The organism is Flavobacterium aeripolare, from assembly GCF_013294025.1.
In the GTDB taxonomy this organism is placed as follows: domain Bacteria; phylum Bacteroidota; class Bacteroidia; order Flavobacteriales; family Flavobacteriaceae; genus Flavobacterium.
On sequence record NZ_JABSNL010000011.1, the window covers coordinates 1 to 173,218 of the forward strand.

A 173,218-nucleotide genomic window follows, 5' to 3' on the forward strand; every position below is an offset into this window, starting at 1 on the left:
ATTGAGTAATCTTTTTGGGTACGCTTAACATAGCGTGTTTCTTCATGTTTTTCCATAAGGATACTTTTTGTGTATCGCTATTTCAGGACGGGACAAACAATCATAAAAAAACAGCTCTAGTGATAGAGCTGTTTTTTTTATAAGGGAACGTAATATTATTTTGCCGATATTGTTTTTTCAAAAAACTTATCAGTGTCATAGCTCACGATGAAAGTATAATTCTCATATGACCTTTCATTGATATCAAAAACCTTCTCTACTATACTCTTGTTTAAAAACACTTCTGAATATATCAGTTCATTAGCTTCATCGTAGATTTTTACTGCTACTGGAGTATTTGCCTTATTATCCAGATTTAACTTCACCAACCCGTTTATTTTAGATAAAGTAGGCTTAGCTACCTCGCTAATAGGTATCGCTTTTAAAACAGCATTGTTTGTAGAAACTGCAATCTCATATGTAGCTGTTCTAAGATCAGATTCAGCTACTAAAAAATAAGAACCTGCCGGCAAAGAATTCAAATCATATTTTCTATAAAAACTTCCTTTAGCGTTTACCATTTCTGTATGAATCATTTTGTGGTCTTGATCATATATTGATAACAACACCTTATTAGATTCATGAAGAGCAAAACTTAAAGTTTTTCCATCAGCCTTTCTCACATCAATAGAAAAATCATTCCCAATAGCACTTACATTGATTGTAGATAATAGTGCTACTAAAGCTACTGTTAATTTAAAAATCTTTTTCATAATTTAAGTTTTTAGATTTATAATCCTTTTAACTATGACAAAGTTATACCAACAGTATCATTGAATATAATGCACATTTTCCATCATTACACGGTATTTTACCTTTTACGAAAACGATAAAGAAGTATTTTATTGAATAATTCGCAAGATTTCTCAAGTAGAGAAATAAGATAAAATTTCTAGATTCAAATTTTATATTACTATTTTAAACACATATCGCAAATTATGAGCATTTGTATTTCTAATCAAAGAAATTACGACTACAAGACCATTATTACTGGAAACAATAAATTACCCCATATAAAAAACGCGAGCAAATCATAGTTTTAATTAAAAGGGAATACTTTCTATATAGAAAATAATAAAACTAAATTCTTAAAATTTATTAAAAGCTATGCCACATTAAATATACCAAATCCATGTAGCTTAATTAATAAGTAACATTCTCAATCCAAGATGAAAATCAGCCACAAAAAGTACATTACAACAAACATAGAAATTACATTTAATTCATCATTTTCACACTTTAGCCTATTTAACTCGTTAGCGAAATCGATAAAGGTTAAAAAAACTAACAATTTTACACTATTTTGTATATTTGCATCAAAATTGAATAAATGAGACCTGTACTACCCAACTTGAAAATTATAGTTCCATCCTTTGGGAGTTCATTTACACTATCTAATCATGATAAGATTAATAATGAACATAATAGTCAATGGCACTATCACCCCGAAATTGAACTAGTATACATTAATAAGGGATCAGGTAAACGTCAAATAGCAAATCACGTATCTCACTTTCACGATGGCGACCTTATATTAATAGGTAGCAATCTTCCACATTGCGGATTCAATTCTAATGAGATAACTAACAACCGTGAAACTGTTGTGCAAATGAAACCAGACTTCTTAGGAGAGCAGTTTATGGACGCTTCTGAGATGATTGCTATTAAAAATTTATTTAATAAGGCAAAGCAAGGAATTGTTTTTGGAGAACGAACTAAAAAAAAATTAGGACCTCAAATAGAAGCACTTGCTCAATTAACACCACTGTCACGATTGCTAAGCCTTATCACAATCCTTAACGAACTTGAATTATCTAATGATAGCACAATTCTAAATGCAGAAACAGTCACTATTGAAACAGAAATGAAAGATAATGATCGAATGAATATCGTTTTTAATTATGTGAAAGAGCACTTTCATGAAAACATCGCACTCGAAGAAGTTGCCGATCTGGTTTCTATGACGGTGCCCTCGTTTTGTAGGTATTTTAAAAAAACTAGTAATAAGACCTTTACAAAGTTTGTAAACGATTACCGTTTAGTGCATGCCTCAAAATTACTAGCAGAAAAACAAATTAATATTGCAGCTGTTTCACACGAAAGCGGCTTCAACAATCTTGGACATTTTAATAAATCATTTAAAGATTTTACAGGAAAAAGCGCTTCTCAGTATAGACAAGAATTGCGTTCTTACTTAGAATAGGATTTGAACGCATCTATGAACATGCACTGTTCAATTACCATAAATTTTATTACATATAACAAAGCAAAAGAAATAAGCAACACTATAGAATAAATCCTTAATCACGTTTAAAAAGCAAAAAGCCTCTTAATCATAAGATTAAGAGGCTTTTAAGTACCCGGAGCCGGAGTCGAACCGGCACGGTTTCCCACAGGTGTTTGAGACCAGCGCGTCTACCAATTCCGCCATCCGGGCTTTAGCAGACATGAAATAACGACAGTCATTTCAACGCAATAAAGAACTATAAGGTGGTAGCCTAATAGCTGTTTCTTTAACACGGTGCAAATGTAAAAAATAATATTACAATTTCTACTAAAATTACTTAATTTTTTTCTTTCAGAGTTGAATAAATTTCATAAATTTGCACGGCATTAAAAACGCAACACACAACTAACTACAAAACAACAAATTAAATGTCACACCTAGAACCAGAAGCTAAAATTTTTGCTTGTTCACAAAGTGTCTATCTAGCTGAAAAAATTTCCGCAGAATACGGAATTCCACTAGGTAAAGTTACTATGTCAAAATATAGTGACGGCGAGTTTCAACCTTCTTATGAAGAGTCAATCAGAGGATTACGTGTGTTTATTGTATGTTCTACATTCCCAAATTCTGATAATTTGATGGAATTATTACTTATGATTGATGCTGCAAAACGTGCTTCAGCAAGGCATATTACAGCAGTAATACCTTACTTTGGTTGGGCTAGACAAGATAGAAAAGATAAGCCGCGAGTGCCGATAGGAGCTAAACTAACAGCTAAATTGTTAGAAACTGCTGGAGCAACAAGAGTAATGACCATGGATTTGCATGCTGACCAAATTCAAGGATTTTTTGAAAAACCAGTAGACCACCTTTTTGCTTCTACGATCTTTTTACCTTACGTAAAAAGTTTAGGATTAGACAATTTGACTATTGCTTCTCCAGATATGGGAGGTTCAAAAAGAGCATATGCTTATTCTAAATTTTTAGAATCAGACGTGGTTATTTGTTACAAACAAAGAAAAGAAGCAAACATTATCGATACCATGGAATTAATTGGTGAGGTAAGAGGCAAGAATGTAATCTTAGTAGATGACATGATTGATACCGGAGGCACTTTGGCGAAAGCCGCTGATTTAATGATGGAAAAAGGAGCATTAAGCGTAAGAGCTATTTGTACTCATGCCATCTTATCAGGAGGAGCTTACGAAAAGATAGAGAATTCTAAATTATTAGAATTAATAGTTACTGATTCTATCCCATTAAAGAGAGAATCTAAAAAAATAAGAGTGTTGAGTTGTGCCCCACTTTTTGCTGAAGTTATGCACATGGTACATCATAACAACTCGATCAGCGGGAAGTTCATCATGTAACAAAAACAAGTATTATTAACAATTATATATATTACAATGAAATCGATTACAATTAAAGGATCAGAAAGAGAAAGCGTAGGAAAAGTTGCGACTAAAGCCTTACGTAATGCTGGAGCGGTTCCTTGCGTGTTATACGGAGGAGATCAACCAGTACATTTTTCAGCAGAAGAAAAAGCATTCAAAAGCTTGGTTTACACTCCAAACGCTCACACAGTTGTGATTGAATTGGCAAACGGAAAGTCTTTTAACGCTATCATGCAAGACATCCAAGTTCACCCAGTTTCTGACAAAATCCTTCACCTTGACTTCTTCCAAATCTTTGATGAGAAAGAAATCACTATTGAAGTACCTGTTAAAATCATTGGTAACTCTAAAGGAGTTATGGCAGGTGGAGATTTACGTTTAAACAACCGTAAATTAAAAGTAAAAGCGTTACCTAAAAATCTTCCTGATTTTGTTGAGGCTGACATTACTCCACTTAACATGGGTAACAAATTATACGTTACTCAAGTTCCTACTCCAGACTTTAAAATCATGCACCCAGACAACACTGTTATCTGTCAAGTGAAGATTTCTCGTGCTGCTATGAAAGCGGCTCAAGAGGCTGCAAAAGCTGCAAAAGCAGGACCAGCAAAAGGAAAGAAAAAATAATATTTTTCTCTACAACATATCAAAAGCATCAGTTTTATTACTGGTGCTTTTTTTTTACACTTTTACTTTCGAATTCTTTGCTTTCGAAAAATAAAATACAAAATATCCTTTTTAGTAGCACAGTATTCACTACCTCTTTCAACACCCCTCCCGCTATTCATTACAATCTTTTTATCGCAACAAAGCGATTAAAAAGGATTTCCATTGCTATCGGGGCTATTAAAGAGCGTTTATAACACCTAAGACTTTTTGGGAAAAAAAAATTAAAAACATATATAAGGAAGTTTTAAACTGCACAATATAAACCAAGCATTATAAACCAAGCATTGAAACTTTGCCAATCATCTCATTGTCATTTTATCTAATTAAGTTTACTTTTGCAACATGATACAATGGATCAAAACACTGTTTTCAAAAACAGAAACAGTAGAAAATACAGATTACACAAAACTCGAAGTTCAAGAACAGCAGAAAAACAATATAGAAAGCGTGAGTAAAAAATTTCTAATAGTAGGACTAGGTAACATTGGTGCCGAATACGTAAACACAAGACATAACATAGGCTTCAAAGTATTAGATCATTTGGCTAGAAAAGAATCGATTCCTTTCGAGACAGTAAAACTAGGTGCTCTTGCTGAGTATAAATTTAAAGGCAGAACATTCTTGCTATTAAAACCAAATACTTACATGAATCTAAGCGGGAAAGCGGTGAAATATTGGATGGATAAAGAGAATATTCCATTAGAGAATATCTTTATAATAACGGATGATTTGAATCTTTCTTTTGGAACCATTCGAATAAAACCTAAGGGAAGCGATGGCGGACACAATGGCCTTAAAAACATCAATTTTGTTTTAAACACGAATCAATATCCTCGTTTCCGTTTTGGAATTAGTGATGAGTTTAAAAAGGGGCAGCAAGTAGATTATGTTTTAGGAGAGTGGGACGATATCGAAAAGGAAAAACTTCCTGAGCGTTTAGAAACTGCATCTGAGATTATTAAAAACTTTGGAACAGCAGGCTTAGAAAATACCATGACAACTTATAATGGCAAATAAAAAAAGGAGAATCTTACTAAAGATTCTCCTTTTTTTATTCCTTCAAACACCGTAAAGCGGAGGCTATATAAGTAATTTAATAAATTATAATTTTACGAACTTCCTCTTTATCACCATCTGTCAACTTTAAGAAATAGATTCCTGAAGCAACATTATTTAACTGAATATCTTCTATAAAAGTGGTTTGTTTATTAAACTCTTTTTCAAAAACATTTTGACCTGTTGCGTTAAATAATTTAACCACGATAGGGTTCAATCCCTTTGATATAAACTTAACAGTAAACTCCCCTCTAGTCGGGTTTGGATACGCATATACTACTTCACTAGTTAAATCAGTCGTATCTAATGCAAAATCTTTAGTACAAATACCTATTGAAGCCGTATCTATCATTCCAGTATCACTAGTATAGCTATCTCTAACCTTAAACAACCACTTTCCCGCTGCGGGTTCGCCGTTAAAAACAGACAATGCTTCGGCAGGAGCAACAGTTTGTAGAGCACTACTACCACAGCTAAGTGCGCCACCATCATCATCATACGCAATAGAAAGACTACCATTATCATCTCCGCAATCCCTATTAAACAATACCACAGTAGTGCCACTAGGGCTAACAACTTGCATATCTACATCTGATAAATATTGATGCGTAAATGCCACATTAAAATTCACATCGGCAACAACTGCTGTAGTAGCAGGGACAGTAATTTCAAACGTTCGATAACCCAAGCCCTCTGGGATTTCGGTTGCTGTAGCAGCTGTAAAAGGAAAGTTTGCACACTCATTTGTAACTTGATATCCTATCGCAAAAGCTGATTTATTTAAAGCATAAAAAATATTATCTGTAGGTTCGATCAATACACGGCATTGCTTAGCAGTAACAGCTGGAACAATAATATCTTCGCTCCCATCATTAGGAGTATTGGCAGCTAAAACAATTGGAAATGTAAGTCCGCCATCAATAGACAACTTAATATTGACATTTGCAGCTCCTTCAATAGTATTTGTATTGTTAACCGCCCATTTAACACGTTTTGATTGTCCGCGCAACCAATGCTCTTCATTCGAATCTTGAGAAAGCACTTCAAATGGTCCTGCAGTGCTTAATACGTTTACTGTTGCGTCATCGTAGTTAGTTTGTGCTTTCCCTAACGATGCATTATCGCGTACCGTCAAGACAAAGTGTAATTTTCGCGCCACGGAAGCCACAGACTCCCAACTTATCGTAAGGCGATTGTTTAAAACATCGCTATACAATGGCATATATCTAATTGCAGTCGCACTAGGAGGCAACGATCTAAAAAGCGGACCGTCAAGCTTAGTAGGAACCGCAAAACTAGCATCACCATCGGTATTTACCGCGCTATCATTTTGTTCCCAAGTATACGTTAAACCGCTATTTGTAGAAGTCGCACTCCCTTTTAAGATGAAGGCCGTTCCTTTAGGAATACTATAGTCTTTTCCTGCATCAACATCTGGAGCAGCTGTCGCAATTGCTGTAATTACTGGACAATCTTTAGTATCTAGATTTTCCTGAATTTGCACAATACTAGCATGAGTAAAATAGTCATCTGAGGAGTTTTGAACATTATAGCCTGCCGCTATTCCAGCATAACCCATAATAGTAGTACCACTTCCAGGTTCGACACTTACACCGGTACCTTCGATTTCATAAGAAAATGTGTGGTTTGCACCTAGTTGATGACCCATCTCATGAGCAACAAAATCTACGTCAAAACTATCCCCTTCTGGTTTTCTGTCTGATGGAGAAGTGTACCCACTCCCCTTTCCATAAGGATCTATACTTGTGGGAGCATCACAAACACAGCCTATACAACCTGCATTTCCTCCACCTCCTGAGGCCCCTAGTAAATGCCCAATATCATAGCCTGCATTAGTAATCACTTTAGTTAAATTCTCTTGTAATTCAAGAGCCCATGCACCATCGGCTCCACGATCAGCGTCAGAATATGGGTCTACATTTGCATCTAAATAAATTAACTTTTCAGTATCTGCAATTAAGTTTAACTGCAAGGATAAATCTTTATTAAAAATACCATTTACTCTACTCATAGTAGCATTCATCGCTGCTAATGAATTCACAACTGTACCTCCAAAATAAGTAGAATATTCTCCTGTACACGATAAGGCAAGACGCAAAGTTTTAAATACTTTAGGTCTGTTAGAAGCCCTTGCCGTTATATTTGCAATCTTTTTATTTATAGCAATATCCTCAGTAGTGCAAATCATAGGTAACATACCTAGAGTTCTATTTGTAGCCGTTACAATGCTATAATATTTTTTATCTCCAGCGGTAGGTTCAATAAACTCGCTCTCCTTATCTCCTCTCAAAACCATTGTTTGAACATCATTATCACTAAGACTAAAATGCAGCGAAGCAGTGGGATCCGTAATTCCTTTACCTGCATAGGCGCGAATAGCGGAATATTTAAGTTGGAGCTCTGGTGCAAAATTAGAAGATTCCCAAACTTGAAATTCTTCCATAACACCACTTGCATTAGGCATTAGAATTGTTGTAGATGAACCTTTAACATCAGTAATTATATTTAAAGCCCCTCTTAATTGCGCCATATTTAATTGTAATCGCAATTGCTGGTCTGCAATAGTTTGTGAAGTAACCCTAGCTGAATTCGAATTACTATTTACAACTGTCCAAGGTGACTGTGTTTGTGCAGTCATCGTAAAACAGCAACAGATTATAAGAAATAGCAGGGTAATTTTTTTCATGTCAATATTTATATAGCTTCAAAAATAAAACATTTGAAGTAATAAGATTCTTAAAATTAAAAATCAATTCACTAAAAATGATTTAAGCTCCTATCTATCTAATTTTTGACAAACGGATTATAAAAAATACTTAAAATCAATTCCCTATATTCTGTCAATTAAAATAGATAGTATAAATTTGCGTAATCATAAAACAATCCCATTGAAGATTTTTAATTCTATTAACGATTTTAGTTCAAATAAAAAGACAATTCTAACATTAGGAACTTTTGATGGCGTGCACATCGGTCATAAAAAAATTCTGGAAAAAGTAACACAAGGTACCGAAAACTCAAAATATGAGAGTCTCGTACTAACTTTTTTTCCGCATCCACGCATGGTCCTTCAGGAACAATCAGAAATAAAATTACTAAATACGATTCCTGAAAAAATTGAGCTCTTAGAAGGAATTGGAATAGAAAATCTAATCGTACATCCCTTTGATGAAACCTTCTCTCGCTTGACCGCTGAGGATTTTGTCGAAACGGTACTTGTAGGTAAATTGAATATCAAGAAAATAATCATTGGCCACGACCATAGATTTGGACGAAATCGTACCGCTAATATTGATGATTTAATCGAATATGGTCATAAATATGGATTTGAGGTAGAGCAAATATCCGTTCAGGAAATAAACGCAATATCAGTTAGTTCTACAAAAATTAGGCAAGCACTGTCAGATGGCGATATGACACTCGCTAACAATTATCTTGATTATGAGTATTTCATTTCTGGATCTGTCGTAAAAGGAAAGCAATTAGGTAGAACTATTGGCTTCCCAACTGCTAACTTACACATAGAGGAAGGGTACAAATTAATTCCTAAAAACGGTGCTTACATTGTAAAGAGTTCTATTGACAATAAAGTTGTCCATGGCATAATGAATATTGGATTTAATCCTACCGTTAAAAGTGAAAAACTAGCCATAGAAGTTCACTTTATTGATTTCAACGAGGACCTTTATGATAAAAAAATCACTGTAAGCCTGCTACACTACTTGAGACCAGAGCAAAAATTTGATTCATTAAATGACTTGACTACGCAATTAAATTTCGATAAAAAGACAGCAATTAATTACATCGCTAACAGCAAAGTTTAGTAATATATTCATTGAATTTCATAAGGATTAGACTAGAACATTTTATTAAATTTGGGTTAAAACTTATTCATATATAATAAGTTAACAACCTAATTTAAAACTATGATTATGAAATTAACACGAGATTTAAAAAACGGAATACTTATTTATGTTGGGATTGGCATCTATTTTTTGATAATGCAAGCACTCAATTTAAGTGATTTGTATTATATGCGAATGCTCAATATTGTCTTTATTTTTTACTTCACTAATCTTACATTAAAGAGTAATTACAACGATGGTAAGAATAGTTTTCCTGAAAATGCAAAATCAGCTTTAACAACTTCACTAACTGGTGTTATTTTAAGCATCTTGAGTTTAGCAATTTACAGTGATGTAAAAGGAGGAAATAAATATATTGAATCATTATCAGATTCTTTTTTATTTGGTGGCGAACCTACAATCGCAAGTTACTGCACTTCACTACTGTTTGAAGGGATTGTTTCGGCTGTGATAGTTAGCTTCACATTGCTACTATTCTGGAAAAGACGTTACCCCTCTGAATCATAAAAAGATTTATAAGCACTCATACAGCTAGATTTATAATGACCGCGTAGCTTTTAGAGTAATGCGTTGATTGTTTAGAACAATTTGTTTACTTTTGGCGCATTAAATAAACGTATCAATGAGCACTACAAAACATAATTGGACAAAAGAGGAAATCATAGCAATATATAACAAACCTATGATGGATTTGCTTTTTGAAGCAGCTTCAACTCATAGGGAACATCACGATCCAAACGTGGTACAAGTATCTACACTATTATCAATCAAAACTGGAGGTTGTCCTGAAGATTGTGGTTATTGTCCACAAGCTGCAAGATACCACACCTCTGTAGAAGGTAATGATTTGATGACCGTGAGTCAGGTAAAAGCACAAGCATTGCGCGCAAAATCTGGAGGAAGCTCTAGAGTATGTATGGGTGCAGCTTGGAGAAACGTTAAAGACGGACCAGAATTTGACCAAGTTCTTGAAATGGTGCGTACCATAAACAAACTTGACATGGAAGTATGCTGTACCTTAGGTATGATTACTGAAAATCAAGCACAACGATTAGCTGAAGCAGGATTATATGCATACAATCACAACTTAGATACTTCTGAAGAGTATTATAAAGAAGTTATTTCTACACGTGGTTTTGAAGACCGTTTACAAACTATCGAAAACGTACGTAAAACTAACGTTACTGTATGTAGTGGTGGTATCATTGGAATGGGAGAAAGTATTGAAGACAGGGCAGGAATGCTTGTTGCTCTTTCTACTTTAAGTCCGCAACCAGAATCAGTACCAATCAACGCTCTTGTGGCTGTAGAAGGAACACCAATGGAAGAAGAGAAGCCAGTTGAAATATGGGAGATGATCCGTATGGTTGCTACAACTAGAATCATTATGCCAGAAACACAAGTGCGTCTATCTGCAGGTAGAATGAACATGAGTAGAGAAGGTCAAGCAATGTGCTTCTTTGCTGGAGCAAACTCTATCTTTGCTGGAGATAAACTACTTACAACTCCTAATCCTGATGTTAACGAAGACATGAAAATGTTTGAAATGTTAGGTTTAAATCCGCAAAAACCTTTTACTAAAGTATCGCAACCGGCAACTGTTGAAGCACAAGATTCTCAATTTACAACTCTAGGAGAAAAACCAAAATGGTCTCGACCAGGACATACTATCGATCGCAACTTAGAAGCGTCTACCAAAGGTAAATAAGAAACTAAAGATAAATTAAATAGCAATCCTGCTAGCCTTCTGGTTAGCAGGATTTTTTGTTTTAACTTATTAGTAGATCACTTTCTTAGTAAAAAGTTCGTCACTCGTTGTAACTACCTTGACAATGTAAACAGCTCTAATGTTGAGAATATTTTCAAGTAAGAGGTAGCTTGTATTTACATCTGTTTTTCTATACACCTCCCTACCAGACATATCATAAATTAAAACATGGTTAATACGTTTATCTGAAGATATCTCAAGCTTTTTATCATGCATTAAAATAAAGGTCGAAAATGGAGCTAAATCATCAGGTTCAATATCTTCAATTACAACCTCTTCATCAATAACATCGTCAATAACTTTATCATCTACATCGTCTTTGAAAACAATTTTAAATCGATCATTGAACTCGCCAATAGCAGTTGTGAATTTATAATTCGAAACTTTAGTATTATGAATACTATCTAAAGCAGCATCATATAAATAGATATCATTTTCTGTAAATATACCGTCGTAATCAACTACATCTACTTCATAATCTCCAGCCAATACTGCAGTGTAGCCCAAATTAATTTCGTTTGTATCTTCAAATTTATTCAATGCTTGAATAGCCATCTTTTTATCGTCAATAAAACTGTAAAACGCTAAAGTAGCATTATCATCAAAAACTTCACCATCAAACTTTTTATCGAATCCATCTGTCGCATCTATACTGTAACCTACCAGAATTTCCTGAAAAGCAGTTTCTTCATTATACATATTGACCCAAATGCGGTGTTTTGGCGCTGAATGCTCTACTGAATCCTTACTAACAGTTGGTAAGGGATTTATGCGCATAGCATTATTAAAAAGCAAAACGTCATCAGTACCTTCAGCAGTAACAAAGAAAGCATCCCCTGATAAAATCTGTCCGCTAGGCCTGCTACTAGCTATTCCCTCTAATTTAGTAGACGCAATACCAACACCGCCAAATAAATTATAAGCTGCAAAACCATTCTTTGCTTTATCATTATTAGAAGCGTAGCTGTCATGTGACCAAAAGTAAATAGTACCTATAATCGCTTTTTCATTTGCTAAAAGAAATTGATTGGCATCTAGACTTGAAGGATAAGGATTACCTACTAGATTTCTAGATTTATTATTACCTAGTTTAATATTGTAGATTCCGTTATTAGGTGCACCGTTAAAGATTGCTTCAAATGAATTTCTTACTGATGTATCAAAATTTTGAGGAGCATCAATCCGATATCCTTTAGCAACTTGCATTGCTATTTCCCCATTTTCCTTAATCCAAGTATTAGTTGCCGTACTAAAACCATATAAATTAGAAAAATCTGTAGCCGGTGAAACCTCTTTTAATTTTTGGCTATGAACAGCAGAAGACCAAAGTTGGTAATCGCCCTTAACCATTAAATCACTACGATTCTTTATTGTTGCAATTCCCATATTGATCACATTGTCATCCGCCTGATACAAGTTAGCATCGTGATTCAAAATTAATTGACCAAGGCCAAAATAATTACTGGTCAACGACAAATTGTGGGATTCATTCATCACAACTGACTTTCCTGCTGCGATTGTACAACTACAAGCTTCTAACGAACTTATACTTCTAAAATCATCCAAAAAAGAAATACTCTTCTCTGATGTTGGCAACCCATTAGACCATTTTACACCATCCCAACTTGTTGAATTCAAACATAAATTGATACGAGCAACCCTATGATTTGCAAGTCCTGAAACTGAATTAAAGTTTCCACCAATGATTAATTTATTCTTAGCGGTAATTGCTGTCGCATATAGTGTGCTGTTTAAATCTACTTGAAAAGAATTATCAAAACTTCCATCGGCATTAAGTCTCGCAATTCTTTTAACTGCATTACCATCGTATTTTCCAGTGAAAGTACCTCCTATAATTAAACGGTCGTCAGCTTGAATCAATATAGATCTAATGGTTCCATTACTCATTCCTGTTCCACTAAGGAAGCTGGAATCAACGCTACCGTCTTGATTAAGTCGCACTAATCGTTTCTTCAAGACTGTATTATAATTTTGAAAAATACCTCCTACAATAATTTTCTGGTCAGATTGCAGGGCAACTGCATACACGTTTTTATCAAAGCCTCTTCCGGTCTTAAAAGAAGTATCTATACTACCATCTTGGTTTAGTCGGACCAATCTACTGTGCAATTGACCATTAAAAGAAAGGAACTTACCCGCTACAATTAACTTTCCATCGTTTTGAACTATAATGGACTCTACCGTTCCATCTGGCCCCGAGCCCGTATTAAAACTTCCATCTACCGCTCCGTTAGATAGTAATCTAACCAGCCGATTTACCTCAGTACCATTGTACTTTTTAAAGCTACCACCTACTAGTATTTTGCCATCATCTTGCAATGCTAAAACATAAATTTGATTATTTATCAAACTTCCATTCGCAAAAGTTACATCTGCAGTTCCGTCATCGTTTAGTCTAACGATTTTACTTATCACTTCGTCATTATATTTAGTAAAAGCACCGGCCATTAGCACTTTACCGTCAGCTTGCAATACTGCTGTTCTTACAGTATTATTAGCTCCACTCTCATTGGTATTAAAAGTGTTATCTAAGCCACCATCTTCATTAAGTCGAGCTACTCTTGATACCTCTTTACCGTTGAAAGTACTAAAATTTCCAAAAATCATTGTCTGACTATTTGCTAAAGCTAACGCTTTGTAGACCGAATTATTAAAACCTACTTTAGCACTTAAATAATCCTCATCTAAGGCACCAGTAACATCTAATTTAGCTAACCTACCTCTATTTTTTTTATCGAAAACAGAAAAAGAGCCACCTATGAACCAACTCCCGTCTAGCCCATTTGCGAAAGCATAAACTGTTGCCGTTGCAGGGCCTGCACCTATATCAAAAGAGGTATTTATTGAACCATCTTGATTTAATTGTAAAATCTTTCTAGCAGCACTGCCATTATATTCACGAGTAAAACCTCCTCCCACCATAATAATTCCTGATGGCATGACCTCAATAACGGCAACACTACTATTACTAATTCCTGTTCCAGATAGAAAGCTACCATCAATCGAACCATCCTGATTAAGCCTAACAATTTTATTAGCAGTTACACCATTGTACAGTGTAAACGTACCTCCTACAATAATCTTCCCGTCCTCTTGCACATCTAAGGCAGTAACACCTTCATCAAAACCCAATCCAGTATTAAATGAAGTATCAGGACTCCCATCGGAGTTTAATTGCATAATTTTATTACAACTAATACCATCATAACTTTCAAATGTACCTCCTATAACAATTTTGCCATTTTTCAAGATACTGACTTCTCTAATTAACCCACTAGCTCCAGTTAGAGGCTGAAAACTTGGGTCTATAGTACCATCATTTAAAATTCTAACGATACGACCTACCTTAACTCCGTTGTATTTAGTCAAACTCCCTACTACAATTAATTTACCATCCGTTTGTAGTTCGATATCATAGATAATATTGTTCTGGGCTGCTAAACTTGTATCAAAACTTTCATCGCGTGATCCGTCAGAGTTCAGTCGTAACAAGCGTCCCACCGGAAAACCATCATAATTTGTAAAAGAACCAGCGACAATGATTTTGCCATCTCCCTGAATTATTGCCTTCTCAACCTTTTTATCTAGCCCATCGCCTAAATCAAAAGTTTCATCAACAGAACCGTCGCTATTTAAGCGACACAAGAAAGGCAGATAACTTCCATTAAAATTTAAGTAATCACCACCTACAATTAACTTCCCGTCTGCCTGAACAGCTATTGTCCTGACTGTTTTATCAAAACCATCTCCTTTGAGTCCGTCGTCATAGGTGTTAAAAGTTCTATCAACTAAACCTTCTTGAGCAATACAAGATTGAGAATTTAAAAAAGCAATAAAAAGTAGAAGAGTAATTTTTCGAATCAAAATTATAGGGTATTAAATTATTATAATGGATTAATTTTTAATCCAACAGTAATTAATATGCCTGATAAGGGGGGAAAGATTGAATATATTTAATATTCTAATAAACAATTAGTTACAAATATATGTTAATTTTATTAATAATACAAAACGCACTTAAACCACCGCAATCAGCAAAGTAACTACTAATAAAATGCATTTATCTATCACTTTAAAAAAGAAGTAAAACGAACAAGTAGCTGTAATTAAGCGATAACTTTTCTCCTAACTAACAGTATTTATTGTCTAACTTTGTTTGCATGAATCCTACCTACACCATAAAAGATGCGCTTAAAAAAATAGAACATTACTGTGCTTATCAAGAGCGTTGTCATGAAGAAGTAGAGTCTAAACTTCTCACAATGAAAATGGATGCTAATGAAATTGACCAAATCATAGCACATTTAATCAAGGATAATTTCTTGAATGAAGAGCGTTTTGCTCGCAGTTTTGCTCGTGGCAAACACCGCATTAAATATTGGGGAAACATCCGAATTACAAATGAACTGAAATTCCGAAAAATAAATCAGCGCTTAATTAGCACGGCATTAAAAGAAATTACTCCCGAAGAATATTATGAAACTTTCGAGAAAATAGCGTTGCGAACTTGGGAAAATACTAGGGAAACAAATTCCATGAAAAAACGAAAAAAAGTTTGTGATAGTTTATTGCGAAAGGGTTTTGAAAGTAATTTGGTCTATGAAAAAGTGAAGGAATTAGAAAACAAGGATTGATTTCTGTTTTGTAAATGGCCGTAACTTATGGACCAACTGTTCTTGGTTTTAGCTATTGGAACGCGGATGACACGGATTTAGCGGATTAAAACGGATTTTTTTCTTTAAAATGGAATGAGCTTACCGCTTTTCTGATTCTCGTCTTTGGCTATTGGCACGCAGATTTAACGGATTTTTCTTGTTTATGAAAGGGATTGCAGTTGATATATTTATTATTCTTCCTTTTTAATAATGGCATGCGGATTCCACAGATTTAAGTGGATTTACTTCTAAGAAAATTGTAAATGACATTGAACTAAAATTGTTTCATTTCTGTCAGTTCGAGCGGAGTCGAGAACCGTATTAGCAAGCAGCTCTCTATCGAAAGACGGTGTACGCTAAAATTATTATAATTACTAAATCTTAAACAAAACTCGTTTAGCACCTCAATTTTAAGAAAACTTTTGTTTTACTAAAGAGCAATTACAACATCTATTTACAAATATGCTATAACGAAAGCAGTACACTCACAGCATTACCGCCAAAACCTACTGCATTAACTAATACTTTTTTAATGGGCTTGATTTGTTTTTGCGCTTTAGCAAATGGGACACTGATGAAGGTATTGTGTTGCATCATCATGATAGCCAACTCTAAGCTTAGTAACCCTGAAGCGCCAAAAGTATGTCCGATTTTCCATTTATTTGTGGTCAGTAATGGCAAGCTTTCGCCAAAGACTTTTTGGATTGCTCTATACTCTGTTAAATCACCCTTGATGGTTCCTGGAGCATGCATAACAATGGCGTCTACATCTGATAATTCAGTATCTTTTAAGGCCATTTTCATGGATTTTTGAAAACAAGTGGCTTCTGCAGAAATGGATATGTTGTGTTCCAGAACCTCTGTGGCGTAACCAATTCCTTCGATAAAAGCCAATGCGTTTTCTTTTTTCCCTATTTCTAAACAACAAACTGCTGCGCCTTCACCAAGAATCATAGTGTTTTGCGTTTTCTCTAAATCTAATGCACGATTTGGATACGCATCATCTGACCTTGAATAGATTTTTAAAGCACGCATTTGCGCTATGGTAAAATCAGTTAAAGGGGCTTCGCTACCACCTACTAAGAACTTATCGACCATACCTGATTTTAACCAAGCGACACCGTTTAAAACAGCGTGCAATGCAGTAGAACAAGTAATTGAATGCGAAATTTCGGGACCTGAGCTTTGCAAATCATGTGCAATCCAAGAGGAAATATTCCCCAGAGTAGTGGTAGGCGAAGCCAATGTTTGCGCTTTTCCCGTTTCTAGATATTCTTGATGGTGTTTTTCGAATAATTCAGTAGCTCCACGTGACGAACCAATATTGATTCCGAATACATCATCAGTTGTCCAAGCTGCTTGCTCAACCGCTTTGCGAGACGCTTCCATGGCATATAGCACCGAATTATCTAGAAACTTATATTTAGGATCTGAATGTTTTAGTACTTCAATTTTCGCAATTGAATCTCCGTTTAAAGGCGCTACAAACGTTGGGGCCTTATCAATGTTTTTCTGGGTAAAACAATGCTGGTCATTCAGGTAGTGCTCCCAAATTAATTTTGGGTCATTACCCAATGGAGATATAGACGAGAGAGCGGTAATGGATATTATTTGTGACAAGGTGTATTATTTTATTACACGAAGATTCACAGAGAATTTTCGCAGAGATTCACAAAATTCAAATAGAGAAATCAGCGTAGCTAAACGTGACATTTTCTCCCTGTTTTATTTTGTGCAATTGATTTTAATTTAACAGCAAAGGTCGCAAAGTTTTTCGCAAACTGCATAACGAATGCGACCAAATAAAGCGTTTTTAGAATTCAAATCATTAGTTGACTTTCCACTTATTGTTTTTTAGCCCTGATAGCAGTGGAAATCCTTTATCGCCGTTCTTTAAGGCGGTAAAGATTGCAACGGATAGCAGGATTAGCTCCAAATTAAACTATATCAAGTGCTTGTTCGACTACTTGATATATTTTTCCTAATTGTACATCACTGATGATATACGGTGGCAAGATATACACGATATTTCCCACTGGCCTTAAGATTACGCCATTCTCGATGAAGAAATCGTAGAGTTTGTTTCGTAAGCTTCCATAGTAACTTGCTGCTCCTTCTGTCTTTATTTCTAAAGCAAAAATAGTTCCCAGAACACGAGTGGTTTTAACCTTAGCATGCTCCTTAATTTTTGTTTGAAAGGCCAAATGATTGGCATTGACACGAACTAAATTCGCTTGCATTTCGGGAGTTTTTAACAACTCTAAACTCGCTAATGCAGCGGCACAACCCGTAGGATTAGCTGTAAAAGTATGTCCGTGAAAAAGGGCTTTATTAATATCTTCGTCATAGAAAGCGTCAAAAATTTCTTGCGTAAAAGTGGTAATCGCCATAGGGATAGTTCCACCAGTCAATGCCTTAGACAAGCATAACATATCGGCAGTTTCATTGACGTAATTCATTGCAAAAGTCTTGCCTGTTTTTCCAAAACCAGTCATTACTTCGTCAGCAATGGTCAAGACATTATTCTCTTTGCAAATGGTAATCAATTTTGCCAAAGCTTCCGGTTCGTGCATGACCATTCCGGCAGCACCTTGCACTAAAGGCTCAAAGATAAAACCAGCGCAATTGTTGGTTTTAATTTGTGACCTCAAAGCATCATAACTCTCTTGCTCTTGCCCTTTGACAGGAGCGGGAATGCGCACCACGTCAATAAACATCCCTTCGAATGCCTGCGTATAAAAGGAAATTCCGCTTGCCGCCATAGCAGCAAATGTGTCTCCGTGAAAGGCATTTTCGAAAGCTATAATTGTGGTTCGTTTTTCGCCTTTGTTAAAAAAGAATTGCAAAGCAACTTTGATCGCTACTTCTACAGCCGTTGAACCATTATCAGAAAAGAATATTTTTCGTTGGTTATCAGGCAATATTTCGATTAACTTTTCACCAAGTTCGATTGCTGGCTCGTGCGTAAATCCACCAAAAAGTACGTGTTCTAGCGTCGTTAGCTGCTTGTAAATCGCATCGGCAATGTATTTATTACTGTGCCCGTAGGGATTCACCCACCACGAAGCGATAGCATCAATATATTCTTTGTTGTTTTCGTCCCAAAGCAAAGCGCCTTCTCCTCTTTTAATAGCGATAGGAAGCGCAGCTGTTTTATGTTGTGTATAAGGGTGCCAAAGGTATTCTTGATCTCTTTCTGATAATGTCATGGTAAAATAAATTATGTCGCAAAGATACGCAGAGACAAACAGAGTGCCATACGCAAAGAATAAAATGCGTAATGTTTATAGAGTTAACAACTTATCTCTAAATTGATCAGCGTAATCCTTAATTACATTTTGATCAAAGTAAGGTTCTTGTTCAATGCGACCAATAAAACGAATTCCAGTTTTGGATAAAATTATGGACTCAGTAGCTTGATTTTGTTCACCACTGAAAATAATTCCAGCAATATTGATCTTGCGGTTTTGCAATGCTTCAATCGTTAACAGGGTATGGTTGATACTCCCCAAATAATGTCTTGAAACAACTACTACTTTATAATCTGCAGCAATTAAATCGACAATAGTATCTTGATTATTTAATGGTACAAATAAGCCTCCTGCTCCTTCTATAACCAAATGATTTTCGGTTTCTGGTGCGACAATCTTAGCTAAATCAATTGTTAAACCGTCAATTTCAGCGGCTAGATGTGGACTAGCTGGCGTGTTTAATTTATAGCTATTAGAATGAATAACCGTTTTGTCGTTACTGATGTAGCGTTCAATTTTATGACTGTCCGAATTATCAAGGTCACCCGCTTGAATGGGTTTCCAATAATCGGCTTGTAGTGATTCTGTTATAATTGATGAGGCAATTGTTTTACCTACATCAGTTCCTATTCCTGTTACAAATATTTTCATAATTACTAGACCACGGATAATACTGATTTAACAGATTATCACTGATTTTTTAAATTCTTTTTTCTATCGTTGGTATATATTATACGCTTAAATTCTGCCTATTCTCCAAAATTCAACAAGAGACCTACTTCTATTTGAGTTGCTTTTAAATAATTCATCAATTGCGCTACATGAGCACTCTTGAGGACTTCACATGCCTTAAGCTCAACTATTACCTTATCTTCAACTAGTAAGTCACTATAATACTCTCCCAATAATTGCCCCTTTAAATATACTTTTATAGGACTTTGAGCCTTAACATTGTATCCTTTATTTTTTAATTCAAAAAACATCGCATTTTGATAAATCTTCTCCAAAAACCCGTATCCTAACTGGTTATAGATGTCAAAATATATCTTAATTATATCCTCCGTAATTTTTTTATGTAACAATTCGCTCATAATAAATCTGTTTTAATCCGTCGAATCAGTTTAATCTGTGGGCGAAAAAACAAAAGTACTCAACAAACTCAAGACTTTTGAGATTTCTTCCTTCGAATTATAACTATGTAAACAAAAACGGAGTCGCTCTTGTCCTTCTGGAACTGTAGGAGATAGTATTGCTTTAACATTGAGGCCACTATCTTGAAACTTTTGTGCTATTGCTTTCACTTTTTGATTGCCAGGAATTATTGCTGATTGAATTGCAGATTTAGATTGCACAAACATTGGTTTTAAACCCAATAGCATTTTTTGTTGGTTGAAATAAACAATATTGGATCTCAAGTCAACTAAGCTATTATTATTGGTATCTAGAAATTGATATGCGTGCAAAATTGTAGCTACAGCATGTGGTGACATTCCTGTTGTGTAAATAAAGCTACGAGCAAAATTCACTAAATATTGTTTTAACTCATTTGAACCTAGGATAGCTGCACCGTGGCAACCCAAACCCTTACCAAAAGTCATGATTCGGGCAAAAACTTCTTCCTGCAATCCCAACATTTGGACCAAGCCTCCCCCTTTATCACCAAAAACACCCAAAGCATGTGCTTCATCTACAACCAAATAGGATTTGTGCTTTTTACAAATACCTACCAACTCCTGGAGATTGGGCGTATCGCCATCCATTGAGAAAACACTTTCGATAACGACATAGATATTCTCTGTGCTATGACGCCTAAGAAGCGTCTCTAGCTCTTCAAAATCGTTATGGGTAAACTTATATGCTTTTGCATTAGATAACTTGATTCCGTCTCTAATCGAGGCATGACAGAGTTCGTCGTATAGAATTAAATCTCCTTTTTGAGGCACACTACTGAAAAAACCAACATTTGCATCATAACCTGAATTAAAAATTAATGCCGCTTCTGCCTGATGGAATCGGGCAATGTAATCCTCTGTTACTTGATACAAAGGATGATTTCCAGATATTAATCGCGAGCCTGTCGCCCCATTTTGAAAATACTTATTGTCGATTAAAAATTGATGCGTTCGATTAAAAATAACTTCTGATTGAGAGAGTCCTAAATAATCATTTGATGTAAAATCTATTAGATCACTTACATTAGGTAATTTTCTAAGTGCATTTTCGCTGTTGCGAACATGAAGTTTTTTGAGAAGATTTTCAGGTAATTTCATGCCATCAAAGTTATGAATTATTGTGCAAAATAAGCAGTTATCCTCTAGCCCAGATAGCAATGAAAATCCTTTTACTTTTTTTCTTTAAAAAATGTAAAAGATTGTAATGAATAGCTGGAATAGCTCCTAAATAAAAAAGCCAAACATAAATGCTTGGCTTTAAATATATAATATTGTGAAACGTTTTAGTCAGCTAAAATAATCACTTTATTGTCTTTCATTTCTAACGTTCCAGAAGAAATCGCTAGTGTATAATTTTGATCATTAATCTTTGTGAAGATCGCTGATGCTTCTTTACTTAACTGAAAAGATGGAGCAGATATACTCACGATTCCTTTTTCAAGTATTGAAACTATGGGCGCGTGATTATTTAATATTTGGAAGCTACCATCAACACCTGGTACAGCTACTGAAGTAACTTCTGCTTTAAATAAAGATGCCTCTGGTGATACTATTTCTAATAACATATTTTTGTAGTTAAAGGTTTAAAAGCTTAAAGTTTAAAGTTGCTTGTGAACCTTAAACTTTAAACCTTAAACTATTTTTTAAGCTTCTGCTAACATTTTTTCTCCAGCTTCGATAGCTTCTTCGATAGTACCTTTAAGGTTAAAAGCTGATTCTGGTAAGTGATCTAATTCACCGTCAATAATCATATTAAATCCTTTGATAGTATCTTTGATATCTACTAAAACTCCTTTTAATCCTGTAAACTGCTCCGCTACGTGGAAAGGTTGAGATAAGAAACGTTGTACACGACGTGCTCTAGAAACTGCTAATTTATCTTCTTCAGATAATTCTTCCATACCTAAGATCGCAATAATATCTTGCAATTGCTTGTATTTTTGAAGAATTTCTTTCACTCTTTGTGCGCAGTCATAATGCTCATCACCAAGAATTTGTGGTGTTAAGATACGAGAAGTAGAATCTAACGGGTCAACCGCTGGATAAATACCTAGCTCAGCAATCTTACGAGACAATACAGTTGTTGCGTCAAGGTGAGCAAACGTTGTTGCTGGTGCCGGGTCAGTTAAATCATCCGCAGGTACGTAAACCGCTTGTACAGATGTAATAGATCCTTTATTTGTAGATGTGATACGCTCTTGCATCGCTCCCATTTCTGTAGCTAATGTTGGTTGGTATCCTACTGCAGATGGCATACGACCTAAAAGAGCCGAAACCTCTGAACCTGCTTGAGTAAAACGGAAGATATTATCAACAAAGAATAATACATCTTTACCTTGATCAGTTCCTGCACCATCACGGAAATATTCAGCGATAGATAATCCAGAAAGTGCTACACGAGCACGAGCTCCTGGTGGCTCATTCATTTGTCCGAAAACGAAAGTAGCTTTTGACTCTCTCATTCCTGGTAAATCTACTTTAGATAAATCCCATCCTCCATTTTCCATAGAGTGCATGAAATCATCACCGTATTTTATAATTCCTGACTCTAACATCTCACGAAGTAAGTCATTTCCTTCACGTGTTCTTTCTCCTACTCCTGCGAATACTGAAAGTCCACCATGACCTTTTGCGATATTGTTGATCAACTCTTGAATCAATACTGTTTTACCAACACCGGCTCCACCAAACAATCCAATTTTACCCCCTTTTGAATAAGGCTCAATTAAATCGATTACTTTAATACCTGTGAATAAAACTTCTGACGAAGTTGATAAATCTTCAAATTTAGGAGCTTGACGGTGAATTGACATTCCGTTTACACCAGTCTTAGGCAATTCAGGTAAACCATCAATTGCATCACCAATTACGTTAAACAAACGTCCGTAAACATCTGCTCCAATTGGCATTTGAATTGGGTTCCCAGTACCTACTACTTCATAACCTCTACTCAAACCATCTGTTGAGTCCATTGAAATGGTACGAACAGTGTTCTCTCCGATATGAGATTGTACTTCAAGTACCAATAAAGTACCATCTTTTTTTGTGATTTCTAATGAATCATAAATTTTTGGAAGTTCAACATCTTTACCGTTGAAAACTACATCAACTACTGGACCAATGATTTGCGCAACTTTTCCTATTACTTTTGACATTACTTATGTATTTATTAAATAGCTATTTAGGTTTATGAAATAAAACTAATCGAAACTTATCGATTACATCCTTTTTTCAGAGTGCAAAGATAATTTTTTAAAATAAAAAATCAATAATTTTTTACATAAAAAACTTTAAGATAAAAATAACCGTTCTAAAATGCTCGTACGCACTCGATTTTATTATAAATAAAAGCCAACATGTAAAAAAACAGTTGGCTTTTACCTATAAATTTACTTTCGATTTATTGAATTACTTTCGGAAACAATATTTGATATAGACTTAAATCAATTTTTTTCAACGTTGATCCATACTTTTCATTTATTGCAGTGCTGAAAGCGTTTGCTATTAGAGCATAACCTCTTGGACTTGGATGTATTCCATCTAATGAAAAGCCCCCTCCCGTAACATAAGTAGACGTAGTGGTAAAGCCATTTGCTACAACACCCCCCGTTGATAACTGTGTCATAATCGCTTTAGTATCAACAAATGCCAATCCTTTTGAATCTGCTGCTGCTTGAATGGTTACATTATAAGCATCTGTAGCTACTTTTATTTCAGCAATCTCTGATGGAATTAAAACATGAGCATCTTGCAAGGGAAAAGTAATTCCAAATTTATTTAAAGGAGAAGGCGGAGCCATTCCAATACCAGAGTTACTAGGAGTAGGAGCAGCACCAATAACTGACTGAGTAGGCAATAAAACTAGATCAGCAGCTGTGGCTTGACGCGCTTGACCAAAAACAGCACCGTAAAAAGCTGCCGTTTGCGCTCCTACCGAAGGAGTGAAGGCAGCAGTCAACTGAGCAGCTAAGTTAGGCAAAGACTCGTCTTTAATCAATAAAGGGTTTGATGTCGTAGCAGATAATAATTTAATACGATCACCTGCTTGAAAAGCTGTTAAAGCAGCATTTAATGGTCCGTACAACAGGGAATTAAGCTGGGCAACTGTTGCCTCCCCTACAGCGACACTTCCTGCCCCTAGTACTTTAACAGATATAGGATTGTAAGGAACTGTTTTGAAATAAGGTAGCGTATTAACATAAGGTAGATTAGCCACAACACCTTTAGTCCCATTAGCCGTTAAATTAGTAATTAAGCTTGAATATATATTTGCAAAAACTGCAGGATCAGTAATGTCACTTGAGCCGTAAGTAGCTGGATTTGCGTTACCCGTCTGATTCACACCAACTCCACCAGATGTAGCATAACCAAGAACGTCATTACCACCTATCCATAATGAAAAGAAAGTTGGCGCTTGTACCAAGGCATCAGCTATCACAGTTGCAGTATTTGAAGTTGCAAATCGAGCATAATAGGGATTAGCAGCTCCTGTAGGCACCCCTGCAAAACTTCCATATCCTGGAGCCACTAAATGGTAACTCTTAGCCCCTGGAACTCCTAAATTATTGAAGGGACCAGCAATACGAGCTGTAACCTCTGTTGTGGGAGCTCCATTAACAGGAGCAGGACCTGCACCATTGAAATACAATCTTACAGCAGCCACTGGATTACCAGCAAATAATAGCCCACCAATATTATCAGATACCAAAGGAGTCTTGAATTCACCCCCGCCTGCTTCAACAAACTGCTGTGCTAAAAGATTGGGATACGCACCTTGCTGCCCTTGTATAAAAAGAGCGCCATCACTATATCCAGCTGCAAAAGAATCCCCTAATGCAACATATTTACTAAATACCGCTGAACCTGGAGTTGCAGCTGCTTCCGACGTTGCGTCGTTTGAATCATCAGTACTACAAGCTACCACAGTTAATGAGACCAATAGTAGCGCTTTTAAATTTTTTATCATTTTTAAATATTTTTATTTTATTAAGGAATATTTATATGCTTATGGCGTTATTGTCCACGAAGCGAAATATTGCTGACCAATTAGACCAGCACCTAACACCTGAGCATATTCCTTACCTCCAATGTTAGCAGCACCAATTTTTAATATTGACTTTAACTTAGGAAAACTATAATTTACCTGAGCGTCAACAACAGTTGCAGCATCAATCATACCATCAACCATAGAAGATTGCCATAAGTAAGAACTGCTATATCTAGCGCTAATGTTGAACCCAAAGTTTTCAAATAATTTTTCATTTCCAAATGACGCTTTAGCTCTGTGTTTAGGCGTATTAAATCCTGCTTCAAAACTAGGGTCTTTTGATTGATCAAAACTAAAATCTGCGTAGTTGTAATTTACACTTACTTCAAAATCTCTGTAAACTTTTCTACCCAAACCAATTCCGAAACCTAATGATTTAATTTCTAAAGGCGTATTAGTGTACAATTGGAAAGTACGTGTATTACCACTTTGCAATGCTTGTAAAGCTTTTGGTCCTTCAGGATTTGTTAACCCACCACCATCTATAGCTTCTCCGTACAATGGAGTAACAACATTCAAATTACCAATAAAATTATTGTAGACATTATAGTAACCATTGATATCAATTGATGTTTTATTGATAAATGATCTATACCCTAATTCAATAGCCTTTACCTCCTCAGGCTTTACTAAACTAGCATTAGTTTTTTGCAATAAAGCAGGATTTCCAGCTGCAGCAAATGCTAAAACAGATGAAGCAAGGTAAGAATTATTATAGGCTCTTGTACCATCAATGGTTTGCGAAGTATTTCCGTTATTAAGTGCCTTACCCACATCGCCTTTAATATCTATTGTCTCTACAAAACGAGTTAAGTTATCAGGAGCAGAACCTAATAATACCGCACTTCCTACATTAAATCCAATGTATTGATCTTGCGTAGATGGGTTTCTAAAACCAGTTTGAAACGACGCTCTAAAATTATGTTTTCTACTTTCCCCTCCAGAATAAACAAGTGAGACTCTAGGAGAGACATTACCATCAAAGTTTTTAGACTTATCGTAACGCACAGATCCAGTAAATTTAAGACGATCATCTATCATTTTTTTAGATACCTGTGTATAAGCACCGTATTCATTATAAAAAATAGGACCATTAGCATCGGTATAAATTCTACCATGAGAATTCAACTCATATTGTCTGTAAGAACCTCCAACTTGAATTTCTGCAAATTGTATTAAATCTTTAAAGTTATAATTAGCATCAGAATGGTAGATTTTTGAATTATCTACTAATTTAGAACCCGTAAGAACATCTTCTCCAGCAATAACTTTATTAAATGCATTTTTAAAACCTTGTGTACCTGGTAATAACCTTGTCCCTCTAGCATCATTACCATTGATATTAGGAGTTAACACTAACCCTCCTATTAAACCCGTTGGGCTAATATTGTAATCTGCAAAATTTCTTGCTCCAGCATGTGCTTGCTCAGGCTTTTGACCAGCCAAAGTAGCATTAGCAAATGCATTTCCATAATCTGTAAACCAGTTCGTATCTGATTTCCATTGTCTATTGATGTTTATTCCCGTAAATAACATATCATAGGATTGACCACCGTCCTCAGTAGTAGTATACCCTCTCACAAAAAAGTTTTTACCTTTTACCTCTAATTTATGTTGTTGCATAAAAAAGTTATTTAAGTAATACCTATTGGCCCCCTGATAAACAGCGTTACCATAACCAAACTTACTTTGCCAGATAACCTCAAGATTTTCATCCCCTAAAGGTCTATAATGTAAAGAGAAATCAATTTTGGTGTTACTCGCTTTATTGTCAGTAAGATCTATTTCATTATAACCTGTTCGTGAAACTTTTTCAGAAGGCAATGTTGGCGCAGGTATAACAGTAGAAACCTCGTCTCCATATACATTGATACCATCATACCCATAATGACTTCTATCTCTACCTGCAACAGTTTTATCATCTGTATTTGTAGCAAACCAGTCTGTACCACGCATATAGGTGAAATTAGCTTTAGCTGCAATTTTAGGACTGAAAGCATGTGCTAAACGAATTCCGTAATCAACATAATCATTATTACCTGCAGCTTTTTGAGAAGTCTGCCCAAATTTAGCATAAGCCGTTATCCCAGGACTTGTAAATGGATTTTTACTTGTCATGAACAAAATACCATTGAAAGCATTTGCGCCATACAGCGCAGAGGAAGCCCCTGGTAGAAGCTCTACGCTTTGAACGTCAATTTCTGAAATACCAATCATATTTCCTAAAACGAAGTTTAATAATGGTGACGCGTTATCCATCCCGTCAACCAATTGCATAAAACGTGTATTTGCCACAGTAGCAAAACCACGTGTATTAATAGACTTAAAAGATAAACTACTCGTGTTCATTTGAACTTCTTTCATGTTTTCTAGTCCGTCATAAAAAGAAGCAGAAGCCGATTTTTTAATATCAGCAACACCCATTCTTTCAATTGTGACAGGAGACTCTAGCACACGCTCAGGCGTACGAGATGCTGAAACTACAATCTCATTTAATAGATTGTCTTCCTCACTCAGTACCACAACAACTTTTTGATTTTTACTCGTAATTGTTAGCCTTTTAGACTCAAAACCAACGCTTGAAATCTCAATCGAAAACGGCAACTTACTAGAAGTTCTCAGGTTAAAATTTCCTTGTGCATCAGTAACTGCGCCATCAGAACTACCCACGACTGTTATATTAGCACCTATTATTGATTGCTTGGAAGCTTCTTGCACAATCCCTGAAACAGAATTTTGCGCGAAGCTGATATTTGCAACGAATGCAATTAAAATAATTAGATAATTTCTCATTTATTGGCCCATTTTAAGATTAGTCCAACTAAACTACATCAAAAATTTTAAATTAACAATTAATTAAGACAAATAATAATTATATGTTAAATTTGAAGGATAGGATTTTAAAGTTTACCTCGATTTCTCAGTCTACAAAACCAATTAAATGTAAAAAAAAACGAGATGTTTTCACATCTCGCTTTTTTAAAATCTATAATAAAAGATTACTCTACAGTAACTGATTTAGCTAAATTTCGAGGTTGATCTACATTACATTCTCTCATCACAGCGATGTGATACGATAATAACTGTAAAGGAATTGTAGTCAACAAAGGAGACAACGCATCTGAAGTTTCTGGTATTTCAATTACGAAATCAGCTAGCTTGCGAACTTCAGTATCACCCTTAGTCACAACAGCAATAATTCTACCACTTCTAGATTTTATCTCTTGAATATTACTGACAATTTTGTCATAATGCCCTTTTCTCGGCGCAATTACCACTACTGGCATATGTTCGTCGATTAAGGCAATAGGCCCATGCTTCATTTCAGCTGCTGGATATCCTTCGGCATGTATGTATGAAATTTCTTTTAACTTCAACGCTCCTTCTAATGCAACAGGAAAATTATACCCTCTACCTAAGTATAGACAGTTAGGAGCATCAACAAAAGTTGCTGCAATTTCTTTAGCAATATCATTTGTACCTAAAGCTTCTTTTACTTTTTCAGGAATCAATTCTAATTCTTGCAGATACATGTGGTAATCTGTATTCGACAAAGTCCCTTTTGCTTTAGCTAAACGCAAAGCAATCATAGTAAGAACAGTAATTTGAGTTGTAAAAGCCTTAGTTGAAGCCACACCAATTTCTGGTCCAGCATGCGTGTAAGCCCCTGCATGTGTTTCTCTAGAAATCGACGAACCAACAACATTACATACTCCAAATACGAAAGCTCCTTTTTCCTTAGCTAATTTAATAGCCGCCATAGTATCTGCAGTTTCACCTGATTGTGAAATAGCAATGACTACGTCTTTAGGTCCTATAATAGGATTTCTATATCTAAATTCAGAAGCATACTCAACCTCTACAGGTACTCTTGTAAATTCTTCAAAAATATACTCTGCAACTAATCCTGCATGCCATGATGTTCCACATGCCACTATGATAATACGATCAGCGTTTAAAAATTTCTCTAAGTTATCCTCGATACCAGCCATACGAATTATTCCTTCGTTAGCAAGTAACCTCCCTCTATAAGTATCCTTAATTACACTAGGCTGCTCATAAATTTCTTTAAGCATAAAGTGATCGTACCCTCCTTTTTCAATTTGCTCTAAATTCATTTTAAGCTCTTGAATATAAGGATCAACTAAACTGTCATCTTTAATTTTTCTAACTTTCATCTGCTTGTGAAGTCTGATGTTTGCCATCTCTCCATCCTCAAGATAAACCGCATTAGATGTATATTCGATAAAAGGCGAAGCATCAGAAGCGATAAAGTATTCCCCTTCTCCAATTCCAATTGCTAAAGGACTACCTAAACGGGCAGCAACAATTTCGTTAGGATTTTTTTTATCGAAAACTGCAATTGCATATGCACCTACAACTTGGTTTAAAGCAACTTGAACTGCTTTTCCAAGTTTTAATTTTTCTTTCTTTTGAACTTCTTCAATTAAATTAACTAAAACCTCGGTATCTGTATCCGAATGAAATACATATCCTCTTTTTATTAATTCTTCTTTTAATGGAGCATAGTTTTCTATGATTCCGTTATGTATGATAACTAGATCACCTGAGTTAGAAACATGTGGATGTGAGTTCACATCATTAGGAACTCCGTGAGTAGCCCATCTAGTGTGTCCTATACCAATTGTACCACTCATATCAACTCCAGCTGACTTTTGCTCAAGATCAACTACCTTACCTTTTGTTTTGCTCACGACGATATCTTTACCGTCATAAACCATAACCCCAGCACTGTCATATCCTCTATACTCTAAGCGCTGCAATCCTTTAATTACTATAGGATAAGCTTCTCTATGACCTATATATCCAACAATTCCACACATATATTACTTATTAGATTTTGTATAATAAATTTCCAACTTTAACCTTTTATCAGCATTAACTGCCTTTGAACCATATAAAACAACTCCTTGCGGACTCATAACAGATGCCGTAGCAACATCTTCAATAGTACTATTTGCTACTTTTAATTTACTTACAGATATTGTATTAATATCCTCAGTAACAACGACACCTAATCTTACGTTAGTGGAGTCTTGGTTTTGTATTAAATTCCTGATTTGATCAGTAATTCTAATTTTATATGTATTGTCACTTTCACTTGTTTTATTCAACAAACCGCTAAATATAATTTTTCCAGATTTAATTGATGTAGCAGTTGTATTATCTGACGAATGATCCCTTACTACTGTACTGTTATCAACATCATATAGGTAGATTCTATTTACCTTCGCATCATTTCCTGAAGTTGTACCATCAGCGTGAAAAACTAGACTTGCTTCATTTATCAACCAACCACTAGATCTAATAACATCTAATTCGTCAGCAACACCATTAGGAGCACCCGTTTTTCCATCTGAGCCATATAAGTCTTTACCAAAAAGTTCAACTATTGCCATTGATCCCTGACCTCCTTTTAAGTAAAGCTTTTCGTCTCCAGTAGTCTTATTTGCATTCGTTGTAGCAGCAGTATAGGCTGGTTTGCTATTACTTTCTTGTAGTAAACTTACCGTGTTACCTGTTAGATTTATAACAACTGATTTATCAACACGACTATTATCTGTAACTGAAGTATCTTCTTTATAATTAATTGTGATTTTACCTTCTCTAAAATTCAACATCGCTAATGCCGATGGGCTACTTCCAGATTTTTCTACTTTAAAGTAAAGTCCTCTAAAATAATCTCTAAAAGTATCTGCAGTTGCTAATTTTCCTGAAGTAGCAGCGTCAATAATCTTAGTTTTGAAGTAAGACTTATTTAAATTAAGTCTCATACCTGGTTTTGTTCTAGTAACTGTAGTAACACCGTCAGTGGTAACTGATGATTTATACTCGGCTGCACTAAATACAAATGCATCGTTCTCTGTAACATCAGTAGAATTATTTAAACGAGCACCCACTTTCACATTATCAAAATCAGCATTTTGATCTGTATAATATTTCTGAGTTTCTTTAAGACCAGTATCTGGGTCTAAAGCACGCATAAAATACCCAGACTCATAAACGCTTAATTTTATTTTAGCGTCAGATGGACCGTAGATAGAATCTAATTCATAAGTACTGTCCCCATTTACATCAATTGACTTTTGAACACTAAAATAAGGTATTGTCAAAACAACACTTTCTATCACTGGATTATTTCCAAATGTAGGCGCCACAGTCTGCAAAGCCACTTGGGTGTTGAAATTAGCTGTTGTAGTACCAAATGCTTCTGTATCATAGATACCTAATGCATTAACCGGAAGGTTGTTTGATTGTACTGCGCTAATTTTCTGGTTATAAGCAACCACTTCTGAAGTCAACTTTTCAAAACCAAAATGGTCATCTCCTACAATTCCATCACCAATAGTATTGATATCTTTATCACATGAGAACAAAGAAATAGCGACAGAGGCTAGAAGAATTTTCTTAAAAAAAGAACTATTAAACATATACTAAAAAAAATTAAAATTTATTATACCTCGTTGTTATAAAAGTTGATATATGCTTCAGCAAAAGCATCTTTAGCGACGAAAGGTAAAAAAGGTTTCCCTGAACCTTCTATATATTTTGTTAAACTTGAAGACACCCCTTCAGAAGCAATAATTACTCCGTCAGAATGATCTATTGTAGCTTTGATTATACTCTCGTAATCTGGGCTCTTTAAATTTTCGATAGCATCTAAGGGAACACCGTCTAAATGAATTTTATTAATCATTTCTGCGTCTAAAGTCCCTTCAAAAGATTGACTATAAACAGAGGTTATGATTTTAGTATCTGAAAATAAGGCTTCATTTTTATAATAATGCTTCATGTAAATTGGTAACATTGCTGCCATCCAACCGTGAACATGAATAATATCTGGAACCCAGTTTAATTTCTTAACAGTCTCTACTACACCTTTTGCAAAAAATATAGCACGCTCGTCATTATCTGCGTACATCACCCCATCTTCATCTGCAAATGTGGCTTTTCTTTTAAAATACTCTTCGTTATCAATGAAGTAAACTTGTATGCGTTCTTTTGGTATTGAAGCGACCTTAATAATTAAAGGCATATCCAGATCATTAACCACCAAGTTCATACCTGAAAGTCTAATTACCTCATGTAATTGATGCCTTCTCTCATTTATATTTCCATATCTAGGCATGAAAATTCTTATTTGCCCTCCTTGATCATTGACCATCTTAGGTACATCATAAGACATTAAAGAAACTTCATTCTCAGCTAAATAAGGCACCACTTCAGATGATACATATAATATCCTCTTATCTTTCATATTGTAATTTGCTTAGTTTATTGGTAATAAAAACCACGCAAAATTACAAAATTTTATGCAGTTATTAACTAATATATTATGTTTGCATATAATTTAAATAAAATAACGATGCATATTTTCAATGGAAAAGCCAATTTGATAGCTCATTTGTTAGCTATTAAGACTAGTAATTCCACTATTGGCTTTGTCCCTACAATGGGCGCTCTACATCAAGGACACCTATCGTTAATGCAACAATCTACTACTCAAAATGATTTCACAGTAGTGAGTATTTTTGTCAATCCCACTCAATTTAATAACCCAGACGATCTTCTAAAATACCCTAGAACTCTTGATCAAGATGTAGCCAAAATAAGCGCTTTTGATTCGAGTATAATTATTTTTGCCCCATCAGTGGATGATATATATGAAGAGAATGTCTCTTCAGATCCATTTGACTTTGATGGATTAGAGCATCAAATGGAAGGTAAATTTAGACCAGGTCACTATGATGGTGTAGGAACAATTGTGAAGAAATTATTCGAAATTGTGTCGCCTACAAAAGCGTACTTTGGAGAGAAAGACTTTCAACAACTTCAAATCGTCAAGAAAATGGTCGAAAAACATCATTTAGCGGTAGAAGTAATAGGCTGCGAAATTTTTAGAGAGGCAAATGGTCTTGCTATGAGTTCTAGAAATGAACGGTTAACAGCTGATCAACGAGCAGAAGCCTCTTTTATTTATAAAATCTTACTTGAAGTTAAAGATAAATTCCCCACTCATACTACAGAGCAACTCAATAAATATGTGGCTAGTGCTTTTATACAATCACATACCTTTGAATTGGAATATTTCCAAATTGCAGAGGAAGAGAGCTTATTGCCTTTAGAAGAAAAAATTGACACAAAAACCTACCGCGCATTTATTGCTGTTTTTGTGAATAATATTCGATTAATAGATACCATTTCATTAAATTAATATACTTTTGTAGCATGCAAATTCAAGTATTAAAATCAAAAATCCACAGAGTAAAAGTAACAGGAGCCGATTTAAATTATATCGGTAGTATTACTATAGACGAAACACTTCTAGAAGCTTCAAACATTATCGAAGGAGAAAAAGTTGCCATTGTTAACGTTAATAATGGAGAACGTTTTGAAACTTACGCGATAAAAGGCGAGAAAAATTCTGGTGTAATTACATTAAATGGCCCAGCAGCTAGAAAGGTGCAAAAAGACGATATCATTATCGTTATTGCCTATGCTACTCTAGAGTTTGAAGAAGCTAAAACTTTCAAACCATGGATTATTTTCCCTAATGAAAAAGACAACTCGCTAACTTAGCAGTCTCAAAATTATACTAATCCCCATTGAAAAATATTTTTTTAATGGGGATTTTTTTATTCGCTTAAAGCAAAAAATACTTTCACATACACTACTTTAGCAACAGCATAAAATTTTCAATAATCAATCTCTCATGGCAAAAGTTAAAACAAGTTTTTTCTGTCAAAGTTGTGGCGCTCAATACGCTAAATGGCAAGGACAATGTAATTCATGCAAAGAATGGAATACAATAGCCGAAGAAATTATACAGAAACAAGAGAAAGTTGCCTGGAAAACAGAACCAACTGTACAGAGTAAAGCTCCAAAACCACTTAGAATTACCGAAATCGATTCTACGCAAGAGATTCGAATGAATACTACTGATGCAGAACTAAACAGAGTCCTTGGTGGCGGAATTGTTCCTGGATCACTTACCTTATTAGGTGGCGAACCAGGTATAGGAAAAAGCACCTTACTTTTACAAGTTTCCTTAAAATTGCCTTACAAAACATTATACGTTTCTGGTGAAGAGAGTCAGAAACAAATAAAAATGCGTGCTGAAAGAATCACACCCACAAGTGACAATTGCTACATTTTGACGGAAACAAAAACGCAAAATATTTTCAAGCAAATAGAAGCCATTCAGCCAGAAATTGTGATTATTGACTCGATACAAACCTTACATACTGATTACATTGAATCGACCGCTGGGAGTATTTCTCAAATTAGAGAAACTACCGCCGAACTTATAAAATTTGCCAAGGAAACTAACATACCTGTGATTTTGATAGGCCATATCACAAAGGACGGAAACATCGCTGGACCTAAAATACTGGAACACATGGTCGACACCGTTTTACAATTTGAAGGTGATCGCAATCATGTGTATCGAATATTAAGATCCTTAAAAAACCGTTTTGGTTCTACAGCCGAAATCGGGATTTACGAAATGCTAGGCAGCGGTTTAAGAGAGGTTTCAAATCCATCAGAAATACTGATTTCGCACAAAGATGAAGAACTTTCAGGAACAGCTATTGCTACAACCTTAGAAGGGATGAGACCTTTAATGATCGAAATCCAATCGCTCGTGAGCACCGCCGTTTACGGTACACCACAACGTAGCACAACAGGTTATAATGCTAAAAGATTAAACATGATCTTAGCTGTATTAGAAAAAAGAGCCGGTTTTAGGCTTGGCGCCAAAGATGTATTCCTAAACGTAACGGGAGGAATATCTGTAGATGATCCTGCAATTGACTTAGCTGTTGTTGCTGCTATTTTATCGAGTAACGAAGATATCCCTGTGAATAAAGATTTTTGCTTTGCTGGAGAAGTAGGCCTTTCTGGTGAGATTAGACCAGTGAATCGTGTTGATCAAAGAATACAAGAAGCTGAAAAACTAGGTTTCTCAACCATATTTGTATCTAAATACAACAAGATAGCTATAAAAAATCCAGGAATAAAAATTCAGCTAGTCACAAAAATTGAAGATGTTGCCAGCATGTTGTTTGGTTAGAAATAAGGATATTTAACTTGCCTTTCGATAAAAAAAATATAGCGATTAAACAACAATTTGCGTGATTCACTAAAACACAAAAACTGTCTTTTAGTAAATTTACCCTATAAAAACAGTAGTACTACTTAGCATTTTACCCCACCTCTTTGCACACAAGTTAATGAAAAATAAAAAGAAAATAACAATCATCACCCTAGCAAGTTTAGCAGGATTACTACTAATAGTTGCTGTTGGCTTTTTCATTTTTAGAGAACAGTTACTTGATCAGGCAATTGCAAAAACTACACTGCACTTAGATCAAAACTATGACAGCAAATTAAAAATAAGCAAAGCAGAATTCACAGATTTCAACGGAATAAGATTAACTCAAATTAGCTTAAAACCTAATGCTGCTGACACCCTTTTCAACATTCAAAAAATGGAGACTAGTATTAATTTCTGGCGTTTATTTACGGGGGATATCCAGTTAGGAACTTTAAAAATAAATAATGGTTATGTACAGCTTACTAAAAAAGGCACTCTAAAAAACTTTGCTGCTTTCTTAAAAAAAGATAGCACAGCAGTTACCACTAATGATAAAAGAGACTACGCCGATTTTGCCTACCGTATTATAACCACAGCACTAAATCTAGTTCCTACCGACATGAAAATTGAAAAGCTAAAATTCAAATTAGATGATAACGGTAAAAAAGCTACAATCAATATTCAGAAACTGGTTTTGAATAATAGCAAATTAGAAACTGCTATAAATGTTCAAACCAACACTTTTATACAAAGATGGAACATAAAAGGTTATGCCGATCCTAGAAATAAAAAAGCCGATCTACGTTTTTTTAATAGAGATACTGGCGCCATAAAAGTACCTTACTTTGACGAGCGTTACAATCTAATTTCAAGTTTTGACTCTATTAGATTAAATATTAAAAACATCGATAAAACTGGAGGACAATTGCACATTGATGGTTTTACATCTATTGTCAATTTAAAAATCAATCACCCTAAAATAGCGAGTAAAGATGTATTGATTAAAAAAGCACGTTTTGACTACCGCTTCTTGTTAGGTCCTAACTCCATTGCAATTGACAACAACTCTACAGCGCAGTTTAACGAGATTAAATTTAAACCGTACCTTTCATTAGAAACTGAAAAAGACACCATCTACAAATTGAGAATTGCAATTCCCAAGATGAAAGCGCAAAGTTTTATAAATTCTTTACCAGATGGATTATTTACTAATTTTCAAGGAATGCAAGCAGAAGGGAATTTTGACTACAAACTTAATTTCGAATACAATAAAAACAAGCCTAATCAACTAGTTTTTGACAGCAATATCAATAAAGAAAATCTTAGAATCACAAAATATGGCGAAGCGAATTTAACCAAGTTAAATGGTGAATTTATTTACAGAGCCATTATTGACAATGTCTTGCAACGCCCAATATTAGTAGGAACAGTAAACCCAAATTACACTCCTATGGAGTCGATATCGCCTTATTTACAAAAGTGTGTACTCACCACCGAAGATCCTTCCTTTTTCTCGCATCACGGATTTATAAATGAAGCTTTCAAACAATCCATTGCAAAGAACATAAAGACTAAAAAATTCTCGCGAGGCGCAAGCACCATAAGCATGCAGCTGATAAAAAATGTGTTTTTAACTCGTGAAAAAACGTTGTCACGTAAACTGGAAGAGATCTTACTCGTTTATATTTTAGAGAACAATCGCATTGTTAGTAAAGAACGCATGCTGGAGGTTTATTTTAACATCATCGAATGGGGACCCAATGTGTACGGAATTGGTGAAGCAAGTAGGTTTTACTTTCAAAAAACACCTGCTCAACTAAACCTTAATGAATGCTTGTACTTAGCTCGTATTATACCAAGTCCCAAAAAATTCATGTATCAATTTAATGCCGAAGGGAGCTTGAAAGAAAGTGCCGCGCAGCAAGAGCGTTTTTTAACAAATATCATGCTTAAAAGAGGACTATTAGCACCAGATGACAGCTTGTATAAATCCATGCCCTTGTTTATATCAGGACCAGCACGATCTTATCTTAGAATAAAAGTTCAAGATAGCATCCCAAAAGATTCTATTAATAGCGTCAATGAATTCAATTTTTAAAAAACAACTATTTTAGCTAATTCTAATGGACAATACATTTTCATTAACGCTACTTATCATAGGCATCGTTCAAGTTATCATTGGTTTGATCGAATATGTCTTTCCTCCAAAAAGCAGAAACCAAAAAGGATACCGTACAAAAAGCGCTTCAATGTCACAGCAGTCCTGGGATTTTGCTCAAAAATATGCTGCAAAACTCACTATTATTTTTGGATTAGTATCAATTGTAATTTCCTACTTTGGCTCCCGCTTCTTTCTATCTGATTTAATAGGATTTATTGTTGCCGTAACGATTGCAATAGTATCTGGAATCATAGTTTACATAAAAACTGAAAATGCAATAAAAGATAAGTTTTAAAGAAATTAGCTGTTATAAAACATAAAAGGCCTTACAAATCTTGTCTGTAAGGCCTTTTATATTTTCGAAAATTATAATTATGGAGCTGGATTAGGGATCAACTCTTGTACTTTATTTATTTCTTTAAGTATATCACCAGTCAAAGTAACATTGATTGTGTCAATATTCTCCTTTAATTGCTCCATTGTAGTTGCACCAATAATGGTACTTGTCAAAAAAGGTTGCTGTTCAATAAAAGCTAAAGCAAGCTCCGTTAATGTCAAACCATTTTTTACCGCTATTTCATGATACAACTTTGTAGCCTCGGTACATTGCGCACTATTGTACCTTGTATATTGTGGAAATAAATTGATTCTAGCTTTAGGATGGCTTTCACCAGTTAGAAATTTACCTGATAACACTCCAAAACCCATTGGCGAGTACGCTAATAAACCTACGTTTTCACGAAAACAAATTTCAGATGAGTCCGTTTCAAACAGACGATTCAATAGCGAGTAAGGATTTTGTATTGTTTTAATACGCGGTAAATTATTGTATTTATTCTCTTCAAGAAAACGCATAATTCCCCAAGCATTCTCATTAGAAATACCAATGTTTCTAATTTTACCTTCTTTAACTAAGCCGTCAAGTGTTGTCAAAACTTCATGAATATTATCTTCCCACTCATCATCTTGTAGTGTAAAACTACGCTGCCCAAAAGTATTTGTCTTGCGCTCAGGCCAGTGCAACTGGTATAAATCTAAATAATCTGTTTGTAAACGTTGCAAACTATTGTCTAAGGCGTAGTGAATACTAGCAGCCGAAAAATCTACTTTGTCACGCATATAGGTGAAATTAGGATTTGGACCCGCTATTTTAGACGCTAGAACAATTTGGTCACGCTTTCCTGATTTTTTTAACCAAGAACCAATCACTTTTTCTGTGCTACCATACGTTTTTTCACTTGCTGGAATAGAGTACATTTCGGCGGTGTCAAAAAAGTTCACACCACGATCGAGAGCATAATCCATTTGAGCATGTCCTTCCGCCTCTGTATTTTGCTGACCATAAGTCATTGTTCCAAGGCAAATTTTGCTGACTTTTATATCTGTATTTGGTAAAGTAGTGTATTTCATTGTATATGTATTCAAATTAACAAAAACCAAAGTTACAAAGGTTTTATAATAGAAAAGGTTCAAAGAATATCTTTGAACCTAATTTAACTTTTTATTAATAGCTGTCTAGTTGATGTCTTTCAACATATCAGCGATTTCATCTAATCTAGGAGTCAAAATAATTTCGATTCTACGATTTTTAGCTTTGCCTTCTGAGGTAGCATTAGATGCTAACGGAGCATATTCACTTCTACCAGCAGCAGTTAAGTTTTGTTTGTTAACATTTGCATTCTCCCCTAAAATAGCTACGATAGAAGTTGCTCTTTTTGTAGATAAATCCCAGTTATTAGCAATAGGTCCTGAACTAGAGAAACCATCGTTATCAGTATGCCCTTCAATTAAAACCGAGATATCAGGATTGTCTCCTAGCACTTTTGCTACTTCAACTACAGCCTTCTTTCCTTCTGGCCCAACTGACCAACTACCAGAATTAAAAAGTAGTTTGTTCTCCATAGAAACATACACTTTCCCGTTCTTTTGTTCAACAGTTAATCCTTTACCTTCAAAACTATTCAAGGCATTAGACAAAGTCTCTTTTAATTTTTTCATTGCAGCCTCTTTTGCAGCTACAAGTGACTCTAACTCACTCAAGCGCTGTGTGCTCTTACTTAATCGGTCTTGTTCTGTAGAAAGTGCTTTTGCTTTAGCATCTAATTCAGCTAGTAAATCACTATTTTTCTTCATATTAGCTTGCAAAGCATCACTGCTATTTCGCTCTAGCGCTTTATACGAATCTTGAAGTAAATTCATCTTAGAATTTAAAGCAGCTTGTTCAGCAAGTAGCTTTTCACGCTCTGATTTTAGTTTCCCCAATTCACTATTTAGTGAATCCTTAGTCGTTTCTAAGTGATTTTTGTCTAAAGATAGATCTGCATTTGTATCTGCTAAGGTTCTATTTTCTTTTTTTAAATCGGTGTACTTATTCTCTAAGTCTGCATATATTTTTTTAGACACACATGAGCTCGCTAATGTGATTGCTACAATACCTATTGCTATTTTCTTTATCATTTTATTCTTCTTTATAGTGCAATTAATTTATGCTATTTCTACTAAAACGGGACAATGGTCAGAATGTTTTGCTTCTGGCAATATAACCGCTCTTTTTATCATTTCTTTAAGAGGATCGCTCACTAAACAGTAATCAATACGCCAGCCTTTATTATTAGCCCTCGCAGTGGGAACACGCATGGTCCACCAGGTATAATTATCAGGCTCTTTATTTAAAAAACGGAAACTATCTACAAATCCATTATTTAAAAAATCAGTTAGCCATGAGCGTTCTGCAGGCAAAAACCCAGAAACATTTTTATTACGCACTGGGTCATGAATATCGATGGCTTCATGACAAATATTGTAGTCACCGCAAATCACAAGGTTGGGGATTGCTATTTTTAAAGCAGTGATGTAATTTTGAAAATCATCCATGTACATAAATTTATGATCTAGACGTTCCTTGTTTGTTCCAGAAGGTAAATACAAACTCATAACTGAAAGCGTATCAAAATCAACACGAATATTCCTACCTTCAAAATCCATGTGTTCAATTCCAGTTCCGTAAACCACGTTATTTGGTTTTACTTTCGATAAAATTGCAACACCGCTATACCCTTTTTTTGTTGCTGGAAACCAATAGTGATAAGGATATCCTGCTGCTTCAAAATCAGCTAAGGGAATTTGCTCTGGCGTTGCTTTAATTTCCTGAAGACAAATTACATCGGGGTCTGCCTGTTGCAGCCAAGTGATAAAACCTTTGGAAATCGCGGCTCGAATTCCGTTTACATTATAGGAGATTATTCGCATTTTTTTTCAATTTTGTTTTTCAAAAGTACTAAAAATAAAAAAATATATGGCACTAAGTCCCGAAAATACAGAACGAAATAGCTAGTTGATAGAGTTTTTTTCTATCTTTGTTTTTCGCTCAAAAAATGAAGAATAAATGGGTTTAGTTACCGCCAAAGAAGTTGCAAAAGCTATAAATGCTGAGAAATATGGGGTTTTCGGAACCTTTTCCGGTTGGTTATTAATGAAAGTACTTAAGATATCTACACTCAATAAAGTTTACGATAGAAACAAACACCTTAAAGATGTTGCTTTTTTAAACGGTATCGTAGATGATTTACAGATCAAATTTGAAATTCCAGAAGAAGATTTAAAAAGACTCCCTAAAGAAGGAGCATATATCACCATTTCAAATCACCCGCTAGGTGGTATTGATGGTGTTCTCTTGTTGAAATTAATGCTTGAAAGAGAGCCTAATTTTAAAATCATTGCCAATTTCCTTTTGCACCGCATTGAGCCTTTAAAAAAATACATCATGCCTGTTAATCCTTTTGAAAATCATAAGGATGTAAAATCAAGCGTGGTAGGAATCAAAGAAACCTTACGTCATTTAAGTGATGGAAAACCTCTAGGAATGTTTCCTGCTGGAGAAGTTTCTAGCTACAAAGACGGGCAACATATGGTAGACAAACCTTGGGAAGAAGGAGCTATCAAAGTAATTAGAAAAGCACAAGTTCCCGTTGTTCCCATCTATTTTCATGCAAAAAACAGTCGTTTGTTTTATTTGCTTTCGAAAATAAGTGGCACTTTTAGAACAGCAAAACTACCTTCGGAAGTTTTTAGTCAAAAAAATCGTGTTATAAAAGTTCGTGTAGGGAAAGCTATTTCTGTAGCAGAACAAAACGAACATAAATCACTAGAAAGCTATTCAGAATTTTTAAGAAAGAAAACATACATGCTTGCTAATCCTTTTGAAAAGGAAAGCAAATTGATCAATACACCGCATTTAAAATTACCAAGAAGTCCTAAAGAAATTGCAACACCTGCAAATAGTGACAAGATGATTGCCGAAGTAAAAGCACTTCGCGATACAGACTGTAGATTATTGCAAAGTAAAAACTACGAAGTCTTTTTTGCAGAAGCGAAAAGCATTCCTAGCATATTACATGAAATAGGTCGCTTACGTGAAATCACCTTTAGAGAGGTAGGCGAAGGAACAAATGAGTCGATTGATTTAGACAAATTTGACACCTATTATCACCATTTATTTCTATGGGATGAAGAAGCTAAAAAGATTGCTGGTGCCTATAGAATGGGATTAGGATCAGAGATTTTTCCTAAATATGGAATAGAAGGTTTCTACTTAAACGAACTTTTTAGATTCGAAAACGATTTACACGACATGATGCACAAATCTATCGAGATGGGCCGTGCGTTTATTATCAAAGAATACCAACAAAAACCAATGCCTTTGTTCCTATTATGGAAAGGGATTATTCATACAACGCTACGTTTCCCTGAACATAAATTTTTACTTGGAGGCGTAAGTATTAGCAATCAATTTTCTGACTTCTCAAAATCGCTGATGATTGAATTTATGAAGTCGAATTATTACGATCCGTATATTGCCCAATACATCCACCCTAAAAAGGCCTACAAAGTTAAATTGAAAGACGCTGATAAAGATTTTATCTTCAATGAAACAGAAGCCGATTTAAATAAGTTTGATAAAATTATCGATGAACTAGAACCTGGTGTTTTACGTTTACCAGTGTTAATAAAAAAGTACATTAAGCAGAATGCAAAAGTAGTTGCTTTTAATGTAGACCCTTTATTTAACAATGCCGTAGATGGTTTAATGTACATTAGAATTGCTGATATACCTGAGAGCACAATGAAACCGGTTATGGAAGAATTTCAAGCCGAATTAGAGCGTAAACTAGCTGACAAGGAAGAGTAATCTCCCCAATACTATAAAGTAAAAAGTCTCGACAATGTCGAGACTTTTTACTTTATGCTTAGTTATTTAAAAACGCTATCAATAGGTTCCCATAACTCTATTTTGTTTCCTTCTGGATCAAGTATCCAACTAAACTTTCCATAATCAAAACTTTCCATCTCTCCTACTACGGTAACTCCCTCCTCTTTTAATTGACTTAAAAGTACTTCTAAATTTTCAACTCTAAAGTTTTGCATAAATTGCTTTTCACTAGGTTCAAAATAGGTAGTATCTGCCGCAAAGGGCGACCATTGTGTCGAACAGTCATTTCCATGTTGATCTACCCACCAGAAAGTGGAACCATAATCGTCAGTTTTTAAACCTAAATGCTTAGCGTACCAACTCACAAGGTTTTTAGAATTTTGAGCCTTGAAGAAAAATCCTCCAATTCCTGTTACCCGTTTTTCTATAGTATCAACTTTTAATTCCCCAAAATACCTAGATTTAATTTTATCCACAATCACTTGTGCAAGGCGCTCGTGACTTTCAAATGTCCAACCTGCAACGTGAGGTGTCAAAATAACGTTAGGAGCATCCAATAAATATTGAAAAGCCTCTGGTGTATTGTCTTCTTGGAACAAAGTTTCAAAGGACAATTTTTCATATTCTAGTACGTCTAAGCCAGCTCCTAAAATTTTCCCAGATTTCATTGCTGCAACTAAATCAGCTGTTACAATGTTCTTCCCTCGTGAGGTATTGATAATCCAGAAAGGCTCAACAAAACCATCTATAAAAGCAGTATTAACCATTTTATCAGTCTCTGGAGTCCACGGAAGATGCAAACTTAAAACCTCAACTTTTTGCTGAAATTCATCAAAAGAAACTTGCTTTGCATTTGTATCGCCAACATTTTCTAGAATATCGTAGCATAAAATTTCAACATCAAAACCACGTAGTTTCTTGGCAAACGATTTTCCCATATTTCCGTAGCCAATAATTCCTACCGTTTTACCATCGAGCTCGTGACCGCGGTTACTTTCTCGATTCCAGTGTCCGGAACGAATTTCTTTATCGGCTGTGTTTAATTTATTAAAAAGGGAAAGGATCATCCCTAAGGTATGCTCTGCAACGGCATTGCGATTTCCTTCAGGAGCAGCGATTAGCGTTACATTTTTACTAGTTGCATACTCGCAATCTATACTTTCTAGACCAGCGCCTACACGTGCTATAAACTGTAAATTTGTAGCTTTATCAAGAAACTGCTTATCAATCTTAAAACGACTGCGAATAACGATTCCTTGATAGTCGTGAATCTTAGCTTCTACTTCTTCTTTAGTCGAAGAAAAATCGGTATGATTTGTAAATCCTATCGCTTGCAATTGCTCCATCATAATGGAATTATTGCTATCGATATGTAGTATTTTGATATTTTCGGGATGCAACATGATCTATTATTTTCTGTTGCCCAAAGTTACAAATTAGAATTAGGAATTTTTTGTATTTGCTTTTTATAATTGTATCGCATGTACAAAGCCACATATAACCCAAAGAAGATTAAATTAATCATAAATTTCCATACGTTAAACTGCTTACTGTCTATAAGATCCCACATTGCCATAACTACAGCAAATACAGTTCCTCCTGCCACAAAAGCTTTCAGCATTATTTTATAAGTTGGTTTCATAATTTCATATTTATATATTCTTTTTGATAACAATCATAGCATTCATCATTTAAAAGCAATTTATTTCCTTCTAAAACGTACCATTGACTTGGACTGCCAGAAGTATAAACAAGCATTTGTTTTTCTCCACCAGAAATCGATTTTTTAGTTGCTAATCTATAATGCTCAGTTGCGATCAAAGTACCACTTTCGTATATCTTAACATCTGTTTTCGAAATAACAATCTCGCTAATTACCGTTGGCATTATGGTTTTACCTGTAATTCCTCCGCTCATCTTAACTAATTGCCATTTACCTACAATAGATTTCCCAGTCAAAACTGAATCACTAGTTGATGAACAACTACTAATACACAGCATTAATGCAACAAACAAGATCATTTTTTTCATAAAGACTATTTTTAACCAAGGTACTAATATACGCAAATGGCTACTTGAAAATTAAATAACCTACTATTTTCAAATGCCTTAGCTTACAATTATAACTGACGCATCAATGAACAATGAGCTCGCATGAGGGATAGCAGCTAGCTACCGAAGTAGCGCGTATAGCCCGACGCCATAAAAAAAAGGGTCTTATCAAGACATTGCTGATAAGACCCTTTTATTTTATGGGGGCATGCCCAAAACAGTATTTGCTGTAACTATCCCTTGATTTTCTTTAATGCAGCTTTTATTCCTCGTATTATTGACGAACTAAAGCCATGTGATTCCATTTCGCTTAATCCTGCAATAGTGCAGCCTTGTGGCGTAGTTACACGATCAATTAATTGCTCTGGGTGTACTTGCTCTTCCATCAACATTTTTGCAGCACCTTTTACAGTTTGTGCAGAAATTTCTAAAGCAGTTTGCCAGTCAAAACCTATTTCGATTCCTGCTTGCATGGAGGCACGAATATAACGCAATGCAAAGGCAGTCCCTGAGGCAGCTAACACTGTTGCAGCATCCATTAATTTCTCGTCAATTACTGGAGCAGTCCCTAAATCAGCAAAAAGTGTAACCAATTTTTGGCCTTGAGTCGCATTGCTCTCATGAAAAGAAATACAAGTAGCTGACTCTCCAAATTGTGCTGCAATATTAGGCATGATTCGGATTGCTTGATGCTCCTGCCCTATTTTATTCTGCAAAGCTTCTGTAGAAAGACCTGTAACAGCCGAGGCAATTATCTTATTTTTTATTACCGGCAAAATCTCTGACAAAACAAGATCCACCTGATACGGCTTTACAGTCAAAATCACCAAATCGGCTTCTTGAATTGCATGTGTATTATCTGTAGAAAGAGTAATTCCAAGTGGTTCTAGATGTGTAATTTTACTAATGTTTCTACGTGTAACTGTAATTTTATGGTTGCTGGAAAACTTAGCTAAACCTATCGCCACAGAGGCGCCTAGATTCCCACCTCCAATAATGTGAATATTCATTTTTAGTCGTTGTTAGTTGGTTGTTATAGTTCAATAGTTTTATGTGTTTTAAAAACCCAATATCATTCTCGCAATGGAGAAATAAATCAGGATTCCGCAAATATCATTACTAGTGGTGATAAATGGCCCGGTTGCTAATGCGGGGTCTACGCCAAATTTATCGAGTAATAATGGTACGAAAGTTCCAATCAGGGAGGCAATAATAATAACCGACATTAATGCGGCACAAATTACAAATCCTATAATAGGTTCTTCATCAAGTAGAAAGTAACTTCCCAGAAATAAGATACAAGCCAAGATTCCTCCATTTAATAAACTAAGTGAAATCTCTTTAATTAATCGTCTAAAGAGTGAGCCGCTCAAAGTATTATTAGCTAAACCTTGTACAATTATTGCTGACGATTGCACTCCCACATTTCCTGCCATTGCAGCAATAAGTGGTGTGAAAAAGAATAAATTTCCGTGTTCGGCCATCGCTCCTTCAAACAATCCTAATACTTTAACGGTTATGAAACCACCTAGCAACGCCAATACTAACCAAGGCAAACGTGCCTTAGATAATTCTAAGATGCTATCATCTGCCTCTACGTCTTGAGAGATACCCGCCGCTAACTGGTAATCTTTATCAGCTTCTTCTCTTATCACATCAATAATATCATCAATGGTGATACGACCTACTAATCGACCCATGGCATCTACTACGGGAATTGCTTCTAAGTCGTATTTTTGCATGATACGCGCTACCTCAACATCCTCAGCATCTACATTAACAAAGGTTACTTTATTGATATAAATATCTGCAATTTGAGTCTTAGTCGATGTCGTTAATAAATCTTTTAAAGACAAGCGCCCTTTTAACCTATTCTCATCATCGACTACATAAATAGAGTGAACACGAGAAACATTTTCGGCTTGTGCACGCATCTCTTTTACGCATGTAAGCACGCTCCAGTTTTCGTTTACCTTTACAAGCTCTTTCCCCATTAATCCACCAGCGGTGTCCTCGTCATAACGCAATAGATCAATAATGTCTTTTGCGTGCTCTAAATCGTCCAGCTCAAAGATTACCTGTTCTTTCTTAGATTGTGAAAGTTCAGCGATGATATCAGCAGCATCATCGGTATTCAGCTCATCAAGCTCCTCTGCAATTTCTTTTGCAGAAAGCCTTTTAAGGATATTCTCTCTAAGGTCATCTTCTAATTCAAGAAGTATTTCGGATGTTTTCTCTGAATCTAAGACCTTAAAAATATAGGTTGCCTCATCAAAATCTAGTTCGTCCAGAATCTCGGCTATATCGGCGTGGTGCATTTCACCAAGTAAACGCTCTAAACCGGCGTCGTCCTTGCTAACAATGTATTGCTCTAATTCGAGTATTAAGTCTTTACTGATTTTAAATTCCATCGGCTTCTATTTTCTTTGTTAGTTCAATAAATTCTTCTACGCTAAGTTGTTCTGGTCGTAGATTAAAAACAGTATCTTCTCTTAATTCATCAGATAAATTTAGTGTTTTCAAACTATTTCTAAGGGTTTTACGACGTTGCTGAAAAGCAGTTTTTACCACCGTAAAGAATAGTTTTTCGCCGCAAGGCAAACTATAATCAGCTTTTCTACGCATACGCAATACTCCTGACTTCACCTTTGGTGGTGGAATAAATACGTGTTCATCAACTGTAAATAAATATTCTACATCGTAAAAGGCTTGCGCCAAAACAGATAAGATTCCGTACGCTTTACTTCCTTTTTTCTCGCAGATACGTTCGGCCACTTCCTTTTGAAACATTCCAGCAAATTCTGGAATTTGGTGTTTTAATTCTAAAGTTTTAAAAACGATTTGAGTAGAGATATTGTATGGGAAATTACCAATTATAGCAAATTGCTTTCCTTGAAAAACTTCATTGATATCGTATCTCAAAAAATCTTTAGAGATAATTTTATCTTTCAGTTTAGGGTAATTTTCATCTAAATAGGTTACCGACTCTGTATCGATCTCAATAACATAGGTGTTTGTAGGCTTGTCCAGTAAGTACTTTGTAAGCACTCCCATTCCTGGCCCTATTTCTAACACGTCATCGTAGCCTTCAAGATTAATGGTATCTGCTATTGCTTTTGCAATGCTCTCATCCTTCAAGAAATGCTGTCCGAGGTGTTTTTTTGCTTTTACTTTTTCCATGATTTTTTTTTAAAGTTTAAAGTTGTACAGCGTTAGTTTCCCAACTCACCAGTTGTTCTTTAAACTATTATTGACTTTTAAAAGTCGTGCAGCTTATCTAATAGTATTTTGGTTTATAAGCAATACTAGCTCTTGTGTAGAAGCTTATTGACTACGAAACCAGTATATATTAGTGCTCTGAAATTACTTGTAACTCTGTTCTAAAAGCCAATACTTTATCGCCAAACAACTTTTCTATTTCAGCTCTAAATCTTGGTCCGTCTTCTTGGTAATATCTTTCTAAAGTTTCTTTACTATCTGTTGTATATTGCACTGAGTAAGTAACTCCGCCCATTTCCTCTTCGATTAAAACGCGCACTAACCTTGCCGATACAAATTTTCCTGTAGCCAATATTTCTGGAATATGCTTGTGCTGCATGAAAATCATCCATTGATCGTGAATACTCTCGTGTACGTTGCTTGTTACGTTATATATTATCATTATTTTTCTTTTTAATTGTTTGTCATTGATTTGCTTAAGCAGTCAATCTAAATCTGCTTTATTATAAATTAGTATCTCCTCTTAACTTTCTAAAAGCTTTTCTAGCCTCTACAAAATATATACTGTCCTCATGATTAAAAATTATTTTCTCGTAGAGTGGTTTTGCCTTCTCTGGTTCGTTTAATTTTTTATTATAAATCTCTGCCGAAAAATAGAGCGCTTCATCACTGTAAATACCATCGGCATGATTGCTTATGATATTTTGATATTGGCTTAAAGCCAAGTCATACTGCTTATTTTTTTCAAATATCGTTCCCAGTCGAAGCAAGCTAATCGCTTCTATTTCTTGACCTTTGAATTGCTTTAAAATAGATTGAAACTGCGCAATTGCAGCCTCACTCCTATTTTGATACTGTAGATAATCTCCTTTTGCAAATTCCTTTAAGGCGGTTTGCGTAGAATCTGCTACAGTATTGTCATTGATCAACAAATAATACTCTAAAGCATCATTTGCAATCAGCTGTGTATTTGCTGCTTTTAACTCCTTAAATTGCTTTAACGCCCATTTAAAATCAGCCTTAAAATAGCTCGTCTTGGCTGCTTTTAAACTAGCTTCATGAGCAACAACATCATTTTTTAAATCTAATTCTACCTGCGAATAGTACAATAAAGCTTGATTGAATTTCTCATCATAAAGCATAATATCTGCAAGTTCCATTTTAGCCTGAGCAATCTGGTAATTATTCAATTGCAACTTCAAAGCAGTATCAATAATGGCACGCGCTTTTTCTGGATTTGCTAAATTAAACGCCACAAAATGTGCTTGAATCAACTGCAAAGATAAGGTAAACGGAGTGATTTCATATTTAGCAAGCAAAGCTTCTAGATCTAAGTCTATTGCGGGGTAATCATTTTGTTTTGCAACATCGATTTTCATTTTTATCAAGTAGGTATCTGCTTGAATAAGCAATGCTAGATCAGTAGTGTTCTCAGTTATGTAGCTCAAGATTTCAACAGCAGTGTCTAAATCTTCTTCTAGTATACTTTGCTGCGCTAGACTCACAATGGTCCCTAGCGACTGCGGATTGCGTTTGTATATTGCTTTTTCTTGAATAAAAGCCTTGCCATACTCTCTTTGCTGCACATAAAACCAACTCAAATATTGATTCCAGAATACATCTTGTGTTTTTTGAACCCTAAGAATTAAGGCCTTCCTTAAATTATCACTAAAACTAGTGTCACTCTCATCAAAAAGGTAGCGTGCAAGTTGGCTTTTTATAAGGTTTGAATTATCTGGGTTTTCAAAGTTGGCATCTAATAACGTATTTATCATTAGCTCCATGTTACCCATTTGGCCATAAAGCAGTGCTTTTTGATAGTCAAATTTATAATTGGGCTGTACAAACGTCACTGTATCGTATGCTTTTACAGCATATTCTAAAAGTGATTTTTGCTCAAATGAATTTGCAACACTATAAACTTCTCTAGTGCTTTTATTAACGCGCTCTATTGCTTGATCATAAAATGATTTAGCTTGTACTTCATCTTGTTGCAAGTGCGCATTATAACCTAGCTCAACTAACAGTGCACCTTGATTGTATTTTGCAAAGCGTTCTTTTAATAGTTTATTAGCATCGTCATATTGCTTTAACTGCTGGCAACAATCAACAATTCTTAGAAAGTACTGCATGTTTTGTGGCGCCGTTTGCAATAACTCTTCATAACTTAATTTAGCTTTTTCAAAGTCACTTCTTTCATAGTAGTACCCAGCTAATTGTTCGTTTTGTGAAAAACCAACCGCTGATATAAATAATGTAAAAAGTAGAAAAAGCTTTTTCATAACCGTATTAGGTTTCGAAATTAAATTTAAAAGAATTCCTTTCTTCCATAAAACAGTAAGAAACTAAGAGCATTTTAGCAACGCAACTTAGTTTCTTATTATAATGTATCTCTATTAACTCAAAAGAATTAATTGATGATGTCAAATCCACAGTAAGGGCGCAGTACCTCTGGTATTACTATTCCTTCTGCTGTTTGATAATTTTCAATTATTCCAGCAAGTACTCTAGGCAATGCTAGCGAACTTCCATTCAAGGTATGTGCTAACTGGCTTTTACCATCTTTATCTTTGAAACGCAATTTTAAGCGATTTGCCTGAAAGGTTTCAAAATTAGATACCGAAGAAATTTCTAACCAGCGATCCTGAGCTGTAGAAAATACTTCAAAATCGTATGTTAATGCCGATGTGAATCCCATATCACCACCACAAAGGCGCAATATTCTATAAGGTAATTTTAATTCGTCTAATATTTCTTTAATATGCTCCACCATACCATCTAATGCCTCATAAGACTTATCAGGATGTTCTACACGCACAATTTCTACCTTATCAAACTGGTGTAAACGATTCAATCCACGTACATGCGCTCCATACGATCCAGCTTCACGACGAAAACACGGTGTGTAAGCAGTTGTCAAAATGGGAAAATCACTTTCGTTTAAAATAACATCTCTAAACATATTAGTTACAGGAACCTCAGCTGTAGGGATTAAATACAAATCATCAGCAGCATCATGATACATCTGCCCTTCTTTGTCTGGCAATTGTCCCGTTCCATAAGCCGACGCTTCATTTACAAAATGCGGCACTTGCACTTCGTTATAACCTGCAGCAGTATTTTTATCTAAAAAATAATTAATTAAAGCACGTTGCAACCTTGCTCCTTTTCCTTTATAAACAGGAAAACCTGCTCCTGTTATTTTAACACCTAATTCAAAATCAATGATGTCATATTTTTTAACTAACTCCCAGTGAGGTTGAGCACCTTCATGTAAAACGGGTACTTCTCCAGCTTCAAAAACGTTTAAATTTTCTTCTGGTGTTTTACCAGCAGGAACAATATCAGCAGGAAGATTAGGTAATGTATATAGTTTCTCTGTCAATTCGCTAGTCAATACTTCAGCAGCTTCAGCTAGTTCTTTACTTTTCTCCTTTAAAGAAACCGTTTTTTCTTTAAGAATACCTGCCTTCGCTTTTTCGCCAGATTTCATTAATTCCCCTATGTCTTTGGATAGCTTATTAGATTCAGCTAAAACATTGTCAAGCGCTACTTGTGTAGCACGACGTTTTTCATCGAGTTGTACGACTTCCTCCACAACTGCTTTGACATCAAGATTTCTCTTTGCCAATGCTTGGATTACTTTTTCCTGATTCTCTCTAATAAATGCAATTTGTAACATAGCTTAAATTTTAATGCTGTACTTTATTTTAATAGAAGCAAATTTAAACAAATGTTTCATACTTAAAGCGGAAACTTTAAATGAATGCCGTAATTGTAGCGATAATTCAAAATCTCAAATTGGCATCCTCAGCCTTCGACTACAAATTATAATTTTCGAATAAAAAAAGAACGATATAAACAGCAAAATTAATTTGATAATTATGCTCCTTTTAAACACGGCTATTGAGAATAATTCTATTTATATATGCTATAATTACACATCCTACTTTTAAAATCCAGCTTTTTATTAATTTCTATTATTTTAACTTGTTTACTTAATATATATACATATATTTGGAAAACCAAATTGGTTACCCAATTTAACTTGTGCGTAATTTTATATTATTACGGCAATTTTGCGCATACATACTGCCATAAACAAACATCGTATTGCTGGTGATTTTATGATTGCCTAGCGTGACAGTAACTATTATACCAAACCTAAAAAAAAGGAAAAAACGAGCTATAAAATAATTTGAAAATACTTTTCATGAAAAGATTCCTATCTACATTAAGCATACTTACTTTATTTATTGCGAGCAGTATAAATGCCGAAGCAAGCACCTTAAAGCCAAAAAAAGACATCAAGGTAAAAAATCTTGCTGAACTACGAAGTGCTATTAAAAATAGTAATGCCGGTGACCAAATCATTTTAGCAAATGGAACTTGGAAAGATGCTGAAATAAAATTCTACGGAAAAGGAACCAAGGACAATCCTATTGTTTTAAAAGCCGAAACTCCCGGTAAAGTTTTTATCGAAGGGGTTTCTAATTTAAAATTAGCGGGTAGCTATCTTGAAGTAAGAGATTTGTATTTCAAAAACGGATACACGCCTTCAAATGCCGTAATTCAGTTTAAAATTAACAACGATTCTATTGCTAATAATTGTAAAGTTACTCAATGTGTTATTGAAGAATTTACGCAACCTGACAGAGATGTGAGTGATCATTGGGTAGAATTCTGGGGAAGACACAATGAATTAAGCAACAACTACATCACTGGAAAATCAAATTTTGGACCTACAGTGCGTGTTTTTCTAGACGGTAACGAACACGTAAATAACTACCACCAAATCATCAATAACCATTTTGGACCTAGACCTAGAAAAGGTGGGCCACACGGCGAGACAATCCAAATTGGGGATAGTGAAACTTCTATGACACCTTCTTACACCAATGTGGAAAACAATTTATTTGACCGTTGCAATGGTGAAGTAGAGATCATCTCTAGTAAATCAAACTTTAACGAATTCAAGAATAATGTATTTTTTGAAAGTGAAGGCTCATTAGTTTTAAGACATGGGAATTATGCTAAAATTGATGGAAACGTATTTATAGGAAACGATGCTTCGGACCAAATGGGTGGAATTAGAATTATCAATACCGGACACTGGATTACAAATAATTATTTCTACAAAATTAAAGGAAACGCATTTAGAAGTGCAATAGCAATCATGAACGGAATTCCTAAATCTTCACTAAACCGTTACAATCAAGTGACAGATGTGGTGGTAGCATACAATTCATTTATCGACTGCGTATCTCCTTGGCAGTTTAGTGTAGGTTCAAATGTAAGTCAGAAAGAAGTGTTGCCTAAATCAGAAATTAGATCAGCACGTCCAGAGCGTGTTACCTTTGCAAATAACTTAATTTACAGCGCAAGTAAAAGTGAAAACCCTATTGTAAATTATGATAAAGTAGATGGCGTAAATTTCAAAAACAACTTTACTAACAACGCAAACAAAAGCGAAGTACAACCTGCTGGATTAATCACAAAAGATTTTGCAGTAGAAAAAATTGCAACTGACATCTATTCATTAAAGCAAAATAACAATGCTATTTTTGCAGGATTTGATTTCGAAAACATTACCAAAGACTTTTTTGGGAATGATAGAACGGTCTCAAATAATAGTATTGGCGCCATTGTAAATCCAGTAAAATCTAACCCTATTCTTATCGATAAAACTAAGTACGGAACAAACTGGTTTGCTACTGAGACACCACAAGCAGCTGCTAATAAGATCATGGTTACAACTTCAGATGAATTAGTGAATCAAATTAAGAGAGCAGTTTCAGGAGATATTATTGTATTAAAATCAGGTACTTTTAAACTTAGTGAATCAATTGTTATTGATAAAGAAATTACAATTACTTCTAGCAATACTAAAAAGAAATCTAAGATTGAGTTCACTGCTGCAAAAACAGCTTTTGAAATGCATCCAAAAGGAAATCTGATTTTGAAAGATGTTGTTTTATCAGGAAATAAATCTCAAAATGCTTTTACTACTTTAGATAAAAACATGAGTAAAGCGTATAATTTACATATTGAGAACACTGAAATAACCAACTTTAAAAATGTGTTAGAAGTGTCTAAAGGGTCTTTCTCAGACAATGTAATTGTGGCTAATTCATTAATTACAAATTGTGAGAATGGCTTTCTATTGAATAAAGAGACAAACGATGGTGGAGATTACAACGCCGAATTTGTAACCTTTACCAACTCAAAATTTGACGGTATTCAAGGTGTTGTTCTTGATTACTACCGTGGTGGTTATGATGAATCGACCATTGGTGGAAACCTAAAATTAGAAGGAAATACTTTTACAAATTGTGGTAAAGATCAAGCTGAACATATCTTGATTAAAAACAGGGGAATTGTATTTGTGACTATTGCTAACAACACATTCAAAGACAATGATGTAAAAACTATTGCAGTATTGTGGGGAGAAAAAGGACAAGCGCCGGTAGATAATAAAATCACAAATTCAGGAAAAATCGAAATCGTGCAAAATCTTGAAATGAAATTAATGTATTAATTAATGCTGCCGCAAAAATGTTATCTATCCGTTTAACCTTTTTGTGACATATTATTTTAGTGAACTGTACGTTTATACAAACATGCAAAAAACCACTACTACAGGAATGTTCACTAAAAATTTAGGCCAGCAAATTAAAAAGTATAAATAAGTACCTTTTAATTTGCTAGCTTTTTTTATTTCAATAACTATTTTATGCTCTTGTGATTTCGTGACCTACAAACTCTTCGAGCGCAGCAAACATATCGTCTACAGAAAGTACTTCGGTATCAGGATGCGCTAGTAAGAAAGCAGCGTTCAATTGTACTAAGTTCTCTTCAATTTCAAAAAAAGTATCGTTGTTTAATAAATCTCTTATTGGATTCACCCCTTCTAACTTTCCTTTAAAAAACTTCTCTCTTTTAACAGAGCTCATTAATTTCACCTTCTTGCATTGTTGCTGAAATAACTCCAAATGCTTTTCGGCTCCTAACAATTGCAAACCCTCCTCAATTAGCTCGTTTAGTTCTAGATTCCATTTTGAATTATAAACAAACTGAGCAAAATTACCTTCGGTGCATTGTGAAGTATAGTAATCTAAATAGTAACTCATTAATGCATCTTCATGAATTAAATCGTCGTCGATTTTCTCCTCACGCATTAGGTTGATTACTGATATATTAGAGTTGATAATGTCTTGTGGGTTTTCGCTAGTAGCGGCCGTTTCTGAAATAATTATTTTTCCGAATTCCATTTGAATGTTGTTTAATGAATTGATGACAAATTTCGCTTATTTACTACAGATTTTATACAGATTAACGCAATTTTTTTAGCAACATGTCATTGCAACCAAGGAAGCAATCCCAGCATGTTGCTTTACTAAATTAAAGAAACCTATTGCTCACTATTCTTTTGTTGATTCATTTTAGTAACAAGCGCTTTTATGCGTAACGCTTTTTCTTTCTTTTCTTCCTGCAGTTTGGCCTTCTTACGATTAAGCAGTTTAGTATGCAAAGCTTTGTTTTTAGTGTTTTTTTCGGGTCCTTTTGCCATGGTTTACAATTTCAAAAACTCTTCATTTAATTTATTAACATGCGTGTTATATGATTCGATGTACTTATCTAGTTCTTTCAAATTAGTGAATTTCGATATGAAGTGAGGATGCTTTTTAATAATAAGTATAATTCTTAAAAGTTCAACTGGGAGTCTTTCTCTTACGATGAGAATTGAGTCTAAATTTCTATGAAAGCTGACGTGAAATTTATTTAAAAAAACTCTGATTGGAATATATTTACCATTCATAACTACTTCAACATTTTCATCGATTACAACACATTTCAATCTGTTTATTTCGCTCTTCCTGTTAAGAATAAATACTATATCATTATTCAAAATTCGTTTTAATACTCTAGATTTCTTGTGTTCTGGTAAATAAACATTTATATAATAAAACATATAGCCAGCTATATATGCTAATGATAAATTGTATATTGTCATTTCTAATTTATCTGAATTATCAATAATTGATGGAAACTTATAAGGAATATAGTCTATCCAGAAAATTATAAATATTGATAGTATCAAAATATTATCTATTTTTTTCATTTTACAATTATATTTTATTTTAGCAATCATTTCTAACGAAATTAGTTTTAATTTTTTTATTGATTCACTTTGGTCACTAATACTTTTAAGCGCAGGTTTTTAGCTTTCTTAAGATTAAGCAGTTTAGTATGCAAAGCTTTGTCTCTAGTATTTTTTTCGGGTCCTTTTGCCATGGCGTGTTGGTATCAAAATTTGAACTGAATTGTGTAGCAATAATTATTGTTTTTTGGCAAAGATAAAACAACACACTCATTAAAGAACAAAAACCGATATCAAACAAATTTTAGAAATAGATAGAGCTGTTTTTATGGGAAGATTATTCGAAATATACTTTCGTTGAAAATCGAAACATTACTGATACTATTAACTGTATTAAAAGTATAAGACAACATGACTTCAAAAGTGTTTTACACTCGAATTTTACTCGTATTTATAACTGATAAGAAAAGATTATTTATTTGAAATTAAAAAACATTATCTGACGGTCAAACCTTTACAGAAATACTGAAAATTTATCAGCTATCGCGAGTCATTGCTATTAGTTTTTGTCCCAAATAACACTATATTTACGCCTTGGAAGCAGTTCGTTCTGCCATTACTACGGGCGTAGTTCAAGGGTAGAATAGCGGTCTCCAAAACCGTTGATGGGGGTTCGAATCCCTCCGCCCGTGCAAGCAAGTTTTAAACAACAAAGTCTAAGGATTATTCCTTAGACTTTTTTATTTAAATCAAAAAACGCTGCTACATTTAATGCACACTCTGCACATAATAAATAAGTAAAGAACGTAAAGAAAAATTGATACACAGCTATCTAATCTACACGCCTAATTATTTGATATGCTTTCGTTTTAGCATTTTTCTTGCATCTTATTCTCTGATAAAAATAAAATAGCATACCACCTATAAAATACAGCGCAACATCAAGCCAATCTGAAGTATACCTGGTGTTGGTTCTAGGTAAATAATATTCGAAAAATACTGCGTAATAACTCGATAAAATAAAGATAAAACCAAAAGGTAGTATAAACTGAGGTTCATTTTTAAGTTTTCGAACAATAAATGTCAATGCTCCAAAAACTAGCGGCATACAAAGCAAATCATTCAAATAGTTATTCACTACTAGCGGTAGAGCAATTGTCAACTTTTGCAGCACGTAGATACTAGCAGCAATAACAAACATCAAACTATAGAGAATTTTAGAAAGCATATTCATTCTTTTATTTTAAAATAAGAAAAAATAATTAAAAATTTTAAAACCTATTTTGACCGAACACATTCCAATATAATCTATTTTATCCTGCAGCAGCTGCTACAATTAAAGAAATTAGCGCTCCAAATATCAAAGCAAAAAACAACCAAATATAATAACCTCCTTGAAAAATTAAGCGTATTAATACGTTAGAATGTTCCGTTCCATTTTTTAGAAAAGTTTCGATTTTACTAGGTTCTTTTTTGAGGCTTGCTTTTAATTTAGCTTTTTTAGTAAATTCAAGTTCGCGCTCTAATTTTCTTCTAGCCACTACATCTAACAGGGCACCACAGTTGCTGCAAAATGCTGCGTTTAAATTAATTGTGCCACATTCTGGACATGTAATGTAACTTTTATTCATAGGAATCTGCTTTGTTGAGTTAGTGTAAAAAGTTTAATGGGCACTAAAATAATTCTAGTTTAAAATTTCACCTAAGCTCTTTAATACTATATCTTTTATTCAAAGTTACTAAATTTTAATAGTTTACTCGAATTCAAGGTTCCCAATAAAATTCGCAAAATACATTTTCATGCGAGTACAGACAAGTGGCGACTTGTCCCTATGATAAAAAATCTTATTTTTGCAGCTCGTTCCGAATTAATTTCAGAATCTAAAAATAATTTTATGATACAGAATCCAAAAAGATATACGATTACGGCGGCATTGCCTTATACTAACGGTCCTATTCACATTGGCCATTTGGCAGGTGTTTATGTGCCTTCTGATATTTACTCTCGTTACCTGAGATTGCAAGGTAGAGACGTTTTGTTTGTTTGCGGAAGTGACGAACATGGTGTTGCTATTTCGATGAAAGCAAAAAAAGAAGGAATTACTCCGCAAGAAGTAATTGACAAGTATGATGGTATTATTCGTAAATCGTTTATTGATTTTGGAATCTCATTTGATAATTACTCGAGAACTTCGGCTAAAATTCATCATGATACGGCTCAAGATTTTTTCAAAAAATTATATGAACAAGGTGATTTTATCGAGCAAGTGACCGAACAATTATATGATGCAAAAGCAGATCAGTTTTTGGCTGACCGTTTTGTAACAGGAACTTGCCCTAAATGTGGCAACGAAGAAGCCTACGGTGATCAATGCGAAAAATGTGGATCGACTCTAAACGCTACCGACTTAATCAACCCAAAATCGACTATTACTGGAGAAACGCCAATTATGAAATCAACGAAACACTGGTTTTTACCTTTGGATCGTTACGAAGATTTCTTGAAAGAGTGGATTTTAGTAGGACATAAAAGCGACTGGAAACCCAATGTTTACGGACAAGTAAAATCGTGGATTGATAGCGGTCTTGAGCCTCGTGCAGTAACACGTGACTTGGATTGGGGAATTGACGTTCCTGTTCCTGGTGCCGAAGGAAAAAAATTGTATGTATGGTTTGATGCGCCTATTGGGTACATCTCGGCATCTAAAGAGTGGGCTTTGCGCGAAGGAAAAGAATGGGAACCGTACTGGAAAGATCAAGACACTAAGTTGGTTCACTTTATAGGGAAAGACAATATTGTTTTTCACTGTGTGATTTTCCCAGCGATGCTAAAAGCCGAAGGAAGCTATATTTTGCCAGACAACGTGCCTGCAAATGAGTTCTTGAACTTAGAAGGAAACAAATTATCAACGTCTAAAAACTGGGCGGTTTGGTTGCACGAATATTTAGAAGAATTTCCAAATCAGCAAGATGTTTTGCGTTATGCATTGACATCAAACGCACCTGAAACTAAGGATAATGATTTTACTTGGAAAGATTTTCAAGCTAGAAACAACAATGAATTAGTAGCTATTTATGGGAATTTCATTAATCGTGTAGTAGTTTTAACTAATAAATATTATAATGGGGTTGTTCCAACTCCAATCCCCCTAACCCCCGAAGGGGGAATGACCGAGTTTACGGAAGTAGATTTGCAAACGTTGGCGGAATTAAAAGCGTATCCCGCGGTGATTTCGAGTTCGATTGAGCGTTACCGTTTTAGAGAAGCGTTAGGAGAATTGATGAATGTAGCCCGACTTGGAAACAAATACTTGGCTGATGAAGAGCCTTGGAAAATGATAAAAACGGATGAAGCGCGTGTAAAAACACAAATGTATGTAGCATTACAAATTGCCGCAGCTTTGAGTTCGCTTTGTGAGCCATTCCTACCATTTACAGCAACTAAATTGTCTCGAATATTAAAAATCGAGAGTCCATTGAATTGGAACACGATTGCAGAAACTTCGGATCTATTGCCAGCAGGTCACCAAGTAGGAGAAGCGGAATTATTGTTTGCTAAAATTGAAGATGAAGAAATTCAGAAACAAATTGACAAACTAGAAGCAACAAAAACAGCTAACATCGCTGAGAATGCAAGCCCGATAGCTATCGCGGCACAAAAAGAAGCGATTCAATTTGATGATTTCGCCAAGATGGATATTCGAGTAGGAACAATTCTTGAAGCAGAAAAAATGCCAAAGGCAAACAAGCTTTTGATATTAAAAGTAGACACCGGAATTGACGTTCGTACGATCGTATCAGGAATTGCAGAGAGTTTTAAACCTGAAGATATCATTGGAAAAAAAGTAACTGTTTTGGTCAACCTAGCTCCAAGAAACTTACGTGGTGTAGAAAGTCAAGGAATGATTTTGATGACCACCAATGCTGATGGAAAACTAGTTTTTGTTAATCCAGATACTGATGGTGTTGCAAATGGTGAAACAATAAACTAAGCCCCCAAACATACTAAACTGAATTTCACTAATTTACACTAATACTTAGTAGTAATTTAGTGAAATTCGTGTTTTTAATCCATAAAAACAAAAACATGATCAACGCCAAACCGAGATTAGCATTAGCTTTTGGAATTTTATGCATTTCCATTTTTCCAATCTTGGTTAAATTGAGACTTACACCAGGATTGATTTCGGCATTTTATAGAATGGCAATTGCTTTTTCTATACTACTTCCCTATATGCTTGTTACTAAAAAATTTAAGCTTCCTGAGACAAAACACCTGCTACTAGCTATATTATGTGGTGTGCTATTTGCTTCAGATGTTGCGGTTTGGAATATTGCCATTCAAGAATCAAGTGCTACACAAGCATCGTTACTTACTAATTTATCGCCTTTATGGGTGGGAATAATATCTTACGTTTTTTTAAAAATAAAGCCTGCAACTAATTTCTGGATTGGAACTACAGTAGCTTTATTTGGGATGGCAATGCTAGTAGGATTCAAATTTTTCTTAGAATTAGATTTTGACAATGCATTTATCTTAGCCGTGTTATCAGGAATATTTTACTCCATCTATTTATTGGTAAGTAAAAAAGCGCTTACTCATATCGATGTACTTTCATTTATGACCATTAGCTTGCTGGCTTCTTCTGTATACCTAGCAATTGCTTGCTTAATAATGAACGAACCTTTTAGTGGTTTTTCAAATATGGGTTGGTTTGTACTATTTCTTCAAGCAGTAGTTTGTCAATTAATGGCATGGCTATCGATAAGTTATGCTACTCAGCACATGCGACCTACAAGAGTATCGCTGAGTTTACTAGGACAAGCAGTATTGACCTCAATATTAGCTTGGTTATTTCTAGACGAAAAAATCACTCTCAATATGATTATAGGCGGAGTTATTTTGTTAATCGGGATTAGAATCACGTTCTATGCTAAGACACTTTCGATAAAAAATCTTAAATCAAAAAATCCAGCTGATACAGCACAATAAAAAATATATGAACCAAATTAAAGTTATAGCATTTGACGCTGATGATACCTTATTTGTAAATGAGACCTACTTTGGTGAGGCCGAAGAAAAATTTTGCATTTTACTAAGCGATTATCTGTCACGACAAAGTATCGCACAGGAATTATACAGTACGCAAATTGCTAATCTACCTACCTATGGCTACGGAATAAAAGGATACATATTATCAATGATTGAAGCCGCTATGAAAATTAGTAATTATAACTTACCCGCTCCATTCATTAAAGAAATAATCGAATATGGAAAGGAACTAGCTCATAAGCCTATAGTACTGCTCGAAGGTGTCGAGGAAACGCTACAAGCTTTGCATGGAAAATACAAATTAGTTGTTGCGACAAAAGGAGATTTGCTCGACCAGCGCCGAAAACTACACAAATCAGGTTTGGGCAACTATTTTCACCATATAGAAGTCATGTCTGACAAGAAAGAGCAAGACTATCTTGATTTGATAAACAGATTAGAAACCAGAGCAGATCAATTTTTCATGATTGGTAACTCCTTAAAGTCAGATATATTACCAGTTTTAAAATTGGGCGGCTCTGCTTTACATATACCATTCCTTACAACATGGGAACATGAGAAAATTGATCACGAAATTACACATCCCAACTTCTATACAGCCATAAATATTAAGGCAGTGTTAGAAATAGTACCGTAATTGGCTGTTTTTTACGTTAAATTATTATAATTAATAAGATGATCTTTGTCTTTATTGATTTTAATCGAACTATTTTAAGCATTATATATATGATATTGATAATTATAGCCGTAAAATTTTGACAATATAATAGCTCTCAAAGCACTTTTGTAAAATTATACCTAAATATTACAATATTATGAGATTGAAATTTCTTATTAAACATTATGTCGTATTTTTGCTCGAAATTTAAAACCAGAAAAGAAATGAAAAAATTAATACTTACGCTTGCAATTGCTTCGGCATTTTCAACAGTTAGTGCTCAGACAACTCCTGAGAAAATGACTACCAATGAAGAGTACAACAAATGGTCTATTGAAGTAGCAGGTGGTGTAAACAAACCACAAAGACCATTAACTTCAGGTTATTTCACTTCAACTCCAAGCCCATATGTTATTGATTTAGGAGTTAGATACATGTTTAACAACAAATTCGGTTTAAAAGCGGATGTTGGATACAACAGTTTTGAAGGAAAAAACAATTCTGCAAGCTTTGATACTAAGTACTACAGAGTAGACTTACAAGGTGTAGCAAACTTAGGTAGAATTATGAACTTTGAAACTTGGACGAATACTATTGGTTTAGTAGGACATGCTGGTTTTGGTTTAGCTCAATTAGAAGATGAGAATTCATCTTTGAAAGACAGAATGGGTAACTTTATGGCTGGTATTACAGGTCAAATTAAATTATCTAATAGAATTGCTTTAACAGGTGATTTTACTACAATCTTTAACGCTGATCAAAACGCAACTTTTGACGCTGTTAAGAAAGGTACTACAAGAGGCTTCCAAGGAATTCTTTTTAATGGTACTGTTGGTGTAACTGTTTACTTAGGTAAAAACGCTAAGCATGCTGACTGGGTTACTTTAGTAGATAAAGATGTATTGAGTTTAACAAATAGAGTTGGTACATTAGAGACTATGTTAGTTGATTCTGACCAAGATGGTGTTGCTGATTATTTAGATCTTGAGCCAAACACTATATCTGGTGTAATGGTAGATTCTAAAGGTAGAGCTATTGACTTAAACAACAATAACGTTCCTGACGAATTAGAAAGCTATTTATTGAAAACTTACGGTAGCAAAACTGATAACAACCCAGCATTATCTAACAACGAATTAATTTCTAAATTAATCAACGGTGGATATGTTGCTACATATTTTGATTTCAACAAATCAACTCCAACAAACGTTTCTACTGAAGGAATCGACTTTATCTTAACTTACTTAAGAAACAACCCTTCTGCTTCAGTTGACATTATTGGTCATGCTGACGAAATTGGAAGAACAGCTTACAACGATAAATTATCTAACGCTAGAGCTCAAAAAGTAAAAAGTATTTTACTTAAAGCTAAAGTTGATGCTTCAAGATTGAAAGTTATCGCAGCAGGTGAAGATAATTCAGTTGAAAAAGATTCAGAATTAGCTAGAAAATTAGTTAGAAAAGTTACTTTTAGAGTAAAATAATTCTCAACTTAAATATAGTAAAGCCCTAAAAGGAAATTCCTTTTAGGGCTTTTTTTATGCGCTATATTTTCAACACGCATTGTATACTATTTGCAATTTGAATATTTTTGTAAAAAAAAACATCTTGAAAAAGAAGCTAGACATTAAAAACTGGAATAGAAAAGAGCATTTTGAGTTTTTCAAAGATTTTGACGAACCTTTCTACGGAGCGACTGTAACTATTGACTGCAGCCGCGCATACGAGCGAGCAAAGGAACTGGAATGTTCTTTTTTCATTTACTCTTTGCATAAAACGTTAACCGCCGTAAACGCTGTAGAAGCTTTTACCTACCGCATTGAAGATGATGAGATAATCATTCACGATACTATCGACGCATCAGCAACTATAGGACGCCCAGACGGCACCTTTGGGTTTTCTTTAATTCCTTATTCGAAAGATTTAAATACGTTCAAAATACAGGCAGAAAATGAGAGTGCTCGTGTGGCCACTACTACCGGTCTTTTTACACGCTCTTTTGACTTGGACAACTTAATTCATTTCTCGGCGATTCCGTGGCTAAATTTTACTTCTCTATCTCACGCAAGAAGCTACAACTTTCCTGACAGCTGCCCTAAAATCTCTTTTGGCAAAATAACTACAACAGCTAACAATATTAAAACGATGCCAATGTCTGTACATGTGCACCACGCTTTAATAGACGGCTTGCAACTCAGTCATTTTGTTGACCACTTTCAAGAACTGATGAACGAATAAGCATTCAACTTATATTTACAAATTAGAAATTGAAATAGTTAAAATTTAATCTCAATCTGTAAAAACGACTACCTTTGCATTGTAAGACAACATTCATAACATTGGGTAAGAAAGACGAAAAGAAGGAAAAGAAAAAGGAAAAAAAAGACAAAAAAGAAAAGAAGGACCCTGCGCTCAAAAAATTAAAAAAGAGCGAAACCTTCAAATCAAAGTGCTGCAAAAAATTTAAAAAAGGAGAAGAAAAGCGCTGCAAACGTTGTCCATTTTTTAATACTATAAAAATAGAAAGCACACCTCTTGAATAGAAGCGTGCTCTCAATTTGACATTAAGTATTATGCCTATTTAATTTTACTTACTTAAAAGCAAAATTTCGTTTACCACTACTTCTGTTACATAGCGTTTTTCTCCATTCTTATCATCATAGCTGCGATGCGTCAATTTACCTTCTATAGCAACTTCCTTTCCTTTTACAGCATATTTTTCAATTATTTCAGCTGTTTTACCCCAAGCGACTAATCGATGCCATTGTGTTTCTTCCACTTTTTCACCTTTGTCGTTTTTATAACTATCATTTGTAGCTACGGTAAAATTGGCTAACTTTTTTCCTCCTTCAAAATTTTTGATTTCTGGATCGTTTCCTAAATGTCCAATTAATTGAACTTTGTTTTTTAATGCATTCATGGCGTGTAAAATTTAAATGTTATTGTTAAGTATATAGTTGTCTAACGCATTTCGTTTCGACAGTGCAAAGATTAGCCTGCAACCCCACCTTATTCGGTTCGCAATCAATTACTTTCGGTTGTAAATAATTGTAAACGTTTGTAAATGGCTATTAATTTGACTATATTAGCATCAAATTACATTTATTTATGCCGACAAATATCAAGTCAATAGAACTACGCAATCTCCAAATTGAAGATTATAAAGAATTAAAAAAATCGATGATTGAATCATATCCAGAAATGGCAGAATCATTTTGGAAAGAAGATCAAATCGAATTATTACTACAAAAATTCCCCGAAGGACAACTCGTAATTGTGGTTGATGGAATCGTTGTAGGATCTGCATTATCATTGTTAGTTACCGAAGATTATGCTTTTAAAACTAAAACATACAAAGCCATAACAGGCAATTTTACATTTTCAACACACAACCCATTAGGAGAAGTTTTATACGGGATAGATGTTTTTATAAATCCGCAATACCGCGGTTTGCGTTTAGGACGTAGATTATATGATGTGCGTAAAGAACTTTGCGAGCAGCTAAATCTAAAATCAATCATATTTGCAGGTAGAATTCCGAACTACGGAAAGTTCAAGAATGAAATCACACCTAAAGTATACATTGAAAAAGTAAAGAAAAAAGAAGTTTATGATCCGGTATTGTCTTTTCAATTAAGCAACGATTTCCATGAATTAAGAGTTCTTAAAAACTATTTAGAAGGAGATACAGAGTCTCTTGAATATGCTGTTTTACTTGAATGGAATAATATTTACTATGACGATAGCCCTAAATTAATCAATACGACAAAAAGTGTTGTGAGATTAGGACTTATTCAATGGCAGATGCGCTCTCTACCTAATTTAGATGCCTTATTCGAACAAGCAGAATTTTTTATCGATGCTGTTTCTGGCTACGGAAGTGACTTTGCGTTATTCCCAGAATTCTTTACGGCACCGTTAATGGCAGACTATAATCACCTATCAGAAGCCGAGGCAATTAGAGAACTTGCACGCCATACTGATGCTGTGAAAGCTAAATTCCAGGAGTTTGCTATTTCATACAACATAAATATTATCACAGGAAGCATGCCCTTAATAGAAGACGATCATGTCTACAATGTTGGGTTCTTATGCAAACGTGACGGTACTAATGAAATGTACCGCAAAATACACATCACCCCTAACGAGGTTTTCCATTGGGGAATAACAGGTGGCGATATCATCCAAACTTTTGATACCGACTGTGGTAAAATAGGAATTGTAATTTGTTATGATGTCGAATTCCCTGAATTATCAAGGTTAATGGCAGACCAAGGAATGAATATTTTATTTGTACCATTTTTAACGGATACTCAAAACGGATATACGCGTGTTAAACATTGCGCGCAAGCAAGAGCGATTGAAAACGAATGCTATGTGGCTATTGCAGGTTGTGTAGGTAATTTACCAAAGGTGAATAACATGGACATACAATATGCACAAGCAGCCGTGTTTACCCCTTCAGATTTTGCATTTCCAAGCAATGGTGTCAAAGCAGAGGCAACCCCAAACACCGAAATGACTTTGATCGTAGATGTAGATATGAATTTATTAAAAGAACTTCATGAGCATGGAAGTGTCAACACAATGAAAGACAGAAGACATGACTTGTATAGTTTGAAACAATTAAAATGATGAAAACTTGCTTAGAATGTGATGAGAAAATTGTGGGTCGCGAAGATAAAAAGTTCTGTAGCGACGGTTGCCGTAATGCATACAATAACAAAATCAATAAAGACAGTAATAATTTTATGCGCAATGTTAACAACAAACTGCGTAAAAACTACCGCATTCTATCCCTTTTAAACATCGACGGAAAATCAAAAACAACCCGAGCTAAGCTCCTTAGCAAGGGTTTTGATTTTGATTTTTTCACAAACATATTGCATACAAAAACCGGAAACACCTACTACTTCCTTTATGACCAAGGTTACTTGCTACTAGATAATGATTATTTCATGCTAGTAAAAAAAGACATTTAAAAACTGGAACTAAATAATATGAAGAAAAGCTTTGCCGAAATAGTTAGCACCTTGTTTATCCTTTTAATACTAGGTTTTATTTATTGCACGATGATGCCTAGAACACTTACCGCTGATTTAAGTACCTTATCTGAGTTTTCTACAGATCGCGCTTATACTCAAGTAGAGAACATTTCACAATACCCACATTACGTAGGCTCACAACATCATGAAACCGTTGCTTCTTACTTACAATCGCAGCTGCATGAATTAGGACTTACTATAAGCACACAACAAGGATACACCTTAACAGAATGGGGAAACTTAGCAAAGTCAAAAAATATTCTTGCTAGAATAAAAGGTAGTGGCAATGGCAAAGCCTTATTATTATTATCCCATTATGACAGCGCACCGCATTCAGCTTCAAAAGGAGCGAGTGATGCAGGCTCTGGAGTAGCAACAATCTTAGAAGGAGTTCGTGCTTTTCAAAACGGCAAGAAAAAACATAAAAACGACATCATTATTCTATTTACAGATGCAGAAGAGCTAGGCCTTAATGGCGCAGCTTTATTTGTAACTGAGCATCCATGGGCAAAAGATGTAGGCGTAGTCTTAAACTTTGAAGCTAGAGGAACTTCTGGGCCAAGCTATATGTTGATGGAAGCAAATAAAGGCAACAAGCAGTTAATCGAGGATTTCGCTGCAGCGGCACCACAATATCCTGTTACAAACTCCTTAATGTACAGCATTTATAAAATGCTACCCAACGATACTGATCTTACCGTTTTTAGAGAAAAAGGAGCCATTCAAGGCTATAGTTTTGCTTTCATAGATGGTCATTATAATTACCACACCGCACAAGATATAAGCACTAACTTAGATAAAAACAGTTTAAAGCATCAAGGAGCCTACTTAATGCCGTTGCTCGATTATTTCAGTAATACTGCTTTTAATACACAACAAACATCTGAAGATTCTATATATTTCAACATTCCTTTCACCGTCTTGATGTATCCTTTTACATGGGCAATCCCAATGGCCGCAATCGCATTAGCCTTATTTGTTCTACTTGTTATTGTAGGACTAGGAAAAAGAGTGCTACTAGCAAGCGAAATAGTTAAAGGTTTCATTCCATTAGTTTGTTCGCTACTTATCACATTTCTCACGGTATTCTTAGGATGGAACCTAGTATTACTTTGTTATCCACAATACAAGGACCTTTTAAATGGATTTACGTATAATGGACATGATTACATAGCCGCATTTACGCTTTTAACCTTAGCAATAAGCTTTGCATGCTATCAGCTGTTTTCAAAAGTGCAAACCACAATGAACCATTATGTAGCAGCATTATTCATTTGGTTAGTGATTAATGGAACACTTGCTATCTTTTTAACGGGAGCAGGATTTTTAATTATACCAGTATATTGCGGATTGTTAGGATTAGCCTATTTTGTGATTACGCAACGCTCTAGTAAAGTACTCAATGCAATCTTAGCCATCCCAGCTTTAATTTTAATTGTTCCTTTTATCCAGATGCTACCTATAGGACTTGGCTTAAAAATCTTATACGGAAGCGCATTGTTGACCTCATTAACTTTTGCATTATTACTCCCTGTTTTTGGAGCTTATAAAAACAAAATTGTTTGGTCATTCCTATTCTTGTTAGGGAGTATTTTCTTTTTTATAAAAGCAAATGAAAACGCAGCCTACGGACCTAACAAAGCAAAATCAAACAGTCTACTTTATGTCTACGATGCCGATACTAATAAAGCGAGTTGGGCAACTTACGATAAAAACCTAGACCCTTGGACTAAGAATTATCTAGGTCAAAATCCTAAATTAGTAACAGCCGAAAGTAAGAATAAGCTATTCAGCAAATATAATTCTGACTTTACTTATCGTACAAATACAGCGGTAATACCTTTAAAAACGCCAACAATTGTATTCGAAAAGGACTCTACAGCTGGAGACATGCGTTATTTAAAAATAAAAATTATTCCTAATCGAAAAGTCAACCGCTACGATTTATTTGCTGGCGACCAAATGACATTTTTCAATTTTAAAGCTAACGGAGTCAAATCATTAGAACAAAAAGGAGACCAATTAAATCGAAAAGGAAGAAAATTACTGAGCTACTATGTTGTTGATAACGAACCATTAGAAGTGCAATTCTCAATTCCGAAAGCAGCGTTGTTCGATATGCAATTAATGGAATCATCATTTGACTTATTACAAAATCCATTATTTAATATATTAAAAAGAGCCAGTTGGATGATGCCAACACCCTTTGTATTAAATGATGCAGTGGTTATAAATCAGCGTTTAAATCCTTCGACTATTGCACCTGAAATCGTTGTTGAACAACCAGTAAAAGCGCAACCAAGAGCAAGAAAACCAGTTTACAAACTGAAGGACACTACTGCAGTAGAATAACAATCCAATCATTTTTAACGCATTTACCACCGCTACGATCTATAAAAACTACTTTTAAAAAGCATTATTATTGCTATCTAACTTGCTACTATTTATAGTATTTTTACAATCTATATTACAAGTACAATGAGACAAATTAGTGTATTAGGTTGCGGTTGGTTAGGTTTACCATTGGCAAAAGCCTTACTCCAACAAGAATTTACAGTTAAAGGATCAACAACTACAAGCGAGAAATTGCCTAGCCTTAACCAAGCCGGAATTAAAGCGTACTTGATCGAGTTAGAAAGCGACAAAGCACCGCTTAACATTGGTGATTTTTTAGAAGGTAGTGAAACGCTTATAATAGCAATACCTCCACGATTACGCGGAAAAAATAAAGATTATAGTGATGCAAATGCCAACTCATTTGTAAAAAAAATCACGATGCTACTCCCTACGATTGAAAAAGCAGCTATTTCACACTTATTATTTGTGAGCTCGACTGCCATATACGGTGATATTAATACCGACATTTATGAAAGCACACCACCTCAACCACAAACCGAAAGCGGAAAACAACTACTCGAAATAGAGCAAATATTACAACAGCAGACGGCATTCAAAACCACTATAGTACGATTTGGCGGACTTATAGGTCCTAATCGAAATCCTGCTCGTTTTATGGCAGGAAAAGAAGGTATCTCTAATCCAGATGCTGCTGTTAATTTAATTGAACAAGAGGACTGCATCAACATTATTTTAAGAATCATTGCAACAAATACTTGGGGAGAAGATTTTAACGCCGCAGCTCCTTATCACCCTGGCCGTGAAAAATATTACACTGCAAAAGCAATTGAACAAGGTCTCGTACCTCCCGTTTTTGATCATAGCAAACCTTCTGAAGGGAAAACAATCAATAGCGACAAGCTAATTAAAATGCTAAATTATACATTTATCAATACGACGTTATAAAGTGGTAAGAAGAATAAAAAACAAACTTTCCAGCGGCATTGATTTCGTTGGATTGCCAATATTAGCGCTAGCCGTGGTTTGTTTTTGTTGGGGAACAACGTGGATCGCCTCAAAAGAAGGTGTGCGCCATATGCCCGCTTTACAACTAGCAGCAATTAGACAATTTATAGGTGGTAGTGTTTACATTTGCTACTTTTTATTCAAAGGAGCCACTTGGCCAAAAGGCAAACAATGGAAGACAATTTTGATATTGAGCGTACTAAACTTTGCTATAAGTAATGGATTAAGTACCTGGGGTGTAAAATTTATAAGTAGTGGTTTAGGCGCAATTTTAAATGCAATTTTTCCGCTATGGATTGTTATTATCACTTTTTTTCAAGGTGAGAAATTAGCACGTTTAGCCATCATAGGATTAGTGGTTAGTTTTAGTGGTGTTTGTGTAATCTTTTATGACCACTTAGCTGATTTCTTGCAAGCCGATTTTAGATTTGGAATATTCCTTTCGATAATCGCAACAATTACATGGGCGTTTGGTAGTTTATATACTAAGAAAAAAGCAGCAACATTCAACCCTTATTTTAGTTTGGGATTGCAAATGTTTATTTCGAGTAGCATCCTGCTTACCATCACAGAAACTACTGGCCTAAGTGTGCCTTTAAGTTCGATCCCTGCAACCTCGTGGTACGCTATCGCTTATTTAGTACTTGTAGGCTCAATTATGTCCTTTATTGCTTATGTTTATATGCTACAAAAGTTACCGGCAGAGATAAGCAGTATATACGCTTACATCAATCCTATCGTAGCCATTTTATTAGGGGCACTACTCTTTGACGAATCTCTAAATGCTGCCATAGTCTTTGGAGGTGCAATTACTTTAAGCGGTTTATTCTTAGTCAATAAATCAATTAGAAAAACCCGCAGATTAGCCCTGTTGAACAAAATACAGCAAGAAGCTTTATCTCCCCTAACTACTTAAAAACAAAAAATCCCAAGCGACATACATCACTTGGGATTTTCATTATTTATTATTTAACTACCAGATTCTAACTCTTTTTTCTGGAGCCACATACATACCATCATTAGCTTTAATATCAAAAGCTTGATAGAACGTATCTATATTTTGTAATGGAACATAAGCACGGTACATTCCTGGAGAATGAGGATCTGTCTTTACTTGGTTTTTAATTGCTTCATCACGCATTTTTGTACGCCAGATTGTTGCCCATGAAATAAAGAAACGTTGCTCTGGAGTATATCCATCGATTAATCCCGGATTTCCATTTTCTTTTAAATACAATTGCAAACCGTCATAAGCTGCGTTTACACCACCTAAATCACCTATATTTTCACCTAATGTAAATTTACCATCTACAAATGTTCCTGCTAAGGGTTCAAGTGCACTATACTGATCAGCAAGAGCAGTTGTTAAAGCTGCAAATTGCTTAGAATCATCTGCAGTCCACCAGTCTACTAAGTTACCATCGGCGTTGTATCTTGATCCTGAATCATCAAAACCATGAGAGATTTCGTGACCTATTACTGCACCTATTCCACCATAATTAACCGCTTCGTCAGCTTGATAATTATAGAAAGGTGGCTGTAAAATTGCCGCTGGAAAAACAATCTCGTTATAAGACGGATTATAATATGCATTTACCGTCTGTGGAGACATTCCCCATCTTGATTTATCAACTGGCTTATTAAGATCTGCTAGATCTTCTTCAAAACGCCATTTGGCCATGTTTTTTGTGTTTTCAAAATAGCTACCGCCTTGCTCTGGTCCTTTGATTTCAAGAGCCGAATAGTCTTTCCATTTATCAGGATATCCAATTTTGATTACTGATTTATGTAATTTTGCTACCGCACTAATTTTAGTCTCAGGAGACATCCATGTTAGGTTATTGATTCTGTTTTCGAAAGCAACAAAAATGTTTTTGATCATTTTCTCTGCTTTTGCTTTAGCTTCAGCTGGAAATTTTTTCTCTACATACAATTTCCCTAACGCCTCCCCTATTCTACCATTCACTACTTGCAGTGCACGCTCATCGCTTGGTCTTTGTTTAACAGCTCCGGTCAATGTTTTACCGTAAAAATCAAAATTAGCATTCTCAATATCAGTAGATAACTGACTTGACGCTCTATTTAATAATGACCAACGCATGTAGGCTTTCCAATCGTTTACCTTGTTCTCCTTTAAAATAGTTTCTAATGCTGCCATGTATTTAGGCTGTGAAACGATTATAGAATCAGCATTTTTAAATCCCACCTCAGTGAAATAAGTTTTCCAGTTAATTGAAGGAGTCATTTTTTGAAGATCCGCAATTGTCATAGGATTGTACGATTTTCTTCTATCTCTTCTTTCTACACGGTCAAAGCGAGGCTGAGACATTGCGGTTTCTAACGCTAGAATTTGCTCTGCATGTGTTTTTGCATCTGCTGGTTTTTCACCAAGGAAACCTAACATTTTTGCTACATGAACTACATATTTTTCTCTCTTTTCTTTTGAGTCGGCATCATCAGAAACATAGTAATCTCTATCAGGAAGCCCTACACCACCAGGGCCAACACTTAGTACATTTCGATTACTATTTTTAGCATCTGAACCTACATTAGCTCCAAAAAAACCAATACCACCTAACGGTTCCATTTCGATTAAAAGCGCTTCTAAATCTTTAACGTTTTTAACCGCATCAATTTTTTTCAAATAAGGCTTCAATGGGGCAATTCCCATTTTACTACGACCCACAGTATCTAAAACTGTTTTGTACAAATTGATTGCTTTACCTTGATCAGTATCAGCTTTATATTTTGGATTGTTTAGGGCCTCTTTTAAAATAGCTAGCGCATCTTCATCTGTACGCTGTCTTAATGCATCAAAACTACCCCAACGTGTTCTATCTGAAGGGATCTCAGTGTTACTCAACCAAGTTCCGTTTACATATTGAAAAAAGTCATTACTTGGCTTTACTGATTTATCCATGTAATTTACATTGATACCCGGTTCTTTCTCTGCGCTACCGCTTTGTGCTTGAATTGTAGTCACCGCAAATAATGCAGGAAGCACAAATAATAGCGGCTTTTTAAAATTTTTATTCATCGTTACTTGATTTAAATTAATACTGCAGCTGCTATATAACAGCTTACCATCACTACCCGAACTAAACAAAGTAATCACAGCATGTTACTTAATTAGTATTTTAAAGTTAAGTTAAGTTACAAAAATTAACATAAAAAAAATCCCAAGCATTACTGCTTGGGACTCTTACACTCTATATTACCAAATTTTCACTCTCTTCTCAGGCTCAATATACATACCATCCCCTTTTTTAATATCGAATGCTTTATAGAAAGCGTCCACATTTTGAGTGGGAACATATGCTCTATACATTCCTGGAGAATGCGGATCTGTTTTTACTTGATTCTTAATTGCTTCGTCACGCATTTTTGTACGCCATACTGTCGCCCACGAGATAAAGAAACGCTGATCAGGAGTAAATCCATCAATAAGACCTGGATCGCCATTTTCTTTTAAATACAACTGCAAACCATCATAAGCTGCGTTCACACCACCTAAATCTCCAATGTTTTCACCTAAAGTAAATTTACCATCTACATGAACACCAGGCAAAGGCTCAAGCGCACTATATTGATCTGCAAGTGCAGTTCCTAGTTTAGTAAATTGCTCTAAATCATCAGCAGTCCACCAGTCAACCAAATTACCATCTGCGTTATAACGCGCACCTGAATCATCAAATCCATGAGAAATTTCGTGACCTATTACAGCTCCTATTCCACCATAATTTACAGCTTCATCCGCTTGATAATTGTAAAATGGCGCTTGTAATATCGCTGCAGGAAAAACAATTTCGTTATACGGTGGATTGTAATATGCATTTACGGTTTGTGGTGACATGTACCACTCTGTTTTATCAACCGGCTCATCTAGTTTATCAATTCCTTTTTTGAAATTCCATTTAGATAAGTTTTTCATATTACTTAAGTAGCTTCCGCCATCAGCAACACTTTTTATTTCTAATGCAGAGTAGTCCTTCCATTTATCAGGATATCCTATCTTAATATTGATTTTATTTAATTTTTCGATTGCTTTAACCTTAGTTTCAGCAGACATCCATGGTAAATTGTTAATACGGTTAGCATAAGCAATGATAATGTTCTTGATCATTTTCTCTGCCTTTTCTTTTGCTTCAGCAGGAAACATTTTCTCTACGTATAATTTACCCAGCGCTTCTCCTATTGTTCCGTTTACTGTTTGTAACGCCCTTTCTTCACGAGGTCTTTGATTGATTGCTCCGGTTAACGTTTTTCCGTAGAAATCAAAGTTTGCTGCTTCGATATCTGTAGACAACAATCCTGATGCACCATTAATTAAATCCCATTTCATGTATTCTTTCCAAGTAGACACGTCATTTTTAGCAAGAATAGTCTGCAAGGCTTTCATGTATTTAGGCTCTGAAACAATTACACTATCTAATTTTGTAAACCCTACTCCGTCAAAATAATTTTTCCAGTTTATAGCTGGTGTTATTTTTTGTAATTCAGCAATAGTCATTGGGTTGTATTGCAATCTACCATCTCTACGTTCCACTCTATCAAGACGAGGGCTAGATAATTCTTTCTCAAAAGCTAGAATCTTAGCTGCATTAGCTTTGGCTGCAGCCGGAGTTTCCCCAGTAAACTGTAACATCCTTGCAATGTGCAATTCGTATTTATCTCTTTTCTCTTTAGTATCTTTCTCTTCAGATGTATAATAATCTTTATCAGGTAATCCCAATCCGCTTACGCCAATATTTAAAGAATTCTTAGTACTATTTTTATCATCTGCTCCAACTCCTACACCAAAAAATCCGATTCCGCCGATAGGTTCCATTTCGATTAACAATCTCTGTAAATCTTCAACGTTTTTAACCTTATCAATCTTAGCCAAATACGGTTTCAAAGGAGTAATTCCTTGCTTGTTTCTAGCTACTGTATCTAGAATTGTGTTGTACAAATTAACTGCTTTACCTTGATCAGTAACTGATTTGTATTTTGGGTTTTTAGAAGCTTCCTTCAAAATTGCCAAAGCATCAGCATCAGTCTTTTTTAGCAATTCGTTAAAGCTACCCCACGAAGTTCTATCACTAGGAATTTCGGTTTTGTCTAACCATGTTCCGTTAACGTATCTAAAAAAATTGTCTGACGGCTTCACCGTATTATCAAAGAACGTAGTGTTTATACCTGGCTCTTTAATTACTTCCTTTTTTTGTGCTTGCATCTCTGTAAACCCTATGATTGCAGGAATCACAAAAAGTAATGGCTTATTATAATTAAATTTCATGTTTTTAATTTATTTGTTTAGTTTCACAAAGCTATTGATAAAACTTGTAACTAATGTTAAAATTAATAACGAAATTCTAAAGCCTAAAACAACCTTAGAAAACATTCGTTTTTGTATTTTTGTACAAATTAATTTTCTATGAAATCTATATTTAAAAAGTACCGTATTTTCATTGGTATTTTCGCCATATTTTCGATCATCACTTTGTTTTTATTCTATTCCGCTTTAAAACCTGCAAAGACATTACCTATTTTTAACCCTAGCGATGTCAATCCAGAGCTAGTTGATAGCACGGTACAATACATCAGTAAATACCACACTATAGCTGATTTTACCTTCACCAATCAAAACGGAAAAACGATTACTCAAAAAGATTATGAAGGTAAGATTTACGTAGCCGATTTCTTTTTTACAACCTGTACTTCTATCTGTCCTAAGATGACAGCCAACTTATTTGATGTGCAAGCAGCTATTAAAGATAACCCGAAGGTTATGTTACTTTCTCACACCGTTTTCCCGGAGACTGACAGCGTTCCTGTTCTTAAGGCTTATGCCAAAAAATACAATATCGACGATAAAAAGTGGAATCTAGTAACAGGGGATAAAAAAGAGATTTACACCATGGCTAGAAAATCATATTTAGCCGTAAAATTAGGAAAGCCTGACGAACTATATGATATGGTACACACCGAAAACTTTGTGCTGGTAGACACTAAAAAAAGAGTGCGTGGTTTCTATGACGGAACCAAAAAAGAAGACATTAAAAAACTAATTGAAGATATTAATTTTTTATCGAAAGAGTAAAACACTTTTTAAATTTTTAAAAGATACAATTATTTACCGCATCAAGATGTCGTTAAACTCAATGGAGGAACAGAATGAATGCACTCGATAATATTACCTTAGTATTCGCTCGTTCGGTTTCAAAATTACTATTTCATGAATAAATTTTACACGCTATTACTTTCGTTATTTAGTTTGCTTACTCATGCGCAAAACCAGGAACACATTTATGACATTTCGGTTAATGGGAATACTGTTGGTGAACTAACTGTTTCAAAATTAGTAGAAGGAGAAAAAACTACCTACAAACTTAATAGCAAATCAGTAATTTCTCTTTTTAGAAAAACGACAATAACTACTTCATTTATAGGTGTATTTAAAAATAACATTTTACAAACTAGCAGCTACATCTCACAAAAAAACAGCAAACCCTACGACAACAGCATAATTACTGAAAACAATGGCGTTTATACGATAACTCGCAAAGGAAAAAAAGCTACAATCAATAAACCTATTAAATACGTGACTTGCTTGCTGTATTTTGAAAAGCCCGTTGTAAACGAACCCTATTTTGACGTACTCGAAGCCGTTTTTAGTCCTATTACGGCAGTGGATCAAAACAAATACGTATTAATTGATTCCAGTAATAACGAGAAAACAACTTATGATTACCTCAACGCTGTCTTGCAACAAGGCAGTACGAAGCATGTTTTATATGATTTTACATTTACTTTGAGAAAGTAAAGCTGACAATGAGCTTTTTAACAGCAAACAATACATCAAAGTCTTTTAAAACTATACTCTTTCAATAGAAACAATCAATTAAGCCGGTTTTAGAATAAAAAAACTCTCTACAAGAGCGAGTTTTATAAATGAAATTATGTGATTAATTATCTAAACGATGATCTCGATCCAGATGAAGAAAAGATCGCGGCCATTCTACTTGCTTGCCCATTAGAGAACATATACATTCCTTTATCATCAGTATAATCCATATAGTTCATATACATTTCTAAAGGAGTTCCTGTACATGTACTTCTAAGCCCAGCAGCTGGCACACCATAATTAGGTGCGTCGTGTGAAGGCGTGTCAGTTACTAAATCAGAACCACAGTTTGCATCACCCCAAATATGGCGTAAATTCATCCAATGTCCTACTTCATGAGTAGCTGTTCTACCTAAATTGTAAGGAGCAGCGGCAAGACCATTTGTACCTGTACAATAGTTACCACACACGATTCCGTCTAAAGCTGCGGTCGTTGTACCAGGAAATTTACCATACCCTAATAATTGACTATTATCTGATTTTCTTCTAAGGTTAGAAACCACCCAATAATTTAATTTTGTAGTAGGAGAAGTTGCTGTTATACCTGTTGAAGCACTCTTCATAAATTCATCTTCAGAATACCATACTGTTCTTGTCGTTGCTTTTCTGATTACCTGATCGATAACAAATTTAACGTTCAACGCACCTCTAACACTATTGTAAGCATTGCTTGAATTATAGTCTGAATTTGTACCTTGAAAATCAGCATTCAAAACATCAATCTGCGATTGAAGCTGAGCTAATGAGACATTTTCGGCAGCTGTACTGTAAAGCACATTGAAAACAACAGGAATTTCGAGAACACCATTTATTAGTTTACCACTAGCCATTGCTTTAGCATTCTTTAACTCCATCTCTTGTAATCGTTGGGCTAATGTAGGATCATTTTTTAACTGGATCTCTAGCATATCTTGCGTTGCACACGATCTCTTGGTCGCGATTGAAAATGCAGCAGGCGTTACTTCTAAATCAGACTCGTCATTTTGACATGAAAATACGAGGAGGGCAACGCTGAAAACTAACAATAATTTTTTCATAGTAGGCAATGTTTAAGATTAGGGAATATTAAATATTTTATTAAAATAATTAACAATATTATACCTATTTAATCAATATTCAAAACGAATTGTTAAAATTATATTAAAATAATTAGTTATTATGCATTAGCCTTATATAAAAGACATATAACAATTTAATAGTCAGACAATTAATTACTAGCTGCCCAATTAAATACTAGAACGATACGGCTACCCTGAGAAGAAAGAGACATGCAGTAGATTAGCAACCTTCGACCACGCTGTTAAACTCAAACTAACAGCATTGTTAATCTTCAGCCAATTTCCCTGAGACAGCCATAAAAATGATAATTAGTATTCATTTTTCCTTTATAATCCGTATTTTTGCAATCTTAATTCAATCTAAATAAGACTTGCGTACCACGATAAATTCACTTAAAAAAGGAGAGAAAGCCATTATCAAAGATTTTGATATAGATGTTATTCCGTTGAAGCTACTTGAAATGGGTTGTTTGCCTGGAAACACTGTTGAGCTGTTACAAATAGCTCCTTTTGGTGATCCTTTGTATTTAGATATCAATGGTTCTCATTTAGCCATTCGTGTGGAGACAGCAGCCGAAATTGAAGTTGAATTGATCAAAATCCAACTTTAAAATGATTAATCAAAATATAAATGTTGCTTTAATAGGGAATCCTAATGTAGGTAAGACGTCCGTTTTTAATCAATTGACAGGACTAAACCAACAAGTGGGAAACTATCCCGGAATTACAGTGGAGAAAAAAATTGGGTTTTGTAAATTACCTAATAATGTTAAAGCGAATATCTTAGATTTACCAGGAACTTACAGTTTAAACGCTAGCTCTATTGACGAGAATGTAGTGATCGAACTACTATTGAATAAAAACGATAAATTATATCCTGACGTTGCTCTTGTAGTAACTGATGTCGAGAATCTAAAACGTAATTTATTACTTTTTACACAAATTAAAGATTTAGAAATACCCACGATTTTAGTCATTAATATGGCTGACAGAATGGAACATAAAGGAATTTCTCTTGACATACCTTATTTAGAAGAACAGCTTAAAACTAAAATTGCTTTAGTAAGTTCGCGCAAAGGTTTTGGAATCGAAGAATTAAAAAAACTAATTGTTACTTACAAAACCATATCGAGCGAACCTTGCTTGAATGCTTCGATAATCGATCCTGAGTATTTTAGCAGTTTGCGCAAAGCGTTCCCAGGACAATTATTATACAAATTATGGTTGGTGATTACACAAGATGTGAATTTCCTAAACTTAGAACGTAAAGAAATTCATAGTTCGTTTACAAAATCACATACTGATTTAAAGCGTTTACAACAAAAAGAAACTATAAAAAGGTACCAGTTTATAAATGATACTTTAAAGGTAGGGTTGACAGTAGATACATCAGTAGCTAAAGATTTTCGCTCAAAGCTAGACCGAGTATTAACGCACAAAGTGTGGGGATATGTTATTTTCTTTTTAATATTATTTGTAATATTTCAGTCTATTTTCGAATGGTCAAAACTTCCCATGGATTTCATCGATAGCAGTTTTGCCTCGTTGAGTACTTGGGCAAAAGACAGCTTACCAGACGGCGTACTTACAAATTTAATTTCACAAGGAATTATTCCGGGTATTGGAGGAATTTTAATCTTTATTCCGCAAATTGCATTTTTATTTTTATTCATATCCATACTTGAAGAAAGTGGGTACATGAGTCGTGTAGTCTTTTTAATGGATAAAATAATGCGAAATTTTGGACTATCAGGTAAAAGTGTTGTTCCGTTAATTTCGGGAACAGCCTGCGCAATTCCAGCAATTATGGCAACACGTAACATCGAGAACTGGAAAGAACGATTAATCACTATACTAGTAACTCCTTTTACAACTTGTTCAGCTAGGTTGCCAGTTTACGCAATTATAATCGCACTTGTTATCCCAGATAAGCGCGTTCTAGGAATTCTTAATTTACAAGGACTAACTTTGATGTTGTTGTATTTATTAGGTTTCGCAATGGCGATATTTTCTGCTTATGCTTTAAACAAGGTCATGAAAATAAAAAGTAAAACGTTTTTTGTGGTCGAAATGCCAAATTACAAATTGCCTATGTTTAAAAATGTAGCCATTAATGTAATCGAAAAGACAAAAGCATTCGTTTATGGAGCTGGAAAAATCATTCTTGCCATATCTATCATTCTATGGTTTCTTGCTTCTTACGGTCCAGGAAAACAATTTAATAATGCCGAAGAAATCATAAAGGCAAAAACTGAAAGTGCCACACTTACACCACTTGAATTAGAGAATGAAGTAGCCTCTTTTAAATTAGAGAATTCATATATAGGTCTTATGGGTAAAACTATAGAACCTGTTATATCTCCTCTAGGTTATGATTGGAAAATAGGTATTGCAATCATTAGCTCATTTGCAGCACGAGAAGTATTTGTAGGGACATTAGCAACAATCTACAGTGTGGGAGGTAGCGACAATGACGATACCATAAAAAATAAAATGGCAGCCGAAATCAATCCTGTGACTGGAGAGAAAGTATTCAATTTCGCTTCTGGTATCTCTTTATTACTTTTTTATGCCTTCGCTTTACAATGTGCAAGTACATTAGCAGTGACAAAGAAAGAAACCAATTCGTGGAAATGGCCTTTAGGTCAACTGATATTCATGAGTGGATTTGCCTATTTACTAGCATTAATCACGTATCAAATCTTAAAATAAAATAGTATGTTACAAGAAATTATAGCCTTTATAATCCTTGGTTTAGCCCTAGGGTTTTTAACAAAAAAATATTTTTTTAAAGCAAAGAAATCATCTAAGAGTTGTGGTAGCAATGACTGTGGTTGCCACTAAAAAATTGCAATAAAAAAACGCAAAGTAAATTTATATTACTTTGCGTTTTTTTTACTATTAAACAGACGCTGTCTTACTCACTTAATTACACAACCTTTCTTAACTGAATTTTACAAATAAGTTAGAAGCAATTTTATTCGAAATAGATAATGATTTCCCATCAACACGTATTCTAACCGATTGGTCAAAACTTTCTCTCGCTAAAATTTCGATCTTCGAACCCAAAGCAATTTCTTGCTTATCTAGATATTTTAAAAACTCTGAAGAAGTGTCTTTTACTCCTACGCAAATTCCTTTTTGATGCACTAAAAGCTCAGAAAGCAACTGCTTTTCAATTTTAAAAATTTCACCTTGTGCATTTGGTATAGGATCTCCATGCGGATCTTCGGTGGGGTTGCCTAAAAAATCATCCAACTTATTGATCAATTTCTCTGATTTAATGTGTTCTAATTGCTCGGCTACATCGTGTACCTCATCCCAAGAGAAATCTAATTTCTCCACTAAGAAAACCTCCCATAAACGGTGTTTTCTAACGATCATTTTAGCAGCAAGTTTCCCTTGATCTGTTAAGGAAACGCCTTGGTATTTTATATAATTTACCAAATCCTTTTCGGCTAGCTTTTTAAGCATGTCGGTTACTGATGAGGCTTTGGTCTCCATCATTTCGGCAATCGCATTAGTACTCACATCAGTGTTAGAAATTACGGTGAGATGGTATATAGCTTTGAGATAATTTTCTTCGGAAAGTGTCATGGTGTCTTTGTGTTTTTAGCCCTGATTGCAGCGGCATCCTTGCTCTTTTTTCTTAAAAAGAGCAAGATATAGCGGAAAGCAGGAAATAGCTCCTAATTATTATTCTCTTACAATTAATAGCGGAATGGTAATTTTATGTCTCAATTTATCTACAGTAGTTCCAAAAATCAAATCCTTGAAACCAGTGTGACCGTGTGTTCCCATTACTAAAATGTCAAATTCGCCTTCATTTATAATTGTTGGAATTACTTTATTAGGCTTACCAAAACCAAGCTGAATACTGACATTAAATCCTTTTTCGAATAACATTTCTTTGTATTCCTCAAGTAATTTCTCGTCAACTAAAGTCTCGTGATCATCAATGTGCTCTCCATACATTAAAGCTCCTACAGTTTCTACAATATGAATCAAAGTATATTTTGCCTGCTTCCCTCCTAGTTCAAATGCACTATTTAAAGCAGCCTCATCAGCAGCAGAGAAATCAACTGTAACGGCTATATTCTTTTTATCATAATCTTTAGATTTAGAAAAACGCAGCTTTAAATTATTCGGGGAGTGATTATGAAAGTCGGCTTTTGACTTAGATATAAAAGGCTTGATCACGATATATAGTAGCAAAATCAAGAAAGCAAAAGCTAGCGGAACTACGGTAAGCCATAGAACAATAGGGTTTTCGGCTGTTTCAAGCCATCCTGTGATTTCGTCAAGAACTAATTTCCCGTTCAAGATAACGATGATCGAAGCAACAATCCAAGAAGCAATTTGTGTCCATTTACCAATATGAAATCCGCGCATTTTTGACTTATCGCTCACAAAGTGAATCAACGGTATAATAGCAAATCCCAACTGCAAACTTAAAATTACCTGACTAAATATTAGCAATTTTCCGGTTACGCCTTCGCCAAAAATTGTAATTACAATAACGGCTGGAACGATTGCAATTAATCGGGTAATGATACGACGCACCCAAGGTTGGATTCTTAAATTTAAATAGCCTTCCATGATAATTTGTCCCGCAAGGGTTCCTGTTATAGTCGAACTCTGTCCTGCAGCGATTAAGGCCACAGCAAACAATATAGGTGCCCACTTTGTACCTAGCAACGGTTGTAAAAATTTATGTGCATCTTGGATTTCGGCAACGTTATGCATACCTACTTTATAAAATGTGGCTGCTGCCAAAATTAAAATAGCAGCGTTCACAAAAAACGCCAAGTTTAAGGCAATAGTAGAGTCGATTAAATTGTATTTTAAAGCTTGTTTGATTCCGGCTTTTGAGCGATCAAATTTTCGGGTTTGCACCAGTGAGGAATGCAAGTATAAATTGTGTGGCATTACTGTAGCACCAATGATACCAATGGCAATGTACAAAGCGGTTTCGTTAGGCATTGTTGGAATTAATCCCAGCATCACTTTGTCTAGTTCCGGTTGGGCAAAGAACATTTCGAACACAAAAGAAACTCCAATTACCAAGACTAAAGCAATGATAAAGGCTTCCATTTTTCGAATTCCTTTATTGATTAAAAATAGTAGTAGGAAAGTATCTAGAACCGTAATCATCACTCCTTCGATCAACGGAATATCAAATAATAAATTAATACCAATCGCCATTCCTAAAACCTCAGCAAGATCACAAGCAGCAATGGCAATCTCTGCCAGAAAATACAAGATATAATTGATAAACGGAGAATACGTCTCGCGTGACGCTTGTGCTAAATCGCGTTGGGTAACGATTCCTAAACGGGCACTTAAACTTTGCAATAGCAAGGCCATGATGTTACTCATTAATAAAACCCAAAGTAAAGAATACCCAAACTGGCTTCCTCCTGCTAGATCGGTTGCCCAGTTTCCTGGGTCCATATATCCTACACTTATTAAATATGCAGGACCAAAAAATGCTAATATTTTACGAAAAACTGATTTCTTATTCTGAGTGGAAACGGACTCGTTTACCTCTTCTAATGACTTACCCATTTGATAACTATTTAAGACAAATGTAATTATGTTTTTTTGCTAAATCAAATATAATTTTTAGATTTGTCTAAATTTAATATTTACTATAACCTAAAAAATATATTTTGAAAACCTTAAAAGTCGCCTTATTACTACTCTTGACAAGCATTTCCTTTGCTCAATCGGGTCTAAAAGGAACAGTTACCGCAGATGGAATGCCATTGCCACAAGCGAATATTTTGATCAATAAAGCATCAAAATCTATAGTTTCAGATGCCGATGGAAATTATTTTATAAAAGATTTGGCCGAAGGTGATTACGAAATCGCCGTTTCCTATACTGGTTTTCGCACAGAAAAACGACAAATTACTCTTATAGATAGCACCGAAACCATTCTTGATTTTAAATTGAGAGAAGACAATTCCCTAGACGAAGTGGTCATTACGGGAACTATGAAACCGGTAAGCCGTTTAGAAAGTCCTGTTCCTGTAGAAGTGTACAAGCCTACGTTTTTCAAGAAAAATCCAACATCAAATATCTTTGAAGCTTTGCAAAATGTAAACGGTGTGCGTCCGCAATTGAACTGTAATGTTTGCAACACGGGAGACATTCACATTAACGGGCTTGAAGGACCTTACACTTTAGTGCTCATCGACGGTATGCCTATCGTGAGCGGTTTGTCTACGGTTTATGGCTTATCTGGAATTCCGAATTCGCTTTTAGAACGCATTGAAATCGTCAAAGGCCCAGCCTCTTCGCTTTATGGTAGCGAAGCCGTGGGTGGATTGATTAATATTATCACTAAAAATCCAACAAACGCTCCTGTATTTTCAGCAGATTCATTTATCACAGATTATGGCGAACTCAACGTAGACCTAGGTTTTAAAGGAAATGTAGGTAAAGCAGCTTCTGTTTTAACGGGAGTAAACTATTTTAACTATAGTAATCCCGTTGACAACAACAACGATAATTTTACCGATGTTACTTTGCAAGACCGCATCTCCGTTTTTCAAAAATGGAATTTTAATCGAAAGAGCAACAAGCAGCTCTCGCTTGCCGGACGTTTTTTCTATGAAGACCGATGGGGTGGCGAACTGCAATGGAATAAAGGCTTTCGCGGAGGCGATGAAGTATACGGAGAAAGTATCTATACCAAACGCTGGGAACTATTGGGCGCCTACGAATTGCCTACGGTAGAAAAGATGCTTTTTTCGTTCTCTTATACAGACCACGATCAAAACTCGGTTTATGGAAACACGCCCTATTTAGCAAAACAGCGCATTGGTTTTGGACAATTGACTTGGGATAAAAAAATAAACAAACACGATTTGCTTTTTGGAACCGCGCTGCGTTACCAGTATTATGATGACAACACCACCGCAACAGTAACGGAAGATGTAAACTGGATTCCGAGTTTGTTTGTGCAAGACGAAATCGCCTTCAACGACAAACACAAAATTTTGTTAGGAGCGCGCTACGATTACAACAACAACCATGGAAATATATTTACGCCAAGATTTGCCTACAAATGGAAAATCAATGACAATAACATTCTGCGTTTCAATACTGGGACAGGTTTTAGAATCGTCAACCTTTTTACCGAAGAACATGCCGCACTAACAGGATCAAGAGACGTTATTGTACTCGAAGATTTAAAACCAGAACGTTCTATTAACGCCAACATAAATTACCTGAAAAAGTTTTATACCAACAATGGAAACTTCATTGGGCTAGAAACAACGGCTTGGTACACGCGATTTAGCAATTCGATTATTCCAGATTACGATACCAATCCCAACCAAATCATCTATAAAAATCTTGATGGCCATGCCGTAACAAAAGGAGTCAGCGCCAATCTTGATTTTGTGTTCAACAATGGGTTGAAAATGATTCTTGGGGCAACGTATATGGATGTATCCAAAACTGAAAATGGTATTACCACACAACAAATATTAACCGAGAAATTCTCGGCTACTTGGGCGATTTCGTACAGAATCAATAAATTATTTCTTGATGTTGACTACACTGGAAATGTCTATGGACCGATGCGTTTGCCATTATTGGGAGGCTTAGATCCAAGGCAAGAATACTCGCCTACATGGAGCATTCAAAACATTCAATTTACATTTAATAAATTAAAGAATATCGAAATCTATGCGGGTGTAAAAAACTTGCTAAATTGGACCCCAAACAAAGGAAACCCTTTCATCGTTGCCAGAGCAAATGATCCATTTGACAAAAATGTACAGTTTGATAGCAGCGGCAATGTGCAAGCAACTCCAGATAATCCGTATGCCTTAACATTTGATCCTTCGTATGTGTATGGACCCAATCAAGGTGTGCGCTCTTTCTTTGGAGTACGCTATACTTTGAAGTAATTATAAAAATCGCATGAAAAATACACTACTCTTACTCGTTTTATTTTGCGCAATGCCGTCTGGTTTTGCGCAATTAAAAACGCATACTTTTCAAGAAGCCGAACAATTATCAAAAGCCAACCCAAAACCCATCGTAGTTTTTATCCATACTTCGTGGTGCAACTACTGCAAAATGATGGAAAACAGTACCTTTAAAAACAAAGAAGTGGTTGCAGAGTTGAACGACAATTTTTATTTCGTATCCTTTGATGCCGAAACCAAAGAGCAAATAATTTTTAATAATCATGCCTTCAAGTTTAAACCAACGGGCACCAATACTGGCATTCATGAGTTGGCAACAGCATTAGCAACTATAAACGGTCAAGTGGTCTATCCTACGGTAACCATTTTAGGAACTGATACTTCGATTGTTTTTCAACAGCATTCGGTTATTCGAGCAAAGGCAATGCTATCTATACTTCAAAAAGCAAACGGTCTTTAGACAAAGTGAAGCTGACTTTTATTTAGATTAAAATCTGAAATACTAGCTGTGAAAATCTGCCAAATCTGCGTGCACTGTTTTTTCACGCAGATTTTCACAGATTTCACAGATTTTCAAAAGAGCTAGCAAGAATTAAAAAATAACCACCGATTAATTCAAACGAAATTGCATTTTAAATAAATCCTAAAATCTGGTGTAAAATCAAAAACCAATACCATACGTTTTACAAACTCAATACATTAAATAAATACTGTAAAAAATGGCTTATTATAATTTTGGCTACAGCCTAAAAAATAATATCACTATTTTTGGAATAAATTTCGAATACACTTTATGAAAAACTACGATTACATTTTTACAGGCTCGGGTTTAGCAGCATTGATGACGGTGTATAAAATGATCCAATCGGGTGATTTTAAGGACAAATCTATTTTGCTAATTGACCAAGACACTAAAAAAACCAACGATCGTACCTGGTGTTTTTGGCAAGAAGGAACGTCGACTTGGGATCAATCCGTGTCTAAAAAATGGGACTCGGCATTGTTTGCTAATGCGCATTTTAAGAGAGATTTAGACCTACAATCTTACCATTACAATCAAGTTAAAGGACTCGATTTTTACAATCAAGTATTTGATTTGATTTCGAAACAAGAAAATATTCACTTTCTAAACGAAACGGTGACGGATATTAACGAACTCGAAACGCACGTATTTGTCGCAACCGCTACTGAAAATTTTACCGCAAGCGCCGTTTTTAATAGTATCTATCGAAAAGCCGAAGTGGAAACGCAAACCCAATATCCGGTGTTGCAACAGCATTTCATCGGTTGGTTTATAAAAAGTAAAGAAGCTGCTTTCAATCCAGAACAAGCTACTTTTATGGATTTCTCGGTGGCTCAAAAAGGCAACACCCGTTTCATGTATGTGTTACCAACAGCAACTACCGAAGCTTTATTGGAGTACACTTTGTTTTCGCATGATTTATTGGCGAAAAGCGAATACGAAAGCGAAATTCAAAACTACATTTCGAAACTCGGTATCACTGACTACGAGATAATCGAAAAAGAACAAGGCAGCATCCCAATGACTTGCTACCCTTTCTGGAAAAAAAACAGCCAACGCGTTTTGAATATAGGAACTGCCGGCGGATGGACCAAAGCCAGCACCGGATACACCTTTAAAAATTCTGATAAAAAATCGACCCAATTAATCGCTTTTTTGAAACAAGAAAACGATTTTAGAAAGTATCATAAACGTAGCAAATTTTGGTTCTATGATTTACTCTTGTTAGATATCTTAGACCGGAAGAACGAAAAAGGAAATGCGATATTCTCGTCCATGTTCAAAAAAGGAAGTCCCGCGCTGATTTTCAAATTCTTAGACGAAGAAACCTCTTTTTATGAAGATATTAAAGTGATCTTAAAATGTCCTAAAACGCCTTTTATCTGGTCATTAGTTAGATCTGTGCGCTATCTTTTCTAATAAAACTAGGCGGCTATCAAACAATAACAAAACTTTATAGTTGATGTTATAGAGTTCATTGTAAACTTCGTAACTTTGCACATTCAAAACTAATATTTAAAATATAACGATATGTATCCACAAGACATGGTACTCCCAATGCAAGCTGAATTAACAACTGCAGGGTTTCAAGATTTACATACTGCTGAAGAAGTAGCAAACGCGATAAAAGCAGAAGGAACAACACTAGTAGTTGTGAACTCAGTATGCGGTTGTGCAGCAAGAAACGCACGTCCAGGAGCAAAAATGAGCTTAGACGGTGCTAAAAAACCAGACCACTTAATCACTGTTTTTGCAGGAGTTGATAAAGATGCAGTAGATGCAGCAAGAGAGCAAATGTTCCCTTTCCCTCCATCTTCACCATCAATGGCGTTGTTCAAAAACGGAGAATTGGTTCACATGTTAGAGCGTCACCACATTGAAGGTCGTCCAGCTGAAATGATCGCTGAAAACCTACAAGATGCTTACAACGACCACTGTTAAGACTTTTGTTTTAAAATAAGGTGCTCTAACTTTTACGTAAAGAGCACAAAATTTATTTACCGCAAATTCCCAGATTATTTCTGTGAGTTTGCGGTTTTTTTTGGAGCTATTTCCAGCCCCCGATGCTTCGGAGCATAGGTAGATACCTGCGCTAACGGTTGTGGTTGCTGAACATACAATTAACATTCTTTGATTTTAGTATTATTAATAGCATCAATGATTCTATTTGTTGTCATTAAACCACTTGAGAGCCTTATCAAGTTAAACTTTACACAAAAATCAGCATCTGTTTTTAGTTCCCTATAAAAACCAATATTTTTATAAAATGAAAAAATCGATACTTACTCTTTGCGTTTTAGCAGCCGTTACTATCTCTTGTAATTCTAAAAAAGAAAATCAGGACGAAATTGTTAAAAAAGAAACTACTGAAATGGCTAAACCGCTATCTAAAGCAGATTCTATTATCAATACTGCCATAAAAGCTCATGGTGGTGAATTATACGCTAAAGCCGATTATTCATTTACTTTTAGAGATAAAAAATACCGTTTTAAAAATGACGGTAACAATTACGAATATTCATCTGAGGTACAAAAAGGAGATTCACTTATCAAAGATGTAATGATCAATAGTGATTTCACTCGTTACATTAACTCTCAAAAACAAAATCTTACTGCTGAAGATGGCGGTAAATACGGGGAATCATTGAATTCTGTTATTTATTTTGCTACGCTTCCGTACAAACTTCAAGATCCTTCTGTACATAAAAAGTATGTAGAAGAAACAACTATTAAAGGCAAAAAGTACGATGTAATCGAAGTGACTTTTGGTCAAGATGGTGGCGGAAAAGATTTTGATGACCAGTACCAATATTGGATCAATAAAGAAACACACTTAATGGATTACTTCGCATACAATTACCAAGTCAATGAAGGTGGTGTGCGTTTTAGAGCTGCTTTCAATACAAGAGTAGTTGATGGTGTTACTTTTCAAGATTACATCAATTATGAAGCGCCGGTAAAAACCCCTTTGAAAGATTTACCCGCTTTATACGAACAAGGTAAATTAAAAGAAGCTTCAAAAATATTGACCGAAAACGTAGTTGCTAATTAAATCTAAAAAATATCTTGTTAGCAGTAGTCATTACAAGTAGCCCAGATAGCAGCGGCATCCTCTTGTGGTAGCTATAGCGGACACAAGAGATATAGCGAATAGCTGGAAATAGCTCCTGAAAAAATACCGCAAATTCGCAAATTAAAAATCTTTAGCTATTGCTGTAACTTGAAATTAAATTAAGTAGTAGTATTCAGCAAAACGCCTTTGAAAGATTTACCCACTTTATACGAACAAGCTAAACTAAAAGAAGCTTCAAAAATATTGACCGAAAACGTGGTTGCTAATTAAATCTAAAAAATATCTTGTTAGCAGTAGTCGTTACAAGTAGCCCAGATAGCAGCGGCATCCTCTTGTGGTAGCGATAGCGGACACAAGAGATATAGCGAATAGCTGGAAATAGCTCCTGAAAAAATACCACAAATTCGCAAAATAAAAATCTTTATGAAATTACTTTACTCCGGAACTCTAAAGATTTAAAAATCTAAAACTTTGAAACTCCTAAACTCTGAAGCTTTGAAACTCTGTAACTCTGTAACTCTGCAGCTTTGAAACTAAGAGACCAAGAAACTTTGCCACTTAGTCACTTTTCCGTACTTTTGCAAAAAAAATTTTTCACACTTAAACCGTTTATAGCATGCAACTGTATAACACTTTAAGCGCAGAAGAAAGAGCCATCATGATTGATGATGCCGGAAAACAAAGACTTACTTTGTCTTTCTATGCTTATGCGCAAATTCAAGATCCAACACAATTTCGTAACGATTTATTCCGTGCTTGGGACCTGCTAGTGGTTCTTGGTCGAATTTATGTAGCCAAAGAGGGAATTAACGCTCAGTTATCACTTCCGGCAGATAACTTCTATGCTTTTAAGGATACAATCGAGCAGTATGATTTCATGCAAGGAATGCGATTGAATATTGCCGTAGAGCATGATGACCACTCGTTCTTGAAACTGACGATTAAGGTTCGTGACAAAATTGTTGCTGATGGTTTGAATGATGAAACTTTTGATGTGACAAACATTGGCGTGCATTTAAAAGCAAAGGAATTCAATACTATTTTAGACGATCCCAATACGATTGTGGTTGATTTTAGAAATCACTACGAAAGTGAAATTGGCTATTTTAAAGGGGCGATTACACCAGATGTGGATACTTTTAGAGAGTCATTGCCTATCATCAACGAACAATTAAAAGATTTTAAAGAAGATAAAAACTTAGTGATGTATTGCACCGGAGGAATTCGTTGTGAGAAGGCTTCGGCTTATTTTAAACACCAAGGTTTTAAAAATGTATACCAACTTGAAGGTGGAATTATTAATTACGCCAAACAAATCAAAGAGGAGAATTTAGAGAGTAAATTCATTGGTAAAAACTTTGTGTTTGATCACCGCTTAGGCGAAAGAATTACAGACGACATCGTATCTAAATGCCACCAATGCGGAAAGCCTTGTGATGTACACACCAATTGCATCAACGAAGGTTGCCATTTATTGTTTATTCAGTGTGAAGACTGTGCGCAGGCCATGCAAGGATGTTGTTCACAGGACTGTGTAGACGTGATTCACTTACCAGAAGAGGAGCAAAAAGCGATTCGTCGTGGCGTGAAAAACGGCAATAAGATTTTCAAAAAAGGGAAATCGGACGTGTTAACTTTCAAGAACAGAGAGGCGAATGTTGATCCTTTGGCGGCAGTTCCTAACCTTGCTGATTTAACAAAATCGAAAGCGTTGGCTAAAAAAGAGCCAAAGATTAAGAAACAGTACATAGGAAGTGGAACACATTTTTATCCAAAACCAAGTATTGGACAATTCAACATCGAAGAAAATGAAATCAACGTAGGCGATACTATTTTAATTAAAGGAATGACTACCGGTGAGCAAAAACTTGTATTAACTGAGATGCAGGTAAATGATGTAAAAGCTAATAAAGCTGTTGCAGGAGATGTTTGCACCTTCAAATTACCGTTTAGAATACGATTGTCAGATAAGCTATATAAGATTTTAGACTAGATACATCCTTTTAAAAAAATTAAAAAATGCCTATTTCAAATCGTTGAAATAGGCATTTTTCATTTAACCAACTCAAACCCATCAAGTTGTTAACTATTGCAACTTACGCTTAAAAAATACTATCTTTACACATTAAACGTTTTAAGAACATAAGTTGTGCGCGTCACAACACTATATATAAAATTATGGCATGTACAAGTTGTTCAACTTCTGATGGTGGCTCACCTAAGGGTTGTAAAAATAATGGGACTTGCGGCACCGATAGCTGCAATAAATTGACAGTATTTGATTGGCTTTCTAATATGAGTTTACCAAACGGCGAAGCACCATTTGACTGTGTTGAAGTTCGCTTTAAGAATGGTAGAAAAGAGTTTTTTCGCAATACTGAGAAGCTAACGTTATCAATGGGTGACATTGTTGCTACAGTTGCTTCCCCAGGTCACGATATTGGAATTGTTACACTAACTGGAGAGTTAGTTAAAATCCAAATGAAGAAAAAAGGAGCAAATTACAATGGTAACGAGATTCCGAAAATATATAGAAAAGCATCTCAAAAAGACATTGACATTTGGTCAGCAGCTCGCGAGCGTGAAGAACCTATGAAAGTAAGAGCGCGTGAATTAGCCATTCAGCACAAACTAGAAATGAAAATATCTGATATTGAATTTCAAGGGGATGCATCCAAAGCTACATTTTACTACACTGCAAACGATCGTGTCGATTTTAGAATGTTGATTAAGGATTTTGCTAAAGAATTCAGTACTAGAGTCGAAATGAAACAAGTAGGTTTCCGTCAAGAAGCAGCTCGTTTAGGAGGAATTGGATCTTGTGGACGCGAATTATGTTGTTCTACATGGCTAACCGACTTTAGAAGTGTGAATACATCGGCAGCACGTTACCAGCAATTGTCTTTAAACCCTCAAAAGTTAGCGGGACAATGTGGTAAATTAAAATGTTGCTTGAACTATGAACTAGATACGTACATGGATGCTTTAAAAGGCTTTCCTGATTTTGAAACTAAATTAGTTACCGAAAAAGGAGATGCTATTTGCCAAAAGCAAGATATTTTCAAAGGATTAATGTGGTTTGCTTATACTAACAATTTCTCAAACTGGCACGTTCTTAAAATTGATAAGGTAAGAGAGATCATGGCTGAGAACAAATTGAAAAATAAGGTTTCGGCACTAGAAGACTATGCTATTGAAATCATTCAGGAAACTGAAAAAGACTTTAATAACGCGATGGGACAAGAGAGTTTAACTCGTTTTGACCAACCTAAGAAAAGTAAGAGAACTAATAAAAAGCCTAAAAAAGCAGGAGAAAATGTAATTGTCGCTAACAATAAAAAACCAGCTGACAATAAAATTGTTCCTACCGCTAAAAAGCCTGCTCATAAAAAATCGAGCAATCAAAATGAGAAAAAACCGGCTGCTGCTCCCGCTACTACAGCGCAAGCAAACGCACCGAGAAAACCTATAATTATTAAAAAAAATGAAGCTAAAAAATAGCATTCTAGTACTTTTAATAGCTGTAGTATTTTGTTCTTGTGACAAGACTAGAGTTTTTGATGAATATAAATCTGTTGGAAGTGCTTGGCACAAAGACAGCATTGTAAGTTTTGATTTGCCACAACTGGACTCAACACAGCGTTATAACATGTTTATAAACGTGCGAGATAACGACAATTATAAATTCAATAATTTATTTTTGATTGTGTCTTTAGAGTTGCCTAATGGTTTTACAAAAATTGATACTTTAGAATATCAAATGGCAGAACCTGATGGTACGCTTCTAGGCAATGGATTTACAGATATCAAAGAAAGTAAATTGTTCTACAAAGAGGGTGTACGCTTTAGAAGCCCATACAAAGTAAGTATTAAACAAGCGGTTAGAGAGACTGGTAAAATACCTGGAGTTCAAGAGCTTGATGGAATAACAGAAGTAGGTTTAAGAATTGAAAAAATAGAATAATAGTATATGACTACTAAAAAAAACAATAATCCAGGCAAGAACAAGTCTAACGATTACAAGCGCTATACAAAGAATTTTTGGAAGTTCTTTGCGTACGGAATCAGTGGAATAATTTTACTTTTCTTACTTGCTTCGTGGGGACTTTTTGGAACGATGCCTTCATTTGAGGATCTTGAAAATCCAGATTCTAATTTGGCCACTGAGATCATCTCTGCTGATGGTGTTGTGATTGGAAAATACTTTCAACAAAACCGTTCACAATTAAGATATTCTGATTTACCTAAAAACTTTGTAGATGCACTTGTAGCTACTGAGGACGAGCGTTTTTATGAGCACTCAGGAATCGACGGTCGCGGAACTTTGAGAGCCATCTCAAGTCTAGGACGCGCCGGTGGAGCTTCAACGCTTACGCAACAACTTGCAAAACAATTGTTTCACCGCGAAGGATCAAAATTTTTACCATTTAGAATTGCTCAAAAAATCAAAGAATGGATTATTGCTATTCGATTAGAAAGACAATACACTAAAAACGAAATCATTGCAATGTATTGCAATGTGTACGATTTTGGTAATTTCTCTGTGGGTGTTAGTTCAGCAGCCCAAACTTACTTTTCAAAAACACCTAAGCAACTTACCGTAGACGAATCAGCTATACTGGTAGGGATGTTTAAAAATTCTACTTTATACAACCCTGTAAGAAATCCACAAGGAGTAAAAAATAGAAGAAATGTTGTATTGGCTCAAATGGAAAAAAGCCACATGATCACTACTGCTGAGAAGCAAAAATACCAAGAGTTACCGATCACTTTAAAATTTAAATTAGAAAGTCATAGAGAAGGAACCGCAACGTATTTTAGAGAATACTTACGCGATTATATGAAAAAATGGGCTGAAGAGAATAAAAAGGCAGACGGTTCTGATTACGATATTTATAAAGATGGTTTAAAAATCTACACTACAATAGATTCTAGAATGCAATTACATGCTGAAGCAGCTGTATCAGCGCATCTAGCTAATTTACAAGAAGAGTTTTTTATTCAAGCAAAAACAAATAAAAACGCCCCTTTTGTAAATATTTCCGACAAAGAAACACAGCGTATTCTAACACAAGCAATGAAATCATCAAATAGATGGTCAGTCTTAAAATCATTAGAAAAAACAGACGAGGAGATTATTCAATCCTTTAATGTAAAAACTAAAATGACCGTCTTTACCTGGAAAGGTGAAAAAGATACTACGATGACTCCTATGGATTCCATTCGTTACTACAAACACTTCTTACAATCAGGTTTAATGGCTATGGAGCCACAAACTGGAAGCATTAAAGCATGGGTTGGTGGTATCAATTATAAATATTTTCAATACGATCACGTAGGTCAAGGAGCAAGACAAGTAGGGTCTACCTTCAAGCCGTTTGTTTACGCCACCGCAATCGAACAATTAAATATGTCTCCTTGCGATTCAATCATCGATGCGCCTTTTACAATTCCTGTAGGACGCCATCACGTGACTGCATCATGGACACCACGTAACTCTGACAACAGATATAGAGGAATGATTACTTTGAAAAAAGCATTAGCAAACTCTATCAACACAGTTTCTGCTAAGCTTATGGATAAAGTTGGTCCTGAAGCAGTAGTTAAATTAACGCACAAATTAGGTATTAAGTCAGAGATTCCTTTACAACCTTCTATCGCACTTGGTGCAGTAGACATCACTGTAGAGCAAATGGTAGCAGCTTACAGCACCTTTGCCAATCAAGGAGTATACAATAAACCACAATTTTTATCTCGCATTGAAGACAAGAGCGGTGTCATAATTTACGAACCCATCCCTGAGTCACACGATGTATTGAATAAAGATATCGCATTTGCCATTATAAAATTACTTGAAGGCGTTACCGAGGGTGGTTCTGGAAATAGATTGAGAACGCAAGGTGGCGGTAATGGTTACAATAGAATCACAGGGTATCCATACATGTTTACAAACCCTATCGCAGGTAAAACAGGTACCACACAAAATCAATCTGATGGTTGGTTTATGGGTATGGTTCCTAACTTAGTTACCGGTGTTTGGGTTGGTTGCGAGGATCGTTCGGCACGTTTTAAAAGCATCACTTACGGTCAAGGAGCAACAGCTGCTTTGCCAGTTTGGGCTTATTTCATGAAATTGTGTTACGCTGATAAAGACTTAAAAGTATCTAAATCAGAATTTGAGCGTCCAGCAAATCTTTCTATAAAAGTGGATTGTTATGCCGCACCAAAAATAGTAGACACAACAGCTGTTCAAAATACAGATGAATTCGAATTTTAAAATAATTAGAAGCTAATCCAGCTCTACGCTATATCTTTCTGGCTGAACCCCAGCCACAAAGGATGCCGCTTTGATCTGGGCTAAAAAAAATACTATTAATTACACTATTATAACCGCAATACATGATTAATAAAAAAGTAAACAGTGTACAAGAAGCACTAGAGGGAGTACAAGACGGAATGACTATTATGTTAGGTGGTTTTGGTCTATGCGGAATTCCTGAGAATGCCATTGCTGAACTTGTAATCAAAGAGACTAAAGAACTGACCTGTATTTCTAACAATGCAGGAGTAGATGATTTTGGATTAGGATTGCTTTTACAAAAGCGCCAAATCAAAAAAATGATCTCTTCTTACGTGGGCGAAAACGCAGAGTTTGAACGTCAAATGCTTTCGGGCGAATTAGATGTTGAGCTAACTCCACAGGGAACTTTAGCTGAAAAATGCCGTGCTGCTCAAGCTGGTATTCCTGCTTTCTTTACACCAGCAGGTTACGGTACTGAAGTAGCCGAAGGCAAAGAAACACGCGAATTCAATGGTAAAATGCACATCATGGAGCTAGCTTATACTGCTGATTTTGCTATTGTAAAGGCTTGGAAAGGCGACGAAGCGGGTAACCTAATTTTCAAGGGAACCGCTCGTAATTTTAATGCTTGCATGGCAGGTGGTGCTATAATCACAGTTGCCGAAGTAGAGGAATTATTACCTGCCGGATCACTAGATCCAAACGAAATTCATATTCCAGGAATCATGGTTCAACGCATTTTTCAAGGTGAGAAATTCGAAAAAAGAATCGAACAAAGAACTGTAAGACAAAAATAGCATCAAGTGCTTACTGACTTACAGTGATTATTTTTATAAAAAAAACGTAATAATCTTTAATGCCACAGCGGTTTAAATAAAAGTTTATGTTAGGAAAAGAAGAAATAGCAAAAAGAATAGCCAAGGAGGTACAAGACCGTTTCTATGTGAATTTAGGAATAGGCATTCCAACATTGGTAGCCAATTATGTTAGAGAAGATATTAATGTAGAATTTCAAAGTGAGAATGGAGTTTTAGGCATGGGTCCGTTTCCTTTTGAAGGAGAAGAAGACGCAGATATTATTAACGCCGGAAAACAAACAATAACAACCCTAGCGGGCGCTTCATTCTTTGATTCGGCTTTTAGCTTTGGTATGATTCGCTCTCAAAAAGTAGATTTAACTATTCTAGGCGCTATGGAAGTAGCGGAGAATGGTGACATTGCTAACTGGAAAATACCAGGAAAAATGGTAAAAGGTATGGGTGGTGCTATGGATTTAGTAGCCTCTGCTGACAACATTATCGTTGCTATGATGCATGTCAATAAAAAAGGAGAATCAAAAATACTTAAAAAATGTACGCTTCCCTTAACTGGTGTTGGTTGCGTTAAAAAAGTAGTAACAGAACTTGCAGTACTCGAAGTTACTCCTAAGGGTTTTAAATTATTAGAGCGCGCACCAGGAGTTTCTGTAGAACATATCATTGCTTCAACTGAAGCTACATTAATCATTGAAGGAGAAATTCCAGAGATGATTATCGATTAAAACACCTATTGAATTAGTGATAATTCATGAAGATATCAGGTTGCTTTTTTAAATAAAAGCAACCTTTTTTTTAGTCAAAATCAATATTAAGATTAGCCAAAATACTTTTACTAAAAGGCTTTTCTACAAAATTTACAATCTTAGCATACTGTGCTGCTTTGTCTTTATCCTCTTGATCCACAGATGATGTCACCATTATTACTTCTATGGGATGACAAAAACCCTCCTCGTGTATCACATCGAGCAATCCCCAGCCATCCATAACAGGCATATTCACATCAAGAAACAACAGGACTGGCCTAGTATCTCCCTTTATGCTCGCAATATAATCTAGAAATTTTTGTGCAGAATTAAACGATTTAGACTCTTCGCTAAGGGCTACACTTTGCAAAATTTTTCGATGCAGAAATAAGATGATATCATCGTCATCAACAACCACTACGTTATAATTCATCTGAGTTTATTTTATTGATGGTTTCTGTTTTTTTAACAACTGCCCTAATTATCGTATCTAACTCTTTCCCTGATTCGAAAAAATGACTAAGCAAATGTTCGTATTCTAGTGGTACCATTTTAGATTCTATCATAAAATCAACTATGGACATCATCTTAGCCAGCGGTGCTCTAATAACGTGAGAATGGGTCCACGCTATGTCTTTCAAGCTCTTATTTTGAGCTTCGATAGTAGCAATATGCTGTATGTGCTTAGTGATATCATTAGCCATAACCAACTTAGCCCGTTGATTGTCAAAAAATATCAAATTACTTTGAATCTCAACATCTATAATGTCACCTTCCTTAGATTGATGTCTTACATATCGTTGTTTTAAATTATCTTTATATTGATCAAAAGAATTGACCTCATCATCAAACAAATGATAGTCCTCAGGGGGTCGGATTTCTTTAGTCGTCATTTCTAAAAACTCCTCTTTAGAGAAACCATATTTCTCTATTGCCGCTTTGTTCACATCTAAAAACCTAAACGTACCCAGATCATAAACCCACATAGGCAAAGGACTGAGGTGAAAAAGGTCACTATAACGTGACTTAGCTAACTCGTAAGAGAAAAAAATCTTTTTACGCTCTATAGCGCAAATAATACTTTTATGTAGGCAAGAAACCTCTAATTCTTCTTTGACTAAATAATCAGAGATACCGCTTTTAATAGAATCTAGTGCAAAGTCAATGTGCTTGTGAGGAACAACTGCTATAATAGGGCATAGATAAACGAGTTCTACCACCTCTGCGACAACCTGATCCATTGCGATATCAGGTAATGTAGGACTTAATAAAACAACATCAAAAAATTTATCTGAGCTAGATAAAATGGTCGCAGCCTCACTAAAGTTTGCTGCATGCCTAACATCAGACACTAAATTTGCTTCTTTAAGCAACTGTCTAATTTTTCCATAGTCTACCTCGTTATCCTCGATAACTAAAATAGCATATGTTTTAACGGCTTCAATCATTTTATCAAATTTAAAATTAATCTAAGATTACTTTGAATTCTCTAACTCATTTTGAAAGTAGTGCCCTATCAAAGACACTAAGTTATGCAAAATTGTCTCGATATCTAAATAATTAAGGCAAAAGCTACTCTGGCACTTCATTATCAGCACCTTTTGGAATCGCATTAATCAATTTCTTAGTGTATTCTCTCTGTGGATTAGCGTACAACACATCGGCATCAGCAATTTCCTCAATTTCTCCCTTGTTCATAACTAGTACTTGATCACTCATGTATTTTACAACCGCCAAATCATGTGAAATAAACACATAAGTAAACCCAAAATTCTCTTTGAGTTCGTTGAGCAAATTTAGCACTTGTGCTTGAACAGAAATGTCTAAAGCAGAAACTGACTCATCGCAAACAATCAATTTAGGTTGTAAAGCAATCGTTCTAGCAATCCCTATTCGCTGCCGCTGCCCTCCCGAAAATTCATGTGGGTAGCGATTAAAAACAGCTGCAGTCAACCCTACGCGTTCAAGAATTTCGATTGTTTTAGCTTTTCTTTCTTTATCATTTTTATGCAATCCATGTACCTTCATCGGTTCCATTATAGCAGGTCCTACTGGAATACGCGGATTTAAAGAAGAATAGGGATCTTGAAAAATAATTTGAATTTCTTTTCTTAGTTTTTTAATCGCTTTTTTATCTAGCGTAGTGATATCAACTCCTCTGTATATAATTTGGCCAGCCGTCGCTTTATCAAGTTGCAATATTGCGTTCCCTAAGGTCGACTTACCACAACCACTCTCCCCTACTAATCCTAAAGTTTCTCCCTCATACAATTTAAAGCTGACATTATTAACCGCTTTGAAGCCCGTTTTTTTTCCAAAAAATCCTGCTGTAGAAAAATACTCTTTATCAACATTTACAACCTCTAGCAAAGGCGCTTGAGCATACAACTTATCGTGGAACGCAGCTCGATCTGCTGGACTCACAGTTGCAGTATTGATAGTATTGCTTAAAAAATCTTGAATAGTAGGCAACCTTTTTAATCTAACATCTAAAGAAGGCCTCGATGCTATTAATGCTTTTGTATAATTGTGTTGTGGGTTTTTAAAGATCTGCTGCACCGCTCCTTGCTCTACAATTGCTCCTTTGTACATTACTAAAACACGATGTGCAATATCTGAAACTAAAGACAAATCATGAGAAATAAAAATAATGCTCATTCCTGTTTCTTGTTGGATATCTTTAAGCAATTGTATAATTTCTTTTTGCACTGTAACGTCAAGGGCCGTGGTAGGCTCATCAGCAATAAGTAATTTTGGTTTACATGCTATCGCCATCGCAATCATAACCCTTTGCTTTTGACCTCCAGAGATCTCATGCGGATATTTATCGAAAATTACTTCTGGATTAGGCAGTTTTACTTTTTCAAAAAGAGATAGCGTTTCGTTTTTACTCGCTGACTTAGACAAACTAGTGTGTTGCAGTAAAATTTCTTGCACTTGAAATCCACATTTTAATGAAGGATTTAGCGAACTCATAGGTTCTTGAAATATCATAGCGATATCATTACCTCGTAAAGCTTGTAAATCTCCCTCTGCGAGTTCCTCGATTGATTTACCGGCAAATATAATTTTACCGTGAGTTACTTTTGAAATAACCTTAGGCAACAATCCCATAATGGCGAGAGAAGAAACAGATTTTCCTGATCCAGATTCTCCCACGATACCTAAAATTTCGTTTTGGTGTAAATCGTAATTAATCTCATGGATTACGGCAGTATAACTTCCTTCTTTCTTAAAAGAAATTGCTAATTCTTGTACAGATAATAGTGGCTCAGTCATGGCAGTAAAAGTAACTATTTAAGATCTAATTAAAATGAGGAATAGTATATTAAACATGAATTATTTCATCCTCGATTAATAGACTCTCTTGACGCAATCGCAGCAATACTTGAGCAACTGCAATCGTATCTTTTTCACAATACGTAATAATCCGATCGATATCTTTATCTACGTAATAGACCTGCCCTACTTGACTACCATCGATATCCCCTTTAGGTGAAGGAATCCCAAGAACTTTACACATTAACTTAAGCGAAGTATAGTGTTTATAATCACCAAATTTCCATAGTTCAAGCGTATCTAAATGCGGAATTTCCCATGGTTTCTTACCAAATAAATTTAACTTATTAGGAATAGTGATGTTATTGATGATCATGCGTCTTGCCAAAAACGGAATATCAAATTCTTTAATATTATGTCCGCAAAGTAGGTGTTGCGCTTGATTAAAATGATTGTTAAGTAAATTATTGAAGTCTTTTAAAATTGCAGGTTCCTCACCAAAAAAAGAGGTCACTCTAAAATTACGTATATCCTGCTTGTTCACAAAATAACCTACAGAGATACAGACTATTTTACCAAACTCAGCCCAAATCCCTGCACGATCATAAAATTCCTCTGCAGAATATTCTTCTTTACGCTGGTACTTTGTTTTCTGTTCCCATAGTTCTTGCAACTCTGTGTCTAGCGTGTTGAAATCTTCATTTTCTGGAACTGTTTCTATATCAAGGAAAAGAATATTATTGAGATTTATTTTTTCTATCATGTTTGAAAATTTTGGTAAAATAATAACTTGACATTTATTTTAAAATAAGCTTTGCTGTCGCATTGGGTTTTCATGTTCTAATAGCCATTTTTTACGCCATAGCCCGCCAGCATAACCTGTAAGAGAACCATCAGATCCAATAACACGGTGGCAAGGTAATACAATCCACAAAGGATTTTTGCCATTTGCAGCAGCCACTGCACGAATCGCCTTGACATCACCTAGTATTTTTGCTTGTTCTAGATAGGTTCTGGTTTTTCCAAAAGGGATTTCTTCAAGTGACTTCCAGACTTTCTTTTGGAAATCAGTCCCTTGTGGATTCAAGTGTAAATCAAACGCATTTCTCTCACCTGAAAAATACTCATTTAATTGTGAGACAGCTTCCTGTAAACAACTTGGAATCTCGTTAGATAGCGCAACGTCCTCCACTAAAGATAATGTAGCAATGCCTTGCTTGTCTCCTTCTATTTTTGCGATACCTAATGGTGTTTGAATATAAATAGATTCCATTTTTTAAAGATATTGTTTTTTAATAACAGAGCGAAATTGCAGCATAAAAAAACCATCCCTAACGAGATGGTTCTTATTTTTTAGCCTTGATAGTAGCGGCATCCTCTTGTGGTGGTGTTCACCACAAGAGATATAGCGAATAGCGAGAATAGCTCCTTCAACTACTTTGCATTACTATAAATATACGCTTCGAGTCCTTTTAACTCCTCATCGCTCATTGCTTTTGTGAGTCCGAAGTTTGTTTTCATTACCTCATACTGACTTGGATCAACAATAGGCTTAGCATCATCTTTTAAAAAAGCGACAATATTACCGCCCTTAGCTTTATAAATTGAAGCGATTTCTTGAATACTTGGTCCCACCACTTTTTGATCTACCTGATGACAAGCAACGCAATTCCCTTTTCCGCTGAAAATTTGTTTTCCAAGTTCTACAGGAGTTTGGTCCTTTGCTGGCATACCCTCAGATATTTCATTGTCTACAGCAGCTCCAAAAGATTCTGTCTCTTGCTTTTTACAAGCAAAAGCCAACAATACAAAACCGCAGATTATTAATTTTTTCATGATTTTAGATATTTGTTTATCAAATATAAAACTTTTAAAAAGTTCTAGATATGACCTATGTCAGGTTTATTTATTCAAAAGTATAGCTGCCTCTTTTGCAAAATAAGTCGAAATCAAACTTGCTCCTGCTCTCTTGATGCACATTAATTGCTCCATCATAATTTTATCGTGATCCAGCCAGCCTCTTTCGGCTGCCGCTTTGATCATAGCATATTCACCAGAAACATGATAAACCGTTACCGGAACATTTACTGCGTTTTTAACCTCGCGAACGATGTCTAAATAGGCAATTCCTGGTTTTACCATTACCATATCGGCACCTTCTTCCACATCCCAAAGTGCTTCTTTGATAGCTTCAATGCGGTTAGCATAATCCATTTGATACGTTTTCTTGTCTTTTGGCACTTCGACATCAGCTTCCCTTGGCGCACTATCTAATGCATCGCGAAAAGGCCCGTAAAATGCCGAAGCGTACTTCGCTGAATAGCTCATGATCCCCACATTATGAAAACCTGCAGCATCAAGACCTTGGCGCAAACGCAATACGCGTCCGTCCATCATATCACTTGGTGCTACAAAATCGGCTCCTGCTTGTGCATGTGAAACTGCCATTTTCACTAAGGCTTCGTTTGTCAATTCATTATCTACATCACCGTTTGCAATGATTCCGTCATGACCGTAAATAGAATAGGGGTCTAATGCTACATCGGGCATCACGACCATCTCTGGGCAAGCAGTTTTAATAGCACGAATGGCGTCTTGCATCAATCCGTTTTCATTCCAAGCTTCTTTTCCTGTATTGTCTTTTAAATCTTCGCTGACCTTTACATAAATATTTACAGCGCGAATACCCAATTCATATAATTCTATAACCTCTTTTACCGTTAAATCTATCGAACGACGAAAGATTCCTGGCATAGAAGCAATTTCTACTTGTACGTTTTCTCCCTCTGCAATAAACATGGGAAACATAAAATCTGACGGACTTAATGTCGTCTCACGAACTAATGAACGAATAGATTCACTTGTTCTTAATCTTCTACCTCTTTGTAATGGGAACATATGTTTTAGCGTTTAGCTCCATGGGAGCGGTATAATTATAGAAATGTGTATCAATTTACAAAAACCAAACCCCAGAGGGGTGGGATATTGTTTTAAACATCATCAAAGATAAATTCATTTTTAAAATCTATATTGAATGCTTTTAAAAAATCAAGATATTCTTCTTTGAAGGTTTTCTTTTTATGATGCTCTTCTTGTTTTTGGATGTAATTTATAACATTAGTTAGTTGAGAATGGCTATACGAAAAAGCACCAAATCCCGTTTGCCATTCAAATTTACCATTAATCCATCTTTTCTCATTTATAAAACGAGAGGAATTAGCTTTCATTGCTCTAACCAAATCAGACAATGATTTGTCAGGTTTTAATCCAATCAAAATATGAATATGGTCCGGCATTCCATTAATCGCGATTAATTTTTGACCTTCGTTAGTAACTATTCCCGTGATGTATTTATATAATTCATCCTTCCAAATTGTGGAAACTAGATTTTGCCTGCCTTTAACGGCAAAGACAATTTGAATATATAATTGCGTATAGGTATTTGCCATTTGAAATTGATATTATTTAAAATATGCCATCCCTACGGGATTTAATAAAATCGGATTGAATATTGTCTATAAATATTTCATCCCTATGGGATTCAACAAAACCGCATTGAATATTGTCTATAAATATATCATCCCTATGGGATTCAATAAAAAACGCATTGAATATTGTCTAAAAATATGTCGCTCCCATGGAGCTTTTACAGCCAATCCTTAGGATTTTCTTCGTCTACAAATATGTCATCTCTATGGGATTAAATAAAAAACGCATTGAATACTGTCTACAAATATGTCGATCCCATGGAGCTTTTACAGCCAATCCTTAGGATTCTCTAATACTTGTATTAATTTTTCTTCCTCACTGCCTTCTTCTGGATGATGGTCATACACCCATTGCACATGCGGTGGCAAACTCATCAAAATTGATTCAATTCTTCCATTGGTTCTCAAACCAAATAATGTTCCTTTATCGTGAACCAAATTGAACTCCACATAACGACCACGACGAATTTCTTGCCATGTTTTTTGAGCTGGAGAATACTCCAAATCTTTTCTTTTTTCTACAATTGGAACATAAGCTTGCAAGAAACTATTCCCAACTTCAGACACAAAGCTGAACCAATCTTCCATCTTCATATCATCAGTTGCTTTGCAATAATCAAAGAACAATCCTCCAATTCCGCGCGCTTCATGACGATGGGCATTCCAGAAATAGGCATCACACTGTTTTTTATATTTTGGATAAAAATCTGGATTGTGTTTATCACAAGCCGTCTTACACGTTTCATGAAAATGTTTTGCATCTTCTTCGAATAAATAGTAAGGCGTTAAATCTTGTCCACCACCAAACCACTGCTGAATCACTTTTCTTGGACCTGTACTGAGCTCTGTCGAAGTATCGTACATTTCAAAATAGCGCCAATTCGCGTGTACCGTAGGCACCATGGGGTTTCTTGGGTGCAAAACCAAGCTTAGTCCGCAAGCAAAAAAATCTGCTTCGCCAACATTAAATAGCTTTTGCATGCTCTCTGGCAATTTACCGTGAATAGCCGAGATATTGACACCCCCTTTTTCAAAAACTTTTCCGTTCTCGATTACACGTGTGCGACCTCCTCCACCTTCTGGGCGATCCCAAAGATCTTCTTTGAATTTGGCTTGACCATCAACAGTTTCTAGTCCTGCTACAATTTGGTCTTGTAAGTTTTGTATGTATGCGAAAAACTGCTCTTTCATTATAATTTTTATTTTAAAACTTCACTAATTCGACTCTACGGTTTTTAGCTTTGTTTTCTTCTGAATTATTAGTTTCGATTGGCTTTTCAGAACCAAATCCACTTGCTTTTAACCTTTTTATATCGATTCCTTTGGCTGCAAGAGCATACATAACTGTATTGGCTCTATCTGCAGACAATTTTTTATTATGTTCTAAACTTCCACTGTTATCGGTATGTCCCTCAATGGAGAGTTTTAATATTTTGTTTTTAGACAATAAAGCAAAAATTTCATCTACTACTTTTTGTCCATCATCTTGCAAAGTTGCTTTGTCAATATCAAAATTAATATTCAAAACTGCTTTTCCTTTCGAGTCAATTTCTTTCTGCATCTCTGAAGCAGTTGGTGCTTTAATTGTTTGCTTAAAACCTTCTAATTCAATAACTCCTATTTCAGAATGAGCAGAATTAGAACCCAACTGAATGAATATTTTTCCGTTTTTATGATTCAAAGCATAATTCCGAACTGAATTATCATAAGGACTTCCGGCACTTTGAATGTATTTGTATGCTGCTTTTTCTTCTGATTGCTGTAGCGCATCTAACTCACCTACAGGAATTTGACCGCCAAATAATAAAACTGCTCCAATTTTTTTTAGATAATTATCAACGCTTTTATCAAATTTTAATTGATTAAATTCGGCATTATCATCTTTCATGATCAAATACAAACTAGCTTTTTTACCTTCAGCTCTAATAAAAGAATTGCCGTCATAGATAAACAATTTATTGAAATCGAAAAAATTTGTCATTCCGTTTTTGGCAACCTCAGTGCTTCCCTCTTCTTTAATAATAAAACCTTCTGGCGCTGTTATATAAGGGAAAACTCCTATGTCGATTGTTGATTCTTGTATTTTTGACCAATCGAATGAATCAACAAAAAGTGTTTCCTTTGAAGCTTCACTACTATCCGCAGCGTTTTCTTTTACCTCAGAAACATTCTTATTTTGAACCGCATTATTTTCTTTTTTGCAAGAGCCTATAATGATACTCAAAAAGGCAAGTGTTAGAATCTTTTTCATTTTATCTAATTAAATAGTTTACAATTAGTTATACTTAACTAAATTACAACCTATAAAATATAAAAAGTTATTCTATCATTAATTCTAAGTTATCCCTACATCAATTTTTTAAGGTTAGCAATCTTGGCAGAAATCCCAAAAGAAAAGGTCTTACTATCTACTTGAATCTGCTCATAAATAGCTAATGCTTTAGCTTTGTAATCAAATTGGTTACCTACAGAATAAGTTATCAAAAAATCGGCAAACTTTTCTTTTTGCTCCCAATCCATTTCGTATTTATCTAACACTTTTATCAAATCTTTTTCTTCAATTTGATCCAGAATAACAGTTGTTAAATCAAAATCTGTCAATTGATTATCGATTAAACTTGTGTCCTCCATATTCCAAATCTTCGGAGCAAAAACATAGGCAAGCAAGGTATTTAACATCTTGTCTGCCTTTAATTTTTTCTCGTCTCTTACTCCTTTGTTTAGCATTATTTTGAGTTTTCGGTTTTCAGTTTTCAGTCGCAGTGAGCAGTCGCAGTGGTCAGTTTTCAGTAGCAGTCTCAGTGATCAGTTGGCAGTCGCGGTTTGCGGTTTTCATTAGCAGTCTCAGTTGGCAGTCGCGGTTTGCTGTTAACAGTAACTAATTTTCTGTATGGAGATACATGTGGATTTGTAATTGCTACTTACAACTCACTGAACAGCCAAAGTTGAATACTGAGACTGTAAACTGAAACTGAGTACTAATAATCGCAAATTGAGACTGAGACTGAGACTGAATACTGAGACTGAAAACTAATCACCGTCAACTGAGACTGAGACTGAGACTGAGACTGTAAATTGTAAAAACCTACTGTCCGTATTCCTTCACAGCATCAATAAACGCCTTAGCGTGATCTACTGGAATATTTGGTAAAATACCGTGACCTAAGTTCACGATGTATTTATCTTTTCCGAATTCGTCAATCATTTCGTGAACCATTTTCTTGATTACCGGAATTGGCGATAACAATCTTGATGGATCGAAATTTCCTTGCAAAGTAATGTTTCCACCAGAAAGGTATCTTGCGTTTCTAGGCGAACAAGTCCAGTCTACTCCTAATGCAGAAGCACGGCTTTTTCCCATTTCGCCAAGAGCAAACCAACAACCTTTTCCGAAAACAATAACCGGAGCATCGTCAGCAAGTGCTTCAACGATTTGGTTGATGTATTTCCATGAAAATTCTTGATAGTCAACTGGAGACAACATTCCGCCCCACGAGTCAAAAATTTGAACGGCATTTACTCCCGCTTTCACTTTTTCTTTTAGGTATAAAATAGTGGTATCTGTGATTTTTTGTAATAAAACATGTGCCGCTTCTGGGTATTGAAAACAAAATCCTTTAGCTTTATCAAAGCTTTTTGATCCTTGTCCTTCTACCGCGTAGCACATAATTGTCCAAGGCGAACCTGCGAAACCAATTAATGGCACCTCATCGTTCAACATTTCCTTAGTCAATTTGATAGCATCAAAAACATATCCTAACGTTTCATGAACATCAGGAACAATTACGTTCTCAACATCTTGAATCGTACGAATTGGATGTGGCAAATACGGACCAAAATTTGGTTTCATCTCTACATCAATCCCCATTGCTTGTGGAATCACCAAGATATCTGAGAACAAAATCGCAGCATCTGGAGCGATTCTACGAATAGGTTGCACCGTAATTTCGGCAGCCAATTCTGGAGTTTGACAACGGGTGAAAAAATCATATTTATCACGCAATGCGATAAATTCTGGTAAATACCTACCCGCTTGACGCATCATCCATACTGGCGGACGCTGTACTGTTTCTCCTTTTAATGCTCTTAAAAATAAGTCGTTTTTTATCATTTTATTGCTATTGGCTAGTCGCTTTTGGCTTTTAGCTGATGGTTTATCTTGTTTTGTTTCTTTTAATTACCTTCTTCAGGCATTGGTGTGTAATGCTGAATTACTTCGAGAATTACTTCTTCAATAGTAGGCACTTCAGGAATTATGATATTTTTTATTTTTTTCTCTTCTAGGGCAGCAGCTGTTGTGCTACCAATACAAAAGCAAAATTCTTTTTTGATTTTATTATTCGATAAATAACTTTCTACAGCTGATGGACTGAAGAACAGTATTCCGTCAAAATTTTCTTGATCCGAAATTTTAAACGGCGCTAATGTAGTTTGGTACACTTCGATTTCGTTAAACGTAATTCCGGCATCTTTCAAAGCTTGTGGCAACGTCTCTTTACGCAAGTTTCCGCTAAAAAAAGTATAGCTTTCTTGGTTGTAGATTAAGGTAATAATCTCCGCTAATTCTGATGCATAATCAAGATAAACGTCTACAGTAAACCCATTTGCTTCTAATAATTCTTTGGTTTTGATACCCACACAAAAAACTGGTTTGGTTTTTAATGCTTCCCAGCCGTTTTGCTCCATCAAACTAATAACAGCATTTTGACTACTAAAAATTAAATTGGTATTGATTTTGTCTAGATCAAAAAGGTTATTTTTAATTTCGATAAAATCTTGTTCTAATAGATCAAAATCTGCGTCCAGAAATACTTGTCTCTGTTCGTCTGATAATGTTTTAGTGGATAAGATGCTTATTTGGCTCATTATTTCTTCAAATTATTTTTGATTTCCGTCATCAGTTTTATTCCTCCATTATTCAGCACTTCTTGAGCCGAATAAAATCCTAGTTTCTTCCATTCTTCGATAGGAACAATTTTATCAACTTCAATTTTTTCTTTTCCGTCAAGCGAAAACAATACTCCTTGAAAATGGATGGTATCTTCTTCTTCATTATAACGTGCCAAAGCACCAATTGGCGCCGTACAACCGCCTTCGAGAGTTTTAAGGAATTGGCGTTCTATATAGGTTACGATTTCTGTTTCAATGTCATTTAAATGCGAAAGAGCATCAAGTGTAAAGGCATCATTTTGCATCGCCACCACAAGCATAGCGCCTTGTGCTGGTGCAGGAATCATCCAATCTAAGTTGATGTAATTCTCTGGTTTCAAATTGATTCTTTCTAATCCTGCTGCTGCAAATACAGCGCCACTCCAGTCGCCTTCGTTGAGCTTTTTCATGCGCAAATTTACATTTCCGCGAAGGTCAACTACATTGTGGCTAGGATATTTGTTTAACCATTGTGCTTGACGACGCAAACTTCCAGTGGCAATAGTTCCAGAAGCAGTAAGAAAATCAAGGTTTCCTTTGTGCACTAAAATATCTAAGGTATTGGCTCTTTCAAGAACCGCTGCCTGCACAATTCCTTGTGGCAAAGCAGTAGGAACATCTTTCATAGAATGCACTGCAATATCTACCGCACCATTAATCATGGCAACATCTAAAGTTTTAGTAAATATACCCGTAATTCCTAATTCGTACAGTGGCTTATCAAGAATGACATCTCCAGTTGATTTTACAGCAACAATTTCGGTTTTATAACCTAAATCATTTAACTTTTTCTCTACAATATGTGCTTGCCAAAGTGCGAGTTCGCTATCGCGAGTTCCTATTCTTATTGTCTTTTCTGCCATTTTTATTTTTTGATCTCAAAATAAGTTTTGATTTAAAACCATTAAGAAATTAAGATTCATTAAGTTGTACTCTCTTCAAATAACTTCAAAATAAAGATTGTGTCAACCTTACTTCGCTGCTAATCCTATTTTAAAAACTTTTTCGATCCATTCAATGCTTTCATCCACCATTGTATCATCATCTTTTAAATGATTAGCAAACTGTGTGGTGATTTTTTGAATAATTCGTGCAGAAATAATTTCTGCTTGTTCTTCGTTAAAATCAGCTATTTTTTTACTTTGGAAATTCAACTCAGATTTTTTGATAGCATTCAATTTTTCTTTTAAGGCATGAATTGTAGGAGCAAATTTGCGTCCTTTTGTCCATACATTAAATTCTTCTTTGATTTCTTCGATGATAGCTTCCGCTGCAGGAATATGATTTTTTCTGTTTTCTAAAGTTTCGTCCGTTAATTGCGAGAGGTAATCCATGTGAATTAAAGTCACATCCTTTAAATCCTCAACATCTGCATGTACATTTTTCGGAATTGATAAATCTAAAATTAACAACGGTTTTTTAAGGTTCAATATTGCCTTATCAACCGTAGGGTTTTGAGCTCCAGTAGCCACAACTACAACATCTGCTTTTTGTAATTCTAAATGTAACTCTGAGTAATCTTTTACAATAAGATTTAATTTCCCAGCTAGTCGTTCAGCCTTGTCTTTAGTTCTATTAATAAGAGTGATGTGCTCATTCTTAGTATGTTTTACCAAGTTCTCACAAGTATTTCTACCTATTTTACCCGTACCAAATAACAAGATGTTCTTATTACCAATATCTTCAACGTTCTTAATAATATATTGAACCGCTGCAAAAGAAACCGAAGTCGCTCCTGAACTAATTTCTGTATCGTTTTTGATTTTTTTACTAGCCTGAATTACGGCATTCACTAAGCGCTCCATGTAATTATTAGCTAATCCCATTGCTTTTGACTGCGTGAAACTAGAACGAATTTGAGATATAATTTCAAAATCCCCTAGAATCTGACTATCTAAACCTGTTCCTACTCTAAAAATATGATTGATCGCTTCTTGGTTTTTATATACAAAACCTACTTTTTGAAACTCTTCTACACTACCGTTGCTGTTCTCACAAATCAATTTTATTAATTGAAAAGGATGCTCAGCAAAACCGTATATTTCAGTTCTGTTGCAGGTTGAAGTCACGATTAAACTCTCGATTCCTTCCGTTTTTGCTTGTTCTAGTAAACGTGTTTTTGCTAAAGTATCTAAGCTGAATTTACCTCTCATTTCGGCGTCAGCTTTTTTATAGCTTAATCCAACAGAATAGAAATAGTGATGCTTTGATTGGTTATTATTTTCCATATAAATACTTTTCAAGAAAGTGAAGCAAAATTATCACTATAGTATTTATAAAAGTAACGCTGTAAGTACTTTTTATATCGCTACATGTTTTTTTACTTCTAAACAGCTGAAAATTACTAAAAAACCCTATTTTTGTACTGAAATCAAGTTATATCGCTTCACTTATTTAGAGTTGTTCTAAATTAAACGAAACGATAATTATTCGATTGTTCTTTAAAAAATATCGCTATGGGTTCTCAAGAAATAATTAAAATAGAAGATGATTTTACCTTAATTAGGTTTCAAAATGATAGCGCTGAGACATTCCTAGCGCAACGCGAAGTAAGCAGTGGCTTGATTCAGTTTCATTTTGGATTAAAAGGAGGTGCTAAATTTATCTTTAATCAAGGGAATTATGCTCTCGAACTTCAAGAGGAAAAATCGCTACTATTATACAATCCACAAAAAGAATTGCCCCTCAATTTAGAGTTGGCTCCTAACTCATGGGTCATATCCGTAATTATTTCGATTAAAAAATTTCATGCCTTATTTTCTTCTGAGGCTGATTACATCACTTTTTTAAGTGGGGAGAATAAAGACAAGAAATACTATAATGAAGGGAAAATTAGTCCTTCAATGGCAATTGTTTTAAGTCAGTTGTTTCATTACAATTTACATCCTTCGATAAAAAACCTTTACTATCGCGGGAAAGGCTACGAGTTATTAAGTTTATACTTTAACCGCACCGAAGATCCAAATGCAGAGCAATGTCCGTTTCTTACAGATGAAGACAATGTAATAAAAATTAGAAAAGCCAAAGAAATCATTTTAGCTAACATGGCTGAACCACCCGGATTGCAAGAATTAGCAGATCAAGTAGGTTTGACTTTGAAGAAACTTAAAATGGGTTTCAAGCAAATATATGGTGATACCGTCTACGGGTTTCTATTTGACTATAAAATGGATTTTGCTCGAAAACTACTCGACAGCGGTTCTTATAATGTAAACGAGGTAGGATTAAAAATTGGGTACAGCACCGGAAGTCATTTTATTGCTGCCTTTAAAAAGAAATTTGCAACCACACCTAAAAAATACTTAATGTCTATAAATCCTGTCACTTAGACAGTATTGATTTTATATATTAAACAATAAATAAATAATAGTTAATCTCAATTTATAAAAAGTATGTTTCTGTACTTTTGTAAACAAAAAATCACACAATGAAAGGCGTATTATTAGTAAACCTTGGATCTCCTGAAAGTCCTACACCCAAAGACGTTAAACCGTATTTAGACGAATTTTTAATGGATAAATACGTAATTGACGTTCCGTTTTTATTACGAGCACTGCTTGTTCGCGGAATTATATTACAAACAAGACCTAAAAAATCGGCTGCCGCTTACGCAAAAATTTGGTGGGATGAAGGTTCGCCTTTAGTTGTTATCTCAAAGAGAATGCATGAAAAAGTAAAGCAACAAGTTGAAGTACCCGTTGCGCTAGCAATGCGTTACGGAAATCCTTCTATACTTGCAGGTTTACAAGAATTGAGGGACAAAGGGGTTACTGAAGTGTTGCTTTTTCCGTTGTACCCACAGCATGCTATGGCATCAACAACAACAATATTAGTACTAGCAGAAGAGCTGCGTAAAAAACATTTCCCAGAGATGAAATTTGCTTCTGTACCTGCTTTTTATAACAAACCTGGTTATATTAAAAACTTAGCCGATTCTATCAAAGGACATTTGGCTAATTACGATTATGATCACTTACTGTTCTCTTACCACGGTATTCCAGAGCGCCACATTCGCAAGACAGATGTAACTAAATCACATTGTAAAATCGATGGGTCTTGTTGCAATACACCATCACCAGCACATGAGTTTTGTTACCGTCATCAATGTTATGAAACAACAAAGCAAGTGGTGAAATTATTAGGAATTCCAGAAGGGAAATACAGCCAAACATTTCAATCACGTTTAGCAGGTGACAAGTGGTTAACACCTTATACTGACGTCGAAGTAAACAAAATGCCTGAAAAAGGAATTAAAAAATTAGCTGTAGTAACTCCTGCCTTTGTATCTGACTGTTTAGAAACACTGGAAGAGATTGCAATGGAAGCTAACCATGAATTCAAAGCACACGGTGGAGAAGAGTTTTTAGCCATTCCTTGTTTAAACGATGGTGATGAATGGTGTGGTACCGTAAGTAACTGGATTAATAATTGGGCAATATCTGATAAGCTAGCATACTAAATGGCAGTAACTACAGAGGAGTTAGGCACACAAGACATTAAGAAACTCTTAATGAAACAAGCAATTCCAGCTTCGGTGGGAATTCTATTTATGTCGGTTAATATTTTAATCGACACCATTTTTGTGGGACAATGGATCGGGTCACTTGCAATTGCTGCAGTGACCGTGGTCTTGCCTATTACTTTTTTTATCTCCTCTCTAGGAATGGCAATTGGTGTGGGTGGTGGTTCTGTTCTCTCTCGAGCATTAGGCGGGAATAATAAAGAAAAAGCACTGCTTACATTTGCAAACCAAATCATGATGACTTTTTTAGTTGCCTCTGTGTTTGTAGTACTAGGAATGTTTTTTAGCGACGAAATGCTAACGTTATTTGGTGCCAAAGGAGCTATTGTACAACCGGCCAAAGAGTTTTTCTTTCCCATTATTTTATCGGTTCCCTTTTTAGCACTTTGCATGATGGGAAACAACATCATTAGAGCCGAGGGAAAAGCAAAATTTGCCATGTATGCCATGATTATTCCCGCTTTTGTAAACATTATTTTAGATATTGTTTTTATAAAATTAATGAACCTTGGAATGCTAGGAGCAGCATTAGCAACTTCTATATCGTATGTAATGTGCTTTCTATTTGTGCTGTGGTTCTTTGTTAATAAAAGTGAACTCAAATTAGAGCTCAAGCATTTTAAATTCAACTTTCCCATTATAAAAGAAATCACTGAGCTAAGCTTTGTGACATTTTCAAGACAAGGAGTAATTAGTATCTTGTCTATTATATTAAACCATACTTTGTACAATTATGGAGGAGAACATTCGATTGCTGTGTATGGTATTATCAGTCGCATGCTAATGTTTGCTTTGTTTCCTGTACTGGGCATCACACAAGGATTTATTCCTATTGCCGGATATAATTTTGGAGCTAATAATTATAGTAGAGTTAAAGAGTCTATCCAAATTTCGATTAAATACGCGGCACTATTAGCTGCGGTAATATTTGTTGTTATACTATTTTTTGCAAAACCTATTGTTGCCGTTTTTACTACTGATCCGCAAGTAATTGCCGAAACACCCAATGCCCTACGATGGGTATTTGCGGCCTCGCCCATTATAGCCATACAATTAATAGGAGCTGCATACTTTCAAGCAGCAGGAATGGCAAAAAAAGCCTTGTTTTTAACCTTAAGTAAACAAGGATTTTTCTTGATTCCGCTGGTGCTAATTTTACCCAATTTTTTCGGTATTTTTGGCGTTTGGATTTCCTTCCCTATTGCCGATGTGTTATCGACACTAATTACAGGATACTTTTTGAAAAAAGAAATGAATACTAAACTGACAACTACAACCAATGGATCAATACTATAACTACCTTAAATCATTACATTTAATCTTTGTTATTACGTGGTTTGCGGGATTATTTTACATTGTCAGGCTTTTTGTATATCAAATAGAAGCATCAACAAAAACTTCACCTGAAAAAGAGATACTTCAAAAACAATATAAAATAATGACGTATCGATTATGGTATATCATTACTTGGCCGTCGGCAGTTCTAGCAAGCATCTTTGCTTTTTGGATGTTATTTTTTACTACGACAGGTAGCGCTTGGTTACAAATGCCGTGGATGCATGTAAAACTTGGCTTTGTTTTTGTGCTATACTTGTACCATGCAAAATGCCATAGCATCTTTAAACAACTACAAAATGATCAGGTAAATTACAGCACTAACTACATGCGATTGTGGAATGAGGGTGCAACAATTATCTTATTTTCAGTAGTATTTTTAGTAGTATTAAAAAATGCATTCAACTGGATTTATGGCGTAATAGGCATCATTTTATTTTCGGTATTAATTATGTTGGGCTTTAAATTTTACAAAAGAATAAGAGAAAGAAAAGAAATTACCACATTAAAGAATCAAACTGATAATATAAAAAAATCAAAATTCATATTTACAGCTTTTCTTCAGTTAAAACGCGTGTCAAAAGAAAAACAAGCAAAAGAAAACAAATAAAATAATATGCTAAAAGGTTTTAAATTATCAATGCTATCACTACGAATTCGGATTTTTCTTTCGATGATTGTATTAATAATACTAGCCTCTGTTTTACTAGCTTCTATTTCGATCATACAATTTAAAACCGAAGCAAAAGAGTACCATCAAGAACGCTTAGAACGCAAAGAAAATGCCGTAAAAGAACATATCAATTATGTGCTTTCTACTACCACTTACCCGCTAACTACAGATAATTTAGATCTTATTTTTAAAGATAAAATACACGAGTTAGCACACATTCACAATATCGAAATCAACATTTATAGTCTTGATGGAAAATTGTTAAAATCCTCAAAGGAAACGTTCTCTGTGGATCGTGCTGCTCCACCTATTCCTAAATATATTTTAAAACTTGTGCGCTCCTCAATTGAAAAGCGCTATGTAGATATTAAAACAATCAATGGCGTTAAAAACCGTTCCTCGTACACACAAATTAAGGACGATAAATTCAAGCCCTTAGGAGTTCTTAATTTACCTTACTTAGAAGACGATGGTTTTTATGATAAAGAACTGAACAATTTTCTCATTAGATTAGGACAAGTATATTCTTTCATGTTAATTGTAGCCTTTGCAATCGCTTACTTTTTATCTTCCTATATCACAAAATCTTTAAAAACCATTTCAGATAGAATAAACGAAACCAGCTTTAACCAAAAAAACAAGAAAATCGTACTTGAAGCCAGCAGTAAAGAGATTAATTTACTTATAGCTGCATATAATCGAATGGTAGATGAACTCGAAATAAGCGCTGTAAAATTAGCTCAAAGTGAACGTGAGGAAGCTTGGCGCGAAATGGCAAAGCAGGTAGCACACGAAATTAAAAATCCGTTGACGCCAATGCGATTGACCGTTCAAAGTTTTCAAAGAAGATTTAGTCCCGAAGATCCTAATATCATTCAAAAAATGAAGGATTACTCAGATACCTTGATCCAGCAAATTGATACAATGAATGCAGTGGCTTCGGCTTTTTCTAACTTCGCTTCTATGCCGGCACAACAAAACGAAACCTTAAACGTGGTAGAAGTTGTCGAGTTAACACTAGATATTTTTAATGAAGAACATATTATTTTCGAAAAAGAATCGCCTGAAATTATTTCAAAAATAGACCGTACCCAATTAATTAGAATCATAACTAACTTAGTTAAAAACGCCATACAATCTATACCTGAAGGCCGTCAAAAAAGGGTCGCCGTTACCGTTACAAAGCGCGATAACAATGTGCTTATCACCGTTGAGGATAACGGAATTGGTATTAAACCCGAAGATATAATTCGTATCTTTGAACCTAAATTTACTACTAAAAATAGCGGTATGGGTCTTGGTTTAGGGATTATCAAGAACATCATAGAAAACTATAAAGGAACAATCACTTTTGAAACAGAATATGGAACAGGAACTAAGTTTACTGTTTCTTTACCTATTATAAACTCATAAACTATCATAATGATTTACGAAAACATTCTTACCGCAACAGATAACAATATCACTACAATAACAATTAACAGACCTACTAAATTAAATGCACTTAATAAGAAAACAATTGATGAGTTGCACCATATTTTTTCGGCTGTAGCCAAAGACAAACAAACTAAGGTAATTCTATTGACTGGTAGTGGAGAAAAAGCATTTGTTGCTGGTGCAGATATTGCTGAATTTGCAAACTTTTCTGTAGAAGAAGGGGTCCAACTTGCTGCCAGCGGACAAGAAAAGTTATTCAATTTTATCGAAAATTCAAAAATTCCGGTAATTGCTGCCGTAAACGGCTTTGCTCTAGGAGGCGGATTAGAACTTGCAATGGCTTGCCACATAAGAGTAGCTTCAGATAATGTTAGAATGGGCTTACCAGAAGTATCATTAGGAGTGATTCCTGGATATGGAGGTACGCAACGATTGCCACAACTTGTAGGTAAAGGTCGCGCCATGGAAATGATTATGACAGCAGGAATGATTAATGCTGAAGAAGCTCACAGAACAGGTTTAGTAAATCATGTAGTCGCTCAAGCAGACTTAATTGAATTTTGCACTGATATTGCAAAAAAAATGATGAAAAACTCCCCTATGGCAATCGGTATGGCAATTAAGGCCGTAAATGCTAATTTTACAGAAGGAGAAAATGGATTTGACACTGAAATAAAATCTTTCGGAAAATGCTTTGGAACAGCAGATTTCAAGGAAGGAACCACTGCGTTTCTTGAAAAAAGAAAAGCTGTGTTTGTAGGGGAGTAAGACAGTATAAAATAGTAACCGCAGATTTGGAGCAAAAATAGCCTTCAAATCTGCGGTTTTTTATTTACCTAAAGAAAATTTTCTCACAAAGCATTTTGCTTTTCAGCTACAAAAGCTAATTTTGCAATCACTCATTTAGAGTATTATAATTTTAAAATCACGACATGTCATACGAACCTATATTTGCCCAATTCTGGGAAAGCGTAAAACAAAGTATTCAAAACGGAACCTACGCTAAACTAACTTTGGCGAAGACCATAGGAGATACCGAACTAAAGAACATGTACATAAGACCTGTTTTATTAGACGAAGGAGGGTATACATTATCTGTAATTGCACGCTATAAGACAGAGGAAATAGAAAGTTTTCATACTATTGATGAAGCGTATGCAATTTTGTTTCCCTACATGAACAATCCTTTTATGACTGCCTTGTTATTCACTACAGAAAATGACATCACTTTTAAGTTAAATAAAAAAAGAGTGGGGTCTATAATCGAGCAGGCACCTACTTTTAAAAGTGCCTCAGATGTTATTATCGAAATGAAAGAAAAAGGAATAATTTAATTCTGTACCTACAATATATAAAAAACAAAGCCACTCAAATCGAGTGGCTTTGTTGATCTAAGGGGATCTATAAAGACTATTAAACTTTATATGACAACTACTAATTCCAACCTCCCCCTAAAGATTTATACATGCTAACTCGCGCAGCTAATTGTTCTTTCTTAGCAGAAACCAAATCTAACTTAGCTTCAAGAGCATCTCTTTGCGTTAACAAAACCTCCATATAATCAGCTCTTGCTGCTTTAAATAAAGTATTTGTAATGTTGATGGCATTATTCAAAGCAATCACTTGCTTCTCTTTTTGTCCATATATTTGCTTTAAATTCTCAATATTAGATAGTCCATTGAGTACCTCAACATGTGCATTTAAAACGGTTTTTTCGTAATCAAAAATGGCTTGTAATTGGCGATCATTTGCATTGTAATAAGCAGCTTTAATCGCATTTCGGTTAATGATAGGCGCAACCACATCTCCAGCTAAACGATACAAAACAGACTCTGGAGTGGTAGTAATGTATTTTAATTTAAATGACGCTACACCTACTCCAGCGCGCAATGTTAATGAAGGATAAAAGTTAGCCTTAGCTACTTTTGTATCTAGCTTAGCGGCACTTAACTCGTATTCTGCTTTTCTAATATCGGGGCGGTTGACTAGCAATTGTGATGGCACACCTACATACATTGTGTCTATTGGCTTTTCGATAAAATCCTCAGAGGCACGTGTAATATGCTGTGGCGACCTACCTATTAAAAAGTTCAACTTATTTTCTACCACAACGAGTTCTTGTTTAACACGATACAACTCACTAGTGTTTTTGAAAACCTCAGCCTCTAAACGCTGCACTCCTAATTCAGTGGCTTTAGCAGCTAACTTTTGTAATCTCACGGTGCGCAAACCATCATTTTGCAATTCAAGATTTTTCTTGATAATCATCAGTTTGTTGTCTAAAGCTTGCATATCGTAATACGAATCGGCAATTTCAGCAATAAGATGCGTCACCATAAAGTTTTTCCCTTCGATAGAAGATAAATACTCCATAACCGCTGCTTTCTTTGCATTGCGTAACTTTTTCCAAACATCTACTTCCCAAGTAGCAAATGCGCCAATGCTGTAATTAGGTAAAGCTTCTGGAAACTCCTGATCTCCTTTTACATTAGTATTTGCATCGCTAGCGCCTTGACTAGTGTACCTCCCTACTTTCTCAACCTCAGCAGCAGCAGCAATCCCTACAGATGGTAAATATTCTCCTTTTCTAGATTGAATCTCGTTCTTTGCCATATCCACCTGCTGCAACATAATATTTAGCTCTTGATTGTTGACTAAGGCAGTATCTATCAAGGCATTCAAATTAGTGTCATTAAAAAATTGCTTCCACTTAATCGTAGCAGAATTAATAGTATCGCGACCGCTAATCGAGTCAAAACGCTCTGGTAAGGCGGTTTTTTCTGTTCGAATATCCCTCTTAGGCACACAACTTTGTAACATCGCTAAAGATAAGGTCAGCAGCAAAGCCGACCTCATTTTTACATTTTTAAAAATTAACTTACTCATTATCATCTCTTTTCATTAATTTCTTTACTTGTTTATTTAATGCTTTCAGTTTAAGGCTCATTTTGCTTTCGTTTTCACTTGTATGCATAAATTCCTCTGAAGCAGGCTCAAAATTTTCGTTTTTAATTAATCCACGACCATCGGCCATTTTAGCAAACACATAGTATAATCCTGGAATAATAATCACACCAAAGAGCGTTCCCATAAACATACCACCCATAGCCGAACCACCAATAGTTCTATTACCAATTGCGCCTGCACCAGACGCCATTACTAACGGAATCAATCCTGCGATAAAGGCAAAAGACGTCATCAAAATAGGTCTAAATCTCAATCTAGCTCCTTCAATAGCAGCATCTAGAATGCTCATTCCTTGCCTACGTTTTTGCACAGCAACCTCAACAATCAACACGGCATTTTTACCAAGCAGACCCACAAGCATAATAACTCCAATTTGTGCATAAACATCATTAGACAGTCCCATTAATTGCAGTAATGCAAAAGAACCAAAGACACCTACAGGCAATGAAAGCAATACCGCAAATGGCAATAAGAAACTTTCATACTGAGCTGCTAGTACCAAGTACACGAATATTAAAACAATACCAAAAACGTACAGGGCATCATTACCTCGATTGGCTTCATCATAAGACAGTCCTTCCCAGGCAATATCATACCCTCTAGGTAATTTAGTTAAGGCAACTTCTTTGATCGCGTTGATAGCATCAGCACTTGTAAATCCTTTAGCGGGTAATCCACGTATTGCAGCCGAATTGTACAAATTGTATCTTGTAATCTCGTTAGGTCCCAACGTTTTTTCCATCTTCATAAATGATGAATAGGGCACCATTTCACCGGCTTCGTTTTTTACATACAATTGCTCTAAATCTGATGGGATCTTGCGATACTCAGGAGCAGCTTGTGTATACACTTTAAAGAAACGTCCGTATTTAATGTATCCTTGTTCGTAGGTACTACCAATCAAGATGTTTAAATTTTCCATTGCTTTACCAATAGAAACTCCTTTTTGCATTGCTGCTTTGTTATCGATATCTAATTTATATTGTGGGTAATTTGCAGAGTAAAAAGTAAAAACTCCAGACAATTCTTTTCTCTTACCAAGCTCAGCTAAAAAGTTATTATTTACCCTTTGAAATTCTTGGTAATCAGTTCCGTTAGTTTTATCTAATAAACGCAAAGAAAACCCTCCAGATGATCCAAAACCAGGAACTGCAGGCGGTTCAAAATACTCAACAACGGCACCCAAGTTCTTTGTTTTCTCTTCTAATTCTTCCATGATTTCATGAACCGAATGACTTCTTTCATCCCATGGTTTTAAGTTAATTAAACAAGTACCCGCATTAGATCCACGTCCTTCAGTCATGATCTCATAACCCGCTAGAGAGGAAACAGAAGCCACACCGTCAATCTTTTCACAAATAGCTTGCAATCGTGTAGCAACTTCATTGGTACGCTCTAGCGTTGCTCCAGGAGGCGTTTGAATAATGGCATAAATCATTCCTTGATCTTCACTAGGAATAAATCCTGCAGGCAATATTTTATTAGTTACAAATGTTCCAAAACAAAACACAATTAATATCCCAAATGTGATGACCCTTCTATTGACAATGTACTTTAGTAAACTAACGTAACGTCCCGTAATTTTTTCGAATCCACCATTGAACCAGTCGATAAATCGGTTAATAGGTGTTTTCTTTCTAGGATTACCGTGATGATTTTTCAACAACATTGCACAAAGTACAGGAGTAAGAGTCAAAGCAACAATCGCTGAAATTACAATAGAACCAGCCATTGTGATCGAAAACTGTCTATAAAAGACTCCTACTGGACCAGACATAAACGAAATTGGAATAAAAACAGAAACCATTACCATTGTAATTGCAATGATGGCACCACCTATTTCTCCTAATACTTCTTGAGAAGCCTTGAAGGGTGTGATATTTTCATCTTCCTCCATTTTTAAATGGACCGCCTCGACGACGACAATGGCATTATCGACAACAATACCAATGGCTAATACTAATGCAAACAGTGTAATTAAGTTGATTGATAACCCAAACATTTGCATGATAAAAAATGCTCCAATCAAGGAAACAGGAACTGCAATAATAGGAATCAATGTAGAGCGCCAATCTCCTAAAAACAGGAAAACAACTATAGCTACTAATACAAAGGCATCTCGTAATGTATCTATTACTTGATCGATAGAAGCATTCAAGAAATTAGAGACATCATAACTAATTTTATACTCTACGCCCGGTGGAAGCCCTTTCTCTAACTCGTTTAATTTGTCTTTTACATCCTTAATTACGTCACTACCATTACTTCCAAAGGTTTGTTTTAAAACTATCGAAGCACTCGGTTTACCGTCAAGATTAGAGTAGATATCATAAAATTCGCTACCTAGTTCCACATCAGCGATGTCACCAAGTTTAATCATCTCCCCTTCTGAATTGGATTTGATGATTACATTTCTATATTCTTCTGGTTCGCTGTACCTATCTCTATAAGTTAAAACATATTCTAAAGCTTGTGATTTTTTCCCAGAACTTTGTCCTATTCTTCCCGGTCTCGCAAGTATACTTTGTTCTTGCATCGCCTCCATTACTTCTTCAGCAGATATTTTATACGCACGCATTCTATCTGGTTTTAACCAAATACGCATGGCATATTTACGACTCCCAAGAATTTGCGCACTGGCAATACCTTTTACACGTTGAATTTCGGGAATCATCTTAGTGTACGCATAATTGTAAAGGAACTTTTCATCCATTCCTTTATCCTTACCGTACAAATTCACGTACATCAACATACTTGGTTGAACGGGTGTAATTACAACACCTTCACGTTGCACTAAATCTGGCAGTAAAGGCATTACTTGATCGACTCTTGTCTTAACTCTAACTACAGCATCATTAGGGTCTGTACCAGGTTCAAATACAATACGCAAAGTCCCTTCTCCCGCACTAGTAGCATCTGAAGCGATGTAACGCATTCCTTGCACACCGTTGATAGCAGTCTCTAACGGAATTAATGTAGACTTTACCAATACGTCAGAACTTGAGCCTGGATATGCTATAAATATATTTACTGTTGTAGGTGCTATTTGCGGAAACTGCGATATAGGCAGTTGTTTAATGGCCAGCAATCCCGTAAATACTATAATGACCGAAATAACGATCGCTAGTACCGGTCTTTCTATGAATTTTTTAAACATTTTATTATTTTTTAGGATTCTTACTCAGCGTAAACATCTAGACTAGTCAATACTTTTTGAGGGTTTTCAAGATTGTATTTAATTTTTTCCTTGTCTTTCACCAAGCGCAATCCATCTAATAGAATTTTGTCTCCTACTTTTAATCCTTTGTTTACCACAAATAAGTTTTCTAAAGCCTGACCTACTTCTATTTCTCGTTGTTCGATCTTACTATCTTTATCGATTACAAAAACATATTTTTTACTCAGGACCTCAAAAGTTGTTTTTTGCGGAATAAGCATTGCGTTTTTGAGAGGCATGGGCATTAAGATTGTGCCTGTTTCTCCGTGTCTTAAAATACCTTTTGGATTATCAAATGCGGCTCTAAAGGCAATATTTCCTGTTTCATTATTAAATTCTCCTTCGATTGTTTCTACAATTCCAGGCAAATTAAATTGTTGATTATTTGCCATTAATAAATTTACCTTTTGCTTTTTATCTTTATCAGCGCTCATGATAAAATTCAAGTACTCTGCTTCAGGAACGTTAAAGTAAACCCACATTTTACTGTTGTCAGAAAGTGTTGTTAAGAGCTCCCCTTCATCAAGCATACTTCCTTCTCTTACATGAAAGTGATCTATTACGCCATTAAATGGTGCTTTGATTGTAGTGAAACCAAGATGCGTAGCAGCCAAATTAATCTCAGCATTGGCTTTGTCAAATTTAGCTTTAGAAAGCGCTAACTCATTTGGAGATACCACTTTACCATCCAATAAAAGTTTAGTGTTTTTGTACTCTATTTCAGCAGCATTTCCTTCCGCTTTAGCACGTTGCAATTCGGCTTGATAAATGTTTGGCATTATGGCAAACATGGTTTGTCCTTTGTGTACATTTTGTCCTTCATCAATACTAATTGATTTAAGGTATCCTTTTTCCATAGCTCTCAATTCGATGTGACGAATTGAATGGATTTGGCAAACATATTCTTTAGTTATTGTGGTGTCCATAACCACAGGTTGAGTTGCTTCAAATGTGCGTTCTTCCTTTTTTTCTTCTTTGTGAGATTTACAGCCAATTGTGCATAGCGCGGCCATAAGACCAATGAAAATTACAGTTCTTTTCATGATATTTTTTAAATTGTTACGATAAGGTGTTCTGAAAATTGACGCGAAGTATAGTATTTAAACTGCGTGTCAAAACATACTTTAATGCCAATAATTATTGACAAAAAAATAGAATTAATATAGCACTAGTTTGTGCTAAGAAAAGTAAAAATCAGATACGGTAAACCTCAAACAATACGTACAAGGGAGTGCTGTACAGTGATAATGGTGAGAAATCGTTACTAGGAGATAACGTTTCTTTAAAAGTATTGCTGCTAAGATCAGTATTAGTATGTTTCAAGAAAGAAACAAAACAACTTACTTTATCTACAGCTTTCTTTTGTGTATTATGTTCATAATTTTCTTCTTCATTATCAACAATAACCGCTTTTTTCTTAGTGTTAACCACTACTGAATTGCTAGCTATTAAATGAAGGCTAAGCGATAAATTATTACTAGATACTAGCATTTCTACATTTGGAGACACGGCAGGCTTAATGGCTGCAACAAAAGTTTTAGCATACACATGACCACAACTGTAAAGCAGTATCATACAAAAAGGGATAATATGTCTAAGCGTGTTCCTCATTAATGCTGCAAAAATAAGTAATTTGGTTTAGAAGTCGTAAATAAAACTACGTTATAAAATTACTAAAAAATAATAAATTGTGAAAAATGCTGTCAACTTGAAGTACTGATAATAGTAAAAAAGCCTGCTAACAATTCGTTGTCAGGCTCTTCCGTTGTTATGTTTATTTCTCTCCATCCCATTCGGCATAGAATTGCGCTAGAAAACTTTCCATGTAACGATGTCTTTCGGTAGCAATTTCTTTTCCTGAGGCTGTATTCATTTTGTCTTTAAGCAATAACAGCTTCTCATAAAAATGATTTAAAGTAGGCGCTGTGCTATTTTTATACTCTTCCTTAGTCATATTTAAGTTGGGTGCCAAATTAGGATCATGCAGTCCTCTATTTTTAAAGCCACCATAATTAAATGCTCTAGCTATTCCTATAGCACCTATAGCGTCTAAACGATCCGCATCTTGAACTATATCTAATTCAATAGACTTAAATTCTTGTTGTACTTTACCTCCTTTAAAAGAGATATTTTCAATGATTTTGATCACGTGATTAACCGTTTCCTCACTAACTTCTTCTTGTTTTAAAAATGCTCTCGCTACAGCCGGTCCTACGGTTTCATCACCAGCATGAAATTTACTATCGGCAATGTCATGCAATAAGGCCCCTAGCTTCACTACAATTAGGTCACAAACTTCATTTTGAGCTATCAGCAAACTATTTTTATATACTCTTTCAATATGGAACCAGTCATGTCCCCCTTCTGCACCATCTAATTTATCCTTAACAAATGCAATTGTTTTACTAATGATATCGCTATTTTCCATTGGCTTATTGAGTTAAAAAAAATGCTGATTTAAAAAGTTTTACACCTTAAAAATCAACATTTTATTTCAGTTATTTTTGTTTTCGAAAATTTCGAAAATTATAAATTATATTTTTGCAGGCTCTACCCATTTAAAAATATGTGACTCTTGAGGAACTACGATTCTATCAGAAATTCTAGCCATTCTAGCAGGCAATTTCATTAGATAATCACGTGCTTTTTCAGCTTCATCAGTCAATCCACTCATTTTATCAATTTCCCATTTGTCAACAAGCTTTTGCATAATCTCAACATAGTCATGTGCTGTATACACACCGATACGCTGTGCAGAGTCTGAAAATTGTTCAAAGGCTGTACTTATTTTTTGACCTGATTCTCTCAAGAAATGGGCAGGCATAACGATTTTTTGCTTCATCATATATTGAAAAGCAAGCATCATTTCGCTAGGATCTACTTCAAAAATTCTGGTTACAAATTCACTGTATGCATGGTGGTGACGCATTTCATCACCTGCAATCATCTTGCACATTTTTGACAGCTTGTTGTCTCCATATTTTTTAGCCATTTGTGCTACTCTATTATGAGAAACATAAGTGGCTAACTCTTGAAAACTAGTATAAACAAAGTTTTTATAAGGATCTGTACCCGTACCAATGTCAAAACCGTCATTAATTAAATGCTGCGTTGTCATTTCGATTTCGCGCATGTTTACACGACCAGATAAATACAAGTACTTGTTAAGCATATCACCGTGACGATTTTCTTCTCCAGTCCATTGTCTAATCCATTTAGACCAGCCATTTCTTTCTACGTTATCGATACCCTCTACATCCATCAGCCAAGATTCGTATGTAGGTAAAGCTTCTTCAGTGATTGTATCACCTACTAGAGTTACCCAAAAATCGTATGGTAAATCTTTTGCAATTTCGCGTAATTCTTTAACCTCTTCAAAGAAATTATCTCCCTCTGAATTAGGTAAATAATCTGAAGGTTGCCAGATTTTTTCAACAGGTATTAAGTATTGATCTACAAAGCTGTCTACGTTTTTCTCCAAAAACTGCATTACTTCTAATCGAATATTTTTTATAGACATTTTATATGTGTTTTAAATTTTTATTCCTTTTACTACAGCACTTTCTGCCTTTTCACTTATCTCTTCAAAGCTATAATCACTAACCTTTAAAGGCTCATGTATTGCAAAGGTAAGACGATTTCCTAAACCAACGGGAAAAAAACCAAATTTAACCATTTTCCAAGAATTGTTTATACTCACCGGAATCACATAAGCATCAGGAGCATACTTGCATAATATTTTTAAACCACTTTGTGCAAATGGCTTAGGATGTCCCGTTTTACTACGCGTTCCTTCTGGGAAAATTACTGCTGAACGATTGTACTTTTGAATATACTCTGACAAGCCTTTAATGGCTGGTATCGCTTGTTTAGGCTCCTTTCGATCAATTAATACAGATCCTCCGTGCGTTAAATTATAAGACACACTTGGTATTCCAGATCCTAATTCTTTCTTACTTACAAATTTTACATGAAAGCGACGCAAAAACCAAATCATAGCAATAATATCATACATACTTTGATGATTGCATACAAATATCAAGGGAACATTTGTAGGAATGCCTTTAACTCCTTTAAATTTATAAGTAGTTCCAACAAAATTAGTACACCCTACTAAAAACAAATTCAAATAATCAACACTCTTCTTGTGAGCCTGATACCCAAACACATTAAAACACACCCATTGAATGGGATGAAATATAAGTAAAGTGAGTCCGAATAAAAGATAGTAGATTACAGATATAGGGTACGAAACCAGTTTTTCCATGCTTAAAAAATTAACGGTAAAAGTAATAAATATTTTTTTTAGTGCTATTTAATTCCCAAACAATAATAGGGTTTACCGTTTAATTGTACCTTTGCAGCTATAAAATAATTGCCCTTTTACCATTAAAATGAATTATAGCTATCCTAAAGAAGAAAAATTAAAAAGTAAAATTACGATTGGCTTACTTTTTTCGGAAGGTAAATCGGTTTCAAAATACCCTTTGCGATTAGTTTACTACACAGGTGCACTAGCTGAAGATCAAAAAATTAAAATGGGCGTTTCAGTATCTAAGAAACATTTTAAAAAGGCAGTCGATAGAAACCGTTTCAAGCGCATCCTTCGTGAAACCTACCGTTTAAACAAACATTTGCTTCACGATAACCTAGAGCAACCTTACGCTTTCATGTTGTTTTATCAAACAAAGGACAGACTTACCTATGAGGAAATCAATACTAAAACGATTCAGTTGTTTGAAAAATTTCTAGCACAAGTAAAAAAAGAGGTCTAGCGAATTGTTTTTTTGTACTTTAGCTTACCAATCCATTCTCTATGAGGTTAGCGACACTACTTTTTACACTATTAATCAGCCTTTCTAGCTGTAATAAATCTGATGCGGTACTTAATTCTGAAGTTTCAGCAATTGCTTTACCTCAAAAGGTAGATCAAGTAAAGTTTGTAAAACCAGTAGTGGCAAGCGCACAAGAAGTAACCACAATTACGACTCCTAAAATAATTAAAGACGGAAAGCTCCGTTTTGAGACTACAGACCTCAACACTACTTACAATCAAATCGTAAAGAGTACTACTATAAACGGTGGCACGATACAACAAGATTCTCAAGGCAAAGAATATGGAACTAGTTATCGCCATCTTGTTATACGCATTCCTAGCTCTAACTTTGATATTTTTATAACAAGCATTTCTAAGGGTGTGGCTTTTTTCGAAATGAAAGAGGTAACTGCAGAAGATGTTACTGCGCAGTTTATTGATATAGATGCCCGTTTAAAAGCTAAGAAAACGCTTGAAAACAGGTACCTCGAATTGTTAAAAAAAGCAACCAAAGTAACAGAAATGCTCGAAATTGAGAAACAGCTTTCTGCCATTAGAGAAGAGATCGAAGCCAAACAAGGCGAACTTAATTATTTACAAAATCAGGTTACAAATAGCACCGTTATCATACGTTTTTATAAAAATGAACCTCTTGAAGATGGCGCAACCGTATCCTATGGTTCACAAATAATGACCGCATTAAGTTCTGGATTTAATTCATTTTCTGGTTTCTTTATCTGGTTATTATCTCTATGGCCATTTATCATAATTCTAGCGGTAGTCCTTTATTTTATTCGAAAAAAAATCAAGTCAAAAAAATTATAATCCATGCATTCTTATTTTAAAAAAAAATATGTTGTCCCTGTACTTGCTTCGGCATTTTTATATGTGGGCGTTAGTTTTAAAAATGATTTTTTTGAAGTTGCGAAACAAATCGAAATCTTCACCACATTATTTAAGGAGCTGAACACGAATTATGTTGACGAAATCAATCCTGGTGATTTGATGGAGAAAGCAATTAAGAGCATGTTAAGCTCCCTTGACCCATATACCGTATATTTCAATGAGCAGGATGTTCTTAAATTCAAAATCAACAATACCGGAGAGTACACTGGAATAGGGGCTTTGATTACCCAAGAAGATAATTTACTAATTGTTAGGGAAGTCTACAAAGATTTTCCGGCAGATAAAGCAGGGATAAAACCTGGGGATAAAATCATTTCTATTTCTGGTATCTCACTAGCAGCTTTAAAAGGAGATTCATCTGAATTATTAAAAGGATCTAAGAATACGAAGATTCCAATTCAATTTGAGCGTCAAGGAAAAATGATCAATTCAGAACTTATTCTAGACGAAGTAGTCATAAAGTCGGTTCCTTTTTACAGCATGATTGATAGTAAAACAGGCTATATTGTTATTGAACATTTTAGTCAAAAAGCAGCTCAAGAAACTAAAAGTGCTTTAGAAAATCTCAAGAAACAAGGTGCTACACAAATTGTCTTAGACTTGCGTTCAAATCCAGGAGGCCTTTTAAATGAGGCTATCGATATATGCAACCTTTTTGTCCCTAAGGGCGAAATCATCGTTACTACCAAGTCTAAAATTGAGAAACACAATAGTACTTACAAGACCACAAATGAAGCCGTAGACACTCAAATACCGCTAGTAATTATTGTAAACGGTCGAAGCGCCTCTGCATCTGAAATTGTTTCGGGTGCTTTACAAGATTTAGATCGTGCTGTAGTCATTGGTAGTCGAAGTTATGGAAAAGGATTAGTACAAAAACAGCTGCCTTTAACGTACGACACCCAATTAAAAGTGACCGTATCTAAATATTATACGCCTTCTGGAAGATGCATTCAAGCATTAGACTATGCACACAAAGATAAAAATGGTGTAGCCATAAGAACTGAGGAGAAAAATTACAATGCGTTTAAAACGCGCAAAGGACGTCTTGTATATGATGGAGGCGGAATTTTACCCGACGTAGTTTTAGCGGAAGCGGAAGAAAACGTTGCCACAGCACAACTATTAAAAAACGACGCCATCTTTAATTATGTTACAAAATGTTATTATAAAAATCCAAATCTAGGTACGGCAATTCCAGTAATAAGCGATGCTGATTATCAAGATTTCAAACAGTTTTTAAAGTCTGATAAATACGCCTTTGGTACTGAAACTACAGCTGCTTTAAAAAACACATTGGCTATAGCCAAAGATGAAAAAATCGATGTTGCCATACAAGCAGAATACAATCAGTTACTAGCGGCTGTTCAAAAAAGCCAACAAGAATTACTAGATAAGAACCAGCAACAAATCAAAAACCTACTAGTAACTGAACTTATAAAAAGGTACCAGTATCAAGAAGGATATTATCAATATGCTATTCAAAACAACGCAGTGATCAAGAAGGGAGTTTCGATTTTAAATGATCAAGAAGGCTATAGAAAGATTATTAAATTATAAAAAAACAGCAACTGAGATATTCAGTTGCTGTTTTTTTATCAGATGCACTATCAATATAATACTTAAAATTTTGGTTTGATATTACTGGCGTACCATGTCAATATGCGGTATATCATCCTCTAAGTACATTTCGCTCAACTGAACAAAACCATGACTTTCGTAGAATTTTTTAAGATATAGTTGCGCACCAATGGTGATTTTTGTCTCATTAAATTGGTTTGAGATAGCAGCAATGGCTTCACGCATTAAGTCGTTACCCCATTTTCTATCGCGATAATCAGCATCTACAACTACTCTACCTATGGAGGCATTATCAAAGCTAATGCCGGGTTTGAATAATCGTGCATGAGCCACTATCTTCCCTTCGAACGATGCAAATAGATGCAATGCGATTTTATCCTTACCATCAATGTCTAGATAAACACAGTTTTGCTCTACTACAAAAATTTTACTACGCAATTGTAGCAAATCGTATAATTCGTTTACTGAGAGCGCTTCAAAAGGCTTTATTGTCCATTGTAATGACATAATGTAGGGAAGTTTAAAATTGATGCTAATAGCGCCAAATTTAGCAATTATCTTTTAAGAATAGTAACCGATTTTATGATTGCTTCTAGCTCATGCATTAAATCCCTCTTTTCTTTTGATGGAGAGTAACAAAATCCCTCAAGAATTAAGGCTCTATCATTCTCTTTATCAATGATTGTGTAGTTTATAAAAGGTCCTGACATAAAATCATTTTTTAAGACCCAAGTTCCTTTCATTTCGTAGGCCACTTTACCATCAATATTCACTTTAAAAAAGTAAGGGGCATAGGCTTCTTCCGTAATCATTTCAGTATGCTCCTCTTTACCATGAATGTACAACTTACCAATAGAATCTCGCTTTTTAATAATATTAGCAACAAGGTTGTCACTTTGAGCTATTGATTTTAATGGAACTTGGTAAATGAGTAAGCTCGTATTACCGCTAACAATCTCTTTTTTAAGCCAGATAAAATTAGCATCCTGTAGCACGTAGCTGTAGGTTGAAGGAACTTTTATATCGATCTGGAATCGGTCTTTTAACTTCTTAGTATCTATTAAAGACGGACTATTTAAAGTCTGGCTCTCTTTAATTTCTGCAGCCTTAATAATTTGGATTATCTCTGGTGACTTGCCTTGAATTAGATCTAGGATATCCTTAGTGCTCTTCCCCGAAATACAAAATACATTTTGAGGCTTTGCAAAAATATCTTTCTTAATTTGAAAATGATTTTTATCGGCTTTTTTGATTAAAATGATGTTGCGGCTGTCTGTCATGAAGCCTTCCATCAATTTTACAGGGTATTGATTGATTGTGAATAACGGTTCTTCTTGAGGAAGACCAATCACTGGAGACGCAAATTTATTACGCACGCTATCCCCTATTTCTCCATTCCACATTTGGTCATCTATAATCACAGACACCGTATTGAGGGTACTAGAAGTATTTTCAAGTACAGCGCTTTCCTCCTTTTGACAAGAAAAAAGAAAGAGACTCGATAAAAGAACTAGAAATACGTTTTTATACATGATGTGCTACCTTATAACAAAAACCCGTAACAGCAATGATTGTTATTAACCATTGATTTTTAATTTCATTCCGGGCTTAATAGCTTCACCGCGAATATCGTTCCACTTTTTCAAGTCGGCTATAGAAACACCTGGATATTTTTTGGCTATGCTATATAGGGAGTCTCCTTGCTTCACATAATAATTGTATTCTTTTTTGCTATTTTCCTTAGTAAACGTAGACACAGCTGCATTATCTGTATTAATCGTTGGCTGGTTTTTTGCAACAATTATTCGACTTCCCGCTGTAATTGTATTGTTACTTAAATTATTCCATTTTTTTAAATCGGCAACCGGAGTTCCAAATTTTTTAGAAATAGCATCAAGCACATCCCCTTTTTGAACAGTATATTTTATGGCAACTACCTCAGCAACCTTTATAAAGTCATTTTTACCGTTGCTAGCCTTATCCCTAACTTGGATCGTCTCCCCTACTTTAACTATCGGAGAACTGATGCCGTTCCACTTTTGAATATCAGCTACAGTCACTTTGTACTTTGCAGCAATGGTATTAATATTTTCTCCCTTTTTAACAACATAAAAATTAGATTCACTAGTTGTTGTTGCAATCGATTCTTCTTCTTTAACGATTGCAGCCGCTGGTTTTACAGTTGGTTTTCTAGCGACAGCAACACGGGTGGTTTGAACAATTTTAAGTCTTTTTCCATAAGCGATAACATTGCTTCTTAAACGATTCCAACTTTTAAGTTGTTTGACACTTACTCTATATTTATTAGCAATTTTACCTAAATTATCTCCACGTCTTACCTTGTAATAACTCGTTCTTTTTTTAAGAACGGTAGTTGTTGCACTTTCATTTTTAGTTGTGCTTGCTAGTCTCGAATTTGTAAAAGGATGCTTGTTTACATTTTCTTGGTAATCAGCGTAAGCATAAATCTTATCTTCGTTTGAAGCAAAAACAGCAATCTTATTTGTAGGTAATCTCAAGTAATGATCTTCATCGCTATAATGCGGAATCACATCTAATTTATAGGAAGGATTTAAAGTTTGCAATTGCGATACCGGAACATCTAGCAGTTCAGATATTTGATTAAAAGACAATTGCTTTTTTACCATAATAGTATCAGTAGCAAAATGTTGTGTTACTGCTTGTTCAGGAACAATACCGTGTTCTTTATGGTATTCATATAAGTACATTGTGGCTAAAAAAGCGGGCACATAGTTTTGGGTTTCTTTAGGTAATTTTTTTCGAATGTTCCAATAATTCTGACTACCACCTGATCTCCTAATCGCCTTTGAAACGTTTCCAGGACCTGAATTATAGGAAGCCAACACTAACTCCCAGTCACCAAAAATACTGTACATATTAGACATGTATTTTGCAGCAGCAGCCGTTGCTTTCAAGGGGTCGCTACGCTCATCAACATAAGAATCTATTTTAAGATCATATTGTTTCCCAGTTTGATACATGAATTGCCACAATCCAGTCGCACCCATTCGAGAGACTGCTTTTGGATTTAAAGTAGACTCCACTACAGCTAAAAATTTTATTTCTAGGGGAACATTTTCTTTGGCGAAAGCCTCTTCAAACATTGGAAAATAATATTGAGATAAGGCCATTACTTTACCAAAAGAGCCTTTGCGATACTTTAAATAAGATTTGATCACATTCTCTAGAGCTTGGTTATACTCTATATTAAAGGGAGATTTAGCATTCATTTCCTTCAAGCGTTCTTTTAACAAACTCGTAGGTAATAAATCATATTCAACTTCTTCGTCTGGGTCGACATCAGCCATATCAGCGGTTCCCTCGCTAAATAAATCTAAATTAGCTAATTCCTTCATCCACAAACTATCAACGCAACGCGCCATATTGTCTTTTACGAAGGTTTTTTTAATAGAATCTAAATAGGAAATAGTTGTTTCTTGAGTAGTAACTGCCGTGTCAACATCGAGTTGTTGCGAAAATAAAGGCATAGAAACAAAGAACAAAAGGGCAAGCTTGGCATTTTTCAAAAAAATATAATTTTAATTTCAACAGAAGGCTTATAATAGGCAATTATACCATTTTTTTTACAAAAACCGACTGTTGAAATCAAAAAAATATTCAAATATCTGTTACTAATGAACTACTTAATCTAAAATTGCAGCAATTCCAGGAAGCACTTTTCCTTCTAGCATTTCTAGCATAGCACCACCTCCAGTAGACACATAACTTACTTTATCTTCTAAACCAAATTGCTTCACAGCAGCAACAGAGTCTCCTCCACCTACAAGTGAAAATGCTCCTTTTTCTGTAGCAGCTGCGATAAAGTTTCCTAGTGCAATTGTTCCTTTAGCAAAACTTTCCATTTCAAATACACCTAGAGGTCCATTCCATAAGATTGTTTTAGATTCCATGATCACTTTTTCAAAAATGGCTAATGATTTTGGACCTGCATCAAGACCTTGCCATCCATCAGGAATTTCATTTACATCAACAATTTTAGTATTAGCTGTATTTGAGAAATCATCGGCAGCAACAACATCAACAGGAATATGAATTTGAACACCTTTTTCTTTAGCTAATCTTAATATTTCAAGAGCTAATTCCATTTTGTCATCTTCACAAATAGATTCCCCAATTTTCCCTCCTAATGCTTTCACAAACGTAAAAGTCATACCACCACCTATGATCATGTGGTCTACTTTATCAAGAATGTTTTCGATCACAGTAATTTTAGAAGACACTTTTGAACCTCCTAGAACTGCCGTAACTGGCTTCTCACTATTTTTTAATACTTTGTTTAAGCTTTCGATTTCTTTAGCTAATAATTTTCCAAAACATTTCTCTGTTGGAAAAAACTGCGCAATAATTGTAGTAGAAGCGTGTGCTCTGTGAGCCGTTCCAAAAGCATCATTCACATAAATATCTCCTAGTGAAGCTAATTCTTTTGCAAAAGCAACATCTCCTGCTTCTTCCTCAGCATGAAAACGTAAATTTTCAAGTAAAATAACACCACCCGCTTTTAAATTAGCAGCAGCATTTTTAGCAACATCACCAGTAGATTCAGCGACAAACTGCACGTCTACTCCTAAAATTTTTGAAGCTTCAGCAACAATATGTTTCAATGAATATTTCTCTTCAACACCTTTTGGACGTCCTAAGTGAGACATTAAAATCACGCTTCCTCCTTGTGCTAAAATAGCATCAATAGTAGGCTTTGCAGCTTCGATACGTGTAGCATCTGTCACTTTAAAATTCTCATCTAACGGCACATTGAAATCAACGCGAATGATTGCTTTTTTATCTTTAAAATTAAAATCGTTTATCGTTTTCATCTTATTATAGTTTTATAGTTTTTATTGTAATAGCAACAAATATAGAACTTTTGGAGTAGTTATAAATTCGAATTATTCAAAAAACAACGGCTTTAATTTACGAAAACGTTATAATTTAATAGTCCCTCGTTGAGAATGAATTAAAAGTGGGCCCATCATAAATAAATACCGCAACGCGCTTGTATAAATCCACTTTGTAAGGTGTTCAGTCATTTTATATTCGAATAGAAAACAGTTGATTAACCGCTAGACCGCTGTATTCTATATCTGATTTAGATCCTTGTAATCTAGAACTTCCAATATAAATGGAGTATAAAATGTACGTTAGCATTAGCAAAAATTAAATAGTATCAATTTTAATATTTGCCTTATTTAAGACTTAGTGCTCCTTATATCTAAACCCTAATTCCAAGTACTTTTCTTAATACAAACTTTCCTCAGTAAAATTTTAGTGGCAATCATTTTCTACTATCTTTGTTCCATGCAATTTTCTGAAATTTTAGGACAAGAACATATAAAAAACCATCTGACAAAAAGTGCAGATTCTGGTAGGATTCCGCATGCACAACTGTTTGTGGGTCCAGAAGGAAGCGGGACACTAGCTATGGCGATTGCTTATGCGCAGTACATTTTATGTAACAATCAAAACGGCGAGAATAACGGTGCTAACGAATCTTGCAATATTAAATTCCAAAAAATATCACATCCTGATTTACATTTTGCTTATCCTACCGTAACTACTGATACGGTAAAAAGAAGCCCAAAAAGTATTGATTTTATCACTGACTGGAGGCAATTTATTACTAAGAATCCTTACGGAGGTTTGTTTGACTGGTACGCCATTTTAGGCGTTCAAAATAAACAAGGTGAAATTAGAGTTGATGATGCTCAGGAAATATTGAAATCGCTTTCACTAAAAGCATATGAAGGTGGATACAAATTCATGCTCGTTTGGATGGCAGACAAATTGAATATTGCAGCATCAAACAAGCTTTTAAAACTATTAGAAGAACCGCCTGAGAAAACGATTTTTATATTGATATCTGAAAATGAAGAAGATATTATTCAAACCATACGGTCGCGCTGCCAGATTTTACATTTTAATGGGTTAACAGAACCTATTATTGCAGAAGCACTTGTAAATAAAGAAAATGCAGATCCAAAAGAAGCTGCTAAAATTGCACACCAAGCACAAGGAAATTACAATGTAGCTCTGCACTTGTTGCATGACGATACAGGCGATCAACCATTTGAACAATGGTTTGTAACCTGGGTGAGAGCCGCGTTTAAAGCTAAAGGGAATGCTGCAGCGATACAAGACTTGATTTTGTGGAGTGAAAAAATTGCTGGATTGGGTAGAGAAACGCAAAAGAAGTTTTTAGAGTTTTGCATTGAAATGTTTAGACAAGCGTTACTAATCAACTACGAAGCTAAAAACTTAGTGTACTTTGAACCAAAAGTCGATAAATTTAAACTAGAGAATTTTGCTCCTTTTGTAAACGGAAACAACATTCAAGACATTTTTAAAGAGCTTTCAGATGCTATGTATCATATTGAGCGTAATGGAAATGCAAAAATTATATTAACTGATTTATCTATAAAATTAACGCGATTAATCCATAAAAAATAAAGATATGAACAATGCTGCTTCCATTTTAATTTTGGTTTTTTTAGCCATTTCGTTTTTACAGTCAGGCTATGATAAAATCTTTTATTGGAAAGACAACTTAGATTGGTTAAAAGGCCACTTTGCTAATACACGATTAAAAAATCATGTACCATTAGCCTTAATGAATATACTCGTATTAGAAATGATTTCGGGAATATTATGCATCGTCGGCTGTATCGAATTGTTAGTAAACAACGGAAGACTTTTTGGCTACTACGGAGCAGTTTTTTCTTGTATTACATTGATTATGCTATTATTCGGGCAACGTTTAGCAAAGGATTATGATGGCGCTAGAACCATTGTCATCTATTTTATTCCAGCGGTGATGGCCGTTTATTGGTTAAACTAAACCACACAATATTATTTACATTCAAAAAAATATGACACCAAAACACCCTTCAGAATCCCTAACTATTTTAACTGATTTAGTTTTACCAAGTGAGACCAATCCGTTGAACAATCTTTTTGGTGGCGAATTACTCGCTCGCATGGATCGCGCAGCAAGTATTGCAGCACGCAGGCATTCGAGAAGAATTGTGGTTACAGCCTCTGTAAATCATGTAGCTTTTAATAGAGCCATTCCTTTAGGAAGTGTGGTTACGGTCGAAGCCAAAGTATCACGTTCTTTCAAGAGTTCGATGGAAATTTTCATTGACATCTGGGTAGAAGATCGCGAATCAGGAAATAAAACAAAGGCAAATGAAGCAATTTATACCTTTGTAGCCGTTGACGATACTGGAAGACCGGTAGAAGTGCCACAAATCATACCCGAAACTCCGCTTGAGATAGCGCGTTTTGAAGCTGCACTACGACGCAAGCAACTAAGCTTAGTAATCGCAGGAAAGATGAAACCAGAAGACGCCACAGAATTAAAGGCATTATTCGTATAAATCACGTAAACAGTTACTTTGAAATCTTAATTATTATTTAAAGTGAAAATTTTAATTAAAAAAAAGAAGTAAATTTACGAGCGCAATGCTATAAAAAATGAAGTTAATAGTTCAAATAGAGCTGTTCATTTCAAATCGCAACAAAAAAACATAAATGAAAGAAAAGGTAAAAGAGAAGATGAGTACAGAGAAAGAAGCCAAATTAAAAGCCTTACAGTTAACACTGGACAAACTAGATAAAACGTACGGAAAAGGAACAGTAATGAAAATGGGGGATAAAGCCATTGTTGAAGTTGAAACAATTTCATCAGGGTCTTTAGGAATCGATTTAGCATTAGGTGTAAACGGGTATCCAAGAGGTAGAATCATCGAAATTTACGGACCAGAATCTTCTGGAAAGACGACTTTAACTTTGCACGCAATTGCTGAGGCTCAAAAAGCTGGTGGTATTGCTGCATTTATCGATGCTGAACACGCATTTGACAGAAGCTACGCAGAAAAGCTAGGTGTAGATATCGAAAATTTAATTATATCACAACCTGATAACGGGGAGCAAGCACTTGAAATTGCTGAAAACCTTATTCGTTCAGGAGCTATTGATATTGTTGTAATTGACTCGGTGGCTGCCTTGACTCCAAAAAGTGAAATTGAAGGAGAAATGGGAGATTCTAAAATGGGACTTCATGCTAGATTAATGTCACAAGCGTTAAGAAAACTAACAGGATCTATTAGTAAAACAAATTGTACTGTTTTCTTTATCAACCAGTTGAGAGAGAAAATAGGTGTAATGTTTGGAAATCCAGAGACTACAACTGGAGGTAACGCCTTAAAATTTTACGCATCAGTACGTTTAGATATTCGTCGTTCTACTCAAATTAAAGATGGAGACAACGTAATAGGAAATAGAACTAAGGTTAAAGTTGTAAAAAATAAAGTAGCGCCGCCATTTAAAATCGCTGAATTTGACATCATGTACGGTGAAGGAGTTTCAAAAACTGGAGAGATATTAGATCTAGCTGTAGAGTTTGAAATCGTTAAAAAAGCAGGATCATGGTTTAGCTACGGTGAAACAAAATTAGGTCAAGGGCGTGATGCTGTAAAATCTTTAATCAAAGACAATCCAGAACTAGCTGATGAACTAGAAGTAAAAATTAAAGAAAAAATCAAAGAGTTAGCTGATGCTTAACATTTTGTAATCATACATTTTTAAAATTCCCGGATGAAAATTCGGGAATTTTTTTTTACTAGTATGTAGTCTTTCTTTTTTTTATTCGAAAATTAAACTGCTTATAAGTCATAGCAAAGCTTTCACCTTAAATTACAAGCAATAGCTTTCTCTTTTTATCGAATGATTAGTCTGTTTACAATTCCATTGCAAGCTAACGCGTTATTTTAAACCGAAATAATACATCTATAAATAACTTAAGCTATTTAGGTTTAAAGGAACAGTTAAGCGTTTAAATAGGCTCTTTTTTTAGCTTAAAATAGGTTAGCTGGATTGGGAACTAATTTCCAATTTTAAAATCGGTTAATTTTTGTAAAATAACCGCCCTAACTTCCTCTCTAATCGTTTTTCTATCTAAACTCGTTTTACCCTGAGTAGCTATAATTTTGCCTACATGAACACGCATTAATCCGGGGCTTCCGCTGTAGAAAGTAAATGAGAAACGTTTTTTATTATCTGGAAAAGTGATGGGAACAATAGGAATTTGATGATCTAGAGCCAGTCTAAAAGCGCCATCTTTAAAAGTATCTAGCACAATTGATTCATCATTAGGAACGCCGCCTTCGGGAAAAATACATACACTCAAGCCATTATTGATGCGTTTTTGTGCTTGGTTAAAAACTTCTAAACGACTCTTTGAGGAATTTCGATCTACCAGAATGCATGTTCGTTTATAGAAAAAACCAAATAGTGGAATCTTTGAAAGCTCTTTTTTACCTACAAAAACAAATGGATTTTTTATTACCACAAGCATCAACATAATATCGGTCATTGAGGTATGGTTTGCCACAATCATGTAACTCTTGTTAGGATCTAAAGCTTGTTCTCGTTCTATTTTATAGTGAAATCCCATTCCGAAAAGAATGAATTTAGACCAAATCCTCGCCATTTTAAAAAAATAGGGATAGCCTTTCTCTGAAAGAATCGATAAAACTAAAAATGGGAACATAATCAAAATTGGAATTGCCATCACAACATAAAACCAAACGCGCCACAGGGTCCAAAAAATAATCTTAATTCCTTTCATGTGCCCAAAAATAAGGAAACAAAAGTTATTATAATTACAAAAGTTGGATTGACAAGCATTTTTTAGGTTTCGCTAAAACAACTTGCTTCATTTTTATATGTCGAATTGCATTACAGTGGTATCGTGTAAAAAATTAAATTTGGAGAAATGTGGAAGTGGCTCTAGGAAAACTTATAAAAGAAAACTAAGTTTTTAAAATTTAGAACTAAAAAAGAAAAAACTTTGCGAACTTTGCCTTCAAGAAAAAAATACAATGGCAAAAATACTTACTGGTGTTCAAAGTACAGGAACACCTCATCTAGGAAACTTATTGGGAGCAATTATTCCAGCGATTAAATTATCAAATGATCCTAAAAATGAATCATTTCTATTTATAGCTGATTTACATTCGATTACTCAAATAAAAAACGGAGAAACTTTAAGAACCAACACCTACAGTACTGCTGCAGCTTGGCTGGCTTGTGGATTAGATGTTAACAAAGTAGTTTTTTACAGACAATCAGATGTGCCTCAAACTGCAGAATTATCTTGGTATTTGAGTTGCTTTTTTCCATTTCAACGTTTGACATTGGCGCATTCTTTTAAGGATAAGTCAGATCGTTTAGACGATGTCAACGCAGGATTGTTTTCTTACCCTATGTTAATGGCAGCAGACATATTATTGTATGATGCGGAGGTAGTTCCCGTGGGAAAAGACCAATTGCAGCATTTAGAAATTACCCGCGATGTTGCTTCCCGTTTCAATCACCAAATGGGTGAAACATTTGTTATTCCCGAAGCTAAGATTCAAGAAGACGGTATGTTGATTCCGGGAACAAATGGTGGAAAAATGAGTAAGTCAGCAAATAATTTGATTAATATATTTCTTGATGATAAAGCATTGCGTAAGCAAGTAATGTCTATAGAAACAGATAGTACGCCACTAGAAGACCCAAAAAATCCAGATACTTGCAATGCTTTTGCTATTTATTCGTTGATGGCAAGTGAAGAGCAATTAGCAGCGATGCGTGCAAATTATGAAGGTGGGAACTATGGTTACGGTCACGCTAAACAAGCTTTGTTTGAACTGATTTGCGAAACCTTTAAAACCGAAAGAGAAAAATACAATTACTATATCAACAACCTTCCTGAAGTAGACGCTTTATTAAAAGTAGGTGCTAAAAAAGCAGCTGTGGTTGCTGATGGCGTTCTTGCAAAAGTGAGAGTAAAATTAGGTTTTGAGGCGCTATAAATAGTATTTAAAATTATAATAATCCCCTTTCTGTTTTCTAATAGAAAGGGGATTATTGTTTAAATAAAAAAATCACTAAAAGTGGGTATTGTGATTCCGTACTAGAAACCGTTACTTTGTTAGCAACAGTATTAAAAAATTACTTTAACTTTAAAAACTGATCATGAACCAAACCAAACCAAACCAAACGCAAGCTAGTCAAGGCTAAGCCATTTGGCTCCTTCTTGTTCGCATTTATCATGTCACTCACATTCACTAACTGCCAAGTAGAGGAAGAATCTCTTAAAAAAGAAAGTAATATTGAAACCGTAAGCGTGTCAGCAGCGATTTCATTTCTACGAGAAGACAATGCAACTACTTCTTCGCAAACAGGAAAAAAAATAACACTACAACCTAATTTCGATCAGATTTCGCAAGAAAAAATTACCTATACTAATCAGTTGTTAACGGTAATTCCAATTATAAATAAACAGGAAAAAGCAAGCAGTAGAATTCTATTATTAAAGATAAATAAAGAACTAAAATCAGTAGTTTTTACGATGTACCCAGATGACAATACTACTATTGCATCATTTACTGGAAAAATACTAATGCAAAACTTAAATGGTTCATTCATCAATGGATATAAAGTAAAAGAGGGCATTATTACTGCCCAATATGTCAAGAAAAATCAAAACAATGCCATCACAAGTAAAGATATAATTATTGATAAGGTTACTTTTACTGATTATGACGTTGTGATTGTCAAAAACTATTACCACAATCCTCGAAATTCCGTAAACTTTATGTCACTATATACTGGTTTTGCTGACACCGGATCTGAAGGGAATAGCTACGGTATGAATTGGGACTATGGAAATGGCGGCGGTGGTGGTGGAAGTCCTGCAACACCAACAAAAGATCCTTGCATCGCAGCCCAAGAATCGACCATTGTATCAAAAAATAAAGAATATCTTACCGCACTTAAGGCAATTAATGAAGCCAATGCAACCGAAGAGCACAGTATAACATTAGGTAAAGCTTCTGACGGTACTATGACACAAGCACCTATGAATAATGGTAGCCAATACATTGTTCAAACCAATACAGACTGGGCAGGAGCATTTGCGGCATTACACAACCACCCTAACAACACACCGCTTTCTGCGGGAGATATCTATGCAAGTGTGCAGCTCAATGTAAAAAATAGTAGTTTTACAACTAGTTATATTTTAACGAATGGAGAAGTATATGCAATAGTCGTCACTAACTTGTCTCTGGCACAAGACTTTGTAAAAACATATCCTGCTGACCAGTTACCTAATCAGAGCCCTGAATTTCCTAATGATATATTTTACGAAATAGATGGTCTAAAAAGTATAATGGATTATGGTAATGAAGGACGTACAACTGCAATAGCCTTTATCTTAGATAAATATTCGGCTGGAATCACATTGCTAAAACAAGACAGTTCTGGGAAATTTAACCCTATTAAAACCCAAGAAACCACACAAAGCAACGGCATTAAAACTTATAATACAATACCTTGTTATTAATACTAAACAAAAAAATCATGAAAAACACACTAAAATTTTACGCAATACTGTTTGTACTTATAAACACTGGTTGCAAAGCACAACAAGTGATTCAAACAGTCAAAGATGTACCACTATTAAAAACAAATGAACAGCAATTTATAAACAAACCATTAAAAAATTTACTAAAAGAAATCAAACCCGCAATAAAAAATGCCGGAGCGAGTAATGAAGTGGGGCATCAGTATTTCTCGTTTAAGTTCAGAACATTAGAACAAATTAATAAAAATGAAGGTAGTCACGAAGACAAAGTCTCCTTATATGTTTATGTGAAAGAAATTATTGACTGGAAATGGGAGGAAAGAAAAAAAGGAAAAGAATTGGAATGGAGTAAAGAAGATGCCGAAAAATATGGTAATTTAACTGTAGTAAGGATTAAAGTGATTAACCAACCACAAAAATAAAAAGAACAGAACCCCCTTTCTAACCAAAGGTTAGAAAGGGGGTTCTTATAAACAGGAAAAAGCAAGCAGTAGAATTCTATTATTAAAGATAGATAAAGAACTAAAATCAGTAGTTTTTACGATGTACCCAGATGACAATACTACTATTGCATCATTTACTGGAAAAATACTAATGCAAAACTTAAATGGTTCATTCATCAATGGATATAAAGTAAAAGAGGGCATTATTACTGCCCAATATGTCAAGAAAAATCAAAACAATGCCATCACAAGTAAAGATATAATTATTGATAAGGTTACTTTTACTGATTATGACGTTGTGATTGTCAAAAACTATTACCACAATCCTCTAAATTCCGTAAACTTTATGTCACTATATACTGGTTTTGCTGACACCGGATCTGAAGGGAATAGCTACGGTATGAATTGGGACTATGGAAATGGCGGCGGTGGTGGTTCTGTAATACACTTAGACGAGGTAATTATAGATAATTCATTTAAAAACAACCCTTGCTTAAAAGGTATCTACGATAAATTAGGAGGTTCATCTACTTTTCAAAATCATTTGAAAGAATTTGATGGTGATTTTTCTTTAGTAAACCTAAAACTTAGCTTAGGATTAGATCCTAAATATCCAAATGCAACTGCGATAACTTATGAACCCATAAATTCATTGATTGAAATTAAATTCAACCCAAATAAGTTAAATACACCCCCATTAGATATTGCAAGAACTTTTATGCACGAAATGATTCATGCAGAAATGTATAGAAAATTATTAACTCTCTCAAATAAAAAAGAAATCCCATGGTCCCCAGAGTTTATTGAAGGCATTAGGAATGATGAGAAAGAAATAGCATATTATTACACTATGTATAGATATGAAATTCCACTTGGTGGTTCACCATCAGAGCCTCAACATGAATATATGGCACAACTTTCGCGTGATTTAATAATACAAACTATGAAACAATTCGATAATACGCAAAGCAATGACGTTTATAATGCTTTAGCCTGGATTGGACTTATGGGTGGAGGAGAACCAAATGAACTAATAGGATTACCTCCGCAACCCACCGCAGCATGGTCAGCTACTCCGCAAGCAGAAAGAATCAGAAAATTAGATATTTATAGAAACTTTATAAAAAACAATCCGAAATGTCAATAGCCTTTAAAAAAATTAAAAGTATAATACTATTATTAATTACTCTTTCATGCTTTTCACAAAACGGGATAGAAAAAAAGAAAATTAATGTGTTTTTTCACCTAAAAAATAAAGCTATAAACAAAATATGCATTAATAAAGATTCGACGGAGGCCCGCTTCAGTATTTTTGTCGATAAATACCAAACAAAAGTTGCAAGAGACAAAGCAATGCAAGACTATTATAATGACCCACGAGACCGAAATAGTGCTGGACTACCTAGTTTTACTGTAAGTTTTATTAGTTTCACCAAACCAGTGAAAATAAAATCATTAACCGGTATCAATGTTCTTACTATGAAACAATTTCGAGATAAATTATTTCCTCAAGGTTATCCTATGTATTTTATATATAAGTCAGATGAAGGATATTATTTAAAATGGGACGTAATTGGCATAAGCTATTAATTTGACTTAATAAAAAATACACCATGTCAATAAGAAAAAAAACTACAATTTTGTTCCTTTTAAGCATATGTTACATTTCTTGTGCACAAGAATTAAAACATGAGAAAACAACCATATTGCTAGATTTAAATGATAAAATCACTGGAAAATATGGTTTTAATAATGATACAACAGCTGCAACTTTTGCAATATATTTTGAAAAATATCAAACCAAAAAAGTAAGAGATAAAGCAACGAAAGATTATTATGATGATCCAAGGGACAGAAACAGTGCTGGATTACCTAATTTTTCGGTAAATCTTTCTGTTTTTGGTTTAAAACCAGAGAAATTAAAATCTTTAGATTGTATTAAGTACATTACAGTCAAGCAGTTTAGAGAAAATGGCTATAAAACAACTGCTCCTACTTATATTATACATAAATTGAAGGACGGCAAGTACTTAAGATGGAAAACCTATACGCTGAATTAAAAACCCAGCACTACAAAGTATTCTTAAATATCTAAGAACTGCTGTGCGAATGTCTCTAACTTTATCTGAAAACTTCCTGAAATAGATGCTTTGTTAAAACTAGGTTTTGAGGTGATTGAAAATAGTACAGAAAGAAGTTAAACCGCAAATTCGCAAATTGTCTACGTGACAAATGATTTGTGAATCTGCAGTTTATTAATGTCCACTTATATCGCCTCAAACAATTTCCCTGGCAGCGGTCGCACTACTCCTTTTAATTCCATATTTAACAAAAGTCCCGAAATTCTATAAATAGGGAAATTACATTGCAAGGCGATAATATCCATTAACTCTTTACCTGATTTTAAAAGGTAATCGTAGACTTTTTGTTCGTCATCTTCTAGAGTAACAAACAGTTGTTTTTGTACTGGTTGCCTTTCCTTCTGGATGTCCCAATTTAGAATATAAATCAAATCGGCTGCACTGGTAAGCACATTTGCTTTTTGGGTTTTAATCAAGTTGTTGCAACCTTGACTGTATTTATCGGTGACTCGACCTGGAACTGCAAACACATCTCGGTTGTAATCATTAGCGATATTAGCGGTGATTAAGGAACCTCCCCTATCAGCAGATTCTATTACAATGGTTGCCTCACTCATTCCAGCCACAATGCGGTTTCGCTTTACAAAATTTTCCTTGTCAGGATTAGCTGTACTCCAGAATTCCGTCATAAAACCACCATTTTCCTCCACTTTAGCCACGTATTTTTTATGTATTTTGGGATAAATTTGGTTCAAACCGTGCGCTACCACAGCTACTGTTTGCAGCTTATATTCCATTGCTAGTTGGTGTGCAACAATATCAACTCCATAAGCAAATCCGCTTACAATGATAGGATCTAAGGGAGCCAAATCTTCTATGAATTTTCTACAAAATTCAATTCCGTATGCTGTTATTTGGCGCGTTCCTACGATGCTGATTATTTTTCTATTTTTTAAATTGATGTTTCCAGAGGAGAATAAAAGTAAAGGACCATCAATGCAATGCTTTAATCGATCAGGATACTCTTCATCAAGAAAAAACGATACTTTGATATTATTTTCATTGATAAATGCCATTTCCTTTGTTGCTTTTTCGAAAACAGAAGTATCGCTTAAATTCTTGAGTAAGTTAGTTCCCACGCCGTCGATAGCTGCTAATTGCGACTTCTTAGCCTTAAAAACTGCCTCAGCGTTGCCGCAATGTGTTAGTAGTTTTTTGGCCATTATGTCTCCTACGCCTTCAATTCTTTGTAGTGCTAGTAAATAAAATAAATCTTGTTCATTCATGTTAATATATTGGTGCTGAAATATATAGATAATTTATGGGAATTGTTAATAAAAATTGTGAATAAAATTTTGATAACTATTTTCATTACCTAACTTTGTAACTATGAACATCGACTCTTACATATCACAACTACTCTATCGCTATCAATGTGTTACCGTGCCAGGTCTAGGAGCTTTCCTTACCGAAACACAGTCTGCACAGTGGATTGAGAGTACAAATTCATTTTTCCCTCCAAGAAAAATGGTTTCTTTCAATACTAACTTGAAAAACAACGACGGTCTACTTGCAAACCATATCGCATCTAGTGAAAAAATTTCATACAACTATGCTGTAAATGCTATTGAATATCAAGTTGTAAAATGGAAAAGAGCGTTAGAAAATAATGAGGTTCTTGTTTTAATCAACATAGGAACTCTTCGTTTTAACGCAGATCGCAACATCGTTTTCAAACCTTCTAATCAAACCAATTACTTGTCTAGTTCTTTTGGTTTAGACTCGTTTGTATCGACAGTAGTAAAAAGAGAAACGCCAGTAGAAGAACCTGCTGAAATTATTGAAAGAGCACCAATTGCTTTGCCTGTTTATGAGGAAGAAGAAAGTAACGGTCGTTCTTATATGAAATATGCTGCTATTTTTGTTCTAGGATTAGGACTTACAGGAAGCATAGGTTATCCCGTTTATCAGCAGCAAATTGCTAATGAAACTGTATTAGTAGAATCAGCAGTTCAAAAACAAGTGGAAAACAAAATTCAAGAAGCGACATTTTTTATTAAAAGCCCAATGCCTGCTGTAACACTTTCTATTAAAGAAGGAAAGTTACCATACCACGTAGTAGCAGGTGCTTTTAGAGACCAAAAAAATGCTGAAAAGATTTATAAAAAATTATCAAACGAAGGTTTTAAAGCCCGTCTACTAACTGTAAATAAACACGGTTTGTATCCAGTAGTTTATGGAAGTTATGCTACACTAGCAGAAGCTGAAAAAGCAAAACGTGAAATTCATGAAAGTAAAAATCCAGAAGCTTGGGTTTTGATCGAAGCGCTTTAATTTAAATCGAATACTATATAAAAACCTCCAATGGCATTAATTTGCTCTTGGAGGTTTTTAATTTAACAGTGTTTTCATACTTTCGTCAGTTGCGTTTAATAAGCTTATTTAAGTGCTTTATTTTAATAAATTATTGAAAGTTACATTAGTTATAGTTATTATCGAAATCTTCTCTAAAATGACTTAAAAAACCACTAAAACGACAAAGGCGATTTAGAACTTTCTAAATCGCCTTTGTTATTTGCATTGATGTTGCTTATTTACTTACTAACGTGGTATTAATAAAATTCTCTTCATCAATTACGTTCTTTAATTTTTCATTCCTTGGGATCAGGTTAAGCATCATAGAATTGACTACTCTACTCTTAGTTAAATCAGGTTTGATAATCCTTGCTTTGTGGTACAGTCCTAGCATTTCTCGATTGCTTCTTGAATTACTATTATTGATTACAAGCAACCTATAATTGTTATTATCGAATGGATCCAGCTTTATACTGAAAGGTAAAATCTCATCTTCAGACTCTTGAATTATAGGTTCGTATAGCGTTCCCTCCTCTTCTACTCCCTTTGTTTTACTGCGAAAGTAACTATCATAATCAGCTAAGAACATCTCACTTTTAATTTGGCTTGGTTCATAACCCAGCATTAGTATCGATTGTTCAGAGGCATTGTCTAAATGATAGGGCGTATTTACTTGTTGATCGAACCTTCCCAGCCATTGATAATCGAGCTGCTTGTTATATCGTTCTTTAATAAATGTTGCCAAACCTTGTTTTAAACCTATCATAATAGCTCTAAATTGAGCGCTTTTAATTTGTGAACCAAAATCAAAGAGTACATAACCAGGCGTGCTGGTATTTGTTCTAAATATTTTTTGAATACTGTGGTTTACTAGGTCTTCAATACAAATTGTTTCTACTTTCATACTGTTGCTTTTACTTGTGAAATAGAAAGCTGTAGCGCTGCTTATAAATTCACGATTTCACTAATTTGTAAGTCCCCTTTTACATTAGTATAATTAGGAATATCTGCAGCAAATTTCTCAGCGTGCGGGAAAAATGATGCTTGAAAAGATTCCATAGTATCAAATTTTAAATCTACGATCACTGCAAATGGAGCTGGCTCTCCGGGAGCTCTTCCTGCTAAACCTACTGTTAATTCCATTCCTTTTAAAGCATCTCCTAGAGATTCACTAATCATAGGAAGGTGAGAATTTTTATAGTAATCTAAGTCAAATGTTGTGTCAGCACCGCTAGGGTACATTACGCTTACTTTTATCATGGTATTTTTTATTTAAAGTTATAAAAAAAACCTTATTTTAATTACTCGAGCTTTCTCCTGTTACGTATTCCCGCAGCCCGACTTGAGTGGAGCTCTTTTTTATATAGCGTAGCGCAGTAAAAAAAGCGGGAACGGAAGGCGGAATAGCTGCCCAAATAATTAAAATAAGGTTGTATAGAATCTATCTAGTGACGGATTATTTTTTTGACCAAGCAAATTTTTGGAATGCTGCGTCAACAGGTGTGTTTGCAATGTGATTTGTGTAGTTACTAATCACTTTTTGAGATAAACCTAAGATGATATCTAGTACTTGTTGTTCCCCGTAACCTGCAGCATAAAATGCATTTAATTCATCTTCAGAAACGTTTCCACGGTTACGAACCATGCTTAATGTAAAAGTACGTAAAGCTTCTAATTTAGCATCAGCTAATGGCGTTTCGTTACGTAAAGACTCGATAATATCGTTGTCTACTTTCATCATGTGAGCGATTCCTGTGTGAGCTGGAACGCAGTAATGACAGGCGTGCTCTACGTTGATTGCTTGCCAAACCACTGTTAACTCATCGTTATTGAAAGACGAAGCAACAAATAAATCATGTAAAACTTGGTATCCTTTTAAAGCGCTTGGAGATGCAGCTAATACACCGTGCAATCCTGGAATCATTCCGTATGCTTTTTGAGAATCTTGTAATAATGCTTTGCTTTCTTCTGGAGCAGACTCGATAGAGTGAATTTTTAAAGTTGTCATAATTGTAAATTTTAAATTGTTATTATTTTAATATTATATTACTAAGCGATTGCTTAGATTTGAGGCAAAAAAAAGTTTAGATGTTATTGAATGTTAGTTCGATATAATCTTCTATTTCTTGTTTGCTATTTACTCGAGATGCAGCAGCTAAACCATGTTTTGCAAGCAATAAATAATTAGCTTGTTTAGTTACCGTAGCAGCATCTTTTGTTTTATCTTGTTGTAGCTTTTCTATAAATAAATCTTTTACACCATTCATAAAATCGCCCATTTGTGTATTAATAACTTGATCCTCGGCTTCGGCAAATTCATTGTAGGTATTCGTTAAAAAACACCCTTTATAATTGCCTACTTCAATAGGAATTTGCACAGAATCATAGAAAAATTCTTTGATGTCTTGCATCCCATTATTTGCATTTTTGAATTTTTCAAACATGCCACTAATTTTGCTTTTGTAACATTGTAAACTTTGTAAGAACAATTCTTGTTTGCTTCCAAAACTAGAATAAATAGAGAACTGATTAATTCCCATTTCCTTCTCTAACATACGAACAGAGGTGTTTTCATACCCATTGCGCCAGAACAAAGACATTGCTTTTTCTAATACTTCTTGTTCGTTATATTGTTTACTTCTTGCCATTACTATTTTAATACGGTACAAAACTAAGCAGATGCTTTGAAATAAAAAAACAATTAACAATCTTTAACATTACAATATAAAAAAGCGGCTTGAGATGTACTCAAGCCGCTTTCTGCAATTTTAGTTTACAAATTATATAACCTGCAAGTTAAGCAAGCTGATGAAAATTAAAACTTTCCGTTTGTATTTTTCCAAGTGTCTTGAGCTGCAATCTTCTCTACAACATCCCAGTGTTCAGCAATTTTGCCATTCTCTACTCTAAACAAATCATAGAAAGCATTATGGTCTGCGCCAAAGTGACCTTCACTAACAACTAGTATAAAATTACCTTGACCTAAAACTTTATGAATTGTATCGTATTTCATAAAAACACCTTGTTGTGCTAATGCTCCTAACGCACCACCTAAACCTGATAATTGGTCAGGAATGTTAGGATTGTGTTGGATATAATCATCACCATTAAAGTACCCTGCTAACTTTTCCATTTTACCATTAACTAAAATATCAGAAACGAAATTCTTTACTAATGCTTTATTTTGTTCTGTTTTATCAAGATCTTTAAGTTCAGTTGCACCATCAATCATTGAATGTCCGCTTGGGTTTGCGGCCGCTGGAGTTTCTTGTAAGTTATCCCAATGTTCGACGATTTTTCCGTTTTCGAATCTAAAAATATCAAAACCTATTTTTGGTCCAAAGAAATTATAATCTGTTTGTGTGAAAATAAAATCACCATCTTCAAAGGCACGAACTGTATTTACTTTAGCTGAATTAGCAGGTACCATTTGTAAAAGTGCGCCAAAACCAGCTACGCCATCTGCTACGCCTAGATTGTGTTGAATGTATTTATCAGGATTTATGTAAGAAGCAGGTTCGTGAGCTCCTGTTTCGATGCTTTTCAATAAAGCAACTACTTTTTGTTTATTTGAAATTTCCATGCTGTTTTCTTTTTTAATTTTTGATTTTTTAGCTGTTTGGCTGTACGAAGTCGTTAGACCTAAGCCAAGAATTAATGCTGCGCTTACTATTACTTTGTTCATTTTTTTATCGTTATAAATTGATGATGCAAAGGTGCGACGGTAATCAAAAAGTAAAAGGATACAAAAAGCACTTTCCATGGTAAATTTGTGCCAAAATAAAATTAATGCAAGAAACTTTCTCTAAATTCAATTGGAGTACTTAAATGGTGTTTGCGAAAATATTTCACGAAGTTAGTAGGTTCGTCAAAGCCTAGACTGTAGCTAATTTCTTTTACAGACTCGCTAGAATGTGCCAGTAGACGCTTAGCTTCAAGCATAATACGATCGTCAATAATTTTCTTTGGGGTTGAACCCAAAATTTTTGAAGTAGCTGTATTTAGTCTTTTTTTTGTGATGTGCATTTGGTTTGCATAATTCACAACTAACTTATTATGGTTAAATTGCATCTCTAACAATTCTTTAAATTGCATAACCAAATCTAAGTCGGCTCCTTTTTTAACTTCTATAAAATCACTTTTACGACGTTCACGTTCTAAGAGCATAAGGAGACTTCTTAAATAATTACGCAAAATAGAAGCTTGGTACTCATCATTATCGTGCCTACTTTCATTTTCTAAAACAGCTAAACTATTTTTAAAAAGCATTGTGTTATTAGTCAACGAGAGATGAGCCGTCTCAAACAAGTCGTTAAAGAGTATACTGCTTTTTAAAAACTGAATATCTGACGCCTCTTTACAAAAAAACCGATCTGTAAAAAGAATCACTTTCCCTACGGCGGTATAGGTAGTATCAAAATGTTGTGCACTGTTTTTGGCTATAAAAACGAAAGTATCAGGTAAAATTGTGATGGGTTTAAAATCTACATAATGTAGCACTGCTCCTTCTTGAAACCAGAGCACTTGATAAAATTCTGCACGATGTGGTATGGTGAGCTCTGTTTTGAATTCACCATACAGTTGGGTCATATCAAGAACTTCAAACTCATGAGGCAAACCCTCTTTAAAATCGTATTTTACTATTGTTTCATTACCCATGTTCCCTTTTCTAGTCGCTATATAATTGTAAAGAATATATCCTTTAATAATTGAAGCAAACATACAATATACTTAGTGCAAATTAAAATCGAGCGCAAGAAGCGTTATTTTAATATTAAGCACAGTAGACAACATAATTCACTAAATCGTTTCTTAAGGACTGTTAAAATGTATTAAAATAGCGTTAAACGATGAATTGCAACAAGCTTGATTGCAACATTTATTGTAATTTTAGAATATGGAAAATATATTAGTAGCAGGTGCAAACGGCACCACCGGAAAACAAATAGTAGCCCTTTTACATAAATCTGAAAATTTTAACCCAATTGCAATGGTTAGAAAAGAAGAGCAACAAACCTTTTTTAAGAATCAAAATATTGAGACTGTATTAGGAGATTTAACAAATAACGTCGACGCTGCATTTAGCAGTACTATTGATAGAGTAATATTTGCCGCTGGATCAGGTGGTAAAGACGTAATAGGTGTTGATCAGGAAGGCGCGAAGAAAATGATTGATGCTTCAAAGAAAGCAAATGTGAAAAAATTTGTAATGCTTAGTTCGATGGGAGCAGACAAACCTGAAGAAGCAACGCAATTAGTTGAATACTTAAAGGCAAAACACAATGCCGATGAATATTTAAAAACGAGCGGATTAGAATACAGCATTGTTAGACCTGGAACGTTGACAAACGAAGCGCAAGTTGCAAAAATAGAATTGGCTCCAAAATTAAATAAAAGAGGAGAAATTAGTCGTGCTGATGTAGCACAAACCTTAGTGCAAGCGCTAGAAAGTAATACAGCAACAAATGCTTCTTTTGAAATTATTAAAGGTCAGCAAAGTATCACAGAAGCATTGTCACAAGTGAAATAAAAATTAGAGTTTACAATTCATTAAGAATACCGTTATTAATTCAAACAAGAAACCGAAAGCATGCTAAGATATAGCGTACTTTCGGTTTTTTAATTTAAAGATTTTAGAGTGTCAAGCACATTTGCGTTGCCACTTTATAACAATTATGCTTTTTCTTTTTTTAAATAAAAAAGTAGTATTAATGCTAAGGCAGAGCAAACAGAAAACCCTATAAACAAAGGTAAAGCTGTAGTATCTATAAAACGACCAATAAATATACTCACAGGCACAGCCATTATAGTAGAAATACACCCCGTCACAGCAGCAGCAGTACCTGCAATATGACCAACTGGTTCCATGGCCATTGCGCGAACATTACCAAAGAGAAATCCTATGCTAAAAAACTGTAAACCAAAAAACAAGATTAAAATACGGATATCAGGATTGGGTTCATTGAAAAACAGCCCCACATAAATCGCTGAAACGGCAAAGAAACTAATTAAGGCAGTAGTGATTAATTTTTCCATTCCGTACTTGATTACTAGTACACCATTAGAAAATACAGCCGCTCCAATTGCAATAGCTAAACCCGCAAAAATAAGCGGAAATTCATCCTTTAATTGATACTGCGTTTCAAAAATTTGCTGTGAACTACTTAAGTAAACCATGAATGATCCCGTTACAAAACCTGAGATGATGGTATAGCCTATTGTTTTTTTAAATTTGAAAAGTTCTTTGAACTCACTTATAAACCCTTGCAACGAAAATTCTTTTTTGTTGGCTATTGATAACGTTTCTGGTTGGCGTCTCCAGAACCACAATGAAACCAAAAGACTAATGAGTACTTGAATATAAAAAATGCCATGCCAGTTGTAATAGTCTAAAACAAATTTACCTAAAGCTGGCGCTATTACGGGAATCAAGATAAAAACTACGGTAACAAATGACATTATTCTTGCCATATAATCCCCACTAAATTGATCTCTAATGATGGCAATACTTATGGTTCTAGGTGCCGAAAGTCCCATACCTTGAAGAATACGCCCTAACACCATAACTTCTAGACTTGGCGCGTTTACACAAATAAAACTTGCTCCAATGAATAACGCAAATCCCATATAAACAACTGGTTTACGCCCAATACTATCAGACAAAGGACCAAATAATAAGGGACCAAAGCCTAATCCTAAAAAAATCATTGTGATGAGCAATTGATTATCAACTACATCTGTGGTGCCTATACTCACACCTATGATATCTAGTGCGGGTAACAAAGCATCGATTGCTAATGCCACTACTGACATTAAAGAAGCCATTAATGCGACAAACTCAAATTGGGAAGTGCGGATATTATTTTGCATCGCACAAAATTACAGTATTTACTTGGTTTTTTTGCCTTTGCTGCATTTTTCGCTCTCTTAAAATCTACATCAAAAATAAACATGGAGCTAAAAGAACATGAAAAATGCACTACCGTCTTACCTAAGCCCGATAGCAATGAAAATCCTTGTGGGGCTGGCGTTATGCCCCACAAGATTGTAGTGAATAGCGGGAAAACTGTTTGTTGAAAATGGTGACCTTGTCTTCCTGAAAATTTAGTTTAAAGTTGCTTTATACATTCTTGCTTCGTTCCAAGTAAATTTATCGCTGTTATTTTCCATTAAGGTATTTAGAGATTCCTCCTTATACCCTTGAAAAGCTTCTGCTAATGTTTTTATTTTATCCTCAGGTAAAACTTCATTGATAGATACCGCTTTAGTTTGTATCAATTGTACAAAATGGGAGTAAATGGTTTGTTTTGTAAGCACCCTAATAGTGGCAATATCTGCAATTGAATTTTTTTCTACCCAGAGCTCATACGTTTCTTGTACGGTCGATTTTTTGGCTGGCTTTTTAGTAGCTTTTTTAGAAGTGTAACGGTTGGCATCCGCATCATCCTCAATCAAGGTCACATGAGTATCCTTAAACTGATTTTGAATCGCTTCTGTTTTTCTCGAAATGTATTTCTTGATTTCGTCAGACGTTAGTTTTTCTTTCGAAATGGTTTCACCCGCTACCACTGTTTCAATTAACAGTTTTGCTTTCATCAATCTCAAAATAGCTTTTGATTGCAACTCTTCAAGGATTGTTAGTTCGTCAAAGAATGCCTTTCCTTTCTTCATACGCTTGACCTCCTCTATCTTCCAGAGTAGTTCAAAAACTAAATCATCCATAGGTTTAAGGAAATAATCAAAGGCGGCCTGAATGCGTTCAGATACATGGATTAAGTCCACGGTTTCACTATTGAAAATTTTATTAAGTTGTTTAATAAAATTGCGGGACGGGTCCATTAGTGCGTCTATGGCTTGTAATTGATTGTTTGCCCAGTTAGCGTGTTTTGACTTTCCAGAACTTTCAGCATTGTCTCCGTAACTGTATTTGTGGTTGCGCCACTCTTGAGCTAAATCTGTCCAATCAAAACTGGTAATCAAATAGTTGTGTATGAAATTCTTTGTTTCAAAATGCAAAGAGTTTTTTAATAGTTCGTCAGTAGCTTTGTTTAAGGCATAATCCATTACATCTTGATCGTTAGAAATACCGTTCATTCTTAGAGGAGATAGCAAAATAAGGCCCTCTAAGGAGCGCAAACGAGAAAGAGCAACATATGCTTGTCCAGGCATGAAAACCTTCGAAACATCAATTGCAGCTTTGTCAAAAGTTAATCCTTGGCTTTTGTGAACAGTAATTGCCCATGCTAATTTTATTGGGTAGTGCACAAAAGTACCTAGGACTTCCTCTTCGATTTCCTTAGTAACCGGGTCAACTTTATAGCGAATGTTTTGCCATTCATAGCGATCTACTTCTATAGTTTTATCTTCTTCGGGAAAGTGAACCGTAATTTCTTGCATCCCTAGGGATTTGATGATTCCCATTTTTCCGTTGAAGTAATTTTTCTCGAATGACAAATCGTTTTTAACAAACATTACTTGTGCGCCTATTTTTAATTGCAAACGCTCCTCAATGGGGAAAATCTTTTCAGGAAAATCTCCCACGATGTCTGGATTATAGGTTATCAACTCCCCATTTAAATCGGCTAATGCTTGCGCGTTCATTTCGTCTGCTTTTGCATTGTGCGTCGTTAAGGTGATAAAACCTTTATTAGCCTTTAAGTCAAAATCTGGTTTTACGTACTTATTCAAAGTAGCAACATCAGCAGCGGTGATGGTATTATTTCTAAGATTATTTAAAACCGAAATGAAATCGGTATCTGTTTGACGATAAATTTTTGAAAGTTCAATATACAAAGGCGGCGCTATTTGCACAGCATGTGAATGAAAAAAGAACTTTCCACGGTAATACTGTTTTAGCGTACGCCACTCTTCATCACGAATAACAGGAGGTAGTTGTAATAAATCTCCTATGTACAAAACTTGAACACCTCCAAAAGGAGTGGCCTTTTTACGAACGGTTTGCATCATGTAATCCATTGCATCCAGCAAATCAGCACGCAACATACTTACTTCGTCGATTACAAGTAGTTCCATGTTACGTATTACTGCTTTTTTCAAACCGCTCATTTTGAAATGCCTGCGCAAGGTATCTTTAGACTCAAATTTTACTGTATCTGTAAATTGTGATTCTACATTAAAAGCAGGAATAAATCCACCAAAGGGCAATTGAAACATAGAATGAATTGTAACCCCTCCCGCATTTAGCGCTGCGATACCTGTAGGCGCTACCACCACCGTATTTTTATGCGTAGTTGCAATAATCTCACGCAGCAGCGTGGTCTTACCCGTACCTGCTTTTCCCGTTAAAAAAATAGAACGTTGTGTTTGATTGATGAACTGTAATGTGTAAGCAGCAGCTTCAGAGATAGTTTGCATTGTACGGATAAATTTTAATGAAACCTTCAAAAAAGGCAACAAGTCTAAATAATTGTAAATGTAAGATAATTTTAAATATAGTAGTTTTGAATCCTATAAAACAGAAAAAAGCCTCCGTTCTCAGTAGAGAATGGAGGCTTTAATTCTTGTAAAGGACTAAAATTATTTTTTAGCTTCTTCTATTTCTTCTTTAACTTCTTTGTCATCAGTTTTAGCAGTAGACTTGTATTTGTCATTTAATGCTTTGATGATTTCTTTAGTAATATCATATTTCTCTTCGGCATATAAAACTGATGCAGCATCACCTGTACCGTAGATATAAGCATATCCTTTTTCTTTTCCGTATGCTTTGATGAACTTTTTAACTCCTGAAACTAAGCTGTCCATTTCTGCACCACTTTCTTGTTGCAATTGTTGTGCTAGAGATTGTTGCGCATAGCTTAATTGCTGCTCTCTTTTTTGCAATTCAGCTCCTTGTTTTTGAGCCCACTCTTGACCGTTAGCTTGTGCTTGTTTTTGGAAATTTGCAGCATCTTGTTTGAATCGATTAATTTCAGCTTCTAACTGTCTTCCTTTTTCTTCTGACTGTCCTTTATATTTAGCTTCTAAATCTTTTGCCTCTGTGTATTCTTTCATTAATACCGACGTATCAATATAAGCAGTTTTTACTTCTTTAACTTCTGAATTTTGGTTACAAGCAATAGCTGATAATGAAATTGCGATAATAAATAATACTTTTTTCATTTTGGTTTCTTTTGTAATTTAAAGTGTTTAGGACAAAAATATAAAAAATAAGGTCGTAACCTAAAAAACTTAATAATTTATGATTATTTTCTACTATTAGATTTAATTATTGATCTATAAAAAGCCATCAATATTCGTTATTAAAATTGACTTTATATAAAACGATTTAAGGGATTTTCTGATTTTCGGTATCTTAGTGGTTATTTACGGATAAAAAACCGCCTTAAACAGCCGTTTAAATGATTTTACTTGTTTTTTAACACATAAATGTGTGAAGAATACTCTAAACTTCTCCCTGCTTTAATATTTGACTTTAATCCGATATAAAATGCTTTTACAAAATTCATTTTTCCGTTTTTGTATTTTTCAGAAAGCAAGCTAACATAGAAAGAGTCAAATTTCATAGGAAGCACTTTGACTAATTCGATATTTTCAATTTCGAATAATTTTGCAATTGCTTTTTTCGAAAAATGCCAAAAATGAATTGGCACATCATAAGCAGCCCAATACGCATTATAATATTGTGCATCGTAAGACTTATGATTTGGAACGGCAACAATTAGAGACCCCGATGGTTTCAAGAGCCTTTTCAATTCTTTAATTTGTTCCTCTAGATTGGGAACATGTTCAAGAACGTGCCACATCGTAATTACATCAAAACTATGAGATGCTAATTCCTTTGTGTCTGTGACAAAGCTTACACCTTTATTGATTGCAATATTTTTAGCCTTTTCACTTGGCTCTACTCCTATTGTCTTCCATCCATTATTTTTTGCCACCGAAAGAAAATCTCCCGTTCCAGCACCAATATCTAGAATTGCTCCTTTGTCTCTTTGTAAAGAGTTGATCAAATCTAGTTTATTCTTTAAAGCTATATTTTTCACAAAGTGATATGCTTTTTCAAAAAGGCTTCTTTTAGAATCTGTGTGAGAAATATAATCTACACTTTCATAATATTTTCCTAGAACATCTATACTTGGCTGCGGATGTGTCACTAGCATGTCTAAATCTTCGTCTCGATATAATTCAAAAACCTCCTTAGAAACAGAATGGTCTTTGACAGTTAAATAATGCTTTTTATTAGCGATGTCCATTAATGCGGTAATTAATATTAATTTGAAATTAAAATCTCAGGTATAGTACTATAGGTGTTTATAAAAACTCGAGTTACCCTCAAGTCAATAATAGCGGACCTTAACAGCGTAGTTTCACGTGGAACATAGCACTTGTTTGTATTATCAAAAAAATGATTCTCTGTTAAGAAGCTTATTTTACAATCCTACCTACCCATGTAAATAAGCAGTACTGAAATATCAGATGGCGAAACACCACTAATTCTAGATGCTTGCGAAATTGTCACTGGACGAATTTTAGAAAGCTTTTGCTTTGCTTCAATAGACATTGATTTTATCTTTTCGTAATCAAAATCTTCAGGGATTTTCACATCCTCTAGTCTCTTCAATTTATCAGCATTGTTTCTTTCTTTTTCAATATACCCAGAATACTTTACTTGAATCTCAGCTTGCTCTAGAATTTCTTGATCGACATCATTCTCTTCGATATACGATTTCACTTTATCAAATTTCATGATATCTTCTAAATCAATTTGCGGACGAGAGAATATTTTAAACATTTTGTCACCTTGCGAAATCAAAGCTGTATTCTTTGATTCTAATATTGGATTTGCTTCAGCAACCGTAACACTAGCATCTCTAAAAAATGAAACCATTTTTTCTGATTCTTTAAGTTTATGTTCCATTCTTCTTAAGCGAGCTTCAGATGCTAAACCTATTTCATGAGACATTGGCGTCAATCTAAAATCAGCATTGTCTTGACGAAGTAATGTCCTGTACTCTGCACGAGAAGTAAACATTCTATACGGTTCCTCTGTACCTTTTGTAATTAAGTCATCAATTAAAACACCAATATATGCTTCGTCTCTTTTTAAAATTAGCGGTGCTTTCTCTTTTACTTTAAGATGCGCATTTATTCCTGCCATCAAACCTTGAGAAGCTGCTTCTTCATAACCAGTGGTTCCGTTTATTTGACCTGCAAAATACAAACCTTCTACCAACTTAGTTTCTAATGTATGCTTTAACTGCGTAGGTGGGAAATAATCATATTCAATTGCATAACCTGGACGCAAGAATTGTACTTTTTCAAAACCAGCCACAGCACGCATTGCCTTAAACTGAATATCTGCAGGTAAAGAAGTAGAAAATCCATTCACGTAAACTTCACAAGTCTTCCACCCTTCTGGCTCTATAAACAACTGATGTCTTTCTTTATCAGCAAAGCGATTTATCTTATCTTCAATAGATGGACAATACCTTGGTCCAAGACTTTTAATTCTTCCATTAAACATAGGAGAACGATCAAAACCTTCTCTTAAAATATCATGAACATCAAGAGAAGTGTAAGTCATATGACATGACCTTTGATGAATCAATGGTGAAGTAATATCAGAATAAGAAAACTTATCTGGCTTAGCATCTCCCTTTTCTTCATTCATTTTTGTATAGTCTAATGAACGTCCATCTACACGCGGTGGTGTTCCAGTTTTCATTCGACCAGACTCAAAACCAACTTTAATTAGATCTTCAGTAATTCCATGTGCGGCACTTTCACCAGCTCTGCCTCCTCCAAACTGTTTGTCCCCTACGTGGATCAAACCATTTAAAAAAGTACCATTAGTCAACACAACAGATTTGGCTTTAATTTCAATTCCTAACGAAGTTCGCACTCCTTTTACCTTACCTTCTTCGATAATTAAACCCTGAACCATCTCTTGATAAAAATCAAGATTAGGAGTTCCTTCTAGCATCAATCTCCACTCCTCGGCAAAGCGCATTCTATCACTTTGAACTCTTGGAGACCACATAGCAGGACCCTTAGATTTGTTCAACATTTTAAATTGAATTGCCGTACGATCAGATACAATTCCTGAGTAACCACCCAAGGCATCAATCTCTCTTACAATCTGTCCTTTTGCAATTCCACCCATAGCAGGATTACAAGACATTTGCGCGATGTTCTGCAAGCTCATTGTAACCAATAAGGTGCGCGAACCTAAATTTGCAGCAGCAGCAGCAGCCTCAGATCCAGCATGACCAGCACCAACAACTATAACATCATATTCTTCTTGAAACATTTATTTCAGTGTATTTACCCGACTAAGCGAGCGTATTATTTATTCCGTTTTGAGTATAACTTTTTATAGCTACCACTCTTGTTCCACGTGGAACTTCACTAATACCAAACTTAATAACAATCTAATGTTCCACGTGAAACATTAAAAAAATTAGTTAGAATAGTTTCTAGTTTAATGCTATTGTTTCACGTGGAACAACAATAGTTTTTCATCTTCCTTTTGACGCATTAACTTCTCATCTTCGTCACTCTTGTCCTTGTAACCACAGTAATGTAGCATGCCATGAACAAGAACACGCTTTAATTCTTCTTCAAATGTAACCTCAAAGTCCTTAGCATTGTCTATAACTCTTTCGATAGAAATAAAACAATCTCCACTGATTTCACTACCCATTGTGTAATCAAAACTAATAACATCTGTAAGGGTGTCGTGGTCTAAATACTCCACATTCAACTTATGTAAATACTCGTCATCACAAAAGATATAATTAATCTCCCCTTCCTTTTTTCCTTCTGATGTAATAACCTGAGACAACCATTCTGCAACAACAGACTCGTTATCTAAATTAAAATCATTTTCGTAATTAAAATTTATCATTTTTATCTTTAAAATATTCTTGAACTTTTTGATCAAAATTAGTGCGCAAAGGTAACGATTGTCTGTTTAATATCTCTATGCTATTTAAATATTCTAAAACAGCTTTAGGTAAAGCAACTGCCTCGTTTTTATAATTCTTAGAATTACTATTCGATTGCCTTTTATTATCTTCTCCCTGTTCTCTTACAGCGGTATCTAACTTTAATAATTCAGACTTAATAGCATTTGATTTTTGTATCGTTTCTTGATTAAAACCTTTGTTTAATAATTGCTTTTCTAACTGCTTCATCTTATCAATAGCGTTACTTCCATTGTTAGATAATCCTTGTTTCTTTAATTCACTTTCTAGACGTTCACGCAAGGCTCTTTGCTCTTTATATATGTCTAAAATATCCTTTGCATTGCCTTCACCATCTTCACTTTTATTTCCTTTCCCTTCATTTTCTTTACTGCCACTAGCCTTGCCACCTTTCTTGATTTTATCAGAAATAGCTTCCTGTCCTTTCATAATATCTGGTAACTGCATACCTTCACCTTCTCCCATTTGCGGATTCCCTTCACCCGATTGCGCTAAACTAGACTGCATGTTCCCAAGAATATTACTTAGTATATCACCCAACACATTTGCAGCAGCGATAGTATACTGCTGGTGCGACTGCCCTTTTTCTAGTTTTGATTCACTAAAATTATCCAATGCTTTATCCACATTATATTGGATATTACCCAGCTCCTTAGTTACATCAATAGACAATCTAGGATTACGTAAAGAGAGTGTGTATAAACTATCATCGATGTGTTTAAACTGTTCTTTTAAGTCTTGCTGTAACTTAATATTTTTACTAACGGCACTTGAACTAGAGCGTAAATTCTTAAAACGGTCTAATAAACTTTCCTGAGACAATGAAAAGGCAAGTAAATTATCAAGCACTTGACGCAGCATTTTCACATCCTCCTGCAGCTGTATCACCTCACCACTAGATAAGCTTTTTGACAAGCGCGCAGCCATCGACTTCATATTCTTAGCCGCATTATTTTGATTGGACTTAGCGCCACTTTTGTTGTCTTTAGACAATGCATCCATCGCCTTTGATAAATCTTGATCAATCATTTTCTCTGTAGCAGCATCTTGCGGAATACTCGATTTAGACTTCAATTCGTTATTCACTTTCTTTAAGTCAGTTAACTCCTTCTTCAATTGATTAAATTCTTCCTTGATCTCAGCCTGTTTCTTAGCACTGTTGCTATCCCCCTTATTGGACAAATTTTCCTGCTTCTGGGCTAGGTCTTTAAGATTAGAAGCGATTTGCTCAGCTTTCTTTTCTACATAATATTTCTTAGTTAGTGCAACTAACTGCTCTAAATTTTTAACTTGATTTTTACTGTTTTGCTTGAACTTGTCTAACTTATCTAATAACTCATTGTTACTAATTTTTTGATTTAGATCTTTGAGTTCCTCTAGCAACTCTTTGTTTTTTTCTAGGTCGTCACCGTTCTCATCCACTTTCTCTAATAGGTCCTTTTTAAATTCATCGTTCTTATTAGACTTAACCTGATCTAGATTCTCTTTTATATTCTCAGCAAACTTTTTCATTTTTTCATCTTGACTCTTTTGTCTTTCGATAAAACTATTAATTTCCTGTTGCTCCTCGAACTTAAATTGGCTATTCTCCTTCCCTATTTTATCCAGGTGATTTAAGGTTTTAAATTGTTCTTGCTGCTTCCCTAAGGTGTTCTCTAGACCGTTTACGTTTTGATTTTGTTCTTGCAACATAGCATTCTGTTCCTCCTTTACAGAGAGAACGCGACTGGAAAAAACTTCAGACTTAGTACTTTTATAATTGTGTAAAGCATCATTATCATACACGATAAAATAATATTCGTAGGTAACTGCTTTTTCAACATTTAAATTCCCAGGAAAAGAAAACACAAAACGATCGACATTACTACCAACTTTCTTTATTGTTCCACGTTTAACATTACTAGGTTTAGCACTTGGATAATAAACAACTTCTAACCTACTGAGACCATAATCATCAGAAACAGTTCCTAGTTTGTATGCTTTATTATTGCTAATAGAATCGGCTATTTTTTCAATTCTAATCTCAGGATAGGCATCTTTGAGTACTTTTAAATGATAATTAAGTTTTTCATAACCTTTAACGTTGTTATTTGAAGTAATTATTTGATAATCTGTATCTTGAATAGCCGTGTAACTTGCTTTAAACGTATTATCAGCTTTTGAAAAAGCAAAACTCTTAGAATCGATAACTCCGTCAATATTTTGAGTTCCTTTTGCATTTATTACCCAATTTATTCGAGTACCTTCAGGAACAGCAGCATTTCCAGAACCAACACTAACTTCAGGTTTTCGATTTAAATAGGAAGGAAATTGCAGTTGCATTTTTAAATCAACTATAGCAGGAACATCGATAATATCTAAAACGTATTCCGGCGAATAGATTCCGCTAGAAACTAACTGAAACTTTGAATTCTGTGCCGGATTAGCAATTGTATAATGAAATTGTCCGGGACCATCATTTTCTAAATAATAGCTTTCGTCTCCTAAAACGATCATAGCATTTTCAGGAACTACCTTACCTACTGTTTTAACTTTAAGTACAAATTCTTTATTCTCCTCTACTTGTAAAGACTTATTTAAGATTACAAATTGATAAGCAGCAGGCGCACTAAAAGCAGTATTGTAATGAACAATTCTATTGAAGCTTTGTGAGAAATCACGAGTTGAATTCGAGAAAAATAAATAAAACAAACCTATTAAGGGAATAATAGCCAAAGGGAGATATCTTTTATTATAACTAAAATTTACAGCATTATTAAAAGGGATTGGTTGTAATTGTAATGCCCTTTGATCAATAGCAGCCGCGAGCAACTCAGATTGATTCGTATTCAAATCAGCATTAGAAAGATCCAGGAAATTAATTAAGGAATCGTTTACATCACTAAAATGTGAACCTATAATTGCAGCAGCATCCTTAAAAGATAAACCAGCACGCAATTTAATAAGCTTAAATAATGGATACAGAATAAATCGTACAAACAAACACAGTTCTACTAAAACAAATAAATAAAATAATATAGTCCTAGCAACTGGCTGTAGCCAAAGAAAATACTCTATAAATAGAGTTAGTATAAAATATAAAAGACCCAGCCCTATAAAAAAGATGAGACCACGTAAGAGCTCATTGAGATAATACTTTTTTATGAAGCTTGATAACTTTTTATATATCACATTAGAATTTTCTGCAACCATATCCTTAGTTTTTAACCATTAAAAGTAACTATTTATCCTAACATTAGAATACATATCACCGTCAAACTTGAAAATCATAACATTATAGACTTTTTAAACACTACGATTGACTATTTGAAATTGTATATTTGTACCAAAATTAACAACAATGTCAAAGCAAGTTCGTGTGCGTTTTGCACCAAGTCCTACGGGACCTTTACATATAGGAGGTGTGCGCACAGCCTTATTTAATTATTTATTTGCCAAAAAAAATGGCGGAACATTCTACCTAAGAATCGAAGATACCGATCAAAATAGATTTGTACCCGGAGCCGAATCATACATAATGGAAGCCTTAGAATGGTTAGGTATTGCTCCTGATGAAACAATAGGTAAAAATGAAAAATTTGGACCTTACCGTCAAAGCGAAAGAAAGCATTTATATAAAGATTATGCTGATCAATTGATCAAATCTGGCTGGGCCTACTATGCATTTGATACTGCAGAAGCACTTGATGAACTAAGAAAAACAGACGAAGAACAAGGTAAAACTTTTATATACAACCATACTATAAGAGAGAAACTAGATACTTCGTTAGCTCTTTCTACTGAAGAAACAGCAAACCGTATTGAAAAAGGAGACCATTATGTAATCCGTTTTAAAACTCCTGTAGATGAAACTTTACATTTAAAAGATATCATTAGAGGCGATGTAAAGTTTGAAACTAGTTTACTTGATGACAAAGTTTTATTCAAGAGCGACGGAATGCCTACGTATCATTTAGCAAACATTGTTGATGATCACTTAATGGAAACTTCGCATGTGATTCGTGGAGAAGAATGGCTGCCATCTATGCCTTTACATGTATTATTGTACAGAGCTTTTGGTTGGGATGCTCCTGAATTTGCTCATCTACCTTTGATTTTAAAACCAGTAGGAAACGGAAAACTATCTAAACGTGATGGTGATAAATTAGGCTTTCCTGTTTTTCCTTTAGAATGGAAAACTGCAGAAGGCATTTCTAGCGGGTACAGAGAAAACGGTTTCTTTCCAGAAGCAGTTATTAACTTCCTAGCACTACTAGGATGGAATGATGGAACAGAGCAAGAGTTGTTTTCACTGTCAGAATTAGTTGAAAAATTTGACTTAAACAGAGTACATAAAGCAGGAGCTAAATTTGATCCTGAGAAAAATAAATGGTTTAACCACCACTATTTGATGCAGCAAAAAGATGTTGATTTGGCGAAAGCCTTCACTCCTATTTTAGCAAGCAAAAATATTGATACTTCAAAAGTAGATGTGGTTAAAATTGTTTCATTAGTAAAGGAACGCGCAAACTTCGTTACAGAATTTTGGGAAATGAGTGATTTCTTCTTTGAAGCTCCAACTGATTATGATGCTAAAGCTAAAAAGAATTGGAAAGAAGAAACACCTTTATTAATGCAACAGCTAATTTCGGTTTTAGAAAATATAGAAGATTTTACTTCTATGAATATTGAAACAATCGTAAAAGAATGGATGACTACAAACGAGATTGGAATGGGTAAAGTAATGCAGCCATTTAGACTAAGTTTAGTAGGAGCACTTAAAGGCCCTCACCTATTTGACATTGTCGAAGTAATAGGAAAAAATGAAACAGTTGTTCGAATAGAAAAAGCAATTGAAAATATATAATACTAATTAGACTCCCCTAAAAAGGAGTCTTTTTTTTTGATTATTATTTACATTACGATAAAATTAAAGCTTGTTACTCGAATTGTCGTTCATCGAAATAACAGATAATACTACTTTAAACGCGAGAAATTTCGTAATTTAACCGATCAATTAATTTTAACCTTACTATTATGAATGTTGTACTAATTATTTTATTTGTTATTGCGCTATTTGTTCTTTTTTCCTCGTTTTTCACTGTCAGACAACAAACGGCAGTTATCATAGAACGATTTGGTAAATATGAAAGCATTAGACAATCTGGACTTCACTTGAAGATTCCACTTATCGACAGAATTGCAGGTCGTGTTAACCTGAAAATTCAGCAGTTAGATGTTATTATCGAAACAAAAACTAAAGATAACGTATTTGTTAAGCTTAAAGTTTCAGTACAATTTATGGTTGTCAAAGAAACAGTTTATGACGCTTTTTACAAATTAGAATATCCGCATGACCAGATTACATCTTACGTATTTGATGTAGTGCGTGCTGAAGTTCCAAAATTAAAATTAGATGATGTTTTTGAAAGAAAAGATGACATCGCGATCGCTGTAAAGAGAGAACTTAATGAAGCCATGACTACTTATGGATATACCATTATCAATACGCTAGTAACAGATATTGACCCGGATATTCAGGTTAAAAACGCGATGAATAGAATTAACGCAGCAGACAGAGAAAAAACTGTAGCTGAATTTGAGGCTGAAGCATCAAGAATTAGAATTGTAGCTAAAGCAAAGGCAGAAGCAGAAAGTAAAAGATTACAAGGACAAGGTATTGCCGATCAAAGAAGAGAAATTGCACGCGGACTTGTAGAAAGTGTTGACGTTTTAAACAGAGTTGGAATAAACTCTCAAGAAGCTTCTGCTTTAATTGTAGTTACACAGCACTATGATACTTTACAAGCCATTGGCGCTGATTCTAATTCGAACTTAATCTTGCTACCAAATTCACCACAAGCAGGAAGCGAGATGTTGAACAATATGGTTGCTTCATTTAGCGCATCTAACCAAGTAGGTGAAATGATGAAAAAAGGAAATAGAAAAAAATCAAAAGAAGATTATCAGGATGTAACTCCAGTAATTGATTTAGAGAATAAAGATGAATACGGGAATGATCTATTTGAAGAAGATGAAGATTAAATATAAAACAGAAAAAAGAGGCTTAGCGGCCTCTTTTTTTATTTATTATCCAGTTTATAATTAGCGGCAGAGCACTATTTAGTATTTGTACATAAGAACCACTAAGACCTGTTTTAAAGGAACTAAAAAGATTGCTTACAATATGTTTAGGTGTAAGGCTGTTTTTAGTATTTTTAAAGCTTAAAACAACTCTTTGATAGCTTACCTCCTTCTCTAACTTAAGGATTTCTAATTCTCGATCTATTTGATCATATGAAGTATAGATTTTACCTGCCATAATTTAATTGTTAAAAACGATTTTTGAAAATTTTACTAATAAAGGCTTCTCAATAATTCGATCTCTAACAAGATATAAAATAAAGGTGACCACTAAATAAAGTACTCCAACAATAAGAAAACCTAGTGTGTTACTTTCTAGAATGGTTCCTAATGCAAAGGCTAAAGCAATTGAAAAGAACAGCAGTACCATACAAATTCCAAGGACTATAATAGTAAACTTTAAAATTGTAGAAGTTGCCTTCATAGAAGTTTTAAAGCTTTTTAATTTATAGTAGTTAACATTACTCTCTATAAAAGATTGCATTTTTTGCTGAACATCTTCTGTATTTTCTTTGAACTCTTCAAAAGCCATAGGATTCTCTTTAGTAAAAACGTATTAGGTTATAATTATTTCTTTTGCAGCTTAGCATTTTGCTCTTTCAAATCAGCTAGCTTAGATTCAAGAAAAGTAATCACATCTTCCGTTTTATTACTCATGTTTGAAACTAATTCTCCATAAGTATCTTCAAGATCAGTTTTAGCAACTGCTAACTTTTCTTTCATCTCAACTGATAAATCATCATATTTATTTTTCAAATCTTTTTTGGCTCCTTTATAACCATCCTTGATTTTAACTCTTGTTTTTGATCCTTTCTCTGGCGCGAATAAAATTCCTACCCCTGCTCCAATCGCTACCCCTGTTAATACAGCAATTAGCGTTAATCCTGACTTATCTGACATATTACTTTTTAATTAATTAGACATAAAGATACGCAATTAACAATTCAAAAGCAATTTAAGCTTATTTTAAAGCTAAATTATATTAAAAAACCTCAAGGGTTACTTGAGGTCTTTTTTTTATGCTGTGATTAATAATTATAGGCAATTGCACTATACTTACCATCTTTTTTACTTACAATTCTAATGAATGGATAACCCAACTCAGCCGACTTGTATTTTAATCGTCTTACTATAGCTGGATTTGTAAAATGAGTGGTACCACCTTTATGAACGCCTTGATAAATTTCAATGCTCTTTTGATCATTTAGGCCTAATGATTCGTCACTATCTATAATAACGACCTTATCAAAATCTTCCTTAGATGTTATCGTAACTTTATTACTAATATAATCCTTTGTAGCATTTTGATTATCATGCACATAAGCTACGGCATGTTTACTAATCTTTACTTCTTCCTTACTACCATCCGGTGAATAATGTAAAATATCATTTTCAAATTTAATAAAGTTAACATCAAGTGTTTCACCACTGTGTTTTTTAATTTGATGCGATTGAGCACTAAGTCCTATACTTAGCAACAGTCCTAATGCGGTTAAATAATTTCTCATAAAAAATAAATTAAGTTAATAAAATATAAATTATAGCAGAAACAACTTTAGGTGATTTACAGAAAATGAGGAACCCGAAAAATAACTACTATCAATTATTATCATCATTCAACGATAGACTTTAATCCCACGATAAAATGTTTTGTACGTTTTTTGTAATCCTTAATTAAAAAACCCTTGTACCTATGAAAGGTTTTACCAATTAAAATAATACAGTTGTACTTGCCATCTTTGAAACAAAAAACGTTTCTATCCAAATTTAGAAAATTAGAACACAAAAAAGTATTAACAAATACTTAAAATTTGATAAAAAGTAAATAGAGTTATTCTAATAGTAGTAAATAACCGCTTCTATGATAATACATGCCTAAAATTTAAAATTTACTTAAAAAGCCTAATTTAAAGCCATTTTTAATAAATTATTTTTATTAAAATTTAATTTACAATCGAATATATATATAATAAGAAACCACCTTAGAAAAAGGTGGTTTTGATAATTAAAATTGATTAAATACTTGTTCGATAATTTCAGTTTCTCTTTCGGTAGTACTTTTTGAAGGATTAGCATTTAATTTAATAATTTCGTCCTTGAACGAATTTTTAAATGCTGCATCATAATCTAAATCTCTTAAATTTAAAAGTGTTTTAGATCTAACAAAAGTAGATTCACTTCTTAAAGACATTAAATACAATTTAGAAAGTTCGTCCTTATCAAAATCAGTAGCTTTTAAATTTGAATATTTCAAGATGAAATTAGCAAACAGTAGAGAAGCTTTGTTATTATTAATATTCTTTTTAAACGAACTCTGTAATAAGCTATAATTAGCAACAGAAGCTATCGTTTCTCCTATGCTGTTTTCAATATCTAAGCGTTCCGCTTTTGTAGCTACTTTAAAGTATTTATTAATTTCCTTCAAAGAATTATTGATACTATTCAACTCTTTTTTACCTTTTTCTTCCCAGGCATCTTTTAAACCAACGGTCTTATTAAAAACCAGTTTATCAGCAGTAGAATCTTTATCAACATTGAAATATCCTAGACGTTGAAATTGAAATTTATCATCAATGACTGCAGTAGTAAGACTTGGCTCTACATATCCAGTAACAACTTCTAATGAATTAGAATTCATAAATTCAAGGAAATTTTTCTCCTTGTGACTGTCTGGTGCCTCATCTATGAATAAACGATCATAAACACGTACCTCTGCTGGAACAGCATGTGCAATAGAAACCCAATGTAGGGTACCTGCAACTTTTCTTTTAGAGGCTTCACTCCCACTACCACTTAATGAATCAGTATCATAAGTAACGTGAATTTCAGTGATGTTTCCTTCAGCATCTTTAATTACAGACTCTCCTTTAATGATATAAGCATTCTTTAAACGTACTTCATTACCAATACTTAGTCGGAAAAACTTAGCCGGAGCCACTTCAAGAAAATCTTCTCTTTCTATGTATAATTCTTTTGAAAATGGTACTTTTCTAAAGCCAGCAGACTCATCCTCTTGATTATTTTCGGCATCTAGCGACTCTACTTTATCATCAGGATAATTAGTGATAACAACCTTTACTGGATCTAAAACAGCCATTACTCGAGGCGCACTTTTATTTAAATCTTCGCGTAAGCAAAACTCTAATAATGAAAAATCAATTACATTTTCTCGTTTAGCAACACCTATGTTCTCGCAGAATTTTCGAATAGAATTAGCAGTATAACCACGTCTTCTTAATCCCGAAATCGTAGGCATTCTAGGATCGTCCCATCCTTTAACAATTTTATCTTGAACTAATTGTAAAAGTTTACGTTTGCTCATTACGGTGTAATTCAAGTTCAAACGAGCGAACTCATATTGATGTGGACGTACCTTATTATCATCGTAAATTTGGTCTAAAAACCAATTGTATAATTCTTTATGCATGACAAACTCAAGCGTACAAATAGAGTGCGAAACTTGCTCTATATAATCACTTTCTCCATGAGCAAAATCATACATTGGATAAATCTTCCAATCATTTCCTGTTCTATGGTGGTGGCGATGCAAGATGCGATACATCAATGGGTCACGCATCAACATATTAGTAGATTTCATGTCAATTTTTGCACGTAAAACATGGCTTCCTTCAGGGAAATCACCATTTTTCATACCTTCAAACAACGCTAAATTTTCATCAATAGAACGGTTTCTGTAAGGACCGTCAACACCTGGTTGCGTAGGCGTACCTTTTTGAACAGCCATATCTTCAGACGATTGACTATCAATATAAGCTGCACCCTTTTTAATCATAAGTACTGCCCAGTCATACAACTGTTGAAAATAATCAGAAGCATAACGTTCCTCTGCCCACTGAAAACCCAACCACTGCAAATCTTCTTTAATTGCATCAACGTACTCCTGCTCTTCTTTGGCTGGATTTGTATCATCAAAACGTAAATTTACTGGTGCATTATAACGCAATCCTAAACCAAATTGTAAACAAATAGATTTAGCATGACCAATGTGTAAATAACCATTAGGTTCAGGTGGAAAACGGAAACGTAGATTATCTTGAGGAAAACCGTTTGCTAGATTCTCTTCAACGATTTGTTCTATAAAATGGAGTGATTTTTCTTCAGTTGACATTATTTTGTTTTATTTTAGCAAAGGTAAAAAAAAATAGTGCGCTAGCGTTTAAACTTAGGCTTTCAAGCACGAAACTTTTACTTAAATTTAAATTATAAAATGGGAACAATAAAATTAAAGAGCATTCGCACCTACTCGTACCATGGATGTTTAATCGAAGAAGGTAAGATAGGATCAGATTATGTAGTGGATTTAGAGATTAAAACCGACTTAAGGAAATCGTGTATATCAGATGAATTAGAAGACACTGTAGACTATGTACAATTAAATAAAATTGTAGAAGAAGAAATGGCAATTCGATCAAAATTATTAGAACACGTAGGACACCGCATCATTACAAGGGTATTCAATGACATACCAGAAGTTTCTAGAATATTACTAGCCGTTTCTAAATTAAATCCACCAATTGGAGGAGATGTAGCAGCAGTAACTATAGAATTAGAGGAATATAGAAGTTAATAATAGCGTTGCATGGTAAAATTAAAACCTTCATAATGTGTGAGATACTATATTTTTTAAAAAATATACATTGAAAACCTTTTATGTACTATAGAATTTAAGTACTTTTGCCATCCATTCAATTATGGCGTCGTGGCCGAGTGGCTAGGCTGGGCTCTGCAAAAGCTCCTACTGCGGTTCGAATCCGCACGATGCCTCAAAAACCTTCAAGGAAACTTGGAGGTTTTTTTTATGTTTAAATATTTGTAAAATAGTAGATGAAGCTATTGTTGAAATATTCATAATAACTCAAGCAATTTCAATGACACTTGAAGTCTTTTTTATGTTTAATTTTTATAAAAAATTAGATAAAGAAGTCGTTCGAATCCGCACGATGCCTCAAAAACCTTCAAGAAAACTTGGAGGTTTTTTTTATAAAGAAAAGTCAACTGAAGTAATGACGGTAGTTACACAGAACCTCTTAATGCATAGTATTTTAGCCCCTTATAAGTTCAGAGTGATATTCTAAATTTCAAATAGTACATTTGAGATATGAAATACAAGAAATGGAGTTTAGAAGAGAAGTT

At 34.8% G+C, this 173,218-nt stretch carries 149 protein-coding genes, 3 tRNA genes and 2 pseudogenes; 68 read left to right on the forward strand and 86 right to left on the reverse strand.

The window, feature by feature from the left end; genetic code table 11:
• Nucleotides 1–155 precede the first annotated feature (155 nt).
• Nucleotides 156–752 (reverse strand): hypothetical protein, encoded by a 597-nt coding sequence (locus tag HNQ00_RS12720; protein WP_173838883.1) that lies wholly within the window; start codon nucleotides 750–752, stop codon nucleotides 156–158.
• A gap of 617 nt (nucleotides 753–1,369) precedes the next feature.
• Here HNQ00_RS12720 and HNQ00_RS12725 point away from each other — a divergent pair.
• Nucleotides 1,370–2,242 (forward strand): AraC family transcriptional regulator, encoded by an 873-nt coding sequence (locus HNQ00_RS12725; protein WP_173838884.1) that lies wholly within the window; start codon nucleotides 1,370–1,372, stop codon nucleotides 2,240–2,242.
• Between the two features lie 154 nt (nucleotides 2,243–2,396).
• Here the strand turns inward: HNQ00_RS12725 and HNQ00_RS12730 are convergent.
• A tRNA-Leu gene (locus tag HNQ00_RS12730) sits at nucleotides 2,397–2,476 on the reverse strand.
• A 218-nt stretch (nucleotides 2,477–2,694) separates the two neighbouring features.
• Here HNQ00_RS12730 and HNQ00_RS12735 point away from each other — a divergent pair.
• From HNQ00_RS12735 to pth, 3 genes are all read left to right on the forward strand, one after another.
• Nucleotides 2,695–3,636 (forward strand): ribose-phosphate pyrophosphokinase, encoded by a 942-nt coding sequence (locus HNQ00_RS12735; protein WP_173838885.1) that lies wholly within the window; start codon nucleotides 2,695–2,697, stop codon nucleotides 3,634–3,636.
• A gap of 36 nt (nucleotides 3,637–3,672) precedes the next feature.
• Entirely contained in the window at nucleotides 3,673–4,287 is a 615-nt protein-coding gene (locus tag HNQ00_RS12740) for a 50S ribosomal protein L25/general stress protein Ctc (RefSeq protein ID WP_173838886.1), read from the forward strand.
• A 384-nt stretch (nucleotides 4,288–4,671) separates the two neighbouring features.
• Nucleotides 4,672–5,346, forward strand: coding sequence for an aminoacyl-tRNA hydrolase (pth, locus tag HNQ00_RS12745; protein ID WP_173838887.1), 675 nt, complete (start codon nucleotides 4,672–4,674; stop codon nucleotides 5,344–5,346).
• Between the two features lie 76 nt (nucleotides 5,347–5,422).
• Here pth and HNQ00_RS12750 read toward each other — a convergent pair whose 3' ends face one another.
• Nucleotides 5,423–8,092 (reverse strand): zinc-dependent metalloprotease, encoded by a 2,670-nt coding sequence (locus tag HNQ00_RS12750; RefSeq protein WP_173838888.1) that lies wholly within the window; start codon nucleotides 8,090–8,092, stop codon nucleotides 5,423–5,425.
• Nucleotides 8,093–8,294: 202 nt separating this feature from the next.
• Here HNQ00_RS12750 and HNQ00_RS12755 point away from each other — a divergent pair, with 202 nt between their 5' ends.
• The 3 genes from HNQ00_RS12755 (at nucleotide 8,295) to bioB (ending at nucleotide 10,980) form a co-directional block, all read left to right on the forward strand.
• Nucleotides 8,295–9,230, forward strand: a complete 936-nt coding sequence (locus tag HNQ00_RS12755) for a bifunctional riboflavin kinase/FAD synthetase (protein ID WP_173838889.1) — start codon at nucleotides 8,295–8,297, stop codon at nucleotides 9,228–9,230.
• Between the two features lie 108 nt (nucleotides 9,231–9,338).
• Nucleotides 9,339–9,779, forward strand: coding sequence for a hypothetical protein (locus tag HNQ00_RS12760; RefSeq protein ID WP_173838890.1), 441 nt, complete (start codon nucleotides 9,339–9,341; stop codon nucleotides 9,777–9,779).
• A gap of 115 nt (nucleotides 9,780–9,894) precedes the next feature.
• Nucleotides 9,895–10,980 carry a biotin synthase BioB gene (gene bioB, locus HNQ00_RS12765; protein ID WP_173838891.1) on the forward strand — a complete coding sequence of 362 codons (1,086 nt, stop codon included), beginning with the start codon at nucleotides 9,895–9,897 and terminating at the stop codon, nucleotides 10,978–10,980.
• 69 nt (nucleotides 10,981–11,049) lie between these two features.
• Here the strand turns inward: bioB and HNQ00_RS12770 are convergent, their stop codons facing one another.
• Entirely contained in the window at nucleotides 11,050–14,925 is a 3,876-nt protein-coding gene (locus HNQ00_RS12770) for a T9SS sorting signal type C domain-containing protein (protein WP_173838892.1), read from the reverse strand.
• Nucleotides 14,926–15,221: 296 nt separating this feature from the next.
• On the opposite strand from HNQ00_RS12770, the gene HNQ00_RS12775 reads away from it, so the two are divergent.
• The gene (locus tag HNQ00_RS12775; RefSeq protein ID WP_173838893.1) at nucleotides 15,222–15,695 is read left to right on the forward strand and encodes a regulatory protein RecX; all 474 of its coding nucleotides are present in this window, start codon (nucleotides 15,222–15,224) and stop codon (nucleotides 15,693–15,695) included.
• A 486-nt stretch (nucleotides 15,696–16,181) separates the two neighbouring features.
• Here HNQ00_RS12775 and HNQ00_RS12780 read toward each other — a convergent pair whose 3' ends face one another.
• The 12 genes from HNQ00_RS12780 to HNQ00_RS12835 all read right to left on the reverse strand — a co-directional run bounded on the left by HNQ00_RS12780 (nucleotide 16,182) and on the right by HNQ00_RS12835 (nucleotide 32,465).
• Nucleotides 16,182–17,336, reverse strand: a complete 1,155-nt coding sequence (locus HNQ00_RS12780) for a beta-ketoacyl synthase N-terminal-like domain-containing protein (RefSeq protein ID WP_173838894.1) — start codon at nucleotides 17,334–17,336, stop codon at nucleotides 16,182–16,184.
• A 317-nt stretch (nucleotides 17,337–17,653) separates the two neighbouring features.
• On the reverse strand, nucleotides 17,654–18,925 hold the full coding sequence (gene bioA / locus HNQ00_RS12785; protein WP_173838895.1) for an adenosylmethionine--8-amino-7-oxononanoate transaminase: 1,272 nt from the start codon (nucleotides 18,923–18,925) through the stop codon (nucleotides 17,654–17,656).
• 75 nt (nucleotides 18,926–19,000) lie between these two features.
• Nucleotides 19,001–19,618 carry a dethiobiotin synthase gene (gene bioD, locus HNQ00_RS12790; RefSeq protein WP_173838896.1) on the reverse strand — a complete coding sequence of 206 codons (618 nt, stop codon included), beginning with the start codon at nucleotides 19,616–19,618 and terminating at the stop codon, nucleotides 19,001–19,003.
• 98 nt (nucleotides 19,619–19,716) lie between these two features.
• Complete coding sequence (locus HNQ00_RS12795; RefSeq protein ID WP_173838897.1) at nucleotides 19,717–20,058, reverse strand: GxxExxY protein; 342 nt, start codon at nucleotides 20,056–20,058, stop codon at nucleotides 19,717–19,719.
• A 30-nt stretch (nucleotides 20,059–20,088) separates the two neighbouring features.
• A complete protein-coding gene (locus tag HNQ00_RS12800) occupies nucleotides 20,089–21,237 on the reverse strand; it encodes an aminotransferase class I/II-fold pyridoxal phosphate-dependent enzyme (RefSeq protein WP_173838898.1) in 1,149 nt (382 codons plus the stop codon).
• A gap of 185 nt (nucleotides 21,238–21,422) precedes the next feature.
• Complete coding sequence (locus tag HNQ00_RS12805) at nucleotides 21,423–21,704, reverse strand: FoF1 ATP synthase subunit delta/epsilon (protein WP_173838899.1); 282 nt, start codon at nucleotides 21,702–21,704, stop codon at nucleotides 21,423–21,425.
• A gap of 78 nt (nucleotides 21,705–21,782) precedes the next feature.
• Nucleotides 21,783–23,294, reverse strand: a complete 1,512-nt coding sequence (atpD, locus tag HNQ00_RS12810) for a F0F1 ATP synthase subunit beta (RefSeq protein ID WP_173838900.1) — start codon at nucleotides 23,292–23,294, stop codon at nucleotides 21,783–21,785.
• A 245-nt stretch (nucleotides 23,295–23,539) separates the two neighbouring features.
• A complete protein-coding gene (locus HNQ00_RS12815) occupies nucleotides 23,540–25,105 on the reverse strand; it encodes an SGNH/GDSL hydrolase family protein (protein WP_173838901.1) in 1,566 nt (521 codons plus the stop codon).
• Between the two features lie 39 nt (nucleotides 25,106–25,144).
• Nucleotides 25,145–27,979, reverse strand: coding sequence for a TonB-dependent receptor domain-containing protein (locus HNQ00_RS12820; RefSeq protein ID WP_173838902.1), 2,835 nt, complete (start codon nucleotides 27,977–27,979; stop codon nucleotides 25,145–25,147).
• A 206-nt stretch (nucleotides 27,980–28,185) separates the two neighbouring features.
• A complete protein-coding gene (glmS, locus tag HNQ00_RS12825; protein WP_173838903.1) occupies nucleotides 28,186–30,030 on the reverse strand; it encodes a glutamine--fructose-6-phosphate transaminase (isomerizing) in 1,845 nt (614 codons plus the stop codon).
• Nucleotides 30,031–30,033: 3 nt separating this feature from the next.
• Entirely contained in the window at nucleotides 30,034–31,638 is a 1,605-nt protein-coding gene (locus tag HNQ00_RS12830) for a DUF4270 domain-containing protein (protein WP_173838904.1), read from the reverse strand.
• 23 nt (nucleotides 31,639–31,661) lie between these two features.
• A complete protein-coding gene (locus HNQ00_RS12835; protein ID WP_173838905.1) occupies nucleotides 31,662–32,465 on the reverse strand; it encodes a glycogen/starch synthase in 804 nt (267 codons plus the stop codon).
• A gap of 78 nt (nucleotides 32,466–32,543) precedes the next feature.
• Here HNQ00_RS12835 and panC point away from each other — a divergent pair, with 78 nt between their 5' ends.
• From panC to HNQ00_RS12860, 5 genes are all read left to right on the forward strand, one after another.
• Nucleotides 32,544–33,422, forward strand: a complete 879-nt coding sequence (panC, locus tag HNQ00_RS12840) for a pantoate--beta-alanine ligase (RefSeq protein ID WP_173838906.1) — start codon at nucleotides 32,544–32,546, stop codon at nucleotides 33,420–33,422.
• 14 nt (nucleotides 33,423–33,436) lie between these two features.
• Complete coding sequence (gene panD, locus HNQ00_RS12845; RefSeq protein WP_173838907.1) at nucleotides 33,437–33,787, forward strand: aspartate 1-decarboxylase; 351 nt, start codon at nucleotides 33,437–33,439, stop codon at nucleotides 33,785–33,787.
• A gap of 133 nt (nucleotides 33,788–33,920) precedes the next feature.
• Entirely contained in the window at nucleotides 33,921–35,282 is a 1,362-nt protein-coding gene (gene radA / locus HNQ00_RS12850; RefSeq protein WP_173838908.1) for a DNA repair protein RadA, read from the forward strand.
• A gap of 160 nt (nucleotides 35,283–35,442) precedes the next feature.
• Nucleotides 35,443–37,404: a transglycosylase domain-containing protein gene (locus HNQ00_RS12855; RefSeq protein WP_173838909.1), complete on the forward strand. Its 1,962-nt coding sequence runs from the start codon at nucleotides 35,443–35,445 to the stop codon at nucleotides 37,402–37,404.
• 25 nt (nucleotides 37,405–37,429) lie between these two features.
• Nucleotides 37,430–37,762 carry an SdpI family protein gene (locus HNQ00_RS12860; protein ID WP_173838910.1) on the forward strand — a complete coding sequence of 111 codons (333 nt, stop codon included), beginning with the start codon at nucleotides 37,430–37,432 and terminating at the stop codon, nucleotides 37,760–37,762.
• A 77-nt stretch (nucleotides 37,763–37,839) separates the two neighbouring features.
• On the opposite strand, the gene HNQ00_RS12865 is transcribed toward HNQ00_RS12860, so the two are convergent.
• From HNQ00_RS12865 to HNQ00_RS12875, 3 genes are all read right to left on the reverse strand, one after another.
• Nucleotides 37,840–38,877, reverse strand: coding sequence for an aldo/keto reductase (locus HNQ00_RS12865; RefSeq protein ID WP_173838911.1), 1,038 nt, complete (start codon nucleotides 38,875–38,877; stop codon nucleotides 37,840–37,842).
• A gap of 105 nt (nucleotides 38,878–38,982) precedes the next feature.
• Entirely contained in the window at nucleotides 38,983–39,924 is a 942-nt protein-coding gene (locus HNQ00_RS12870) for an OmpA/MotB family protein (RefSeq protein WP_173838912.1), read from the reverse strand.
• 27 nt (nucleotides 39,925–39,951) lie between these two features.
• Nucleotides 39,952–40,716 (reverse strand): exodeoxyribonuclease III, encoded by a 765-nt coding sequence (locus tag HNQ00_RS12875; RefSeq protein WP_173838913.1) that lies wholly within the window; start codon nucleotides 40,714–40,716, stop codon nucleotides 39,952–39,954.
• A gap of 136 nt (nucleotides 40,717–40,852) precedes the next feature.
• Here HNQ00_RS12875 and HNQ00_RS12880 point away from each other — a divergent pair, with 136 nt between their 5' ends.
• Nucleotides 40,853–42,655 (forward strand): GNAT family N-acyltransferase, encoded by a 1,803-nt coding sequence (locus tag HNQ00_RS12880; protein ID WP_173838914.1) that lies wholly within the window; start codon nucleotides 40,853–40,855, stop codon nucleotides 42,653–42,655.
• Nucleotides 42,656–42,717: 62 nt separating this feature from the next.
• Here the strand turns inward: HNQ00_RS12880 and HNQ00_RS16400 are convergent, their stop codons facing one another.
• The 10 genes and pseudogenes from HNQ00_RS16400 to serS all read right to left on the reverse strand — a co-directional run bounded on the left by HNQ00_RS16400 (nucleotide 42,718) and on the right by serS (nucleotide 51,629).
• Nucleotides 42,718–43,152: a VOC family protein gene (locus tag HNQ00_RS16400; protein ID WP_371739273.1), complete on the reverse strand. Its 435-nt coding sequence runs from the start codon at nucleotides 43,150–43,152 to the stop codon at nucleotides 42,718–42,720.
• A pseudogene (locus tag HNQ00_RS12890) lies at nucleotides 43,129–44,079 on the reverse strand (2-hydroxyacid dehydrogenase); the annotation flags it as partial. The pseudogene HNQ00_RS12890 and the gene HNQ00_RS16400, both read right to left, overlap by 24 nt.
• Nucleotides 44,080–44,105: 26 nt before the next feature.
• Nucleotides 44,106–44,318, reverse strand: a complete 213-nt coding sequence (locus tag HNQ00_RS12895; RefSeq protein ID WP_173838915.1) for a hypothetical protein — start codon at nucleotides 44,316–44,318, stop codon at nucleotides 44,106–44,108.
• Complete coding sequence (locus HNQ00_RS12900; protein ID WP_173838916.1) at nucleotides 44,315–44,707, reverse strand: hypothetical protein; 393 nt, start codon at nucleotides 44,705–44,707, stop codon at nucleotides 44,315–44,317. The genes HNQ00_RS12895 and HNQ00_RS12900 overlap by 4 nt, the downstream gene beginning before the upstream one ends.
• Before the next feature lie 254 nt (nucleotides 44,708–44,961).
• Nucleotides 44,962–45,738: a pyrroline-5-carboxylate reductase gene (gene proC / locus HNQ00_RS12905; protein WP_173838917.1), complete on the reverse strand. Its 777-nt coding sequence runs from the start codon at nucleotides 45,736–45,738 to the stop codon at nucleotides 44,962–44,964.
• Nucleotides 45,739–45,786: 48 nt separating this feature from the next.
• A complete protein-coding gene (mgtE, locus tag HNQ00_RS12910) occupies nucleotides 45,787–47,139 on the reverse strand; it encodes a magnesium transporter (protein WP_173838918.1) in 1,353 nt (450 codons plus the stop codon).
• Nucleotides 47,129–47,908: a 16S rRNA (adenine(1518)-N(6)/adenine(1519)-N(6))-dimethyltransferase RsmA gene (gene rsmA / locus HNQ00_RS12915; protein WP_173838919.1), complete on the reverse strand. Its 780-nt coding sequence runs from the start codon at nucleotides 47,906–47,908 to the stop codon at nucleotides 47,129–47,131. Before rsmA ends, mgtE begins: the two co-directional genes overlap by 11 nt.
• Nucleotides 47,909–48,077: 169 nt before the next feature.
• Entirely contained in the window at nucleotides 48,078–48,389 is a 312-nt protein-coding gene (locus HNQ00_RS12920) for a DUF4286 family protein (protein ID WP_173838920.1), read from the reverse strand.
• A 61-nt stretch (nucleotides 48,390–48,450) separates the two neighbouring features.
• Nucleotides 48,451–50,229 carry a tetratricopeptide repeat protein gene (locus HNQ00_RS12925; RefSeq protein WP_173838921.1) on the reverse strand — a complete coding sequence of 593 codons (1,779 nt, stop codon included), beginning with the start codon at nucleotides 50,227–50,229 and terminating at the stop codon, nucleotides 48,451–48,453.
• A 128-nt stretch (nucleotides 50,230–50,357) separates the two neighbouring features.
• Complete coding sequence (gene serS / locus HNQ00_RS12930; protein WP_173838922.1) at nucleotides 50,358–51,629, reverse strand: serine--tRNA ligase; 1,272 nt, start codon at nucleotides 51,627–51,629, stop codon at nucleotides 50,358–50,360.
• A gap of 531 nt (nucleotides 51,630–52,160) precedes the next feature.
• Between serS and HNQ00_RS12935 the strand changes: the two genes are divergently transcribed.
• Nucleotides 52,161–54,485, forward strand: coding sequence for a chondroitinase-B domain-containing protein (locus HNQ00_RS12935; protein WP_173838923.1), 2,325 nt, complete (start codon nucleotides 52,161–52,163; stop codon nucleotides 54,483–54,485).
• A gap of 193 nt (nucleotides 54,486–54,678) precedes the next feature.
• Here HNQ00_RS12935 and HNQ00_RS12940 read toward each other — a convergent pair whose 3' ends face one another.
• The 3 genes from HNQ00_RS12940 to HNQ00_RS12950 all read right to left on the reverse strand — a co-directional run bounded on the left by HNQ00_RS12940 (nucleotide 54,679) and on the right by HNQ00_RS12950 (nucleotide 56,069).
• Nucleotides 54,679–55,218: a DMP19 family protein gene (locus HNQ00_RS12940; protein WP_173838924.1), complete on the reverse strand. Its 540-nt coding sequence runs from the start codon at nucleotides 55,216–55,218 to the stop codon at nucleotides 54,679–54,681.
• A 140-nt stretch (nucleotides 55,219–55,358) separates the two neighbouring features.
• The gene (locus HNQ00_RS12945) at nucleotides 55,359–55,517 is read right to left on the reverse strand and encodes a hypothetical protein (protein ID WP_173838925.1); all 159 of its coding nucleotides are present in this window, start codon (nucleotides 55,515–55,517) and stop codon (nucleotides 55,359–55,361) included.
• 3 nt (nucleotides 55,518–55,520) lie between these two features.
• The gene (locus HNQ00_RS12950; protein ID WP_173838926.1) at nucleotides 55,521–56,069 is read right to left on the reverse strand and encodes a hypothetical protein; all 549 of its coding nucleotides are present in this window, start codon (nucleotides 56,067–56,069) and stop codon (nucleotides 55,521–55,523) included.
• Between the two features lie 600 nt (nucleotides 56,070–56,669).
• Between HNQ00_RS12950 and HNQ00_RS12955 the strand changes: the two genes are divergently transcribed.
• Nucleotides 56,670–56,740: transfer RNA gene (locus HNQ00_RS12955), tRNA-Trp, on the forward strand.
• 140 nt (nucleotides 56,741–56,880) lie between these two features.
• On the opposite strand, the gene HNQ00_RS12960 is transcribed toward HNQ00_RS12955, so the two are convergent.
• Together HNQ00_RS12960 and HNQ00_RS12965 are read right to left on the reverse strand one after the other, a co-directional pair.
• Complete coding sequence (locus HNQ00_RS12960) at nucleotides 56,881–57,282, reverse strand: hypothetical protein (RefSeq protein WP_173838927.1); 402 nt, start codon at nucleotides 57,280–57,282, stop codon at nucleotides 56,881–56,883.
• A gap of 79 nt (nucleotides 57,283–57,361) precedes the next feature.
• On the reverse strand, nucleotides 57,362–57,679 hold the full coding sequence (locus tag HNQ00_RS12965) for a zinc ribbon domain-containing protein (RefSeq protein ID WP_173838928.1): 318 nt from the start codon (nucleotides 57,677–57,679) through the stop codon (nucleotides 57,362–57,364).
• A 264-nt stretch (nucleotides 57,680–57,943) separates the two neighbouring features.
• Here HNQ00_RS12965 and metG point away from each other — a divergent pair, with 264 nt between their 5' ends.
• The 6 genes from metG to HNQ00_RS12995 all read left to right on the forward strand — a co-directional run bounded on the left by metG (nucleotide 57,944) and on the right by HNQ00_RS12995 (nucleotide 64,302).
• Nucleotides 57,944–60,040 (forward strand): methionine--tRNA ligase, encoded by a 2,097-nt coding sequence (gene metG / locus HNQ00_RS12970; RefSeq protein WP_173838929.1) that lies wholly within the window; start codon nucleotides 57,944–57,946, stop codon nucleotides 60,038–60,040.
• A gap of 95 nt (nucleotides 60,041–60,135) precedes the next feature.
• The gene (locus HNQ00_RS12975) at nucleotides 60,136–61,041 is read left to right on the forward strand and encodes a DMT family transporter (RefSeq protein WP_173838930.1); all 906 of its coding nucleotides are present in this window, start codon (nucleotides 60,136–60,138) and stop codon (nucleotides 61,039–61,041) included.
• A 7-nt stretch (nucleotides 61,042–61,048) separates the two neighbouring features.
• The gene (locus tag HNQ00_RS12980) at nucleotides 61,049–61,738 is read left to right on the forward strand and encodes an HAD family hydrolase (RefSeq protein WP_173838931.1); all 690 of its coding nucleotides are present in this window, start codon (nucleotides 61,049–61,051) and stop codon (nucleotides 61,736–61,738) included.
• A 245-nt stretch (nucleotides 61,739–61,983) separates the two neighbouring features.
• Complete coding sequence (locus HNQ00_RS12985; protein ID WP_173838932.1) at nucleotides 61,984–63,243, forward strand: OmpA family protein; 1,260 nt, start codon at nucleotides 61,984–61,986, stop codon at nucleotides 63,241–63,243.
• Nucleotides 63,244–63,367: 124 nt separating this feature from the next.
• Nucleotides 63,368–63,997, forward strand: coding sequence for a chloramphenicol acetyltransferase (locus HNQ00_RS12990; RefSeq protein ID WP_173838933.1), 630 nt, complete (start codon nucleotides 63,368–63,370; stop codon nucleotides 63,995–63,997).
• Between the two features lie 101 nt (nucleotides 63,998–64,098).
• Nucleotides 64,099–64,302: a hypothetical protein gene (locus HNQ00_RS12995; protein ID WP_173838934.1), complete on the forward strand. Its 204-nt coding sequence runs from the start codon at nucleotides 64,099–64,101 to the stop codon at nucleotides 64,300–64,302.
• A gap of 44 nt (nucleotides 64,303–64,346) precedes the next feature.
• Here the strand turns inward: HNQ00_RS12995 and HNQ00_RS13000 are convergent, their stop codons facing one another.
• Nucleotides 64,347–64,679 carry a single-stranded DNA-binding protein gene (locus HNQ00_RS13000; RefSeq protein WP_026707872.1) on the reverse strand — a complete coding sequence of 111 codons (333 nt, stop codon included), beginning with the start codon at nucleotides 64,677–64,679 and terminating at the stop codon, nucleotides 64,347–64,349.
• Between the two features lie 188 nt (nucleotides 64,680–64,867).
• Between HNQ00_RS13000 and HNQ00_RS13005 the strand changes: the two genes are divergently transcribed.
• From HNQ00_RS13005 to HNQ00_RS13025, 5 genes are all read left to right on the forward strand, one after another.
• The gene (locus tag HNQ00_RS13005) at nucleotides 64,868–66,394 is read left to right on the forward strand and encodes a carbon-nitrogen hydrolase family protein (protein WP_173838935.1); all 1,527 of its coding nucleotides are present in this window, start codon (nucleotides 64,868–64,870) and stop codon (nucleotides 66,392–66,394) included.
• Nucleotides 66,394–66,741 carry a hypothetical protein gene (locus HNQ00_RS13010; RefSeq protein WP_173839025.1) on the forward strand — a complete coding sequence of 116 codons (348 nt, stop codon included), beginning with the start codon at nucleotides 66,394–66,396 and terminating at the stop codon, nucleotides 66,739–66,741. Before HNQ00_RS13005 ends, HNQ00_RS13010 begins: the two co-directional genes overlap by 1 nt.
• 18 nt (nucleotides 66,742–66,759) lie before the next feature.
• Nucleotides 66,760–69,156: a M28 family peptidase gene (locus HNQ00_RS13015; protein ID WP_254598524.1), complete on the forward strand. Its 2,397-nt coding sequence runs from the start codon at nucleotides 66,760–66,762 to the stop codon at nucleotides 69,154–69,156.
• Between the two features lie 126 nt (nucleotides 69,157–69,282).
• Nucleotides 69,283–70,107 (forward strand): NAD(P)H-binding protein, encoded by an 825-nt coding sequence (locus HNQ00_RS13020; protein ID WP_173838936.1) that lies wholly within the window; start codon nucleotides 69,283–69,285, stop codon nucleotides 70,105–70,107.
• Between the two features lies 1 nt (nucleotide 70,108).
• On the forward strand, nucleotides 70,109–71,083 hold the full coding sequence (locus HNQ00_RS13025; RefSeq protein ID WP_371739248.1) for a DMT family transporter: 975 nt from the start codon (nucleotides 70,109–70,111) through the stop codon (nucleotides 71,081–71,083).
• Nucleotides 71,084–71,140: 57 nt separating this feature from the next.
• On the opposite strand, the gene HNQ00_RS13030 is transcribed toward HNQ00_RS13025, so the two are convergent.
• Together HNQ00_RS13030 and HNQ00_RS13035 are read right to left on the reverse strand one after the other, a co-directional pair.
• Nucleotides 71,141–73,204 (reverse strand): M13 family metallopeptidase, encoded by a 2,064-nt coding sequence (locus HNQ00_RS13030; protein WP_173838937.1) that lies wholly within the window; start codon nucleotides 73,202–73,204, stop codon nucleotides 71,141–71,143.
• A gap of 177 nt (nucleotides 73,205–73,381) precedes the next feature.
• Nucleotides 73,382–75,445, reverse strand: coding sequence for a M13 family metallopeptidase (locus HNQ00_RS13035; protein WP_173838938.1), 2,064 nt, complete (start codon nucleotides 75,443–75,445; stop codon nucleotides 73,382–73,384).
• A gap of 138 nt (nucleotides 75,446–75,583) precedes the next feature.
• Between HNQ00_RS13035 and HNQ00_RS13040 the strand changes: the two genes are divergently transcribed.
• Together HNQ00_RS13040 and HNQ00_RS13045 are read left to right on the forward strand one after the other, a co-directional pair.
• Complete coding sequence (locus HNQ00_RS13040; RefSeq protein ID WP_173838939.1) at nucleotides 75,584–76,249, forward strand: SCO family protein; 666 nt, start codon at nucleotides 75,584–75,586, stop codon at nucleotides 76,247–76,249.
• A gap of 135 nt (nucleotides 76,250–76,384) precedes the next feature.
• Nucleotides 76,385–76,972 (forward strand): DUF6134 family protein, encoded by a 588-nt coding sequence (locus tag HNQ00_RS13045; RefSeq protein WP_173838940.1) that lies wholly within the window; start codon nucleotides 76,385–76,387, stop codon nucleotides 76,970–76,972.
• A gap of 146 nt (nucleotides 76,973–77,118) precedes the next feature.
• Here the strand turns inward: HNQ00_RS13045 and HNQ00_RS13050 are convergent, their stop codons facing one another.
• Entirely contained in the window at nucleotides 77,119–78,090 is a 972-nt protein-coding gene (locus tag HNQ00_RS13050; protein WP_173838941.1) for a zinc metalloprotease, read from the reverse strand.
• A gap of 392 nt (nucleotides 78,091–78,482) precedes the next feature.
• Between HNQ00_RS13050 and HNQ00_RS13055 the strand changes: the two genes are divergently transcribed.
• Together HNQ00_RS13055 and feoB are read left to right on the forward strand one after the other, a co-directional pair.
• Nucleotides 78,483–78,722 (forward strand): FeoA family protein, encoded by a 240-nt coding sequence (locus HNQ00_RS13055; protein ID WP_026707881.1) that lies wholly within the window; start codon nucleotides 78,483–78,485, stop codon nucleotides 78,720–78,722.
• 1 nt (nucleotide 78,723) lies between these two features.
• A complete protein-coding gene (feoB, locus tag HNQ00_RS13060) occupies nucleotides 78,724–80,823 on the forward strand; it encodes a ferrous iron transport protein B (RefSeq protein WP_173838942.1) in 2,100 nt (699 codons plus the stop codon).
• A gap of 231 nt (nucleotides 80,824–81,054) precedes the next feature.
• Here the strand turns inward: feoB and HNQ00_RS13065 are convergent, their stop codons facing one another.
• Nucleotides 81,055–81,708, reverse strand: a complete 654-nt coding sequence (locus HNQ00_RS13065; protein WP_173838943.1) for a metal-dependent transcriptional regulator — start codon at nucleotides 81,706–81,708, stop codon at nucleotides 81,055–81,057.
• Between the two features lie 99 nt (nucleotides 81,709–81,807).
• Nucleotides 81,808–83,679, reverse strand: coding sequence for an Nramp family divalent metal transporter (locus HNQ00_RS13070; protein WP_173838944.1), 1,872 nt, complete (start codon nucleotides 83,677–83,679; stop codon nucleotides 81,808–81,810).
• Between the two features lie 104 nt (nucleotides 83,680–83,783).
• Here HNQ00_RS13070 and HNQ00_RS13075 point away from each other — a divergent pair, with 104 nt between their 5' ends.
• The 11 genes from HNQ00_RS13075 to HNQ00_RS13125 all read left to right on the forward strand — a co-directional run bounded on the left by HNQ00_RS13075 (nucleotide 83,784) and on the right by HNQ00_RS13125 (nucleotide 97,494).
• Nucleotides 83,784–86,036: a TonB-dependent receptor gene (locus HNQ00_RS13075; protein WP_173838945.1), complete on the forward strand. Its 2,253-nt coding sequence runs from the start codon at nucleotides 83,784–83,786 to the stop codon at nucleotides 86,034–86,036.
• Nucleotides 86,037–86,049: 13 nt separating this feature from the next.
• Nucleotides 86,050–86,517, forward strand: a complete 468-nt coding sequence (locus tag HNQ00_RS13080; RefSeq protein ID WP_173838946.1) for a thioredoxin family protein — start codon at nucleotides 86,050–86,052, stop codon at nucleotides 86,515–86,517.
• A gap of 333 nt (nucleotides 86,518–86,850) precedes the next feature.
• A complete protein-coding gene (locus HNQ00_RS13085) occupies nucleotides 86,851–87,999 on the forward strand; it encodes a lycopene cyclase family protein (RefSeq protein WP_173838947.1) in 1,149 nt (382 codons plus the stop codon).
• 111 nt (nucleotides 88,000–88,110) lie between these two features.
• Nucleotides 88,111–88,521, forward strand: coding sequence for a BrxA/BrxB family bacilliredoxin (locus HNQ00_RS13090; RefSeq protein WP_173838948.1), 411 nt, complete (start codon nucleotides 88,111–88,113; stop codon nucleotides 88,519–88,521).
• Nucleotides 88,522–88,846: 325 nt separating this feature from the next.
• A complete protein-coding gene (locus HNQ00_RS13095) occupies nucleotides 88,847–89,632 on the forward strand; it encodes a DUF6503 family protein (RefSeq protein WP_173838949.1) in 786 nt (261 codons plus the stop codon).
• Nucleotides 89,633–90,269: 637 nt separating this feature from the next.
• The gene (gene trhO / locus HNQ00_RS13100; RefSeq protein ID WP_173838950.1) at nucleotides 90,270–91,646 is read left to right on the forward strand and encodes an oxygen-dependent tRNA uridine(34) hydroxylase TrhO; all 1,377 of its coding nucleotides are present in this window, start codon (nucleotides 90,270–90,272) and stop codon (nucleotides 91,644–91,646) included.
• A 185-nt stretch (nucleotides 91,647–91,831) separates the two neighbouring features.
• A complete protein-coding gene (locus HNQ00_RS13105; protein ID WP_173838951.1) occupies nucleotides 91,832–93,154 on the forward strand; it encodes a PSP1 domain-containing protein in 1,323 nt (440 codons plus the stop codon).
• Nucleotides 93,138–93,617 carry a gliding motility lipoprotein GldH gene (locus HNQ00_RS13110; protein ID WP_173838952.1) on the forward strand — a complete coding sequence of 160 codons (480 nt, stop codon included), beginning with the start codon at nucleotides 93,138–93,140 and terminating at the stop codon, nucleotides 93,615–93,617. The genes HNQ00_RS13105 and HNQ00_RS13110 overlap by 17 nt, the downstream gene beginning before the upstream one ends.
• Before the next feature lie 6 nt (nucleotides 93,618–93,623).
• On the forward strand, nucleotides 93,624–95,930 hold the full coding sequence (locus HNQ00_RS13115) for a penicillin-binding protein 1A (RefSeq protein ID WP_173838953.1): 2,307 nt from the start codon (nucleotides 93,624–93,626) through the stop codon (nucleotides 95,928–95,930).
• Between the two features lie 122 nt (nucleotides 95,931–96,052).
• Nucleotides 96,053–96,751 carry a CoA transferase subunit A gene (locus HNQ00_RS13120; RefSeq protein ID WP_173838954.1) on the forward strand — a complete coding sequence of 233 codons (699 nt, stop codon included), beginning with the start codon at nucleotides 96,053–96,055 and terminating at the stop codon, nucleotides 96,749–96,751.
• Nucleotides 96,752–96,837: 86 nt separating this feature from the next.
• Nucleotides 96,838–97,494 carry a 3-oxoacid CoA-transferase subunit B gene (locus HNQ00_RS13125; protein WP_173838955.1) on the forward strand — a complete coding sequence of 219 codons (657 nt, stop codon included), beginning with the start codon at nucleotides 96,838–96,840 and terminating at the stop codon, nucleotides 97,492–97,494.
• A 70-nt stretch (nucleotides 97,495–97,564) separates the two neighbouring features.
• Here HNQ00_RS13125 and HNQ00_RS13130 read toward each other — a convergent pair whose 3' ends face one another.
• The 15 genes from HNQ00_RS13130 to hemA all read right to left on the reverse strand — a co-directional run bounded on the left by HNQ00_RS13130 (nucleotide 97,565) and on the right by hemA (nucleotide 111,439).
• The gene (locus HNQ00_RS13130; protein ID WP_173838956.1) at nucleotides 97,565–97,948 is read right to left on the reverse strand and encodes a response regulator; all 384 of its coding nucleotides are present in this window, start codon (nucleotides 97,946–97,948) and stop codon (nucleotides 97,565–97,567) included.
• Nucleotides 97,938–98,963, reverse strand: coding sequence for a PAS domain S-box protein (locus tag HNQ00_RS13135; RefSeq protein WP_173838957.1), 1,026 nt, complete (start codon nucleotides 98,961–98,963; stop codon nucleotides 97,938–97,940). Before HNQ00_RS13135 ends, HNQ00_RS13130 begins: the two co-directional genes overlap by 11 nt.
• 124 nt (nucleotides 98,964–99,087) lie before the next feature.
• Nucleotides 99,088–100,794, reverse strand: a complete 1,707-nt coding sequence (locus HNQ00_RS13140) for an ABC transporter ATP-binding protein (RefSeq protein WP_173838958.1) — start codon at nucleotides 100,792–100,794, stop codon at nucleotides 99,088–99,090.
• 49 nt (nucleotides 100,795–100,843) lie between these two features.
• Nucleotides 100,844–101,557: a 3'-5' exonuclease gene (locus HNQ00_RS13145; RefSeq protein ID WP_173838959.1), complete on the reverse strand. Its 714-nt coding sequence runs from the start codon at nucleotides 101,555–101,557 to the stop codon at nucleotides 100,844–100,846.
• Between the two features lie 39 nt (nucleotides 101,558–101,596).
• Nucleotides 101,597–102,067 carry a methylated-DNA--[protein]-cysteine S-methyltransferase gene (locus tag HNQ00_RS13150; RefSeq protein ID WP_173838960.1) on the reverse strand — a complete coding sequence of 157 codons (471 nt, stop codon included), beginning with the start codon at nucleotides 102,065–102,067 and terminating at the stop codon, nucleotides 101,597–101,599.
• Between the two features lie 161 nt (nucleotides 102,068–102,228).
• Nucleotides 102,229–102,630, reverse strand: coding sequence for a c-type cytochrome (locus tag HNQ00_RS13155; RefSeq protein WP_173838961.1), 402 nt, complete (start codon nucleotides 102,628–102,630; stop codon nucleotides 102,229–102,231).
• A gap of 66 nt (nucleotides 102,631–102,696) precedes the next feature.
• The gene (gene hemB, locus HNQ00_RS13160) at nucleotides 102,697–103,692 is read right to left on the reverse strand and encodes a porphobilinogen synthase (RefSeq protein WP_173838962.1); all 996 of its coding nucleotides are present in this window, start codon (nucleotides 103,690–103,692) and stop codon (nucleotides 102,697–102,699) included.
• A 92-nt stretch (nucleotides 103,693–103,784) separates the two neighbouring features.
• Nucleotides 103,785–104,243 (reverse strand): IS200/IS605 family transposase, encoded by a 459-nt coding sequence (tnpA, locus tag HNQ00_RS13165; RefSeq protein ID WP_173838963.1) that lies wholly within the window; start codon nucleotides 104,241–104,243, stop codon nucleotides 103,785–103,787.
• Nucleotides 104,244–104,549: 306 nt separating this feature from the next.
• Complete coding sequence (gene hemF / locus HNQ00_RS13170; RefSeq protein WP_173838964.1) at nucleotides 104,550–105,473, reverse strand: oxygen-dependent coproporphyrinogen oxidase; 924 nt, start codon at nucleotides 105,471–105,473, stop codon at nucleotides 104,550–104,552.
• A 13-nt stretch (nucleotides 105,474–105,486) separates the two neighbouring features.
• Complete coding sequence (locus HNQ00_RS13175) at nucleotides 105,487–106,533, reverse strand: OmpA family protein (protein WP_173838965.1); 1,047 nt, start codon at nucleotides 106,531–106,533, stop codon at nucleotides 105,487–105,489.
• Between the two features lie 95 nt (nucleotides 106,534–106,628).
• Nucleotides 106,629–107,009, reverse strand: a complete 381-nt coding sequence (locus HNQ00_RS13180) for a hypothetical protein (RefSeq protein WP_173838966.1) — start codon at nucleotides 107,007–107,009, stop codon at nucleotides 106,629–106,631.
• Nucleotides 107,010–107,367: 358 nt separating this feature from the next.
• Nucleotides 107,368–108,393 (reverse strand): uroporphyrinogen decarboxylase, encoded by a 1,026-nt coding sequence (gene hemE, locus HNQ00_RS13185; protein WP_173838967.1) that lies wholly within the window; start codon nucleotides 108,391–108,393, stop codon nucleotides 107,368–107,370.
• Between the two features lie 62 nt (nucleotides 108,394–108,455).
• A complete protein-coding gene (locus tag HNQ00_RS13190) occupies nucleotides 108,456–109,148 on the reverse strand; it encodes a uroporphyrinogen-III synthase (protein ID WP_173838968.1) in 693 nt (230 codons plus the stop codon).
• Complete coding sequence (gene hemC, locus HNQ00_RS13195) at nucleotides 109,148–110,074, reverse strand: hydroxymethylbilane synthase (RefSeq protein ID WP_173838969.1); 927 nt, start codon at nucleotides 110,072–110,074, stop codon at nucleotides 109,148–109,150. The genes HNQ00_RS13190 and hemC overlap by 1 nt, the downstream gene beginning before the upstream one ends.
• Nucleotides 110,075–110,182: 108 nt before the next feature.
• Nucleotides 110,183–111,439 carry a glutamyl-tRNA reductase gene (gene hemA / locus HNQ00_RS13200; RefSeq protein ID WP_173838970.1) on the reverse strand — a complete coding sequence of 419 codons (1,257 nt, stop codon included), beginning with the start codon at nucleotides 111,437–111,439 and terminating at the stop codon, nucleotides 110,183–110,185.
• 228 nt (nucleotides 111,440–111,667) lie between these two features.
• Between hemA and HNQ00_RS13205 the strand changes: the two genes are divergently transcribed.
• The 7 genes and pseudogenes from HNQ00_RS13205 (at nucleotide 111,668) to HNQ00_RS13235 (ending at nucleotide 118,512) form a co-directional block, all read left to right on the forward strand.
• Nucleotides 111,668–112,540, forward strand: coding sequence for an AraC family transcriptional regulator (locus HNQ00_RS13205; RefSeq protein ID WP_173838971.1), 873 nt, complete (start codon nucleotides 111,668–111,670; stop codon nucleotides 112,538–112,540).
• A gap of 98 nt (nucleotides 112,541–112,638) precedes the next feature.
• Nucleotides 112,639–113,670 (forward strand): ferrochelatase, encoded by a 1,032-nt coding sequence (gene hemH / locus HNQ00_RS13210; protein WP_173838972.1) that lies wholly within the window; start codon nucleotides 112,639–112,641, stop codon nucleotides 113,668–113,670.
• On the forward strand, nucleotides 113,671–115,029 hold the full coding sequence (locus tag HNQ00_RS13215; protein ID WP_173838973.1) for an MATE family efflux transporter: 1,359 nt from the start codon (nucleotides 113,671–113,673) through the stop codon (nucleotides 115,027–115,029).
• Nucleotides 115,013–115,561, forward strand: a pseudogene (locus HNQ00_RS13220) (CopD family protein); the annotation flags it as partial. The gene HNQ00_RS13215 and the pseudogene HNQ00_RS13220, both read left to right, overlap by 17 nt.
• A 123-nt stretch (nucleotides 115,562–115,684) precedes the next feature.
• Entirely contained in the window at nucleotides 115,685–117,154 is a 1,470-nt protein-coding gene (locus HNQ00_RS13225) for a PAS domain-containing sensor histidine kinase (RefSeq protein ID WP_371739258.1), read from the forward strand.
• Nucleotides 117,155–117,163: 9 nt separating this feature from the next.
• Nucleotides 117,164–117,946, forward strand: a complete 783-nt coding sequence (locus tag HNQ00_RS13230; protein WP_173838976.1) for an enoyl-CoA hydratase/isomerase family protein — start codon at nucleotides 117,164–117,166, stop codon at nucleotides 117,944–117,946.
• A gap of 164 nt (nucleotides 117,947–118,110) precedes the next feature.
• Nucleotides 118,111–118,512 (forward strand): hypothetical protein, encoded by a 402-nt coding sequence (locus tag HNQ00_RS13235; protein WP_173838977.1) that lies wholly within the window; start codon nucleotides 118,111–118,113, stop codon nucleotides 118,510–118,512.
• A gap of 100 nt (nucleotides 118,513–118,612) precedes the next feature.
• Here the strand turns inward: HNQ00_RS13235 and HNQ00_RS13240 are convergent, their stop codons facing one another.
• The 7 genes from HNQ00_RS13240 to HNQ00_RS13270 all read right to left on the reverse strand — a co-directional run bounded on the left by HNQ00_RS13240 (nucleotide 118,613) and on the right by HNQ00_RS13270 (nucleotide 127,629).
• Nucleotides 118,613–120,064, reverse strand: coding sequence for a TolC family protein (locus tag HNQ00_RS13240; protein WP_173838978.1), 1,452 nt, complete (start codon nucleotides 120,062–120,064; stop codon nucleotides 118,613–118,615).
• A complete protein-coding gene (locus HNQ00_RS13245) occupies nucleotides 120,057–123,302 on the reverse strand; it encodes an efflux RND transporter permease subunit (protein ID WP_173838979.1) in 3,246 nt (1,081 codons plus the stop codon). The genes HNQ00_RS13240 and HNQ00_RS13245 overlap by 8 nt, the downstream gene beginning before the upstream one ends.
• A 20-nt stretch (nucleotides 123,303–123,322) precedes the next feature.
• Nucleotides 123,323–124,405, reverse strand: coding sequence for an efflux RND transporter periplasmic adaptor subunit (locus HNQ00_RS13250; RefSeq protein WP_173838980.1), 1,083 nt, complete (start codon nucleotides 124,403–124,405; stop codon nucleotides 123,323–123,325).
• A gap of 151 nt (nucleotides 124,406–124,556) precedes the next feature.
• A complete protein-coding gene (locus HNQ00_RS13255) occupies nucleotides 124,557–124,937 on the reverse strand; it encodes a hypothetical protein (protein ID WP_173838981.1) in 381 nt (126 codons plus the stop codon).
• A 199-nt stretch (nucleotides 124,938–125,136) separates the two neighbouring features.
• Nucleotides 125,137–125,790: an HD domain-containing protein gene (locus HNQ00_RS13260; RefSeq protein WP_173838982.1), complete on the reverse strand. Its 654-nt coding sequence runs from the start codon at nucleotides 125,788–125,790 to the stop codon at nucleotides 125,137–125,139.
• Nucleotides 125,791–125,895: 105 nt separating this feature from the next.
• Entirely contained in the window at nucleotides 125,896–126,882 is a 987-nt protein-coding gene (locus HNQ00_RS13265; RefSeq protein ID WP_173838983.1) for an acyl-ACP desaturase, read from the reverse strand.
• 12 nt (nucleotides 126,883–126,894) lie between these two features.
• Nucleotides 126,895–127,629 carry a lysophospholipid acyltransferase family protein gene (locus tag HNQ00_RS13270; RefSeq protein ID WP_173838984.1) on the reverse strand — a complete coding sequence of 245 codons (735 nt, stop codon included), beginning with the start codon at nucleotides 127,627–127,629 and terminating at the stop codon, nucleotides 126,895–126,897.
• 127 nt (nucleotides 127,630–127,756) lie between these two features.
• On the opposite strand from HNQ00_RS13270, the gene rnpA reads away from it, so the two are divergent.
• From rnpA to HNQ00_RS13285, 3 genes are read left to right on the forward strand one after another with little or no spacing between them, the layout of a single operon-like run.
• Complete coding sequence (rnpA, locus tag HNQ00_RS13275) at nucleotides 127,757–128,137, forward strand: ribonuclease P protein component (protein ID WP_173838985.1); 381 nt, start codon at nucleotides 127,757–127,759, stop codon at nucleotides 128,135–128,137.
• Nucleotides 128,138–128,178: 41 nt separating this feature from the next.
• Nucleotides 128,179–129,003 (forward strand): DUF4349 domain-containing protein, encoded by an 825-nt coding sequence (locus tag HNQ00_RS13280; protein ID WP_173838986.1) that lies wholly within the window; start codon nucleotides 128,179–128,181, stop codon nucleotides 129,001–129,003.
• Between the two features lie 3 nt (nucleotides 129,004–129,006).
• A complete protein-coding gene (locus tag HNQ00_RS13285) occupies nucleotides 129,007–130,644 on the forward strand; it encodes a S41 family peptidase (RefSeq protein WP_173838987.1) in 1,638 nt (545 codons plus the stop codon).
• Between the two features lie 81 nt (nucleotides 130,645–130,725).
• On the opposite strand, the gene HNQ00_RS13290 is transcribed toward HNQ00_RS13285, so the two are convergent.
• The 4 genes from HNQ00_RS13290 to HNQ00_RS13305 all read right to left on the reverse strand — a co-directional run bounded on the left by HNQ00_RS13290 (nucleotide 130,726) and on the right by HNQ00_RS13305 (nucleotide 135,518).
• Nucleotides 130,726–131,172 carry a GNAT family N-acetyltransferase gene (locus HNQ00_RS13290; RefSeq protein WP_173838988.1) on the reverse strand — a complete coding sequence of 149 codons (447 nt, stop codon included), beginning with the start codon at nucleotides 131,170–131,172 and terminating at the stop codon, nucleotides 130,726–130,728.
• A gap of 47 nt (nucleotides 131,173–131,219) precedes the next feature.
• A complete protein-coding gene (locus HNQ00_RS13295; protein WP_173838989.1) occupies nucleotides 131,220–132,197 on the reverse strand; it encodes a DUF4837 family protein in 978 nt (325 codons plus the stop codon).
• A 45-nt stretch (nucleotides 132,198–132,242) separates the two neighbouring features.
• Complete coding sequence (locus tag HNQ00_RS13300) at nucleotides 132,243–134,219, reverse strand: LysM peptidoglycan-binding domain-containing protein (RefSeq protein ID WP_173839028.1); 1,977 nt, start codon at nucleotides 134,217–134,219, stop codon at nucleotides 132,243–132,245.
• Between the two features lie 111 nt (nucleotides 134,220–134,330).
• Nucleotides 134,331–135,518, reverse strand: a complete 1,188-nt coding sequence (locus HNQ00_RS13305) for a phosphoglycerate kinase (protein ID WP_173838990.1) — start codon at nucleotides 135,516–135,518, stop codon at nucleotides 134,331–134,333.
• A gap of 481 nt (nucleotides 135,519–135,999) precedes the next feature.
• Between HNQ00_RS13305 and HNQ00_RS13310 the strand changes: the two genes are divergently transcribed.
• The 4 genes from HNQ00_RS13310 (at nucleotide 136,000) to recA (ending at nucleotide 139,263) form a co-directional block, all read left to right on the forward strand.
• Entirely contained in the window at nucleotides 136,000–137,148 is a 1,149-nt protein-coding gene (locus HNQ00_RS13310) for a DNA polymerase III subunit (RefSeq protein ID WP_173838991.1), read from the forward strand.
• A 4-nt stretch (nucleotides 137,149–137,152) separates the two neighbouring features.
• Nucleotides 137,153–137,536 (forward strand): DoxX family protein, encoded by a 384-nt coding sequence (locus HNQ00_RS13315; protein ID WP_173838992.1) that lies wholly within the window; start codon nucleotides 137,153–137,155, stop codon nucleotides 137,534–137,536.
• 31 nt (nucleotides 137,537–137,567) lie between these two features.
• Nucleotides 137,568–138,077: an acyl-CoA thioesterase gene (locus tag HNQ00_RS13320; RefSeq protein WP_173838993.1), complete on the forward strand. Its 510-nt coding sequence runs from the start codon at nucleotides 137,568–137,570 to the stop codon at nucleotides 138,075–138,077.
• Between the two features lie 178 nt (nucleotides 138,078–138,255).
• Nucleotides 138,256–139,263 carry a recombinase RecA gene (gene recA / locus HNQ00_RS13325; protein WP_173839029.1) on the forward strand — a complete coding sequence of 336 codons (1,008 nt, stop codon included), beginning with the start codon at nucleotides 138,256–138,258 and terminating at the stop codon, nucleotides 139,261–139,263.
• Between the two features lie 319 nt (nucleotides 139,264–139,582).
• Here recA and HNQ00_RS13330 read toward each other — a convergent pair whose 3' ends face one another.
• Nucleotides 139,583–140,329, reverse strand: coding sequence for a lysophospholipid acyltransferase family protein (locus tag HNQ00_RS13330; protein WP_173838994.1), 747 nt, complete (start codon nucleotides 140,327–140,329; stop codon nucleotides 139,583–139,585).
• Between the two features lie 253 nt (nucleotides 140,330–140,582).
• Here HNQ00_RS13330 and trpS point away from each other — a divergent pair, with 253 nt between their 5' ends.
• From trpS to HNQ00_RS13360, 6 genes are all read left to right on the forward strand, one after another.
• The gene (trpS, locus tag HNQ00_RS13335; protein WP_173838995.1) at nucleotides 140,583–141,560 is read left to right on the forward strand and encodes a tryptophan--tRNA ligase; all 978 of its coding nucleotides are present in this window, start codon (nucleotides 140,583–140,585) and stop codon (nucleotides 141,558–141,560) included.
• Nucleotides 141,561–141,799: 239 nt separating this feature from the next.
• A complete protein-coding gene (locus HNQ00_RS13340) occupies nucleotides 141,800–143,095 on the forward strand; it encodes a hypothetical protein (protein ID WP_173838996.1) in 1,296 nt (431 codons plus the stop codon).
• 17 nt (nucleotides 143,096–143,112) lie between these two features.
• On the forward strand, nucleotides 143,113–143,538 hold the full coding sequence (locus tag HNQ00_RS13345) for a hypothetical protein (RefSeq protein ID WP_173838997.1): 426 nt from the start codon (nucleotides 143,113–143,115) through the stop codon (nucleotides 143,536–143,538).
• A gap of 121 nt (nucleotides 143,539–143,659) precedes the next feature.
• A complete protein-coding gene (locus tag HNQ00_RS13350) occupies nucleotides 143,660–144,706 on the forward strand; it encodes a hypothetical protein (protein WP_173838998.1) in 1,047 nt (348 codons plus the stop codon).
• Nucleotides 144,697–145,149: a hypothetical protein gene (locus tag HNQ00_RS13355; RefSeq protein ID WP_173838999.1), complete on the forward strand. Its 453-nt coding sequence runs from the start codon at nucleotides 144,697–144,699 to the stop codon at nucleotides 145,147–145,149. The genes HNQ00_RS13350 and HNQ00_RS13355 overlap by 10 nt, the downstream gene beginning before the upstream one ends.
• Nucleotides 145,150–145,172: 23 nt before the next feature.
• The gene (locus HNQ00_RS13360; RefSeq protein ID WP_173839000.1) at nucleotides 145,173–145,619 is read left to right on the forward strand and encodes a hypothetical protein; all 447 of its coding nucleotides are present in this window, start codon (nucleotides 145,173–145,175) and stop codon (nucleotides 145,617–145,619) included.
• A 206-nt stretch (nucleotides 145,620–145,825) separates the two neighbouring features.
• On the opposite strand, the gene dprA is transcribed toward HNQ00_RS13360, so the two are convergent.
• Nucleotides 145,826–146,926, reverse strand: a complete 1,101-nt coding sequence (dprA, locus tag HNQ00_RS13365) for a DNA-processing protein DprA (protein WP_173839001.1) — start codon at nucleotides 146,924–146,926, stop codon at nucleotides 145,826–145,828.
• 103 nt (nucleotides 146,927–147,029) lie between these two features.
• On the opposite strand from dprA, the gene HNQ00_RS13370 reads away from it, so the two are divergent.
• Nucleotides 147,030–147,974: an HU domain-containing protein gene (locus HNQ00_RS13370; protein WP_173839002.1), complete on the forward strand. Its 945-nt coding sequence runs from the start codon at nucleotides 147,030–147,032 to the stop codon at nucleotides 147,972–147,974.
• A gap of 256 nt (nucleotides 147,975–148,230) precedes the next feature.
• Here the strand turns inward: HNQ00_RS13370 and HNQ00_RS13375 are convergent, their stop codons facing one another.
• The 6 genes from HNQ00_RS13375 to HNQ00_RS13400 all read right to left on the reverse strand — a co-directional run bounded on the left by HNQ00_RS13375 (nucleotide 148,231) and on the right by HNQ00_RS13400 (nucleotide 152,717).
• Complete coding sequence (locus HNQ00_RS13375) at nucleotides 148,231–148,899, reverse strand: hypothetical protein (protein WP_173839003.1); 669 nt, start codon at nucleotides 148,897–148,899, stop codon at nucleotides 148,231–148,233.
• Nucleotides 148,900–148,940: 41 nt separating this feature from the next.
• Entirely contained in the window at nucleotides 148,941–149,255 is a 315-nt protein-coding gene (locus tag HNQ00_RS13380; protein ID WP_173839004.1) for an EthD family reductase, read from the reverse strand.
• Nucleotides 149,256–149,451: 196 nt separating this feature from the next.
• On the reverse strand, nucleotides 149,452–150,003 hold the full coding sequence (locus tag HNQ00_RS13385; protein ID WP_173839005.1) for a carboxymuconolactone decarboxylase family protein: 552 nt from the start codon (nucleotides 150,001–150,003) through the stop codon (nucleotides 149,452–149,454).
• A gap of 76 nt (nucleotides 150,004–150,079) precedes the next feature.
• The gene (locus HNQ00_RS13390; protein WP_173839006.1) at nucleotides 150,080–150,643 is read right to left on the reverse strand and encodes a TetR/AcrR family transcriptional regulator; all 564 of its coding nucleotides are present in this window, start codon (nucleotides 150,641–150,643) and stop codon (nucleotides 150,080–150,082) included.
• 167 nt (nucleotides 150,644–150,810) lie between these two features.
• Nucleotides 150,811–151,680, reverse strand: a complete 870-nt coding sequence (locus tag HNQ00_RS13395; protein ID WP_173839007.1) for a nuclear transport factor 2 family protein — start codon at nucleotides 151,678–151,680, stop codon at nucleotides 150,811–150,813.
• Nucleotides 151,681–151,781: 101 nt separating this feature from the next.
• Nucleotides 151,782–152,717, reverse strand: a complete 936-nt coding sequence (locus HNQ00_RS13400; protein ID WP_254598528.1) for a helix-turn-helix transcriptional regulator — start codon at nucleotides 152,715–152,717, stop codon at nucleotides 151,782–151,784.
• A 175-nt stretch (nucleotides 152,718–152,892) separates the two neighbouring features.
• On the opposite strand from HNQ00_RS13400, the gene HNQ00_RS13405 reads away from it, so the two are divergent.
• Nucleotides 152,893–153,525, forward strand: coding sequence for an SDR family oxidoreductase (locus tag HNQ00_RS13405; protein ID WP_173839008.1), 633 nt, complete (start codon nucleotides 152,893–152,895; stop codon nucleotides 153,523–153,525).
• 143 nt (nucleotides 153,526–153,668) lie between these two features.
• Here HNQ00_RS13405 and HNQ00_RS13410 read toward each other — a convergent pair whose 3' ends face one another.
• From HNQ00_RS13410 to HNQ00_RS13440, 7 genes are all read right to left on the reverse strand, one after another.
• Complete coding sequence (locus tag HNQ00_RS13410; protein ID WP_173839009.1) at nucleotides 153,669–154,865, reverse strand: multidrug effflux MFS transporter; 1,197 nt, start codon at nucleotides 154,863–154,865, stop codon at nucleotides 153,669–153,671.
• Nucleotides 154,866–155,099: 234 nt separating this feature from the next.
• Nucleotides 155,100–157,370 carry a helix-turn-helix domain-containing protein gene (locus HNQ00_RS13415; RefSeq protein WP_173839010.1) on the reverse strand — a complete coding sequence of 757 codons (2,271 nt, stop codon included), beginning with the start codon at nucleotides 157,368–157,370 and terminating at the stop codon, nucleotides 155,100–155,102.
• Between the two features lie 162 nt (nucleotides 157,371–157,532).
• Entirely contained in the window at nucleotides 157,533–158,114 is a 582-nt protein-coding gene (locus HNQ00_RS13420; protein WP_173839011.1) for an OmpH/Skp family outer membrane protein, read from the reverse strand.
• Nucleotides 158,115–158,359: 245 nt separating this feature from the next.
• A complete protein-coding gene (locus tag HNQ00_RS13425; RefSeq protein WP_173839012.1) occupies nucleotides 158,360–159,208 on the reverse strand; it encodes a class I SAM-dependent methyltransferase in 849 nt (282 codons plus the stop codon).
• Nucleotides 159,209–159,393: 185 nt separating this feature from the next.
• The gene (mnmG, locus tag HNQ00_RS13430; protein WP_173839013.1) at nucleotides 159,394–161,265 is read right to left on the reverse strand and encodes a tRNA uridine-5-carboxymethylaminomethyl(34) synthesis enzyme MnmG; all 1,872 of its coding nucleotides are present in this window, start codon (nucleotides 161,263–161,265) and stop codon (nucleotides 159,394–159,396) included.
• Between the two features lie 177 nt (nucleotides 161,266–161,442).
• Nucleotides 161,443–161,862, reverse strand: a complete 420-nt coding sequence (ybeY, locus tag HNQ00_RS13435; RefSeq protein ID WP_173839014.1) for an rRNA maturation RNase YbeY — start codon at nucleotides 161,860–161,862, stop codon at nucleotides 161,443–161,445.
• Nucleotides 161,849–164,878, reverse strand: a complete 3,030-nt coding sequence (locus HNQ00_RS13440; protein WP_371739270.1) for a hypothetical protein — start codon at nucleotides 164,876–164,878, stop codon at nucleotides 161,849–161,851. Before HNQ00_RS13440 ends, ybeY begins: the two co-directional genes overlap by 14 nt.
• A 403-nt stretch (nucleotides 164,879–165,281) precedes the next feature.
• Between HNQ00_RS13440 and gltX the strand changes: the two genes are divergently transcribed.
• Both gltX and HNQ00_RS13450 read left to right on the forward strand, forming a co-directional pair.
• Nucleotides 165,282–166,787 (forward strand): glutamate--tRNA ligase, encoded by a 1,506-nt coding sequence (gltX, locus tag HNQ00_RS13445; RefSeq protein ID WP_173839016.1) that lies wholly within the window; start codon nucleotides 165,282–165,284, stop codon nucleotides 166,785–166,787.
• A 170-nt stretch (nucleotides 166,788–166,957) separates the two neighbouring features.
• Complete coding sequence (locus tag HNQ00_RS13450; RefSeq protein WP_173839017.1) at nucleotides 166,958–167,965, forward strand: SPFH domain-containing protein; 1,008 nt, start codon at nucleotides 166,958–166,960, stop codon at nucleotides 167,963–167,965.
• 22 nt (nucleotides 167,966–167,987) lie between these two features.
• Here HNQ00_RS13450 and HNQ00_RS13455 read toward each other — a convergent pair whose 3' ends face one another.
• From HNQ00_RS13455 to HNQ00_RS13475, 5 genes are all read right to left on the reverse strand, one after another.
• Nucleotides 167,988–168,242, reverse strand: coding sequence for a DUF6327 family protein (locus HNQ00_RS13455; protein ID WP_173839018.1), 255 nt, complete (start codon nucleotides 168,240–168,242; stop codon nucleotides 167,988–167,990).
• Nucleotides 168,243–168,245: 3 nt separating this feature from the next.
• Nucleotides 168,246–168,596 (reverse strand): phage holin family protein, encoded by a 351-nt coding sequence (locus tag HNQ00_RS13460; protein WP_173839019.1) that lies wholly within the window; start codon nucleotides 168,594–168,596, stop codon nucleotides 168,246–168,248.
• A 35-nt stretch (nucleotides 168,597–168,631) separates the two neighbouring features.
• Nucleotides 168,632–168,964, reverse strand: coding sequence for a YtxH domain-containing protein (locus tag HNQ00_RS13465; RefSeq protein ID WP_173839020.1), 333 nt, complete (start codon nucleotides 168,962–168,964; stop codon nucleotides 168,632–168,634).
• A gap of 128 nt (nucleotides 168,965–169,092) precedes the next feature.
• Complete coding sequence (locus HNQ00_RS13470; RefSeq protein ID WP_173839021.1) at nucleotides 169,093–169,572, reverse strand: hypothetical protein; 480 nt, start codon at nucleotides 169,570–169,572, stop codon at nucleotides 169,093–169,095.
• Nucleotides 169,573–170,069: 497 nt separating this feature from the next.
• Nucleotides 170,070–172,193 carry a glutamine--tRNA ligase/YqeY domain fusion protein gene (locus HNQ00_RS13475; RefSeq protein ID WP_173839022.1) on the reverse strand — a complete coding sequence of 708 codons (2,124 nt, stop codon included), beginning with the start codon at nucleotides 172,191–172,193 and terminating at the stop codon, nucleotides 170,070–170,072.
• A gap of 99 nt (nucleotides 172,194–172,292) precedes the next feature.
• Between HNQ00_RS13475 and folB the strand changes: the two genes are divergently transcribed.
• Both folB and HNQ00_RS13485 read left to right on the forward strand, forming a co-directional pair.
• Entirely contained in the window at nucleotides 172,293–172,652 is a 360-nt protein-coding gene (folB, locus tag HNQ00_RS13480; RefSeq protein WP_173839023.1) for a dihydroneopterin aldolase, read from the forward strand.
• A 126-nt stretch (nucleotides 172,653–172,778) separates the two neighbouring features.
• A tRNA-Cys gene (locus HNQ00_RS13485) sits at nucleotides 172,779–172,849 on the forward strand.
• The last annotated feature ends 369 nt before the right edge of the window (nucleotides 172,850–173,218 follow it).

Excerpts from the sequence above, each read along its gene's own strand:
- HNQ00_RS12935 (WP_173838923.1), top strand. The coding sequence starts at position 52,161 with ATGAAAAGATTCCTATCTACATTAAGCATACTTACTTTATTTATTGCG.
- hemH (WP_173838972.1), top strand. The coding sequence starts at position 112,639 with ATGAAAGGCGTATTATTAGTAAACCTTGGATCTCCTGAAAGTCCTACA.
- HNQ00_RS13455 (WP_173839018.1), bottom strand. The coding sequence starts at position 168,242 with ATGGCAGGTAAAATCTATACTTCATATGATCAAATAGATCGAGAATTA.
- HNQ00_RS13125 (WP_173838955.1), top strand. The coding sequence starts at position 96,838 with ATGTTAGGAAAAGAAGAAATAGCAAAAAGAATAGCCAAGGAGGTACAA.
- HNQ00_RS12940 (WP_173838924.1), bottom strand. The coding sequence starts at position 55,218 with ATGGAATTCGGAAAAATAATTATTTCAGAAACGGCCGCTACTAGCGAA.
- HNQ00_RS12925 (WP_173838921.1), bottom strand. The coding sequence starts at position 50,229 with ATGAAAAAGCTTTTTCTACTTTTTACATTATTTATATCAGCGGTTGGT.
- HNQ00_RS13045 (WP_173838940.1), top strand. The coding sequence starts at position 76,385 with ATGAATAAATTTTACACGCTATTACTTTCGTTATTTAGTTTGCTTACT.
- HNQ00_RS13345 (WP_173838997.1), top strand. The coding sequence starts at position 143,113 with ATGAAAAACACACTAAAATTTTACGCAATACTGTTTGTACTTATAAAC.
- HNQ00_RS13460 (WP_173839019.1), bottom strand. The coding sequence starts at position 168,596 with ATGGCTTTTGAAGAGTTCAAAGAAAATACAGAAGATGTTCAGCAAAAA.
- HNQ00_RS12985 (WP_173838932.1), top strand. The coding sequence starts at position 61,984 with ATGAAAAAATTAATACTTACGCTTGCAATTGCTTCGGCATTTTCAACA.
- HNQ00_RS13465 (WP_173839020.1), bottom strand. The coding sequence starts at position 168,964 with ATGTCAGATAAGTCAGGATTAACGCTAATTGCTGTATTAACAGGGGTA.
- HNQ00_RS13470 (WP_173839021.1), bottom strand. The coding sequence starts at position 169,572 with ATGAGAAATTATTTAACCGCATTAGGACTGTTGCTAAGTATAGGACTT.
- HNQ00_RS13095 (WP_173838949.1), top strand. The coding sequence starts at position 88,847 with ATGAAAAAATCGATACTTACTCTTTGCGTTTTAGCAGCCGTTACTATC.
- HNQ00_RS13250 (WP_173838980.1), bottom strand. The coding sequence starts at position 124,405 with ATGAAAAGAACTGTAATTTTCATTGGTCTTATGGCCGCGCTATGCACA.
- HNQ00_RS12855 (WP_173838909.1), top strand. The coding sequence starts at position 35,443 with ATGAAAAATAAAAAGAAAATAACAATCATCACCCTAGCAAGTTTAGCA.
- HNQ00_RS13145 (WP_173838959.1), bottom strand. The coding sequence starts at position 101,557 with ATGATAGAAAAAATAAATCTCAATAATATTCTTTTCCTTGATATAGAA.
- HNQ00_RS13370 (WP_173839002.1), top strand. The coding sequence starts at position 147,030 with ATGAACATCGACTCTTACATATCACAACTACTCTATCGCTATCAATGT.
- HNQ00_RS13410 (WP_173839009.1), bottom strand. The coding sequence starts at position 154,865 with ATGCAAAATAATATCCGCACTTCCCAATTTGAGTTTGTCGCATTAATG.
- bioD (WP_173838896.1), bottom strand. The coding sequence starts at position 19,618 with ATGAAAATATTTGTAACAGGAATAGGAACTGATGTAGGTAAAACAATT.
- HNQ00_RS12875 (WP_173838913.1), bottom strand. The coding sequence starts at position 40,716 with ATGCGAATAATCTCCTATAATGTAAACGGAATTCGAGCCGCGATTTCC.
- bioA (WP_173838895.1), bottom strand. The coding sequence starts at position 18,925 with ATGACATTATCAGAAAGAGATCAAGAATACCTTTGGCACCCTTATACA.
- ybeY (WP_173839014.1), bottom strand. The coding sequence starts at position 161,862 with ATGATAAATTTTAATTACGAAAATGATTTTAATTTAGATAACGAGTCT.
- atpD (WP_173838900.1), bottom strand. The coding sequence starts at position 23,294 with ATGTCAAAAGTAATAGGAAAAGTTGCGCAAATCATTGGTCCAGTAGTT.
- HNQ00_RS13475 (WP_173839022.1), bottom strand. The coding sequence starts at position 172,193 with ATGTCAACTGAAGAAAAATCACTCCATTTTATAGAACAAATCGTTGAA.
- HNQ00_RS13030 (WP_173838937.1), bottom strand. The coding sequence starts at position 73,204 with ATGAATAAAAATTTTAAAAAGCCGCTATTATTTGTGCTTCCTGCATTA.
- serS (WP_173838922.1), bottom strand. The coding sequence starts at position 51,629 with ATGTTACAAATTGCATTTATTAGAGAGAATCAGGAAAAAGTAATCCAA.
- HNQ00_RS12960 (WP_173838927.1), bottom strand. The coding sequence starts at position 57,282 with ATGAATATGCTTTCTAAAATTCTCTATAGTTTGATGTTTGTTATTGCT.
- rnpA (WP_173838985.1), top strand. The coding sequence starts at position 127,757 with ATGAATTATAGCTATCCTAAAGAAGAAAAATTAAAAAGTAAAATTACG.
- HNQ00_RS13265 (WP_173838983.1), bottom strand. The coding sequence starts at position 126,882 with ATGTCTATAAAAAATATTCGATTAGAAGTAATGCAGTTTTTGGAGAAA.
- HNQ00_RS13295 (WP_173838989.1), bottom strand. The coding sequence starts at position 132,197 with ATGTATAAAAACGTATTTCTAGTTCTTTTATCGAGTCTCTTTCTTTTT.
- HNQ00_RS12820 (WP_173838902.1), bottom strand. The coding sequence starts at position 27,979 with ATGAGAAATTATCTAATTATTTTAATTGCATTCGTTGCAAATATCAGC.
- HNQ00_RS13450 (WP_173839017.1), top strand. The coding sequence starts at position 166,958 with ATGAATGTTGTACTAATTATTTTATTTGTTATTGCGCTATTTGTTCTT.
- HNQ00_RS13140 (WP_173838958.1), bottom strand. The coding sequence starts at position 100,794 with ATGACTGAGCCACTATTATCTGTACAAGAATTAGCAATTTCTTTTAAG.
- HNQ00_RS12800 (WP_173838898.1), bottom strand. The coding sequence starts at position 21,237 with ATGAAATTACCTGAAAATCTTCTCAAAAAACTTCATGTTCGCAACAGC.
- HNQ00_RS13190 (WP_173838968.1), bottom strand. The coding sequence starts at position 109,148 with ATGAGCCAAATAAGCATCTTATCCACTAAAACATTATCAGACGAACAG.
- HNQ00_RS12735 (WP_173838885.1), top strand. The coding sequence starts at position 2,695 with ATGTCACACCTAGAACCAGAAGCTAAAATTTTTGCTTGTTCACAAAGT.
- HNQ00_RS12775 (WP_173838893.1), top strand. The coding sequence starts at position 15,222 with ATGAATCCTACCTACACCATAAAAGATGCGCTTAAAAAAATAGAACAT.
- mgtE (WP_173838918.1), bottom strand. The coding sequence starts at position 47,139 with ATGGAATTTAAAATCAGTAAAGACTTAATACTCGAATTAGAGCAATAC.
- rsmA (WP_173838919.1), bottom strand. The coding sequence starts at position 47,908 with ATGGAAAAAGTAAAAGCAAAAAAACACCTCGGACAGCATTTCTTGAAG.
- HNQ00_RS13420 (WP_173839011.1), bottom strand. The coding sequence starts at position 158,114 with ATGAAAAAAGTATTATTTATTATCGCAATTTCATTATCAGCTATTGCT.
- HNQ00_RS12945 (WP_173838925.1), bottom strand. The coding sequence starts at position 55,517 with ATGGCAAAAGGACCCGAAAAAAACACTAAAAACAAAGCTTTGCATACT.
- HNQ00_RS13425 (WP_173839012.1), bottom strand. The coding sequence starts at position 159,208 with ATGGACATCGCTAATAAAAAGCATTATTTAACTGTCAAAGACCATTCT.
- HNQ00_RS13245 (WP_173838979.1), bottom strand. The coding sequence starts at position 123,302 with ATGTTTAAAAAATTCATAGAAAGACCGGTACTAGCGATCGTTATTTCG.
- HNQ00_RS12975 (WP_173838930.1), top strand. The coding sequence starts at position 60,136 with ATGATCAACGCCAAACCGAGATTAGCATTAGCTTTTGGAATTTTATGC.
- pth (WP_173838887.1), top strand. The coding sequence starts at position 4,672 with ATGATACAATGGATCAAAACACTGTTTTCAAAAACAGAAACAGTAGAA.
- HNQ00_RS13010 (WP_173839025.1), top strand. The coding sequence starts at position 66,394 with ATGAAAACTTGCTTAGAATGTGATGAGAAAATTGTGGGTCGCGAAGAT.
- HNQ00_RS12830 (WP_173838904.1), bottom strand. The coding sequence starts at position 31,638 with ATGTTTAATAGTTCTTTTTTTAAGAAAATTCTTCTAGCCTCTGTCGCT.
- HNQ00_RS13130 (WP_173838956.1), bottom strand. The coding sequence starts at position 97,948 with ATGAATTATAACGTAGTGGTTGTTGATGACGATGATATCATCTTATTT.
- HNQ00_RS13240 (WP_173838978.1), bottom strand. The coding sequence starts at position 120,064 with ATGAGTAAGTTAATTTTTAAAAATGTAAAAATGAGGTCGGCTTTGCTG.
- hemE (WP_173838967.1), bottom strand. The coding sequence starts at position 108,393 with ATGATAAAAAACGACTTATTTTTAAGAGCATTAAAAGGAGAAACAGTA.
- HNQ00_RS12920 (WP_173838920.1), bottom strand. The coding sequence starts at position 48,389 with ATGATAATATATAACGTAACAAGCAACGTACACGAGAGTATTCACGAT.
- HNQ00_RS13135 (WP_173838957.1), bottom strand. The coding sequence starts at position 98,963 with ATGATTGAAGCCGTTAAAACATATGCTATTTTAGTTATCGAGGATAAC.
- HNQ00_RS13315 (WP_173838992.1), top strand. The coding sequence starts at position 137,153 with ATGAACAATGCTGCTTCCATTTTAATTTTGGTTTTTTTAGCCATTTCG.
- HNQ00_RS13260 (WP_173838982.1), bottom strand. The coding sequence starts at position 125,790 with ATGGAAAATAGCGATATCATTAGTAAAACAATTGCATTTGTTAAGGAT.
- HNQ00_RS13230 (WP_173838976.1), top strand. The coding sequence starts at position 117,164 with ATGATTTACGAAAACATTCTTACCGCAACAGATAACAATATCACTACA.
- HNQ00_RS13080 (WP_173838946.1), top strand. The coding sequence starts at position 86,050 with ATGAAAAATACACTACTCTTACTCGTTTTATTTTGCGCAATGCCGTCT.
- HNQ00_RS13280 (WP_173838986.1), top strand. The coding sequence starts at position 128,179 with ATGAGGTTAGCGACACTACTTTTTACACTATTAATCAGCCTTTCTAGC.
- HNQ00_RS13355 (WP_173838999.1), top strand. The coding sequence starts at position 144,697 with ATGTCAATAGCCTTTAAAAAAATTAAAAGTATAATACTATTATTAATT.
- HNQ00_RS13085 (WP_173838947.1), top strand. The coding sequence starts at position 86,851 with ATGAAAAACTACGATTACATTTTTACAGGCTCGGGTTTAGCAGCATTG.
- HNQ00_RS13405 (WP_173839008.1), top strand. The coding sequence starts at position 152,893 with ATGGAAAATATATTAGTAGCAGGTGCAAACGGCACCACCGGAAAACAA.
- HNQ00_RS12900 (WP_173838916.1), bottom strand. The coding sequence starts at position 44,707 with ATGAAAAAAATGATCTTGTTTGTTGCATTAATGCTGTGTATTAGTAGT.
- HNQ00_RS12980 (WP_173838931.1), top strand. The coding sequence starts at position 61,049 with ATGAACCAAATTAAAGTTATAGCATTTGACGCTGATGATACCTTATTT.
- HNQ00_RS13350 (WP_173838998.1), top strand. The coding sequence starts at position 143,660 with ATGTACCCAGATGACAATACTACTATTGCATCATTTACTGGAAAAATA.
- HNQ00_RS13155 (WP_173838961.1), bottom strand. The coding sequence starts at position 102,630 with ATGAAAAAATTAATAATCTGCGGTTTTGTATTGTTGGCTTTTGCTTGT.
- HNQ00_RS12740 (WP_173838886.1), top strand. The coding sequence starts at position 3,673 with ATGAAATCGATTACAATTAAAGGATCAGAAAGAGAAAGCGTAGGAAAA.
- HNQ00_RS13040 (WP_173838939.1), top strand. The coding sequence starts at position 75,584 with ATGAAATCTATATTTAAAAAGTACCGTATTTTCATTGGTATTTTCGCC.
- bioB (WP_173838891.1), top strand. The coding sequence starts at position 9,895 with ATGAGCACTACAAAACATAATTGGACAAAAGAGGAAATCATAGCAATA.
- trhO (WP_173838950.1), top strand. The coding sequence starts at position 90,270 with ATGCAACTGTATAACACTTTAAGCGCAGAAGAAAGAGCCATCATGATT.
- hemA (WP_173838970.1), bottom strand. The coding sequence starts at position 111,439 with ATGGAAAATAATAACCAATCAAAGCATCACTATTTCTATTCTGTTGGA.
- HNQ00_RS13035 (WP_173838938.1), bottom strand. The coding sequence starts at position 75,445 with ATGAAATTTAATTATAATAAGCCATTACTTTTTGTGATTCCTGCAATC.
- radA (WP_173838908.1), top strand. The coding sequence starts at position 33,921 with ATGGCAAAAGTTAAAACAAGTTTTTTCTGTCAAAGTTGTGGCGCTCAA.
- HNQ00_RS13175 (WP_173838965.1), bottom strand. The coding sequence starts at position 106,533 with ATGAAAAAGATTCTAACACTTGCCTTTTTGAGTATCATTATAGGCTCT.
- panD (WP_173838907.1), top strand. The coding sequence starts at position 33,437 with ATGCAAATTCAAGTATTAAAATCAAAAATCCACAGAGTAAAAGTAACA.
- HNQ00_RS13395 (WP_173839007.1), bottom strand. The coding sequence starts at position 151,680 with ATGAACAAAGTAATAGTAAGCGCAGCATTAATTCTTGGCTTAGGTCTA.
- HNQ00_RS12725 (WP_173838884.1), top strand. The coding sequence starts at position 1,370 with ATGAGACCTGTACTACCCAACTTGAAAATTATAGTTCCATCCTTTGGG.
- hemF (WP_173838964.1), bottom strand. The coding sequence starts at position 105,473 with ATGAAAGAGCAGTTTTTCGCATACATACAAAACTTACAAGACCAAATT.
- HNQ00_RS12860 (WP_173838910.1), top strand. The coding sequence starts at position 37,430 with ATGGACAATACATTTTCATTAACGCTACTTATCATAGGCATCGTTCAA.
- HNQ00_RS12815 (WP_173838901.1), bottom strand. The coding sequence starts at position 25,105 with ATGATAAAAAATTTAAAAGCGCTACTATTGGTCTCATTAACTGTGGTA.
- HNQ00_RS13380 (WP_173839004.1), bottom strand. The coding sequence starts at position 149,255 with ATGATAAAAGTAAGCGTAATGTACCCTAGCGGTGCTGACACAACATTT.
- HNQ00_RS13065 (WP_173838943.1), bottom strand. The coding sequence starts at position 81,708 with ATGACACTTTCCGAAGAAAATTATCTCAAAGCTATATACCATCTCACC.
- HNQ00_RS13255 (WP_173838981.1), bottom strand. The coding sequence starts at position 124,937 with ATGATACTGCTTTACAGTTGTGGTCATGTGTATGCTAAAACTTTTGTT.
- gltX (WP_173839016.1), top strand. The coding sequence starts at position 165,282 with ATGTCAAAGCAAGTTCGTGTGCGTTTTGCACCAAGTCCTACGGGACCT.
- HNQ00_RS13340 (WP_173838996.1), top strand. The coding sequence starts at position 141,800 with ATGTCACTCACATTCACTAACTGCCAAGTAGAGGAAGAATCTCTTAAA.
- tnpA (WP_173838963.1), bottom strand. The coding sequence starts at position 104,243 with ATGGCAAATACCTATACGCAATTATATATTCAAATTGTCTTTGCCGTT.
- HNQ00_RS13290 (WP_173838988.1), bottom strand. The coding sequence starts at position 131,172 with ATGTCATTACAATGGACAATAAAGCCTTTTGAAGCGCTCTCAGTAAAC.
- HNQ00_RS13105 (WP_173838951.1), top strand. The coding sequence starts at position 91,832 with ATGGCATGTACAAGTTGTTCAACTTCTGATGGTGGCTCACCTAAGGGT.
- HNQ00_RS13235 (WP_173838977.1), top strand. The coding sequence starts at position 118,111 with ATGTCATACGAACCTATATTTGCCCAATTCTGGGAAAGCGTAAAACAA.
- dprA (WP_173839001.1), bottom strand. The coding sequence starts at position 146,926 with ATGAATGAACAAGATTTATTTTATTTACTAGCACTACAAAGAATTGAA.
- HNQ00_RS12865 (WP_173838911.1), bottom strand. The coding sequence starts at position 38,877 with ATGAAATACACTACTTTACCAAATACAGATATAAAAGTCAGCAAAATT.
- HNQ00_RS13070 (WP_173838944.1), bottom strand. The coding sequence starts at position 83,679 with ATGGGTAAGTCATTAGAAGAGGTAAACGAGTCCGTTTCCACTCAGAAT.
- HNQ00_RS13400 (WP_254598528.1), bottom strand. The coding sequence starts at position 152,717 with ATGTTTGCTTCAATTATTAAAGGATATATTCTTTACAATTATATAGCG.
- HNQ00_RS12795 (WP_173838897.1), bottom strand. The coding sequence starts at position 20,058 with ATGAGCGAATTGTTACATAAAAAAATTACGGAGGATATAATTAAGATA.
- proC (WP_173838917.1), bottom strand. The coding sequence starts at position 45,738 with ATGAATATTCACATTATTGGAGGTGGGAATCTAGGCGCCTCTGTGGCG.
- HNQ00_RS13415 (WP_173839010.1), bottom strand. The coding sequence starts at position 157,370 with ATGCAAACTATCTCTGAAGCTGCTGCTTACACATTACAGTTCATCAAT.
- HNQ00_RS12760 (WP_173838890.1), top strand. The coding sequence starts at position 9,339 with ATGAAATTAACACGAGATTTAAAAAACGGAATACTTATTTATGTTGGG.
- glmS (WP_173838903.1), bottom strand. The coding sequence starts at position 30,030 with ATGTGTGGAATTGTTGGATATATAGGTCATAGAGAAGCTTATCCTATA.
- hemB (WP_173838962.1), bottom strand. The coding sequence starts at position 103,692 with ATGTTCCCATTACAAAGAGGTAGAAGATTAAGAACAAGTGAATCTATT.
- HNQ00_RS13225 (WP_371739258.1), top strand. The coding sequence starts at position 115,685 with ATGCTAAAAGGTTTTAAATTATCAATGCTATCACTACGAATTCGGATT.
- HNQ00_RS13320 (WP_173838993.1), top strand. The coding sequence starts at position 137,568 with ATGACACCAAAACACCCTTCAGAATCCCTAACTATTTTAACTGATTTA.
- HNQ00_RS13150 (WP_173838960.1), bottom strand. The coding sequence starts at position 102,067 with ATGGAATCTATTTATATTCAAACACCATTAGGTATCGCAAAAATAGAA.
- folB (WP_173839023.1), top strand. The coding sequence starts at position 172,293 with ATGGGAACAATAAAATTAAAGAGCATTCGCACCTACTCGTACCATGGA.
- metG (WP_173838929.1), top strand. The coding sequence starts at position 57,944 with ATGATACAGAATCCAAAAAGATATACGATTACGGCGGCATTGCCTTAT.
- HNQ00_RS13090 (WP_173838948.1), top strand. The coding sequence starts at position 88,111 with ATGTATCCACAAGACATGGTACTCCCAATGCAAGCTGAATTAACAACT.
- HNQ00_RS13120 (WP_173838954.1), top strand. The coding sequence starts at position 96,053 with ATGATTAATAAAAAAGTAAACAGTGTACAAGAAGCACTAGAGGGAGTA.
- HNQ00_RS13205 (WP_173838971.1), top strand. The coding sequence starts at position 111,668 with ATGGGTTCTCAAGAAATAATTAAAATAGAAGATGATTTTACCTTAATT.
- hemC (WP_173838969.1), bottom strand. The coding sequence starts at position 110,074 with ATGGCAGAAAAGACAATAAGAATAGGAACTCGCGATAGCGAACTCGCA.
- HNQ00_RS13180 (WP_173838966.1), bottom strand. The coding sequence starts at position 107,009 with ATGCTAAACAAAGGAGTAAGAGACGAGAAAAAATTAAAGGCAGACAAG.
- HNQ00_RS13390 (WP_173839006.1), bottom strand. The coding sequence starts at position 150,643 with ATGGCAAGAAGTAAACAATATAACGAACAAGAAGTATTAGAAAAAGCA.
- HNQ00_RS12870 (WP_173838912.1), bottom strand. The coding sequence starts at position 39,924 with ATGATAAAGAAAATAGCAATAGGTATTGTAGCAATCACATTAGCGAGC.
- mnmG (WP_173839013.1), bottom strand. The coding sequence starts at position 161,265 with ATGTTTCAAGAAGAATATGATGTTATAGTTGTTGGTGCTGGTCATGCT.
- HNQ00_RS12720 (WP_173838883.1), bottom strand. The coding sequence starts at position 752 with ATGAAAAAGATTTTTAAATTAACAGTAGCTTTAGTAGCACTATTATCT.
- HNQ00_RS13375 (WP_173839003.1), bottom strand. The coding sequence starts at position 148,899 with ATGAAAGTAGAAACAATTTGTATTGAAGACCTAGTAAACCACAGTATT.
- HNQ00_RS13215 (WP_173838973.1), top strand. The coding sequence starts at position 113,671 with ATGGCAGTAACTACAGAGGAGTTAGGCACACAAGACATTAAGAAACTC.
- HNQ00_RS12880 (WP_173838914.1), top strand. The coding sequence starts at position 40,853 with ATGGGTTTAGTTACCGCCAAAGAAGTTGCAAAAGCTATAAATGCTGAG.
- HNQ00_RS13330 (WP_173838994.1), bottom strand. The coding sequence starts at position 140,329 with ATGAAAGGAATTAAGATTATTTTTTGGACCCTGTGGCGCGTTTGGTTT.
- HNQ00_RS12895 (WP_173838915.1), bottom strand. The coding sequence starts at position 44,318 with ATGAAACCAACTTATAAAATAATGCTGAAAGCTTTTGTGGCAGGAGGA.
- feoB (WP_173838942.1), top strand. The coding sequence starts at position 78,724 with ATGATTAATCAAAATATAAATGTTGCTTTAATAGGGAATCCTAATGTA.
- HNQ00_RS13005 (WP_173838935.1), top strand. The coding sequence starts at position 64,868 with ATGCCGACAAATATCAAGTCAATAGAACTACGCAATCTCCAAATTGAA.
- HNQ00_RS13360 (WP_173839000.1), top strand. The coding sequence starts at position 145,173 with ATGTCAATAAGAAAAAAAACTACAATTTTGTTCCTTTTAAGCATATGT.
- panC (WP_173838906.1), top strand. The coding sequence starts at position 32,544 with ATGTTTGCATATAATTTAAATAAAATAACGATGCATATTTTCAATGGA.
- HNQ00_RS12805 (WP_173838899.1), bottom strand. The coding sequence starts at position 21,704 with ATGTTATTAGAAATAGTATCACCAGAGGCATCTTTATTTAAAGCAGAA.
- HNQ00_RS12835 (WP_173838905.1), bottom strand. The coding sequence starts at position 32,465 with ATGAAAGATAAGAGGATATTATATGTATCATCTGAAGTGGTGCCTTAT.
- HNQ00_RS13015 (WP_254598524.1), top strand. The coding sequence starts at position 66,760 with ATGAAGAAAAGCTTTGCCGAAATAGTTAGCACCTTGTTTATCCTTTTA.
- HNQ00_RS13270 (WP_173838984.1), bottom strand. The coding sequence starts at position 127,629 with ATGGAAAAACTGGTTTCGTACCCTATATCTGTAATCTACTATCTTTTA.
- HNQ00_RS13115 (WP_173838953.1), top strand. The coding sequence starts at position 93,624 with ATGACTACTAAAAAAAACAATAATCCAGGCAAGAACAAGTCTAACGAT.
- HNQ00_RS13110 (WP_173838952.1), top strand. The coding sequence starts at position 93,138 with ATGAAGCTAAAAAATAGCATTCTAGTACTTTTAATAGCTGTAGTATTT.
- HNQ00_RS13050 (WP_173838941.1), bottom strand. The coding sequence starts at position 78,090 with ATGAAAAAATTATTGTTAGTTTTCAGCGTTGCCCTCCTCGTATTTTCA.
- HNQ00_RS13285 (WP_173838987.1), top strand. The coding sequence starts at position 129,007 with ATGCATTCTTATTTTAAAAAAAAATATGTTGTCCCTGTACTTGCTTCG.
- trpS (WP_173838995.1), top strand. The coding sequence starts at position 140,583 with ATGGCAAAAATACTTACTGGTGTTCAAAGTACAGGAACACCTCATCTA.
- HNQ00_RS13385 (WP_173839005.1), bottom strand. The coding sequence starts at position 150,003 with ATGACAACTTTAAAAATTCACTCTATCGAGTCTGCTCCAGAAGAAAGC.
- HNQ00_RS13305 (WP_173838990.1), bottom strand. The coding sequence starts at position 135,518 with ATGAAAACGATAAACGATTTTAATTTTAAAGATAAAAAAGCAATCATT.
- HNQ00_RS13000 (WP_026707872.1), bottom strand. The coding sequence starts at position 64,679 with ATGAATGCATTAAAAAACAAAGTTCAATTAATTGGACATTTAGGAAAC.
- HNQ00_RS12950 (WP_173838926.1), bottom strand. The coding sequence starts at position 56,069 with ATGAAAAAAATAGATAATATTTTGATACTATCAATATTTATAATTTTC.
- HNQ00_RS13020 (WP_173838936.1), top strand. The coding sequence starts at position 69,283 with ATGAGACAAATTAGTGTATTAGGTTGCGGTTGGTTAGGTTTACCATTG.
- HNQ00_RS13310 (WP_173838991.1), top strand. The coding sequence starts at position 136,000 with ATGCAATTTTCTGAAATTTTAGGACAAGAACATATAAAAAACCATCTG.
- HNQ00_RS12965 (WP_173838928.1), bottom strand. The coding sequence starts at position 57,679 with ATGAATAAAAGTTACATTACATGTCCAGAATGTGGCACAATTAATTTA.
- HNQ00_RS12750 (WP_173838888.1), bottom strand. The coding sequence starts at position 8,092 with ATGAAAAAAATTACCCTGCTATTTCTTATAATCTGTTGCTGTTTTACG.
- recA (WP_173839029.1), top strand. The coding sequence starts at position 138,256 with ATGAGTACAGAGAAAGAAGCCAAATTAAAAGCCTTACAGTTAACACTG.